We start from the raw sequence: 229,028 nt of genomic DNA on the forward strand, positions 1-229,028 counted from the left end.
GCGCCCCGCATCCGGCGCTCCAGCGGCCTGCCGCGCAGCCGTTGTCGGCGGTCGCGCAGCTCGGGCGCGCGCTGTTCCACGATCCGTCGCTGTCGGCGTCGGGCAAGCAGTCTTGCGCGTCGTGTCACAACCCCGATCACGCGTACGGCCCGCCGAACGCGCTCGACGTGCAGCCGGGCGGCCTCGCGATGACGCAGCAGGGCTATCGTCCGCCGCCGTCGCTGATGTACCTGTACCGTCAGCCGAATTTCAGCATCGGCCCCGATGCCGGCGAGAACGACGCCGCGCCGAGCGTCGCGCAGCAGGCCGCGGCGGCGGCCGGCGTCGTCAAGGCGCAGAAGGTGGCCGGCACGTCGGCGGCGCCGCAGCTCGTGCCGCAGGGCGGGATGTTCTGGGACGGCCGCGCCGATACGCTGCAGCAACAGGCGTTCGGGCCGCTGCTGAATCCGGTCGAGATGGCGAACGCGAGCATCGACGACGTCGCGCGCAAGCTCGCGCAGTCGTCGCATCGCGCGCAGTTCGAGCAACTGTTCGGCGCGCGCGTGTTCTCCACGCCGCAGCTCGCGGTATCGGAAGCGATGTTCGCGATCGCGCGCTACCAGGTCGAGGATCCGTCGTTCCATCCGTACGACAGCAAGTACGACCGCTGGCTCGAAGGCCGCGCGCGCCTCACGCAGGCCGAGTTGCGCGGCCTGCGCCTGTTCAACGATCCGGACAAGGCCAATTGCGCGGGCTGCCATCTGTCGAAGCCCGGCAAGGACGGCTTGCCGCCGATGTTTACCGACTACCAGTACGAGGCGCTCGGCGCACCGCGCAACCGCGCGCTCGCGCAGAACCGCAACCCGGCGTTCCACGATCTCGGCGTGTGCGGGCCGTTCCGCGACGACCTGAAGGACCAGACGCAGTACTGCGGGATGTTCCTGACGCCGACGCTGCGCAACGCGGCGACGCGCCACGTGTTCTTCCACAACGGCGTATTCCATACGCTCGACCAGGTGATGGCGTTCTACAACGAGCGCAGCCTCTCGCCGCAGAAGTTCTATCCGCGCGGGCCGGACGGCAAGATCGACGAATACGACGACATCCCGCCGAAATATCGCGCGAACGTCGACGTGACCGACGCGCCGTTCGATCGCAAGCCCGGCGACAAGCCCGCGATGACGGCGCAGGACATCAAGGACATCGAAGCGTTTCTCGGCACGCTGACGGACCCGCCGCCGCAGCGCTGAACGCCGGCCGAGCGCAGCGCCGCGTCAGCAGCGCGCGCGAATGCAGACAAACGCCGGCGCGAGCGACAGCTCCGCATGAAGCCGTTCCGACACGGCTTTCATCTCCGGCAGCGGCTTCGGTTCGACGAAGCGGTCGAGCCGCCAGCCGCCGTCGGCGACCGCGTTCAGGATGTCGGCGAGCGGCCGCCGCCATGCCTCGACGTACGGCCGCGGCTCGCCGAACCCCGACCAGTGAAAACCGAAGCGCGAGGTATCGAAGTACGTACCGTCTCCACGCGTGCGTTCGTCCAACCAGTCGCGCATCGGATGCGCCATCGAGAACACGAGCGTTGCGCCGGGGCGCGCGACGCGCCGGAATTCCCGCAGCGTCGGTGCGAGGTCGCGCACGTAGTCGAGCGCGAGCGAGCACAGCACCTTGTCGACCGACGCGTCGGGCAGCCACGCGAGCGGCGCCTCCAGATCGCCTTCCGTGACGTCGACCGCCAGCCCCGCGCAGCGCGTTCGCGCGAGCGCGACCATCTCCGGCGTCACGTCGAACGCATGCACGGTCGCGCCGCCCTGGGCGAGGTGCGCGCTGCAGATGCCGGGCCCGCAGCCGGCATCGAGCACCGTCAGGCCGTCGACGTCGCCGAGCAGCGCCAGGGTGGCCGGACGCTCGTAGAGCGCGTTGTGCGCCTTGGTTGGCGCGATGTCCGCATAGCGTTGCGCGAAGCTCGCGTAAGCGCGGCGGCCAGGCGATTGGTTCGGGTCATTCGGTTCGGTCATCCGGCATCCGTCGGTGGAAACTGGGCAGGCCGATTCTGCCCGATCGGACGACGGATGGCGACCTGGACGGCGACCTTGTCGCGCCTGCGTCACGACAGGCTGTCGAGCAACCGATACCAGGCGACCCCGGCCGCGATGTAGAAGCGCTGCAGCCCGTGCAACGGAATCGGCCGGATCGGCGTGACGCGCAACGGCAGCGGCAGTTGCGCATCGTCCGACAGATGCGCGGCCAGGTGCTTGCCGAGCGTCGTCGCCATCGCGATGCCGCGGCCGTTGTAGCCGAGCGCGATCGTCACGCCCGGCGCCGGCTCGTGCACGTGCGGCAGGAAATCCGCGGTGATCGCGACGCGCCCCGCCCAGCGGTATTCGAACCGGACACCCTTCAGTTGCGGATACAGCAGCGTCGTCGCGCGTTCGAGATGGCGCCAGTCGCTCGGCGCGCGCGGGTCGGCGAACGGGCCGCGGCCGCCCATCAGCAGGCGCCCGGCCGCGTCGCGGCGGAAGTACAGCAGCAGGCGCCGCGCATCCGATGCGACCTCGCCGCCGGCGAGGATGTCGCGGCCAAGCGCCGGCGCGAGCGGTTCCGTCGCGACGATGAAACTGTTCGCGGCGATCACCGACTGACGCAAGCCTGGCCACAGCCCGTCCGTGTAGCCGTTGGTCGCGATCACGACGCGCTCGGCCGACAGCGTCGCGCCGCCGGACGTCGCGATCCGCCAGCGGCCGTCGGCCCGCGTCAGCCCGACGGCGCGGGTCGCCCCGTGCACGACGGCTCCGCTCGCCTGCGCCGCGCGCACGAGGCCGCGCGTATAGCTGAGCGGCTGCACGCTGCCCGCGCGGCGATCGATCCAGCCGCCCGCATACGCTGGCGTGCCGAGCCGCCGCGCGATGTCGTCGCGGCCGAGCACGTCGACCGGCGCGCCGCGCGCGGCCCATTGCTGCGCGCGGCGCGCGACCGTATCGAGCATCGCGGCGGTCGGCGCCGGCTGGATCCAGCCTTCGCGACGCGCATCGCAGTCGATCGCGTGCCGCGCGATCAGGTCGAACACCGTGTCGGCCGCGCCGCCGACGATGCCGGCAAGCTGCTCGCCGGCCGCGTCGCCGAACCGGCGCACCAGTTCGTCGGGGTCGTATTTCAGCCCGGGAATCACCTGCCCGCCGTTGCGGCCCGACGCGCCCCACCCCGGCTGCGCGCCGTCGATCACGCGGACGTTCACGCCGCGTTCGGCCAGATGAAGTGCGGTCGACAGGCCGGTGAAGCCGGCGCCGACGATCGCCACGTCGCACGACGCGGACGCGTCGAGCGCGGGCGTATCGGGCGCAGGCGCGGCGGTCGCCGCCCACAGCGAATCCGGCCACCGCGAGCCGGGCCATCCGGGTGCCGCGTTCGTTGCGCTCATGTTCGATCCGGGTGGTCGGCGCCGTCCGACGCCAGCAGGCGACGCAGGAATTCCTGCGTGCGGGGATGGGTCGGTTGCGTCAGCACGTCGCGCGCCGGCCCGCTCTCGCAGATGGTGCCGTCGTGCAGGAAGCACACGCGATCGGCTACCTCGCGGGCGAACGCCATTTCATGCGTGACGACCACCATCGTCATTCCGTCGCGGGCGAGCCCGCGCATCACGCCGAGCACTTCGCCGACGAGCTCGGGGTCGAGCGCCGACGTCGGCTCGTCGAACAGGATCGCCTGCGGTTCCATCGCGAGCGCGCGCGCGATCGCGACGCGCTGCTGCTGCCCGCCCGACAGCTCCGACGGATATGCATCCATCCGGTGCGCGAGCCCGACCTTGTCGAGCAGTGCGCGGGCCTGCTCACGCGCCTGCGCGGCCGGCATGCGCCGCACGTGCACGGGCCCTTCCATCACGTTCTCGAGCGCCGTGCGGTGTGCGAACAGGTTGAAGCGCTGGAACACCATGCCGACCCGCATTCGCAATTCGTGGATCCGCTTCGAATGCGCGTCGACCTTCACGCCGTCGATCGTGATCGACCCTTCGTCGTAGGTCTCGAAGCCGTTGATACAGCGCAGCACGGTCGACTTGCCGGAACCCGACGGCCCGATCAGGCACACGACCTCACCCTGCCGCACGTCGAGGCTCACGCCCTTCAGCACCGCGTGCTGCTGAAACCGCTTGTGTATCGAATCGATCCGGATCATGCGCCTCTCCTCAGTGCGAGCCGCTTGCCGAGCCGGTTCACGCCGAACATCAGCGGCAGGCCGAGCGCGAGATACAGCAGCGCGACGAGCGTGTAGACGCTCATGTTCTGGAACGTCGACGACGCGATCAGCTGGCCGGCGCGCGTGATCTCGGCGACCGTGATCGTCGACGCGACCGACGAATCCTTCAGCAGCATCACCAGCGTGTTGCCGTACGGCGGCAGCGCGATGCGGAACGCCTGCGGCAGCACCACGCGCCGCATGATCATCGGGCCGCGCATGCCGATCGCGTGCGCGGCCTCGATCTGGCCGCGATCGATCGCCTCGATGCCGGCGCGGAAATTCTCGGCCTGATACGCCGAATACGCGATGCCGAGGCCGAGCACGCCGGCCTGGAACGCCGACAGTTGCACGCCGAGATCGGGCAGCACGAAGTACATGTAGAACAGTTGCACGATGATCGGCAGCCCGCGGATCACGTTGATGATCGTGCTGCCGGCCGTCGATACGGCCCGATTGCGCGACACCTTCAGCAATGCGAGGATCAGCCCGAGCACCGAGCTGAGCACGAACGCGCATGCGGTGATCTCGATCGTGACCACCGCGCCCTTCAGCAGGATCGGCAGGAAATCGATCGCGTTCTGGAAAAACATGAGGTCTCCTATGCGACGCCCGGACGGCGCGCCGCCGTGGATGCCCGCGACGCGCGGGCGATACCGGTCGGAACTCGGGCGCGGACGCTCAGCTCATGTGCCACTTCTGCAGGATCTGCTGCAGCGTGCCGTCGCTCTTCATCTTGCGGATCGCGCCGTTGAGCTGTTCGAGCATGGCGGTGTCGCCCTTGCGCACGATGAAGCACACCTGCCCCTTCACGACGCTCTGGTATTCGGGCACGAGCCGCACCTGGCGATTGACGCCGTGCTCGATCTGGTACGCGACGATCGGCTGGTCCGCGAAGCCGGCCTTGATGCGCCCGAGCGCGACGTCGCGCATGATGTCGGCGATCGAATCGTAGGTCCGGACTTCCTTGAAGATGCCCTTCTTGTTGAGCGCGTCGACGAAGGCCGTGCCGACCTGCGCGCCGACCGCCTGCCCCTTGAAATCGTCCATCGACGTGTAGCGGCCCGGGTCATCGGCCTTCACGATCAGGCCTTCGCCGAACGAGTAGACGGTGTCGGAGAAATCGACGACCTGCTGGCGTGCCGGCGTCTTCAGCATCGCGGCCGAGATGATGTCGATCTTCTGCGTGGTGAGCGACGGGATCAGCGCGGAGAACACGGTCTGCTGCACGTCGACGCGAAACCCGGCCGACTTCCCGGCCGCGGTGATCGCATCGACCATCATCCCCTGGATCGAATTGCTCTTCACGTCGAGAAACGTGAACGGCACGCCGGTGGCCGTCGCGCCGACCTTCAGCGTGGGCTCGGCGGCAACGGCGCTCGCCGAAGCCGTGGAGAGTGCGATACAGGTGGCGAAACCGGCGGCCAGTGCGCCGAACCGCTTGATGAACGGAACCATGGTGACTCCTTCTCGAATAATCCGATGCGCCGGCCGGTCGCTGATCGACACTGCGACGATGACCCGATCTTAGAACGAATCAAAAATATCGCAAACAGATTTTTGCGTATCGATATTCGATACGATATGATGCGATATCGAATCGATCGCGCCCCTCGCCATGGATATCTTGCCCGACCAATCAAACGATCTGCTGTTCAACCAGTCGCTCGAGAAAGGGCTGAACGTGCTGCGCGCGTTCAGCGCGAAACGGCGCACGATGACGCTGGCGGAAGTGGCCGACGCGGCCGGGATGACGAAAAGCTCCGCGCAGCGAATGGTCTACACGCTCGAGAAGCTCGGCTACATCCGCAAGCATCCGGTCACGCGCCGCTACCAGCTCACGCCGCACGTGATGCGGATCGGCTTCAACTATCTCGCGGCCGACACGTTGATCGACGTCGCGAATCCGTTCCTGTCCGAGCTCACGAACCTGACCGGCGAAACCACCAACCTCACCGAGCCGGACGAGGATGAAATGGTGTACGTCGCGCGTTTCGTGTCCACCAAGTTCGTACCGATCCACATGCCGATCGGCAGCCGTATCCCGATGTATTGCACGGGCTCCGGCCGTGCGTTCCTGAGCGCGTTGCCGCCGGACGACGCACGCGCGCGGCTCGACGGCATGGTGCGCACGCCGCATACGCCGCGCACGGTCACGGCGCTCGACGAGCTCGTCGCATTGCTCGATGGCGCGCGGCGCGAAGGCTACGCGACCAACCAGGAAGAACTGTTCATCGGCGACATGTCGATCGCGGCGCCGGTGCTCGGCAGTCAGGGACAGCCGGTCGCGGCCGTGCACGTGGTCGCGCCGACGAGCCGCTGGACGTTCGACGACGCGCGCCGCAAGCTCGCGCCGGCGGTGATCGACTGCGCGCGCGGCATCAGCAATTCGATCCGCACGCTTGAATAGCGCCGGGGAAATGACGCGCGGCGCGCGGCTGCATTGCGCAGCGGCGTTTGATCGCTACCGCGGCTTTGGGGAATGCTCGGCCCGGTAGGTACCGTTCGGGCGCAATACGACCTTCTTCGCCGCAGCGTCCAGTTCCTTGCCGTGATACAGATCGAGGCACTTCAGGAAGTCGAACTTCACATCCCGGACTTCGGATTCGACAATCGGATTCCGATAGTCGCGCGCCAGATAGTTCGCGACCAGCGCGTGAATCACGTCCGGCGCACGTTCCATGTCGTAGTAGGTCCAGTCGCGCAACGCGCTGGCGCTGCTGCCGATGTCCGTGCTCGCGCCGGGCTCGTGCTTGTAAGCGGTAGCCAGGCACTCCGCGAGCACCATGTCCTTGAAGTTCTGGAGGTAAGTCCGTGAGCCGGCTTCGGGCGACGGCTGTGCGGCGTCCTTCGCCACGACCATCGCCGGTTGAAACGCGATGCACGCGAATGCGACAGCGATCCGGACTTCCCTCATGACAAGCTCCAAAAGTTTGCGCGATCGGTACGATACCGCGCGCCCGGCTCGTTGAAGTAGCAATGGTCGTAACATGTGCGCCCGTTGAATAGCGTGGCTCGGCTCCATGCCATCCCGATCGATGTTGCGCAACGCGGGACCCGTGCCGCGAGAACCGGATCGAACCTTGACGTGGAAAAGTATTGCCGACTGTCGCGGCCCTGAATGGAAGGGTCTCGACAAGAAAGAGCGACTGGATACGCATCGGTCTGCGAGCCTGTTCGCCCACCCGCCTCCTCGTTTTCCCCGATCCCGTTCGACTTGACTCGGCTCCCCCGATCGTCAAGACTTCACCCATCGCCAGTGTGATCACAGATCGCAGATCAAACCCAGGAGAACCCCGCCTTGCCGCCTCGTATCGTCCCGCCCGCCCTGAAAGCCATCGAACAGGAAACGATGGGAGACAAGGTCTACCAGCAACTGCGCGAAGCGCTGATGAGCGGCCGCTTCGCGCCTGGCCAGGCGCTGAGCCTGCGCAGTGTCGCCGAGGCGGTCGGCTCGTCGACGATGCCCGTGCGTGCCGCGCTCACGCGGCTGCGCGCCGAACGCGCGCTGGTCGACGGCCCGAATCGGGCGCTCGTCGTCCCGCCGATGACGCTCGACATGCTCGACGAACTGCGCGACGTGCGCATCGCGCTCGAAGGCTGCATCGCCGAGCGCGCGTGCGCCCGAATGACCGATGCGCAGATCGCGGCCGTGCGCAAGACCTGCGAAACGATGCAGGCACACGCCGAGGCCGGCCGCTCGCGCGCCTACCTGCAAAGTAATTTCGCGTTCCACAGCGCGATCTACGCGCACGGCGCGAGCGAAAACACGCTCGCGATCGTCGAGAACCTGTGGATGCGCGTCGGCCCGTTCCTCAACATGGTCGCGCTCGACATCCCGCACATGCGGCGCTCGATGGATGCGCACCGCGCGATCGTCGATGCGCTCGAACGGCGCGACGGCGCGGGCGTGCGGGCCGGCATCGCGCTCGACATCGGCGGCGCCGCGCACGATCTCGCCGAGACGCTGCGGGCCGAACAGACACCGCGGACCGTGAACGCGAAACCGTAGCGACCGCTTGCCACGGCCGCCCGCCGCACGAGCGGCCGCCATCCCACTACACCAACGATGGAGACGACCCGGCATGACAGCTTCCGAACTACTGAAACCCTATGACGGCCTGCGCGTCCTCGTGACGGGCGGCGCGTCGGGCATCGGCCTCGAAATCGCCGACGCGTTCGCCGAATGCGGCGCGCGCGTGCACGTGTGCGACGCGTCGCAAGCCGCGATCGCGGCGCTCGCCGACCGGCCGCCGCGCGCCGCGGCCCGTGCGATCGGTGCGACGCTCGCCGACGTATCCGACCCGGCCGCCGTCGAGCGCGTGTTCGCCGACGTGTCGACCACGCTTGGCGGCCTCGACGTGCTGGTCAACAACGCGGGCATCGCCGGCCCGACCGGCGGCATCGACGAAATCGACCCCGTGCAGTGGGAGCAGACCGTCGCGATCAACCTGAACGCGCAATTCCAGTTCGCCCGCCGCGCGGTGCCGCTGCTGCGCGAGTCGAAACACGGCGGCGCGATCATCGCGCTGTCGTCGGTCGCCGGCCGGCTCGGCTATGCGTTCCGCACGCCGTACGCGGCCACCAAATGGGCGGTGGTCGGCCTCGTGAAGAGCCTCGCGATCGAGCTCGGGCCGCTCGGCATCCGCGTGAACGCGATCCAGCCCGGCATCGTGCGCGGCCCGCGAATGCGCCGCGTGATCGAGGCGCGCGCGCAGCAGCTCGGCATCGGCTACGACGAAATGGAAAAGCGCTATCTCGAGAAGATCTCGCTGCGGCGCATGACCGATCCGGCCGAAATCGCCGCGACCGCGCTGTTCCTGTGCTCGCCGGGCGGGCACGGGATCACGGGCCAGGCGATCTCCGTCTGCGGCAACGTCGAAGTGCTCTGAGCCCTCCTGCATCGTTCATCGAAAGGAATCCATCCGTGGCAAACGCTCGCAAAGTCATCATCACCTGTGCGCCGACCGGCGCGATCCATACGCCGTCGATGTCGCCGTACCTGCCCGTGACGCCGCACGAAATCGAAACGGCCGCGGTCGCGGCCGCGCAGGCCGGCGCGGCGATCCTGCACCTGCACGCACGCAACCCGTCCGACGGCAAGCCGACGCAGGATCCAGCCGTGTTCGCCGAATTCCTGCCGCGCATCAAGGCGCAGACCGACGCGGTGATCAACCTCACGTCGGGCGGCAGCCCGCACATGACGGTCGACGAACGATTGCAACCCGCACTGCACTTCCAGCCCGAGATCGCGTCGCTGAACATGGGCTCGATGAACTTCGGGCTGTACCCGATGCTCGAGCGCTTTCGCGAGCTGAAGCATCCGTGGGAGCGCGAGCATCTCGAGAAAAGCCGCGATCTCGTGTTCAAGAACACGTTCGCGGACATCGAGACGATCCTCACGCGCTGCGGCGCGAACGGCACGCGGTTCGAATTCGAGTGCTACGACATCTCGCACCTGTACAACCTCGCTCATTTCGTCGATCGCGGGCTCGCGAAGCCGCCGTTCTTCGTGCAAAGCGTGTTCGGGCTGCTCGGCGGGATCGGCGCGCATCCGGAGGATTTGATGCACATGCGCCGCACGGCCGACCGCCTGTTCGGCGCCGATTACGTGTGGTCGATCCTCGGCGCCGGGCGCAACCAGATTCCGCTCGCGACGATCGGCGCCGCGCAGGGCGCGAACGTACGCGTCGGGCTCGAGGATTCGCTGTGGATCGCGCCCGGCAAGCTCGCGGAATCGAGCGCCGCCCAGGTCCTGAAAATGCGCCAGGTGCTCGAAGGCCTGTCGCTCGAGATCGCGACGCCGGCCGAGGCGCGCGCGATGCTCGCGCTCAAGGGCGGCGACGCGGTGAATTTCTGAGCGCCGGGCCATCCCCCAACAGCAGCATCCGCAAGCGCAGTGACAAGGCGCCCTTGATCGCCCCGCTCCATTCGAGCGCCGCCGGCGCGGCTCCGTCGTCTGCCCATCCGCTGCGACCGCAGCGGCATTTGCCGAACGCGGCGCGCCGTGCTTGCCGTGCGCGCCGGTTCGCCCTTACCGGAGTCGTCCGCATGTCCACTCATCACGCCCAGGCCTTGCCTTCCGCCGCCGGCGACGCGCACGCGTCGCTGAACCGGCTGCTGTTCCGCAAACTCATGCCGCTGCTGATCGCCGCGTACGTGATCAGCTTTCTCGACCGCACCAACATCGCGTTCGCCAAACATTCGATGGGGGTCGATCTCGGCATTTCGTCGGCCGCGTACGGGCTCGGCGCGGGGCTGTTCTTCCTGACCTACGCGCTTTTCGAGATCCCGAGCAACCTGATCATGCATCGCGTCGGCGCGCGCTTCTGGATCACGCGGATCATGATCACGTGGGGCGCGCTGTCGGTCGCGATGGCGTTCGTCCGCGGCGAGACGTCGTTCTACGTGATGCGCCTGCTGCTCGGTGTGGCCGAAGCCGGCCTGTTTCCGGGCGTGATGCTGTATCTGACGTACTGGTTCGGCCGCGAGGAGCGTGCGCGCGCGACCGGTTACTTCCTGCTCGGCGTGTGCATCGCCAACATCGTCGGCGGGCCGCTCGCCGGTGCGCTGATCGAGCTCGACGGCACGTTCGGCTTCCACGGCTGGCAATGGCTGTTCGTCGTCGAAGGCATTCCGGCGATCCTGCTCGCATTCGTCGTGTGGGCACGGTTGCCCGACCGTCCGAGCGCCGCGCCGTGGCTCGCGCCGGAAACCGGCCGCGCGCTCGAGCGGAAGCTCGCGGCCGAACAGGACGCGGGCGTCGCCGCGCACGGCAGCCATGCATTCGGCGCCGCGCTGCGTGATCCGCAGATCTGGCTCGCGATCTTCGTGTACTTCTGCCACCAGTTGACCATCTACACGGTGATCTTCTTCCTGCCGGGCATCATCGGCGCGTCGGGACGTCTTTCGCCGGTGGCGGTCGGGTTGCTGACGTCGTTGCCCTGGCTCGCCGCCGCGCTCGGGGCCGGGACGCTGCCGCGCTTCGCACGCGAATCGCGTCATTCGCGGCGGATGCTGTGCGCGGGGCTCGTCGTGATGGCGGCCGGGATGGTCGGCGCCGCGCATGCGTCTCCGGTGGCGGGGCTGCTCTGCGTGTGCGTGGCCGCGTCGATGTTCTTCGTCGTGCAGTCGATCGTGTTCACGTTTCCGGCGTCGCGCCTCGCGGGCAGCGCACTGGCCGGCGGGCTCGGGCTTGTGAATACGTGCGGGTTGCTCGGCGGCTTCGTCGGGCCGACCGTCGTCGGCGCGATCGAACAGGCGACCGGCAACGCGAAGAACGGGCTGACGCTGCTGGCAGCCGCGCTCGTCGTCGCGGCGGTCGCGAGCCTCGCGTTGCGTCATGGGCACGAGCGCGCCGACGCGCGGTCGCGCGGCTGACAGGCAGGCTGGAATCAAGCTGGCGGGAGGTGGGCTCAGCCCCGCCCGCCTCTCGCCTCACGTCGTCAGAACAGATACATCGCCCCGACGAACACGACGCCCGAGAACAGCATCGTCGTCACGCAATACCCCATGATGTCGCGCATGCCGAGCCCCTAGTGCAGCAGCGCAACGTTCTCGTCGATTCGGCGCTGGATGTCCATGAGGGTGTCTTCGGTGATGATCCCCTCGTAGCGGCACTTCGCAATGGTCGAAAACTTGCTGGCCACGCCGCACATTCCGTCGATCATGTCGCCGGCAGCGGCTGCGGGAAGCTCCGCTTCCTTTGCCAGTCCGAGCAATGCGGCTCGGTCGATCCGCAGCGCCTCGCCCATGACGTCCATTTGGTGGTAACCGCCCGGCCCCTCGCAGAATGTCACGTCGTAGGCCGGCGCGAGCTTCCACTCGCCGGATCGCGACATGACGTACGCGAAGTTCTTCGGATGATCGTCGCGATTGTTGAATGCGACATTGAAGACAGCCCGTTCAAACGCCCGCGCCTTCTCGCGTACGTCGTTGGTGCACATGTGAGTGGCGCGCAAGAAATTCACGTAATCCAGCGCACCCGGCGTTTTGTAATCGGCGCCGGTGAACGCGGCAACGCTTTGCATGGGCACGCGCAGACCGTCCAGTCGATCGAAACGCCGGGACGCAAATGCCGCCATCCCGTCAGGCAAATTGAAATGCAGCGTGTCCGGGGTCTCGATGCCGCACATGCGCAAGCACTCGGCGTAGACCATTTCGATCGCACACACCTCGGGATGCTCTTGCCGAGCCGGGAACTTGACCAACCACGCTTCAAAGCCCGCCACCGCGGCCGTGGTAAATACGCCGGACCGCGGATCACGATAGACCAGGGCCTTTGGCCTGGCGCCTTGCGGAGAGCCACCGACCTGCAGCAATTGATGAAGGAATTCGCCACCCTCGCCATCGAGAACTTCCTGTACCTCGGCCGCAAGCCGAGCGAGGGGGATATCCTGCCGCGGCGCCAGGATCTCGGGCGCGACAGGCTCGAACGACAGGGCGCCCATTGCATGGTTGCCAATGTAAGCCAATCGCTCCAGCGACCCGATACGTGCGGCGTTGAGACCGCGGCGTTTGAACAAGCGGTCCATCAGCAACATGCCCCATCCATCGGGCAACGCGTCATAGACCGGTCCGGGCAATCCAAGCTGGTGGGCCGGAAAGTCCTTGCGCAGCCTCGCCCCATGCAATGGGAGCGCATAAGACGACAGTTCCAGCCCCCTCTTGCGCGCGTCGTCGCTATATTCGAATACGACCAACGGGCGCCCCGTGATCGCGGTCGTGGAAACCATCGATCCCCACAGCCAGTGTTCCCCCCAGCCGTCGTAGTAGACATCGATCCGCTCGATCATTTCTGGTTACCCCTCTTGACGCGCCGGCGTTTGGCACTTTTTTCATACCGGTGAACGTCTTCCAGGCTATCGAGCTTCGGCAGGAAAAGTCCCTCGAGTTCCTTGCTTCGTCCCAGAACCATCGCTACACGGATTACCGTCTCGAGGCTCACATTGCGGCCAGCTTCGAGATTGGACACGGTATTGGCTCCGACGCCGGCACGCGCGGCTACGTCGCTCTGCGTCAGTTGCAACGCGAGCCGCTCCGTGCGAAGCCGCGCACAAAGGAGGGTGACGATTTCGTCGGGCTTGCGGAAACTTAATTCCAACATAGTGGATCTTAGAATGCTTTATCTCTGATAACTCACAATATTATAGAGTTATGAGCGAGATACGCTCAAGAAATATAATCCCCGATTGTTGGGTCTTACCGCGAGATGTTCGGTTCTAATCCACTTCAAAAGGGAATTACGCGCGCGCCCCATGCCCTTCCAGTATCCACGCGACGCCCGCCGAACACGCCAAGTCGTGGTGCGGTTCGTCGCGCTCGCCAGTACCTTGGATGTGGCCGGCCGTGAGCCCGGCTAGCGGGCAACCGCCTCCAGCGTGCTGACAGCTGCGATCGCCCGCGCACGCCCCTCCGCCACCCGCTGCGCGAACCGGTACGCCACGAGCGAACCGGCCACGGCGAGCAACATCGGCACGAGGCAGTCGTGATTCGCGCGCGTGAATTCGAGCATCAGCACGACGGCCGTGATCGGCATCTGCATCGACGCGGCGAGAAACGCGGTCGCGCCGATCAGCGCGCATCCGCCGAGCGATGCGCCCGGCCATACGGCGCTCCACAGCCCGCCGAGCACGACGCCGAGCAGCGCGCCGTTCGCGAGACCCGGCGTCAGCAGCCCGCCTTCCGCGCCGGCCCGCAGGCTGCCGGCTTCGATCAGCACCTTCAGCACCAGCAACGCCGCAGCAAGACCGGTCGTCAGCGTGCCGTCGAAGCCCAGCGACGCCGGGCCCTTGCCGTTGCCGAGCAGTTGCGGAAACCCGATCGCGAGCAAGCCGATCACCGCGAAGTTGAGCAGCGCGAACGCCGGCAGCCGCCAGTCCTTCGGCGCGTTCGCGCGCGCCGCGGTCGTGAGCCGCACGAAACCGTATGCGGCGAAGCCGAACAGCGGCCCGCAGACGATCGACCATGCGACGAGCGGCGTGCTCAGCACGAACGCCGGCACCGTGTACTGGTGCTCGTTGCCGAGGCCGATCCACGCGACGATCGCCGCGATCGCGGACGTCACGACCGCCACGATCAGCGCACGCAGCTCGAACGTACCGAGCAGCACCTCGAGCACGAAGATCGCGCCGCCGAGCGGCACGTTGTAGACGGCCGCGAGCCCCGCGCCGGCGCCGCACGCGACCATCAGCCGGCAATCGTCGGGCGTGAGTCCCGCCGCATGGGCAAACCGCCCGGCGAGCAGCGAACCGATCTCGCGCGGCGCGACTTCGCGGCCGAGCGGCGAGCCGAGCGCGACGGTGACGATCTGCAGCAGCGCGTGAACCGTCGTGCTGACGAACGGCATGCGCGGATCGGCCGCGCGCACCGCGCGCCGGATGCTGACGAGCGGCCGGCCGTACCGGTAAAGCGCCCACCAGCCGCCGCCGGCGACGATCCCGCAGCCGACCAGCACCGCGAGCCGGCGCAGCGGATCAGCCGCGGTCACGCCAGCGAGGAAGCTCTCGGACCCGATCACGTGCGCGATGCTGTAGCCGTACGCGACGTGCTGGATCGCATGCAGCAGCAGCGCGAGCAGCATGCCGCCGAGCCCCGCGCCGATGCCGGTCAGGACCGTGACGACGGTCACGCGCGCCAACGGGCTGGCGGGCGGCGAAGAAGAAGCGGGAGCGGATGGAAGGTCGAGGCGCATGGGGTCGGCGAACGAGGATCGAAAGGACGGCGCGCAATACGCGCACCATCGTCAGAACCGCATCGTAGGCGTGCGCCCATCATGAGACAAACGTATTTTTTTGATCAACTCATGCATTTTCCGACTATTCGAAGCATGACGGGCCGTGGCGGCCCGTCCTGCTTCGTCAATCCGGATACGTGATGCGCTCCGGCTCGCGACGCATGATGACCTTGCCGTCGCGCATCGACAGCGTGGCCTTCGCCTGCCGGCGCACGGCTTCGTAGTCGCTGTCCGCATCGAGCACGACGAGATTCGCCGGACGCCCGACCTCGATGCCGTACCGGTCGCCGAGATGCATCGCCGTCGCGCTGTGGTCGGTCACGAAGTCGAGGCAGCGCTGCAAGTCCTGATAGCCCATCATGTGGCAGATATGAAGGCCCGCATCGAGCACGCGCAGGATGTTGCCGTTGCCGAGCGGATACCACGGATCCTTGATCGAATCCTGCCCGAAGCACACGTTGATCCCGGCGCGATCGAGTTCCGCGACGCGCGTGACGCCGCGCCGCTTCGGAAACGTGTCGAAGCGCCCCTGCAGATGGATGCTCTCGGTCGGGCACGAGATGAAGTTCAACCCGGCCCGCTTCAGCAGCCGGAACAGCTTCGAGCAGTACGCGTTGTCGTACGAACCCATCGCGGTCGTGTGGCTCGCGGTGACGCGCGCGCCCATGCCGCGCACGCGCGCTTCCTCCGCGAGCACTTCGAGAAAGCGCGATTGCGGATCGTCGGTCTCGTCGCAGTGCACGTCGACGAGGCAGCCCGTGCGTTCCGCGAGATCCATCAGGAAGCGGATCGAGCTGACGCCCTGCTCCCGCGTGTTCTCGAAATGCGGAATGCCGCCGACGACGTCCGCGCCGAGCTCGATCGCCTGCTCCATCAGCGCGCGGCCGCCGTCGAACGATTCGATGCCTTCCTGCGGGAACGCGACGATCTGCAGGTCGATCACCGCGCGCGCCTCGTCCTTCACTTCGAGCATCGCCTTCAGCGCGGCGAGCGTCGGATCGGTCACGTCGACGTGCGTGCGCACGTGCTGGATCCCGTGGTCGCGCAGCATGCCGATCGCCGCATGCGCGCGCGCCTTCGTGTCGTCGTGCGTGATCGTCGCCTTGCGCTCGGCCCAGCGCTCGATGCCCTCGAACAGCGTGCCGCTCATGTTCCACGCGGGCTCGCCGGCCGTCAGCACGGCATCGAGGTGGATATGCGGCTCGACGAGCGGCGCAATCGCGAGACGGCCGCCGCCATCGATATGGTCGGGATTCGTCGACGCGATCGGTGCGGCTTGCGCGTCGATGCGCGCGATCGTGCCGGCGTCGATGCCGATCGTGAACAGGCCGTCGCGGCCACGCAGGCGTACGTTGAACAGGTTCATGGGGGAGGCCTCTTGTCGTATGCATGAACACGGCCGCGCGATCTGCGTCGGCGTCCGTGCGGTCCGGACGACCAGTATGGAGGAAAAGCGGCGACGCGCGTACGTGCCGTGCATGTTGCATCGGCACGACAGCCGGGCCGCGCCGGACGGAAGCCGCTCGCCGGTCGTCACGCAAGAACCGCCTGCCCGGCGCACGCCACACGTCGTGTCGGTTTTGTGAACGACTCTTGCCGGATCTGGAACGGTGCGCTCGCGGCCGCCACGCCCTTGCGCACGCCGCGCATTCCTATACTTGCGCCGAACTTTCGTTTCCAGTCCCACACGCAGGAGCTTCACGATGAAAAAAACCCTGATCGCCGGCGCGGGCGCCGCCGCCCTGTTCGCGCCGCTCGCCCACGCGCAAGGCTCGGTCACGCTGTACGGCCTGATCGACGCCGGCATCGCCTATACCAACAACGCAAACGGCGCGTCGCAATGGCGCATGACGACTGGCACGATCAACGGCAGCCGCTTCGGCCTGCGCGGCACCGAGGATCTCGGCGGCGGCCTGAAGGCGCTGTTCGTGCTCGAAAACGGCTTCAACGCGAACAACGGCGGGCTCGGCCAGGATGGCAAGCTGTTCGGCCGTCACGCGTATGTCGGCCTCGGCCAGACCGGCTACGGCACGCTGACGCTCGGCCGCCAGTACGACACGATGGTCGACTTCGTCGCGCCGCTGTCCGCGACGGCCGGCGATTTCGGCGATACGGGCTTCGCGCATCCGTTCGACAACGACAACCTGAACCACTCGCTGCGCATCAACAACGCGGTCAAGTACACGAGCGACACGATCGCGGGCTTCAAGGTCGGTGCGCTGTACGCGTTCTCCAACTCGGCGAATTTCAGCGCCAACCGCGCGTACAGCGTGGCCGCGAGCTACACGAACGGCCCGCTCAAGCTGGCCGGCGCGTACCTGCAGATGAACGGCACGAAGGGCTCGACGAGCGCGAGCCCGGGCGCGCTCGATTCGGCCGAGGCGAAGAGCCTGAACCAGGGTGGCTGGTCGATCGGCTCGGACCGCATGCGCACCTACGGCGGCGGCGGCGGCTACGTGTTCGGCCCGGCGACGGTCGGCTTCGTCTACACGCGCTCGCAGTACGACAACACGGGCGCGTTCGGCTCCAGCGGCCAGATCGCGTTCAACAACTACGACGTGAACGTGCGCTATGCGGTCACGCCGGCCGTCAGCGTCGGCGCCGCCTATGTGTACACGGACGCCAGCGTGTCGAATCCCGACAGCAAGCACGGCACCGATCCGAAGTGGCATCAGGCCAACCTGCAGGCCGTGTACAAGCTGTCGCGCCGCACCGACCTGTACGCGGAAGCGATGTTCCAGCATGCGTCCGGCCGCGGATACCACGCGTTCATCAACACGTCGGGCGGCGCATCGAGCACGGCGAACCAGGTGGTCGGCACGATCGGCATGCGCACGCGGTTCTGACCGGCATCGCGTCACGTCGCCCGCCTGCGCTGCGCCCATGTTCGCTCACGGGCGCGATCGCCGCGGGCCACGCCGTCAATGTTGTTCTTTATGGAAGGCAGCCCTCCTGGAATCGGGGTGTTTGCGCGTGGCAGCGCTACGTAGACTGACGTCGAAGGTCGCAGCCGCGCGTCACGCGCCGCTGCGGCCACCCACCCCGTATTCAGGAGAACCTCGTGAAATCGCTCGTCGTAACCGCCGCCGCTGCCGTCCTGCTTGCCGCACCGGCCCTGTCGTTCGCCCAGCAGACGAACTCGCCCGTCACGCGCGCGCAGGTGCTGCAGGAACTGATCGATCTCGAATCGGTCGGCTACAACCCGGCGCGCGGTGAAGTCGGCAACTATCCGGACGACATCCTGGCCGCACAGGAACGACTGCAGGCGAAGCGTGTCGCCGCGAGGAAAGCGGCGCAGGCCGCTTACGGCCCGGCCGGCGAGCCGGCAACCGAATCGGGCGCGGCGGCCAGGCCCGCGCTGTGACGGCGCGCGTCGCGCGCATCGGGCATCCATTGCGAGCGGCGCGTATCCGGTGTTTGCATGAAGCATGCCGCCGCGCGCCGATGCGCGCGCGGCATTCACGCGGCCCGCGGTTCGCTGTCGATCGCGTTCAGCATCTCGACGTCGCGCGCGATCATCCCCGGCACCTGCGCACGCAGCATCTCGACCCAGGTCCGCACCTTCGCATCGACGAAGCGGCGCGACGGGTACAGCGCATGCACGTTCATCTTCTGCAGGATATGCGTGGGCAGCACACGGACGAGCGTGCCGTCGCGCAATGCGTCGATCGCCGAATACACCGGCAGCATGCCGATCCCGATGCCGTCGCGGATCGCGAGCGCGAGCGATTCGGCGGTATTGGTCTGCACCGGCCCGGTGACGTGGATCTGCTCCACGCCTTCGGGCCCTTCGAGCACCCATTCGTGCGTCGGGAACGCCGGCGTACACAGCGTCAGGCACGCGTGCGCGGCGAGATCCCGCGGGCGGGCCGGCGCGCCGTGCCGTTTCACGTACTCGGGCGATGCGCACAGAATGCTGAACGTCGAGCCAAGCAGGTGCGACACGAGCTCCGAGTCGGGCAGCGACGACGCGGTGACGACGGCCATGTCGCTCGTGCCGTCGAACAGGTCGGGCATGCGCTGCGACAGCGACAGCTCGATCGAGACGTCCGGGAACTGCGCGTGATAGCGCGTCAGCGCGGGCAATACGTAGTGATGGCCGACGCTCGCGAAGCTGTGCATGCGCAGCACGCCGGCCGGGCGCTCGTGCGCGCAGCTCGCCTCTTCTTCCGCGCGGTCCACGTCGGCGAGGATCTGGCGGCAGCGCCGCAGATAGTTTTCACCGGCCGACGTGAGCGCGAGACGGCGCGTCGAACGATTCATCAAGCGGGTGCGCAGGCGCGCCTCGAGCTCCGATACCGCGCGCGACATCGCGCCCGTGGTCGAATTCAGCGATTGCGCGGCCGCGGTGAAGCTGCCCGTCTCGACGACGCGCGAAAACACCCGCATGTTTTGTAGGGTATCCATTCCTGTGAGCAACCTGTAGCGGAGCCGTCATTTTCCTCCACCGGATGCGACAGATTGTTACTCCGGCTGCAACTATCGTTTCCCCGCAACTGCGTTAATGCGCGGGCGCCGCACTCCTACAATCGGCGCCTCACCCGTCGAACGGACCCGTTCGGGCGTACCGCGGCACCTTGCGCGGCCGGCCCTGGGCCCTCTTTTCATGAAGCCACAACCTGCGATCGAGCGACCTTCCATCGAACCGGCACGATGGAGAGCATGGCTCGATCCACTCGGCAACGCGGCGCGCGACTGGGCCGCGACCGACGGGCTGATCTGGCTGCACCTCGCGAAAACCGTGCTCGCGGCGCTGCTGGCGATGGGCATCGCGATGCGTCTGGAGATGTCGCAGCCGCGCACCGCGATGACCACCGTGTTCGTGCTGATGCAGCCGCTGTCGGGGATGGTGTTCGCGAAGAGCTTCTACCGCGTGCTCGGCACGGCGGCCGGCCTCGTCGGCGCGCTCGCGCTCGGCGGGCTGTTCGCGCAGCAGCCCGAGCTGTACATGGCCGGCATCACGCTGTGGATCGGCGGCTGCATCGCACTCGCGGTGCGCAACCGCCACTTCCGCTGGTACGGTTTCGTGCTCGCCGGCTACACGGCCGCGCTGATCGGCCTGCCGGCCGTGATGACGCCGCAGACGCTGTTCCAGTCCGCGCTTACGCGCGCCGCGGAAGTCGCGCTCGGCATCGCGTGCTCGGGCGCGGTCAGCGCGCTGATCCTGCCGTTGAGTTCCGCGAAGGCGCTGATGCGTTCGTTGAGCGCGCGCCACGCGACGTTCGCGGCATTCACGGCCGGCGCACTGGCGGGCGACGTCGCACGCGGCGATTTCGAACGGCGCTTCGCCGACTTCGTCGACGACATCGTCGGCTTCGAAGCGAACCGCGCGTTCGCGTCGTTCGAGGATCCGCACATTCGCGCGCGCAGCCGCCGGCTCGCGCGGCTGAACAGCGAGTTCATGAACGCATGCACGCGGCTGCATGCGCTGCACCAGCTCGTCAAGCGCCTGCGCGCGAATCGCTCGGACGCGGTGCTCGAAGCGCTGGCGCCGCACGTCGACGCGCTCGCGCTGCGCTTCGCCGCGTTGCGCGACGAACGCCAGCGCGGCATCGCACCGGCCACCGGCGCGTTGCTCGACCTGCGCCGCTTCCATGGCGCGCTGCCGAAGGCCGCGCGCGCGTCGCGCCGGGCCCTCGAAGACCACGCGGCCGGCGGCCTGCTCGACTTCGATACCGCGATCGAGCTGCTGTACCGGTTCATCGGCGAATATCTCGGCTACGTCGACACCTACGCGTCGCTCGACCAGGACGATCACGCATTCGAGCGCTCGGTCACGCATTACGCGGTCAAAACCAATTCGTTCTTCGTCGGTTTCGCGTTCCTGCGCACGGTGATCGCCGTCGGTGCGATGAGCGCGTTCTGGATCGCGTCCGAATGGCCGAGCGGCTCGCTCGCGGTGATCGCCACCGCGATCGCGTGCGCACTCAGCTCGACCTCGCCGCGCGCGCCGAAGTTCGTCGCGCAGATGGGCGTCGGCGCCGCGTTCGCGACCGCGGTCGGCTATGTGTTCCTGTGCTACGTCTATCCGAACATCGACGGCTTCCCGCTGCTGTGCGCGGCGCTGGCTCCCGTGCTGGGCCTGGGCGCGTTTCTCGCGATGCGGCCAGGACTGTCCGGCTACGGGATCGGCTTCGCGGTGTTCTTCTGCCTGCTCGCGGGCCCCGACAACACGATCGCGTATACGCCGGAAGTGCTGATCAACAACGGGCTGGCGGTCGTCGTCGCGATGCTCGCATGCTCGCTCGTGTTCGCCGTCGTGTTCCCCGCCCACATGCCCTGGCTCACCGGCCGGATCGCGCACGACCTGCGCCGCCAGGTGACGCTTGCGTGCGAAGGCGCGCCGAACGGCCTCGCGCAGCGCTTCCAGTCGAGCACGCACGACCTGATGGCGCAATTGCGTACGCTGCTCGTGCGCCGCACGCGGCAGCATCGCGATGCACTGCGCTGGATGCTGTCGACGCTCGAGGTCGGCCACGCCGTGATCGACCTGCGCGACGAGGTGCACGCGTTCCGCGCGTCGAAACCGCCGCAGACGCTGCGCTGGACCGGTTCGATCGATGCGGTGCTGCTCGAACTGCCGCGCTTCTTCGACGATCCGACGCCCGCCCGCCATGCGCGCACGCTGAAATCCGTGAATCTCGCGATCCGCGCGGCGCAGCACGCGCTGCAGGCGTGGTACGCGGTGCCCGACGCGCGCCGCAACATGCAGCGAATCGTCGGCTGCCTGCACTTCATGCGCAGCGCGCTGCTCGACAAGGACGCGCCGTTCAACCGGCACCGCCATTGAAGATGGATGTGCGCGCAACGGGATCGTTGTTCCGGATGGAAATAAGCTCTACGGCCCCGGCGATTAATCTTTAAGCAGTGCGAGCCTATAGTTTCCTCACTGCCAGCGAGGCTGGCACCCACCCAGGAGAACCCAAATGAAGCCGCTGCACCTCGCCCTCGTTGCCCTGTCGCTCACCGCTGCCGTCGCCTACGCGCAGCCGGCGCCGGCAGACGCCGCACCGCAACAGGCGAACCGCGCCGAGGCGATCCAGGCCGCCGGTCGCGTCGATCGTGCGCAATCGAAGCAGGAGGACCCGAACGCGTGCGTTGGCCCCGTCAGCTTCTGCAACATCTACTTCGGCAGCTGAGCATGATGCGACGTCGTCACGGCCAGGCCCGCATCGCCCGCATCGCATGCATCGCATCCGCGGGCGGGCGGCGGCCCGGCCGATCGCGGCCCGGCCGATCGCCGCGTCGCCGTCCCGCCCCACGCCGCTTCGGTTGAAGCCGCGCTTGCCGTCTCACGCGCCACGCCCCGGCCGCCAGCCCACTTCGCGCAACGCATCGAGCAAGCGCGCCGGCCCGATCCCTTCGACCCGCGCCCCGCGCGACTCGACGTCGCCGCCCGCGACCAGCGCATTCACGATCGCCTCCTCCACCGCTTCGGCCACCGCGACGAACAGCGCGGAAATATGGTCGTTGTTGACCATCCGCACGTCGGTGGTCGGCATACCCTTGCTGCCGTAGTTCGCCGCGGGCAAGCCGTCGTTGCCGGTGGCGAACGCAAGAAAGATGTCGCCGCTCGAATCCTCGGTGCCGCCGCCGACGCGGGCGAGCCCGACGCCCGCGCGCTGCGCGAGACGCGTGCATTGATGCGGCAGCAACGGTGCATCGGTCGCGATCGTGACGACGATCGAGCCCATGCCGGCCTCGCCTTTCGCGCCTGCTTCGCGAAACGGCGAATGCGCGTGCCGCAGCACTTCGCCGACCGGGTAACCGGCCACGCGCAGCATCTCGCGCACGCCGTAGTTCGCCTGCACGAGCGCGCCGACGGTCCAGCCGCCCGCATCGCTCGCCAACACGCGCGACGCGGTGCCGATGCCGCCCTTGAACTCGTGGCAGATCATGCCCGTGCCGCCGCCCACGCCGCCTTCGGCGACCGGCCCCGACTGCGCGGCGGCCAGCGCCTGCGACACGTGTGCGGCATTCACGTGCTGCCCCCAGATGTCGTTCAGCAGTCCGTCGTAGGTCTCCATCACGACCGGCATGCACCAGTACACGCGCCCGGCCGCCGCTTCGCGTTCGTTCGCGACGAGCGCGTCGCGCACCGCGCCGACGCTGTGCGTGTTCGTATAGGCGATCGGCGTCGTCAGCAGGCCGGCTTCGCGGATCCATTCGAGCCCGGTCGCGTCGCCGTTGCCGTTCAGCACGTGCACGCCCGCGAAGCACGGCGAATCGTGCGCGGCGCCCGCGCGCGGCTCGATGACGGTGACGCCGGTGCGGATCGACGCGTCGCCGTCCTCGACGTTCAGCGTGCAGTGTCCGACGCGCACGCCCGGTACGTCCGTGATCGCGTTGAAGCGGCCGGGCGTGCCGAGGCCGATGCGGATGCCGAGATCCCTCGTGCGCATGATGCGATTCCTCCAGTCTTTCAATCTTTCAATGGTTCGATGTTTCGGTGCTGCAAGATGTCGATCCCGTGCTCAGAGCGCGCGGAATCCTTCGCTGTGGCGCGCCCAGGCCACGTACATCGCGAGCGCCGCGACCAGCAGCCCCGCGATGATGATCAGGTCGGTCGGCTTCGTCGCCGTCGCGAGCGTCGTGTAGAGCGTATACGCGGCGCCCGCCACCGCGACGAGCGGCGTCACGGGCCACAGCGGCATCCGGTAGTGATGCTCGACGTCGCGGCGCACGAACCGGCTCGCGAGCGCGGCCAGCCCGACGACGAGGTAGATCAGCAGCAGCAGGTCGACGGTGAACGCGGTCAGCTCGTCGAGGCTCGACACGAACACGAGCCCGGCCGACGGAATGGCCAGCGCGATCGTCGCGAGCCACGGCGATTCGAGGCGCGGATGGATCGTCGAGAACGCGCGGTTGCAGGTACGCGACCAGAGCGCATGCCGGCCGCTGCTGTACAGCAGGCGGCCCATCGTGATCACGATCGCGATGATCGCGTTGAACACCGACAGGAAGATCCCGCCGCTGACCACGCGCGAGACGGCCGGATTGCTCAGCGAGCGCACGACATAGCCGATCGGGTCGGCGCTCTTCGTCAGTTCCGTCAGCGACGGCGCGCCGAGCACGATGGCGGTGAGCGGAACCAGTTCGACGACGAGGATCACGAGCAGCGAATAGATCACCGCCTTCGCGACGTTGCGGTTGCCGCCGCGCAGGTCTTCCGCGAGATAGGCGGCCGAGCCGAAGCCGTTGTAGCAGAAGATCGCGGTGCCGATCGCGGGCACGATGGCCGCGAGCGTGGCCGGCGCGAGCGCATTGCCGCTCGCGACGACCGGTGCGATCAATACGTCGGCGCCGCGCTGCGGCGAGCCGAAACCGAGGCCCGCGATCAACATCAGCACGCCGATTTCGACGATCAGGAACGCGCCGGTGATCCACGCATTCGTCTTGATGTTCAGCATGCCGAGCAGATAGCTGAGCAGCACGATCGTCAGCGCGACGGACTGGTTGCCGAAGTGCGTACCGAGCGCGTTGTTCAGGTACGGCGCGGCGCCGCTCGCGAGCACCGCCGGGATGAACACGCTGACGGACAGCACCGTGATGAAGGTCAGGTAGCCGGGCAGCGTGCCGAACACGCGTTTGGCCATCACGTATTCGCCGCCCGCGCTGCGGTGCGCGGCGCTGAGTTCCGCATAGCAGAGCGCGAAAGCGAGCGCGAGCACGCCGCCGAGCACGAACGACAGCACGGCGCCGCTGCCGGCCTGCTGGATCGCGAACGGCGCGATCACGAAGATCGAGCTGGCCGGCGTCACGCCCGATACGGTGATCATGACTGCGTCGCGCACGCTGAGCGTCTGCGACAGCGCGCGCGGCGCGTCTTCCGTGGCAGAGGCCGCTTGCAGCGCGCCCGTGGATTCCGACATCATCGCCATTTCGTTCTCCAATGTTCCTGTGCCGCGTTTTTTTGAACACCCATACTCGGGCCCGATTGATTGCGTGGCAGTCTAGGAAGCCAATTTCAGGACCGCTATTCCCCCTTCGTGTTACGCCCTTCCGGTGGTGGTATGGATCGTCTCTTTTCCGAAATCGCGATGCACCAGGCGCTCGGCCGCGCAATCGATCATCTCGGCCAGCCGCGCTTCTGGCGGTTCCTCGTGCTGCTGCTCAATGAAATGGCGCCGTTCGACAACGCGCTCGCGACCGCGATCGGCCGCGACGGCGTGCCGCTCGTGCTCGACGAATACGACACGGGCGGCGCCGACACCGCGTCGCCGGTGCCGCTTTACCTGAATGGGTTATATCTGCTCGATCCGTTCCTGCAGGCCGCGCACGACGGGCTCGCCGACGGCTGCTACCGGCTCGAGGAAGTCGCGCCGGACCTGTTTCGGCAGAGCGAGTATTTCCTGAGCTATTTCCGCGACGCGGTCGGCGACGACGAGATCCAGATTCTGGTGCGGCCGAATGCCGATACGCTGCTGTCGCTGTCGCTCGGTGCATCGACGCGTTTCGACGTCGAGCCGCTCGGCAAGCTGACGGCCGCGATGCCGTGGGTGCTCGCGGTCATCCGGCAGCACTGGCGGCTGGTGGGTGATGCGGCGCGCACGACGCCCGATGCCGATCTCGGCGCGCGCGTCGAGCAGGCGCTCGCACGCTTCGGCGCGGGCGTGCTCACCGACCGAGAGATGTCGATCGCACGCATGGTGCTGCGCGGCAATTCGTCGAAGGCGATCGCCGAGCGGCTCGCGATTTCACCCGAAACGGTGAAGGTGCATCGGCGGCATGTGTACGCGAAGCTCGGGATTTCGTCTCAGCCCGAGCTGTTTTCGCGGTTCATTCAGGCGCTGGGGGACGATGCGGCCGGATGAGTGCGTCGGCCGGCACGCGCGGGCCGGGGTCGGGGACGGACGCCGAATACCGACGCATGACGACGATCGTCGCGCCGTTGCGCGCGCCCTACGTGCCGCCGATATGCCCCCCGATCTTCTCGCAGCGTCGCCAAAAACCGCCTATCGTGAAGAAGGCGCCCGTTTGCCGCCATTCGCCCCGGGTCGCTCGCTCGCGCGGGCGGGTGGCGACGGCGCCGTGCTCCGGCACCATTCATCGCGATTCCGGCGCACGCTCGCCCGTGCGCGATCGCGGCCGCTCACCGGACTATCAGGAGGCACTCATGAAAGCCGCGCTGCTCGTCAGCTCCGCCCTGCTCGCCATTGCGTCAGCTTCGGCCACGGCCCAGGGTTCCATCACGAAGGAAGAAAACGGCGCACTCGTCGCCGCGAACGGGATGACCGTCTACACGTTCGACAAGGACAAGCCCAACGCCGGCACCAGCGCCTGTACCGGCCCATGCGAAACTCTGTGGCCGCCGTACAAGGCCAGCGCGACCGACGTACCGGTCGGGCCCTACACGATCGTCAAGCGCGACGACGGCAGCCCGCAATGGGCGTACAAGGGCAAGCCGCTGTACTTCTTCTCGAAGGACATGAAACAGGGCGAGCGCAACGGCGACAACTTCAAGAACGTGTGGCACGTGGTCGCGCCATAAGCACGTAAAAAGCCCGCCGCCGATCGGCGATCGGGGCGGGCCCTGCCAGTTCCGCACGTCGCACCGGCTGGATGCAGCCGGTGCGCGCGTCAGCTCAGCGGTTCGACGGGAAGCTGAACACCGTCCCTTCGCGCACGCCGGCCGACGGCCAGCGCTGCGTGATCGTCTTGCGCTTCGTGTAAAAGCGCACGGCGTCCGGACCGTATGCATGCAGATCGCCGAACAGCGAACGCTTCCAGCCGCCGAACGAGTGATACGCGACCGGCACCGGCAACGGCACGTTGATGCCGACCATGCCGATCTGGATGTTGTCGCTGAAGTAGCGTGCCGCTTCGCCGTCGCGCGTGAACAGGCACGTGCCGTTGCCGTACTCGTGCGCATCGATCAGCGCCATCGCCTCGTCGAGCGACTTCAGGCGGATCACGCCGAGCACGGGCCCGAAGATCTCGTGCTGGTAGATCGGCATGCCGGGCTTCACGTTGTCGAACAGGCACGGGCCGAGGTAGTAGCCGCCGTCATGGCCGTCGACCTTCACGCCGCGACCATCGACGACGAGCGTCGCGCCCGCCGCGACACCCGCCTCGACGAAACCGGTGACCTTCTCGAAATGCTGCTGTGTGACGAGCGGGCCCATGTCGACGCCCGCGCCGTTGCCCGGGCCGACCTTCATCTTCTCGATCTCGGCCTTCAGCCCCGCGACGACCTGGTCGCCCGTTTCGTCGCCGATCGCGACGACGAGCGGAATCGCCATGCAGCGCTCGCCGCACGAGCCGTACGCGGCGCCCATCAGCGCGTTCACCGCGTTGGGGATATCGGCATCCGGCATCACGACCGCGAAGTTCTTCGCGCCGCCGAGCGCCTGCACGCGCTTGCCGTGCGCGCAGCCGGTCGAATAGATGTATTCCGCGATCGGCGTCGAGCCGACGAAGCTCACGGCCTTCACGCGCGGATCGGTCAGGATCGTATCGACCGCTTCCTTGTCGCCGTTCACGACGTTCAGCACGCCCGGCGGCAAGCCTGCTTCGAGCGCGAGCTCGGCCATGCGCAGCGTCGACGACGGCGTGCGCTCGGACGGCTTCAGCACGAACGTGTTGCCGCACGCGACGGCCATCGGCCACATCCACAGCGGCACCATCACCGGGAAGTTGAACGGCGTGATGCCGGCCGCGACGCCGAGCGCCTGGAACTCGCTCCACGAATCGATCGCGGGGCCGACGTTCTTGCTGTGCTCGCCCTTCAGCAGCTCGGGCACGTAGCTCGCGTACTCGACGTTCTCGATCCCGCGCTGCAGTTCGCCCATCGCATCGGCGAGCACCTTGCCGTGCTCGGCCGTGATCAGCGCGCACAGTTCTTCCGCGTGCTCCTCGAGCAGCGTCTTGAAGCGGCCCATCACGCGGGCGCGCTTCAGCGGCGGCGTGTTGCGCCAGGCCGGAAACGCGGCCTGCGCGGACGCGATCGCGGCTTCGACGGTCAGCTTGTCGGCGAGCGCGACGCTCTTGTGCGATTCGCCGGTGGCCGGGTCGAACACAGGCTGGACGCGGCTGCCGCCGTCGACGCGCTTGCCGTCGATCAGGTGGCCGACGGTGGAGGTCACATTGCTGTCGTGTTTCATGGCTCGGGCTCTTTCGTGAATTCGGTTGTCGCTGCGGGCGAGCCGTGGCTCAGTCGACTTCGTTCAGTGCGTCGGACAGCGCGTTGACCAGGTTGTCGATCTCGCGCTTCTCGGCGATGAACGGCGGCGCGAGCTGGATCGTGTCGCCGCCGTAGCGCACGTAGAAGCCCTTCGCCCAGCAGCGCATCGCGATTTCGTACGGGCGCCGTGCCGGCTCGCCCGGCAGCGCGGCGATCGTCAGGCCGGCCGCCAGCCCGTAGTTGCGGATGTCCGCGATGTGGCGCTGGCCCTGCAGCCCGTGCACGGCCGCCTCGAAATGCGGCGCGAGATCGCGCACGCGGGCCACCGCGTCTTCCTTCACCAGCAGGTCGAGCGCCGCGACGCCGGCCGCGCAGGCGACCGGGTGCGCCGAATACGTGTAGCCGTGCGGGAACTCGAGCATGTACTCGGGGCCGCCCGCGGCCATGAACGTGTCGTAGATCTCCTTCGTCGCGATCACGCCGCCGAGCGGCTGCGTGCCGTTCGTCACCTGCTTCGCGAAGTTCATGATGTCCGGCACCACGCCGAATGCGTCGGCGCCCGTCATCGCGCCGGCCCGGCCGAAGCCCGTGATCACCTCGTCGAAGATCAGCAGGATGTCGTGCGCGGTACAGATGTCGCGCAGGCGCTTCAGATAGCCCTTCGGCGGCACGACCACGCCCGCCGAACCGGAGAACGGCTCGACGATCACGGCCGCGATGTTCGATGCGTCGTGCAGCGCGATCAGCTCGAGCAGGCGGTCGGCCAGCTCGGCGCCGTGCTCCGGCATGCCGCGCGAGAACTTGTTCTCGGCCAGTTGCGTATGCGGCAGGAAATCGGCGTCGAGGCCCTGGCCGAACAGCTTGCGGTTCGGCCCGATCCCGCCGACCGAGATGCCGCCGAAGTTCACGCCGTGGTAACCCTTCTCGCGGCCGATCAGGCGCGTCTTCGTGCCCTTGCCTTTCGCGCGCCAGTACGCGCGGGCCAGCTTCAGCGACGTGTCGGCCGCTTCCGAGCCCGAGCCCGTGAAGAACACGTAGTCGAGGCCGGCCGGCGTCAGTTCCTTGATCTTGTTGGCGAGCTCGAACGATTTCGGATGGCCGAACTGGAAGGCCGGCGCGTAGTCGAGCTGCGCGACCTGGCGGCTCACGGCCTCGACGATTTCCGTGCGGCCGTGACCGAGGCCCGTGCACCAGAGGCCCGACAGGCCGTCGAAGATCTTGCGGCCTTCGGCGTCGGTGTAATACGCGCCCTTGCCCGACACGATCATGCGCGGATCGGCCTTGAACTGGCGGTTGGCCGTGAACGGCATCCAGTGCGCATCGAGCCACGCGGCGTCGGTGCGGAGGTTGGTTTCGTCGTGCTGGGCGGTGGTGATGTCGGTCATGTCGGTCGGCGCGGCGCGCCCCTCCTCCTGGTAATGATGTTGCACATTGTCGGGACGCCAATTAGTCTTTTGAATATCGCAATATCAATGTTCACTTGCTCATCCATGCAAGCAAAGAAACCGAAGAGCCGCGCGCTGCTCGGGCAGCTCAGCGACATGGACCTGCGCCTGCTGCGGGTCTTCAAGGGCGTCGTGCAGTGCGGCGGGATGGCGGCGGCCGAGCTGGAACTGAATATCGGCATCTCGACGATCAGCCGGCACGTGAAGGATCTGGAAACGCGGCTCGGCCTCGTGCTGTGCCGGCGCGGCCGCGCGGGCTTCACGCTGACGCCCGAGGGGCAGACGGTGTACGAGGAAACGCTGCGGCTGCTCGCGTCGATGGAAGCATTTCGCAGCAGGATCGACGGTATTCATGACAGGATGGGCGGAGAACTGCACATCGCGGTGTTCGACAAGACGGCAACCAATCCGCATGCGCGCCTGGGCGACGCGATTCGCCAGTTCGCGGATGAAGCGCCCGACGTCGCGCTGAACCTGCACGTCGCGTCGATCAACGAGGTCGAGCGCGGGATCATCGACGGCAGCTATCAGGTCGGGATCATTCCGGCGCACCGCAACTCGGGCAGCCTCGTGTATTCGTCGCTGTTCGACGAACGGATGCTGCTCTATTGCGGCCGCCAGCATCCGCTGTTCGACGCGCCGCACGGCAAGCTCACGTGGACGACGATCCGCAATCACGCATTCGCCGGGCTCGGTTTCCATTCGCCGAACATGGAACTGAGCCATCGCGCGAAGCTCACCCGCAGCGCGACCGCGTCGGACCAGGAATCGATCGCGACGCTGATCCTGTCCGGCCGCTATCTCGGCTTCCTGCCCGATCACTACGCGGAGAGTTTCGAAAACAAGGGGCTGATGCAGCCGGTCGCGCCGCACCGGTTCAATTACCGGTGCCGGTTCGTGAGCCTGTTGCGGCGCTCGCCGCGGCCGTCGCGGGCCGCGCTGCTGTTCCAGTCGTGCCTCGAAGCCGCGCATGCGGCGGTGCGGCCGGCGGCGTAGCGGCTTCCGGTTCGGTCAGGCCCCGTCGCCGCCCGGGCCCGGCCGCGTCCGCCTGCGTGCGACGAAATGCGACGCGACGCTCTGCGATAATGCCAACCTCTTTCCGTTTCCACGCCGCCTTCCGCCATGACGCAGCCGTCCGCCCCGCTCTCCACCGACCTGCCGCCGATCTCGTGCCTGCCCGGCGACGCGCTGCCGTGGCTGCCGATGAGCGCCGACCTGCCGGGGCTCGCGATCAAATACCTGCACATCAATGCGGCCGAGGACACGCTCACCGCGCTGCTGAAGATGCCGGCCGGCGGCACGCTGCCGCGCCACCGTCACGACGGCGAGGTGTTCGTCCATACGTTGCAGGGGGCGTGGCGCTACCGCGAATACGACTGGGTCGCGCGCGCCGGTTCGACGGTGCTCGAACCGGCCGGCTCGGTGCATACGCCGGAAACGCTCGGCGCGCCGGGCGAGGACGTGATCACGCTGAACGTGATGCGCGGCGACCTCGTGCTGCTCGACGACAACGGCCGCGAAACGGCGCGCGAGAACTGCCGCGTCGCGCTGCTGCGCCAGCGCAGGCATGCGCGTACGTCGCCGGATGCGGCCTCGGCGTTCGTGACGCGGTAACTACGTGACAAGACAGGCGACGTCGGCGCCGCGCGATCCGCGCGGCGGTGCCGCGGCCGATTACCCGAATGGCCGCCGGCCCGCTTCGCCGGCCGCCCCGCTCGTTACCGAAACCGCCGGAAAAATCGCCGAATATCGTCGGCCAGCAGATCCGGCTCCTCCATCGCGGCGAAATGGCCGCCGCTCGGCATGTCGGTCCACTGCGCGACGTCGAATACACGTTCGAGCCAACTGCGCGGCGGGCGGCTGATCTCCTTCGGAAAACGCGCGAACGCGACCGGCACCGCCACGCGTTGCCCGGCCGCAAACCGCATCGGCTGCAGCCGGTTTTCCCAATACATCTGCATGGAAGAGCCAATGCAGCCCGTGAACCAGTACAGCGATATGCCCGTCAGCAGCGTGTCGTGCGAAAAACGCCGCGCGACATCGCCGTCGCAATCGCTCCATGCACGGAATTTCTCGGCGATCCACGCGGCCAGCCCGAGCGGCGAATCGTTGAGCGCGACGGCCAGCGTCCGCGGCTTCGTCATGTGGACGTGCGCGTACCCGCCTTCGAGCGCCGCCCACTCGCCGCGCTGCGTCAGGAACGCCTGCTCGTCGTCGGTCAGCGGCCGCGCCGCGTCGATCGGCGGTTCGTAGTTGCCGGGCAGGTAGTTCAGATGGATGCCGTCGACCACGCCCTCATGCCGCGCGCCGAGCGCGACCGACACGCCCGCGCCCAGGTCGCCGCCCTGCGCGCCGAACCGTCGGTAGCCGAGGCCGGCCATCAATTCCGCCCAGCAGTCGGCGACCTGGAGCGCCGACGTGCCGGGCGCCGCCGGTGCGGGAGAAAACAGGAAGCCCGGTAGCGACGGGGCGACGATGTCGAATGCGTCGTCCGGATCGCCGCCGAACGCAGCCGGATCGCACAGGCGGTCGATCAGCGCGTGGAATTCGAATGCGGAACCGGGCCAGCCGTGCGTGACGACGAGCGGATAGGGTTTCGGCCCCGTGCCGCGCCGATGCACGAAATGCACGCGCCGGCCGCCGACGTCCGCGACGAACTGCGGCAGCCGGTTCAGCGCACGTTCCGCCGCGCGCCAATCGAAGCCGTCGGCCCAGTACGCGGCCAGTTCGCGCAGCCACGTGCCGTCGACGCCCTGCTGCCAGGGCTCGGCCGGTGTGAGGTTCGGCGGGCGGCTGTCGCGCACGCGCCGACGCAGGTCGTCAAGGGCTTGATAGGGTATCGCAATATCGAACGGCTCGGCGCGCATCGTGTCTCCTCGCGAAACATGTCGACGCGATTCTGCGCGCTTTTTCGGACCCGCGCTGGCGGCAGCCGCGTGCGTCAGCGCGTTTCCCGTTCGTCCGCGCGCGCGTCGCGCCGCAACGCCTGCGGCGGCACGCCGAACCCGCGCACGAACGCGTCGCGCATGTGCCGGCGGTCGCGAAAACCGTTCTCCTTCGCGATCACGTCGAGCGGATGGCGGCTTTGCTCGATCATCAGCCGCGCCGATTCGAGCCGCAGCCGCTCGATCGCCTTCGCGGGCGACTGACCGGTTTCGAGCGTAAACACGCGGCTGAACTGGCGCGGGCTCAGGTGCACGGCCTCGGCCAGCTCCTCGACCGTCAGTGCGCGGCCGAGATGCTGCCGCGCATAGTTCAGCGCGTTCTGGATCCGGTCGGATTTCGGCGCAAGCTCGAGCATTTCCGAATGCTGCGACTGGCCGCCGGCGCGGCGCTGATGCATCACCAGCTTGTGCGCGACCGACCGCGCGGCGTCGGCGCCGAGATCCTTCTCCACCATCGCGAGCGCGAGATCGAGGCCGGCCGTCATCCCGGCCGACGTCCAGATCGGGCCGTCGACGATGAAGATCCGGTCGTCCTCGACGCGGATCTCCGGGTAGTGCCGCTGCATGTCGCGGCCGAACGCCCAGTGCGTGGTCGCGCGACGCTGCGCGAGCAGCCCGGCCTCGGCCAGCACGAACGCCCCCGTGCAGATGCCGGCGATCCGCCGCGCATGCGCATGCGCGCGCCGCAGGTACGCGACGACGCCGGCCGGCGCCGGCGCGGCAAGCGGGTCGTTGACGCCCGCGACGATCCATGTATCGACGCCGAGCCGCCCGCGCAGCGCGCGCGTGGCGACCGGCAGCCCGAGCGACGAGCGCACGTCGCCGCCGTCGACCGAATAGTTGTCCATCGCGTAAAACGGCGCGTCCATGCCCATGTTCGCGTACTCGAACACCGACTGCGCGGCGAGCGCCATGATCTGAAAACCGTCGCTGATCAAGAAGCCGATTCGGTGCATCTGCGTTCTCCGGTTTCGTGCCGATTGGCCCGATGTCCGAAATCATACCCATCTACGTCATTTATGTCGCGGCGCGTCGAGGCCAGAATGCGTTCACGCCATCCGGCCACCCTCATCGAAACGGAGCACATCATGACGCAAGCACATCGCGGTACCGCCCTCATCACCGGCGCGTCGTCGGGCATCGGCGCCGTGTACGCGGACCGCCTCGCGCGCCGCGGCTACGACCTGATCCTGGTCGCGCGCAACCGCGACCGGCTGAACGCCCTCGCCGAGCGCATCACGAACGACACGCGGCGCAGCGTCGAGATCGTCGACGCGGACCTCAACGACCGCGCGGCGCTCGCCGCCGTCGAAGCGAAGCTGAAACAGGACGCGAGCATCACGCTGCTCGTGAACAACGCGGGCGTCGGCACGCATGCGCCGCTGCTCGACAGCGACGTCGACGCGATGACGCGGATGATCGACCTGAACGTGACCGCGCTCACGCGGCTGACCTATGCGGCCGTGCCCGGCTTCGTCGCACGCGGCCGCGGCGCCGTGATCAACATTTCGTCGATCGTCGCGATCTCGCCGGAAACGCTGAACGGCGTGTACGGCGGCAGCAAGGCGTTCGTGCTCGCGTTCAGCCAGTCGCTGCATCACGAGCTCGCCGACCAGGGCGTGCAGGTGCAGGCCGTGCTGCCCGGCGCGACGGCCACCGATTTCTGGCAGACGGGCGGCCTGCCGCTCGAACACCTGCCGAAGGAAATCGTGATGAGCGCACAGGACATGGTCGATGCCGCCCTGGTCGGGTTCGATCGAGGCGAACTCGTGACGATCCCGTCGCTGCACGCGGGCGACGAATGGGAGGCGTACGAGGCCGCGCGCCGCACGATGGCGCCGCACCTGTCGGCCGATACGCCCGCGCCGCGTTACACCGTAGCGCGCTAGTTGCCGGAGGGGCCCGCGCCGCGCGGGGCGGCGCGCACGCCGAGCATCAGCGCCACGCCGCTCGCGACCAGCAGCGCGGCGAGCAGGTACACGGCGAGATCCATGCTGCCCGTGCGCGTGCGGATCATCCCGATCACCCACGGGCTGACGATGCCGCTCGTGATCCCGATGCTGCTGATCAGCGCGATCCCGGCCGCGGCCGCGTTGCCGGACAGATAGCGGGTCGGCACGGCCCAGAAGATCGGCAGCGCGGCGAAGATCAGCGTCGCCGCGATCGACAGGCACGCGAGCATCGCAGCGAAGCTGTGCAGATGCAGCGTCAGCGCCGCGAGTGCGAGGCCGCCGCCGATCGTGCAGCACGCGAAGTGCTTGCGGCGCTCGCCGGTGCGGTCCGAGCGGCGCGCGATCAGCACCAGCCCCACCGCGCCCACCGCATTCGGCACGACCGTGTAGAGGCTCACGGCGACGACGTCGGTCATGCCGAAGTCGCGGATCATCAGCGGCATCCAGAAGTTGAGCGTCAGCGACGCGCAGGTCAGCGAGAAATAGATGAACGCGAACAGGTACACGCGCGGGTTCGCGAGCGCGGCCATCACGCTGCGCCCGTCGTGCGCGCCGCCGGGTGCTTGGCCTTCTGCGCACAGCGCGGCGACGCGCGCCTTTTCGTCGGCCGTCAGCCACGTGGCGTCCCGCGGCCGGTCGACGAGCAACGTGAACGCGGCGAACGCGAGCAGGATCGCCGGCGCGCCTTCGATCGCGAACATCCATTGCCAGCCGTGCAGCCCGAGCACGCCGCTCATGTCGCGCATGATCCAGCCGGACAACAGCCCGCCGAGCACGCCGGCCACCGCGACGCCCGCGAAGAACACCGAGATCGCCGCCGCCCGCCGGTTCGCGGGAAACCAGTAGGTCAGGTACAGCACGATGCCGGGGAAGAAGCCGGCCTCGAACACGCCGAGCAGGAAGCGCAGCACGTAGAAATGCGACGGCTGCGACACGAACATCATCCCGGTCGACGCGAGGCCCCACAGCAGCATGATCCGCGTGAACGTGCGGCGCGCGCCGAACCGCGCGAGCAGCATGTTGCTCGGCACTTCGCAGAACACGTAGCCGACGTAGAACACCGCGGCGCCAAGGCCGTACATCGCGTCGCTGAAGCCGAGATCGTGCTTCATCTGCAACTGCGCGAAGCCGATGTTGATGCGGTCGAGAAACGACACGACGTAGCAGAGGAACAGGAACGGAACGATCCGCCACGCGATCTTGCGGAACAGCAGCGCGTCGCCGATTGCGGAGTCGGATACGGAAGCCGAAGCGCTCGCGTGCGCGAGCGTCGCTTCGGCGGGAAGCGATTGGGGCATGTCTCTCTCCAAACGGGCCGCGCGATGTCGAGCGCGCGGCAGTCTCCGAGGGCGTGCGTGCGCCCTGCTTTCTTGTGAGACCGGATACGGCCGCCGGCTCCGCGGCGCGATGCCGCCGCGAATGCCGCAACCGTCAGGGAAACGGCGGCGCGGTCATCTGAACACCGCGCCGCCGCCTTGAGCCATTCACTCCTGGAGCGCGGCCCACATTTCCTTGTCGCGCTGCGCGGTCCAGATACGCGGATGCGCGATGCCGCTCGCTTCGTCGAACGCGCGCGACACGTCGAACGGCAAACAGTGTTCGTAGATGAACACGTGGCCGAACTTCGGGTCCATCGCCTCGCGCGTGAGCGCCATCGCCGCCTTCAGGTCGAGATTGCGCTCGACGGCCTTGCGGCCCTGCGCGAGCAGCGTCGTGACGAAATCCTTCGTGTAGTCGAGGCCCTTGTTCACTTCGGCCGGATTCAGCAGCGCGGGGCCGCGGCCCGGCACGAGCTTTTCCGCGCCCAGCGCGCGCAGCGCCTCGAGCGTGGCCGGCCACTGTTCGAGCTGCGCGTCGCCGCAATAGCACGCGGCGTCGTATTCGACGAGATCGCCGGAGAACAGCACCTTCTGCGACGGCAGCCAGACGATCGTGTCGCCCTTCGTGTGGCCCGAGCCGACGTGCATGATCTTCACTTCGAGCTTGCCGAGAAACAGCGTGATCTCGCGCTCGAACACGAGCGTCGGCCACGTCAGCCCCGGCACCGTCTCGACGCCGGCGAACAGGCGTGGGAAGCGCTCGATCTCCGACTTCATGTCGGCTTCGCCGCGCTCGACGATCATCTCGTACGTGCCGCGGCTCGCGATCACGTGCTGCGCGCCTTCGGCGAAATACGCGGACGCGCCGAGCACGCGCACCGCGTGGTAATGCGACAGCACCACGTGCTTGATCGGCTTGTCGGTCACGCTGCGGATCCTCGCGATCAGGTCCTGCGCCATCGCGGGCGTCGCGGTCGTGTCGACGATCAGCACGCTGTCGTCGCCGATGATCACGCCGGAGTTCGGATCGCCTTCGGCTGTGTACGCGTACGCGTTCTCGGACAGCTTCGTCCAGGTGACTTTCTTCTCTTCCAGATCGGCTTGGGAGGCGAATGCTTTGGCCATTGTGCGTTCCGTGGCTGCGAGCCATGTGTTGAGGGGAATGAGCGGATCATCTGCCCGCATCGAATATTTGTCAATGGCAAATGCACTTGCTATTGTCTAATACGGGTAAACCTGCGGGCTGGCGCGAGAAATGGCGTCGGATACCATGCGGGGTTTCGTCAACGGAAGAATCATCGCGTGCAGAACCACGAAGTCAGCGCGGACGATGCGCCGCCCAAGGCGCAGCGCGGTATCCAGAGTGTCGAGGTCGGCGGCCGGCTGCTCGACGCGCTCGCGCGCCGGCGCAAGCCGCTCGGGCTGTCGGAGCTGGCCGCGGCGGCCGACCTCTCCACCGCGCAGGCGCACACCTATCTCGTGAGCCTGACGCGGCTCGCGCTCGTGAAACGCGACGCGATCACCGGCAACTACGAGCCCGGCCCGCTGTCGCTGCGGCTCGGGCTGATGTCGATCGAGCGCCAGCCGGCCTATCGCGCGACGCTGCCGCATGCGGTGCGGCTCGCGGAAACGGTCGGCCTGAGCGTCGCGCTGTCGGTGCCAGGCGTGCTCGGCCCGACGATCGTGCGCATCGAGCACGGCGGCTATCCGTTGCACGTGAACCTGCACGTCGGTTCGGTGATGTCGCTCGACACGACGGCAACCGGCCGCGTGTTCCGCGCGTTCGGCGACGCCGCGCAACTCGACGCGATGGCGGCCAGCCAGGCCGGCGCGGGCGATACGCTCGCCGGCGCCGAACGCGAGCCGGCCGCGCCGGACGCCGATGCGCGGCACGTCGAACTCGACGCGATCCGCACCCGCGGCATCGACCGCAGCATCGACCGGCCCAGCCCCGGCGTCAGCGGGATGTGCGTGCCTGTTTTCGATGCACACGGGCGTCTGCAACTCGCGTTGACGGTGATCGGTTCGACGGGATCGATCGATGTCGACTGGAACGGGCCGATCGCGGCGGCCTTGCGCGACGCGGCGCGTCAGGCGACCGCGTCGCTCGGCGCGGTGGATGCGGAACCGACGCCCGCGCCGGCGTTGGCCGCGGCGCGCGTGCCGCCCGCGCTCGCCGACGACGCGAAAGCGCAACGCGGGATCAATGCCCTCGACAGCACCGGCGACTTGCTGCTCGCGCTGGTCTCGGCGGGCCGCGCGCTGCCGCTGCGCGATCTCGCGACGGCGGCCGGCATGCCGGCCGCGAAGGCGTTTCCGCATCTCGTCAGCCTGCAGAAGATCGGCCTGCTGAGCCGCGACGACGCCGGCTGCTTCGACGGCGGCCCGCTCGCGCAGGCGCTCGGCCTGATCGCGATGCAGCGCGTATCGCCGACGCGCGACGCGGAAGCCGAGATCGTCGCGCTCGCCGGTGCGACCGACATGAGCGTGGCCGCCGCGACGCTCGGGCCGCTCGGGCCGACCGTGATCCGGCTCGAGGAATCGGCGCGGCCGCAGCACGTGAGCCTGCAGGTGGGCACCGTGATGTCGCTCGTCAATACGGCGATCGGGCGGATTTTCGCGTCCGGCATGTCCGACGACGTGCTGGCCGATCTGCTCGCCAACGAGCCCGTGCGCCTCGCCGGCGCGTCCGCCGCACCCGACGACGCGGCGTTCCGCGCACGGCTCGCGGCGATCCGCGCGGACGAACTCGATTTCGCGTTCGACGCGCCGGTGCCGGGCATCGGGACGATCGCCGCGCCCGTGTTCGATCACACCGGCAGCATCCGGCTGGTGATCGCGATCATCGGCTCGTCGCGCGGCTTCCCGCGAGGGCCGGACAGCGAGCTGGCGCGGACGCTGCGGGCGGCGACGCGGCGGCTATCGTGGCGCTTCGGGTGGATCGGCCGGTAATCGCGCCCTTTTCCCGAACGTACGCTCGAATCCCTTTCTTTCTCCCCGTGAGGCCGTGCCGGCACGGCCTCGTCACGCCTATCCGATACGCCCGGGCAGCCGATATTCATGTTGCGCGGCAGCAACATAAACTGTCAGAAATTCTCATATAACGAAATCGAATTTCACAAAGCGGTGACGTTTCGCTATGATTAGGGTTATCCCTAACTCGCCACCTATATGGGGCTTCGTCATGCAAACGTCTAATGTCTCCGATCGTTCCACCCAATCCACTGGCTGGCTCGCACGCGTTGGCGAGCTGCTGGCAGAGGCCTGGGCGCTGCACCTCGAGAACTGCGAAGTCATCGCTGAAGCACACGCGCGCCTGCCCCGCTGAGCTGGCAGCCGGATTGCCGGCCGCCGGAGCGCCGGCCGCCTGATTCGCTTGCGCTGACGCACGCCGGCAGCGGCTGTTGCCGCGCCGGTCGTGTAGCAAGAGGCCCGGCGCGCCCTGCCGAACACGCTCACCGCGCGGCGAGCGTTTCAAGATCGTCTTGAGAGGCCTTGTTTCAGGCCGATACCGGCGCCGATTCATCCGTTATCGGCGCGGATTGCTGTAAACCGGTCGCTTCGGCGAGAAACCATACCCCGTCGGCGCGCGATTGTGCCCGGCCATCGCGGACGGAAGATTCATCCGTTTTCGTGTAACCGCGGGCCCTTTCCCCGGCGAGCCCTCCCTGTCGGCCCTGCGCCGGTTTCCTCCGCGCAAGCGCCGCGCCGCATCGCCGCCCGCCGCGACGACGGCCTCGCCAGCAATTCCCCGTCACACCTGAATCGAAGGCACGTCCTTCATGCACCGCAGCGCGAACATCGAGCGGCTATGCCGGATGCTCGAAATCCGGTACAGCTTTTCCCGCAGAAAGCGTTCGTAGCCGGCCGTGCCGTCCACCGCCACCTTGATCCAGTAGTCGTATTCGCCCGACACGAGATACGCCTCGAGCACCTCCGGCAGCGCCGCCAGTTCGGCGCCGAAGCGCGCCAGCGCGTCGTCCTCGTGGCGATCGAGCGTGACTTCGAGGATCACGATGTCCGCGTAGCCGAGCTTGCGCTGGTTGACCAGCGCGACATAGCCGTCGATATAGCCGTCGAGTTCGAGTTGCCGCGTGCGGTTCCAGCAGGCAGTGGTCGACATGCCGATCTGTTCGGCGAGTTCGGCATTCGACAGGCGCGCATTTTTCTGCAATGCACCGAGGATCTTGCGGTCCTGATTGTCGAGCGTTTTCGGCGTGCGTTCGCGGGTAGCCATGGCGAGAAGAATCTTCTACTGAAAAACCCGATTCTATCTGAACGCCATTCCGGTTTCAGCGCCGTTTTACTGGAAAACAGGAAGCCTTTTAACCGGGCCGCTTGATACATTTTCTCCATGCCTGCTGCCCGGCACGCTCCCCGCGATCACCCGTCGCAGCGGGACGCACGGCCGCAATCACGAGTTGCGGCGCCGGCCGGCAGGCATGCGATTCCCCGCCGCCCGCACGCCTATCCGACCGCGTGCGGGGCCGGTGCCTGCTTCCCCGTTCCTTGCCAGTCCGTATGTCGTTCAAGCTTTATCTGTCGTTCCTCGCCGCTTCCGTCGTCCTCATCTATGCGCCCGGCCCCGTCAACCTGCTCACGATGAACCAGGCGTTGCGCACCGGCTGGCGCCGCGCGCTGCCGTGTGTCTGGGGCGGCACGCTCGCCGTGCTGCTGCAACTCGCGCTGACCGCGCTGTGCCTGAATTCGCTGGTCCACCTCGACGAACATGCGCTGACCGTGCTGCGCTGGGCCGGCGCCGCGTATCTCGTCTGGCTCGGCGGCAAGCAATGGCTGAGCCGCACGCCGGCCGGCGCAGCCGCGGCACCGGCCGACACCGGCGCCGCAACGGCAAGCGCCGCGCCGGACACCGACAGCGGGCGCGCGCTGTTCTGGCGCGGCGTCGCGACTTCCGGGCTGAACCCGAAGACGCTGCTGTTCTTTCCGTCGTTCTTTCCGCAGTTCATCAGCCCGAACGCGGACTGGAGCCTGAACCTTCAATACCTGCTGCTCGCCGCGACGTTCGCGCTGCTGTTCGCGGGCGGCGTCGCGTCGATGGCGCTGTTCTCGCACCGGCTGAGCCGCGCGTTGCAGCGGCCGGCGCGGATGCGCGCGATGAATCGCGTGACGGGCGGGCTGCTCGTCGGGATGGGCGCGATCATGGTCGGCTGGAACTGAGAACCGCCGACGCGTTCGTTTCCACGCGACCGCGACACCCCGCACCGGCGACGACGCCGCCAGTACAATCGCGCGATGTCCGAATTACTCACTTACGGCGGCCTGTTCGCCGTGTCGATGGTCGCCGCGACCCTGTTTCCGCTCCAGTCCGAAGCCGTGCTCGCCGGCCTGCTGCTCGCCGGGCGCGAACCCGTGTGGGCGCTGGTGCTGGTCGCGAGCATCGGCAATGTCGCCGGCTCGGCGATCAACTGGGCGCTCGGGCGCGGCATCGAGCACTTCCGCGAGCGCCGCTGGTTTCCGGTCAAGCCGTCCGCGCTCGCGCGCGCCGAGCGCTGGTATGCACGCTACGGCCGCTGGTCGCTGCTGCTGAGCTGGGCGCCGGTGATCGGCGATCCGCTGACGATGATCGCCGGCGTGCTGCGCGAGCCGCTGCCGACCTTTCTCGTCATCGTGACGATCGCGAAGGTCGGCCGCTATCTGGCCGTCGCGTGGGTCGTCACGCACTGATCTCCGCCTCCCCCTCTCCTGCCTGCGGGCCCGTGATCCGCGACGCCCGCTAAAGATTTCGCGAAAGTTGCCGTATTAACGGGTCCACGAGCGGTGACGCGTGCGTTCCGCCTCCTCTCACTCCTACTCAGGATGTCTCATGAGAATGACCCAATCGGGCCGAGTGAGCGTCGGCGCGCGTCTGGCCGCGCTGGCGTGCGCGCTCGTCGCCCTGCTGTTTACCGTGTTCGCGTGGACGCTCGCCCATTTCGCCGGCCAGCAGCTCGCCGACGAAGCGCATCGGCGGATCGACGACAAGGAGCAGTCGATCCGCGCAATGGTCGACCTGTTCGACAAGGCGCTGAGCGCCGAAGCCAACCGCTCGATGTCGTTGTTCGCGAGCTTCCTGCCGGCCGATTTCTCGCTCGACCCGGCGCGCACCGTCGATATCGGCGGCGTCGCTGCGCCGACGCTGCTCGCGGGCGGCCAGCCGCTCGACCTCGACTACTCGATTCCCGACCAGTTCCTGAAGAAAAGCGGCGCGATCGCGACGATCTTCGCGCGCGACGGCGACGATTTCGTGCGCATCACGACGTCGCTGAAGAAGCAGGACGGCGCGCGCGCCGTCGGCACGAAGCTCGACCGCGCCGGCCCCGCATATGCGACGCTCGTCGCCGGGCGCAGCTACACGGGCCTCGCGAAGCTGTTCGGCCGGCCGTACATCACGCAGTACAAGCCGGTGACCGATGCGAGCGGCCGCGTGATCGGCGCGCTGTTCGTCGGCCTCGACATCGGCGCCGAGCTCAAGCTCGTCGAAGACGGCATCCGCTCGCTGAAGATCGGCGACAACGGCTACTACTTCGTGCTCGACGCATCGCAGGGGCCGTCGCGCGGCACCTTCGTCGTGCATCCCGACGCGGCGGGCCAACGGGCCGACGACACGCGCGCGCCCTACGCGCAGATGCTCGCGGCGGCCCAGGGGCGGCTCGCGTACACGTCGACCGACCCGGCCGCGCACGACGCCGGGCCGACCGCGAAATTCGTGTCCTTCACGACGATTCCGCAGTGGCAATGGCTCGTCGGCGGCATCGCGCTCGACGACGAACTGCTGGCCACGATGCGCGCCACCCGCAACCGCTTCCTGATGATCGGCGCCGCGCTCGTCGCGGCGTTCGCGATGCTGTTCGTCATCGTCGTGCGACGCGTCGTGAGCCGGCCGCTGGATGCCGCCGCCCGCGCGTCCGAGCGCTATGCGGCGGGCGATCTCAGCGTGCGCATCCGCGACGGCGCGGCCGCGCACGGCAGCGCGGGCAACGACGAGATCGGCCGGCTCGTGCAGGCGGTCGACGGGATCGGCGACGGCCTCGCGCGAATCGTCGCGCAGGTGCGCAACGGCGCGGCCGACATCGCGCACGGCACGGTCGGCATCGCGGCGGGCAGCAGCGACATCGCCGCGCGAATCGCGACGCAGGCGAGCAGCGTCGAGCAGACGGCCGCCAGCATGGAGCAGATCACCGCCGCCGTGCAGCAGAGCGCCGAGCATGCGGCGCAAGCCAACGCGCTGGTCGCGGACGCATCGGCCGCCGCGACGAACGGCGACGCCGCGGTGCAGCGCGTGGTCGCGACGATGGACGACATCGGCCGCGCGACGCGCCGGATCGCGGAGATCACCGGCGCGATCGAAGGCATCGCGTTCCAGACCAACATCCTCGCGCTGAACGCGGCCGTCGAGGCCGCGCGCGCGGGCGAGCACGGCAAGGGCTTCGCGGTGGTCGCGGCCGAGGTGCGCGCGCTCGCGCAGCGCAGCGCGGCCGCGGTCAAGGAGATCGACGCGCTGAGCGCCGAATCGTCGACGACCGTCGAACAGGGTTACCGGATCGCGGACGCCGCGCGCGGCACGATGCGCGACATCGTCGCGCGGGTCGACCAGGTGCGCACGCTGATCGGCGAGATCAGCGCCGCGTCGCGCGAGCAATCGACCGGCATCGAGCAGGTGAACCTGGCCGTCACGCAGATCGGCGAAGCGACGCAGCAGAATGCGACGCTGATCTCCGATGCCGAGCGCGCGGCCGTCGCGCTGCGCGAGCAGGCCGCGCAGCTGTCGGACGCCGTCAGCGTGTTCCGGCTCTGACGCGGCGCGTGACGGACGCCCGATGATCGGCCACGGCCGGGCGCGCTGCCTACTTCTTGTCGCCCGCCAGGTCGATCGCCGTGTTCGAGCCGACCGCATGGCGCAACTGGAACTTCTGGATCTTGCCGGTCGAGGTCTTCGGCAGCTCGCCGAAGCGCACGGCCTTCGGCACCTTGAAGCCCGCGAGCAGTTGCCGGCAGTGCGCGACGATTTCCGCCTCGGTCGCGCTCGCGCCTTCGCGCAGCTCGACGAACGCGCACGGCACCTCGCCCCATTTCGGGTCGGGCATCGCGACGACGGCCGCCACGGCCACGGCCGGATGCCGGTACAGCGCGTCCTCGACCTCGATGCTCGAGATGTTCTCGCCGCCCGAGATGATGATGTCCTTCTTGCGATCCTTGATCCGGATATAGCCGTCCGGCATCAGCACCGCGAGATCGCCGGTATGGAACCAGCCGCCGTGGAACGCCTCGTCGGTCGCCTTCGGGTTCTTCAGGTAGCCCTTCATGCAGATGTTGCCGCGGAACATGATCTCGCCGAGCGTCTCGCCGTCGGCCGGCACCGGCGTCATCGTGTCGGGATCGAGCACCGTCGCGCCCGCTTCGAGGTGGTAGCGCACGCCCTGGCGCGCGTTGAGCCGCGCGCGTTCCTCGTCGGACACGGCTTCCCAGTGCGCCTGCTTCGCGCAGACGGTCGCCGGGCCGTAGACCTCGGTCAGCCCGTACACGTGCAGCAGGTCGAAGCCGATCTCCTTCATCTTCGCGATCACGGCGGGCGCGGGCGCCGCGCCCGCGACCATCGCGTGCACCGTGTGGTCGATGCCTTCGCGCAGCTCGGCCGGCGCGTTCGCGATCGCGCTCTGCACGATCGGCGCGCCGCAGTAATGCGTGACGCGCTCGCGGCGGATCAGGTCGAACACGGTCTTCGCGTCGAACTTGCGCAGGCACACGTTCACGCCCGCGCGCGCGGCGACGGCCCACGGGAAACACCAGCCGTTGCAGTGGAACATCGGCAGCGTCCACAGATACACCGCGTGCTTCGGCATGTCCCATTCGAGGATGTTGCTGATCGCCGCGAGATACGCGCCGCGATGGTGGTAGACGACGCCCTTCGGGTCGCCCGTCGTGCCGGACGTGTAGTTCAGCGCGATCGCGTCCCATTCATCGGCGGGCGGCGTCCATGCATGGTCGGGGTCGCCGCCGGCCACGAACGCCTCGTAGTCGGTCGCGCCCGCGAAACGGTCGGGATCGGCCGGCATCGCGTCGGCCACGCTGACGATCTTCAGGCCCGGCACCTCGAGCGCCGCGCGATGCGCGAGCTCCGCATATTCGGTGTCGACGATCAGCACCTTCGCCTCGCCGTGACGCAGCATGAACAGCACCGACGATACGTCGAGCCGCGTGTTGATCGTGTTCAGCACGGCGCCGGCCATCGGCACGCCGAAGTGCGCCTCGACCATCGCCGGGATGTTCGGCAGCAGCGCCGCGACCGTGTCGCCGCGCCCGACGCCGGCCTGCGCGAGCGCGCTCGCCAGTTGCTTCGCGCGCGTCCAGGTTTCGCCCCACGTGCGCCGCACGTCGCCGTGCACGATCGCGAGGCGCTGGCCGTAGACTTCGGCCGCGCGGATCAGGAAATCGATCGGCGTGACCGGTACGTAGTTGGCGTCGCGGCGGCCGAGCCCGGCCTCGAACATCTGCGTCATGATCCTGTCTCCCGTGTTCTGTCGACCGGGGCGCATGCACCCCGGATCGTTTTGATGTGGTTCAATTGCCGACAGCCTAACGGGCGATATTGTGAGCCGTCTGTCATCGAAACGACAGAGTGCCGCGCGAGCGCTGCGCGTTATCCCTATCCTCGCAAACCCGCATCCATGCACGACCACCTCGACGCGGCCGCCGACCCGGCCGACACGCTTCCCGAACCGGGCCCGGTGCCGCCGCTGGCGACGCTGTTCGGCCAGTGCGCGTGGTTCCGCACGCTGGCGCCCGAACACCAGGCGCTCGTGCTCGCCCAGTCGCATGTCGCGCGGTGCGACGCCGGCGACGTGATCGCGCACCGGCTCGCGCCGTCCGAATACTGGATCGGCGTCCATCGGGGGCTGCTGAAGCTCGCGATCTTCAACGTGTCGGGGCGCGGCTGCACGTTCTCCGGCGTGCCGTCGGGCGGCTGGTTCGGCGAAGGCAGCGTGATCAAGCGCGAGCGGCGCAAGTACGAGGTCGTCGCGATCCAGCGCTCGACCGTGCTGTTCGTGCCGGTCGACACGTTCCATGCGCTGCTCGACACGAGCCTGCCGTTCACGCGCTTCGTGATTCATCAGTTGAACAACCGGATGGGCGAATTCATCGCGTCGATCCAGAACAGCCGGCTGCTCGACGTCGACGCGCGCGTCGCGCAGGCGCTCGCGCAACTCTTCAACCCCGCGCTGTATCCGGATACCGGCCCGTCGCTGTCGATCTCGCAGGAGGAACTGGGGATGCTCGTCGGCGTGTCGCGCCAACGGATCAACCAGGCGCTGCAGCAGCTCGAGAAGCTCGGCGCGCTGCGGCTCGCGTACAACCAGATCGACGTCGTCGATCTCGACGCGCTCGCGCGCGTCGGCATGGAGCAGCTGTGAGCGCCGCCCAATGCGCGGAACCGTCGCCATCGCGGCCGCGCATTCCGTCTGCGGAATCGGCCGACGGCCGCCACGCCCCAACCTGACAATTCCGCCAGTTTCGCGACAGTAACCCGTTGCGGGCCGACGCCTATCATTCGGGTTCCCTTCACCGCCGCCCGATCACCGCCTGTCCCGCCGCCTCCATGTGGATCGTCAATCTCGCGCTCAGGCGCCCCTACACGTTCATCGTCATGGCCATCATGATCGTGCTGGCCACCCCGCTGGCGCTGATGCGCACACCGGTCGACGTGCTGCCCGCGATCAACATCCCCGTGATCAGCGTGATCTGGAATTACAACGGCTTCTCCGCGACGGAGATGACGAACCGCATCACGTCCGTGCATGAACGGATCCTGACCACGACCGTCAACAATATCCAGCACGTCGAATCGACGTCGTTGCCCGGCATCGCGGTCGTGAAGGTGTTCCTGCAGCCGGGCGCGAACGTGCAGACGGCGATCGCGCAGACGGTGTCGTCCGCGCAGGCGATCGTGCGGCAGATGCCGCAGGGCGCGACGCCGCCGCTCGTGATCACCTATTCCGCGTCGAGCATCCCGGTGATCCAGCTCGGGCTGTCGAGCAAGACGCTCAGCGAACAGTCGCTCGCCGACATCGCGCTCAACTTCCTGCGCCCGCAGCTGATCACGGTGCCCGGCGTGCAGATTCCGTTCCCGTACGGCGGGCGCACGCGCGTGGTCGCGATCGACCTCGACCCGCAGGCGCTGCAAGCGAAGGGCCTCACGCCGGCCGACATCGTCAACGCGGTCAACGCGCAGAACCTCGTGCTGCCGACCGGCACCGCGAAGATGGGCCAGACCGAATACCGGATCGACACGAACGCGTCGGCCGATACGGTCGCCGACATCAGCAACCTGCCGGTCCAGACGATCAACGGCGCGACGACCTACCTGCGCGAGGTCGCGGCGGTGCGCGACGGCTTCGCGCCGCAGACCAACGTCGTGCGCCAGAACGGCCAGCGCGGCGTGCTGATCTCGATCCTGAAAAGCGGCGACGCGTCGACGCTCAAGGTCGTGTCGGACCTGAAGGCGCTGCTGCCGAAGGTGATCCCGACGCTGCCCGAGGGGCTCGCGATCACGCCGCTGTTCGACCAGTCGGTGTTCGTCAACGCGGCCGTCCAGGGCGTGATCCACGAGGCGCTGATCGCCGCCGTGCTGACCGCGATGATGATCCTGCTGTTCCTCGGCAACTGGCGCAGCACGCTGATCATCGCGATCTCGATCCCGCTGTCGATCTTCACGTCGCTGATCGCGCTGTCCGCGCTCGGCGAGACCATCAACATCATGACGCTCGGCGGGCTCGCGCTCGCGGTCGGCATTCTCGTCGACGATGCAACCGTCACGATCGAGAACATCGAGCGGCATCTCCATCTCGGTACGAACCTGCACGAAGCGATTCTCGAAGGCGCGGGCGAGATCGCGGTACCGGCGCTCGTGTCGACGCTGTGCATCTGCATCGTGTTCGTGCCGATGTTCTTCCTGACCGGCGTCGCGCGCTTCCTGTTCGTGCCGCTCGCGGAAGCCGTGGTATTCGCGATGCTCGCGTCGTACGTGCTGTCGCGCACGCTGGTGCCGACGCTCGCGATGCTGCTGTTCCGCCCGCAGCAGGCGAGCACCGGCCCCGGCCCTTCGACGTCGCGCTTCGCGCGCATCCATCACGCGTTCAACCACGCGTTCGAACGGCTGCGCGCGTGGTACATCGTGCTGCTGAGCATCCTGCTCGTGCGCCGCCGCTTCTACGCGCTGTGCTTCCTCGGCTTCTGCGTGCTGTCGACGGGCCTCGTATTCGTGCTCGGCCGCGACTTCTTCCCGAACGCCGATTCCGGCAACCTCCGGCTGCACGTGCGCGCGCCGACCGGCTACCGGATCGAGGAAACCGCGCGGCTCGCCGACCAGGTCGAACGCGTGATCCGCGAAACCGTGCCGCCCGACGAGCTCGGCGCGATCGTCGACAACCTCGGCCTGCCGGTCAGCGGCATCAACCTGTCGTACAGCAACGCCGGCACGATCGGCACGCTCGACGGCGAGCTGCTGATCGCGCTGAAGCCCGGCCACCGCGCGACCGGGCACTACGTGCAGACACTGCGCACGCTGCTGCCGCAGCGCTTTCCGGGCGTCGAGTTCTTCTTCCAGCCGTCCGACATCATCACGCAGATCCTCAACTTCGGGCAGCCGGCCGCGATCGACGTGCAGGTGCTCGGCAACGATCTCGCGAGTAACATGACCATTGCGAGCGGCCTGATGAAAAAGATCAGGCAAATCCCCGGCGCCGTCGACGTGCACGTACTGCAACGCAACGACGAACCGACCCTGCTGGCCGACATGGACCGTACGCGCATGCAGCAGCTCAATCTCTCCGCGCAGAACGTCGCGCAGAACATGCTGATCTCGCTGTCGGGGAGTTCCCAGACGACGCCGTCGTTCTGGATCAACCCGCGCACCGGCGTCCAGTACCCGCTGCAGATCCAGACCCCGCAATACAACCTGTCGTCGGTCGACGATCTGCTCGGCACGCCGATCTCCGCCAGCGGCCGCACGGCCACGCCGCTGCAACTGCTCGGCAATCTGGTGCAGGTGCGCAGTACCGCGAACCCCGCCGTGATCACGCACTACAACATCCGCCCGGCAATCGACGTGTACGTGAGCGTCGAGGGCCGCGATCTCGGCGCGGTCGCGGGCGAGATCGACCGCATCGTGGCCGACGCGCGCGCGACGCTGCCGCGCGGCACCGCCCTCGCGATGCGCGGCCAGATCGAGACGATGCGCACGTCGTATCTCGGCCTCGGCGCGGGCGTCGCGATGGCGATCGTGCTCGTCTACCTGCTGATCGTCGTCAATTTCCAGTCGTGGCTCGACCCGCTGATCATCATCAGCGCGATGCCGGCCGCGCTCGCCGGCATCGCGTGGATGCTGTTCGTCACCGGCACGCACCTGAGCGTGCCCGCGCTGACGGGCGCGATCATGACGGTCGGCGTCGCGACCGCGAACAGCATTCTCGTCGTGTCGTTCGCGCGGCAACGGCTCGCGGACGGCGCGCCGCCGCTCACGGCCGCGCTCGAAGCCGGCGCGACCCGGATCCGGCCGGTGCTGATGACGGCGCTCGCGATGATCATCGGGATGGTGCCGATGGCGCTCGGTCTCGGCGAAGGCGCCGAGCAGAACGCGCCGCTCGGCCGCGCGGTGATCGGCGGGCTGCTGTTCGCGACCGTTTCGACGTTGCTGTTCGTGCCGCTCGTGTTCGGCGGCGTGCATGCGCGGCTGGCCCGGCGGCGCGCGCGCCAGGCCGGACACTGACTTTCGCCCCACTACCCGGTTGAATTGGTTGAATTCATGGAAGAGAAACATCACAGCGCCGTCGGCATCCAGGTGGACGAACACGGCATGCACCTGCCGACGCGCGCGTCGGTGTCGCGACGCGGGCGGATCGTCGTGATCGTGATCGGCGTGCTGCTGGCCGCCGGCGCCGCGCGCACGCTGATCGTCAACGGGCTGAACCGGCATCACCTCGACGCGGTCGCCGAGCAGAACGCGCGCCAATATGTGAGCGTCGTGCATCCGGTCGACGCGGCGACCGGCGGCAAGCTGACGCTGCCCGGCACGCTGCGCGGCTTCGTCGAGGCGCCGATCCATGCACGCGCCAGCGGCTACGTGCTGCGCTGGCAGGCCGACATCGGCGCGCACGTGAAACAGGGGCAAACGCTCGCCGAACTCGACACGCCCGAGCTGAACCAGGAACTCGCGCAGGCCACCGCGCAGCGCCAGCAGGCGCAAGCGTCGCTCGCGCTCGCGAAGACGTCGTTCGACCGCGCGCAGCAGTTGCGTCAGCGCGATGCCGTGTCGCAACAGGAACTCGACGACCGGCAAGGCGCGTTCAACCAGGGCACCGCGAATCTCGCGGCGGCCGATGCGAACGTGCGCCGTCTCACTGAATTGAAGGGCTTCCAGCGGATCGTCGCGCCGATCGACGGGATCGTCACGCAGCGCAACATCGACGTCGGCGATCTCGTCAATTCCGGCAACGCGGGCCGCGCGCTGTTCACGGTCGTGCAGGCCGACCGGCTGCGCCTGTACGTGCAGGTGCCGCAGGCGTATGCGCAGCAGGTGAAGGTCGGCCAGCACGTGAGCGTCGCGCAGGCCGAGCTGCCGGGCCGGACCTTCGACGGCACGATCACGCGCACGTCGCAGGCAATCGACGTCGCGACGCGCTCGCTGCAGATCGAGATCACGTTGCCGACCCCGGACGGGCGGCTGCTGCCCGGCGCGTACGTGCAGGCGACGCTGCCGATGACGCCGGTCGGCCGCCTGCAGGTGCCGGCCAATACGCTGCTGTTCCGCGCCGAAGGCCCGACGGTCGCGGCCGTCGATGCGAACGGCCAGGTTCATCTGAAACAGGTGACGGTCGTGCGCACGATCGGCCAGACGCTCGAAGTCGACGGGCCGATCACGCCGAACGACCGCCTCGTCGCGAACCCGGGCGACGCGCTCGCGACTGGCGACCGGGTCGTCGTGCAGGCGCCGGCGGCGCAACCGGCCTCGGCCGTCGCGGGAGCGAAGTCGTGAGTGCGATACGCACCCGCGTGCGGCCCGCGGCGCTCGCCGCCGTCGTCGCGGCCGCCGCCGTCGCCCTCGCCGGCTGCACGGTCGGCCCGGACTACCAACGCCCGGCCGTCGACACGCCGGCCGCGTGGCGGCTCGACCCGGCCGACGCATACTGGCACCCGGCCGCGCCGGCCCGCGCGCCGCTCGATCCGGCCTGGTGGACCGCGTTCGGCGACACGCAGCTCGACGCGCTGGAAGCCGACGCGCTGCGCAACAACCAGAACCTGAAGGCGGTGGCCGCGCGCTACGACCAGGCGAAGGCGACGCTCGCGTCGGTCGCGTCCGCGCAGTATCCGGCCGTCGGGCTGAACGCGAGCGGCCAGCGCTTCAAGATCTCCGCCGACCGGCCGCAGACCAACTACGCGACGAAGAGCATGTCGACCGTGCAGAACGAGATCCAGGTCGGCGCGGCGGTCAACTACGAACTCGACCTGTTCGGCCGCGTACGGCGCAACGTCGAATCGGCACAGGCGAACACCGAGCAGGCGCGCGACGATTTCGCGAACGCGCGCCTCGTGCTGAGCGCCGATCTCGCGTCGAGCTATTTCACGCTGCGCGAGCTCGACACCGAGATCGACGTCGTCAAGCGCTCGATCGCGTTGCAGCAGAAAGCGCTCGATTACGTGAGCGCGCGCCACGACCTCGGCGCGGTGTCGGGCCTCGACCTGCTGCAGCAGCGCGCGCAGCTCGACGCGACGCGCACGCAGGTGCAGTTGCTGATCCAGCAGCGCGCGCAGGTCGAAACCGCGATCGCGACGCTGGTCGGCACGCCGGCCCCCGAATTCTCGCTGCCGGCGCGCGTGGTGCCGATCAACGCGCCCGCGCTGCCGACCGGCATGCCGAGCGACCTGCTGCAGCGGCGCCCCGACGTCGCGTCGGCCGAGCGCGCGATGGCCGCCGCGAACGCGCAGATCGGCGTCGCGCGCGCCGCGTATTTCCCGCGCATCACGCTGTCGCCGGACATCGGCTGGGATGCGACGCGCTTCGCGGGCCTGTTCACCGTGCCGGCGCTGCTGTGGTCGGTCGGCGGATCGCTCAGCCAGCCGCTGTTCGAAGGCGGCAAGCTGAAGGCCGGCGTCGATTTCGCGCAGGCCGGCTACGTCGCCGCGCAGGCCAGCTACCGGCAGACCGTGCTCACCGCGTTCCAGGAGGTGCAGAATGCGGTAACCGGCCTGTCGGTGCTGGCGCAGGCGGCGCAGCAGGCATCGGCCGCCGTCGACGACGCGCGCAAGCTCGTGTCGCTCGCGCAGGATCGCTACGCGGGCGGCCTGACGCCGTTCATCGACGTGCTGACGGCCCAGCAGCAATTGCTGACGAGCGAGCGCCAGGCCGTGCAGATCCAGGGCCAGCGCGCGGCGCTCGTCGTGTTTCTCGCGAAGGCGCTCGGCGGCGGCTGGGACGGCGGCGCGGCGAACGGCGCCGCGCCGTCCGACGTCGCGTCGGCGGCCCCGCAGCGCGGCGCGGACGTCGGCCCTTGACCTGCCCTTAACCGGTTACGCGGACAACGAACCTATGAAAGTGCTGATCGTCGAAGACGAACCGAAGGTCGTCGAATACCTGAAGAGCGGCCTGACCGAGGAAGGCTGGGTCGTCGATACCGCGCTCGACGGCGAGGACGGTGCGTGGAAAGCCGTCGAATTCGACTACGACGTGGTCGTGCTCGACGTGATGCTGCCGAAGCTCGACGGCTTCGGCGTGCTGCGTGCGCTGCGCGCGCAGAAGCAGACGCCCGTGATCATGCTGACCGCGCGCGATCGCGTCGACGACCGCGTGCGGGGCTTGCGCGGCGGCGCCGACGACTACCTGACCAAGCCCTTCTCGTTCCTCGAGCTGATCGAACGGCTGCGCGCGCTGACGCGCCGCGCGCGCGTGCAGGAATCGACGCTGATCTCGATCGGCGACCTGCGCGTGGACCTGATCGGCCGCCGCGCGACCCGCGACGGCGCGCGGCTCGACCTGACCGCGCAGGAATTCCAGTTGCTCGGCGTGCTCGCGCGGCGCAGCGGCGAGGTGCTGTCGAAGACGACGATCGCCGAACTCGTGTGGGACGTGAACTTCGACAGCAACGCGAACGTCGTCGAGACGGCGATCAAGCGCCTGCGCGCGAAACTCGACGGCCCGTTCGCGGAGAAGCTGCTGCACACGATCCGCGGGATGGGCTACGTGCTCGAGGCCCGCGAGGACGGCGACACGGAGCGGCGCGCATGAAACGCTCGATCATCCTGCGGCTCTCGGCGATGTTCGGCATCGTGTCGCTGCTGGTGTTCACGCTGGTCGGCTGCGGGCTGTTCGTGATGATGGAACGGCAACTGTTCGCCGAATTGCGCGCGACGCTCGACACGCGCGCCAAAGTCGCCGCGATGATCGTGTCGCACGCGACCACGGCCGCGCGCGGCCGCCTGATGCAGGAAAAGCTCGCGGACCTCGAACCGCCCGACGGCTCGACGCACTATCAGGTCGTCAGCCCCGACCCCGCGTTCCGCTTCGGCAGCCCCGTCGACGGCGTGCCGCTCGATCCGCCGTTCGGCGCGTTCCAGCGCTACCAGCTCAACGACAGCAGCTACGCGGTGATGACGAAAACCGTCACGGTGGCCGGCGCCGGCGAACGGCCGACGCTGCAACTCGTCGTCGCGACGTCGTGCGAGCGTACGCAGCGGATGCTGCGCCGCTTCGGCTGGACGCTGGCCGCGCTGATCGCGACGGCCACCGTGATCACGCTGCTGCTGAGCCGCGCGGTCGCGCGCTTCGGGCTCGCGCCGCTCGACCGGCTGTCGCAGGACGCGGCGAGCGTGAGCGCGACGAACCGCCGCCAGCGCCTGCACACCGACGCGCTGCCGACCGAGCTGCGCGATCTCGCGACGTCGTTCAACGGCGCGCTCGAACGCATCCAGCAAACCTACGCGCGGCTCGAAGCATTCAACGCGGACGTCGCGCACGAGCTGCGCACGCCGATCAGCATCCTGATCGGCCAGACCCAGGTCGCGCTGACGAGCCGCGACCGCTCGGTCGACCGGATGCGCCAGACGCTGCAGTCGAATCTCGAGGAATTCGAGCGGCTGCGCGTGATCATCAACGACATGCTGTTCCTGTCGCGCAGCGATCGCGGCGAACGCGCGACCGACCTGAAGGACGTGTCGCTGGCCGACGAGGTGCGGCGCATGCTCGACTTCCTCGAAATCCCGCTCGACGAGGCGCGGTTGCGCGCCGAACTGCACGGCGATGCGCGCGCGGCCGTCGATCCGTCGCTGTTCCGCCGCGCGATGACGAATCTGCTGATCAACGCGATCCAGCATTCGGCGCCCGGCGCGACGCTGAACGTGACGATCACGCACCGCGACACGCTCGTCGAGATGGCCGTGTCGAACCCGGGCGAGCCGATCGACCCGGTGCAGCGCTCGCACGTGTTCGAACGTTTCTACCGGCTCGAGGAAGCGCGCGCGAACAGCAAGGAAAACCACGGGCTCGGGCTGTCGATCGTCAAGGCCGTGGCGGAGATGCACGGCGGCGGCGTGTTCGTCGCGTGCTCGGGCGGCGTCAATACGTTCGGCTTCTCGGTGTCGACGCAGCCCGGGTCGGGCGGGCCGCTGCGTCCGGGCGATGCCGCCGGCCCGGCCGATTCCACGGATTCCACGGATTCCACCGATTCCACCGATTCGGCGAATCCGGCCGATCCGCGCGGCGCTCGCCCGGCGCACGCGCCGGGCGCACTGCACTGACGGCGGCCGCGCGCCGCCGAGGGCAGTTTTCTTCAATACGGGCCGACGCGGCGCCCGTAGTCTCGGTGCGATTTTCGACATGTCGCATGGAGACACCCGATGAGCATGCTGGTTTCGATGGCCGCGTTCGCGCTCGCCTCGTCGATCACCCCCGGTCCCGTCAACATCGTCGCGCTCGGCGCGGGCGCGCGCCACGGCCTCGGCGCGAGCCTGCGCTACGCGGCCGGCGCGACGCTCGGCTTCGTCGCGCTGTTCCTGCTGATCGGCCTCGGCCTGCACGCGGCGCTCGCGCGCTGGCCCGTGCTGACGACGGCCACGCAGTGGTCGGGGATCGCGTTCCTGCTGTATATGGCGCTGCGGCTCGCGCTCGACGACGGCCGGCTGTCGGCCGATCCGGACGTGGCCGGCCCGTCGGCGGCGGCCGGCGCGGCGATGCAGTGGCTCAACCCGAAGGCGTGGCTCGCATGCGTGGCCGCGATGGGCGCATATGCGGCCGATGGCGACCGCGCGCAGGTCTGGCAGTTCGCCGCGCTGTATCTGGTGATCTGCTTCGCGTCGATCGCATGCTGGGGCTATGCGGGCGCGTCGCTGCGGCACCGGCTCGCGAACGCGCGGCGCATGCGCGTGTTCAACCGGCTGATGGCGCTGCTGCTCGCGGGCAGCGCGCTGTTGCTGCTCGACGTGTAGCGGCTTCGCCGGTCAGCGCATCGCACTGCGGTACTGCCCGGGCGTCGCGGCCGCGATCCGCCGGAACGCGCGCTGGAAATGCGCCTGGTCCGCAAAGCCGGCATCGAGCGCGACTTCGGCGATCGGCCGGCCGCGGCGCAGCTCCGTGCGGCCGTACTGCACGCGCCGATCGATCAGGAACGCATGCGGCGTCATCCCGTAGCGCGCATTGAACGCGCGGATCAGGTAAGACGGCGACAGGTCGGCCGCCGCGCAGATCGCATCGAGCGTGACGGCCTCGCGGCAATGGGCGGCGATGTAGTCGGCCGCGCGCGCGAGCTTCGCGTTGTCGTCGCCCGGCCGCGAATCGGGCAGTTCGCGCTCGAGCGCGCCGTGCAGCGCCGTGAAGAATTCGACCGCCGCGCTCTCCTTGCCGAGCGCATCGACGCGGGGCGACACGAGCGTGCGATAGAAGCCGCCGAATTGCGCGAACAGATCGCCGCGCTCGGTCCATTTCGTCGAAAACCCGTGAAAATCGCGGTTCGGATCGCGGCCCAGCGCGTGTTGCAGCCGCGCGAGCCACGGCACGTCGACATAGACCATCCGGTACGCCCACGCATCGGGGCCGTACGGGTTGCACGCGTGCACCTGCTCGGGATCGATGATCACGAGCACACCGCGCCCGACGTGGGCGTTCGTCGCACCGTTCACGTACGTGCTCGTGCCGCCGACGATCGCACCCACCGAAAACGTGTCGTGCGTGTGCTTCGCATAGCAGATCGCGCGCCCGTCGTCGACGGTACGCGCCTCGATGAACGGCAGCGCCGCATCGCGCCAGAACGGCGACGGCACGGCGGATCGGTTGGCGGTACGGCTCACGCGGCAGGCTCCCGGTTCGGACGAACGCTCACCGTACAAGACTGTGCGGCGCCGCGCAACCGCGAGCCGACGCCTGGCGGCTGGATCGCCTAAGCTTTGAATTCGGCCGCCGCGGCAGACGCGGCGGGTTCCGCTTCCTCTTCCAACCGGTACCACTCATGCAGATCGATCTGAAAGGCAAGACCGCGGTCGTCACCGCTTCCACCGCCGGCATCGGCTTCGCGATCGCCGAAGGGCTCGCGCGCGCCGGCGCGCACGTCGTCGTCAACGGCCGCAGCGACGCGTCGGTGCAGTCCGCGCTCGACAAACTGCGCGACGCCGTGCCAGACGCAAGCCTCGACGGCGTCGCCGCCGACCTGTCCGACGCGGCCGGCGTCGCGCGCGTCACGCAGCACACGCCGGATGCCGACATTCTCGTCAACAACGCGGGCATCTACGGCCTGAAGCCGTTCTTCGACATCGACGACGCCGAATGGGAACATTATTTTCAGATGAACGTGATGTCCGGCGTGCGGCTCGCGCGGCATTACCTGAAAGGGATGATCGAACGCAATGCCGGGCGCATCGTGTTCATTTCGTCGGAATCGGGCTTGAACATCCCGGTCGACATGATTCATTACGGGTTCACGAAAACCGCGCAACTGTCGATCGCGCGCGGCCTCGCGAAGCTCGCGGCCGGCACCCGCGTGACCGTCAATTCGGTGCTGCCCGGGCCGACGATGTCGGAAGGCGTGCGCGAGATGCTGAAGGCGCAGGCCGACGAAACGGGCCGCAGCATCGACGACATCGCGGTGGAATTCGTGCGCAGCGAGCGCGCGAGCTCGATCATCCAGCGACCGGCGACCACCGAGGAAGTCGCGAACCTGGTCGTGTACGTGTGCTCGCCGCAGGCGTCGGCGACGACCGGCGCGGCGTTGCGCGTCGATGGCGGCGTGGTCGACACGATCGCGTGACGACTGCGTGACACGCTCGCGCGGCGCACGGCGGCCGCGCTAGCGCGAAGCGGCCTTGTCCGAGCGAAGCGCGCCCTTGCGGTCGGCGTCCATGCAGGAATCGAAGCCGTACCGCGTGACGACGCCGGCCTTGTCGAACACGACGAAGTACGCGCGGTGATCGTTGCCGTGCTCGATGAAATAGTTGTAGCAGACGCCGCTGCCGTTGCGGACCATCCACACGCTGCGCGGGTTGCCGGCGGCGCGGACGACGTCGGCGCGCGTCGCGCCATGCCGCGACGCGGCCCGCGCGAGCGGCGTGCGCGAGTACGAGAACGGCAGCCACGCGTCGAACCAGGCACAGCCGTGCAACATCAGGCAGCCGGCGGCCACGGACAGCGCCGCCGCGGGACGGGACATCGAAATCAATCGCATGCTCGGGAAATCTGCTGCGCCATGCCGGCGTGATCGAAAGCCCCATGCTACTCGACCTTTGGGTCCGGATCGAAAAGAAATGTAGAGATCTCTGTCCGAATGCCCGCGCTGGCGTGCATCCGCGCCAGCCGAATCGTCAACGAACGTTGCAACCGGCGCCCGTGCGCGCAACCGCGCCGCTGCGCCGCTGCGCCGCCGCGTCGAACCGGCGCACCGGCGCAGCGGCACGCGCGGTCAGGCAATCCATTCGGCCCACAGCATCGTCAGCACCGTCATCAGCGCGGGACCGACGAACAGCCCGATCAGGCCGAACGTCTCCGCCCCGCCGAGGATGCCGAACAGCACGAGCAGGAACGGAAGCCGTGTCGAACCGCCGATCAGCACCGGCCGCACGAAATGCTCGGCGACGAACACGACGATGAACCCGAGCGCCGCGATCACGACGGCCCACATCGTCGCCCCCTGCACGAACAGCCAGAGCGCCGCGCCGCAGAACACGACCGGCGCGCAGAACGGCAGCATCGCGGCGACCGCCGTGACGAGGCCGAGCAGCGCCGCGTGCGGAACGCCCGCGAGCGCATAGGCGACGCCGAGCAACGCGCCCTCGCCGAGCCCGACGACGACGAGCCCCGTCACCGTGCCGTACACGGCCGCGACCATGCGCTCGATCAGTTCCGCGCCGTTGCGCCCGAACGCACGCCGCGCGCCCTGCAGCAACGCACCCGACAGCTTGTGGCCGGCGCGCAGGATCACGAACAGCGTGACGAGCATGAAGCCGAATTCGAGCAGCACGTGCGCGAGCTTCGTGCCGAAGTGCCGGCCGAACGCGATGAATTTCTCGCCGTTGACGCCGTGCATCGCGGTGGCCGCATGCAGCGGATGGCCGAGATTGGCCTGCCACCATTCGGTGATCTGCGCCGCGCCGTACGGCAACCGGCTGACCACGTCCGGCAGCGGAACACCGTTGTCCTGGATCGTGCGCAGCCACTCGCGCAGATCGTGCGCCTGTGCGATCGCCTGGGTCGTCGCGACGGCCACCGGCAGCACGACGAGCAGCGAAATCGCCGCCGTGATGACGGTCGCGATCAGCGTCGGCCGGTTGCGGAACAGCCGGTGCGATTCAAAGCATTTCAGCAGCGGCCACATCGCGATGGCGATCACGCAGGCCCATGCGATGGCGGGAATGAAATCGCGGATCACCCACAGCGCGAGCACCAGCAACGCCGCATACAGCGCGACGCGGGCGATCTGCTGGGCGCGCAGCCGCGCGGCGGAATCGGAAGACGACGGGACATGCGCGCCCATGGCACCTCGGTCGAAATGAAAAAATGGCGGTTCGCGCAGGCAACCGGCCTGCGCGAACCGCCATTCTATCCATCGGCGCCGGATCGGCGGCACGCGATGCGCGGGCCGCCCGGGCGCCGCGTCGTCACGCGTCGCTCACGCCACCTTGTCGGCGACCCGGTAGCGCTCGAGCCAGTGCGCGTACGGCGCGGGCAGCGTCCACGACGGACGCTCGACACCGAGCTGCCTGGCCGCGTAGTACGGCCAGTGCGGATCGGCCAGATGCGCGCGGCCGACCATCACGAGATCGAGTTGCTGCTCCGCCACCACGCGATTCGCCAGTTGCGGCGTATCGATCCCCCACGCGGACGACACCGGCAGCCCGGCCTCGCGGCGCACGCGCTCGGCGATCGGCGCGAGAAACGCCGGGCCCCACGGAATCTGGGCGTCGGGCGTCGAGAAGCCGACCGACACGCTCAGCATGTCGAGCCCTTCGAGCTTCATCCGCTGCGTGAGCGCGATCGACTCGGCGAGCGTCTCCTCGTCGCGACCGTCGTATTCGATCACGCCCAGGCGCGCGGTCAACGGCAGATGCTCGGGCCAGACCTTGCGAACGGCCGCGAGCGTGTCGACGAGGAAACGGCCGCGGTTCTCGGCCGAACCGCCGTATTCGTCGGTGCGCTGGTTCGAATGCACCGAGAAGAAGCTCTGGCCGAGATAGCCGTGCGCGAAGTGCAGCTCCAGCCATTCGAAACCGAGGTCGCGCGCGCGCCGCGCCGCCGCGACGAAGTCGGCCTGCACGCGCGCGATGTCGTCGCGCGTCATTTCGCGCGGCACCTTCGGCAGATGCGCGCCGAACGGCACGGCCGACGGCGCGATGGTCTGCCAGCCGCGCGGATCGCCGTCGGCGATATGGTCGTCGCCTTCCCACGGGCGGTTGGCGCTCGCCTTGCGGCCCGCGTGCGCGAGCTGGATGCCGGGCACCGCGCCGGCCGCCTTGATCGCCGCGACCGACGGCGCGAACGCGTCGGCCTGCGCGTCGTTCCACAACCCCGCGCAGCCCGGCGTGATGCGGCCTTCCGGCGACACGGCCGTCGCCTCCGCGATCACGAGGCCCGCGCCGCCGCGCGCGATGCCGGCCAGATGCACGTGATGCCAGTCGTTGACGACGCCGTCCTCGGCGACGTACTGGCACATCGGCGGCACCGCGATACGGTTGCGCAGCGTGACATCCTTGAGTTTGAACGGTTCGAACAGGGCAGACATCCACGACTCCTTTGCTAGGTTCTGCAAAACGGCTGGGAATGCGCCGTGCGGTGCGCACGACGCAGCGATGCGGGCCGTCGGCGGGCCGGCTGCGCCCGGCGACGGCAAGGACGCGGCGCCGGCCGGGCCGGCGCCGCGTGTTTAGCGGTGGCCGAGCTTCGCGAGCAGCGCCTCGGCCGCGGGCGCCGACGACGCGGGGTTCTGCCCGGTGATCAGCAGCCCGTCGGTAACGACGTGCGGCGCCCAGTCGGCGCTGCGCTCGAATGCCGCGCCGTTGGTCTTCAGCATGTCCTCGACGAGGAACGGCACGACTTCGGTCAACTCGACGGCCGCTTCCTCGCTGTTGGTGAAGCCCGTCGCGCGCTTGCCGCGCACGACCGACTCGCCGGTCTGCGGGTTCTTCACGTGGCGCAGCACGCCCGGCGCGTGGCAGACCGCGGCGACCGGCTTGCCGGCCGCGAGCGCGCGCTCGATCAGGCCGATCGAATGCAGATCCTCGGCGAGATCCCACAGCGGGCCGTGACCGCCCGGGTAGAACACGGCGTCGTAATCGTCCATCGACACATCGGCCAGCTTGCGCGTCGACGCGAGTTCAGCTCGCGCCGCCGCATCGGCGTCGAAGCGGCGCGTCGCGTCGGTCTGGGCCGTCGGGTCGCTGCTTTTGGGGTCGAGCGGCGGCTGGCCGCCCTTCGGCGACGTCAGCGTCAGCTCGACGCCCGCGTCCTTGAACGTGTAGTACGGCGCGGCCAGTTCCTCGAGCCAGAAGCCGGTTTTCTTGCCGGTGTCGCCGAGCGTGTCGTGCGAGGTCAGGACAACCAGAATCTTCATGATCGGACACTCCTTCGAAAATGAACGGGGAACGACGCCGCGCGTCGCGGCACGCCTGTCGGTTAGTCAGGCGGCGCGCAGCAACGTGCGAATCATTTCTCCGCATGCGATATATGCCTATTAGACCAGTCGTCTAGAAGCGGCCGAAATAAAACGACGGCGTCCCGCTGCCTGAATCGCCGGGGACGTCGCCGCATTCACCAGCACGGATCATATCCCCGGATTAGACCGGTCGTCTAGAAGAACACGCATTCGCCCCTGCCGACGTCATGGCCTTTGCGACGGGGCGCCGTTCGACCACGCCCGCCGCCCCGCTCATCCGCCCTCGGTTCGCCGCGGCCGGAGGACCTAGCCGCGCAACGGACCGTCCGTGTCGCCCGCTTCGATCGTCGGCGCTTCGAGCCGATGCTCATGCGCGCCGTCGTCCAGCAGCCGCAGCATCAGTTCCGCCAGCGCGCGCCCGGATGCATGCCCGGTCGGCTGCACGACCGCCGTGACACGATACGGATGCGCGATATCGGGCGGCACGCCGTCATAGACGATCAGCGACAGGTCCACACCCAGGCGCACCCCGCTGTCGACCAGCGCGCGAAATGCGCCGCCGCCCGCGATGTTGTTGTCGACCAGCAGCGCGGTCGGCGGCTCGGCCTGCGCAAGCAGCGCCCGCGCTGCCCGCCCCCCGCCGTCGTGCGTAAACGGGCACTCGACGAGCAGCGCCGGATCCGCGTCGATACCGGCTTCGCGCAATGCCGACAGACAGCCGGCACGCCGTTGCGCGGCGAAATTCAGCGCCAGCGGCGCGCTGATCATCGCGATGCGCCGATGCCCGAAGCCGATCAGCCGGCGCACCGCGTCGCGCGCGCCCGCCTCGTTGTCGAAGTCGAACCATGCATACGGGCCGGCCGACTGCGTGCGGCCGTACGCGACATACGGAAACGCGCTCGCCTGCAGGTACGCGAGCCGCGGATCGTCGACCAGCGTGCGCGCGACGATCAGCCCGTCGACGAGCTTGCCGTCGACGATCCGCCGGTAGGTGTCCAGTTCCGCATTCGGTCGCGCGGACGCGATGATGAAATCGAGATTGCGCTCGGCGAGCCGCTCGGTGATGCCCGCGACGACCTCGCCGAAGCGCGGATCGCCGAGATCGCCCGCGCCGAACGGATAGACGATGCCGATCATGTCGGCCCGCCCCGTCGCCAGCCGGCGCGCGGTCGGATCGGCGACGTAGCCCATTTCCCGCGCGGCCTTCGCCACGCGCTCGCGCGTCGCCTCGCTGACGTCGTCGTAACCGTTCAACGCACGGCTGACCGTCGTGCGCGACAGACCGAGCGCGTCCGACAGCGCCTTCAGATTCACCTTCACCGTCACTCCTCGCATTCGCCGCTCCGGCTGGCCGCCCGACCATCGGGACACACCGACCAGGTAATTATTTCCAATTGGTAACGATTACCGTCAATTAAATATCTTTTGCGTTCCAAACCGGTTTGAAATAGCATCCAAACCGGTTTGGACATCGATGCCCACTCAGCCGTTCACTTTCACCTTTCCAGGAAACAACGACGAGATGACATACTTTCCCCTTTTCCGCCCGCTCGCGGCCAAACGTTTGCTGCTCGCTGGCGGCGCACTCGCCGCCTTCGCGTCCGTCGCGCACGCGCAGTCCGGCGGCAGGGGCGCGCCCCTGCCCACGCCCCACACGCAGCAAGCCTACGATCCCGAAGGCAACTTCACGATGCGCTGGACGCGGGCGGACATCCGCCAGATCGTCGCGCAATCGCACACCGCCGGTGCCGACAAGAACTCGCTGCCGCAAGCACTGACGATGCCGGACATCCCGCAGGACTTCCCGCTGATCAACTCGAACGTGTGGGTGTGGGACACGTGGCCGCTGGCCGACCTGCGCGCGAACCAGCTCAGCTACAAGGGCTGGGAGGTGATCTTCTCGCTCACCGCCGATCCGCACGCGGGCTACACGTTCGACGACCGGCACGTGCACGCCCGCATCGGCTTCTTCTATCGCCGCGCGGGCATCCCCGCGTCGCAACGCCCCGCGAACGGCGGCTGGACCTGGGGCGGCCACCTGTTCCCGGACGGCGCGAGCGCCAAGGTGTTCGGCACCGCGCCGATGACCAACAACGCCGAATGGTCGGGCTCCGCGCGCCTCACGCACGGCAGCAACGTCAGCCTGTACTACACCGCGACGTCGTTCAACCGCTCGGCGCCCGGCGGCGCCGACATCACGCCGCCGCAGGCGATCATCACGCGCGCCGACGGCAACATCCACGCCGACGACAAGCACGTGTGGTTCACCGGCTTCGGCGATCACAAGGCGCTGCTGGAACCGGACGGCAAGTACTACCAGACCGGCCAGCAGAACACCTACTTCTCGTTCCGCGATCCGTTCGTGTTCACCGACCCAGCGCATCCGGGCAAGACCTACATGGTCTTCGAAGGCAACACCGGCGGCCCGCGCGGCGCACGCACCTGCACCGAGGCCGATCTCGGCTACGCGCCGAACGATCCGAACCGCGAAGACCTCAACGCGGTGATGAATTCGGGCGCAGTGTATCAAAAGGCCAACGTCGGCCTCGCGGTCGCGACGAACCCGCAACTGACCGAGTGGAAGTTCCTGCCGCCGATCCTGTCGGCGAACTGCGTCGACGACCAGACCGAGCGCCCGCAGATCTATCTGAAGGACGGCAAGTACTACCTGTTCACGATCAGCCACCGCACGACGATGGCGGCCGGCGTCGACGGCCCGGACGGCGTGTACGGCTTCGTCGGCAACGGCATCCGCAGCGACTTCCTGCCGCTGAACGGCGGCAGCGGCCTCGTGCTCGGCAACCCGACCGATTTTTCCGCCCCGGCCGGCGCGCCGTATTCGCAGGACCCGAACCAGAACCCGCGCGAATTCCAGTCGTATTCGCACTACGTGATGCCGGGCGGGCTCGTCGAGTCGTTCATCGATGCGATCGGTCCGCGCCGCGGCGGCACGCTCGCGCCGACGGTGAAGGTGAACATCAACGGCACGTCGACGTCGGTCGACCGCGCGTATGGACGCGGCGGCCTCGGCGGCTACGGCGACATCCCGGCGAACCTGCCCGCGACGGGGGCCGGCCACAACGACGGCAACACGCAGGCCAATTAGGATCACCAACAATAACCGTCTTCGATAAAGGCACGAGGTTCAGGAGGCGCGTATCGCGCGTGTCGCGTGTGCGCCTCCTCTTTTTTCTTTCCTCCATTGCGCATGCCGCCGTTGCAGCGGCATTCGCCCTCCTTTCCCGCTTCGCCCGACGGAGCACCGGATCACGCATGAGATCGATGTTGTTCGGCCTTTCCGGCCCTTCCGGCCTTTCCGTCCGTTTCGCCGCGCTGCTGCTTGCCGCGGCCGCCTGCTCGCATGCCGCCGCCGCACCCTGCGGCGCGCCGGCCGAAAACGGCACGCCGCAATGGCGCCCGGCCCTCCACTACACGCCGCAGCGCAACTGGATGAACGACCCCAACGGGCTCGTGTACGAGAACGGCCGCTATCACCTGTTCTATCAGTACAACCCGCTCGGCAACGACTGGGGCAACATGTCGTGGGGCCATGCGACCAGCACCGATCTCGTCCACTGGCGCGAGCAGCCGGTCGCGATGCGCGCGAACGCCACCGAGGAAATCTTCTCCGGCTCGATCGTCGCCGATACGCTGAACACGTCCGGCCTCGGCACACCGGGCCACACGCCGCTCGTCGCGCTTTACACGAGCGTCTACAAGCCCGGCTCGGGTCACGCACCCGGCATACAGGCGCAGTCGCTCGCGTACAGCCTCGATCGGGGCGCGACCTGGCAGCCGTATGCGCACAATCCGGTGCTGACGCTCGACCCGGAATCGAAGCAATTTCGTGATCCGAAAGTGTCGTGGTATGCACCCGGCGGCTACTGGTTGATGACGACGGTCGTCGCCGACGCGCACGTCGTGAAGCTCTATCGTTCCGACGACCTGCTCCACTGGTCGTTCCTGAGCGACTTCACGCTGCCCGACGTGCCGCATGCGGGCGCGCTGTGGGAAATGCCGGATCTCGTGCCGCTGCCGCTCGACGACGATCCGGAGCGAATCAAATGGGTGATGATCGTCAACGTCAACCCGTGGTCGATCGCCGGCGGTTCCGGCGCGATGTATTTCGTCGGCAACTTCGACGGCCGCACGTTCGTGCCCGACCGCGTCGCGCCGGCCGGCTCGGATCCCGCGCAATTCCGCTGGGTCGATCACGGCGCCGATTTTTATGCGGCTGGCACGTTCTCCGGCGCGCCCGGCGCCCGGCCGGTCGCGATCGCATGGATGAGCAACTGGGATTACGCGGCGAAAGCGCCGACCGCCCCGTGGCGCGGCGCGACCACGCTGCCGCGCGAGCTGTCGCTGAAGACGATCGACGGCGAGCCGACCCTCGTCGTCGCGCCAGCCGCCGCCTTCGACGCATGGGCCGACGGCCGCCCCGCCGTGCACGAAGGCGACGTCACGGTCGACTCCGCGACGCGGGTGCTGTCGGCCGCCACGCGCGGCGTCGTCCAGCGCATCACGGTGACGATCTCGCCTCGGCATGCGGCGCGCGCGGGCCTGATCGTCCGGCGCTCGGCCGACGGCTCGACCGGCACGCGGATCGTGTACGACACGACGAAGCGCACGCTGACGCTCGACCGGTCGCAGTCCGGCGACGCGAATTTCGCCGGCACGTTCAGCCGCGAGCACATCGTCGATCTGCCGCTCGAGCACGGGCAACTGCGGCTCGAAATCGTCGTCGATCGCGGGTCGGTCGAAGTATTCGCGAACGGCGGCCGCGTGGCGCTGACCGACCTGATCTTTCCGCCGCTCGAGGCGGACCGCGTGGCCGTGTTCGCCGAGCACGGCCGCGCGACGTTCTCGGGATTGACGGTGACGCAGCTGAAAGCCGGCGACGATACGCGTGGCGCCTGCGCGTCCCGATAGGTGCGGGTGACGGGGCCGCGCGTCCGGCATCGCATCGCCGGCGACGGTCCCCGTCCATCTGGCTCGTCAGAGCAACCCCATCCCGCCCGACGCGATGATTTCCGCACCGACGATGAACGCGGATTCCGGCGCGCTCAGGTGCAGCACCGTCGACGCGATTTCATCCGGCGTGCCGAAGCGGCCGATCGGCACGAGGCCCTTGATTTTGTCGGCCGTCTCGTCGAGCGTCGCCGCATCTAACCCGAGCTTGCCGTACAGCGGCGTCTGCACGGGCCCCGGGCTCACCACGTTCACGCGCACGCCGTGCGGCAGCAGTTCCGTCGACAACGTCTTCGCGAACGAATTGACGGCCGCCTTGCTCGCCGCGTACACCGACGAGCCGGGCATCCCGACATGCGCGTTGATCGAGCCGTTGATCACGATCGAGGCGCCGCGGTTCAACAGCGGCACGAGCGACTGGATCTGGAAATACGCGCCCTTCACGTTGGTGTTGAACACGAGATCCCACATCGCTTCGTCGCTGTCGGCGAACGGCGCGAGTTTCGCGACGCCCGCGTTGACGAATACGGCGTCGAGCCGCACGCCGGCGGCGGCGAGCGCATCGGCCAGCGCGCGGGCCGACGCGACGCTGCCGGCTTCGTTGCGAATCGCGAGCGCCCCTTCGCCGAGCGTTTGGCGGGCGGCTTCCAGCGTCTGGGCGTCGCGCCCGGTGATGATGACCCGCGCGCCTTCGGACGCGAATGCCCGGGCGGCCGCCAGGCCGATGCCGCTGTTGCCGCCCGTGACGAGGACCGTCTTTCCTTCGAAGCGTTGCATGATGTTCTCCTGTGAACCGATGAGTTGACCGTGAACACAGGATGCGCGCGGCGCCCGGCCTTGCCGTACGACGGGCGCGACGAACATGTTCGAAAACGTCGAACATGTTCGCTCGGGCGCGTTCAGCCGACCACGTCGATCCCGTCGAGCAGCCGCCGTGCGAGTCTCGGCCCGCGCAATTGCTCGAGCCACCATTGCAGTGCGCGGCCGTCGCGGTCGCCGTGCCACGCGACGTACAGCAGGTTCGGCTCGCGCGGATCGGCCGTCTGCTTCTCGACCAGTTCGCCGCGCGCGAGCAGCGACGCGACGCGCCGCCGAGGCACCCAGCCGACGCCGAGCGCATCGCGCTGCGCGAGGATCTTCGCGCGCATCGACGGCACCGCGAGCACGGCCTGCCCGCCGAGCAGGCCATACGCGCGGCCGGCCGCGCGCCGCGACGAATCGGCGACGACGACCGAGCGGTGCGCACCGATCGCGTCGCGCGTCAGCGGGCCGCGCGCGGACGCCAGCGGATGGCGCGGCGACACCGCGAACACCCACTCCATCGCGCCGAGTTCGAACCACTTGAGGCCCGGAATCGCCGGCGGCTCGTTGGTCGCGCCGACGACCAGATCCGCGCGGCCGTCGCGCAACGCTTCCCAGGTCCCGCCGAGCACCTCGTGCGTAAAACGCAGCGACACGCCCGAATCGAGCGCATCGAAGGCGCGGACGACCGGCACGAGCGTATCGAACTCCAGCACCTCGTCGCTGACGATCCACAGCCGGTCCTCCCAGCCGCTCGCGACCTGCCGCACGCGCTGCGTCAGCCGGGCGACGTCGAGCGCGAGCCGCGCCGCCTCGTCGGCCAGCAGTTGTCCGGCCGGCGTGAGCTGCAGCCGGTAGCCGCGCCGGTCGAACAGCAGCGCGTCGAAGCGCGTTTCGAGCTGGCGCGCCGCGTGCGACACCGTCGACGGCGCCTTGCCGAGCCGCGCGGCGGCACGCGACAGGCTGCCGGTGGCGCGGATCGCGTCGAGCAGCGCCAGTTCGTCTTCGGACAGCATGAGGTCGCTCCGCGGTGAGGTTTGTCGTGGATCGTAAGGCAGCAGCGCACGGCGGTCCAATCGCGCGATGGCGGCCGCGGCCGCGAGCCACGAACCGCCGCCGGCGCGCTCGACTTCCGGTATGCTGGCCGAGGCGAAATGACACGAATCGAGGTAACCACTGCGATGGACATCGCGATCCGCATCGAAGGCCGTCACGACCTGACGGGGCAAATCTTCCGGCAACTGCGCACCGCGATCGTCGACGGGCGTCTCGAAGCCGGCGCGCGGCTGCCGTCGACGCGCGACCTCGCGAAACAGCTCGGCGTGTCGCGCAAGACGACGCTCGACGCGTTCGAGCGCCTGGTGGCCGAGGGTTACCTGAATACGCGCGCCGGCGACGGCACGTTCGTCGCGGCGGGCCTCGCGCGCGTGCCGCACGCCGCGGCCGCGTCGGCGCCGTCGATCGTCGACGAGATGCCGCGCATCGACGCGGTCGATGCGCGCGCAATGTGGAACGACCTGCCGGACGCGCTCGCGATGCCCGCGCCGCACGATTCGCCCGGCTTCGACTTTCGCGGCGGCGTGACCGACAAGACGCTGTTCCCGTTCGACGCATGGCGGCGCTGCCTGCATCACGCGCTGCGCCAGCAGGCGCGCGGCCCCGGCCAGTACCACGATCCGGCCGGCGACCCGCAGTTGCGCGGCGCGATCGCGCGCTACGTCGGATTCAGCCGCGCGGTCGCATGCAGCTGGGACGACGTGCTCGTCACGCAAGGCGCGCAACAGGCGCTCGACCTGATCGCGCGCGTCGTCGTGCGGCCAGGCGACGTCGTCGCGGTCGAGGATCCCGGCTATCCGCCCGCGCGCGCCGCGTTCGCGTCGCTCGGTGCGACGGTGACCGGCGTGCCGGTGGACGCGCACGGCCTCGTCACGGAACGGCTGCCGGACGACGCACGGCTCGTCTACGTGACGCCGTCGCACCAGTTCCCGCTCGGCATGCCGATGACGCTCGACCGCCGCGTCGCGCTGCTCGAATGGGCGCAGCGCCGCCGTGCGGTGATCATCGAGGACGACTACGACGGCGAATTCCGCTTCGAAGGCCGCCCGGTCGAATCGCTGAAGAGCCTCGACCGCACGGGCCTCGTCGCGTACGTCGGCACGTTCTCGAAGACGATCTTTCCCGAGCTGCGGATCGGCTACGCGATTCCGCCGCGCGCGCTGCGCGGCGCGCTGGCCAAGGCGAAGCAGATCGTCGACTGGCACACGTGCACGCTGACGCAGGCGGCGCTCGCGCGCTTCATGCACGATGGCGATTTCGCGCGGCACCTGAAACGCGTGCAGAAGCACTACGACGCGCGGCGCAAGGTGCTGATCGCGCACCTGCGCGGCGAACTCGCGCCGTGGTTCGACGCGATCGTGCCGACCGCCGGCATCCATCTCGCCGCGCACCTGAAGCCGGGGCTCGACGAAGCGGCGCTGGTCCGCGCGGCGCGGGCGCAGGACATCGGCCTGTACGGAATTTCGGCGTTCCACGCGGGCGTGCCGGTGCGTGCCGGGCTGCTGTTCGGCTATGGCGGGATCGACGCGCTGCGCATCGACACGGCGCTCGCGAAGCTGGCCCGGCTGCTGGAAGCCGGCATCGCGGGCGGGCCGTCACTGGTTACCTGAATTTCCACGGAATTGGCTATTCAAGCAGGCCAGTACGCGTCCTAAAGTGGGTCCTGTCGCGCCACCCCGGCGCTACCCAACCGAAAAGGACCTGCCATGCAACCGCGCCTGAACTTCTATGCCGCCAGCCCGAATGCGATCAAGGTGATGCGTAACGCCGAGGAATTCCTCGCGAAGTGCTCGATCGAGAAGCCGCTCGCCGAACTCGTCCGTCTGCGTGCGTCGCAGATCAACGGCTGCGCGTTCTGCGTCGACATGCATACGACCGACGCACGCAAGGGCGGCGAAACCGACCGCCGTCTCGCGACCGTCGTCACGTGGCGCGAAACGCCGTTCTTCACCGAACGCGAACGCGCGGCGCTGGAATGGACCGAGGCGCTGACGCTGGTGGCCGGCAACCACGTGCCCGACGCCGTCTGGGAAGCCGTGAAGCCGCATTTCACCGACGAGGAACTGTTCGACCTGTCGATGCTGATCGCGACGATCAACTCGTGGAACCGCTTCGCGATCGCGTTCCGCAAGATGCCCGAGTAAGGCGGCGACGATGATCCGCTCCCCGCTCCATCGCATCGCGCCGTGCATCGGGCTCGTGCTCGCCGCGGCACTGCCGGCCGCCGGCAACGCGCACGACGCCGGCGACAGCGTGCACGCGATCATGCAGCAGGCCGTGCCCGAAGCGCCCGGCAAGCTCGTCGTCGTCGCGACGGTCGACTATGCGCCCGGTCAGGCGTCCGACGCGCACCGGCATCTCGGCTCGGTGTTCGCGGTCGTGTCGAAAGGCGAAGTGCTGTCGCAGGTGAACGGCGGCCCGCTGCGCCGCTATCGCGCCGGCGAAGGCTGGTACGAGCCGCCCGGCTCGCGCCATCAGGTATCGCGCAACGCGAGCGCGACCGAGCCCGCGCAACTGGTCGTGTTCGGGCTGACGGGCGAGCATCAGCCGCTGAAATCGCCGATCGATCAGTGATCCGGAGAATCGGACGAAGCGGGCGAATCGGGCGAATGCTCGCGACGTAAACGAAAAAACCGGCTCGAAAGCCGGTTTTTTCATACCGCATGCCGTGAGCGGCGCTCGCGCGCCGCGCGACGTTTAGAAGCGGTGGATCATGCCGACGCCGACAGCGATCTGGTTCTGCTTCGAACCTGCCGCCACGCCGTCGCCGATCTGCGTCGTTGCTGCCTGGATGGTGCCAGTCTTGCTCAGCGTATTGCCCGACGCGTGCTGGTAAGCCTCGAGTGCGTACAGGCCCGTGCGCTTCGACAGGCTGTAGTACTGCGACAGCGTGACCTGATGGTACTTGGCCGCGCTCGTGATGCCGTTCGACTGCGTCGCCGCCGTGTACGAGTAGCCCACCGCGAAGTCCCACTGAGCCGCTGCCTTCCAGTGCAGCACGGCGCCGGCCGTGTTGAAGATCGCGCTGTTGCGGAACACCGAGCCGACGCCCGGCGTGTACTTGACGTTCGTGTACGACGCCGACACATCCCACGCCGGCGTGAACTGGTAACCGGCCGTCACGCCGATGCGCTGCTGCGACTGCGCCGTCTGATAACCGGCATTGAGCGCCGACACCGCCGGCTGGCCGCCGCTCGTGACCGTCGAGTTGTCGCCCCACACGCCGCCGCCGAGCGTCGAGTTGTTGACCTTCTGATAGCCGACCGCGATGCCTGCCGGGCCGTTCAGGTACTGGACCGCCGCGCTCCACGTCGAGCCGCGGTTGACGCTGCCCGGCACGCCGCCGAACGAGTACGAACCGCCGACCGTGAAGCCGTAGAACTTCGGCGACATGTAGACGAGCGAGTTGTTCGCGCGGTAGCTGGTATCCAGCGAATCGATATCGCCCGGGTGCGCGCCGTATGCGCCCGTCAGCCACGTCGTCGGGCTGTACGGCGACAGCAGCGTGTAGTACGCCGTGTACTGACGGCCGGCCGTCAGCGTACCGTACGCCTGGTTCGTCATACCGACCCATGCCTGGCGGGTGAAGATACCGCCTGCCCATTGCGACGCGCCGGTCGCCGAGTTCACGCCTGCTTCCAACTGGAAGATCGCCTTCGTGCCGCCGCCGAGATCTTCGCTGCCCTTCAGGCCGAAGCGGCTGCCTGCCCATACGCCGGTGGACATCGATACCTTCGAGTGACCGCCGGTCGTCGCACCCGTCGACGGGGCCGCGTTGTTCTGGTATGCCAGGCCGTTGTCGACGATACCGTACAGGGTCACGCTGCTCTGGGCGTGGGCGGCGGTAGCGGCTGCGAGACCCACTGCCGTCATGGCGAAAGCGACGCGCTTTTTCATTGATTCTCCGTCCTCAAAGAATGTTTCTTTTCTGGTGTGGTTTTGTGACCGACACATGTGCGAGTACATGCCGACGCGATTCTGACGGATTACCAATTGTTTCCCAACATGTGCAGTCGGTCATCGTATGATCGACGCAACGCGGGCGTTCACCAAACGGTTACATAACAGCTCGAAATGCTTGTGCGGCGGGCCTTTCCGGCATTTGCCGGTGAAAACCCTAGCTTTACATTTTTACGGGTGCAACGCGACCGTCCGATGTCGTCAGACGCCTTCGGCAACAAAACATCTTACAAATGCGCGATCGAAGCTGACGCCGCGATTCACGCCGCCGCGCAGGATCGCCGACGTTCGTGACACCCACATTTCGAGACACGTAATCATGAAAACGTTTTTGTCCGTGCGCGGGGCACGGCGGATCGGACGGGAACGGCCCGGCGAGCGCGGGCCGGGACGCGATGCCGGCGCCGGTCGCACCGACGCGCTTCAGTGCTGCGACGCGGGGCGCGCGAGCCGCGCGGTCACGGCGTCGGCGAGCGCGCTCAGGCGCGCGCGGATCGCCGTGTTCGAACCGACCAGCGCGAGCGACGCCGCCATGATCCGGTAGACGCGCTTTCTCGGCACCTTGGCCGGCTGCGCCGGGTCGAGCCACGCAGCGTGGCCGGCCAGCAGTTCGAGCGTTTCGAGGCCGATCATGATCGGCCACAGGCAGGCGAGCCGAAGCCGCACGAAACGGCGCGGGATCGCGAGCGTATACAGGCATGCGTCGCGATACTGGTCGAGCGCGCCGCGCAGCAGGTCGACCAGCACGCCGCGCGCGCGCGCCGACGCATCGGGCTGCATCAGGTCGGCCACGACGAGCCCGTGCGCGCGCAGCACGTCGTCGGGCAGGTAGCAGCGGCCGATGCGCAGGTCCTTCGCGCAATCGCGCAGGATGTTGGTCATCTGCAGCGCCTTGCCGAAACGGATGCCCTTCTCGCGCATGTCCGGCAGATCCCAGCCGCGCGCGGCGCGCGTGTGCGCGCCCGTCATGTCGGTCCAGAATTCGCCGACGCAGCCGGCGACGAGGTACGTGTAGCGGTCGAGTTCGCCGCGCGTGGGCAGCGATGCGACCTGCCCCGACCGCTCGTCCGGAAACGTGCGCAGGTCGAATTCCATCCCCGCGGTGAGCGTCGCGACGACCTTGCGGATCGACGCGCGATCGACCTCCGACTGCGCGCGCAGCAGCGCGAGCATCGGTTCCATCGAACCGAGCAGCAGGTGTTCGTGCGAATCGGTCTGCATCCGCGTCACGTCCTCGAGCGAACGCGACAGCGCCGCGCCGTCGCCGAGCCGCTCGATGTCGTCGCGCAGGTCGGTCAGCAGCGCCGCGCGCCGCTCGGGCGCGACGAGCGCCGTGTCGGCGATCGTATCGGCCGCGCGTGCAAGCAGATACGCGAGGCCGACCGGGTCGCGCATGCCGTCGGGCAGCACGCGCAGCGTCAGGTAGAAGGAGCGGGAAACGTTCTTCAGCAGGTCGCCGAGCAGATAGGCGGGATCGGTATGGGTCGTCATGAGTCGGGAAAAATCGGCCGGCGCGGGCCCCGGACGCACACGGGCGCCGGGCGCCCGCGCCGGCCCGCGAGTCGCCGCATCGTCGCGCGCGGCGGGCAGCGGCCCCGGTGCGGCGATGCAAAATTCCCGCAAGTTTAGTGCATCCGGCGCGCGGGTTCGCTGTGACGGCCGGAATGCGATGCACGCAAGGCTGCCGTCGCTCGCGCTGCCGTGCATGTCGCCCCTTCAAAACAGAACGGAAAGGTCGAAGTAATACATATGTAATTATTCGATGCGACGATCGCGCACCGTTCGATTCCGTTCTGCCCGGCTTCCCGCCGGGCCGCCGACTCGAGCGCCCTTTCCGACTCCGTTTCGAAGGTTCAACGACATGCTCCTCAAGCGCCCGACCTCCCTGCGCTATGCCCCGTTCGCCTGCGCCGCCGCGCTCCTGCTCGCCGCGTGCGGCGGCGACGACGCTCTGACGCGCGATCCCACGCAGCCGATCTCCGCGAAGGTCCAGGTGGTCGGCCATCGCGGCGCGAGCGCGCTGCGCCCCGAACACACGCTCGCGTCGTATCGCAAGGCGATCGAGGACGGCGCGGACGTGATCGAGCCCGACCTCGTGTCGACGCGCGACGGCGTGCTCGTCGCGCGCCACGAGAACGAGATCTCGGGCACGACGAACGTGTCGGCGCTACCGCAGTTCGCAAGCCGCAAGGCGACCAAGACGATCGACGGCGCGCAGTTGACCGGCTGGTTCACCGAGGATTTCACGCTCGCAGAGCTGAAGACGCTGCGGGCGCGCGAGCGCATTCCGCAGGTGCGCCCCGCGAACACGGCCTACAACGACCAGTTCGAGATTCCGACGTTCGACGAGATCGTCGCGCTCGCGAAGCAGATGTCCGCGCAGACCGGCCGCACGATCCATCTGTATCCGGAAACCAAGCATCCGACCTACTTCCAGTCGATCGGCCTGCCGCTCGAGGACCGTCTCGTCGACGCGCTGCTAAAGGATTCGTACACGTCGCGCACCGCGACCGTCTACATCCAGTCGTTCGAAGTCGCGAACCTGAAAGCGATCCGCAACCGGATCAAGTCGAGCCAGCCGAACTGGCGGCTCGTGCAGCTGATGGACGAAGCCGGTCAGCGCCCGTACGACTTCGTGAAGGCGAACGACACGCGCACCTACGGCGACCTGTCGACGCGCGACGGCATGCGCGAGATCGCGACCTATGCGAACGGCGTCGGGCCGTACAAGACGTCGATCATCGCGGTCGCCGCGGACGGCACGCTGCAGCAGCCGACGCCGTTCGTGCGCTACGCGCACGAGGCCGGCCTCGTCGTGCATCCGTACACGTTCCGCCCGGAAAACAACTTCCTGCCCGCATCGCTGAAGGACGGCGGCACGCCGGCCACGCGCAACACGGCCGGCTCGGTGCGCGAGATCCAGGCGTACCTGCGCGCGGGCATCGACGGCTTCTTCACCGACGATCCGGCCGTCGGCCGCACGGCCGTCGATACGTTCAAGCGCTGACACGAAGCGCCGACCCGCACGCGACCGGGCGCCGCGCACGAGGTGCCGCGCCCGGTTCCACCGCGTCGGTCAGATCACGTTGAAGTGGTGCGTGCCGTCCCGCTTCAACTGGTCGACCAGCCCGTATTCCCAGTCGAGATACGCCTGCATCGCCGCGGCCGCGTTGTCGGTGCCTTCGTACGGGCGCCGATAGCGGTCGATGCGCGGCGACGCAAGACGGGTCTCGCCGCTCTCCAGCGGCAGCCCGGCGTCGATCCACGCGGCCGTGCCGCCGGTCAGCACGCGGATCTCGGCCGACGCCGGCAACAGCGCGCGGGCGTCATCCGCCGCGAACCGCGCGAGCAGGCTCGATCCGCACGTGAACACGTACCGCTTCGCGGGCGGAATCGCGGCCAGCGCGTCGCGCAACTGCGCACGCACGGCAAACCACGCGCCCGGCACATGACGCTTCACGTAGTTCGCGCTGGCCGTCACGTCGACGATCGCGAGCTCGCCGGGCGCGGCCTCCTTCAGCCAGCCGGCGAGCGTCGCGGGCGACACGTCGGCAGCGGGCGGCGCCGCGGGCACGTCGCGCGGCGGCTGGCCGCGCTCGACGAATGCCGCGGCGCCGGCCGGCTCGACCACGCGCACGTCCCAGCCCATCTGCGCGAGCCACGACGCGGTCATGTCCGCGCGCACGCCGTCGTCGTCGGCCAGCACGATCCGCGCGCCGCGCACGGCCGCATGATGGTCGGTCTCCTGCACGAGCTGGCCGCCCGGCGTGCTCAGGAAGCCCGGCAGGTGGCCGGCTTCGTATTCCTCCGGCGTGCGCACGTCGAAGCGGTACAGCGTGCGGCCCGGTTCGGCGAGCGCGGCGACGTCGGCCAGCGCGATACGCGGCACGCCGGCGCGCTCGGCCACCGCGCGGGCGGCCCGACGCGCTTCGGCGCGCTGCGTCGCGTCGATCTCGTCCGGAAAGCGCCGTGCGGCGCCGCGCTCGAGCGTCTGGCCGGCCAGCGTCCAGCCGATCGTGCCGTTGCGCAGCGCGGCGACGGGATTCGGCAGCCCCGCGTTGACGAGCGACTGCGTGCCGATGATGCTGCGCGTGCGGCCCGCGCAGTTGACGATCACCTGCGTGCGCGGGTCCGGCGCCAGCGCGCGCACGCGCAGCACGAGTTCCGCGCCCGGCACGCTGGTCGACGTCGGGATGTTCATCGTCTGGTATTCGTCGAAGCGGCGCGCGTCGACGATCACGACATCGGCTTTCGCGTCGATCAGCGCCTGCACCTCCTGCGCGGACAGCGACGGCGTATGACGCTCGGCCTCGACCCATTCGCCGAACGACTTGCTCGGCACGTTCACGTCGATGAACAGTTCGCCGCCCGCGGCAACCCAGCCGGCGAGGCCGCCGTCGAGCAGCCGCACGTCGGTGTAGCCGAGCCGCGCGAGCGTCGCGGCCGCGCGCGGCGCGAGATCCTCGCCGCCCGCTTCGCCGAACACGACGATCGGCGTGTCGCGGCGCGGAATCCGCGTCCACGCGTCGAGTTCGAGCTTCGACAACGGAAAATTGGCGGCCCACAGCGGATGGCCCTGCGCGTACGGATCTTCCTCGCGTACGTCGATCAGCGCGATCTCGTCGCGGGCAAGCAGGCGCGCGCGTACGTCCTGGTACGACGCGACGGGAAAGCGGGAAAGGGAATCTGCGGAGTGCGTCACGATGTCTCTGGGTTGAATACGTTGAAGTCGGTGAAGAAAACGGAACGGCTCGATCGTGGCCCTGCCGCCGCGCGCCCGCCACGGGCCGCGCGAGCGGGCTGGGCGTCAGACATTCGCGTCAGGCATTCGAATAGCCCGACACGAACGACTTCACGGTACCGTCGTCCAGGTACACCGCGCGCTCGACCTTGCCGATGTTCGCGCCGTACACGTGGATGCTGATCGATACGCGGTCGGCAAATGCGTTGGTCACGCGGTGAACGTCGCCGATGCGCGGCGACACGGCCTCGACCTCGCCCGGCCGCAACCGCACGGCGTCGCCCGCGGGCACCGGCCTGCCGGCCGCGTCGAACCGGTACGGCTGCGAGAACTCGCCGCCGCGCAGCATCCCGATCAGCCCCCACACCGTGTGATCGTGGATCGGTGTCGCCTGGCCCGGCCCCCACACGAAGCTGACGACCGAGAAGCGCTCGTCCGGGTCCAGATGCAGCAGGTACTGCCGGTAACGCTCGGGATCGGGCTGCGCGAACGCGTCGGGCAACCAGTCGTCGTGCTCGACGAGCGCGGCGAGCAGCGCGCCGCCCTCGTCGAGAATGCGCGCCTCGTTCGCGCCGGACGCGAGCAGCGCATCCAGACCATCGACGAACGGACGCAGCGGCGTCTGTTGCAACGAAAGCGTACTCATCGGCCGTCTCCTCGAATATGATGCCGAATATGATGGATCGTCATGATGCACCCGAAAGACCATGCAGAACAAACATGAAAATTAGCGATATCGACGCTTTTGCAGCGGTCGTCCGCTGCCAGACCCTGAGCCAGGCCGCGGCCGAGCTCGGGATGACGCAGCCCGCGATCACGCGGCGCGTCCAGAATCTCGAGGAAACGCTCGGCGTGACGCTGCTCGACCGCAACACGAAGCCGCCGCGCCCGACCGACATCGGCCGGCAGGTGTTCGAGCAGTGTCGCGCGATCCTGCGCGAGGTCGACGCGCTGCGCGAACTGACGGCCGGCCAGCAGCCGCCCGCCGGTGAATTCAGGATCGGGCTCACGCAGGGCCTCGGCGAACTGATGCTGCCCGCGCTGATCGCGGATCTCGCCGCGCAGTGGCCCGCGCTCGCGACGCAGGTCACGACTGCATGGGGCGGCCTGCTCGTCGACCGCATCGCCCGCCGCGAACTCGATGCGGCGCTGGTCTTCCTCGCGCGCGAGATGGTGCTGCCGGCGCAGGTCGAGGGTGAACGCTTGCTGGCCACGCGGCTCGTCGCGGTCGGCCGCAAGGGCGACTGGCCGCGCCGCAGCTACCGGCTCGCCGATTGCCACGCGCGCGGCTGGGTGCTCAACCCGGACGGCTGCGGCTTTCGTGCGGGCCTGCGGCGCGCGCTCGACGCGCAGGGCCTGCCGATGCCGGTCACGCTCGATGCGTACGGCCGCGACCTGCAACTGCAGAGCGTCGCCAACGGCTTCGGCCTCGGGCTGATGCCGCTGCCGCTCGTCGAAGGCAGCCCGCTGCGCGACGCGCTCGATATCGTGCCGCTCGCCGATTTCAAGCCGCAGATCGATCTGTGGCTGCTGCGCCGGCACGATGCCGCGCGCCTCGACGCGCCGCTCGCGGCCGTCGCCGCGCGTGCGCGCACGGCGTTCGCGCTGCCCGAGCAATCGCACGACAAGGCCGCGTAACGTAGCCTCGGTAGCCGCGCGGCGCCTGCGTCGCGCCGCGCCGTTGCCGTGCGCGGCAACCTGACCCGGCTCACGCATCGCGTCGACCGCGTTCGATCCCGTTGCGTGACGTCGCGTCCGCCCCTGCATTCGTCTGCCCGCGCGTTGCCGCGTCGAGCACCGCCCGCCCCGCCGCCACCGCGATCGCATCGTCCTGCGGTGTATGCACGCGGCTGCACAGCACGTCGCGATAGTGGCGTTCGAGCGGATTGCCGCGGCTCAGCCCGTGATTGCCCGACAGCTTCAGCGCCTGCTCGACCGTCCGGATCGCGTGCTCGGTCACGGTGCGCTTGACGAGGCCGCTGGTCGTCACCGACGGCGCGTTGCCGGCGTCGGTGCGCGCGATGTGATCGTCGAGCAGCACACGGTTCGCGTGCAGCCAGCCTTCGATTTCGCCGACCGCCTCCTGCACGCGCGGCAGCGTCGCGAGCGGGGCGCCGAGCCCGCTCGGCGCACGCGTCGTCGCGAATTCGACGAGCCAGTCGCGCGACGCACGCGCCACCGCGTCGTACAGGCTGCCGAGCAGCACGACCATCCACGCCTGCTGGTCCGCCTGCGCGTCGGCATCCGCATGAGTGGCGGCCGATACGGCCCATGCGTCCGGCGCGCGCACGTCCACTGCATGGTCGGCCGGCAGCGGCACGTCGTCGAACACGACTTCGTGGCTGCCGGACGCACGCAGGCCGAGGTGATTCCAGCTTTCGATCACGCGGATGCGATCGCCGTCCACCGCGGGGTCGCGCGGCACGAGAAACACGCCGACGCGCGGCGCCGGTTCGTCGGTGCGCGCCCACACGGCCAGCCAGCGCAGCGCCGGAATCCCGGTGCTGTAGAGCTTGTGGCCCGACAGCCGCCAGCCGTCGCCATCGCGGCGCGCGAGGGTCGCCGGCAGCCCGCCGCGCGACGGCGAGCCGAGCGCCGGCTCGACGCGCAGCGCGTTGATCAGCGCGCCGTGCGCGACCGCGCTGTCGAACACCGCGCGCCGGACCTGCGCGGGCCAGCGGTTGTCGGCGCGGCCGAGCGCGCGGTGCTGCAGATACGTCATCGTCAGCACCAGCGCGGTTGCCGGATCGGCCCGCGCGACGGCCGCGACGATCCGGCTCGCCCGCGCCAGCGTCGCCCCGGCGCCGCCATGCTCGCGCGGCACGACCTGCGCGATCAGCCCGGCACGATGCAGTCGCGCGAAGTTCTCGTGCGGAAAACGGCCCTCGACGTCGTTGCGGGCCGCATCGGCGGCGAGTTCGGGGGCGAGACGCTCGAGCAGCGCGGCGAGGCGCGCGTCGTCCGTCTCGTCGATGGCGTCGGCGTGGGCGGGCTTGGCGGCGTCCGCGGGCAGCAGGCGCAGCGAGGGTTGCGGTGGCGGCGAGGAAACGGCAAGGCTGGCGGACATCGAAACGGATTCCCTGGGTAGGTCGAACACGGCGGCGGAACGACGAAAACGGCGGGTGCAAACAGCAGGCGAAAACAGCGCCAACGCGCGCCCGATCATTCACGAGCCCACAGCGTATTCGCAACCCATACGGCCCCAAACCATGCAAATCTGATATTCAAATCGGGATTGATTATTTCCATTCCGCATGATCCCGGCGTTAACCTGCGCTCCATTCCTGCCCGGCCGTGCGCCGGGACATCCCTGCACCGGAGACCCAGATGAGCGTCGAATTCATCGGCATGATCCAGAGCCAGAAGCAGTCGGAAATCCACCCGGCGTCCGGCCCCGTGGTCGATCCCGACTATGTGCGCGACTTTGCCCGCGCCCATGAAACCGCCGGTTTCGACCGGATTCTCGTGCCGCATCACTCGACCGGCCCGTCGGCGACGCTGACGATCGCGTTCGCGGCGGCCGCGACCGAGCGCATCCATTTCATGCTCGCGCATCGCCCCGGCTTCACCGCGCCGACGCTCGCCGCGCGGCAGATCGCGACGCTCGACCAGTTCAGCCGCGGCCGGCTCGCCGTGCACTTCATCTCCGGCGGCTCGGACAGCGAGCAGCAGCGCGACGGCGATTTCCTCGATCACGACGCGCGCTATGCACGCACCGACGAATACCTGGGCATCCTGCGGCGAATCTGGACGGAAGCGCAGCCGTTCGATCACGACGGCGCGCATTACCGGTTCAAGCAGGGTTTCTCGGAAGTGAAGCCGTTCCAGCAGCCGCACGTGCCGATCTACTTCGGCGGCGCGTCGGAAGCCGCGCTCGCGGTGGCCGGCAAGCACGCGGACGTGTACGCGCTGTGGGGCGAATCGCTCGACCAGGTGCGCGACCTGACGACGCGCGTGCGCGCCGAAGCCGCGAAACACGGCCGCCAGGTGCGCTTCTCCGTATCCTTCCGCCCGATCCTCGCGGCGACCGAGGACGAAGCGTGGGCGCGTGCGCACCGCATCCTCGACGAAACGCGCCGGCTGCGCGAAGCGGCCGGGCTCGGCGCCGGCGGCCCGCAGCAGAGCGAAGGCGCACGCCGCCTGCTCGCCGCGGCCGAGCGCGGCTCACGCGTCGACAAGCGGCTGTGGACCGAGATCGCGAAGCTCACCGGCGCGCGCTCGAACTCGACGGCGCTCGTCGGCACGCCCGAACAGGTCGCCGACGCGCTGCTCGACTACTACGACCTCGGCGTGACGACGTTCCTGATCCGCGGCTTCGACCCGCTGGAAGACGCGATCGACTACGGCCGTGAACTGATTCCGCGTGTGCGCGGCGCCGTCGCCGCACGCGACGCGGCACGCCGCGCCGCCTGAGCCAACGGAGCCCAACGGAGCCATACGCGATCATGTCCGCCGTCCTGTCCTCGCCCCACCGTACCGCATCGGGCCTCGTGCTCGCCGACACCCCGCGCCAGCACTTCTGGTTCGATCCGCCCGCGCCGCGCCTCGACGTCGCCGCCGAGCGTCGCCACCGGCAGGAGCGGCTCGCGGCCGCGTTCCGCCTGTTCGCGCGCTTCGGCTTCGCGGCGGGCCTCGCGGGCCACATCACCGCGCGCGATCCGGAGCTGCCCGATCATTTCTGGGTGAACCCGCTCGGCGTACATTTCTCGCAGATCAAGGTCTCCGACCTGCTGCTCGTCAACGCACGCGGCGAAACCGCGATCGGCCAGCGGCCGCTGAACAAGGCCGCGTTCGCGATCCATGCGGCGATCCACGAAGCCCATCCGCACGTGGTCGCCGCCGCGCACACGCATTCGACCTACGGCAAGGCATGGTCGACGCTCGGCCGCCCGCTCGATCCGCTCACGCAGGACGCGTGCGTGTTCTACGAGGATCACGCGCTGTTCGACGATTTCACCGGGATGGTCGTCGACACCAGCGAAGGCGCGCGGATCGCCGATGCGCTCGCGAAGCCGGACGGCACCACGCACAAGGGCGTGATCCTGAAGAATCACGGGATCCTGACGGCCGGCCCGACGGTCGAGGCCGCCGCGTGGTGGTACATCGCGCTCGACAACGTCGCGCACACGCAGTTGCTGGCCGAAGCGGCCGGCACGCCGCGGCCGATCGATCACGCCACCGCGCGCCATACGCACGGCCAGATCGGCGGCCCCGACGGCGCGCTGCATGCGTTCGACAGCCTGTTCGCACGCGTCGTCGCCGACGAACCCGACCTGCTCGATTAGGGCCTGTTCACGCCAATAACGGACTTGCGCCACACCGGAGACCAGACCATGACCCGAACCACCGCACCCACGCCCGCCGACGCGCACGACGACCAACGCCGCCGGCTGCTGCGCGCGGCCGGCGCCGCCGCGCTCGCCGTGCCGGCGATCACGCTCGGCCGCCACGCGTGGTCGGCGCCGCCGCTGAAGAAGCTCACGTTCGCGTGGAACCAGAACGCGTTCTGCCTGACGCCGATCGTCGTCGCGCAGGAGCGCGGCTTCTTCGAGAAGAACGGGCTGCAGGTCGAGCTGATCAACTACAGCGGCTCGACCGATCAACTGCTCGAATCGATCGCGACCGGCAAGGCCGACGCGGCGGTCGGGATGATCCACCGCTGGCTGAAGCCGCTCGAAGCCGGCTTCGACGTGAAGATCATCGGCAGCTCGCACGGCGGCTGCGTGCGGCTGCTCGGCGCGAAGGCGGCCGGCGTCACGACGCTGCAAGCGCTGAAGGGCAAGACGGTCGGCGTCAGCGATCTGGCCGCGCCCGGCAAGCACTTCTTCTCGATCCTGCTCGCGAAGAACGGCGTCGATCCCGAGCGCGACATCACGTGGCGGCAGTATCCGGCCGACCTGCTCGGCGTCGCGGTCGACAAGGGCGAGATCCACGCGATCGCCGACGGCGACCCGAACCTCTACCTGCTCGAAAAGCGCAGCAACGGCGCGTATACCGAACTCGCGACCAACCTGTCCGGCGAATACGCGCGCAAGGTGTGCTGCGTGATCGGCGCGCGCGGCGACCTCGTGCGCAACGACCGGCCGACGGCCGCCGCGCTCGCGCGCTCGATCGTGCAGGCCACCGAGTACACGCACGACAACCCGAACGAAGCCGCGAAGGTGTTCGCGAAGTATTCGCCGAAGATCAGCCCCGAGGATCTGCGCAAGCTGTACGCGACGCTCACCTACACGCACCACCCGACCAACGTCGACCTGCAACAGGAAATCGCGTTCTATGCGGACGATTTCCGCCGCATCAGCGTGCTGAAGAAGAGCACGGACCCGCAGCGCTTCGCGCAGCAGGTCTATGCGAACGTACTGGGGTAACGCGATGTCGACGATCGAACATGCGTCCGCCGCACGCGCCGCATCGGCCCCGGCCGGCGCCGCCAACGCCAATGCTTCCGCGCGAGCGGCCTGCACGACCTGCGACGCCGCGCTGACCGCGGAAGCGCGGCGCGCGCGCACCTGGCCGACCGGCATCGCCGCCGCATTCGCGTGGGCCGCGCTCGGCGCGCTGACGCACCTGTGGCCGAACCGGATCGTCGGCTTCAGCGACTGGGCGTACACCGACACGTTCGGCACGGCCGCGTGGACGATCGCCGCGCTGCTGCTCGTCGCCGCGACGCTCGGCCATCGCGTTCCCGCGACCCGCACGCGGCTCGCACACGTGCGCCCGGCCGGCCCGTGGCTCGTCGCGCTGCCGCTCGTGCTCGCCGCGTGGGAAATCGTCACCGCCAAAACCGGCTGGCTGCCGACGCCGTTCTTCGCGCCGCCGCAGGCCCTGATCGAGGTCTACGTCGACGACTGGCCGCGCCTCGCCGGCAGCGCCGGCAACACGCTGAAGCTGCTCGCGCTCGGCTTCGCGTATGGCGTCACGGTCGGCTTCGCGGTGGGCGTGTCGATCGGCTGGTCGCGCCGGATCGGCTACTGGGTGCATCCGGTGCTGCGCGTGCTCGGGCCCGTGCCGGCCACCGCGCTGCTGCCGCTCACGTTCTACTTCTTCCCGTCGAGCTATTCGGCCGCCGCGTTCCTGATCGCGCTTGCAACCGGCTTCCCGGTCGCCGTGCTGACGTGGTCGGGCGTCGCGAGCGTGAACAAGCAGTACTACGACGTCGCGCGCACGCTCGGCGCGAACGCGCGCTTCCTCGTGCTGCGCGTCGCGATTCCGGCCGCGCTGCCGCACGTATTCGTCGGCATCTTCATGGGGCTGAGCGCGTCGTTCACGGTGCTGGTCGTCGCCGAGATGATGGGCGTCAAGTCGGGGCTCGGCTGGTATTTGAGCTGGGCGCAGGGCTGGGCGTCGTACGTGAACATGTATGCGGCGCTGATCGTGATGGCGCTGCTGTTTTCCGGGTTGATCGCGCTGCTGTTCGCGGTGCGCGACCGCGTGCTCGCCTGGCAGAAAGGAACCGTCAAATGGTAAGCGCCGCCGTACTCGAACCGTCCGCCGCCACTGCTGCGGCGCCCGCCGTCGCGCCGCCGCGCGGCGCACGCATCGACATCCGCGGCGTGAGCCATGCGTTCGACGGCCCCGGCGGCGCGCTGCCGGTGCTCGACGACGTGTCGCTGTCGGTCGCGGCCGGCGAATTCGTCGCGCTGCTCGGCCCGAGCGGCTGCGGGAAATCGACGCTGCTGCGCCTCGTCGCGGGGCTCGACGCCGCGCGGCAAGGCGGAATCGCGCAGGACGGCGTGCCGATCGAGCGCCCCGATCCGTCGCGCATCGTCGTGTTCCAGGACCCGACGCTGTACCCGTGGCGGCGCGTGCGCGCGAACGTCGCGCTCGGCCTCGAAGCGCGCGGCGTGGCACGCACCGCGCAGCATCGCGTCGACGATGCGCTCGCGCGCGTCGGGCTGGAGGACTTCGCGAACGTGTTTCCGCATCAGTTGTCCGGCGGGATGGCGCAGCGCGTCGCGCTCGCCCGCGCACTCGTCAACGATCCGCGCCTGCTGATTCTCGACGAACCGCTCGGCAAGCTCGATTCGCTGACGCGGCTCACGATGCAGGCCGAGCTGACCGCGCTGTGGCAACGCGACGGTTTCTCCGCGCTGCTCGTCACGCACGACGTGGAAGAAGCGCTGTTTCTCGCGCAGCGCGTGATCGTGTTCGGGCCGCGCCCGGCACGGATCGTCGCCGAACTACGCGTCGACCTGCCCTACCCGCGCCATCGCGGCGACCCGCGCCTCGCCGAATTGCGCCACGACGCGCTGCGGCATCTCGGGCTCGATGCGAGCTGGTAGATGCCGGGCGCCGTTCGACGTTCGAATGCGGTCCGCCGGAGGCGCGCGCGATGAACGCGCCGCCGTTCGCCGACTGGGCCATCGCGTTCCTGCAACTGCTGTATCGCGCGCAAATCGCGTTGGCGCATGGGTTGCACGCGATCGGCCTGACCGGCGACGCCGACGGCCAGGCCGCGTGGCCGTGGGCACACCGCATCGCGCTTGAAACGCTGCGCATCGACGCGGGGCTCACGCGGCAACTCGCGTTCGCGTGTACGTTGACGGCGCTGGCCGTCGGGCTCACCTGCGCCGCGCTGGCTTCGCGCAAGTGGCGTGTCGCGACGGCCATCGCCGCGCTGGCCGTCGCGTGGTTCGCGCCGTGGCCGCCCGCTTCGCTGTGGCTCGCGCCCGCCGTGCCGACTAGCTTCCAGCGCGACCCCACGCCGTTTTCCGTGTCGAACGTGATGCGCGGCGCGCACCTGTATGCGCAACATTGCGCGGCCTGCCACGGCGCGGACGGGCGCGGCGAAGGCCCGCTCGCGGCCACGCTCGCGCACTGGCCGCCGACCTTCGCCGGCGCGCTGCTCGCGCGTCGGCTCGACGGCGAACTGTTCTGGCGCGTGCGCCACGGCACGCGGGACGAGCACGGTGCGTCGACGATGCCCGGCTTCGCGGCGACGCTCGGCCCGCAGGACACATGGGCCGTGCTCGATTACCTGAAAGCGCTGGCCGCGGGCAGCGGCGCGCAGGCGGAAGGCGCGTGGCCGGTGCCCGTCCCGCTGCCGGCGCTCGACGTGCGGTGCGGCGACGCCGCGCCCCAGGCGCTCGAGCGCTGGCGCGACGGCCAGCGCGTGCGCGTCGTCGCGCTCGCGGCCGGCGCGACGCCACCGCAGGAAGACGCGCGCTGGCAAACCTTGCTCGTTACCGAACGCGGCGCGCCCGTGCCGCCGTCAGCCGGCCCGCGCGCGAACTGCGTCGCGACGACCGCCGATGCGTGGCTCGCGTTCGCGACGATCGCCGGCGTCGCGCCCGATGCGCTCGGCGGCACGCAACTGCTCGCCGATCGGCGCGGCTGGCTGCGGGCGCGCGCATTGCCGGGCAGCGCCGGCTGGTCGGATGCCGACCTGCTGTGCCGCTCGGACGCGGTGGCCCGCCCGGCCGCGCGCGCCACGAGCGGCGACGCACTGACCGCGCTGCTGCTGCGCGTCGACCAGGAACCCGTGCGCGACGTACAGGCCGGGCTTCCGCATTGAATCCCTGAACCTTTCTTGAACCGAACTTCACGATGAATCCGACCCGACGCCATTTCCTCGCGCAGGCGAGCGCCCTTGCCACGATCGCCGCCGCCCCGGCCGCCGTGCGCGCGCAGTCGGGCACCCGCCCGCTGCTGCGCGCCGGCGACCAGAAAGGCGGGCTGCGCGCGCTGCTCGAAGCGGCCGGCGAACTGAACGGCCTCGCGTACGACATCGCGTGGACCGAATTCCCGGCCGCCGCGCCGCTCGCGGAAGCGCTGAACGCGGCCGCCGTCGACTGCGGGCCGATCGGCGACGCGCCGGTGATCTTCGCGCTCGCCTCGGGCGCCCGCATCAAGGTGATCGGCGCGAACCGTTCCGATCCATACGGCACGGCCGTGCTCGTGCAACCCGACGCCGCGCTGAAAGGCGCGGCCGACCTGAAAGGCAAGCGCATCGGCACGACGCGCGGCTCGATCGGCCATTTCGTCACGCTGAAGGCGCTCGATGCGGCCGGCCTGCCGCCCGATGCGGTGTCGTTCCGCTTCCTGCCGCCGGCCGACACGATGCTGGCGCTCGCCACCGGTTCGATCGACGCGTGGGCCACCTGGGAGCCCTACACCGCGCTCGCCGAAACGAGCGGCCGCGCGCGCGTGCTGGTCAACGGCCGCGGGCTGTGGTCGGGCCTCAGCTATCTCGCGGCGACCGACGCGGCGATCGCCTCGAAGCGCGACGTGCTGCACGATTTCCTGCGGCGCGTCGTGCGCGCGCAGGCCTGGTCGTACCGGCACGCCGACGCGTATTCGGCGGCGCTCGCGCGCATCATCGGCATTCCGCCGGCCGCCGCGAAGCTGCAGTTCGAGCGCCGCGGCACGCGCTGGCAGCCGATCGACGCGACGGTGATCGCCGAGCAGCAGCGCACGGCCGACTTCTACCTGAAGGCCGGGCTGCTGCGCCAGCCGCTCGACGTGCGCACGACCTTCGACACCGGCTTCCCGCTCGCCTGAGGAACGCGTGGCGGCGCACGACCGCCCGAACGGCTCACGCATGATCTGGCACAATCGCGATTCGATCATCCCGCCTCCAGCCAGCGTCACGTCATGCCAGCCATCGCCGAACTCTTCGTCTACCCGATCAAATCCTGCGCCGGCATCGCGCTGTCGCGCGCGCAACTGCTCGAAACGGGCCTCGCGTACGACCGTCACTGGCTGATCACCGATCCGCACGGGCAGATGCTCACGCAGCGCACGCACCCGCGCCTCGCGCTGATCCGCCCGACGCTCGACCGCGATGCGCTCGTGCTGAACGCGCCGGGCATGCCGGAGATCCGCACGCCGCTCGACGGCGACGCGACGCCGGCCACGCCGAAGATGGCCGCGACGGTGTGGCGCGACACCGTCGAAGCGATCGACACGGGCGCCGAAACGGCCGCGTGGCTCACCGCATTTCTCGGCGCGCCGACGAAGCTCGCGCGCTTCGGCCCCGACGCACGCCGCGGCTGCAACCGCAAATGGACCGGCGACATCGATACGCATACGCAGTTCGCGGACGGTTATCCGCTGCTGGTGATCGGCCAGTCGTCGCTAGACGACCTGAACGCGCGGCTTGCCGCGAAGGGCGCGCCGGCGATCCCGATGAACCGCTTCCGGCCGAACATCGTCGTGTCGGATCTCGATGCGTACGAAGAAGATTTCGTCGAGCATCTCGACGCCGGCGGCGACACGCCGGTGCGGCTGCGGCTCGTCAAGCTGTGCACGCGCTGCCCGGTGCCGACGATCGACCAGGCCACCGGCACGCCGGACCCGGCATGGCCGCACGAGCCGACCGACACGATGCAGACCTATCGCGCGAACCCGAACTACGACGGCGCGCTGACGTTCGGCATCAATGCGATCGTCGTCGAAGGCGCCGGCGCGTGGCTCGAAGTCGGGCAGCCGGTCGAAGCGGAGATCGGGTTCGGCGATTGAGCGGCCCGCCAGGACAACTGCCGGACAGGCGTGCACATGCCCCGGCAGATCAGGTCTCGGCTCTTCACCCACCATTTATTGAATGATTGTTCCTGAATTGATATAGTTCGCGCATGGCAAGACCAAGGGAATTCGACACGGATGCCGCGCTTGACCGCGCGATCGCCGTTTTCAGCGAGCATGGGTTCGAGGGCAGTTCGGCCCAGATGCTCGTCAGCGCGATGGGCATCGGGCGGCAGAGCCTCTATGCGGCGTTCGGCGACAAATGGCAGCTTTACCTGTCGGCCGTGCGCCGCTACGGGATGGGCGAATGCGCTGCGCATTTCGACGCTCTGCGCAGCGGCGCACGCGCGATCGACGGGATCGACGCATTGCTTCGCCGCGTGGTCGAAACGGCCGCCCAACCCTGCCTTGGCACGATTTCCGTCTACGAATTCGGCGCGTCCCGCCCCGAGCTCGCGGAGATCCATGCGGTGCTGGCCCATAGCTTGATCACCGCAATCGCCGCCCGCGTCCGCGATGCGCAGCGCGAAGGCGACGTGGCCGCGAGCCTCGTCCCCGAAGCGACCGCCCAGTTCCTGATTGCGAACATCACCGGCATCCGCGTGGCCGGTCGCGGCGGCGCCGACCACGCGAGCCTGAGCGCGTTGGCCGACATGACGCTGCGGGCGCTACGGTAGATTTTTTTGGCACGTTAATGAACGATCATTCAACAACAAGGTAAATCATGAAAGCCATCGTGATGAACGGCGCCGGCGGCCACGACATGCTGGAGCAGGTCGAGCGGCCTGCCCCGGTGGCGCGTACGGGCGAGGCGCTGGTCGAGATCGCCTGCGCCGGCGTCAACTTCATGGACATCGGCGTGCGACGGGGCATGGCCTGGACGGGATGGCCCAACCCGAAGATTCTTGGCGTCGAAGGCGCGGGCCGGGTGCTGGCGGTCGGCGACGGCGTCGAGGACATCACACCCGGCCAGCGCGTCGCGTGGGCCTACGCGCCCGGCAGCTATGCGGAGCAGATTGCGATCCCCGCCACGTCGCTGGCTGCGATTCCGGATACGATCGACGATCGCACGGCCGCTGCCGTGATGATGCAGGGTCTCACCGCCAGCCATTTCGCAACCGACTTCTATCCCATACAGCCGGGCGACGTCGCTTTCGTCCACGCGGCGGCCGGCGGGCTGGGCCTGCTGTTGACGCAGATCATCAAGCTGCGCGGCGGCCGGGTAATCGGGCGCGTCTCGTCCGAAGACAAGGTCGCCGCGGCCAGGGAAGCGGGCGCGGATCATCTGATCGTCGATACCGGCGGACGGTTCGCCGCGAAGGCACTGCGCCTGACCAACGGCGAAGGCGTGCACGTCGTCTACGACGGCTCCGGGCCGAAGACCTTTCAGGGATCGCTCGACGTGCTGCGCCGCTCGGGAACCTTCTGCTGGTACGGTCCAGTGCTCGGCGGGCCGGGGCCGATCGACCTCATGAGCCTGCCGAGGAGCATCAAGATCGGCTATACGACCTTCTTCGATCATATCTACACGCCCGAACTGCTCCGCGCACGCACGGCGCAGCTGTTCGACTGGATCGAGGAAGGCCGGCTCAAGGTCCGAATCGGCGCCGAATACCCGCTGGCGGACACGGCGCGCGCGCATGCCGACATGGAAAGCCGCAACTCCATCGGCAAGCTGCTGCTGAAGCCGTGAGTGCCGTGGCGCCCTGTCGCCAGGCCGCGCGCCCGCCACGCGGCTGGAACAGCCGCGACTCGTCTGGAAACCGTCCCTAACGATGGCTCGCCGCCGGCAGCCGGATCGTCACGATCAGCCCGCCGCCGGCCGCATCGGCCAGCGTCACGCTGCCCTGATGCACGCGCGCGATTTCCCGCACGATCGACAGCCCGAGCCCGGTGCCTTCGACCGTCTGCGTCTTGCTGCCGCGATGGAAACGCTCGAACACCGCGTCGCGTTCGTCGGCCGGAATGCCCGGCCCGTCGTCGATCACGTCGAGCCGCGCCGCTTCGCCGTCGCGCGAGACGCGCACCGTGATCACCGCATGGTCGCCCGCATAACGGATCGCGTTGTCGATCAGATTGCCGATCATCTCGCCGAGCAGGTCGGACTGCCCGAGCACGTCGACATCGGCTTCGTGCTCGAAGCCGAGATCGATGTCATGCGCGCGGGCGACGGGCGACCAGTCGAGCGTCACGCTGCGTGCGAGCCGGTGCAGCGCGACCGGCTTGTGCGCGACCGCATGACCGCTGTCCGAATCGAGCCGCGACAGCGACAGCAGTTGCTGGACGATCTTCGCGGCCTGCCGCACCGCGCCGTTCGCGCGCCGCAGGTGCACGTTCATGCGCGGCTGCTCGTCGGGCCGCAGCGCGAGCTCGACGCCCGCCTGCACCGCCGCGAGCGGCGTCTTCAACTGATGGGCCGCATCGGCGAAGAAGCGGCGCCGCGCCACCTGCATCCGCTGCGTGCGGCCGATGTACTGGTTGATCGAATCGACGAGCGGCGCGAGTTCGCTCGGCATCGCGCCCGTGTCGAGCGGCGTCGTGTCGTCCTCGCTGCGCGCGGCGACGGTCGCCGACAGCCGGTTCAGCGGCCGCAGCCCGCGCCCGACGCCGAGCCACACGATTCCGAGCGCCAGCACGACGAGCAGCCCTTCCTGCAGCAGCGACCCGATCAGGATCTCGCGCGCGAGCGCCTGGCGCGCCTCGATCGTCTCGCCGACCATCACCCACACGATGCGCGACTGCGCGGTCGGCACGTCGTGCACCGGGATGCGCAGCGCGGCCATCCGCAATTGTTCGCCGCGATACACGACGTCGTAGTAGCGCGTGACGAACAGCGCGCCGTCGCCCGCGTCGCGCCCGCGCGGCAGCGGCAGGTCCGGGTAGCCGGTGACCGTGCGGCCGTTGTCCTCGCGGATCAGGTAGTAGATCTTGCCGCCGTCGCTCGATTCGAGCATTTCGAGCGCGAGATACGGAAGGTCGACCTGGATCTCGCCGTCGTTGAGCCGCACGCCTTCGCGGATCGACTTCAGCGACGACGACAGCGTGCGGTCGAACGCGACGTGCGCGGCGCTCATCGCGCGCTGGTACGTGAGCCACGAGTCGAGCGCGAGCAGGCCGAGCAGCGGCAGCAGCAGCCACAGCGCGACCTGCGCGCGCAGGTTCGGGCGGGTCATCATGCGTTCGGCCGGGCCGCGCGAACGATCGCAGGCGCCGCGTCGGCCGCCGGCGAGCACGAACGAGCGCGACGGGCGCTCATTCGGCCGCCCCCGCCTTTGCTTCGAGCAGATAGCCGAGCCCGCGCAGCGTGACGATCGCAACGCCGGTGTTCTCCAGCTTCTTGCGCAGCCGGTATACGTAGATCTCGATCGCATCGGCGTTGACCGACTCGTCGAGCCCGAAGATCTTCTCCGACAGCGTGTCCTTGTTGATCGCGCGGCCGTTGCGCAGGATCAGCACCTCGAGCACCGAGCGCTCGCGCGGCGTGAGCGACAGCGGCTCGCCCGCGAGATGGAAGCTGCGATCGATACTGTCATACGAAAGCGGCCCGCATTCGACCCGCGAATGCTCGTGGCCGAGGCTGCGCCGGATCAGCGCGCGGGCGCGCGCCTCGAGTTCGGTCAGCTCGAACGGCTTCGCGAGATAGTCGTCGGCGCCGAGATCGAGCCCTTTCACGCGGTCCTCGACCGAACCGTGCGCGGTGAGAATCAACACCGGCACCGGATTGCGGCGCGCGCGCAGCCGCCGCAGCACCTCGAGCCCGTCGAGCTTCGGCAGCCCGAGATCGAGGATCACCAACGCGTAATCCTGCGTGCGCAGCACGTGGTCCGCCGCCTCGCCGTCGGCCATGTGATCGACCGCGAAGCGCGCGGCGCTCAGCGCATCGCTCAGCGACTGGGCCAGGTTCGGGTTGTCTTCGACGAGCAGCACACGCATGGGGATTCCGGTAAGGTCAGCGACAGCCCGCTACATTACATGATCCTTTCCGTCTCCACGCCTCGCGCAAACACGGGTTGCGCGGGTGCCGCGAACGGGCCGCGTCGGCGGCGGCGGCGTCGGGTATGCGGCGCGGACGGCCGCGTACGCGCGGCATGGTGGCCAAGTCCTCGGGCAACTGCTGGCCGCGCCCGCGTAGCCGGTCAGCCCGCGTCGCGTCCCCCTGTTGCGCCGCGAAAGCCGCGGTCGCCCCCCCGGGAAATCCATGACGCGAACGGCGCAATCGCGAACGGAAATGAAAGCGGGCTGAAAGTGCCCCGCCCGTAACATCCGCGTCATTCGAACAACATCAACGCATCACTGGAGGAAGACATGCCGTTTGCACCGAAGCACCTCGCCGCCGCGCTGGCGGTCGTCCTGGGCACTGCCGCCGGCGGCGCCGCCGCGCAGGTTCCGGCCGGCTACCCGGGGAACTACCAGGGCGTGATCGACGCCGCGAAGAAGGAAGGCAAGCTGATCGTCTACTCGACGACCGACACGGGCCTCGTGCGTCCGCTGATCAAGGACTTCGAAAGCCTGTACGGCGTGAAGGTCGAGTACAACGACATGAACAGCACCGAGCTGTACAACCGCTACATCAGCGAGAACGCGGCGAGCAGCACCAGCGCCGACGTGCTGTGGAGCTCGGCGATGGACCTGCAGGTCAAGCTCGTCAACGACGGCCTGATGGCGACGTACGATTCGCCCGAAAGCCCGAACGTGCCGCAATGGGCGCAGTACCAGAAGCAGGCGTACGGCACGACGTTCGAGCCGCTCGCGATCGTCTACAACAAGCGGCTGATCCCCGAGAACGAGGTGCCGAAAACCCGCGCCGACCTGATCAAGCTGCTCACCACGCAGGCCGACAAGTTCAAGGGCAAGGTCACGACCTACGACATCGAGAAATCGGGCGTCGGCTTCAACTACCTGACCCAGGACGCGCACGTGAACGAGAAGGTCACGTGGGAACTCGTGAAGGCGATCGGCGCGACCGGCCCGAAGCTGCAGTCGAGCACGGGCGCGATGATGGAGCGCATCTCGTCGGGCGAGAACCTGATCGGCTACAACATCATCGGCTCGTATGCGTACGCGAAGGCAAAGAAGGACAAGTCGATCGGCTACGTGTTTCCGAAGGACTACACGCAGGTCGTGAGCCGCCTCGCCACGATATCGAAGAAGGCGAAGAACCCGAACGCCGCGAAGCTGTGGGTCGACTACCTGCTGTCGAAGCGCGGCCAGACGCTGATCGCGAACCAGGCGAACCTGTACGCGATCCGCGCGGACGTGACCGGCGAAACGTCGGCCGCGAGCCTCACGAAGGAACTCGGCGATTCGCTGAAGCCGATCCAGATCGGCACCGGCCTGCTCGTCTATCTCGACCAGTCGAAGCGCCTCGCGTTCCTGAAGCAATGGCAGCAGGCGATCAAGCGCTGAGCCGCTGACGCCGGGCCGCCCGCCGCACGGCGCGCGGGCGGCCCCTTCCCCTTACCGACTTCCTTGAGGCGGCCATCCGGATGGCCGCAGGGGCGAACTCATGCTTTCCACCAGCACACGCGGCACGGCACCGGCCGTTCCGCCCGCCACCGGCCCGCGCGACGCGATTCCCGCGCTGCCGGTCAGCAGCCTGCAGCCGCTCGCCGGCATGCTGCGCTGGATCGTCGTCGCGGTACTGACCGTCGCGGTCGCGCTGCCGCTCGGCTTCATCCTGTTCCAGAGCCTGCTGTCCGCGCCGTTCTTCGACGCGAACAAGACGCTCGGCGTCGAAGGCTTCCGCTTCATCTTCAGCGATCCCGATTTCTGGTCGGCCGTGAAGAACTCGTTCATCATCGCCGGCGGGATGCTGTTCATCTCGATCCCGCTCGGCGGCATCCTCGCGTTCCTGATGGTGCGCACCGACCTGCCCGGCCGCCGCTGGCTCGAACCGCTGCTGCTCACGCCGGTGTTCGTGTCGCCGATGGTGCTCGCGTTCGGCTACGTGGTCGCGGCCGGCCCAGTCGGCTTCTACTCGGTGTGGTTCAAGGAGCTGTTCGGGGTGCAGAGCGTGCCCTGGAACGTGTATTCGATCTTCGCGATCACGGTGATCGTCGGCCTCACGCACGTGCCGCACGTGTACCTGTATTCGTCGGCCGCGCTGCGCAACCTCGGCTCGGACGTCGAGGAAGCCGCGCGCGTGGCGGGCGCCCGCCCGTTCCGCGTCGCGCTCGACGTGAGCCTGCCGATGACGATGCCCGCGCTGCTGTTCGCCGGCGTGCTGGTGTTCTTCCTCGGCTTCGAGGTGTTCGGGCTGCCGCTCGTGCTCGGCGACCCGGAAGGCCACCTCGTGCTCGCGACCTACCTGTACAAGCTGACCAACAAGCTCGGCGTGCCGTCGTATCACCTGATGGCCGCGGTCGCCGTGTGCATCGTCGCGATCACCTTCCCGCTCGTGCTGCTGCAGCGCCGCCTGCTGAAGACCGCGAATCGCTTCGTCACCGTGAAGGGCAAGGCCGGCCGCGCGACCGTGCTGCCGCTCGGCGTGTGGCGCTGGGTCGCGCTCGCGATCGTCGCGCTGTGGCTCGCGCTGACCGTGATCGTGCCGATCTCGGGCATCGTGCTGCGCGCGTTCGTCACCAACTGGGGCGAAGGCGTGCCGCTCGCCGAAGTGCTGACGCTGGCGAACTTCGTCGAGCTGTTCGAGCAGGACAACCTGGTGCGCGCGATCGTCAACACGCTCGGCATCGGCGTGATCGGCGGCGCGCTCGCGATCGGCTTCTACTCGCTCGTCGCGTTCGCCGGCCACCGCCGCCCCGACTGGGCGACCAGGCTGCTCGACTACCTCGTGCTGCTGCCGCGCGCGGTGCCGGGCCTGCTCGCCGGTCTCGCGTTCCTGTGGATCTTCCTGTTCGTGCCGGGCCTGCGCGAACTGAAGAACTCGATGTGGAGCATCTGGATCGCGTACACGGTCGTGTGGCTCGCGTACGGGATGCGGCTCATCCAGAGCGCGCTGCTGCAGGTCGGCCCCGAGCTCGAGGAAGCCGGCCGCAGCGTCGGCGCGACGCGCAGCCGCGTGTCGCTCGACGTGACGCTGCCGCTCGTGCGCTTCGGCCTGCTCGCCGCGTGGCTGCTGATCTTCATGATCTTCGAGCGCGAATACTCGACCGCCGTCTACCTGCTGTCGCCCGGCACCGAAGTGATCGGCGCGCTGCTCGTGTCGCTGTGGGCGACCGGCGCCGTCGACCAGGTCGCCGCGCTCTCTGTCATCAACATCGCGATGGTCGGCGCCGGTCTCGGCGTGGCCCTGCGCTTCGGAGTGAAACTTCATGGATAAGCTCATCGTCGACGATCTGCACCTCAGCTACGGCGCCAACCCGATCCTCAAGGGCGTGTCGTTCGAACTGAAGGCCGGCGAAGTCGTGTGCCTGCTCGGCGCGTCGGGCAGCGGCAAGACCACGCTGCTGCGCGCGGTGGCCGGCCTCGAACAGCCGTCCGACGGCCGTATCCAGCTCGACGAGCGCGTGTTCTTCGACGGCGCGCGACGCATCGACCTGCCGGTCGAACAGCGCTCGCTCGGCCTCGTGTTCCAGTCGTACGCGCTGTGGCCGCACCGCACCGTCGCCGACAACGTCGGCTACGGGCTCAAGCTGCGCCGCGTGGCGCCTGCCGAACAGAAACACCGCGTGCAGGCCGCGCTCGACCAGCTCGGCCTCGGCCATCTCGCCGAACGCTTTCCGCATCAACTGTCGGGCGGCCAGCAGCAGCGCGTCGCGATCGCCCGTGCGCTCGTCTACAACCCGCCGGTGATCCTGCTCGACGAGCCGCTGTCGAACCTCGACGCGAAGCTGCGCGAGGAAGCGCGTGCGTGGCTGCGCGAGCTGATCGTGTCGCTCGGACTGTCGGCCCTGTGCGTGACGCACGACCAGACCGAAGCGATGGCGATGTCCGATCGCATCCTGCTGCTGCGCAACGGCCGCATCGAGCAGGAAGGCACGCCGGCCGAGCTGTACGGTGCGCCGCGCTCGCTGTATACCGCCGAATTCATGGGCAGCAACAACCGCATCGACGCGCGCGTCGCGGCCGTCGACGGCGAACGCGTGACGCTTGCCGGCGACGGCTGGGAGTTGCAGGCGCTGGCCCGCGACACGTTCGCGCCGGGCCAGGACGCGCAGGCCGTGATCCGTCTCGAGCGCGTGCAGGTGGCCGACGGCCCGGGCGCGAACCGGCTGCAGGCCGACCTCGTCACGTCGATGTATCTCGGCGACCGCTGGGAATACCTGTTCCATTGCGGCGAGATGCGCCTGCGCGCGTTCGGCCACGTGCCGCGCGCGGCCGGCAAGCACTGGATCGAATTCCCGGCCAACGACTGCTGGGCGTTCGCGAAAGCGGGCTGATCCGCATCGCGGCGGCTCGCGTGCCGCCGCGCCGGCTTTCAACCGCCCCTTTGCGACTCGCATCGGCGGACGCTTCACGGCGTCCGCCGCTGGCGCGCCGCGCATCCGTTTTCTGTTTCAACCCGCCCACAATAATCTAGGAGACACCGTCAAAATGAAGTCACGCGCAGAACGCTCGATTCGAACAGTAGTCCTCACCAGTTCAGCCGCGGCAGCCTGTCTCGCCGCGCCGGCCGCGCACGCGCAGTCGTCGGTCACGATATACGGGATCATGGACGCGGGCATCGAATACACGAACCATGCGGCCCCGGAGGGCGGCAATGCGTTCAAGCTGAAGTCGGGCAACAAGAACACGTCGCGCTGGGGCTTGCGCGGCGTCGAGGATCTCGGCGGCGGATTGAAAGCCGTGTTCCGCCTCGAAAGCGGCATCGATCTCGCGAATGGCGCGTCCGACGACGGCCCCGACTCGATCTTCGCGCGCCGCGCGACGGTCGGCCTGAAAGGCAAATGGGGCGAGCTGTCGCTCGGCCGCAACTTCACCGTCACCTACGACTACATGCTGCCGTTCGACCCGATGGGCTACGCGCAGAACTACTCGTGGGCGACCTCGTCGATGGCGACGGGCGGCCGCAAGGACGGCCTGTTCACGCGCTCGTCGAACGCGGTGCGCTACGACGGCGAATTCAGCGGCTTCAAGTTCGGCGCGCTGTATGGTTTCGGCAACGTGCCGGGCAGCATCAAGACCAGCTCGAAATACGATTTCGCGGTCGGTTACGAGACAGGGCCGTTCGCGGCCGTCGTCACGTTCGACCGGCAGAACGGCGCGGCCGACAGCGTCACGCCGGCCGATACCGTCAACTACATTCAAGGCATCCACGCGGGCCTGAGCTACGACTTCGGTAACCTGAAGACGATGGCCGGCTATCGCAACTATCGGCGCACGTATCACACCACGGCCGCGAACCAGTTGAGCGACATGTATTGGCTCGGCGGGTCGTACCAGTTCACGCCGACGTTCTCGTTGATCGCGGCCGTCTACCACCAGAACATCAAGGGCGGCACGGATGCCGACCCGACGCTGGTGTCGGTGCGTGCGCAGTACGCGCTGTCGAAGCGCACGGTGCTGTATGCAGCCGGTGCGTTCGCGATCGCGAAGCACGACCAGAAAGTCGGCGTGTCGCGCGATTTCAATGGGTACGGCACCACGCAGGTGGGGGTCACGGCGGGGATTCAGCAGCGGTTCTGACCGCTCCGACATGACGGCGGGCAGAGGACGGTGCAAGCGTTTCGGGGCGCGTCGCCCTCTGCTTCGTCGCATGTCGGGGCGCGGCACGGGCGACCGAAGAAACACGTTGAAACGGATGCGCGAGCAACGTGCCGGCGATTCGCTGAGCACGCGAACACCATGGCGGCTCGTTCAGAGAATCGCCCGGTAAGCTTCGAGCGCCTTGCAGGTCTGAACCATCCCCTGCCGCTGCAGGATGTCGAGGTAGCGATCCACCATCATCGGAGGATGCTCGAGCATTTCGCGTTGTCGCCGTGCTGCGCCGACAACCGCAGCCGGCTCGAGATCGAACAGATTGTCGACGAACACGTCGGGATGCTGCGCCCCCACCCCGTACGCCGACAGCACTGCGTCGGGAAAGTCCTTCTGGTTGAACGTCACGATCACACTGGCGTTGCAGCGGATCGCGGCGGCCAGTACATGCCGATCATCGGCATCCGGCAGCCTCAGGCCCTCGATCAACGCTTCGTACCCGGTCACCAGCGCATCAGGTATCGCGCGATCCATCAGACTCGCAGTCCGGTCGAGTTGTGCGGCGCCGAGGTCCGGGCGCTTGCGCAACAGGTTCCGTTTCCATTCGTTATGGATATCGGCACTCCAGCGAGCCCTGAAACACCCGCTCAATGCGAGCCACATCAGGAAATCGCGCAACGGTGCCGGGTACAGCACGCAGGCATCATAGACCGCCGTGAATGGCGAACTCGTCATTCGTAGCCCATCCCGAATTCCTGCGCTTGCCGCCCCAACTCTTCCATCGCATTGGCGCTCGCCTGATCGCGTTCGGTCTTGTAACGCATCAGATCGGAAAAGCGCACACGACGATGCTTGCCGGTCTTGTGATACGGCAGCGCCTTCGATTCGAGCAGCTTGATCAGGTGTGGACGGGACACATTGAGCAGGTCGGCTGCTTCCTGCGTGGTCAGTTCCGCGTGAACGGGCACGACCTTGACCGCATTGCCATCTGCAAGCTCCGCGAGGATGTCGACCAGCAGACGCAGTGCAGAAGTCGGAAGCTCGACCTGATGGGCGCGATTTTCGTCATCGAAAATCTGGATGCGCTGTATTTCCGTTCGCGTGGCCAGATAAGCCGCCAGCGCACGCTGTCCTTCGACCGCCGCCTGCACCTCGCGCTCCACCGGCAAGATCGTATCGGACATCGAGGTATGGGCCATCGCGCGCTCCCAAGCAGGGTTCTCAAATGCGCCATCTTATTCGAAATAAACGAAAATCGCAATAAACGAAAAACGATAGAGCCCTTATAAGACCGCCGAACCTCGATATCAGTCAATACGCGCCGTCACCCGGCTTCTGGTCCTTCCGCGTGCAGAGTGACGACCGCTGCCCGCTCGTCGCCGTTCAGTCACCACGCATCGTGAACACCAAACGCACGGCGCTGCTCGTATCGCCCCAGTGCTCGCCGACAGCCGACAGCGGCACCGTGCGCGTGTCGATCGTCAGGCCCGCCGGCCCCGCCGCTTCGAATACGCCGCGCACCGATGCGAGGAAGCCCGGCAGCGACACGCTGCCCAGGCCGCTGCCCATCAATTCGATCGCGGTCGCACGCAGCACGGCGCCAGGCAGCAACACGTCCGCGCCGCCGATCGAACCGATCTGCACGAAACGCAGCCGCCGGGCGCCGGGAGTCGCCTTCGCGGCAGCCGCCAGTAGCGTCTGCGCGCTGGCGCCCCACAGATAATCGAGCACGACATCCACGCCCGCACGGAAATGCGGTTCGAGCGCCCGCGCCAGATGCGCGTCGTCCTGCTGCAGCGACACCACGGCGTCCGCGCCGGCATTCAGCAACGCCTGCAACGCAGCCGCGTTGCGACCCGTCGCGATGATCTTCGCCGCGCCGAGATGCTTCGCAATCCGCACCGCGAGCCGCCCGGACGTACCCGTTGCACCGTTGACGAGCACCGTCTCGCCCGCGACGAACCGCGCGCGTTCGGTCAGCGCGGCCCATGAAGACATCCCGGGAATCGCGATCGCCGCGGCCGTGACATCGTCGAGCGCGTCCGGCAGCGGCACGCACTGCGTCTCGGGCACGAGCGTGCGTTCGGCCATCGCGCCGAACGGCACGGGCGCGCCGAAGAAGTAGACGCGCCGGCCGTCGTCGAGACGCCCCACGCCGTCGACACCGACGACGAACGGATAGCGTCGATCCGACGAGTAATGCGTGCCGGCCGCGCGCCCCTGTGCGATGCGGCTCAGCGCGGACGCCGTCACGTCGATCAGGCTGTGGCCCGGCATCGCGCGCGGCGCGTCGAATTCCATATGGACCGGGCGCTCGCCGGCGCCCGTCACGACTGCTGCTTTCATGGTGGCTCCTTCGATCCTGAGTGATGGGTCTTTACCGGGCATCGAGCCACGCGCGCAGCGCGGGATCGCGCACTTCCAGCACGTCGAACAGGCCGAGCGCGCGCAGCGCGGGCAGCGCATCGATCGCATCGGCCTCCGCGCGCGCCCTGTCCGCCGGCGCGGCATTCGGATCGGTCAACACACGTGCATTGACCAGAAAAGCGCCAACCGTGCCCTTGCGGATCGTCGTTCCGCCGGCGTCGATCTGGTTGGCATGGTCGGGAAGCATTTGTTCGGCTCGCATCGAGTCGTACTCCGGTTGTCATCGATGGACGCAGTGTAGGCATGCAAATCCGGCCGTTCTCCGGTATAACGGCCATTCGATACCGATATCCGGCCATGTCCGATCCGCTTCTGCCCGCCCGCTTCGTCACGTCCGACGACGGCCCGTTCGTGGTCGCCGCCGCCCTGTCGCAACGCGCCCCCCGTATCACCGCGCCGCATTCGCATGCGCGCGGCCAGCTCGTCGGCGCGCTGAGCGGGCTCGTGACGATCGGCCTCGACGATCAGGAGTGGGTCGTGCCCGCGATCCACGCGATCTGGATTCCGCCGCACTGCCGGCATTCGCTGCGCTCGTTCGGGCCGATTTCCGGCTGGTCGGCGTTCGTCGCCGAAGCGCGCTGCGCGGCGCTGCCGGCCACGCCGCGTGCGATCCGCACGACGCCGCTGCTGCGCGAAGCCGTGCAGCGCGCGGCAAGCTGGGGCGATTCCGAATTGGATGCCGCGCAGACACGGATCGCCGACGTGATCCTCGATGAAATCGCGGCATCGGAAGCCGAGGCGCTGGGGCTGGTGCGACCGCGGGACCCGCGGCTCGTGAAGATCACCGATGCGCTGGCCGCGGATCTCGCGAACGACCGGCGGCTGGAGGAATGGGCCGAATGGGCCGGCATCGGCGCACGGACGATGAGCCGCCGCTTCGTCGCCGAAACCGGGCTGACGTTCGCGCAATGGCGTCAGCAAGCGAGGCTGCTGCGGGCGCTGGAGCGCATCGCCGACGGCGTGCCGGTGACGACGATCGCGCTCGATCTCGGATACGACAACGTGAGCGCGTTCATCGACATGTTCCGGCGCGCGCTGGGGACGACGCCAGGGAGATATTTGGCGGGGGGAAGCCAGGCGCAGGGATAGCTGCGGCGATGCGCGCGCATGCAGCCGCACGGCGAAAATCCGGCGGGCGGCAGACAACAACCGCCCGCCGCCGCGTCAATACGTGCCGTCGCCCTTCTTCGCGGCGGCGTCGCCGCCCTTCTTGAACTGCGCCGCAAGCCGCTCCGCGCTCCTCGCCAGCAGCGTCGTATCGACACCGACCGCGACGAACAACGCGCCCGCTTCCAGATAGCGCCGCGCGGCCGCTTCATCCGCGCTCAGGATGCCCGGCGCCTTGCCGGCCGCCTTGATCGCGCGGATCGCGCCGTCGATCGCGGCCTGCACATCGGGGTGGCCTGGATTGCCGAGTTGCCCGAGATCGGCGGCCAGATCGGCCGGGCCAATGAACACGCCATCGACACCGTCGACCCGCGAGATCGCATCGATCGCGTCGAGCCCTGCCCGCGTCTCGACCTGCACGAGCACGGCCATCTCGTCGTTCGCGCGATGCAGGTACTCGCCGACGCGATTCCACCGCGATGCGCGCGCGAGCGCGCTGCCGACGCCGCGCATCCCGTGCGGCGGATAACGGGTCGCGGCCACCGCCGCGCGCGCCTCGTCCGCGTTCTGCACCATCGGCACGAGCAGCGTTTGCGCGCCGAGATCGAGCACCTGCTTGACGATCACCGGATCGTTCCACGGCACGCGCACGACCGGATGCGACGGATACGGCGCGATCGCCTGCAGTTGCGCGAGGATCGTCGGCACCGTGTTCGGTGCATGCTCGCCGTCGATCAGCAGCCAGTCGAAACCGGCGCCCGCGACCACTTCCGCGCTGTAGGGATTCGCGAGGCCGAGCCACAGGCCGATCTGCGCGTCGCCGCGCGCGAGCGCGGCCTTGAAGACATTCGACGGAATCCGCATCGTTCGCTCACCTCACTCGAAGTAGCACTGGATCGTCCCGAGCGGGCCGTAGTCGACGCTGAACGTATCGCCCGAACGCGCCGCGCAGGGCCGCGTAAACGATCCGCCGAGCACGATCTGCCCAGGCTCCAGCGTGACGTCGAAACGCGACAGCCGGTTCGCGAGCCACGCGACGCCGTTCGCCGGATGGTTCAGCACGCCGGCCGCGACACCGGTTTCCTCGACCACGCCGTTGCGCGACATGATCGCCGCGACCCAGCGCAAATCGACGTCCCGTGGGCGCACCGGCCGGCCGCCGATCACGACGCCCGCGTTCGCCGCGTTGTCGGCGATCGTGTCGAACACCTTGCGCGGCCGCTTCGTATCGGGGTCGATCGACTGGCTGCGCGCGTCGATGATCTCGAGCGCCGGCACGACGTAATCGACCGCGTCGTACACGTCGAAGATCGTGCAGTTCGGGCCGGTGAGCCGCTTGCCGAGCACGAACGCGAGTTCGACTTCCACACGCGGCACGATGAAGCGGCCGGTCGGGATCGTGCCGCCGTCCTCGAAGAACATGTCGTCGAGCAGCGCGCCGTAGTCGGGCTCGTCGATCTGCGACGTGTTCTGCATCGCCTTCGACGTGAGGCCGATCTTGTGCCCCTTCAGCGTGCGGCCTTCCGCGAGCTTGAGCGTCACCCACGCGCGCTGGATCGCATACGCGTCGTCGATCGTGATGTCGGGATGGTCGAGCGAGATCTGGCGGATCTGCGTGCGCGCGCGCTCGGCGTCGTGCAGACGGTGCGCGAGCTGGTCGATGATGGCGGGTTCGAGCATGGTCGGATCGAAAATGGGGTTCAGCCGGCCCGCTTGTAGCGGGCGTGAATGTTGTTGTGCTTGTACGAGCCGCTTTCGCTGAACTCGATCAATTCCATCGACAGAGCGAGATAACGCTTCGCGTACAGCTCGGCGAAATGGGCCTTGATCGCGTCGAACAGCGCGTCGCATGCGGCTTGCTTCGTTTCGTCGCTGCGGCCCGCGCCGATCTTCAGTGTCACGTGGACGAACGCGTCGTCCTCCGCGCCGTCGGCGATGCAGTAGTCGTGCAGCTCGATCGCGCGCGAACGGATGCCGCCGGTCGGGAACACGCCGCCCTGCGCGATCAGCGTCGCGTTGATCGTGCGCAGCAGCGCGGGAATGCGTGCGTCGTCGCGGATGTTCGCGGTGTATTCGACGACGATGTGTGGCATGGCAAGTCTCCGGTCGGATTCGAAGGCGTGGAGCGCGGCAATGCTCAGGGCAGCGGGAAGATCGCGTTGATCTGCCCGGTGCCCGAACTCGCGAAATAGTCGGTGACGATTTCGACGGGCTTGTCGTAGCGATCCCAGCCGAGCAGCCCGAGCAGCATCGCGGTATCGTGCATGCCGCCTTCGCCGTGGCAATGCACGTTGTACTCGGGCAGCATCGCGCAAAACGTCCTGAAATCGCCCTGCTTCCACAGTTCGACCACGCGCAGGTCGACCTGCCGGAAGAATTCGCGGCTGATCTGGTGGATCGATTCCTCGGGGCTGCCGTTGTCGTTGAAGCGGTGCGACAGCGAACCGCTCGCGAGGAACGCAACGTTCGAATCGCTCTTCTCTATCGCTTCGAGCAGCGCCTCGCCGAAGCGCCGGCTCTCGTCGAGTTGGTGCCACATGCACCAGCCGGCGATCGACACGACCTTGAAGTGCTGGTCGCCGTTCATGTAGCGCATCGGCACGAGCGTGCCGTACTCGAGCTCGAGGCTGTCGATCTCGTGCGCGCGCGTCGCGATGCCGCGCTCGGTGGCCGTTTCGGCGATCAGCCGGCCGAGCGCCGGGTTGCCTGGGTACGCGTACTGCATGTCGCGGATGAAATGCGGCAGCTCGTTGCTCGTATAGGTGCCGGCGAACCGCGCATTGCAGTTCACGTGATAGCCCGCGTTGACGAGCCAGTGCACGTCCGACACGACGATCGTATCGACGCCGAGCGCGCGGCAGCGCTCGCCGATCAGCCGGTGGCCGCGGATCGCCGCATCACGGCAGCCGTGATGCTTGCCGGGCAGTTCCGACAGGTACATCGACGGCACGTGCGTGATCTTCGCGGCGAGGGACAGTTTGCCCATCGTTCAAGTCTCCCTGTCGGCCGGAGTTAGCGCTTTAGCGGTTACTCCGGCCCCATGCTTGGCCGGCGTGCCGGCCAAGGAATCGTTCGTTCTTGCGGCGACACCACCCGCTTCCGTCACACGCCCCAGCGCGGAATGTGATGCGAACCCATCGAGATGCATACGTTCTTGATCTCCGCGAACACCTCGAAACTGTACTCGCCACCCTCGCGCCCGGTGCCCGATTCCTTCACGCCGCCGAACGGCTGGCGCAGGTCGCGCACGTTCTGGCTGTTCACGAACACCATCCCGGCCTCGATGCCGCGCGCGAGCCGATGCACCTTGCCGACGTCCTGCGTCCAGATGTACGACGCGAGGCCGTACGACGTGTCGTTCGCGAGCCGCAGCCCTTCGTCTTCGTCCTCGAACGGGATGATGCACGCGACCGGCCCGAAGATCTCCTCCTGCGCGATGCGCATCCGGTTGTCGACGTCGGCGAATACGGTCGGCCGCACGAAGTTGCCGTTGCGCAGACGGTCGGGCAACCCGGCCGGCTTGTCGGCGCCGCCCGCGACCACGCGCGCGCCTTCCTTCTCGCCGATGCGGATGTAGCCCGTCACCTTTTCCCAGTGCTGGCGCGTGATCATCGCGCCGAGGTTGGTGCCCGGATCCGCTGGATCGCCGACCACCAGGTTGTTCGCGCGGCGCGCGAATTCCTGCACGAAGCGGTCGTAGATCGTGCGCTGCACGAAGATCCGCGAGCCGGCGGTGCAGCGTTCGCCGTTGATCGAGAAGATCGTGAACAGCGACGCGTCGAGCGCGCGGTCGAAATCGGCGTCGTCGAAGATCAGCACCGGCGACTTGCCGCCAAGCTCCATCGAATATTTCTTGAGGCCCGCGCGCTCCATGATCCGCTTGCCGGTGACGGTGCCGCCGGTAAACGACACCGCGCGCACGTCCGGATGGCGCACGAGCGCGTCGCCGGCCGTCGCGCCGTAGCCCTGCACGACGTTCAGCACGCCCGGCGGGATGCCGGCTTCGAGCGCGAGCCGGCCGAGCTGGTCGGCCGTCAGCGGCGACAGCTCCGACATCTTCAGCACGGCCGTGTTGCCGAGCGCGAGGCACGGCGCCGTCTTCCACGTGGCCGTCATGAACGGCACGTTCCACGGCGACACCAGCGCGCATACGCCGACCGGCTGGTACAGCGTGTAGTTCAGCATCTGGTCGTCGACGGGATAAGTGCGGCCGTTCATCTGCACGCACACCTCGGCGAAGAAGTTGAAGTTCTCCGACGCGCGCGGAATCAGCTGCTTGCTCGTCTGCGCGATCGGCAGGCCGGTGTCCTGCGTCTCCAGCGCGGCGAGCATCGGCACGTTCTTCTCGATCAGCTCGCCGAGCCTGCGCATCAGCTTCGCGCGCTCCTTCGCCGGCGTGTTCGCCCATTTCGGGAACGCTTCCTTCGCCGCGCGCACGGCCGCGTCGACCTCGGCCTCGCCGCCCGACGCGACGTCGGTGATGACTTCACCCGTCGCCGGGTTCAGCGTCGTGAAGGTGTCGCGGCTCTCCACTTCGCGGCCGCCGATCCAGTGCTTGATGGTCATGTGCTCTCCTTCCTTGGGCGACGGCTTCAGCCGGCGCGATAGTAGTCCGCTTCGCCGACGATCATGTTCACGAGCCGGCCGATCCCTTCGATTTCGGTCACGACCTCGTCGCCCGGCTTCGTGTCGGCCAGCCCCTCGGGCGTACCGGTCAGGATCAGGTCGCCCGGCGAGAGCGTCATGAAGCTGCTGATGTGCTCGATCAGCGCCGGCACGTCGAACACCATGTCGCGCGTGCTGCCGCGCTGCGTCTCGCGGCCGTTCACCGTCGTGCGCAGCGTGAGGTCGCCCGCGTCGCCGATCTCGTCGCGGCTGACGAACCACGGCCCGAGCGGCGTGCAGGTGTCGCGGTTCTTCACGCGCAGGTTCGGCCGGTAGTAGTTCTCGAGATAGTCGCGGATCGCGTAGTCGTTCGCGACCGTATAGCCGGCCACGTAGTCGATCGCCTGCGCGCGGCTCACGTGGCGCGCGGGCCGGCCGATCACGACGGCCAATTCGCACTCGTAGTGCATGTGCGTGGCGTCCGCCGGGCGCACGGTCAGCGACCGGTGGCCGATGAACGTGTTCGGCCCCTTCAGGAAAATCAGCGGTTCGCTCGGTGCGTTGAACGCGAGTTCCTTCGCGTGGTCCGCATAGTTCAGCCCGAGCGCGAACGTCGTGCGCGGCGCGACGGGCGGCAGCCATGCCACCGCGTCCTCGGCCACCACGCGCCCCGTATCGAGGCGGATCGCGCCGTCGCCGGCCGGTTCGGCCGCGTGGAGTGCGCCGTTGTAGATCACGCGCGCCGTCTTCATCGTGCTTCCTCCGCCATCAGCGTATGCCGCAACGTGCCGATGCTGGCCGCGGCGATCTCGATCGTGCTGCCCGCGCGGGCACGCGGTGCGCCGCCCGCGACGCCGAGCAGCAGCACATCGCCCGCGTCGAACGACATGAAGGCCGTCACGTCGGCGATCAGCGCGCGCACCGGGCGAATCAGCGTCGCGGTCGACGCGGACGCGGCCACCGCGCCGTCGATCCGCACCGTCAGGCCGATCGCGTCGACATCGGCGAGCGCGGCGGCCGGCACGATCGCCGGGCCGAGCGGGCAGAAGCCGTCGCGGCACTTGAAGCGCACGGCCGGGCGGTAGTAATGGGGATGCGGCACCGACACGTCGCTCGCGAGCGTGAAGCCGTGCACGTAGTCGAGCGCGTGCGCGGCCGGCACGCGCGTCGCACGCCGCGCGAACACGACGGCCACCGATGCGCCGATCTCCAGCGCGTCGACGCCGGCCGGCACGACGACGGCCGCGCCGTCGGCCGCATGCGTGTTGGCGGATTTGATGTACAGGATCGGCGCCTGCGGCGGGCGGCCGTAAGGCGGCGCGTTCACGGCGTCGCCGAGCGCGTCGAGCGCCGCGCGCTCGTTGAGCAACGCGCCGTAGACGGTACCGATGGCGACCGGCAACGGCGGCGCCCCGGCGTTCGTGCAAGACAGCTCCATGCGTCGTTCCCCTGCCGCGCGTCGCGGCGCATCGTCAATACTTAATATCTTAAGTAAACAATCGTGCGCTGGCAACCTCGATTACCCTGATACGCGAAATTCATCAGCTTCGGCTGTTAAGATTGATGCGTCCCCGACCTCTGCCCACCCCGATGAACCGTACGCTCGACCATCGCAACCTGGCCATGCTGCTGCTCGAGGCCCGCGAAACGCTGATGGGTCTGTTTCGCCCCATTCTCAAGGAATTCTCGCTGACCGAACAGCAATGGCGGATCATCCGCGTGCTCGACGGCGAACCGGCGCAGGCGCTCGAAGCCGGGCAGATCGCGAAACGCTGCTGCATCCTGAGCCCGAGCCTGACCGGCGTGCTGGAACGGATGGAGCGCGACGGCCTGATCACGCGCACGCGCGCGCAGGAGGATCAGCGCCGGCTGCTGGTCAGCCTGACGCCGCAAAGCAGGAAACTGGTGACGGAAATCGGTCCGCGCATCGACGAGCAATACCGGCAACTCGAGTCGCGGTTCGGCGAGGACGGCCTCGAGGACATCTACCGCGCGCTCGACCGGCTCATCGAGCTCGGCAGCGACGCGTGACGGCGGCGCCCGCTTCCGCGGCCTGCGGGAACGGGCGCCGGTGCGACACGGGCGATCAGTGGAACGCGCCGCGCATCAGCTCGGTCACGGCCACCCCGCGTGACGTGCGCATGCACTCCTCGACGTAATCGATGAACGGCAACGGTTCGAAATCGATTTCGTCGCGCACGCGGCGATTGTCGAATACGCGATCGACCGTCGCGAATTCCCCGCAGCGCTGCAGCGCCCGGCCGATCACGCGCTCCAGGGCCGGATCGCGGCGCCCGAGCACGTCGCGCACGACGAGCGGCAGTTCGGCCGGCGCGCATGCCGCGTAGCGCGGCGCCCCGGTCATTCCCGCCGCCTCGTCCATCGCGCGCACGATCTGCGCGACCTGCGGCGCCTCGTCGCCGGCCGACACGTGATAGACGTCGTGCGCGAGCGTCGGCTTGACGGCCAGCAGCATCGTCGCGCGCGCCACGTCGTCCACCGACACGATGTCGATGCGCGTCATCGGCCGCGCGGTGAAGCGGCGCGCCGCATGCGCGAGCCGGAACATCCAGAACGAATTCGGCGCGGGCCGCGTGCCGAGCACCGTGTGGCCGACCACGTGCGACGGCCGCACGACGACGAGCGGCAGCCCGAGCGCGCGCAGGCGCTGCTCCGTTTGCGCCTTCGCGTGCAGGTAATCGGCGGCGAGCACCGCGCCCGGCAGGCCTTCAGCGCCCGGCGCGGCATCGTTGCCCGTGGCGCGTTCCGCCTCTTCCTGCACGATCCCGCCGCGGCCCGCGTGCGCGTAGGCCGTGCCCACGTACACGAAGCGCTGCAGGCGCGGCGCGCGCGCAAAGCGTTCGGCGAAGCGCACCGCATCGGCGATGTCGGCCTGCAGGTGCGCGCCGTCGGCCGGCGATGCGTGGCCCGCGCAGTGAATCACGTGCGTCGCGCCGGCCAGGCGCGGCGCGTCGGCGCCGTGCCACACGTCGCCGAGCGCGCCGACGATCACGTTCGCGTCGGTCAGGCGCGACGCCCAGTACGGCGCGAGCCCCGCGCGCAGCGCGGCTTCACGCAGCCGCGCGACCGCATGGCCGCGGTCCTGCGCGCGCACGACGCACACGACGCGTTCGAGCAGCCCGGCATTGACGAGCGCGGTCAGCACGGTACTGCCGATGAAGCCGGTGGCGCCGGTCAGCACGAGCCGGCCGACGTTCGCCGCCGCGACCGGCGCGCTGGCCGGCGACACGAGGCTCGTGCGCCAGTTGAGCGACAACGCGGTTTTCCAGATCAGCACGATAGTCTCCTTCGAAGAATCGGCCGGGCGGCGCGGCGCCCGCGGTTGCGGGCCGGCGCACGGCTCACCGGCCGGGCCGGGGCTGACGCGCGCCCCGGCGGCTCCCGATCGGGCGGACGCCCTGCGATCGCGTCGATCGCGCGCTGGCACGAGGCGGCGGCAGCCGGCGCGGACGGGCGTCCGCGCACAGGATCGGGAAGTTCCCAGTGTGGGGCTCGAACGCGTGCAAGTCTGTCCCGAAAGTTTCGTGAAAGTGTGCCGATTTGTACGCGATTGTCGGAGTGTGTCGTGCCGGCCGCCGCGTCGGAACGCTGAAACGTTCGGTGCGGCCGTGTTCGGACGGTGCCCGATGGCGTCGGGCGGCCCCGATTCGACGGCGGCCGGCGCGCGACAGATCGACGCGGGTGTCCGCCCCGTCATCCCATCTCTTGACCGCCGCGGGCGTCCGGCCAGGCGCCGCGATCGCCGCTATCGCCCGTGTGTGCTGACGCATCGGGAATGACCATGCATCATCAGACGTCCTTTCATCTGAAACCGAAATGGACGCAATACGGATTTATTGCGGTTTATCACTTGCGTTTCACACCAGTCTATCTAGACTGTTCAAGTCAAATCGGTCGAACGTTTCAACTTTTCAGGAGAGGATCCAATGCGCCTCACCATTCGGATTAATGGCAGCGAATCGGCAACCCGGCATTCCTTCGCGGTCTTGTGGGTCGATACCGACGAGGGACTGTGGTCGCGCGAGGCACATCAGGGCATCGACCTTCCGACCTGGGGCAAGGTCCGCGACGTGGAGGGCGCGATGGCGCTCTGCGCGGCCGACAGCGGCAATGCCGTCTGTCAATTGAAGGGGCTGTCGTTCGACGCGATGCGGCGCGAACACGGCCCCGCGGTGCTCGCCGGCGAGCATCCCGCAGGCGCGTGGCGGCTGCAGGCGGTCGATACCTGCACGACCCAGCCGGAATACCGCGAATTTATTTCCGTGGCCCGATAGGTATTATTGACCTGAATCGTCTGCGGTTTTCGGGTTTATTCCGACATCCACGATATTAATTTCGATATTCAGCATGAATGGCGCCTCGGCTCGAGGCGCTTTTCATTTTCGAGATTAAAGAAATAACCGGAACACGGGCAATTGATCGCGTGCGGGGCAATCGCGAATCGATCGATGCCGGTCACCCCGTGCCCCGCCTCGGCGCACGGCGAATCGTCCGTGTTTCCCCCGCCGCAGCCGCCGCCGCATTCCGTTACGGCGCCGCCCTGCCCCCTTTCGCTCCATTCTCGGGATCACCTACCATTCGCCTTTTTGCGGGGCCGGAACATACTTTCCCCACACGTTGTTTACTCATTTATTACAATCGCATTATTCAGACTGACCCGCCGCCGTCCGGCGGCCCGACCCGGCCTTTGCATGAGCGTGAAAAAAAAGACCCACCCCGCCGATCCGTACGCAGCGGCGACCAAGAATCCGATGCTCGCGTCGCGGCTGCCGATGTGGCGCTCCCGGCTGATCGTGGTCGTCGTGTTCCTCGCGTTCGCCGCGTTGATCGCCCGCGCTTTCTGGGTGCAGGTCGCGAACCAGGATTTCTACGTCGGCCAGGGCCAGAAGCGTTACCAGCGCACGATCGAGCTCGACGCGATGCGCGGGCGCATCGTCGACCGCAACGGCGCGATGCTCGCGGTCAGCCTGTCGACCTACGAAATCTGGGCGAACCCGAAACAGGTCGCCGACACCGATTATCCGCAGATCGCGAAGCTGCTCGACATGCCGCTCGTCGAGGTGAAGCGGCGTCTCGGCAACGACAAGACGTTCGTGCTGCTCAAGCGGCAGGTCGATGCGGACACCGCGAGCCGGCTCGACAAGCTTGCGATCGACGGCATCACGCAGATCGCCGATTCGAAGCGTTTCTACCCGGAAGGCGAATCGGCCGCGCACGTGGTCGGCTTCACGAACGTCGAGGACAAGGGCCAGGAAGGCGTCGAGCTGGCGGCGAATGCGCGCCTGCAAGGTACGTCCGGCCAGCGCGAGGTGATTCGCGACCGGCTCGGCCGCATCGTGTCGGACACGCGCCCGCTCGTGCCCGCGCAGCACGGCGCGACGATCGAACTGACGATCGACCGCCGCATCCAGCAGCTCGCCTTCAGTCAGCTCAAGGCGGCCGTGATCGAAAACAACGCGGTGGCCGGCAGCGTCGTCGTGCTCGACGCGCAGAACGGCGAGATTCTCGCGCTCGCGAACTATCCGACCTTCGACCCGAACGATCGCGCCCGCCTCACCGGCCAGCAATTGCGCAACCGCGCGGTGGTGGACACGTTCGAACCGGGCTCGACGATCAAGCCGCTCGTCGTCGCGCTGTCGATCGACGAGCGCAAGGTCACGCCGAACACGATCATCAACACGTCGCCGGGCACGTACAAGATCGGCCCGGCCGTGATCCACGACACGTCGAACCACGGGTCGCTGACGGTGTCGCAGGCGCTGCAGAAGTCGAGCAACGTCGCGCTCGCGAAACTCGCGCTGAACCTGCCCGCCGAAACCATCTGGAACAAATACCAGGAATACGGGATCGGCCGCGCGCCGGAACTGACGTTCCCCGGCGTCGCGTCGGGCCGGCTGCGCGGCTACAAGCGCTGGCGGCCGATCGAGCAGGCGACGATGGCGTACGGCTACGGGCTGTCGATGTCGCTGCTGCAGATCGCGCAGACCTACACCGCCTATGCGGGCGACGGCACGCTGCATCCGGTGTCGCTGCTGAAGAACGGCACCGACCAGCAGACGATCGACGCGCACCGCGGCCACCGCGTGACGTCGCCGCAAACGGCCGCCGCGATCCGCTCGATGCTCGAGATGGCGGTGGGTGAAGGCGGCACGGGGCGCCGCGCGCGCGTCGACGGCTACCGGATCGGCGGCAAGACGGGTACCGCGCGCAAGCAGGTCGGCGCGAGCTACGCGAAGGGCAAGTACCGCGCGCTGTTCGCGGGGATGGCGCCGATGAGCAACCCGCGCCTGATCGTCGCGGTGATGATCGACGAGCCGCGCGGCAAGGGCTACTACGGCGGCACGGTGGCCGGCCCGGTGTTCGCGTCGGTCACGAGCGGCGCGCTGCAGTTGCTCGGCGTGCCGCCCGATGCACCGGTCGAACCGGAAGAGAATGCGCCGGCGAAGGCCGGCGCGCCGCAGAAGACGGTCGCGGCGCCGAAACCGGGGGCGCCGGCAACGACGGCCGCGCAATCCGCCCGCCCCGCGCCCGCGAAAGTGGCCGCCGCAGGCTGACGAAGCCAGGCGCGCCGCCGCGCGCCGTCAATGCGCGGCCGCGACCGGCTTCACCATCCGGCCGAGCACGTGCTCGGTCATCCCGCGCGCGAGCTCGGTCTCGCCCATGAACACGGTGCCGATGCCCTCGTTCGACAGCAGCGCGGCCTCGTCGCCGCTGTTCGTGCAGAGCACGACCTCGAGCGTCGGGTTGAGCGTGCGCGAGATCTCGACGATCTGCCGCACGTCGAATACGTCGGGCAGCGTGACGACCAGCATCCCGGCGCGGGCGATATGCGCCTGCACGAGCACGATCGGCTCGATCGCGTCGCCCGACACGGCCGCGATGCCGTCCGCGCGCAGCTTCTCGACGAGCTCGCGATTCTGCTCGACGACGACATACGCAATCCCGCGCTCGTCCAGCGCATGTGCGATCCGCGTGCCGACCTTGCCATAGCCGACGATCACGACCTGCCCGGTCAGGTGCGTCTGCGGCGTCGACATCGGCAGCGCGGCGAGCGGATCGTCGCGCGCCTCGAGCTTGCGCGCGAACGCCGAATGCTTGCGGATCCATGCGAGCGCCGGATCGATCATCGCGAACAGCAGCGTGTTCATCGCGATCGAGATCAGCGCGACCGCGAGAATCAGGCTCTGCCCCTCGGCCGACAGCAGCCCGAGCGCGCGGCCGAGCCCCGCGAGGATGAACGAGAATTCGCCGATCTGCGCGAGGCCGGCCCCCACCGTCAGCGCGGTATTCAGCGGATAGCGGAACGCGATCACGAGCGCGACGGCTGCGAGCGTCTTGCCGATCAGCACGATGCCCGCGACCTCGATCACGTGCAGCGGCTCGTCGAGCAGCACCTTCGGGTCGAACAGCATGCCGACCGAGATGAAGAACAGCACCGAGAACGCATCGCGCAGCGGCAGCGTCTCTTCGGCCGCGCGCCGGCTGAATTCCGATTCGCGCATCATCATCCCGGCGAAGAAGGCGCCAAGCGCGAACGACACGTCGAACAGCTTCGCGGCGCCGAACGCGATGCCGACCGCGGCCGCGATCATGCACAGCGTGAACAGCTCGCGCGAGCCCGTGCGCGCGACGAGCCACAGAATGCGCGGGAACACGCGCTTGCCGACCACCAGCATCAGCGCGATGAACGCGGCGACCTTCAGCATCGTGACGCCGAGCGTGCCCCACACGCTGCCGCCGGCCGCCTGCGCGTCGCCGGGCGGCGTGCCGCCGAGCAGCCCCGCCACCGGCGGCAGCAGCACCAGCACGAGCACCATCACGAGATCCTCGACGACCAGCCAGCCGACCGCGATGCGCCCGTTGACCGTCTCGACGAGCCCGCGCCCCTCGAGCGCGCGCAGCAGCACGACGGTGCTCGCGACCGACAGCGCCAGCCCGAACACGAGCGCCGCACCGAGGCTCCAGCCCCAGGTGAGCGCGAGCCCGCCGCCGAGCAGCGTCGCGACGGTGATCTGCACGATGGCGCCCGGCAGCGCGATCTTGCGCACCGCGAGCAGATCGCCGAGCGAGAAATGCAGGCCGACGCCGAACATCAACAGCATCACGCCGACTTCGGCGAGTTGCTGCGCGAGCGACAGGTCGCCGACGAAGCCGGGCGTGCCGGGGCCGATCACGATCCCGGCGAGCAGATAGCCGACGAGCGGCGGCATTTTCAGCAGCGACGCGAGGTAACCGAAAATCATCGCGAGACCGAAACCGGCCGCGAGCAACGCAATCAGGCTGACGTCATGAGGCATCCCCCCTCCCAAGCTCTTGTAACGATTTAGTAAGGTTCAAGAGTGAAAGGATACGGGATGAGGCGGAAGAATGGCGCGCGGCCGCGAAAATTTCGCGCGGCGGCGCGGGTTGGCGGGGCGCGACCCCGGCGAAAACTGAGGCGTCGCGGGCCCGGTCACGCATCGACGCGGACCAGGTGACAGGCGGGGCCGGCGCCCCGCCGCCCCGCCGTCAGCGCGCCGCTTGCGGGAATCGCGCGCCCGGCGGCGGCTCGGGCCGCGTCGACGGCACGCTCTTGCGCACCTTCGCGACCTGCGCGGCCGTCACCGGCGCGCCCGTGTTGCCCCAGCTCGTGCGCACGAAGTTCGACACGTCCGCGACTTCCTGGTCCGACAGGCGCCAGCCGAACGGCGGCATCGTGAAGGTCGACGGCGCGGTGCGCGTGCCCTGCAGCGCGCTGCCTTCCAGCACGACGTGAATCAGCGACGTCGGATCGTCGCCCTGCACCACCGGGTTGCCGGCGAGTGCCGGGAACACGCGCGTGTAGCCGTGGCCGTCGCTGCGGTGGCAGGCCATGCAGTTGTCGCGATAGACGGCCGCGCCCGGCTTGCTCGCGTCGCCCGTCTGCAGCGCCTTCGCCGCGGCCGCGTCGTACACGTGCGGCTGCTCGCCCTGCACGCGCGGCGGCAGCGTCTTCAGGTAGCGCGCGATCGCGTTCAGGTCGTCGTCGGTCATGTGCTGCATGCTGTGGCCGACCACGTCCGTCATCCCGCCGAACGCGGCCGTGCGCAGCGTGCGGCCCGTCTTCAGGAACTGCACGATCTCGGTTTCGCTCCACGTGCCGAGGCCCGTGCGCGGCTCGCCGCGCAGGCTCGTCGGCACCCAGCCGTCGATCGCCGCGCCGCCGGCCAGGAAGTCGAGGCCGTCCGCGTCGGTCAGCCCGCGCTCCTGCATCGTCGGCGCGCGCGGCGTGTGGCACGCGCCGCAGTGGCCGAGGCCCTGCACGAGATACGCGCCGCGTGCGACCGCCGGGTCGCTGTACGACGCCGCGTCGAACGGCTTCGGCGACGGCGCGAACATCTTGCGCCAGATGCCGAGCGGCCAGCGCATCGACAGCGGCCACACGATGTCGACCGCGCGGTTCTCGTGCTCGACCGGCGCGACGCCGTGCATGAAGTATGCGTACAGTGCCTTCATGTCGTCGTCGGTCAGCCGCGAATACGACGGGAACGGCATCGCCGGATACATCGTGTCGCCGTTCTTGCGCACGCCTTCGCGCACCGCGCGGGTGAAGTCCTCGTAAGTCCAGCCGCCGAGGCCCGTCTTCGGGTCCGGCGTGATGTTCGTCGAGTAGATCGCGCCGATCGGCGTGTCGAACTTCAGGCCGCCCGCGTACGGCTTGCCGCCGCTCGCGGTGTGGCATGCGATGCAGTCGCCGGCGCGGGCGAGGTATTCGCCGCGCTTGATCAGGCCCGCGTCGGCGGATGGGGCGGCCGGTGCGGCCGCCGGGCCGGAGGCTGCCGCGGGGGCCGCCGGTTGCGCAAGCGCCGCCGAGCCCGCGAAGCCGAACGCGGCCCAGGCCACACCGGCCGCCAGCGCGCGCGACATCCGGCGCGCGACGTTGTGGTTCATCGTCCTCTTCATGCGGTCACCAGCGGGGCGGGATTTTTCAGGTACTGCTCGCGGATCGCCCGTGCCGACCAGTAGGCCAGCGCCGCGATGATCCCGGTCGGGTTGTAGCCGATGCCCTGCGGCAGCGCGGACGCGCCCATCACGAACACGTTGTGCACGTCCCAGCACTGCAGGTAGCGGTTCAGCACGCTCGTCTTCGGGTCGGTGCCCATGATCGCGCCGCCGACGAGATGGGTCGTCTGGTACTGGCGCGAGTCGAAGTGCTTGCCGAACTCGCGCGTCGACACGCCGATCGCCTTCGGCCCCATCGCTTCCGCAATCTTCTTCATCTGGCCGGTCACGTACTGCGCCATCCTGATGTCGTTGTCCTTCCAGTCGAACGTCATCCGCAACAGCGGCTGGCCGTACGAATCGCGATAGGTCGGATCGAGGTCGAGATACACGTCGCGGTACGACATGTTGGTGCCGTGCGCGTCCATCGAGATCGTGTGCGCGTAGTTGTCCTTCACGGCCTTCTTCCATGCCGAGCCCCATTGCGGCGTGCCGGGCGGTGTCGCGATGCCGCTGATCGGCTTCACGCCGGCCTGGTTCACCCACAGCGGCGAGCCGCCGACGAAGCCGAGCGGGCCGTGGTCGAAGTTGTCCGCGTTGAAATCGTCCACCGCGACGCCGTTGCCGCCCGCGCCGATGAACGGATTCGTGTAGGTGTCCTTGTCGAAGAACGCCTTGATCGTCGACAGGTTCTGGTACGCAAAATTGCGGCCGACCACGCCTTCGCCCGACACCGGGTCGTACGGCTTGCCGATGCCCGACAGCAGCAGCAGGTGCACGTTGTGATACTGGAACGCGGCCACGATCACGAGATCGGCCGGCTGGTGCACTTCACGCCCGGCCGGATCGACGTAGGTCACGCCGGTCGCGCGCTTCTTCGTGTCGTCGAGATCGACGCGCAGCACGTGGCACTTCGAGCGCAGCTCGAAGTTCGGCGCCTGCTTCAGCGCCGGCAGGATGTTCAGGTTCGGCGACGCCTTCGAATACATGTAGCACGCGTAGCCGCTGCAGTAGCCGCAGAAGTTGCACGGGCCCATCTGCACGCCGTACGGGTTCGTGTACGGCCCCGACGTGTTCGCGGACGGCAGCCGGTACGGATGCAGGCCGAGCGAGCGGGCCGCATCGAAGAAGCGCTGCGCCGAATACGTATTGAGCTGCGCGGGCAGCGGGAAGTGGTCGCTGCGGTCGGCCTCGAACACGTTGCCGTCGCCGACCACCTTGCCGCCGACCTTGTACGCCTGCCCCGACGTGCCGAACACCTTCTCGGCGAAATCGAAATGCGGCTCGAGTTCCTCGTACGTGACGCCCGTGTCCTGGATCGTCATCCCTTCGGGGATGAACTTCTTGCCGTAGCGCTCTTCGTAGTGGCTGCGCAGGCGCAGCTCTTCCGGCGTGATCCGGAAGTGCACACCCGACCAGTGCAGCCCCGCGCCGCCCACGCCTTCGCCCGGCAGGAACGCGGCGAGCTGCCGGTACGGCAGCGCGGTGTCCTGCAGCCCGTGGCGAATCGACACGGTCGTCTTCGACAGGTCGAGAAACAGCTTCTTGCGGATGTTGTAGGTCAGCTCGTCGATCGTGTTCGGGTACGCGCCGTCCGGGTAGGTGTCGCGATATTCGCCGCGCTCGAGCGCGACGACGTTCAAACCGGCTTCGGTCAGTTCCTTCGCGAGAATCGCGCCGGTCCAGCCGAACCCGACGATCACCGCGTCGACATGCGGCTTCTTGTCTGCGGCCATCAGCTGCGCTCCCCGTTGATCGAGACGGGGCCGTACGGATAGGGCTTGCCGCTCTGGTTGACGAAATCCATGAAGTCCGCGCGCGCGCCCGGGAAACCGATCATCTTCCACGCGGCCATGTCGCGATTGCCGCCATGCACCGGATCGCAGAAGTAGCCCTCGCGCGTGTTCTGCAGCAACTGGCCGAGAAACACGCCGGGCGGCACGTCGTCGATCTGCGCGCCGCCCTTCTCCAGCGCGCCGAGCACCGTGTCGCGCGTCGGCGCGTCGAGATCCGCGAACGCCTTGCCGTGCGCCTTTTCGCAATAGCGGTTGACGGCCGCGATGCCGAGCCGGTAGATGTCGCGCGGCACGAGCTTCAACTGGTAGCCGAGCTCGGGCACGCCCTGCTGGAACGGCCCCTGCATGTACCACGTCGCGCCGTGCGCATACGGTGTCTCCATCTGGCGATCGATGAATTCGGGCACGCCGGCTTCGAGCGCGCCGGGGCCTTCGGCATCGGCCGGAATCAGCCGGTCGACGGCGGCCTGGACGAACGCCCATTCCTTCGCATCGAAAAAGGTCGGCTTGTACGGCGCGCGCTCGGCGCCGGCCGACGCGGCGGATGCATTGCCGGCCGTCGTCGCGGACGGCGACGACGAGCGCAGGTCGCAGCCGGCGACCGACGCGATCGGCACGAGCGCGACCGACGTGCGCAGGAAACGGCGACGCGAATTGGGTTTGTCAGGTGGCGTGGACATGGTCGGATGTTGATCGTTGGGGATCGGGGTTCGGACGCGCGCATTCCGCATGCCGCGTGCCCGGCAGGCAGCCGTGCCGCACGCGGCCGGTCGCCCTGTTCTTTCGTGTGTTGCGCACAACCTCGATTGCAGGCGCCCGGCCGCGAGCCGCGGTGGCGCCGTCATTGCAGCCGCACCCCGCCCCGGTACCGGTGGCGCTGTGCGGATCGACCTCTTCGCGGGCCCTATCGTCGGACAAATACCGGCATCAGCCTGCATCTCTCCGTCATCGCCCATGACCCTTGTTCAACTTAGACGTCACGTCTGCCCACGGCAAGCGCAACGTGCACGACCCTCTTTCGGGTCCGGCGACGAGTGCGGCGAATTATATATGGAACCGGTTCCATTGGTAGCGGGATCGATGCAATTCAGTGCATCGAAATCAGCAACAATGGGAAATTGAGAAGCCGGAATGTGCAAGGATGGGAAGACGGCGGACGGCGTTGGCCGTCGGCGCGCGCTACGGCGTGCCCGTGATCCTCGAAGTCGATGCGCGGCGCATGCACCGGCAGGGCCATGCGTTCTTCGTCGCCGAAAACAGTGTCTGGCTGACCGATGCCGTGCCGGCCGAATATCTCGAGTTGATCGATACGCGCGCCGAGTGAGCCGTGCGCCAGTCGCCATTCACCACGGCCAGAACATCGACGCGATCGACAACGCCAGCGCCGCGCACAGCGGCGAGTAATACAGCGTGTCCATCCGCGCGAAACGCGACCCGCGGATCCGCTTGAAGAAGCCGACGTAGCGGAAATCGCCGACGGCACGCACCGCGAAGATCAATGCGAGCGCAACGGCCGCGAATGCGATCGTGCATGGATGCGCGTTGCGCCCGAGCCAGCCGGCACGCACGGCGACCACGCACGCGCCGCCCAGCAGGGCGGCCGCGACGGCAAGCGTGCCGACGGCGGTCGGCCGCAGCAGCGGTACGCCGTCCTGCTCCGGAATGGCCGCACGCTTGCCCAGCCGCCCGCCGAACGCCCAGTAGACGTGCACGAGCGCGAGGGCGCAAAGCGTCGGCACGCTGAAATACGCACCGGTCATGTCGATCGATGTCCTCGTGTCGTTGTCTCGTCGTCTTGCCGAAAAACGTTCGGCCCGCGACACGCATGACGATACCGAAACCCGATCACGCGCGCATTGCGACGTCCGGTCGCAACCGGTGGCCGCGCATGCTGCGCTGCAGTGCGCATGCATCGCGCGCAGGCCGCACGCTTGACTTCCGTCGGCGCGCTACTACCCTGTTATTCCAGTACTGCGGTCGGCACGCCGCCGCGCAACCGCCTGCCCGCACGACGACGATAACGAAGGCCATGGAGGCGACTCATGCTGGTCGGTGTGCCGAAAGAGATCAAGAACCACGAATACCGTGTCGGCCTCACGCCGGCCGGCGCGCGCGAACTCACGCGGCACGGCCATCGCGTGCTCGTGCAGCGCGGCGCGGGCACGGCGATCGGCCTGCTCGACGACGACTACACGGCCGCCGGCGCATCGCTCAGCGACGGCGCCGACGAGATCTTCGCGCGGGCCGACATGATCATCAAGGTGAAGGAGCCGCAGCCCGCCGAATGCGCGATGCTGCGGCGCGGCCAGATTCTCTACACGTACCTGCATCTCGCACCCGATCCCGATCAGGCCGCCGCGCTCGTGAAATCCGGCGCGGTGTGCATCGCGTACGAAACCGTGACGGGCCCCGGCGGCGGCCTGCCGCTGCTCGCGCCGATGAGCGAAGTCGCCGGCCGCATGTCGATCCAGGTCGCGGCGACCCACCTCGAAAGCCCGCGCGGCGGCCGTGGCCTGCTGATGGCCGGCGTGCCGGGCGTGCCGGCCGCGCACGTCGTCGTGCTCGGCGCGGGCGTCGTGGGCACCGGCGCGCTGCAGATGGCGGTGGGCCTCGGCGCGCGCGTCACCGTGCTCGACAACAACGTGAACCGGTTGCGCCAGCTCGATCTCGTGTTCGCCAACCGGATTGCAACCGTCTGCTCGAATGCGCATACGGTCGACGAAGCCGTGCGCGATGCCGACGTCGTGATCGGCGCCGTACTCGTGCCTGGCGCGTCGGCGCCGCGGCTCGTCACGCGCGACATGATCGCGACGATGCGCAAGGGGGCGGTCGTCGTCGACGTCGCGATCGACCAGGGCGGATGCTTCGAGACCTCGCATGCGACCACGCACGCGGCGCCGACCTTCGTCGTCGACGGCGTGGTCCACTACTGCGTCGCGAACATGCCCGGCGCGGTCGCGCGCACGTCCACCTTTGCGCTGAACAATGCGACGCTCGGCCATGCGCTCGCGCTCGCCGACAAGGGCTGGAAACAGGCGATGCTCGACGATCCGCACCTGCGCGCGGGCCTGAACGTGTGCGACGGCCACATCACGTACGAAGCCGTCGCGCAGGCGCTTGCGCTGCCGTACGTCCCGGCCACCGGCGTGCTGGCATGACCGTGCCGGCATGAACCGAACGCAACGCGGCCGGCCGCGTTGCGTTCACGCGCCTTTCGACCGGCTCCGCTTGCCGCCGCCCATCGTGCGCGCCAGCAGCGGCCGCAGTTGCGCGAGCGTGCGCGTGTTCAGAACGTCGTGCCGCGTCAGCCAGCCGCGCCGCGCCTGGTCGACGCCGAACGCGAGATTGTCGAGTTCGTCCGCGCTGCATGCATCCGAACCGATCGCGACCGGCACGCCGGCCTTCGCGGCCTCGCGGCACCAGACGTCCGGCAGGTCCAGGCGCCGCGGCTGAGCATCGAGTTCGACGAAACAGCCGCGCGCGGCAACCTGCGCGAGCACGCGCGGCACATCGAGTTCGCAGGCGTCGCGCTCGCCGAGCATGCGACCGGTCGGATGCGCGAGAATCGTGAAATACGGATGGTCCATCGCGCGCAGCATGCGATCGGTCTGCACGCCGCGCGGCAGGTCGAAACCGTCGCGTACCGCGCCCACCACGAGATCGAGCCGGCCGAGCATCGCGTCGGGCACGTCCAGGCTGCCATCCTCGCGAATGCCCGCTTCCACGCCCTTGAGCAACACGAAATCGTCGAACGTCGCGTTGACGCGATCGATGTCGTCGAGCTGCCGCGCGAGCCAGTCGAAGCCGCCTCGAGCGCCGCCGTCGGGCGGGACGCGATCGGTGACGGCCAGATACGCGAGCCCGCGCGCACGCGCTGCCGCGGCCATCGCGCGCAGGCCGTCGCGGCCGGCCGACACGTCGGTATGCGCGTGCAGGTCGCCATGCAGATGCTTGCGCTCCACCAGCGCCGGCAGCGTGCCGGCACGGCACGCATCGACCTCGCCGCGATCCTCGCGCAACTCGGGCGGCACCTCGTGCAGCCCGATGGCCGCGTAGACCGATGCCTCCGTCGCGCCGGCAATCCGCTCGTCGCCGCGAAACACGCCGTATTCGTTGATCTTCAGGCCACCGGCCTGCGCGAGCCGGCGCAGCGCGATGTTGTGCGCCTTCGATCCGGTGAAGTAGACGAGCGCCGCGCCGAACGCATCGGCATCGACGACGCGCAGGTCGACCTGCAACCCGTTGGCGAGCATCGCGCTCGACCGGGTCTTGCCGTGTGCGAGCACGCGCGCCACGTCGCCGTAGCCGACGAACGCGTCGGCGACCGCGGCAGCGTCGCGTGCGGTGACGAGGATGTCGAGATCGCCAACCGTCTCGCGGCGGCGGCGGAAGCTGCCGGCCGGCACGGCCTTGCCGACGCCGGCCACCGCGCGCAGGCGTTCGAGCAACGGCGTCAGCGCATGCGCGGCGTCGGGCAGCAGGAAGCGTTGCGGCTCACGCTGCAGGCGATCGTCGATCGCCTCGATCAGATGGGCTTCGGTTTTCGCACCGAAGCCCGGCAGTTCGCGCACATGCCCGCTCTTCGCTTCGGCGCGCAACTGCTCGAGCGAATCGACGCGCAGCGCGTCGTGCAGCGCCTTCACGCGTTTCGCGCCGAGCCCGGGCACGTCGAGCAGCGAGACGATCGCGCCCGGTAGCGCATGCCGCAAGGTTTGCTGCAGTTCGCAGGTGCCGGTCGCGGCGATCTCGCGCAGCTTCGACGCGAGATCGGCCCCGATCGACGGAATCTTCCCGAGATCGTCGCCGTTCGCGATCATCGTCGGGATATCGCGGCCGTAGTCGGCGATCGTGCGGGCGGCGTTGCGGTATGCCCGCACGCGAAACGGGTTGGCGCCCTGGATCTCGAGCATGTCGGCGATTTCGGCGAACACGGCCGCGCACTCGGCATTGTGGATCGGCATGATCGGCGTGCCCCCTTCCACGTGGATGGCGCCGCGCGCCGGCGCGACGGCGTCTGCCCGCCCGGCGTCGCGTGTCGACGACGCCCGGCGCCCGTTGGTCATCCTGCGCCGGCCGCCCGGCGCGTGCAGCGCGGTGGATACCGCGACGTCAGAGCGACGCGCGCGGCGTCGTCGCGTAGCGGCGCTCGTACAGCAACTGGCAATGCGTGCAGCGTTCGGCGGTCGGGCGCGCCAGCAGGCGCTCGTAGCCGACCGAGCCGTCGCAGTCGATGCATTCGCCGTAGCTGCCGTCGCGCATCCGCTGCTGCGCGCGGCCGACCGCGCGCAGTTCGGTCAGCTTCATGCCGATCAACGCGTGATCGACGTCGACGAACAGATCGGCGTTCGCCTCGTCGCCCTCGTCCGGCGCCGCGCCGGCAAGGTCCGCATAGGATTCCAGCGCGCGCTGGTCCTCGCTCGCGCGGATCTCCGCACGCAGCGCCTGCTCGCTCTCGTTCAGCCGCTGTTTCAGCGTCTGCCGTTGTTGTTGGTCGAGCGACATGGCCGTCTCTCCTGTTCCGGGTTCCGCGCGAAAAAGTGAGGCGCGCGGTATCGCGCCGGTACGCGGCGCGCAGGCATGACCTGCGTCGCCGCATCCGGATGCGCGGCCGGACGTGCAGAACGCCGGACGCATTCGACGCAGGATAAACCCATTGAACATGCGTGTGTTGACCGGAATCAGCGTGCGGGTCACGCAGCGTCAGCGGTGAGGAAACTGGGGACGGACGCGCAATCCCGACCCGCGGCTCGCGCCGCGCGGCCCGTCCGCGCAACCGCGGCGCGCAATTTCCGCGCGGCCGCGCGCGTCTTCCCGTGCCCGCGAACCGGCATCAGGCCGTCGGTACGATCGCTCGCGCGGCGCCGACTCGATCATTCGTTTTCCTCAGAATGCATTGCGGCCGATGAAGCCGCGAACCACCGTCAGCAGGATGATCTTGATGTCGAACCAGAAGCTCCAGTTCTGCATGTAGAACAGATCGAACTTCACGCGCGCCGCCATCGCCTCGACCTTGCGCGTCTCGCCGCGATAGCCGTTCACCTGCGCCCATCCGGTGATGCCGGGCCGCACACGGTAGCGGTACATGTAGCAGTCGACCAGTTGCCGATAGAAGTCGTCGTGTTCGATCGCATGCGGGCGCGGGCCGACCACCGACATCTGCCCGAACAGCACGTTGAAGAACTGCGGCAGCTCGTCGAGCGAGGTGCGCCGCAGGAACGCGCCGACGCGCGTGATGCGCGCATCGTTGCGCGACGCCTGCCGCAGGACGCCCGGCTGCGCGCGATGCACGCGCATCGTCCGGAACTTCAGGATATCGAACTCACGGCCGTCGACGCCCTTGCGGCGCTGCCTGAACAGCACGGGCCCGGGCGAAGACAGCTTGACCGCGATCGCGAGCATCGTCAGCAGCGGCAGCAATGGAATCAGCACGGCGAACGCGAACAGCCGGTCGAACGCGAACTTCGCCCACAGCTCCGGCGCGGAGCGCGGCGTGGTCGCGAGATTGATCGCCGGCATGCCGAGCACGTCGGTCGCGGAGCGATCGACGACCGCCATCTGCCGCACGTCGGGCAACAGCCGCAACTCGACGAACTCGTCGCGCAGTTCGCGCACGATGCGCTGGATCCGCCACTCGTGCGACATCGGCAGCGTGAGCCAGACCTCGTCGATGTCACCGCCGCGAATCCGGTCGCGCAACGCGTTCCAGTCGTCGATCACCGGCACGCCGCCGATGCCGCTCGCGGCGGCCGCCGCATCGTCGTCGAATACGCACGCGGCCACGAACGGGCCGTTCGGCGCAAGCTGCATCCGCTCGATCGCCACGCGCCCGTAGGCCGTTGCGCCGACGACGGCGACGCGGCGTTGCCGTGCGCGCGGGTCGCCGCGCGTCAGCGCGAGCGCCAGCAGCGCCGCGCGGCCGAGCAGCAGCGTCGCGTCGCCGGCCAGCACCGTTTGCACGATCCAGCGCGTCGTGACCGTGCCGCCGCGATTCATCATCCATACCGTGCCGGCCACCGTCAGCACGCTCGCGCACATCACCGCCACCAGCGTGTGCGTCAGCACGTGCGCGCCGCCCTGCACCGCCACGCCGCCGCGCACGGTGCGCAGGTAGCGCGGCAGCAGCGCCACCGTCAGCACGCACAGCAGCGCGATCGCGCCGCGCTGCGCGTCGGACAGCGCATGCCAGCCGAGGCCCGACGCCGCCTGTGCGGCGAGCGCCCCCGCCAGCACGAGCACGACGTCGGCCGCCGCGATCGCGGCACGCCGCATCGCATTCGTTCCACCGGACATCGGCTGCATCGTCACGCACCGTGTGCCGGGAATCCGCGACGGCTCTCCAGCATGCGCGGGTGGACCGTCGCCGGCCTCGCATTCCCGCGCGTGCCGAGCAGCCGGCGATAGTCCGCGCGAATCAGGTCGTAGCATTCGCACGCATGATGTTCGAGGCCGTCGCGGTCGAGCACCGTGATGCGGCCGCGGCGCTGCCGGATCAGCCCGGCTTCCTGCAGGTTGCCGGCCGCCTCCGTCACACCCTCGCGCCGCACGCCGAGCATGTTCGCGATCGTCTGCTGCGTGACCGTTAGCTCGTCGCCGTCGATCCTGTCATGCGCGAGCAGCAGCCAGCGGCTGAGCTGCTCGCTGACCGAGTGGTGGCGGTTGCACAGCGCGCTGCGCGAGATTTGCGCCATCGTCGCCTGGCAAGTGTTCAGCAGCAGCCGGTAGGTCTGCGGCGACCGCTCGAACTCGGCGCGCATCACGCAACTCGGCACGCGATAGGCCATTCCGCCGATGCGCACCTCGACCCGGCTCGACGCCGCGATGCCGCCCACCAGCGTCCCCAGCCCGACCACCCCCTCGCGGCCGACCACCGCCACCTCGACCATCGCACCGTCCTCCATCAGGTGCTGCACCGACATCATCGCCGTCGTCGGAAAGTGCAGATGACGCATCGGTTCGCCGACCCGGTCGAGCATCCCGGCCTTGATCCTGACCAGTTCGAGATGCGGTGCGATGGTGCGGATGCTGTCCTCCGGGAGGGCAGCAAGGATGGCGTTCGCCGAGTAGCTCGAGTGAAGATGAAGCATGTCTGTATCCCTTTTATCGTCCGCGCCGCCTGCAGCCGCGTGCACGGAACTCGTTATCGCGATGCGCGTCCGGACATTGATGCGGTTGCGGCCCACAACCCCGAATCCGACTGACCATCGGCTTGTCATCGCCGGATTGAGTCCACTGCCACGTTTCGACACGCCAGCCCGAATAAGCGATTTACGTGCCAATACCCGTCCATCCTTAATATATGAATCACATTCGATTTAGAGCCCCCGAATAACCGGCCCCAAAAGCAAAAAAACGTCTCATTTCCGGACACTCGCCCACGCAACGGACACAGCAGGCATTCGACCGGTCAATCCCCATGCATCGGGCCGGCACGGTCGCGTGGGGCCACGATGCTTATCGTTCAAATACTTACAGCGGATTTTCAATTGTTTCCATGATGTGCAGCGCAGCATTCCCCGACGTCGGCGCGCCGCGCACGTTCGTTTCAAACTGTCTCAAATTTGAATCGGCACACTAATTCAGCCCTCTGTCGGTTAGCGCACATATCGCTTACAAGCCATTGATTCAATTGCAAAATCAGGCGATCCCCATTTTTTGTCAAATAATGTTCAATGACTTCCCGGCACTTCGCGGTACGATGCACAACGTCGTTCGATTGATTCCCTGCCGGCATCGAATGACAAGCAACAACACGATTCCATTTCCGGATGATTAATTTCAGGAAAATGAATCATTAAATCGACATAACGTTTGCGGCCAATCTCAACCGTCAAACTTTGTGAAATGGCAGAATGCGCAATTGTGCGAATTCAATTGCGTGCTAGCCTTTTTTGCGAGTATCGTCATTCGGTTTTTGATCAACAAAAGTCCGCACGGTCGTGCGAAATTTCCGTTCCGGAGTTCGCGCCGACGACGCGCGACCGTCATTCTGCGAGGATGCGCCGTGACTCATCAGGCTCCCGACGCCGTCGCGTATGCGAACGGCATGATCGAGCTTTCCCACAGCTTCGATGCCAACCGTTTTCTCGCGGCCATCGACCGCGACGAACTCGCCACGCTGACGCCCCACCTTCAACTCGTTCACCTGAAATCCGGGCAGGTGCTCTGCGAACCGGGCGAAATGCTCGCCGCCGTCTACCTGCCGGTCACGACCGCGATCTCGCTGCAGTACGTGTCGTCTGGCGGCATGACGCTGGAAGTCGCGGAGATCGGCAGCGAAAGCGTGGTCTGCGACGACGTGATCGGCGGCAGCGGCCAGATGCCGTGCCGGGCGCTCGCGTGCCGCGACGGCTTCGTCTACCGGCTCGACCGGCGCGTCTTCGCGGCCGCGTTCGATGCGTCGCCGGTGATCCGCCATCTCGTGTTCGTCTGCGTGCGGCTGCTGATGGCGCAGGTCTCGCAGATCACGTTCTGCAGCCGTCATCACGTGCTCAAACATCAGTTATGCAGATGGTTTCTGCTCGCGTTCGACCGCACCCGCAGTATCGAGATCCAGGTGACGCACAGCATGCTCGCGCAAATGCTCGGCGTACGGCGCGAAACGGTCACGGACGCCGCCGGCGAAATCCAGAAGCTCGGCCTGATCCGGCAATACCGCAGCTCGATCGAGCTCGCCGACCTCGGCGGCCTCGAAAAAATGTCGTGCGGCTGCCGCGCGATCGTGCGCGACGAGATGAAGCGCATCCTGTCGGCCGACTCGGGCGTGCCGGCCGCATCGCGCGCGTGACCGGCGTGCCGGACCGGGACGGCGCTTCGGCGCCGCACGCGTACCGGTTCAGCTGTTTGTAGGGTGGCGAACAGAACGCCGTGTCTGCCAGTGGTCTACTGATGCCGGACTGCCGGGGGGATGTCAGCGCATATCGCGCGTTCGCCCGAGCGGACGACACCACGCACGCCGGAGCAGCACGTGAAAAACGAAATCAGAACCATCCTGAAGCACGTCGCCCATCTCGAAGCCGCGATCGATTCGATCGGCGACGGGGACGACCTCTACGAAGCGGGCCTCTCCTCCCTCGATACGATCCAGTTGATGCTCGCGATCGAAAAGCAGTTCAACATCGAGATTCCCGACGAGATGCTGAACCGCAACCTGTTCCGCAGCATCGACGCGCTCGCGGACACGATCGCCACGCTGCAACGCACCGAGCACTCCGCATGAGCGCGCTGCTTCCCGAACTCGCGCCCGACAGCGAATCGCATCGCCTCGACGAGGCCGCGCATGCCGTCGCGCAAATCGCCGCCCAGCATGCCGATGCGGTCGATCGCGACGCGCGCTGCCCCGTCGAGGCGATCGAGGCGATGCGCGCGCGCCGCCTGCTCGGCGCCATGGTGCCCCCCCATCTCGGCGGCGCGGGCGCGTCGCTGGAAGACATCGCGTCGGCCTGCTCGATCCTCGGCCAGGCCTGCGCGTCGTCGGCGATGGTGTTCGCGATGCACCAGATCCAGGTCGCGTGCATCGTCGACCACGCCGCCGACCAGGGCTGGCACAAGCTGTTCCTGCAGCAGCTCGTGCGTCACCAATGGCTGCTGGCGTCGGCCACGTCGGAAGACGGCGTCGGCGGCAACCTGCGCGCGAGCCAGTGCGCGCTCGAAATCGACGGCGGCGGATTCCGGCTGCACAAGGCCGCGCCGACGATCTCGTACGGCGACTACGCGGACGGCATTCTCGCCACCGCGCGACGCGATGCGGATGCGCCGGCTTCCGAGCAGGTGCTCGTCACGCTGCTGCGCGACGGCTATACGCTGACGCGCCGCGGCGAATGGGACACGCTCGGCATGCGCGGCACGTGCAGCAACGGCTTCGTGCTCGACGCGCAGGGCGCCGCCGTGCAATGCCTGCCGGTGCCGTTCGCGAAGATCGCCGAGGAAACGATGGTGCCCGTCTCGCACATCCTGTGGGCCGCGGTGTGGATCGGCGTGGCCGGCGACGCGTTCCATCGCGCGCACCAGTTCTTCCGCGCGCAGGCGCGCCAGACCGACGGCGCGCCTTCGCCCGCCGCGCGGCGCATCGCCGAATCGCTGGCGCTGATGCAGGCGATGCAGGCCCGCGTCGACAACGTGCTGCGCCTCCACGCGAACGCGCAGGCCCGCTCGTGGTCGGCCGGCATGGCCTGGGCCGCCGAGATCAATACGCTGAAGACCTTCGTGTCGGCGACCGCGCTCGAAGTCGCGCATCAGGCGATGATGATCTGCGGGATGGCCGGCTACAAGCAAGGCACGCCGTTCAGCATCGGCCGCCACATTCGCGACCTGCACGCGGCGCCGCTGATGATCAGCAACGACCGCATTGCCGCCAACACTGCGAGCCTGTTGCTCGCGCTGCGTCCCGCGACGCTGGAGAAACATACGTGAACGATCGCCTCGCCGTGCCCTCCGCCGCCTCCGTTCCCGCCGACGCGCCGCTCGACCGTGCGGGCGTCAACCCGCTGCGCGACGCGCTGATCGACGCGGGCCTGCTGGTCTCGACCGGCATCCAGGGCCTGTTCGGCCGCAGCGAGCGATTCGAGCGCGTCGTCGAAGCGCTCGACGCGTTCGTCACGCGCATCGGCGCCGACCAGCAGGCCGAAGTGCTGCGCTTCCCGCCGGCGATGAGCCGCACCGAGTTCGAGCGCAGCGAATACATGAAGAGCTTCCCGCAGCTGGCGGGCAGCGTGCACGCGTTCTGCGGCGACGAGCGCCAGCACCAGCGCGTGCTGCAATGCCTCGATCGCGGCGACGACTGGACCGAGAACCAGAAGCCGACTTACGTCGTGATGACGCCGGCCGCGTGCTACCCCGTGTATCCCGTCGTCGCGCGTGCGGGCGCGCTGCACCCGGACGGCCGCATCGTCGACGTATTCTCGTACTGCTTCCGTCACGAACCGTCGCTCGACCCGACCCGCATGCAGTTGTTCCGGATGCGCGAGTACGTGCGGATCGGCACGCCCGAGCAGATCGTCTCGTTCCGCGAGACGTGGATCGAACGCGGCACGCGGATGATCGAAGCGCTGCGCCTGCCGAACGCGATCGATCTCGCGAACGACCCGTTCTTCGGACGCGGCGGCAAGATCGTCGCGGACAGCCAGCGCGAGCAGAACCTGAAGTTCGAGCTGCTGATCCCGATCGAGCACGACGACCGCCAGACCGCATGCCTGAGCTTCAACTACCACATGGATCATTTCGGGCTGCTGTGGGACATCCGTACCGCGACGGGCGACGTCGCGCACACGGGCTGCGTCGGCTTCGGCCTCGAACGGCTCACGCTCGCGCTGTTCCGCCACCACGGCTTCGATATCGACGCGTGGCCGCGCGAGGTGCGCGACGTGCTGTGGGGTACGCGATGAGGTTCGTTTCCCGCGACGGCGAAGACGCGTCGTTCGAGAGCGTGCGCCATCGCGCGCGCCACTACCGGCCGCATCCGCTGCACAGTCAGGAGATGGTCTGGAAACAGACCAACTGCTACGTCGACATGTGGCTCGAGGTGCTCCGGTGGTGGGGTCTCAATCCGTACGCGGCGCTGCCGTTTACGATCGCGCTCGATTTCGAGGGCGACCAGTTCACGTTCTTCAAGTTTCCGCACGACGAGCTGGAGCGACTCTACGGGATCGTCGTGCAGGAACATTCGATCTACGAGCCGCTCGACCAGCACATCGAGACGCAGGTCGCGCGCGGACACCTGATGATCGTCGAGGTCGATGCGTGGTTCCTGCCCGATACGCGCGGCAGCAGTTACCGCACGCAGCACACGAAGACGACGATCGGCATCGACGCGATCGACCGCGCGAAGCACCAGATCGGCTATTTCCACAACAGCGGCTATTACGTCGCCGAGGATGTCGATTACAGCGGGCTCGTCGGCGGCAGTTCGCCGATGGCGCTGCCGCCGTACGTCGAATGCGCGAAGCGACGCTTTGCGCCGCTCGACGAGCGCGCGCTCTGCGATGCCTCCCTCGCCGCGTTGCAGCGCCACCTGCGGCGCCTGCCGGTCGTCGATCCGGTCGCGGCATTTCGCCGGCAGTTGCAGACCGACGCACCGGTTCTCGCGGAAGCGCCGCTCGAACGCTTCCATGCGTACTCGTTCAATTCGGTGCGGCAGCTCGGCGCGAATTTCGAACTGTTCGGCCACTATGCGCGCTGGCTGCAGGCAAGCGGCTGCACCGGGCCGTTCGCCGAAATCCGCGCCGCGTGCGATCGCATCGCGTCGGAAGCAATGGTGCTCGAATTCCGGCTCGCGCGCGCGTGCGCACGCGGCAAGGAAGAGCGCGGCGAGTCGACGCTCGACGCGATCGAGGCCGCGTATGGCGACCTCGTCGCGTGCGCGCGGCAGATCGGCGCGCCGCTGCGGCACGTGACGCCGGTGCGCTGCGACACGGAGCCCGTGTCGGCCATGCGGTGACGCGCGCGCGCCCCCTGCCCGCGTGGTCGATGCTGGCGACGCCCGCGGGCGCCGTGCGGCACCCGCGCGACCTCCCGGCCGACCCGGGCGGCTGGATCGCGGCGCCGGTGCCGGGCACGGTCGCGCAGGCGCTCGCGCTGGCCGGCCGGCTCGACGAAGCCGCGTCGCTCGACGAGCGCGACCACTGGTACCGGCTCGCGCTGCGCGGGCGCGGGCCGCGCATCCTGCGCTTTCACGGCCTCGCGACGCTTGCACAGGCGTGGCTCGACGACACGCCGATCCACAGCTCGGACAGCATGTTCGTCGCGCACGACGTGCCCGTGTCGCTCGACGGCACGCACCGGCTGACCGTCTGTTTCCGCGCCCTCGCGCCGCACCTGCGCGACGCGCGCGCGCCGCGCCGTGCGCGCTGGCGCACGCGGCTCGCCGAGCCGGCCGCGCTGCGCACGATCCGCACGTCGCTGTTCGGACACATGCCGGGCTGGTTCCCGCCGTATGTGCCCACCGGCCCGTGGCGGCCCGTCGACGTGCTCGATCCGGCCGACGGGCCCGTTCTGGCCGATTGCACACTGCAGGCGCGCGTCGAGGGCGACACGGGCTGGCTCGACGCGGAACTCACGTTCGCCGTGGCGCTGCCCGACACGTTCGCGGCGCGGCTGTCGTGCGGCGACCATCACGCGACGCTCGAACGTGCCGGCGCCGCCCAACTGCGCGCAAGCGTTCCGGTACCGAACGTGCGTCGCTGGTGGCCGCATACGCACGGCGAGCCGGCGCTCTACGAGATCGCGCTGCATATCGGCGATGCGCGCCGGCCGCTCGGCTCGACGGGTTTCCGCACGATCGACGTCGATTCCGGCGCGGACGGCAAGGGTTTCGGGCTGCGCGTCAACGGCGTGCCCGTATTCGCGCGCGGCGCATGCTGGAGCAGCGCCGCGCCGCTCGCGCTGCACGCGGACGACGCGACCTACGGCCGCCTGCTCGGGCTCGCGCGCGACGCCGGCTTCAACATGATCCGGGTAGGCGGCACGATGGCCTACGAGGCCGACGCCTTCCACGCATGGTGCGACCGGCTCGGGCTGCTGGTCTGGCAGGACTTCGGCTTCGCGAACTTCGATTACGCGCTCGACGACCCCGCGTTCGCGGCCAACGTCGACCGCGAAGCGAGCCAGTTCCTCTCGCGTCACGGCGCTTCGCCGTCGCTTGCGGTGCTGTGCGGCGGCAGCGAGATCGCGCAACAGGCTGCGATGTCGGGGCTCGGGCCGAAGCAGCGCTTTCTCGAGCTGACGGCCGACCGGCTGGCCGCTCACGCGGCCGCGCACCGCCCCGACGTCCCGTACGTGCCCGATTCGCCCGACGGCGGCGTGCTGCCGTTCACGCCGCGCGAACGCGTGTCGCACTACTACGGCGTCGGTGCGTACCTGCGCCCGCTCGACGACGCGCGCCGCGCGGACGTGCGCTTCGCGAGCGAATGCCTCGCATTCGCGAACCTGCCATGCGATGCGACGCTCGCCGAACTCGGCTGGCCCGGCGTGCACGAACCGCGCTGGAAGGCGGCCGTGCCGCGCGACCCCGGCACGTCGTGGGATTTCGACGATATCCGCGACCACTATCTGCAGACGCTGTACGACGTCGCGCCCGACCGGCTGCGGCGCGAGGATCCTGCGCGCTATGTCGAGCTGTCGCGCGCGGTGATCGCGGACGTGATGCGCGAGACGTTTTCCGAGTGGCGACGCACCGGTTCGCGGTGCGCCGGCGCGCTCGTGTGGCAATTCCAGGACGTGATGCCGGGCGCCGGATGGGGCGTGATCGACGCCGCGCACCGGCCGAAATCGGCATGGTATGCGCTGCGCCAGGTGCTGCAGCCGGTCCAGGTGCTGCTCGTCGACGAAGGGCTGAACGGGCTCGACGTGCATGTGGTCAACGAGCGCCCGGCGCCGCTGTCGGCCGCGATCGAACTGGTCGCGCTGCGCGACGGCCGCACGCCGGTCGCGCGGGCCGGCTGCGCGGTGCGGATCGCCGCGCACGACACGGTGCGGCTCGGCTCGGCCGAACTGCTCGGCCGCTTCTTCGACTGGACCTACGCGTACCGCTTCGGCCCGTGCGAACACGATACGGTGGTCGCCACGCTGCGCGCCGACGACGGCACGCCGCTGTCGCAGGCGTTCCATTTCCCGTCCCGCACGCATCCGGCCGTGCTGGCGCGCCGCGAACCCGGGATCGAGGCGTGCGTGTCGCGCACCGGCGAGACCTGGCACGTCGACATCGACACGCGACACGTCGCCCGCCACGTGCAGATCGACGCGCCGGGCTTCATGCCGAGCGACGACTGGTTCCATCTCGCGCCCGGCACGCCGGCGCGCATCGCACTCATTCCGTCGAGAATCGACGGGAAGCCTGCGGCGGCCGACGATAACGCACCGCCTGCGGTGGAAATCCGGGCCGTCAACGCCGCGCGCGCCGTGCGGGCCACGCCGGCCGGATGATGCGACGCTCGCGGCCGCCGCGAGCGTCATGCTTCCCGTATCAGTCGGACGAGCCCGTCCCGCGCGGTCGCTCGATCCCGTACGCCTCCATCCAGCGATACAGCGTCGCGCGCGACACGCCGAGCTCGCGCGCGGAAGCCGCGACGCGCCCGCGCGTCCGCAGCAACGCGGTTTCGATCGCCTCGCGCTCGATCGACTTGCGGATGTCGGCGACCGATGGCGACGCCGCATCGAGGCAGTATTCGAGCTCGAGGTCCTGCGCGGTGATCAGGCGCCCCTCCGTCATCACGACCGCACGGCGCACGCGGTTGATCAGTTCGCGGACATTGCCCGGCCAGTCGTGCTTGTAGAGCGCCGTGATCGCATCCGTCGAGAACCCGCGCACGCGATGGCGCGCATCGCCGCGAAAGCGCTCGAGCATGTGATGCGCGAGCAGCTCGATGTCCTTGCCGCGCGCGCGCAGCGGCGGCTGGTCGATGCGCATCACGCACAGCCGGTGGAACAGGTCGGCGCGAAAACGCCCTTCCTCCATCGCATCGCGCAGATCGACGTGCGTCGCCGACACGATCCTGACGTCGACCGGCACCGGATCGCTGCCGCCGAGACGATGAATCGAACGCTCCTGCAGAAACCGCAGCAGGCTTGCCTGGCTCTCGTGCGGCAGATCGCCGATTTCGTCGAGCAGCAGCGTGCCGCCGTTCGCGGCTTCGACGTAGCCGATCTTGCGCGCGTTCGCGCCAGTAAACGCGCCGCGCTCATAGCCGAACAGCTCCGATTGCAGCAGATGCGGCGGAATCGCACCGCAGTTGACCGCGACGAACGGGCCGTTGCGCCGCTCCGAATGACGATGGATCGCGACGGCCGTGAGTTCCTTGCCGGTGCCGGTTTCGCCGAACACGAACACGGGTGCGTCGGTGCGCGCGAAACGCCGCACCGTGTCGAACAGCCGCAGCATCGCGCTGCAGGTGCCGACGATGCCCTTTTCCTCCGATTCGAGCTGTTCGCGATCGCGCGCGAACAGGCATTCCATGCCGTACGCATGGCCGACCGTATCGGCGATCCGCTGGTGCGACGCCGGCAACGTGACATAGTCGAAGCAGTAGTCGCGCAACAGCGCGCGCACGTTCGGCGACGCGGTCTGGCCGACGTCCACGAGCGCCACCCAGACGACGTCGCGCATCGACGCGCAGGTCGACGCGATGCTGCCGATCGCATCGGCGTGGCCGCCGCTCAGGTCGAGAATGCCGCAGGTAATTTCGCCCGACGTGTCGCGCAGTTCGTTCGCATGCGCGACCACCGTCACTTTCCAGTCGCGGCGCGACAATTCCTTTCGCAGCATCACGGACGGCGACTGCGTCCAGTAAATCAGCGGACGCTGCCCGTTACCGCTCCCCACGCCGGCGCTCTTATCGCGCGTTATTGGCATATTCATAACGAACCGTCACTTTCCGCACTCCGCGAACCGTTCGCGTGCGCTGCGACCGGCGGCGCATGGCCGCCTTTCCGCGCTGCGCTTGCGCAGCGTTGGCGAAGATCGAAACTGCACACGGCGAACACCCCCGGAGGTCGAGCCGAATGTCATCCGGCCTCGTTGTCATCAAACTCGAACGGAATGCCCGGCTTCGGGAGCCATGACATTCCGGCTTTGAAGCGACCCGCCGTCAGGCGGGGCACGTCGGCAAACGGGGACTCCGTCCGCATGTACGGGGCGTCGTACACGACAGTCGCGCCCGCTGCGGAACCGGACGGCGGCCAAACCGTCGCCGGATTGGCCGCCCCATTTCATCCGCACCCGAATTTACACCCCGTTTCAAGTTGACCTTGTTACCAAAAGATAAACCTGAATCAGGCGGTTACGCTGCCCCGGGTTGCGCGCCATGCGCGTTTGACCACCGAGATTTGATTATCTACGACCATTGCCGTCAATCAGTGGCAAATACTACTTTTCCGCAATATTGATCCTGTCGATTACCGGCGATTTCCGCCGAAATCTCCCAAAAGTACGTGGAACCGTGCTCCACGGACCGCATAATCGCGCCGGCCGCCGCGTAACCGCATCGCGTTGCGCCGGTGTGCCGGCCGCCCGGTCGTTACACGCCGTAATCACCGGCATCCCGCCGCGCGGGCCTTTGCGACGCATTCCCGCCGGGCGACCTGGATTTCAGGACGCCGGCACGCGCGTCGTGCAGTGCAGCACGATGGCCATCGCGACCCGCCAACCCGCACGTCTGGACCGGAAGCCGGCACGCCGGAAGATCACCACGGCGGTGCAAACGCGCGACCGGCAGCGTACCGGCTCAGGCGTGCACGCCGCGCGGGCGCGCGGGATTTCGACGGGACGCGGCGAGATCGCATCCCCGGTCGGCACCACGCGATCGACGGCGCCCCCGTGCCCGGCCCGGCCCGGCCCGACCCGGCCGCATGCGACCACGCCGCCGCGAACGATCGCCGCCATTCCCGGCCCCGCACGCGCAGCGCGTCGTTTGCGTGCGATGTCGGCCGGCCGCGCTTCATTGCCGGCCGCCACGATGAATCAATTATGAAAAAGCACCGGCGCCGACGGTGTGTGCTACCGCACATTGCGACGCTCCCGCGACGCGCGCGTCGCCTCGTATCCCGCGCCGCGCCTGCGAATCCGGAGCGTGAGTGCGCTTTCGAACAGACCGCCACATCGCGCATCCGGATGATGAAGATCGCCGCGCCGCACGGATCGATCGCGTCCGTAGGCTTCGGCGTGCCGAAGGCATCACGCGAGGACAGCATCATGGAATGGCATTGTTGTGAATTCGAACATCTGAGCGCCGTCGATCTCTATGCAATCCTGCGCGCGCGCAACGCCGTGCTGGTGGTCGAGGACGCGCACACGCATCTCGACATCGACGGCAAGGACGCCGGCGCGCTGCACGTCTATGCGAGCATGCGCAACGGCGACGCCACGGAAGTCGTGGCCTACGCGCGTATCCTGCCCGGCGACGACGTCGATCCGGACGTCGTGATCGACAAGGTGCTGACGAGCGAAAGCTGTCGGGACGACGACACGCTCGAACGCCTGATCGGACGCGCGCTCACCGCCGCGCAGGCCGCATGGCCGGACACCGCCGTGCGCACGCACGTCCCGGCGCCACGTCAGGCGTTCTACAAACAGTTCGGATTCCGCAAGGCCTACGGCCCGTATCTCGAACAGGGTGCGCCGTTCGTCGGCCTGGTACGGTCGGCCGACCGTGCGGCCGGCGCGCTGCGTTACCTGCTGTCGCGGGCCGTCTCCGTCTCGCGCAACGACGACGCGCGCGCCGACGGCCGCGCTCGCAGCCGGCTGCCCGTCGATACCGGAGCGAACCGATGACCCCCACCCTTCGCCAGGTTCCCGAACCCGATCTGCCGAGCATCCTGCCGGTGATTCTCGCCGGCGGCTCCGGCACGCGGCTGTGGCCGTTGTCGCGCGAGCAGTATCCGAAGCAGCTGATCGAGCTGGTTTCGGACGAATCGCCACTGTCGGCGACGGCACGCCGCCTGAACGGCATCGCGAACGCGTCGCTCGGCGACACGCTGCTGCTCGTATGCGGCGAACAGCATCGCTTCATGAGCGCCGAGCAGGTGCAAGGCCGGTCGGCGCCCGCCCGCATCCTGCTGGAGCCGGCCGCGCGCAACACGGCGCCGGCGCTGACGCTTGCCGCGCTCGACGCGAGCGCGCTCGTGGACGATCCCGTGCTCGCCGTGATGCCGGCCGACCACGTGATCGTCGATGTCGGCGCATTCCAGGACGCGATCGCCCGCGCGGCGCGCTATGCGCAGGAAGGCGCGATCGTCACGCTCGGCGTGCTGCCGCGCCGTGCCGAGACGGGCTACGGCTACATCCAGGTGGGCGAGCCGCGCGCGGGCCGCCATGGCAGCGAAGGCGGCTACGCGATCGGGCGTTTCGTCGAAAAACCCGATGCGACGCTCGCCGAACGCTATCTGCAATCGGGCGATTACTGGTGGAACAGCGGGATCTTCGTCACGCGCGCGTCGGTCTGGCTGAAGGCGATCGGCGCGCTCGCGCCGGACATCCACGCCGCTTGCGAAAGCGCGTGGCGCGCGGGTGTCGCGGACGATCCGTTTTTCCGGATCGATGCGGCGGCCTTCGACGCGTGCCCGTCGGATTCGATCGACTATGCGGTGATGGAGCGCCTCGCGGAACACCGCGAGCTCGGCATCGAAGGCATCGTGGTGCCGCTCGCGGCGGGCTGGTCGGACGTCGGCACGTGGGACGCGATCTGGGAAATCATGCCGAAGGACGATCACGGCAACGTCGCGCGCGGCCCGATCGTATTCGAGGACACGCAGGACAGCTTCGTGCGCTCGGAAGGCCGCCTGATCGCGTGCGTCGGGATGAAGGACGTCGTCGTGATCGAGACGGCCGATGCCGTGCTCGTGGCGAACAAGCACGACGTGCAGCGCGTGAAAAACGTCGTCGCCCGCCTGAAGACCGACCGGCGCCCGCAGGCGAGCGAGCACCGCAAGGTGCAGCGGCCGTGGGGCCATTACGATTCGATCGATTTCGGCGCGCGCTTCCAGGTGAAGCGGATCGTCGTCGAACCCGGCAGGCGGCTGTCGCTGCAGATGCACTATCACCGCGCCGAGCACTGGATCGTCGTGCGCGGCACCGCGAAGGTGACGCGCGGCACCGAGACGTTCCTGCTGTGCGAGAACGAATCGACGTACATCGCCGTCGGTGAAGTGCATCGACTCGAGAATCCCGGCCGGATTCCGCTCGAAATCATCGAGGTGCAATCGGGCGACTATCTCGGCGAAGACGATATCGTGCGGTTCGATGATCAGTACGGGCGGGCAATCGTCGGCGCCGCTCCGCCGCGCTCGGGGACGACGTCCGCGCAGCCGACGCCGGCCGTACCGCTCTCCGCCGGCGAACCGGGCTGACCGGACGCGCGTCAAGAGAAGGCGGAGGAACGCAACGCCGTGCGACAAGTGCGTGCGAATCGCGTCGGCGCGCTTGCCGCGCACCGCTCGATCAGGTCCTGTTCACCCTAATCCGTGCCGCGCTGCGACCAGCGCGGCCGTCTGACGGATTCGCGCACGCGCGGCAGCAGCGACGTATCCGCGCCGAGCGCGTCGGGCGCACCCGGCGCAGACTGGCGGGCGCGCGCACACGGAACGCTCCTCGACCGATCGTTCGCGGAAGGGTCCGCGGGCGCGCCGGCCGAGCACTCCGGTTCAGGTCCGACCCGCACCGGCAAGCCGCCGATCCCGGACAGCCGATTGTCCGCCAGCCGTATGTCCGACACGTTGCCCCACAACCGAATGCCGTCGAATCTCGCATTCGACACGCGATTGCCGATCACGGTCACCCGCGACACCGAACCGGACCACGTGCTGACCTCGATCGCCGCTTGCTGCGTGAGCGGGCGCGAATCGGTCCGCCCTGTCGCAGTCTGGATATCGGCAATCACGTTGCGCTCGATCCGGACGTCGGACGAGCCGGCTGTGCGGTTGCTGTCCTCCTGCGCGACGAGAATCCCGGCGCTGACCTGCACGTTGCGCACGATGTTGTTCGAAATCGTCACGTCCGCACCGCCGACGACGGTGATGCCACGCCCCCACGGGTTGCCTTCCAGCGAGTTGCCGGTAATCATCACGTTGCGGGTCAGCACGCCCTCCGCCTGGTAACTCACCACGGCGATCATGTCGTCGCCGGTGCCGCGCACGACGTTGCCCTGTACCAGCACGTTGCGCGAGCCGTGCGTCATGTGGATGCCGTCCGCCAGCGTCGACAGCACCTCGTTGCCGACGATCGCGACATCCGCACCGCCGAACACGAAGATGCCGGCACCCGCGCCGCCGTCGACGACGTTGTCGAGCACCTGTACGTCTCGCCCGGTTACCTCGACCTTCGTCGACTCCGGCGTCGTGAGGCGCGTCGTGCCGGTTCCCGTGAGCCGGAACCCGACGAGCGTCGTACCGTCGCCGCGCAGCTCGATCGTCTGGTCGTTCGGCGCCGTGGCGATCAGCGTCGCGCCGAATCCCGACAGCACCACACGCGCCTGCCGTACGACGAGCGAGCGGCCGACGACATAGCGCCCCGGTGCGAATACGAGCCGCTGCCCCGGGCGCAACGCATCGAGCGCGCGCTGCAACGCGTCGCCCTGATCGGCCGCGGCGCGATCCGGACGCACGTATGCGTCCGGTACGGCCGCATGAAGCGCGGCCGGTTCGCCCGCGGCGGTCGCGGATACCGCGGGTTCCGACCACGACAGCCCGCCCGCGATGCACATCGCGGCGATCACGCTGTGCGACAGACGCTGCAATTCATGCATGGCGTATCGTTTCCCTGGCAGGTTTTCGCGCGCGTTGAACCGCACATGTCGGCGGCCGACTGCATGGCCCGTCCGCGACGCCGACGAAAGCGGCGACGCTTCGACGTTGATTAGATCAGGGGCGCCGATCGGCTTCGGTGCGTCATCAGACCAAGCGCGCAACGTCCGGGCCCGACGATGATGCCGAAGCTCAAGCGGTACGCGTTCGTACCGCCGTATCGCGTCCCGGCCATGACGGAAAGCCGGCAACATGCGCGAACCCTGTCCGCAATGCGACCAGATAGACGGCGACCGGGATCGCGACACCGGCCAGCGTGCCGAGCACGAGGTGGACTGCCAGACCGGTGATGCCGGCGCGCATCAGCACGATCCGTACGGCCGCCATCGCAAAGATGTGGGTCAGGTAGATCGGCATCGATGCGCAACCGATCGCCGCCAGCCATCCCGCGCGTGCGGGCTGTGACGCATACCGATGCGCGAGTTGCAGCGCCAGCGCGATGCCCGAGAACGCGGCGGGAAGCGCCCAGATGCTCGTCGCGCTACCGAAGCCGTGAGCGAACACGACCGCGGCGACGAACGCCGTTGCCGTGGCGGCGCATGCGGTCGGCCCGCTATGGCGCGCGAGCCACCGGGGCAATGCCTGCGACGCAAGCACACCCGCCACGAAGAACGGTGCATTCATCAACGTGATCGACACGATGCCCCACTGCGTCGCCGCGCCGAGCGCCAGCCCGAGCACCGCGCATCCGGCAAGCCAGCCGCGCGCCCGCGATGGCATGGGTGCGCGCGCCACATCCGGCACGGCCGCCGCGAACGCCCGGATGCCCAGCATGCAGAGCATCAGCGCGTACAGGAACCAGAACTGGGCGAACGGTCGCCAGCCGATCGCCAGCAGGTCGTTCAGCGTAAACGGATGATTGGTGCCGTGCGACGCCATCGCAATCTGCACGGCGCCCTGCGCGATCGACCACAGCAGGTACGGATACACGATCGTCCGGATCTTCGACCACAGGAAGCCATGCGGCGTGCGGCGCAGCGAGCTGCAGACGTGCAGGCCGGACAGGAAGAAGAACAACGGCATGTGGAACGTGTAGATCACGTAGTCGTTCCACGCGAATGCCGTGTCGGCCGCGCCTGCCGGCACGAGATCGGCGGAAACGGCGCCGCGCAGCACATGCCCGTATACGACGAGAATGATTCCCGCGCCGCGGGCGACATCGAGGTGGGTTTCGCGTGCAGTCATGATGAAGCGGTGGCCGGCCCGTCAGGTTCCGCACCGCCGAGATATCGGATAGTCGTTCACTGTATGGATGGCCGACGCGCGAGACAGTGCGGTGGGGAACAGTGGGTCGTCGTGCCGCCCGGCGGATGCCCTACAGCCCCTCGAATATCTCCTTCATCATCTCGGCGCTTCTGCTCCAGCGATACTTGTCCGCGTGCAGGCGCCCCTTGCGTTTGAGCTCGGCCCTGAGTTCGTCGGAATCGAGCAGGCTCCGCAATTTCCGCGCGATGTCGTCCTGCGAATACGGATCGCAGTACAGCGCCGCGTCCGCACAGACTTCCGGCAGGGCTGCCGATTTGCCGACCACCGCCGGGCAGCCGTAGCGCATCGCCTCGAGAGGCGGTATGCCGAAGCCTTCGTAGATCGACGGATAAAGAAAGCACGCCGCGTTCTGATACAGCGCCTTCAACTGTTCGTCGCTGATATAGCCGACGTACTTGATGTTCGGCTCCGCGGCCGCCGCCATCGGGTCCTGCTTGCCGAACACGGTGGTGTTCTGCATCCCGACGATGACGAGATCGACCGACGGATCGTCGATCTGCCTGAACGCCGCGATCAGCCGGCCGAAGTTCTTGGTGGGATTCATGCTGCTGACCGCGAGCACGAACCGGTTCGGCGTCAGCGCATGCTTGTCGAGCACGCTCGTGTCCGGTTCCAGCGTGTCGAGATGATCCGCACCGAGCGGCACGACGCTGATCTTCTCCGCGGCAACCCCGCAGTGATGCGCGAGGCGATCCCGCGAGAAATACGAGTTGGTCAGCACGCGGACGGAGGTTCGCGCCAGGATCCAGAACATGATCCGGTACCACATGCGAAACGGGCGCGAGAAATGCGCGGGCGTGTCGAATACCGCCGCGTCGTGCATGTAGATGATCTGGTTGCCGATGAAAATGGATGCCGAATTGCTGAGATTGACGACGCGGCCGCGGCGCGCGAACAACGGGAGCACCAGTTGCTCCCAGACCACGCCCTTGTAAAAGCCGACCTTGATCGTCTTCGCGCCACTCACCTCGATACCGGGCTGCGGAGGCACCAGCACGATTACCGGATCCTGCGGCTGAAACTTGATCAACGCGGCGATCAGCTCGCGTGCGACGCGTTGCACGCCGGTTGTCTTCTGCGTCGTGAATCGGCCGTTGTATACGAGTTGCCTCGGTTTCTTGAAAGCGCTCATGTCAATAAGGGGATATCAAAGTCAGGCTTTGACGTGATCCACGGCAACCGGCTCGAAGTCGCGCGTGGCAACGCGCGGCTCGTCGGGGCCCAGTCCGTAAAGCGCGTGCCATTGCCGGAAGATCGCGCTCATCGAAAACCGCTGAATTGCGCGCTTTCGCGCGGCTTCGCCCATCTGCTCGCGAAGCCGACGGTCGTCGCGGAGCGTGCTCAGGTAACCGACCATCTCGTCGGGGGTCGACGCGACGTAGCCGGTCACGCCGTGGATCACCACGTCGCGATTGCCGACGACGTTCGTCACCACGGCCGGGATCCCGGCAACCTGCGCTTCGATCAGCGCGACCGGCATCCCCTCCCAGCGGGAGGTCTGGACATAGATGTCCAGTTCCGACGTGAGCGTCAGCGCACGCTCGCGGGTCACCCAGCCGCTGCAGGCGATGGCCTGGCGCCGCGACGAATCGGGAATCTCCCCCACGTTGCCGCCGATCCAGAGAAACTCGACGTCGGCGCCGTGCAACTCGTCGGCAAGTCGTATGAATGCTTCGTGATTCTTCTGGAACGACGCGCGACCGCTCATCCCGATGACGACCTTGCGATCGTCGCGCGCTCGGCGAGGCGGAATCTCGGCGACGTTCACCCCGTTTTCCACCAGAACCGCGGATTTCGCGCGAACTTTGCGGTTGATCTCGCCGAGCTCGCTGCCCGAGCACGCGACAATGGTGCCGCCGATACGCGCCGCGATGCGCTCGAAGCTCAGATACGCGAACTGCTTCATGCGAGACACGTCGCAGCGCAGGAACGACAGACCATGCGGCGAGTAAAGAACCGTCGCGGTCGGCGCGGCGATCCGGGCGGCGATGCGTCCCAGCACGCCTGCCTTCGACGAGTGCAGATGAACCGCGGTCGGCCCGCAGTCACGCAGGTTCCGGACCAGCGCGCGCACGCTCCGCAGATCACGCCGGACGTCGACCTCGCGCACCATGTCGACGTAAACGAGCTTCACGTCGGGCCGGAACAGCGTGGAGAAATCGCGCGGGGTTTCCGGCCGGATCGAGTGAAGTACCGTCACGTCGACGCCCGCTGCCGCGGCATGGTTGGCGAGATAGGTCAACATCGACAGCACGCCGCCGCCAAACGCCTCGGCAATATGAACGATCTTTTCTTTGGTCATCTCTGGATTGGTCGATTCGATCGCACTGTTCGTTGCCCAGCGCGCCGATGAGGTGGCGCATCGTCAAGTCGCGAGCGATCCATACACATCGGAATCCCGATGTATTACGCATTCCTCATTGATGAACACGTGGCCGTCACGAACATTGCTTCGCATCCGTCATGGCGGGCCACGCTGTCGCGCCACGCGGCCACCGATATCCGTCGTTACGCGTTCCTCAACGGTCCGGACCATTGTGCAGCGCATGCCGGACGCACTGGGTGCGATGGCTAACCGAACAGGCGATTCGGCCCGCGCAGCCGCGAGCGCGCGGTGCTCATTGCACGTCGGTGCGTGCGGCGGGCAGCTTGCGCACACGCGCAAGCGGATTGGACAGGTAGCGGATCGCGCGATTGCTCAGCGCGGACGACGGCAGCAAACATGCGAGCGACAGCACGGTGACCGCCGCCTTCTTGGCGGGACGCCAGAACGGATTGCGGAGCACGGTATGCCAGTAGCGTCCGGATTCGCACAGGAACCAGCGCCAGCGCCGCGCCAACGGCGTGCCATACAGCGTGCTCGCGAAGCGCGCCTTCTCGATCGCGAAGTCGAGCGGGGCGATCGGGAGCGCTTCCTGCAGCCGGGAGCCGGCGAGCGTGCGCAGGATCGACCAGCGGCGTTCGGCCTTCAGTGCGCCGGTGGCCGCGTCTTCCGAATTGGCGAGCGCAAGGGCCGGGGCGTCGGTTGTGCTTGCATTCGACTGCTGGTGCACGCGATAGCCGCCGAGCGTCGCGTCGATCATGTGGACGGCCCCGAGCAGCGCGATGCCGTAGATCGCGTAGAAATCGGCGCCGTGCAGGTTGTCGGCGGTGACGGGTACCGGAAAGATGCGCTTCAGCGCGGCGACGCGATACGCGTTGCCCGATGCAGGCGGCGACGGATACAGCCAGCCTGCGCGCAACAGGCGGCCGCAATCCGTATCGACCGCGGACTGCGGCACGCTCGCGCCGGTCCGCACGCCATCGTGCGCGATCACGTCGAGCCGGAAATGAACCTTCACGAAATCGCCGGACGCGAACGCGGCGAGCACGCGTGCCGCGGCGTCGGCATAGAGCAGATCGTCCGCGTCGAGCAGGATGACGTAGCGCGACGCGACATGCTCGAGCGCGCGGTTGTACGCGGCTACCTGGCCGCGATTCTCCTGGAACACCGCCGTCACGCGCTCGCCGTACGAGCGAATGATGTCGCGCGAATCGTCGGTCGACCCGTCGTCGACGATCAGCACGCGGACGTCGCGCACGGTCTGCGCGAGCGCCGAGTCGATCGCTTCGCGCAGGTACGCACCATGGTTGTAGTTGCAGATTGCGATGGTCAGGTCGGTCATGTGCGGAAGTCGGACGAGCAGCGCGCGGACAATCCTGGTCATGATACGGATCGCGCGGCCGCGCACAGTTCGCGAGCCTACCGTTCCGGATTTCGCGTCGCGCGTGGAATAGTGCGTCGTCGATGCGGTGCGGGTGCGAGTGGCCATGCCGTCGCGCCGCCATCCCGCTCGTTGGTGTCGGCGGCGCGCGCCCCGCGTCCGGATACCGCGCGCGTGGCGGAAGGCGCAACGCTCGCCGGCCGCTTTCCGAACCAATGGAACACGATGATCGGCAGCACGATCGGCAGGAAATTGCGTCCGCTGAACAGGTTCGGCGTACGCATGATCTCCATCAACGACACGTAGAGCACCGCGTGCGCGCAGCACCAGAACCCGTTGCCGCTGCGCCAGCCCGCATAGCTGCGGCCGACCAACCAGCCGAGCACGGCCGCGTCGAGCAGCCCGAACCAGCCCCACTCGTAGAAGTGGACGAAGATACCGGACGGATTGTTGAATTCCGGGTCTGCGTAGCTGTTCAGAAACAGGTTGAAGCTGTCGCTCGAATCGATCCACGGCCGGAACGTCTCGCCGATCACCGGAAAGCGCATCAACCAGTCGAACGTGAACATCGGATGGCCCTGCCCCCAGCCCAGTACGGCAAGCATCCCGGCGCCGTTGTTCAGCGACGTCGAATAGTACAGGCCGAGCCGTTCGAGCGCGAAGTCGAAGATGTTGTCGTAGATGTTGACGTAATAGGCTTCCCACGACCGGTTGTACTCGTTCGCGATAAACAGCGCGAACAACAGCGGGATCGCCGCGTACGGCCCAAGCGTGAGCAGCCGCGCATACCGGCCGTGCAGCCGGAACCGCACGACCATCAGCGCGAGCGGCATCACCATCTCGATCAACGCCAGGCGCTCCGCGAAGAGGAAACTGCGCAGCACCGTCAGCACCGCGAGCACGGCCATGTAGATCTTGTAGCGGTTCAGGCCTTTCACCGGCGTTCGGAACACGTAGAAATAGAGTGCGACGAACGGTGACGTCGCCTGCGTGAACGAACTCAACCCGGTGACGCGGCCGATCTGCTGGAGCATGTCGTACGCGGTAGCCTGGCCATGCAGGAATTCGAGCAGCAGCGCCGGCCGCGCGATGATCCCGCTCATCATCACGAGATTGCCGAACAGCGCGAGCGCGAACAGGCAATCGAGCACGCGCGGCGGCACCTCGACGGGCGTTTCCGGCGGCCCGCGCCGCGTCCGCGCTTCGGTCGTCGCGAGCCACGCCGTCGCCGCCACCACCATCAGGAACAACGCGCCGGCAAATGCGTAGTAACCGTCGAAATAGATTCGTGCGATCGACTTCTGGTCGCCCAGCAGGCTGAGCGACAGCAATCCATACAACGGCAGGATGAACATCGGCACGAGCCGTGCCGGATCCTCCCACCAGTAGCCCGCATAACCGCCCGCGACACCGCGCACGCGCGCCATCCCGCGCGCCGTCGCCGCGCCCGGTCGCGGCCCGGCACCGCCTGCTCTCCGATTCATGACGCGCGTTCCGCCCGCTGCCGCGGTGCGATCATCCCCGTCAACCCTGCCTCGGCCTGATGCGTGTTCGCGCCCGTATAGCCGTAGTCGTACCGTCCCGGCGCGCCCTTGTAGTCGTTCAGGATCACGCCGCGCACATCGATATGCGCGTGCTCGAGCCGCCGCGCGCTTTCGTCGAGCTCCGTCAACGTCGTCACGCCGCTACGCGCGACGAGGAACACGGTGCCCGCGAGGCGGCCGAGCACCAGCGCATCGGCCACCGGCAGCAACGGCGGGCCGTCGAGCACGACCATGTCGTAGCGCGACGCGGCCTGCGCGATCAGTTCGGCGAGCGCGGGTTGCAGCAGCAGTTCGCCCGGATCGGGAACGACATGGCCCATCGCGATGAAATCGAGGCCCGGTGCGACGCCGCGCCTGATTGCCTCGTCGAGCGTGTGAGTGCCCGCCACCACGTCCGCCAGCCCCGGCGCGCGGCTATAGCGGAACCGGTCGTGCAGCGAACCCTTGCGCAGATCGGCATCGATCAACAGGACCCGCCGTTTCGCGGCGCCGACGAGCGATGCGATGTTCGCGGCGACGAACGACTTGCCGACGCCCGTCGTCGGCCCGGAGATCAGCACGACCGGATTCGATGCGGCCGGCATCGACAATTGCAGCGACGCGCGGAAACTGCGCAGGCTTTCGAGCGCGGCGTCCTGCACGTCGATCGGCGCCGTCGACATGCGCGGGCCGCGCCGGCCGCCCTTCGACCTCGGTTCAGCGGCCGCCGCGACGGCGCTGTGCGGGACCGTCGCGAACACGGGCAGCCCGGTCGCCCATTCGATTTCCTCCGCGTCGCCGATCGTGCCGACGACGCGCTGCCGGGCGATCACGATCGCCGCGCCCGCCAGCAGGCCGGCCATCAGCAAGCCGACCACCGCAACCCCGCGATGCGGCCCGATCGGCTGCTCGGCGACCTTCGCCGTATCGACGATCCGCACGGTGCCCGTCTTGCTGGCGCGCGCGAGGACCATCTGCTGGCGTGTATTGAGCAGGTTCGTGTACAGCGCGGTGTCGACGGCCACGTCGCGCTGCAGTTGCAGCACGCCCTGCTCGACGGTCGGCAGTTGCTGGATCTGCTTGCGGGCCGTGTCGAGCGAACGCTGCGCATCGGCGAGCTGCGCATCGACGGCCACGATGGCCGGATGCTTCGGCATGAAGCGCGTGAGCAGTTCCTCGCGACGCTGCTGCAGCGTCTGCACACGCGTCTCGATGTCGACCGACTGTTGACGCAACGCCAGTGCCTCGTCGCTCGTATTGACCGTCCCGTGCGACGCACGGAATGCGTTGAAGCGGTTCTCCGCCGCTTCCAGTTGCGCCTTCAGTTGCGGCAACTGGCCGTCCATGTAACGGATCAGCTTGTCGGCCGCCTCGGATTTGCGTTGCGTGTTCTGCGCGAGGTACGCCTCTCCGATCGCGTTCAGCACACGGCTGTCGTGCACGGGATCGATGCCGTCGAGCGTCACGCCGATCATGTTCGACTGCTTGCCGCGCTCCGAAATCAGCGCGTTCTTCTGCAGCCACGTCGTCGCCTCCTCGTCGCTGTAGCGCGTCAGATCGAAGCGTGCGCCGGGCTGGCCGGCCACGTCGCGCACGAACACGTCGATCGGCCCCTGCGGCGTCTCGATGTGCAGCGGCTGGCCGATGCGGCCCCGCCATACCGGCCCTTTCCGACCGAAGAAGCCCGTGCGCTGCAGCGTGTAGGCGCCGTCGTCGCCGACGGTCAGCGCGAAGCGCTTGCCGAGCAGCCGCTTCGGCACGTCGAAGGTCGGCACGTCGATGCGCTCGGTGCCATACACGTAGCCGCCCGGCAACGGCGACGACAGCCCGTCGGCCGCGTTCACGAGCCGCCAGCCGATCAGCGGCAGGTAATGCGGCCGTGCGTCGAGGGCGAGGTTCGTGCTCTCGATCGCGCGATCGAGCACCGCGCGGGATTTGAGCACCTCGATCTCGGTCGATGCATCGGTCTTCAGATCGAACACCGACGACGGATCGCCGGGCGGCGACGTCTGCTTCGAATCGGTCTGGCTTTGCTCGACCTGGAACAGGATGTCGGAGCGGTAGACGGGGGCCGCGAACAGCGCATACAGGCCGCCCGCGAGCGCGCCGGCGAGCGCCGTGCACACGATCAGGCGCCGGCCGCCGTACAGCATGCTCCAGTAGCGGCGCACCGGATAGGACGGCCGCGGAATGCGCCCGCTGGGCGGGTCAGGCAGGGTCGAAGTGTTCATGCAGCATCAGTCCCGTATGGCGCGACGCACGGTCGCGGTCACGAAATCCGCCTCGGGCATCACGGCGAAATGGCTTTCGCCGTCAGCGCACCTTGCGCGGACGACGGAATCAGCAGGTTCACGACGCGGCTCCAGCGCACCAGCGACGACGCATCGACGAACACGACGTCGCGCCGCTCGAGCGGAAACTGGTCGGCGAGCGCGAACGACGCGGGCGAGCTGCCGTCGAGGTGGTACACCCGCGGGCGATTGTCGGGGCCGCGGCGCACGACGAACACCTGGCGCGCGTCCGACGTGTACTGGCTCACGCCGCCCGTGTCGCCGAGCGCTTCGCCGAGGCTCATCCGGCCGTCGGTCAACGTCAGCGTCGCGGGCCGCGATACTTCGCCGAGCACGAATACCTTCGCGTCGCTCGCCGCGCGCACGCGTACGAGATCGCCGTCGCGCAGCAGGATGTTCGACGGATTCACGCCCGCGGCGATCAGTGCGGGCAGGCTCACGTTCACGGTCGTGTCGCCGCGCGTCACCGACACCTGCGAGCGATCCGCCGTCGGCGTGAAGCCACCCGCGCGGTCGATCGCCTCGGGCAGCGTCATCGGCATGTCGTTGACGATCTGCAAACCCGGCGTGCGCACTTCGCCGTCGAGATAGACGCGCTTGCTGCGGTAGCTCTGCACGCGCAGCGCGAGCTGCGGCTTGCGCACGTATTCGCCGAGCCGCTTCATCAGCAGCGCGCGCGCCTGTGCCTCGGTCAGTCCTGCCACGTGCACGAGGCCCGCATACGCGAACTGGACGTTGCCGGCCGCGTCGACCGTGTAGCCCGTCGCGACCGAGCTGGCGCCGACGCCGTCGCCGCCGCCGACCGTCTGCGTCGTCGGCAGGTTCAATTCGGGGTGATCCCAGACGATGATGCTCAGCACGTCGCCGGGGCCGATCGTGTATGGCGTCGGCTTGCCGAACAACTGACGGATCTCCGCGTCGACGTTGGCCGGCCGCCCCGCATGGTGCTGTGCGACGAATGCCGGCGTGATCTCGATCAGATCCTCGCTCGACACGTTCTGCACGCCGTCGAGGCCGCCCGCGCCCGATGCGTCGGCGCTCACGCGCGCATTCGCGTCGCGCTCCGCCGGCGCGCGGTAAGTCATGCCGGGCGACAGCGCACATGCGCTCAGCGCGCACGCGGCCGCCACGATCGCCATGCGCGACAGCCACGGCGCACGGCCGGCGCCGGCCCAGCATGGCCGCCGCGTGCCGCGCGTCGATTCCGGTTGCGTGGTGATTGACATGGTGTCCTTCCAAAACTGTGCGGTAACCCGCCGAACGCGGCGAATTCCGGCATTACGCTTGCCCAGCGCGGCTTGCATTGCAGTGCCGCACCACCCTCTTCACCGCACGTCACTCCCTGCGATTCGTCATGAACTTCTCTTCGTCGCTTGCGCCGTTCCTCTACATCGCGTCGGCCGGCTTCGTCTGTGCCGCCGGTGCGCAAACGCTGTCCGGCACACCGGCCGACACACCGCGCCTCGCATCGTCGACGCTCGTTGCGCCCGTGCCGCCACAACGCTCGGCGCAAGCCGTCGGCGCGGCCGCGACCGCCGAGCCAGCCGCGACCGCATCCGCGGCTGCGGCACCCGCGCTCGCTCGTTCGGCCGCGAGCACCGCCGCCGAGCCCGACACGCGGGCCCGCATCACATTGCGCCGGCCGCTCGTGCCGGCGAGACCGCATCGCCCGCAGGTGGCCAATGCGCCCACCGACGACGTATGGCGCAGCGACACGTTGTACGCATCGCCCTACGCGAAATCACCCTATGCGGAGCCGGGCGATCGGGACTGACACACCCGGCCGGTCGGGCCGCAGGACAACCGTGCATGCATCGATAAGGGATTGGACACTACGGCGAGCCGCGCGTCTGTGAGCGACCCCACCGAACGTCGATCTTCATACGAAGCCGGGATCGCACCCCGCGGCGCCGACGCGTGCGGCACGACGCGCATCACGGCCTGCCGACCGACACGTTTGCGTACGATCCCCCAGCCGCTTCGAGCCCGACAGGGTCGACGGCATGCACGACCGGCCTCGTCAAGTCGCGACCGAGCGCCTGCAAGCACCGCTCGATCACGATATCCGTGCCGACCGCGCCGTATACCGCGTGATCGACCTGCGGCTCGAGGTGCAGCCGTACGTGACGCGAGCACCTGAACGCATGCTCGATCGCGCCGAAATGGCGGCGGACATCGTCGATGCCGGGATCGAGCGCGCCATATACGAGGGTCGTCCGGACATCGCGTTGCGCAAGCACGTGCATCACGCCGCGTGGTGTGCCGGCGCGCGGTTTCCAGCCGACGCGCGCGGCCGCCTCCTTCACCGGTACGCTGACCCGTGCGATCGCATTGGCGGCGACGGCCCGCACGATCGGCCGTAAATCGCGCCGTTCGCGCACGAGGCGTTTCCACTTCTGCCAGTCGCGTACCGACAGCCAGTAGCCGCGCACCGAGTTGTTCCGCTGCTTCTGCACCGCGTCCAGCGAGAGGCCGGCCGGCCACACGAAGCGCGCCAGGTTGATCGCGATCACGCCGCCGAGCGACGGCGTTTTCACGGCCGCATGCAATGCCGCATAGGCGCCGGAGCAGATGCCGGCCGCGACCACGTCCGGATGACCGAGCCCACGCAGCCAATCGGCGGCGGCCGCCACGTCGTCACTCGACCGCGCCGAATACACGACGGGAGACTGGTCGTCGGGCGCGGCGGCCCCGCTGTCGCCGACGCCGTTCACGTCGAGCCGCAACGTCGTGACGCCGGCGCGCGCGAGCGTCCGCGCGAGGCGCACGCTGAAGCGCCCTTCGCCGCTTCGCGGATTCGTCGACGTGTTCGCGATCACGAGCGCCGGCGCGACGGGATGCGCCGGCCCCGTATCGGCGGGACGGCACAGCACGCCGACCAACCGGTCCGGCCCGACCGCGACGACCTGCTCGGTCATGTCGATCATGTCGAGCGCCGCGGCCGATTCGCCGTTCCATGGCGGATCCGGCCGCCACGTCGGGTCGACGCCGGCGGCCGTGTGCGGCGCGCGTTCGACGATCCAGTTCGCGAGCGTGTCGATGGCCGCGAGCGGCAGACGCGAGCGTGTACCGTCCAGCATCGTCGTGGGCCATTCGCGGAACGGTTCGGTCGCCACGTTCACGCCCCGCGCGAGCAGCGCATCGCGCAACGCGGGCTCGTCCTGATCGGGCTGAATCAGCAGCATCGCGCGCGGCAGCGTCGGTGCGTCGCGCACGACGTCGCACAGATCGACCGCCTTCAATGCGGCGACGAAATCGTCGGGAAAGCGGTGCCCGAGCACGTTCATGCACGGCTCGTCGCGATGTGCGGCGCGAATCGCAGGCGACGTGACGTCGAGCCACTGGCGATGCACGAACGACAGCTCGCGAAGATAAGCGCGCCCGCGCACGACCGGCGCGAGCGCCACCAAGGCGTCGATGCGCGGCGACGGGTGCTGCCCGTCGCCTGCGGCGGCCAGCATCGCGAACAGCGCACCCGCGCGGATGCCGACGAGCGTCAGCGACGCGACACCGACCTGGTCGCGCAGCAGATCGATCGCATCGTGAATGCTGCCGAGGGTGGCGGCGTGCCGATCGGCGTCACGATCGTCGCCCGCGGAATCGCCGGTGCACGGATAGTTGAATCGCAACACCGTGACGCCGTCGCGGGCAAGGCGCTCGGCGATCGCCCGCATGAGCTTGTGCGTCCAAGATGCCTCGTGTCCCAACGATTCGCACAGGATCACCCCTTGTGTCGTCTGTCCTTCGTGCAGCCACCCCACGCAACTGCCGAACGTAATGGGCTTCAATCGGTACTCCTCGGATCGGTATTTTTATCGGACGCGGACACGCGTTCCGGCGGCTCCGCCGGAACGAGCGATTCCACGATCGTGCGACTGCTCGACGAATGCGCGGCAGCGGCCCGGCCGCGCCCCTGCGCGGCCCCCGCCCGGTTCCATGTGTTGTCCTGCTCCCCATGCCCGCGGGAGGTGACGTTGCGTGCCCGAGGCGTCATCGGACGGCTCGCACCGTGAACCAAAACAGTGCGCTCGATTAAAGCACCCGGTTCGAACGTCCTTCGGTGCGCCAGCTTACAAATAGCTTCATCGCTATCGCGGTACAACGACGGGCGACGGCGCGCGGTGTCGGGATGCATGCCGCGCGTACGAACGGAATCCGCGAACGGTAGGCTCGCGAACAGAGCCGTCCCGTGCGGCCCGTATCATGGCCGCCATACGATGTGGCCATACCGGGCGACGCCGGACGCGCCACCCCCCCATGCAACCGGGTCAGCGCCGACCGGATGCACGCGCGCACCGCGGCCCCATGCCGCCGCCCTGCGACACCCACGGCGCCGACCGAGCGAATGTCAAACCTCAAGAAGAATTTCCTGCTGCTGCTGACGTTGCAGATTTCGATGTACGCGGTGCCGCTCCTGATCGCACCGCTGCTGACGCACGCACTCGGGCCCGAAGGCTACGGGCAGCTCGCGTTCTCGCTCGCCGTCATTGCGTATCTCACCAACTGCACGAGCTACAGCTTCGACCTGACCGCCACGCCACGCATCGCGCTCGCGCGCGACAACCGCGCCGAACGCTCGCGCATCTTCTGGGCGACGCTGTACGCGCAGATCGGCATCGCGGTGATCTGTTTCATCGTGCTGGTCGGGCTGATCATGCTGGTCGGCCGCTTCGGCGAAGACCGCGATCTGTTGCTGATCGGCTTCGGGATGGTCGCCGGTGTGGCGTTCACGCCGGGCTGGTATTTCCAGGGAATGGAAAAGCTGCGCGCGCTCAGCGTGATCCTGTTCATCGGGCGCATCCTGAGCCTGCCGGCCATGTTCGCGCTCGTGCACAGCCCGGCGGACATCGACCGTGCGATGATCGTCAACGCGGCGGTGCCGACGCTGTCCGCGATCGCGCTGGCGGCCTATCTGTATTTCAACCGCGAAATCGACTTCGTGCGCGTCGGCGCGGCCGACATCGCCGAATCGCTGAAAGGCGGCTGGCAGGTGTTTCTCGCGTCGACGTCGATCGCGTTCTACGCGTCGACCAACACCGTGCTGCTCGGCTTCGTCTCGGGCAACGTCGCGGCCGGCTACTTCGCCGCAGGCGACAAGCTGATCCGCGCGGCGCTCAGCATGCTGCAGCCGCTGAAGGCCGCCACCTATCCGCGCATCAGCTACCTGATGCGGCACGCGCGCAACGACGCGTTCTCGTTCCTGCGCAAGCTGTTCGTCGTGCAGGTCGCGATGGTGCTCGGCATCTCGCTCGCGATCTTCTTCGGTGCGCCGCTCGCCGTGCGCATCCTCTATGGGCCTTCGTACGAACCGACCGTCCACGTGCTGCGCTGGATGGCCTTCATTCCGTTCATGGCCGGCATGACGGACCTGTTCGGCGTGCAGACGATGCTGCCGCTCGGGATGAAGTCGGCATTCACGCGAATCCTGATGTCATCGGGTATTCTGAACATCGTGCTGGTACCCGTGCTCGCAAAGTACTTCGCCGAGCTGGGCGCCGCCGTCGCCGTGCTGACGGCCGAGGCCGCGGTGGCCGCGGCACTCGCGACCGTCGTCTATCGCGCCGGAATTCCGATGCCCGGCAGTCCGGTCGCGCGACGCGGCTAGCACGCCGTCGGTGCTGCCCGGCTCCGCCCCGACGCGGCCGGCATCCGCCGACGTTCCATTCGATGCTTGCGCAACCAACCGTATCGCGCGGGCACACGCTTCCCGACCTCCCGCCCGTCGGAATGCTCGCACGCAGGTACTTCTTACCCCGCCGCGGGCGGCCAACCGGGAACGATGACCGACTTTCCACCCTGCCGCGCGCCCCTACGAAATAAAGATCACACGTATCGGTAGAAACACCGATGCTGTAGTCAAACTACATTCATACCATTAGCCGCAGCAGAGAACCGCTACATCCGATTCGACAGTGCCGGGCGGTCCGCGTCGCCGTCCGTCTGGTTCGATCGGGGCCCAACCGGCCGTAACGATTCCCCGCCCGGCCTGGCATGCCGACGCGCAACCACCCTGCATCGCCAGCCGAATGCGTCCGGTGCGAATCCGCCGGACGTACGCAGCTCCAGACATCATTCCAACAACCGGCAATACGATCAGGAGAGCAACATGCGGGACACACTCTGGCCGGCCGTCGTGCTGGCAGCGACCCTCTGCACCACCGCCTACGCCGGCGACGCCGATTTCAATGCGCAGGGCGACGCGATCGACACGTTCGCATCGGCCGCCGCGCAACGGCGCGCCGACCTGCTCGTGCGCAAGATGACGCTCGACGAAAAACTCCAGTTCATTCATTCGCAATACGAAATGTCCAAGGTGCCGGGCGGCGGCGCCGGCTACATCCAGGGCGTGCCGCGGCTCGGCATTCCCGATCTCAACATGGTCGATTCGGCGACCGGCTCCGGCAGCACGTCGCAGGCCAGCACGACATTCCCGGCCACGATCGCGGTCGCCGCGAGCTGGGATCGACGGCTGTCGTACGACTACGGCAAGCAGGTCGCGATCCAGTTGCGCGCGCAAGGATTCGGCATGGGCCTCGCCGGCGGCACCAACCTCGCGCGCGAGCCGCGCGGCGGCCGCCTGTTCGAGTATCTCGGCGAGGATCCGCTGCTCGCCGGGGACCTGCTCGCCGAACGCACGCTCGCCACGCAGCGGCAAAAAGTCATCGCCACGATCAAGCACTACGCGGGCAACGAGCAGGAGCACGGCCGGATGGGCGGCAATACGCAGATCGACGAGCGCACGCTGCGCGAGCTGTACCTGCTGCCGTTCGAGATCGCCGCGAAGCGCGGCCGGCCCGGCAGCGTGATGTGCAGCTACAACCGCCTGAACGGCACCTATGCGTGCGAGAACCCTCACCTGCTGAACGACGTGCTGAAGAACGAGTGGGGCTTCCAGGGCCAGGTGCAGTCCGACTGGGGCGCCACGCACAGCACCGCCGCCGCGATCAATGCCGGGCTCGACGAGGAAGAAGACGTCGGGCCGAGCGTGTACCTGACGCCGGCGGCCGTCAAGCAGGCGATCGCGAACGGCTCGGTGTCGACCGCGCGCCTCGACGACATGGTGCGCCGCAAGCTCGCCGTGATGATCCGCGTCGGCGTGATGGACGATCCGGCGCAGGGCGGCGGCACGATCGATTTCGCGGCCGGGAACCGGTTCGCGCAGGCGGCCGCCGAGCAATCGATCGTTCTGCTGAAGAACGACGGCAACCAGTTGCCGCTCGTCGCGTCGGCGCTGTCGCGTATCGCCGTGATCGGCGGCCATGCGGATTCGGCCGTGCTGTCCGGCGGCGGCTCGGGCAATACGCGCGATCCGGTATCGGGTTCGTTCGCCGGTTGCGGCGGCCTGACGTTCGGGTCGTCGACCGGGTGCAGCTGGTGGCGCAATCCGTGGCTCAAGGTCGACGTGCCGATCGTGGCGGCGATTCGCGCGCTGGCGCCGGCCGCACAGGTCACGTATGCGGGCAACAGCGACCAGCAGTCGCCGTTCCGCGCGTACACGCAGCAGGAAATCGACCAGGCCGCGGCGCTCGCGGGCCGCTCGGACGTCGCGATCGTCGTGGTCGCGCAGCCGGCCGGCGAGGATTTCGGCGAGCTGCAGAGCCTGAGCCTCGCGAACCCGTCGAACCAGGATGCGCTCGTCGAAGCCGTCGCGCGCGCGAATCCGCATACGATCGTCGTCGTCCAGAGCGGCAACCCGGTGCTGATGCCGTGGAAGGACAAGGTGTCGGCCATCGTCGAGGCGTGGTATCCGGGCGAAGCCGGCGGCAAGGCGATCGCGAACGTGCTGTTCGGCGCGGTCAATCCGTCGGGCAAGCTGCCCGTGACGTTCCCGGCGCGCGATCAGGACTCGCCGACGTGGGGGCAAAACGGCACGTTCGACCCCGACCCGGTGTACGCGGAAAAGCTGAACATGGGTTACCGCTGGTATGACGCGCGCAACATCAAGCCGATGTTCGAGTTCGGCTACGGCCTGTCGTATACGCACTTCACGTATTCGGGCCTGTCGGTGTCGAAGCAATGGGACGGCTCGCTGAGCGTCGCGTTCACGGTGCGCAACGACGGGCGCGTCGCCGGCGCCGAAATACCGCAGGTCTATCTCGGCGTGCCGTACAAGGACGAGCCGCCGAAGCGGCTGGTCGGCTGGGACAAGATCCGGCTGAATCCGGGCGAGGCGCGGCGCGTGCGCGTGACCGTGTCGCCACGGATGCAGAGCGTGTGGGATACGTCGCGCAACGGCTGGAAGGTCGTGCCGGGCGGGACCGTGTATGTCGGCGCGTCGTCGCGCGATATTCGCTTGCAGAGCCATTGAACGAGCGACGATGAAGCGACCGGGGGCGCCGTGCACCATGTGTGCGGCGCTCCCGCGCAAACCCTCACTGCGCTGAAGCGCCTTACCTGACCAGCAGCGCCAGCACCGTCGCAAGCGCCGCAATCGCGGCGATGCCTGCCACCACACCCGCCAGATGCGCGGCGATCACCACGCCGGCCGGCAATCGCGACGCGATGCCGGCCATCACGCGCCGCCCGCTTCCAGCGTGTCGAGCAACGGCCTCGCCAGATGCAGGACCTGGTACACCGTGCCCGCGCCGCCGTCGTCCGGTTCGTGTTCCGTCACGAGCGCACGCGTCAGCCGCCAGCGCAGCGGATCGAGACTGACGGCCGCCGCGACCACACCCTGCCGAGCGGCCGCTTCGCGATTGCGTGCGATCTCCCGCGCCAATGCCGCATCGAGATCGGCGTTCGCCGGAATTTCGACGGTTTCCAGACGCGCGAAACGTGCCGTCGACGCACTGCCCTTGCGTGCATCGAGCGCAACCTGCGTATCGATCGGCGCGCGGCCGAAGCTGTCCGTCACGACCCGATAGCGGCCGTCCGTCACGAACCGCGCGAACGCCTGTTCGTTGCGCCACAGATAAAACGATGCGTAGCCGTTTTCCGTCGCGCCGTGGCGGCCGGCCTCGCGCAGCAGGAAGCCCTTGAACAGCAGGTCGGGCGTGTCGTCCCACAGCCGGCCGCGCTCGCGCACGCGATGGCGGATGATGTCGAGGTCGTAGTCCGCCGGCAGGCGGTGCACGTAGTACGCGGTCAGCATGATCGACTCCTGGCGAAAGAAACGGACGGTATTCCGGACGACATGGCGCCAGCGTAGAAGACCTTGAATCATTTAAAAAGTGGATGGCAGAATATTTCAATGATTCGATTCTGAAATGACCGAGGGTGCGATGAAAACGCTCGACATCGAAGCCGTGCAGGCATTCGTGCTGACCGCCGACCTCAGGAGCTTCACGCGGGCCGCGCAAGCGCTGGACACGACGCAGTCCGCGGTGAGCCTGAAGATCAAGCGGCTGGAAGACGGGCTCGGCCGCCGCCTGCTGGAGCGCACGCCGCGGCAGGTTCGCCTGTCGGCCGACGGCACCGCGTTCCTGGAACCGGCGCGCGAACTGGTGGCCGCTCACCATGGTGCGATCAGCGCGTTCGGCACGAGCAAGCGACGGCTCGTGATCGGCGTCAGCCACCATGTCGTCGGCGCCGATCTCCCGATGCTGCTGCGGCGTATGAGCGAAGCGGAGCCGGCGCTCGTGCTGGAGATTCGCGTCGCCACGTCGCGCGACGTGCTCGATGCGTTCGATCGCGGCCAGCTCGATGCGGCCGTCGCACTGCAGCACGACAGCCGGCGGCTCGACGGTGAAACGATCCTGTCGGAGTCGTTCGGCTGGATGGCGGCGGCCGATTTCGAGTACCATCCGCCGCAACCGCTGCGGCTCGCCACGCAGGCCGAACCGTGCAGCGTGCGCCGCATGGCGGTCGGCGCACTGGACGAAGCCGGCGTCGCGTGGACGGAAGTCTTTGTCGGCGGCGGCGTGGCGACGATCGGCGCGGCGGTGTCCGCGGGCCTGGCCGTCGCGGCGCTCGGGCATCGCGTCGCGCCCGCCGGCACCGTCGACGTGGGGATGCGCTACGGGCTCCCGCCGTTGCCGACGCGCGACGTGGTGCTCTACTCGAGCCTGACCGATGCGCGCGCCCGGCAGGCACTGCGCACGCTGGGCGCCGCGCTACGGTCGTCGGTCGGTGTGCGTTGATGCCGTGCGCGGCGGCATCGAAATGCTTCGACACGCGCCACGGTAAAATTCCGTCTTTGCCCCGCGCTCATGCAGACGATATCCATTCGTCCACGGGCTCCCGTCAAACGCATCGACCAGCCATCATCGCCTTGATTTCCCTACACTTTCCGCGTCGCGACGCATGAGTTACTCGCTCGCCACCTCTTACGTCCGCGAACTCGAGATCCGCAAGAGCCGTTTCATCGCGTACGCGGTTCCCGTCGACGACCGCGATGCCGCGATGCAGGTACTGCAACGCCTGCGCGACGAACATCCGGCGGCCACCCACGTGTGCTGGGCGCTGCTGGCCGGCGGCCAGTCGGGCATGTCGGACGACGGCGAGCCGTCCGGCACGGCGGGCCGGCCGATCCTCGAAGTGCTGCGCCATCACGATCTCGACGGCGTGCTCGGCGCGGTCGTGCGTTACTACGGCGGCGTGAAACTCGGCGCGGGCGGGCTGGTGCGTGCGTACACCGATGCGATCGCATCGGCGCTGCTCGATGCCGAACGCGTCGAGCGTATTCGCCACACGCGGCTCGCGATCGAGATCGGCTACCCGGAAGAGGCGCGCGTGCGCCGCTGGATCGAACAGGCCGGCTACGATCTGGTGGACAGCGCTTACGGGATGACGGTGAAGCTCGTGATCAAGCTGCCGGAAACGGCCGAGGCGGCAGCAAAATCCGAACTGTTCGACCTGACGCAAGGACGCTCGGGCTTCCCCGCACTGTAAGGCGGACAGATTCCCGTGAAAAATCGGATGCGTCCGATAGAAAACCCGCGCGCTGAAACTTAATCTTCCGGTGTGCCCGCCATGCGTTCTGCAAACGTCTGGTCGGGCATGCAGACATGCGGCACATCGCACCTCTGCCAATCATCAGAATTCAGCTACGGGGATATCGAACGCATGCAACTGCAAAAACTGCAGGCTCAGCTCGCGGAACTGGATCGACGCATCCGGGCCGCGCGCCGCCGCGAACGCCACGCGGCACTGATGCAGGTACGCCAGATCGTGACGGATCATGCGCTGACCGCGCGGGAGGTGTTCGGGCAGGGTTACAGCGGTCGCGCGAAGCTGTTCACCATCGGCGCGAAATATCGCGATCCGGCGACGGGCGCCACCTGGAGCGGACGCGGTCGCACGCCCGCCTGGATCGCCGGCCGCGACCGCGCCGCGTTCCTGATCCGGGAGTAACGCGCGCCGCGCGGCACGGCGCGCGTCCGTGGCCGATCCAGCCGCCCCGAACCGCTCAATAAACGTCCGGCACGATCATGTGGTTCGGCACCGGCCGGCGGATGTAATCCTCGTGATGCTCGCGCTGCGGCAGATCGATCGTCGGGCGCGGCACCTCGTGATACGGCACCTGGCCGAGCAGATGGTGAATGCAGTTCAGCCGCGCGCGCTTCTTGTCGACGGCCTGCACGACCCACCACGGCGCCTCCGGAATATGCGTGCGCTGCAGCATCTCTTCCTTCGCGGCCGTATAAGCCTCCCAGCGGCGGCGGCTTTCGAGATCCATCGGGCTCAGCTTCCACTGCTTCAGCGGATCCTCGATCCGGCTCTGGAAGCGCATCTCCTGTTCGCGATCGGTGATCGAGAACCAGTACTTGACGATCTGGATCCCGCTGCGCACGAGCATCTTCTCGAACTCCGGCACCGACCGGAAAAATTCCTCGTACTCGTCGTCGGTGCAGAAATTCATCACGCGCTCGACGCCCGCGCGGTTGTACCAGCTGCGGTCGAACAGCACGATCTCGCCGCCTGCCGGCAGATGCGCGACATAGCGCTGGAAGTACCATTGCGTGCGCTCGCGGTTGTTCGGCGCGGGCAGCGCGGCGACGCGGCACACGCGCGGGTTCAGGCGCTGCGTGATGCGCTTGATCGCACCGCCCTTGCCGGCCGCGTCACGCCCCTCGAAAATCACGACGAGCCGGTGCCCGGTTTCCACGACCCAGTCCTGCAGTTTCACGAGCTCGCCTTGCAAGCGGAACAGCTCGCGGAAATATTCCTTGCGCGCTTCGCGACGCTCGGGCGAGAACAACAGGTCTTCACCGTTGTCGAAGCGGCGGTCGTCGAGCTCCATCTCGAGCTCTTCGTCGTACGCGTCGACGAGATCCTCTTCGAAACGGCGCCGGCGCGCTTCCATCGAGTTCGTATCGGCGCGATTGTCCTCGGTCTCGCGGGTATCCTTGTCGCCCATGGGGCCTCCTTCCATCGTTGACGCAGCCAAACTCGGCCATTATCCCAGCGTCGCGCGTCAAATTCATGAAAATGGGGGCAACCGCGGATCGCGGGCTTCATCCGAACGACCAGCTAAAAAAATCGGCAGCCGGGTCGAAACACCGGCTGCCGGACAGCGTACGCGGCTGCTTTCGCCGACGCGCACGCATCGCTTCACGTCAACGTCACCTTAACGAATGATTCGCGTCACGCCCCGCCCGCGCGGATCGGCCATCGCTTCCGGCGTCTTGCCGTCGATCTTGATGACCTGGATGTCGCCGCTGAAATCCTGCCCCTTCAGCGTATAGCCGCGCGCCTCGATCTGCTTCGCGAGTTCGCCTTCGATCGGGTGGTACGGCTCCCAGAAGATCGTGTTCGGCGGCAGCAATTGGTGATGGAATCGCATCGCGCCGACCGCTTCCTTCAACGGCATCTTGAAGTCGTAGATGTTGTTGATCACCTGGAAGATCGACGTGAAGATGCGCGAGCCGCCCGGCGTGCCGATCACGAGCGACACCTTGCCGTCCTTCGTCATGATCGTCGGCGACATCGACGACAGCGGACGCTTCTTCGGTTCGATCGCGTTCGCGTCGCTGCCGACCACGCCGAACATGTTCGCGACGCCCGGCTTCGCGGAGAAGTCGTCCATCTCGTCGTTCAGCACGATGCCCGTGCCGTCGGCGATCACGCCCGAGCCGAAATAGCCGTTGATCGTGTACGTGTTCGACACCGCGTTGCCCCATTTGTCGACCACCGAGAAGTGCGTCGTTTCGGCCTTCTCCGGCATCGTCGTGCCGAGGCCCGGCTGCACGCTCTTGGTATCCGACGGCTCCTTCGGGTTGACTTCGGCCGCGCGCTTCGCGATGTATGCGTCGTCGGTCAACTGCGCGATCGGCACCTTGTAGAAGTCGGGATCGCCGAGATACTGCGCCCGGTCGGCGAACACGCGCTTCTCGATTTCCGCGACGAGATGGATGTACTGCGGCGAGTTGAGCTTCACGCCCTCGAAGTCCTGCTTGAGATCGGCCTTCATCTTCAGCAACTGCACGAGGCCGATGCCGCCGGAACTCGGGGGCGGCGCGGTGATCACGTCGTAGCCGTTCCACTTCGCCTGCACCGGCTGGCGCCACACCGCGCGGTACTGCGCGAGATCCTCGGTCGTGATCAGCCCGTTGCCGTCGCCGGTCTTCGTCGACGCGGCGATCAGCTCGGCCGTCTTGCCCTTGTAGAAACCTTCCGCGCCGCCGTCCGCGATGCGCGTCAGCACGTCGGCGAGATCGGGCTGCTTGAAGTTCGCGCCGGCCTTCAGCCCGGAGAAGTACTTGTCGAAATTGGTCTTGCCGCCGAATTCCTTCGACGCGTCGACACCGCGCTGCGCCAGTTGCTCATCGACGACGAAGCCGTCGCGCGCATAGTGGATCGCCGGCGCGAGCACCTGCTTCCACTTCAGCTTGCCGAAGCGCTTCTGCGCTTCCCACATGCCCGCCACCGTGCCCGGCACGCCGACCGCGCGCGGGCCGTACAGGCTCATGCCCTTGACGACGTTGCCGTCCTTGTCGAGGTACATGTCCTTCGTCGCGGCGAGCGGCGCGCGCTCGCGGTAATCGATGAAGTACGGCTTGCCGTCCTTGTAGATCGTCATGAAGCCGCCGCCGCCGATGTTGCCGGCTTCCGGGTACGTGACGGCGAGCGTGAACGCGATCGCGACGGCCGCGTCGATCGCATTGCCGCCCTCCTTGAAGATCCGCTCCGCGGCATCCGCGCTGTACTTGTCGGCCACCGCCACCGCGGAACTCGTCAGGACCGCGGGCTGCGGCCCTTTCGCGTAGGCCGGCGCGTTCGGCAGGAAGCCGATGCCGGCCACCGTCGCCAACACGGCGGCGGATGATTTGAAGCGATTCAGCGTAGTCATTGCATGTCCCCCATGTGGATCTCCTTCAGGCAGGAAAAGCACCTGATCCGTGGATGGCCGCCAGCGCGCCGACGGCCATATGCCGGCTTCGTAGTATAGGGGGACAAAAAGGGTCGAACACGTGAGGTGCGACGAAAGCGTGCCGATTGCGTGCGCGCGGTCACGTTGCGGCGCCGCGACGCGCCCGCGAATCGTTCGGCATCGTCGGCGACGCGCGCCGGCGCGCAGTCCACAAAACCGAAAGTTGCGAACCATACGGCCAGCCCCGCAGCGGGTGCGAAAAAATCTGCGAACCAGCGGCCCGCTGCACAGTTCGATCTGCGAAGATAGCGCCCCGCGTGCGCGCCGCATCATCGTTTCGTGCACGCGCCGCTTCACGTTTCTTCGTCTCGCTCCCTATGGCATCACACAATGCGCATCACGCATCCGGCTTCGCAGCCGGCGTCGCCGCCGCCATCCTCGTCGCGCAAACCGGCGCGACCGGCCCGTGGCACTCGGGCATGCTTGCCGCGTTCGCCGCGGGCGTCGCGGGCGGCACCGCGCCCGACTGGCTCGAAATCGCATGGTGGACCCGCAAGCGCCGGCTGTGGATCACGCATCGCACCATCACGCACTGGGGCATCGGCTGGATCGCGCTGCTCGCGCTCGGGTGGCACGGGCTCGTCCATCATCCGCATCCGATGTGGGCCGCGCCGCTGTTCGGCTTCGCCTGCGGTGGCGTGATGCATCTGCTCGCCGACTGGCCCAATCCGCTCGGCGTACCGTGGATCTGGCGGCGCCATTCGCTGAACCTGTGGAACAGCGGACATTGCGACCTGATCGTCGTGGCCGCCGCATGGGGCGGCACGCTGTGGCTCGCTCAGTCGCTGTGGTCGCGTGCGCCGGTGGTCCAACACTGGCTCGGCTGGATGCATCGCGTCTAGGGACGGTTCGCGCTGGTAACGCACGTTCCGTGTTTCGGAAAATTCAGCCGTGGGGCTCGCCCCCAAGTTGCAATTCGACACAATTCAGCGCGCGCTCGGCGTGCCGACGGGCACGCAACTTTCCGTCCATTGAAAGCACGGTGCAGGCCCCCATCTGCATTGGAATCGTCGGCACGCATGCCCGGCGCGCACGCGCGGCGTCTGGCACACTGACGATTCGATTCGCGTGCGATGTGTCCGCACGCTCGCACCCTATTTCAACGCTCCGATGGACGTCACAGCTCCCCACCCCGCCGCCCGTGCGCTCGACGTGTTCCACCCGGCCGTCGCCGCGTGGTTCACGCGCACGTTCGCCGCGCCGACCGGCGCGCAGGCGCTCGCGTGGCCGCACATCAAGGCCGGCCGCTCGACGCTCGTCGCCGCGCCGACCGGCTCGGGCAAGACGCTCACCGCGTTCCTGTGCGCGCTCGACGAGCTGGTGCGCGATGCGCTCGCGCACGACGGCACGCTGCCCGACGCGACGCTGGTCGTCTACGTATCGCCGCTGAAGGCGCTGTCGAACGACATCCACGTGAACCTCGACGCACCGCTCGCCGGCATCGCGGAATCGCTCGCGCAGCTCGGCCTGCCGGTGCCGGCGATCCGCACCGCGGTACGCACCGGCGACACGACGCAGGCCGAGCGCGCCGCGCTGCGCAAGCGCGCGCCGCACATCCTCGTCACGACACCCGAATCGCTGTACGTGCTGCTGTCGTCCACGTCGGGGCGGCAAATGCTGTCGAACGTGCGCTCGATCATCGTCGACGAAATCCATGCGCTTGCGTCGTCCAAGCGCGGCAGCCATCTCGCGCTGTCGCTCGAGCGCCTCGACGCGCTGGTCGGCCACGCGCTGCCGCGCATCGGGCTGTCGGCCACGCAAAAGCCGATCGACGCGGTCGCGCGCTTTCTCGTCGGCGGGCCGGCCGACGCGCCGCGCGACTGCGCGATCGTCGACACCGGCCACACGCGCGAGCGCGATCTCGCGCTCGAACTGCCGAACGTGCCGCTCGAACCGGTGATGGCGACCGACGTATGGGAACAGGTGTACGACCGCATCGCCGGGCTCGCGGCCGCGCATCGCACGACGCTGGTGTTCGTCAACACGCGCCGCACGGCCGAGCGCATGGCGCGCCATCTCGCCGACCGGCTCGGCAAGGACGCGATCGCCGCGCATCACGGCAGTCTCGCGAAGGAGCACCGCTTCGACGCCGAGCAGCGCCTGAAGCGCGGCGAACTGAAGCTGCTCGTCGCGACCGCGTCGCTCGAACTCGGCATCGACATCGGCGACGTCGATCTCGTCTGCCAGGTCGGCTCGCCGCGCGGCATCGCGCCGTTCCTGCAGCGCGTCGGCCGCTCGGGGCACCATGTCGGCGGCGTGCCGAAGGGGCGGCTCTTTCCGCTGTCGCGCGACGAACTGGTCGAATGCGCGGCGCTGCTCGACTGCGTGCAACGCGGCGAACTCGATGCGCTGCGGATTCCGGAAGCGCCGCTCGACGTGCTCGCGCAGCAGATCGTCGCCGAAGTCGCGTGCACGGAGTGGCAGGAGGACGCGCTGTACGCGAGCTTCACGCGCGCCGCGCCGTATGCGCGGCTGACGCGCGAACGCTTCGACGAAGTGATGAAGATGCTCGCCGAGGGATTCACGAGCCGTCGCGGCGTGCGCGGCGCGTACCTGCACCGCGACGTGGTCGGCGGTACGGTGCGCGGCCGCCGCAACGCGATGATGACCGCGACCACCTCCGGCGGCACGATCCCCGACATGGCCGACTACGCGGTGCTGCTCGAACCGCAGGGCATCCAGGTCGGCACCGTCAACGAGGATTTCGCGGTCGAGAGCCTGGCCGGCGACGTGTTCCAGCTCGGCAATCAGTCGTACCGGATCATTCGCGTGGAAACGGGCCGCGTGCGCGTGGAGGACGCGCACGGGCAATCGCCGGGCATTCCGTTCTGGCTCGGCGAAGGACTCGGGCGCAGCGACGAGTTGTCGGCGGCGGTCGGCCGGCTGCGCGCGCGGCTCGACGCGCTGTTCGCCGAAGGCGACCGGCAGGCCGGCGCCGCCGGGCGCAAGCGCGCGGGCGGCAACGCCACAAGCAATGCGAAAGCGGAAGCCGACGCACAAGCCTCAACCGCCACCGCGCTCGCCCCCAGCGACAGCCGCCTCGCGCCCGCATTGCGCTGGCTCGTCGACGATCTCCGGCTGTCGCCCGACGCCGCGCGCCAGATCGCCGACTACCTCGCCCGCACCCGCGCCGCGCTCGGCGCATTGCCGACGCAGGACACGCTCGTGATGGAGCGCTTCTTCGACGAATCGGGCGGCACGCAGCTCGTGATCCATTCGCCGTTCGGCAGCCGGATCAACCGCGCCTGGGGGCTCGCGCTGCGCAAGCGCTTCTGCCGCAGCTTCAACTTCGAACTGCAGGCCGCCGCGACGGACGACGCGATCATCCTGTCGCTGTCGCTCGCGCACAGCTTCGCGCTCGACGAAGTGTGGCGCTACCTGCGTTCGGCCAGCGCCGAACACGTGCTGATCCAGGCGCTGCTCGATGCGCCGATGTTCGGCGTGCGCTGGCGCTGGAACGCGACCACCGCGCTCGCGCTGCCGCGCTTCACCGGCGGCCGGCGCACCGCGCCGCAACTGCAGCGGATGAAGAGCGACGACCTGCTCGCGACGGTGTTCCCCGATCAGGTCGCGTGCCTCGAGAACATCGTCGGCGAACGCGAGATTCCGCATCACCCGCTCGTTGACCAGACGCTCGACGATTGCCTGCACGACGCGATGGACACCGACGGCTGGCTCGCGCTGCTGCGCCGGATCGAAAGCGGCGCGATCGAACTCGTCGCGCGCGACTTGCCCGCGCCGTCGCCGCTCGCGGCCGAGATCCTGAACGCGAAGCCCTACGCGTTCCTCGACGATGCGCCGCTCGAGGAACGCCGCACGCAGGCCGTGCAGTCGCGCCGCTGGAGCGATCCCGAATCGGCCGACGATCTCGGCGCGCTCGACGCCGACGCGATCGACGCGGTGCGCGACGAAGCGTGGCCGCTCGTGCGCGACGCCGACGAAATGCACGATGCACTGCTCACCCTCGCGTGCGTGGCCGACGGCGAGGCGCACGCGCACGCGGGCTGGCCCGAGCGACTCGCGGAACTCGCGGAACGCCGCCGCGCGACGAAACTCGCGACGCCGGGCGGTGCCGCGCTGTGGGTGCCGGTCGAGCGGCTCGTCTGCCTGCGCGCGCTGCATCCCGACGCCCGCGCGACACCCACGCTCAAAGTGCCGGCCGCGTGCGCGCAGCCGTGGGAAGCCGATGCGGCGCTCGTCGACGTGATTCGCGCGCGGCTCACCGGCTTCGGGCCGCTGACGCTCGATGCGATCGCCGCGCCGCTCGGCCTGCCGCCCGCGTCGATCGCGACGGCGCTCGCGGTGCTGGAGCGCGAAGGCTACGTGATGCGCGGCCGCTTCACGCCGGGCGCGACGACCGACGAATGGTGCGAGCGCCACCTGCTCGCGCGCATTCATCGCTATACGGTGAAGCGGCTGCGCCGCGAGATCGAGCCGGTCGAACGCGCCGATTTCATGCGTTTCCTGTTCCACTGGCAACATCTGGCACCCGACACGCGCGGCGCCGGCCGCGACGCGCTGGCGGCCGTGGTCGAACAGCTCGAAGGCTACGAGGCGGCGGCGAGCGCGTGGGAAGACGCGCTGCTGCCCGCGCGGCTCACCGACTACACGGCGGGCGGCCTCGACGAACTGTGCCGCTCGGGCAAGCTGGTGTGGACGCGCATCGGCGCGCCGGCGCGCGCGGCCGGCACGCCCGTGAAGACGACGCCGATCGTGCTGCTGCCGCGCCGCCATCTCTCTGCATGGCAGGCGCTGCGCGATCCCGATGCGCAACCGACGCTGTCCGCACGCGCCACGCAAGTGCGCGATGCGCTCGCCGCGCATGGCGCGATGTTCTTCGACGCGCTGCTCGACGACTTGCACATGCTGCCCGTCGAACTCGAACAGGCGCTCGGCGAACTCGTGTCGGCCGGCCTCGTGAATGCGGACAGCTACGCGGGCCTGCGCGCGCTGCTGAAGCCGGCCGTCAAGCGCAGCGCGACTTATGCGCCGCGCACGCGGCGCGGCGGCGCACTGATCGGCGGGATGGACGACGCGGGCCGCTGGGCGCTCGTGCAGCGTCATCCGCGGCCCGACGGCGAGGCGCCCGCGGCGAAACGCGGCCTCGCCACGACCGATCCCGACGCGTTCGAACATATCGTATGGACGCTGCTGCGCCGCTACGGCGTCGTGTTCTGGCGATTGCTCGAACGCGAAGCCGACTGGCTGCCGAGCTGGCGCGAACTCGTGCGCGTGCTGCAGCGCCTCGAAGCACGCGGCGAGATTCGCGGCGGACGCTTCGTCGCCGGGCTCGCGGGCGAGCAATTCGCGCTACCCGAGGCCATCCCGATCCTGCGCGAACTGCGGCGGCAACCGGGCGACGGACAGTACATCTGCGTGACGGGCGCCGATCCGCTGAATCTCGCCGGCACGCTGTTGCCCGGCGACAAGGTACCGGCGCTGGCCGGCAATCGCGTGCTGTTCCGCGACGGCGTGCCCGTCGCATCGCTGGTATCGGGTACGTTCCACTACGCGCCCGACCTGTCGCCCGCCGCGCGCGAGGAGGCACGCTTGCGGCTCGCGCGTTCCTGCTGACATCGGCTGACACGCACGCGGCACACGACTACTGATCGCCGCGCCGCGCGGACACCATCGTTCGGGTAGCATCGAACGATCGACCGCGCGAACTTCCGCGCGTCGCCCACACAAAACAAGACTTCCGGAGACTGCCGCTCATGCGTTCGCATGCCGATTCGCCCGCTGCCCGTCACGCGGGTTCGCTGACCATTTTCCAGGGCGCCGCGCTCTATATCGGCGCGGTGCTCGGCACCGGCGTGATCGCGCTCCCCGCGCTCGCCGCCGACGTCGCGGGGCCGGCCTCGCTGCTCGCGTGGGCCGCGCTCGTCGTGCTGTCCGGGCCGCTCGCGGCCACCTTCGCCGCACTCGGCGCCCGCTATCCCGATGCGGGCGGCGTGTCGACCTACGCGCGGCGCGCATTCGGCCCCAAGGCCGCGGCCGTCGTCGGCTGGTGCTTCTACTTCGCGGTGCCGGCCGGCGCGCCGGCCGCGGCAATGTTCGGCGGTGCCTACGTCGCCGCTGTCACGGGCGGCGGACACACGACGATCATCGTCACGGCCGCCGCACTGATCGCCGTCGTATCGGCCGCGAACGCATTCGGCGTTACCGTGTCGGGCCGCATGCAACTCGTGTTGTCGGCGCTGCTCGTCGCGCTGCTGCTCGCCGCAGTGCTCGCATCCGCGCCACATGCGCGCACCGCGAACCTGCATCCATTCGCCCCGCACGGCTGGCTCGCGGTCGGCCAGGCCGCCGCGCTGCTCGTATGGAGCTTCGCCGGCTGGGAAGCGATCACGCATCTCGCGGCCGAATTCCGCCGGCCCGCGCACGACATGCCGCGTTCGGCCGGCATCGCAGTCGTGGTCGTCGGGTTCCTGTATCTGTCGGTCGCCGCCGCGAGCGTGACGGTGCTCGGGCCTTCCGCGGGCGCATCGGGCGCGCCGCTCGCCGAACTGATCGCGGGCGGCATCGGCGGCCATACGCAGGTGCTCGCGGCGGCCGCCGCGCTGCTGCTCACGCTGGGCACGATGAACGCGTATTTTGCCGGCGCGGCGAAGCTCGGCGCGGCGCTCGGACGCGACGGCGCGCTGCCTGCGTGGCTCGCACAGGGCAGCCAGGTCGGCGGCGTGCCGCGCCGCAGCCTCGGCGTGATTGCCGTGCTCGCGGCCATCGCGCTGGCCGCCACGACGCTGTCGGACGTCGGGCCGAAGCCGCTCGTGCTCGTGACATCCGGATGTTTCGTGATGGTGTACGGGCTCGGCGCGGCGGCCGCGCTGAAGCTGCTGCCGCGTGGCGGCATCGCGTATCGCTGCGCGTGGATTTCGCTGATTGCGGTGGCCGGGTTGTTCGTGACGACCGGATGGTATTTCCTGTGCCCGCTGCTGCTCGCGGGCGGCGCGTTGCTGTATCTGCAGATCACCCGAGCGCGTCGATGACCCGGCATGCGCACGCGGGCCGGCGCTCGACAACTCGCCGCGTGAACGATCGCGTCGATCCGGCCGCGCGCCGTTCGTTCGCGCCGCTCAGGCCGGCACGAGCTCGAAGCTGAGCCGTTTGCCGAGCGCGGCGGCCGCGCTCGCGAGCGTCGCCAGCGTGAGGCTCGTGTCGGTTTCGTCGAGCAGCCGGTTGAGCGCGGCGCGGCTGGTTTTCATCCGCGCGGCCATCGCCGTTTTCGTGATGTGCTGCGCCTTCATTTCCTGCCCGATCTGCCAAGCGATCACGCGCTTGATCGCGGTGGCGGTGGCCGCTTCGAGGTTGCCGTCCGCTTCGAGGAAGGCGTCGAAATCGCTGCCGATATACGGATTGTTCGTGGTCGTCATGTCGTACTCCAGGTGCATGGCGTTGCCGGCTGCCCGACCGTCGGAGACGGTGCGTTCCGGCGCAACCGGGGAATTCAAATGGCGCGCGTCAGCGTTTTCAGGCGCGCGACGGTGACGTCGAGATCGTCCGACGGCGTGGCTCGCGACTGCTTGAAGAAGCCGTGCAGCAGCACCATCGTGTCGCCGACGACCGTGAACAGCACGCGTGCGCTTCGCCCCGGCACCGTCACGCGGATCTCCCATAGATCCTTCGCCATCTTCCGGACCAGCGGCATGCCGAGCGGCCAGCCGAGTTGAACGGTCTTGATCTCTTCGCCGATCGCCCTTCGCTCCAGTCGCCCGAGCGCGTTGAGCCATTCGCGCACCGGCTCGTTGCCGCGAGCCGTCCGGAAGAACCGCACGCCGAGCGTGACCTGAATCTGCTGTCTCGCCATCGTCTTGTCGTCCATCGTATCAAAAACGGTACGATATGCCAAGCACCCCGATGACGGCTACTGACCGGATGGCCGATCCCGCGGCAAGAAGGGGGATCGGGTCCGGCGCATCGCCAGGCCCGATGGATCAACGCTTGCCGCGAACGGGCTTGCGCGCTGCGCGTGGCGCCCGAGGCGCTCGCGCATCGCCGAACCGCGACCGCGCGATGTCGCGCACCGCGTCGATCAGCGTCCGCGCGACGGGCGACGGCTGCGCATCGGTGCGCAGCACGAGCCCGACCGGCTCGTCGGTGCCCGCCGACGGCAGCGGCAGGCGCGCCAGCGCGCCGGCCGACAGATCGTATTGCGCCGCATAAAGCGGCACGAACCAGACCGCGTCGTTCTCGAGCGCCAGCGCGCGCGCGACCGATACCGACAGCACCTCGATGAAGGAATCGAGCGGCGGCGCGCCGCATGCGCCGAGCAGTTGCTCGGCGGATTGGCGGATCAACGTGCCGAACGGCGGCAGCACGACCGGATAGCGTGCGAGCTCGGTGGCCGGCGCCGCACTCGCGAGCAGCGGATGCCCGGCGCGCACGACCGCGGCGAGCGGCTCGTTGTACAACTGCTCGAACGCGAGCCCGATCATCCGTTCGGGCTCCGACAGCCGCCCGATCGCGCATTCGATCGCCCCGGATTTCAGGCGCTCCAGCAAGTCGGCGTTCGCGGCCGTCGCGATCCGCACGACGATGCGCGGCCAGCGTGCGGTCAGCGCCTTCATCAAGGCCGGCGCGAGCGAGGCCGCGACGGTCGGCAGCATGCCGATTTCCAGCGTCGCGGCGGCGGCCCCGCCCTCGCGTGCCAGCAGCCCGACGCCCTGCCGCAGCGCCAGCACGCAAGCGTTCGCGTGCGGCATGAACAGTTGCGCCTCGCGGGTCGGCTGCGCGCCGTGCCGGCCGCGCTCGAACAGCTTCACGCCGAGAATCGTCTCCAGTTCGGCGATCGTCTTCGACACGGCCGGTTGCGTGATCGACAGGCTTTCGGCCGCCTTCTGCACGCCGCCGAGCTGCGCGACCGCGAGAAAACACTGCAGGTGACGGAATTTGACGCGGCCGTCGGCGATACGGTTGCTCATAACGGATGGTTATGCGAATGACGATGAATCGCCATTTTGCATAACTTCCCGGAAAGGCCAAAGCTTTCCGGCGACGTCAGGCATGACGCCGCAGCGCGTGGAATCCGGTCGGCTCCCAGATCCGTTTCGCGATCAGCAGCGCCGTGCCGTGCTTCTGCCCGAGCGGCGCGGACGACGACTCCGCATGCAGCGCCGCGGCCTTGCTGGCAAGCCGCCGCAGTTCCTGTTCGAGCTCCGCGGCGGCAGCATCCGTCAGCATCCCTTGCAGGAACGTCATCGTCTCGCCCGGGCCGTCGAAGCGGCTGCCCAGAAAATCGTCGAGCACGTGCGCATGGAAGTAGCGGCGAATCGGCCCGCCCGGCAGCCAGTCGAAATCGCGCGCGACGCGCACGCGAATCCGGTCGCCGGGCAGCAGCGCGATCACGTTCATCCGGTCGAGCATCAGCAGGTATTTCACGCACTCGGCCTGCGTGAGGCGGTAGGCCGACACGATGTCCTGCACGGTCCAGTAGTTGATCGCGCAAACGGCGACGAGCAGCAGCTTCTCGTCCGACACCAGCAACGCCTCCTGCTGCTCGGTCAGCACACGCAGGCGCGGCGCGGACGCCGACGCCTCCTGCACGAGCTCGGCGAGCGTATAGCCGAGCAACTGCGCGATCTCCACGACGCGCTCCAGCGTGAAGCGGCCGCTCGCGAACAGCCGCTTCACGCTCGTCTCGGAGACGTCGAGCGCACGCGCGACGTCCCGGTAAGTCATGCCCTGCGCCTTCAACTGGCGCTTCAGCGTTTCGATGAGTTGGGCGGTCTCGGTCATGGCGGTATCGAAAAATGATGCTCGAGGTCGAATATTAGGCCACTCGCGCATCCACATCAGCACTTTGGGTTACTTGTCTGCATAATCCGCTCCGTCCTGTCACGCAACGACGGAGCCGAAATGACCACCCGAATCGACACAGCCGCCTGCGAACCGCACCACACCGCACCGCGCGATGCGCGCGGCACCGATCGCGCGATGCCGCTCGCCACCGTGCGCACGCTGGCCGCCGGCGCGCATGTCGGCGATCTGGTGTTCATCCGCGTGCCGGCCGGTGCGCCGGACGCCGCCGCCGGTGCGAACGGTTCGGTCGAAACATCGGGCACTTGGGCCAATCGCTTCGGCATCGTCGTCGATACGTCGGGCGCCGAACCGGTGATCGCCGAGCCGGCGGCGTTCGCGTGGACGAAGCTCACGCCGCTGTCGCGCTTCGTCGCCCGTACCGACGGCGGACGCATCGCACTGGCGCGCCGCGTCGCGGCGGCGTCGGCCGACGCGCAGCGCCACGCGCATGCGCTGGCCGAACAGCGGATCGATGCGCTGCTCGGCAGTCGCTTCAACCCGCGGGCGCGGCGTGGCTTCTGCACGCGGTACGTGACCGAGGTGCTCGGCGCCGGCCACGCGGCGACACCCGCGGCCCTGCTGCGCAGCGGCGCGCTGGCGCTCGAATTCGACGGGATCGTGCTCGATCCCGGCCGTCCATGACGACGGGCACGCTCGGGGAGACCGGATAACAACGAGAACGAACGACAAAAAACAGTGACGGGCTGGCTGGAGGGCCGTGCACGGGGTCGTCGCCGACGACGCGAAGCCCGATCGCTTTTTTCCGCCGGACAGGCTTTCTGTCCGGCGGAATTTTCATTGTGGGGAAGTACATAACGAACCGTTATGCGATTCGCGAAAAAAGGTCATTTTGCATAACTTTCCGGATTGGCTAAAGTCGTGCCATCCACTTCGCGAAAAAACCTGACAGGAGACGCCCGATGGATTCCCCCACGATCCTCACGCCGCGCGACTGGCCGTCGCATCCGGCCTATGTTCACCCCGAGTACCGTTCGTCCGTGAAGCGCGGCCCGACCCGCCCGCTGATTCCGCTGAAGGAGAAGCTGCGCGACCAGTACGCGCCCGTCTACGGCGCGGAAGATCTCGGCGCGCTCGACCACGACCTGACGAAGAACGCCGTGAAGAACGGCGAGCCGCTGGGCGAGCGGATGGTCGTCACCGGCCGCGTGCTCGACGAAGGCGGCAAGCCCGTGCGCAATACGCTCGTCGAGGTGTGGCAAGCCAACGCGGCCGGCCGCTACGTGCACAAGGTCGACCAGCACGACGCGCCGCTCGATCCGAACTTCCTCGGCGCCGGCCGCTGCCTGACCGACGACGAAGGCCGCTACCGCTTCCTGACGATCAAGCCCGGCGCGTATCCGTGGGGCAACCATCCGAACGCGTGGCGCCCGAATCACATCCACTTCTCGCTGTTCGGCGATTACTTCGGCTCGCGTCTCGTCACGCAGATGTACTTCCCCGGCGATCCGCTGCTCGCGTACGACCCGATCTTCCAGGGCACGCCGGAAGCCGCGCGCGAGCGCCTGATCTCGCGCTTCTCGATGGACATCACCGAAGAAGGCTATGCGCTCGGCTACGAATTCGACATCGTGCTGCGCGGCCGCGACGCCACCCCGATGGAGCGCTGAACCATGACGACGCTGAAGCAAACCCCTTCGCAGACGGTCGGCCCGTACTTCGCGTACGGCCTGTGTCCGCAGCAATACGGCTACGACCTGAAAAGCCTGTTCACGCCGACGATCGCCGCCGCGCACGCCGAAGGCGAGCATGTGCTGCTGGTCGGGCAGGTATTCGACGGCGACGGCAACGTCGTGGGCGACGCGGTGCTCGAATTCACGCAGGTGGACGCCGCGGGCCGCTACCCCGCGTCGCGCGACGACGTCGCGAAATCCGGCTTCACGGGCTTCGCGCGGGTCGGCACGGGCACCGATCCGCAGCAGCGCTTCGTCGTCGAGACGGTGAAGCCGGGCCGCGTCGCCGCCGACGAGGCGCCGCACATCAACGTGACGGTGATGATGCGGGGCATCCTCACGCATGCGTTCACCCGCGTGTACTTCGACGACGAAGCCGCCGCGAACGCGGTCGACCCCGTGCTGAACGCGGTGCCGGCCGAGCGCCGCGCGACGCTCGTCGCGAAACGCGACGCGCAGCCGGGCCGCCCGGTCGTCTACCGCTTCGACATCCGCATGCAGGGGCCGGAAGAGACCGTATTCTTCGACGTTTGACGCATGCGGCAGGCTTCGCCTGCCACCGCACCGCCGTGTGGCGCGATACCGACCGGCATCGCGCCACACGGCGTTTTGGGTCACCTTCGATGATGCGCCGCGGCGTGATGGACGGTGGCTGCGGACGTCTGGCGTCATTGGCTTCCCGTGCCGAGATCGAACGCGCGATCGAAACGCATGCTGCGACAGCACATCAATCATGTGGGCGACACGATATCGTTTGCGCGTTATGCGGCGTATGCTTCGTTATCCACCACGAGCATGCAGAATTGAATCGTACGAAGAAACAATGGCAGGGATGATGCGCGACGCCGCCCGGCAGGCGGCCCGCGCATTTTTTCAGACAGAGTGCCTTTGAACGCGTCTGGCCGAAGTTGGCGGACGCGTATTTTTTTGGTGCGTTTTTGGCGCGGCGGCCCACGCAAGCGCGTGGCTCGTGCCGAATCCTGGCGTCTAGCGACGAATCTCGAGATACCGGCTTGGCGTGTCGCCCAGAATGCGGCGAAACGCCGACGTGAACGCGCTCGCGCTCGCATAGCCGAGATCGAGCGCGACGCGCGTCACCGGCTGCCCGTCGGTCAGGCGGGAAATCGCCGCGAGCATGCACACCTGCTGGCGCCAGGCCGCAAAACTCACGCCCGTCTGCGCGCGGAACTGCCGCGTGAACGTGCGCCGGCTCACGCCCGCGTCGGCCGCTACCCGATCGAGATCGGCCGCGATCGACGGCGCCGCGAACAGGTGCCGGCACACGTTCGCCAGCCGCGCGTCGGCCGGCAGCGGCGCATGCAGCGACAGGCGCGGCATCGTCGCGATTTCGGCGACCAGCAGATCCATCAGCTTGCCCGCGCGGCCGTCGACGTCGTACATCGCAGGCAGGTCGATCGCGTCGTCGATCAACTGCCGCAGCAACGCCGACACCCCATACACGCCGCATTGCGCGGGCAGGCCGGCCGCCTGCGCGGCGTCGGCGGACACGAACACGTTGAGCATCGTGACCGGCCCCCCGGCCATCGTCATTTCGTGCCGTACGCCGGCCGGCACCCAGCACGCGCGCTGCGGCGGCACCAGCCAGCGGCCGTGCGGCGTCGACACGCTGATCGTGCCGCGCGACGCGAACGCGAATTGCCCGCGCACGTGTGCGTGATCCGGAAACGTCGTGCCCGCCGCAAAGTCGTTGGCGGTCACGACCACGCTCCGGGGAATGTGTTCGTAGGGATCCAGCAGCGTATTTCTCACGGCCCGAATTCCATCATCAATGACCCGATAGCGAAGGCCGGCCGCCCTCGAACGATCGACGATCCGCTCCACCGTTGCGCGACCTCGCGGCCGCGACCACCGTCGTCGATGCGGCGCCGATGGCCCGCACCTGCCCGCGGCGGCATCCGCTCGCCGGCATCGACGTGCCGCGCCATGCGGGCCGCTATCCGATGAACGAGACACCGCTCGCGCGGGGCGCGGCGATGGATGCGTTCGTCGCGACGGCCCGCCCCGTCGCGATCGGCTGACCGGCCGCGCGCCGGCGGCATCGTCACGGCACGCATCAGCGCAGCATGAACGACATCGCCGACAGGCTGTTCAGCGTGCGCACCGCGTCCTCGACCGATGGCCCGTCGAAGCGCAGCGTCACCGCATCGACGCGTTCGAGCGACGGCAGCACGCAGAACAGGTCGGCAAGCGCGGCCGTCTGCACGCGCAGCGTGCACGCGGCCGGCGCGGGCCGATGCGCGCCGGCGCGCACGCCGGCCGACAGCGCCCGCGCGACCGTTTCGCGCGCCGCGGCCGCGATGCGCGCGCACGACGCGGACGGCGTGAGCGTCTCGCCGCTCGATGCGCCGCCGGCCGTCTTGACCGTCTCGAAGCGCGCGTCGGGAAACAGCGGCTGCGTTTCGTCGGCGAATACGTCGTCGCCGGTCGCGAGCGCGACGTGCGCGCCGTATTCCCGCGCCAGCGCGCCGTACAGCCCGGCTTCGCCGAGCTCGACGCCGTTCAGCCACACCTGCGTGAATGCAAAGCTGTTGATCGTGTGCGCGAGCACGCCGCGCGTCTGCGATTTCGCGTGATAGCCGATCATGAATACGAGATCGGGCTGCTGTTCGAGGCCCGTCATCATGCCGAGCGTACGCGGCTTGCCGAGCACGACACGCGCCCGCGCATCGAGCCCGTCGGGCAGCAGGTTGCGAAAGCCGCCGTGCGAGTCGTTGACCCAGACGGCCTGCGCGCCGCCAGCGAACGCACCTTCGATCGCCGCGTTCGCCTCGGCGGTCATCCAGCGGCGCGCGCGTTCGTATTCCGGATTGCCGGCACGCGTCTGCTCGGCGGCGAATACGCCGGCGACACCCTCGATGTCGGTCGAGATCAGGATCTTCATGACTGGGTCGGATGCCCTTCGTTATCTTCGTTGAACAAGCGCTCGAGATCGGGCACCACGTCGCGCAGCGATTGCCGCACGTGGCCGTCGCGTCCGGCGACCGTCACCGCCTGCAGCAACGCGTCGGCGATCGCGTGCTCGACGCTTTCGGCCGCGGCCATGAACAGCGGGTCGAGCGCCGCATCGGCGACGAGGGCCGGCAGCGCGATCGTCGACGCGTCATGCGCAATCGTGTACGCGGTCGAGAAGGCAAGCGCGATGTCGCCGCTGCCATGCCCGTAGACGGAGCCCGTACGGGCCAGTCCGGCCCCCGCGCGGCGCGCGAGCCGCGACAGTTGCCGCGCGTCGAGCGGCGCATCGGTGGCCAGCAGCAGGATGATCGAGCCCTGCTCGGGCGGTGCAGCGTGCGCGGCTTCGGCCGCGCGCCGTTGCGCGACGATGCGCCCGAGCGGCACGCCGCCGAGTGTCAGCATCGACAGCCGGCCGAAATTCGCGAGCACGAGCGCGCCGACCGTATACGGCCGGCCGGCCGCAACGGCCACGCGCGACGCGGAACCGATCCCGCCTTTCAGGTCGAAGCACGACATCCCGCGCCCGGCGCCCACCGCGCCGCGTGCGACGTCCCGCGATGCCGCTCGGCATGCGTCGTCGTAATGCGCGGCCGTGACCGCGAAGGCCTGGATATCGTTCAGGTAACCGTCGTTGCACTCGAACACGAGCGGATTGACGGTCGGCCAGTCGCGGCCGATCCGCGGATTCGCCGCGATCGCCGCGCGAATCTGCGCGTGGGCGACCGCGCCGACGCCGAACGTATTGGTCAGCGCGATCGGCGTATCGAGCGTGCCGAGTTCGTCGACCTGCACGAGCCCCACGCTCTTGCCGAAGCCGTTGATCACGGCCGCGCCGGCCGGCACCTTGCCGCGGTACACGTCGCCCGGATGCGGCTTCACGACGGTCACGCCCGTCTGCACGCTGCCGGCATCGAGCGTGCAATGGCCGACGGTCACGCCCGGCACATCGGCGATCGTGCCGCGCGGCCCGGCCGGCAGCGTCGCCGCCCACATCGATGCAGCCCGCATCAACGGCGCTCCAGCTTCGGGTCGAGCGCGTCGCGCAGCCCGTCGCCGAGCAGGTTGAACGCGAGCACGGTGAGGAAAATCGCGAGGCTCGGGAACACCGCGATGTGCGGCGCCGTCACCATGTCCGCGCGCGCCTCGTTGAGCATCGCGCCCCACTCCGGCGTCGGCGGCTGCGCGCCGAGCCCGAGGAACGACAGGCTCGCGGCCGTGATGATCGACGTGCCGATGCGCATCGTGAAGTAGACGACGACCGACGACACGGTGCCCGGCAGGATGTGCCGCATGATAATCGTCCAGTCCGATGCGCCGATGCTGCGCGCGGCCTCGACGTAGGTCATGTGCTTGAGCATCAGCGTGTTGCCGCGCACGAGCCGCGCGAACGCCGGGATGCTGAAGATCGCGACCGCGCAGATCACGTTGATCATCCCGTTGCCGAGGATCGCGACCACGCCGATCGCGAGCAGGATGCCCGGGAACGCGAACAGCACGTCGGCCACGCGCATCGTGATGCGGTCCCACCAGCCTTCGTAATAGCCGGCAAGCAACCCGAAGAACGTGCCGATCACCGCGCCGAGCGCCACCGAGAAGAAGCCGGCGGCCAGCGAAATCCGCGTGCCCGCGACGATCCGGCTGAAGATGTCGCGGCCGAGCGAGTCGACGCCGAACCAGTGCACGGCCGACGGCCCCGCGTTCAGCGCGTCGTAGTCGAAATAGTTTTCCGGATCGAACGGCACGATGTGCGGGCCGACGAACGCGAGCACGACGAGCGCCAGCACGAAGCCGCCCGCGACGAGCGCGATGGTCTGCTTGCGGAACTTGCGCCAGAATTCGCGCCACGGCGTGCGGATCGCGGTCGGTGCGGCCGGCGCCGCGGGCTGGACAGTCGCGTTCATGCGCGCCTCACTTGAACCGGATGGTCGGGTTGATGACCGCGTACAGCACGTCGACGGTCAGGTTGATCAGGATGAATTCCAGCGAGAACAGCAGGACGATCGCCTGGATCACCGGGTAGTCGCGCATCGTCACCGCGTCGACGAGCAGGCGCCCGAGCCCCGGCCAGTTGAACACGGCCTCGACGACGATCGAGCCGCCGAGCAGGAAGCCGAACTGCAGCCCCATCATCGTGACGACCGGGATCATCGCGTTGCGCAGGCAGTGCTTGAGCACGACCATCGGCTCGTGCACGCCCTTCGCGCGCGCGGTGCGCACGAAGTCCTCGTTCAGCACCTCGACGAACGACGCGCGCGTGAAGCGCGCCATCACCGCCGCGACCGCCGCGCCGAGCGTCAGCGACGGCAGCACGTAGCTCTTCCACGTGCCGTCCGGCACGACCGGCAGCCAGCCGAGCTTCACCGAGAAGATCTCCATCAGCAGCATGCCGAGCGCGAACGCGGGAAACGAGATGCCCGACACCGCGAGCGTCATCCCGAGTCGGTCGGGCCAGCGATTGCGCCAGACCGCCGACGCAATGCCGATCGCCATGCCGAACAGCGTGGACCACACCATGCTGACGAGCGTGAGCAGCAGCGTCGGCATGAAGCGCTCGCCGATCTCGGTCGACACCGGCCGCTTGCTGCGCGTCGACACACCGAAATCGCCGTGCGCGATCTTCGCGAAGAAGCGCGCGAATTGCGCGGGCAGCGGCCGGTCGAGCCCGAGATCGGCGCGCACGAGCGCGACGGTCGCCTCGTCGGCTTCGGGGCCGGCCGCGAGCCGCGCCGGGTCGCCCGGCAGCAGATGCACGAACAGGAACACCAGCACCGCGACGATCGCGAGCGTGGGCAGCAGGCCGAACAGGCGTTTGACGAGGAAATTCAGCATGGGACACCGATCGAATCAGCGCACCGGCGGCTCGCGCCGCCGGCACTGCGTGGCGGGCAAGCCGCCGTCATTTCACCGAGATCTCGTCGAAGTTGAACGAACCGTCCGGCATCACGTATGCGCCCTGCAGCCGCTTGCTGCGCGCATACACGATCTTCTCCTGCACGAGGAAGATCCACGGCGCATCGGCCCAGATCTGCTTCTGCGCATCGGCGTACAGCTCGGCCTTCTTCGTGCGGTCCACCGTCTCGAGTGCCTTCGTCAGATCGCCGTCGACCGCGTCGTTCTTGTAGTACGCGGTGTTGACGAGCTTCGGCGGCGCCGACGCGCCGGCCAGCAGCGGCGTGATCGCCCAGTTCGCTTCGCCCGTCGACGACGACCAGCCGATGTAGTACATCCGCACCGGCGCCTTCGCCGGATCCGGCGCGCTCTCGACCTTCGCGACGCGTTCGCCGGCTTCCAGCGCCTGCACCTGCACCTTCACGCCGACCTGCGCGAGCTGCTGCTGCACGAACTGGATCGCCTTCTGCGACGTCGAGTTGTTATACGCGGACCACAGCGTCGTCTCGAAGCCGTTCGGATAGCCGGCTTCCTTCAGCAGCGCCCGCGCCTTCGCCGGGTCGTACGGCCAGGGCCCGAGCTTCGTCGCGTAATCGACGCCCTGCGGCACCACGCCGGTCGACGGCGTCGCGAAACCGGAAAACGCGACCTTCGCGAGCGCTTCCTTGTTCACCGCGTAGTTCAGCGCCTGGCGCACCTTCGGGTTGTCGAACGGCTTTTGCAGCATGTTCAGCGACACGTAGCGCTGCACGATCGACGGCCGCTCGACGACGTCGACCTTCGGGTTGCTCTTCAGGTCGGCCGCCTGCTCGAACGGAATGCGGAACGCGAAATCGGCTTCGCCCGTCTTCATCAGCGCCGCGCGCGTGTTGTTGTCGACCACCGGCTTCCAGTCGATCGCGTCGATCTTCGGGTAGCCCTTCTTCCAGTAGCCGGCGAACTTCTTCACCTTCAGGTCGTCGGTCTGCTTCCACTCGACGAACTCGAACGGGCCGGTGCCGACCGGATGCAGCGCGATGTCGCGGCCCCACTTCTTCAGCGCGGCCGGCGAAATCATCACGGCCGACGGGTGCGCGAGCGTGTTGATGAACGCCGAGAACGGCTCGCGCAGCGTGACCTTCACCGTGGTCGGATCGACGGCCTCGGTCTTCTCGATCACGCGGAACATGTTGTAGCGCTTCAGGTGGTTCGCGGGATCGGTCACGCGGTCGAAGTTCGCCTTCACGGCCGCCGCGTTGAAATCGGTGCCGTCGTGGAACTTCACGCCCGAGCGCAGCTTGATCGTGTATGTCTTCGCGTCGGGGCTGGCTTCGTAGCCGGTCGCGAGCACGTTGACGAGCTTCATGTCCTTGTCGAAGCCGAACAGCCCCTGGTAGAACGACTTGACGACGGCCTGCGACACCGTGTCGTTCGCGTCGTACGGGTCCATCGTCGTGAAGGTCGAATCCACCGCCATCACCGCGGTCTGCTGCGCGAACGCGGGCAGCGCGGCCGACAGCGCGAACGCGCCGGCGAGCGCGACGAAGCATGCGCGCGGACGAAACATCGGAAACGGATGCTGCTTGTTCATGTTGCTGGGCTCCTATCGGTGAATCGGTGACGCCTCACGGGCGTTTCGGTTTCGACTGCCTGCCGGTTCGTGCGCCGTCATCGCAACGCACGACTCCACTACTCAATACGCGCCGCCGACGCGATGCGTCGCGACGTAATGATCGGGGCCGACCGCGACGAGCGGCGCGACGACGGGCTCGTCGCCGACCGCGCGGATCGGGCTCGGAATCTCGTCGGCCGCGAGCTGGCGCGGCGCATGCCGGCGCGCGGGGTCGGCCACCGGCACCGCGCTCATCAGCTTCTTCGTGTACGGATGCTGCGGCGCCTCGAACACCGCGCGGCGCGGGCCGATCTCGACGATCTGGCCGAGATACATCACCGCGACGCGATGGCTGATACGCTCGACCACCGCCATGTCGTGCGAGATGAACAGGTACGCGACGCCGAGTTCGCGCTGCAGGTCGAGCATCAGGTTGACGATCTGCGCCTGCACCGACACGTCGAGCGCCGACACCGACTCGTCGGCGATCACGACCTTAGGGTTCAGCGCGAGCGCGCGCGCGATCGCGATCCGCTGGCGCTGGCCGCCCGAGAATTCGTGCGGATAGCGGCGCGCGGCTTCCGGCGGCAGGCCGACCTTGTCGAGCAGCCAGTCGACGCGCGCCTGCGCTTCACGGCCGCTCGCGACGCCGTGCACGAGCAGCGGCTCCATGATCGAGAAGCCGACGGTCAGGCGCGGGTTCAGCGACGCGAACGGGTCCTGGAAGATGAACTGGATGTTCCGCCGCAGCGCCTGCAGGTCATGCCCCTTCATTGCGCTGATGTCGCGACCGTCGAATTCGATCGAGCCGCTCTGCGATTCGACGAGGCGCAACAGCGAGCGGCCGGTGGTCGACTTGCCGCAGCCCGATTCGCCGACGAGCGCGAGCGTTTCGCCCGCGCGCAGCTCGAAGCTCACGCGCTCCACCGCATGCACGTACTGCGACACGCGGCCGAACACGCCGCTCTTCACCGGAAAGCGCGTGACGAGATCGCGCACGCGCAGGATCGGCGGCGCGGCGTGATCGACGAGCGGCTGCGCGTCGTTCGCGGCGGACGCCGCGGTCGGGGCCGCGGCCGTCGCGCTCGTGCCGTCCACCTTCAGCAGCGGGAATTTCTCCGGCGCGTCGGTGCCCTGCATCGAGCCGAGCCGCGGCACGGCCGCGAGCAGCGCCCGCGTGTAGCGATGCGCGGGCGTCGCGAAGATGCGGTCCGACTCGCCCTCCTCGACCTTCTCGCCGCGATACATCACGAGCACGCGGTCGGCCACTTCGGCCACCACGCCCATGTCGTGCGTGATGAAGATCACGCCCATGTTCATTTCGTCCTGCAGCCCGCGGATCAGTTGCAGGATCTGCGCCTGGATCGTCACGTCGAGCGCGGTCGTCGGCTCGTCGGCGATCAGCAGCGCGGGCCGGCACGACAGCGCCATCGCGATCATCACGCGCTGCCGCATCCCGCCCGACAGTTGGTGCGGATAGCGCGCGAACACGCGGCGCGCTTCCGGGATGCGCACGAGATCGAGCAGCCGCAGCGCTTCCGCGCGGGCTTCGGCCGCGCTCTTCGACTGGTGCAGCGCGATCGCCTCGCTGATCTGGTCGCCGACCGTAAACACCGGGTTCAGCGACGTCATCGGCTCCTGGAAGATCATCGCGATGTCCGCGCCGCGGATGCCGCGCATCGTCGCGGCGCTCGCCTGCGCGAGATCGACCAGCGCGCCGCCACGGCGCCGGAACGCGATCCGTCCGCTCGTGATCTCGCCGCCGCCGTGCTCGACGAGCCGCATCAGCGCGAGCGACGTGACCGACTTGCCGGAGCCCGATTCGCCGACGATCGCGAGCGTCTCGCCGCGATCGACGTGAAACGACACGTTGCGCACCGCGTCGAACGTCGCGCTTTCGCGGCGGAACGTGACCGACAGGTCGTCGACGGCCACCACGCGCTGCTCGGGCAGCGCCAAGGCCGACGGGTTACGGCTCGAAGTCATCGCGTATCTCCTCGTGCGATCCGGTTTCAGGCCGCGTCGTCGCGGTAGATGCCGACGACCGGCGCTTCCCCGACGCGCGCGTAGCCGCGGTACATCCCTTCGGTGTTGAACGGCATCGCGACGTTGCCGTGCGCGTCGACCGCGATGATCCCGCCGCGGCCCGCCAGGCGCGGCAGCTTGTTCATCACGACGTCGTGCGCGGCGTCGGCGAGCGACGCGCCGCGATACGCGATCTGCGCGGCGACGTCATGCGCGGTCGCGAGCCGGATGAACGTCTCGCCGGTGCCCGTCGACGAGACCGCGCAGGTCGCGTCGTCCGCATAGCAGCCGGCGCCGATGATCGGCGAATCGCCGACGCGCCCCGGCTGCTTGTTCGTGATGCCGCCCGTCGACGTCGCCGCCGCGATATGGCCATGCACGTCGCACGCGACCGCGCCGACCGTGCCGTGCTTGCGGTCCGGATCGAGCGGTTCGGCGGGTTGCGGCTGCGACTGGCCGAACACGAACGTCGCCGCATCGTGATCGAGCATCGCGCCGGCCGCCGCGCGCGCCTTGACCCACTGCGCATGCCGCGCTTCGGTGTCGAAGTAGCCGGGTTCCACGAGCTCGAGCCCCTGCGCGGCCGCGAATGCGTCGGCGCCCGCGCCGGCGAACAGCACGTGCTCGCTCGCCTCCATCACGCGCCGCGCGGCGAGTACGGGATTGCGCACGCGGGTCGCGCAGCAGATCGCGCCGGCGCCGAGCGTCGCGCCGTCCATGACCGCCGCGTCGAGTTCGTGCTTGCCTTCAGCCGTATACACGGCGCCGCGCCCGGCGTTGAACAGCGGGCAATCCTCGAGCATCCGCACCGCGACGGTGACGGCGTCGAGCGCGCTGCCGCCGTCGGCCAGCACCTGTTGCGCGGCCTGCAGGATCGCGGTGAGTTCGGCGCGGTACCGACGTTCGGTGTCGGTATCCATCGCTTCGCGCAGGATCGTGCCTGCGCCGCCGTGAATCGCGACGATCGCGGGTGAAGTCATGATTTTTTCGGACGGGGGGAAGAAGGGTTGGCGGCCGGCAGCGCCGCTTGCGGCTGCACGAGCCACGGCAGCAGGAATTCGGTCATCTCGGCGGCGGATTTCGCGGACCGGTGCGTGCGCAGCGCGACCGCGTCGATCAGCGCCTCGATCATCGTCAGCACCGCGGCCTCCGACGTGGCGGCAAAACGCCGCTCGGCCTTGACGTACAGGTTCAGCGACGCGATCGGCGCGAGCGGCGATTGCGGGCCGTCGGAGATACCGAGCACGCGCGCGCCGCGCGCGGCCGCACGACGGGCCAGCTCGATCGTGTCCTTCACGTAGCGCGGAAACGCGAGCGCGATCACGAGATCGCGCGAATCGGCGGTGTACAGACGTCGCGCCGCATGCGACGGGCCGCCGAGCAGCGCGAGCGACTGCACGCTGTCATGGCAGACGGACAGTCCGTGCTCCATCAATCCGGTCAGAAACGCGCTCGACCCGGCGCCGAGAATCAGCACGCGCCGTGCGCCGACGATCGCCTCGACCGCCGCCTCGACGTCGGCCGCATCCAGTTGCGCGCGCGTGTTCTCGATGTTGGCGACAGCCTGGTCGAACACCGCATCGATCCAGACCGCGCCGCGTACGCCGGGCTCCTGCTCCTGCGCCGAACGCAGCCGCTCGACCGGCCCGAGCGTGGCCTCGAAGCCGCGCACGAGCGCCGCGCGCATCGCCGGATAGCCGTCGAAACCGAGCGCCTTCGCGAAGCGGTTCGCGGTCGCGATCGACGCATTCACGGCCTGCGCGAGCTCGTCGATCCGCATCGTCGCCGCGCGAAACGGGTTCGCCAGCACGAATTCGCCCATGCGCCGGTGAATCGGCGTCATCAACGGCATCGCCGACGCGATCCGCTCGGCGATCGCGGGTTCGTCGTGACTGACATCGGGCGGAACGAGAGGCGTCATGCGAAGGGTTGTTGCAAGGTTCGATGAAAATGAATTTACACAATCTGATGGCAGGAAAAAAATAAATTTTCATCAGGGTTGTCACGCCCCGCCCGCCTTCGTCAGCCGTCCGCGAGATCGCCCGCCCGCGCCGCACGGGCCTTTGACGGACGACGGCCTTCCGTCCCGGCCCCTGTGTTTGGCGCATCGTCATCGGGAAAACCCCAAGCAAGTTCGTTCGAATGCAGATTCACGTTGACCGGATTCGCATTCGAACATAGGATGTTCGAAAATGATCAGTCGTCAGATAACATTGCAGTGTGACGACGACCAAATGTTCGCTCGAACACCGTGGATCCGATATAAACCGGTACAAACCGGCTCGGATCAAGATCGGACATCGTACGAACGAAAACGAAACAAGCCATCCCGACGGATGGCCCTCATGGACCGGGCAGGCGCCGCGCGCCCGCCCTGCCTGACAGGAGACAGCAGTGAAGACAGTCAAGGCGTTGCGCTGGTGGATCATCGTGCTCGTGTGTCTCGGCACGATTCTCAACTACCTCGCACGGAATTCCCTCGCGGTGCTCGCGCCCGAGCTCAAGCAGGTGTTCGCGATCTCGACGCAGCAGTACTCGTATATCGTCGGCGCGTTCCAGATCGGCTACACGATCATGCAGCCGGTATGCGGGTTCATCGTCGACCTGATCGGGCTGCGGCTCGGCTTCGCGCTGTTCGCGATGCTGTGGTCGGTGGTCGGCGTCGCGCACGGCTTCGCGTCCGGCTGGCTGTCGCTCGGTATCCTGCGCGGCTTTCTGGGCCTGTTCGAGGCGGCCGCGATTCCGTCGGGGATGAAGGCCGTCGCCGAATGGTTTCCCGACCGCGAGAAATCCGTCGCGGTGGGCTACTTCAACGCGGGCACGTCGCTCGGCGCCGCGATCGCGCCGCCGCTCGTCGTGTTCATCTCGATGCGGTTCGGCTGGCAGGCCGCGTTCATGGTCACCGGCGCGCTCGGCTTCATCTGGGCCGCGCTCTGGTACACGCAGTACCGGTCGCCGGCCGACCATCCGCGCATCACGGCGCGGGAACGCACGCTGATCCGCGACGGCCAGGCCACGATGCCGCCCGTGTCCAGGCGCCGCGTCCGCGACGTCGTCACCGCCCGGCGCTTCTGGGCGATCGCGCTGCCGCGCTTCTTCGCGGAGCCCGCATGGCAGACTTTCAGCTTCTGGATTCCGCTGTATCTCGCGACCGAGCGCCACATGCCGCTCACGCAGATCGCGGTGTTCGCGTGGATGCCGTTTCTCGCGGCCGACCTCGGCGGCATCGCCGGCGGCTACCTGTCGCCCTACCTCGCGAACCGCTTCAAGCTGCCCCTCGTGTGGTCGCGCGTCGCCGGCGTCGCGCTCGGCGCGGTGCTGATGCTCGGGCCGGCGATGATCGGGCTCGTGTCGTCGCCGTACACCGCGATTGCGCTGTTCTGCGTCGGCGGCTTCGCGCACCAGATGATCTCCGCGCTCGTCAACACGCTGTCGGCCGACGTGTTCGATTCCGAGGAGGTCGGCACCGCCAGCGGCTTCGCCGGGATGGCCGCGTGGATCGGCGGCCTCGGCTTCTCGCTGCTGGTCGGCGCGCTCGCCGACAAGATCGGCTATGCGCCGCTGTTCGCGTGCCTCGGCCTGTTCGACATCATCGGCGTCACGCTGCTCGCGGTGCTGATCCGCGGCCAGTCGAAGCAGGAACGCCTGCTCGCGCAGCACGCCTGAGCTCCGTTTTCACCAGGAATCGCCTTATGACTTCGCTCCTTCATCCGCCCGTGTTCCGCGTCGCCAGCCACCACGCGAACCGCGTGCTGCTCGCGTCCGATACGGGCGCCACCCTCGAAATCTTCGTGCTCGAGGACGACATCGTGCGCTTGCGCGTGCTGCCCGACGCGACGGCGCGCACCCCGCGCACGTGGACCATCGCGCCCGGCCTCGACGACGTGCCGCTCGACGGGCGCGACCGGCTCGACCTGAGCGGCTTCGCGCTGCCCCACTACGACTTCGCCGAAGACGACGACGGCGTGCGGATCGAAACCGCGCAGATCCGGCTCGCGGTGCGCCGGCAATGCGGCCATTGCACGTGGTCGATGCGCGGCGCGGACGGCGCATGGCGCGTCGCACTCGCCGACCGCGCGACGCAAGCGTACAACTTCGGCTGGTGGGACGATCGTGCGTATCACTACGTCGCCCGCGAGCGGGGCGACAAGGTATTCGGCCTCGGCGAACGCGCGGGCGAACTCGACCGCACGGGCGCGCGCTTCGAGATGCGCAACATCGACGCGATGGGCTACAGCGCGAAGCACACCGACCCGCTTTACAAGCACATCCCGTTCTACATCACGTGGTCGCCCGATGCGCGCCAGGGGTTCGGGCTGTTCTACGACACGCTGTCGGACTGCACGTTCGACATGGGCCGCGAACTCGACAACTACCACGGGCTCTATCGCTACTTCGTCGCCGAACACGGCGATCTCGACTACTACTTCATCGCGTCGCCCGATACGCCGCTCGCGGCCGCGCGGCGCTTCACGTGGCTGACCGGGCGCCCCGCGCGCACGCCGAAATGGGGGCTCGGCTATTCGGGCTCGACGATGAGCTACACCGATGCGCCGGACGCGCAGCAGCAGATGAACCAGTTCGTCGAGCAGTGCGACGCACACGACATCCTGTGCGATTCGTTCCACCTGTCGTCGGGCTATACGTCGATCGGCGCGAAGCGCTACGTGTTCAACTGGAACCGCGACAAGTTTCCCGACGCGCAGGGTTTCGTGCAGCACTATCGCGACCACGGCATCCGCCTGTGCGCGAACATCAAGCCGTGCCTGCTGCGCGACCATCCGGCCTTCGACGACGCCGCGAAGCGCGGCCTGCTGATCCGCTCGGCCTGCGGCGAGCCCGCGTGGGTGCAGTTCTGGGACGAGGTCGGCGCGTACGTCGACTTCACGCAGCCGGACGCCTACTGCTGGTGGCGCGAGCAAGTCACGTCGGCGCTGCTGGAATACGGGATCGAGTCGACCTGGAACGACAACAACGAATACGAGATCTGGTCGCCCGACGCGATCGCGCACGGCTTCGGCCAGCCGTTTCCGGCGCGCGAGGCGAAGGTCCTGCAGACGATGCTGATGATGCGCGCGTCGCGCGACGCGCAGCGCGCGCATGCGCCGGCGCGGCGGCCATTCCTCGTGTCGCGCTCCGGCGGCGCCGGCATGCAGCGCTACGTGCAGACGTGGTCCGGCGACAACTACACGTCGTGGGAAACGCTGCGCTACAACCTGAAGATGGGCCTCGGGCTCGCGCTGTCGGGCGTATCGAACATCGGCCACGACATCGGCGGCTTCTCCGGCCCCGCGCCGTCGCCGGAGTTGCTGCTGCGCTGGGTGCAGTTCGGCATCTTCATGCCGCGCTTCAGCATTCATTCGTGGAACGACGACGGCACCGTCAACGAACCGTGGATGTACCCGGAGATCACCGCGCAGATCGCGTCGCTGATCAAGCAGCGCTACCGGCTGCTGCCCTACCTCTATCACCTGCTGTGGTTGTCGACGACGCGCTACGAGCCCGTGCTGCGGCCGACCTTCGCCGACTTCCCGGGCGACGCGCGCTGCTACGACGCGTGCGACGACATGATGCTCGGCGACGCGCTGCTGGTCGCGCCGGTCGTCGATCCCGGCCAGTCCGAGCGCACGGTGTATCTGCCGTCGGGCGCACGCTGGACGTGCTGCGCGAGCGCGCAATCGTTCGACGGCGGCGCGAGCGTGACGCTGCCCGCGCCGCTCGACACGCCGGTGATGCTGCTGCGCGAAGGCCGCGTGCTGCCGCTGAACGTCGCGGAACAGCACTTCGGTGCGCGCGCCGACACGCGCGGCTTCCTCGTCGCGCCACGGATCGAGGACGGCGTCGCGTACGGCGAATGCATCGAGGACGACGGCGAAACGGAAGCGTGGCGCGACGGCGAATACGGACTGTGGCGCATCGAGACCGGCCGCGAAGCATCCGGCGCGCTCGGTGTGTCGGTCCGCTGGGACGGCCGCCCGGCGCGCCCGGCCGACCGTGTCGAGATCCTGCTGCCCGCGTCGCTGCAAGGCCCGGTGGCCGTGCGCGGTGCGCGCGTCGAGCAGGATACGCGGGACGGCGCATGGCGCCGCCTCGTCGTCGCGTTCGACCATTGAACCGCTGAATCGCTGAGGCCGAAGCCAACCCGATCAGGCGGGCCGTCCGCGCGGCCCGCCGCCTGCCACAGAGGAGGCATTCAACCTCCCGCCCCCTTGAAAAGATGAAGAGACCCGGAGATCGACAATGACAGCACCCGTGAACCGTTATGCAATCCTCATTTTATCGGCCGCGTCGCTCGGCACGACCGCCGCCCATGCGCAGAGCAGCGTGACGCTGTACGGCGTGGTCGACGATTCGATCGCGTACGTGAACAACCAGCAGGGACACTCGAACGTCTATATGCGCGACGGCAACCTGTATGCGTCGAAGTTCGGGCTGCGCGGCGACGAGGATCTCGGCGGCGGCACGCACGCGATCTTCGACCTGCAGGCCGGCTTCAACCTGAATACGGGCGCACAGGCCGCCGCAGGCACGATCTTCAACCGCCAGGCCTTCGTCGGCCTGCGCAACGTTCGCTACGGCACGGTCACGGCCGGCCGTCAGTACACGCCGTACTTCCTGTTCGTCGGCCCGTACGCGTCGAGCAGTTGGCTGACCGGCGCCACCGGCGCGCATCCGGGCGACATCGACGGCCTCGACACGACGATCCGCGTGAACAACTCGGTCACCTATACGTCGCCGACCTTCGCCGGACTCACCGCGAGCGCGATGTACGCATTCGGCGGCATCGCCGGCGCGACCGGCAAGGGCAACACGTTCAGCGCCGCGCTGCGCTACGCGAACGGGCCGATCGGGATCGCGGCCGGCTACCTGCGGATCAACAGCTCGGGTTCGTCCGCAGGCTTCCAGAATCCGGCCACCGCAGCGTCGGGCAGCTTCGCGGTATCCGTGCTGAACCAGGGTTATCTGACCGCGAAGGCCGTCGAACAAGTCGCGGCGGCCGGCAACTACACGCTCGGCGACCTGACGATGGGGCTCAACTATTCGAACGTGAAGTACCTGCCCGGCAACGGCTCGGCCTTCACCGACACGGCCGTGTTCAACACCTACGGCGCGCTCGCCGCGTACCGCTTCACGCCGACGTTCTCGGTGGCCGGCGCATTCGCGTACACGCTCGCATCGAAGGCGAACGGCGTCGCGAGCGCGGCCCGCTATCAACAGTATTCGCTGAAGGAGTCGTACAGCCTGTCGAAACGCACGACGCTCTACGCGCTGCAGGCGTACACGCATTCGAGCGGGCAGACGCTCGGCGCACAAGGCGCCGGGCACATCGTCGACGCGGCGCCGATCGTCGGCGATTCGCAGCAGCTCACGCCGTCGACGACGCGCGGCCAGTTCGTCGGCATGGCGGGGATCGCCGTCACGTTCTGAACCCGCCGGGCGGCCCTTCGGCACGCTCTCCACGCCCCGGACGATGCGCACCCTGCATGCGCCGTCCGGGCGCCTCATAGACGTTCTCCACGACGTTTCCCCGTCCCGCCACCAGCCCGCCCGGCGCAGCGCGCCGGTTTTCCCGATCGCCCCGATACCTTACAATTCGTCAGGTTCGATTCCCTCTGCATACCCGTTCTTGCAGTCCTGACACCGCGGTACACTCGACGCATGCCGTATCAGGGTCCGACGCGCGACGTGCGCGCCGGGCGGCGTTGCGCGTCGTTGCGCCCACAACTGGATACCCGCCATGCCGGATCTCCGTCCCTCGCCTCGCACGACATTCAAGCCGCAGGTCGTCCTGCCCGCGCTCGCCGTGATCGGCGCGCTGCTCGTCGTGTGCGCGCTGCACCCGAGCGAAGCCGGCGCGCTGTTCCTCGCCGGCCAGCAATGGGTCATCGCACGTTTCGACTGGTTCTACGTGCTCGCCGTCACCGGCTTCCTCGTGTTTCTCGTGCTGATCGCCGCCAGCGACTTCGGCAAGATCCGGCTCGGCCCCGACGATGCCGAACCCGAATTCAGCTTCGTGTCGTGGACGGCGATGCTGTTCGCGGCCGGCATGGGCATCGGCCTGATGTACTTCGGCGTCGGCGAGCCGATGCAGCATTTCCTGAAGCCGCCGACGGTCGCCCCCGGCACGCCCGATGCCGCGCGCGAGGCGATGCTGATGACCTTCTTCCACTGGGGCTTCCATGCGTGGGCCGTCTACGGGCTGATGGGGCTCGTGCTTGCGTACTTCGGCTTCCGCTACAACCTGCCGCTGACGCTGCGCTCGGGGCTGTATCCGGTGCTGCGCGAGCGCATCGACGGCTGGATCGGCCACACGGTCGATGCGTTCGCGCTGGTCGGCACGGTCGCCGGCATCGCGACGACGCTCGGCTACGGCGTGATGCAGCTGAGCGCGGGCCTGCATACGGTCGCCGGCTGGGATACGGGCGGCAACCTGTTTCGCATCGGGCTCGTCGCGCTCGTCGTGATCCTCGCGGGCGTTTCGGCCGCGACCGGCCTCGACAAGGGCGTGCGCCGGCTGTCCGAGCTGAACCTGCTGCTCGCGTTCCTGCTGCTCGCGTTCGTGGCCATCGCCGGCCCGACGGCATTCCTGCTGCGCGCGCTCGCCGACAATATCGGCCAGTACCTGTCGAGCCTCGTCGACCTGTCGTTCCGCACCTATGCGTACGCGCCGCCGCGCGAGGAAGGCTGGTTCGGCGGCTGGACGATCCTCTACTGGGCGTGGTGGGTGTCGTGGTCGCCGTTCGTCGGCATGTTCATTGCGCGAATCTCGCGGGGCCGCACGATCCGCCAGTTCGTGATCGGCGTGCTGCTCGTGCCGACGGCGTTCAACCTCGTGTGGATGACGGTGTTCGGCAACAGCGCGATCTGGCTCGATACGCACGGCGCGGCCGGCGCGCTCGCGCAGACGGCGACCAGCGTCGATGCGCTGCTGTTCCGCTTCTTCGATTTCCTGCCGTTGCCGCAACTGCTGTCGATCGTCGCGATCGTGCTGATCGCGGTGTTCTTCGTCACGTCCGCGGATTCGGGCGCGTTCGTGATCGACCAGATCGCGACGCGCGGCAGCGCGCATTCGCCGGTCTGGCAGCGGCTGTTCTGGGCCGCGTTGCTCGGCGTGACGGCCGCGGTGCTGCTCGTCGCGGGCGGGCTCGGCGCATTGCAGGCGATGACGCTGATTGCCGCGCTGCCGGTCGCCCTCATCATGCTCGCGCTCTGCTATGGGCTGTGGCGCGGGCTCGCGGCCGACCGCGCGCACTATTCGCAGGACGTCGCACCCGCGACGAGCTTCTGGACCGGCCAGCACTGGCGCCATCGCCTGACGCACATCCTGCGTCAGACGACCGAGGCCGAGGCGCGCCAGTTCGTCGCGGAAACGGTCGAGCCCGCGCTGCGCAGGGTCGCCGACGAGTTGCGCGCGAGCGGCGTCGATGCGCACGTGCAGCGCGACAGCGACGATGCGGTGCGGCTCACCGTGCCGACCGCCGACCATCGCGATTTCGTGTACGGCGTGCGCGTCACCGCGAAATCCGCGGCCGCGTTCCTGGTGCGCGAGGCGGCCGAGCCCGACGCGTCGCGTGCGCACGTGTATGGCATCGTCACGTTCTTCGAGGATGGCCGGCTCGGCTACGACGTCGAATACCTGCGCGGCGACGAAGTGATCGCCGACGTGCTGCGCCAGTACGAACGCTACGTGTCGCTCGCGGCAGACACGCGCACGCATCTGCTGAGCCGCGCGCCGGGGCACGCGACGGAGGCCGAATGAGCGGGCTGCTGCACAGCCGCGCGGCCGACGTCATCGCGCTCGCCACGCTCGCCGTGCTGTACCTCGGCGGCGGCGCCATCGCGCTGTGGCGAATCCGCGCGGCGCCGCCGCGCGGCAAGATCTACTGGATCGTCTGCGCGGCGCTGCTCGCCGGCGGCGCCGTCGCAATGGCCGGCAACCTGGCGCCGGTGCCGAACAGCGGCGAAATGCCGCCCGGTTTCGCGCTCGGCGTGGAGGCCGTCCTGCTCGGTCTCGTGCTGGCGGCCGGCGGTTGCGCGTGGTTGATGCTGCGCGCGCGTAAACGCTGACGCACGCACGTCGCGCGGCCCTGCTTCGTCACGCGAGTGCGCATCATCCCGGTGCGGACGGGCGGCCAGGGCTTCCCTGATCCGCTTCCGCGGCTTTCACGCTACACATCAGGCAGACGGCGCGCGCGCCGTCACCAGCCAGCACGCCGCATCGAACCGCACCTCGGCGCCATGCACGTACGGCTCGAACGCCGCGCGCGTCGTGTCGATCACGCGCTGCCGCGTTGCTTCGTCCGCCTTCAGCAATGCGAGGCCGACGGGGCCCAGCCGGGCGATGTAGTCGTCCAGCGCGGACGCCGGCAGCACACACGCGCGGTCGACCGGCTCGATCGCGACGTCGGCCCAGCCGCTGTCCGACAGCACCGACGCGATCCGCTGCCGGTCGCCGAACGCGAACTGCCCCGGCGCGCCGGGCTGGCGCGCGGGCAGGTTCGGCAACAGCGGCGCGGCCGCCCGCTCGGCCGTCGTCATGAACGGGTTGTCGGCCGCGCCGCGCCACGCGACGAACCGCATCCGCGCGCCGGGCCGCGCCGCATGCCGCAGGTTCGCGAACGCCTGCACCGGGTCGTCGAAGAACATCACGCCGAGGCGCGACACGAACAGGTCGACGCTGGCAGGCTCGAACGCATGCGTCTGCCCGTCCGCGCACACGAACCGGGCGCGCACGCCGCTGCGTTCTGCACGCGCGCGGGCAGCGTCGATCATCGGCGCCGAAATGTCGATGCCCGTGCACTGCGCGCCCGCGCCGAGCCGCCGCGCGATCGCGAGCGTGACCGCGCCCGTGCCGCAGCCGACATCGAGCACGTGCATTGCGGACGACGCTGCCGCGGCATCCGCCAGCAGCGTTTCGAACGGCTCGAACATCCGGTCCATCAGCGCCTGCGCATCGACCCATGCGCGCCCCGACGGACCGTTCCATAGCGCGGATTGCGCTTCGTTGGGCCGGTTGGCTTCCATCGTCGATTCCCTTCCGATTCGTTGATGACGAACCGGACGATACTGCTTCAAGCCGGCTTGAAGTCAAGGCCGATTGCCCCGTTCATGCGCGCTGTCGCGCCGCGCTTTTCACATTTCTTACATTCGCGCTGCGTATCGTTGACGGCTTTCCTACGGCGCTTCCCCTTCCCATGCGACGAATCCTCTCGCGCGCGCTGCTCGTGCGCTGCGCCCCGCTTGTTGCCCTCGCCGCGCTGTCCGCGTGCTTGAATCACATCGATACGCCGGACGATCCGGCCAGCGCGTCGGCCAACGTCCAGGCCGCATGGGTCGAGATCGGCGATGCGAACCAGGCGATCGCGCGCGTCATCACCGACTACACGCCCGCGTCGGCCGGCGATCCGATATGCCCGCAACTGACCGTCGACGGCAAGCTGTCGCGCATGGCGCTGCGCGCAGGCGCGGCGACCGTCGCTCAGCGGCCGACCGCCAGCGACCCGGCCGATTCGAAACCGTCGAGCTTCCCGGTGTCCGTCTGCGAGGCCACGCTGCCCGCCGGCGCGCAGGCGGCGAGCGTCGCGGGCCGCACGCTGCCGCTGCCGAAAGCGCAGCCGCGGCGCATCGCGATCATCGCCGACACGGGCTGCCGGATGAAGAAGGCCGACAACGCATGGCAGGCGTGCAACGACGCCGCGGTCTGGCCGCTCGGCTCGATCGCGGCCAGCGTCGCGAAGCTGTCGCCCGATCTCGTGCTGCACGTCGGCGATTACCACTACCGCGAGAACGCATGCCCGCCGGACATCGCCGGCTGCAAGGACAGCCCGTGGGGCTACGGCTGGGATACGTGGCAGGCCGACCTGTTCCGCCCGGCCGCGCCGCTGCTCGCGAAGGCGCCGTGGGTGGTCGTGCGCGGCAACCACGAGGAATGCGCGCGGGCGGGCCAGGGGTGGTTCCGCTTCCTCGACCCGCGCCCGTACTCCGCCGCACGCTCGTGCGACGATCCGGCCAACGACAACAACGCGAACTATTCGGAGCCCTATGCGGTTTCGCTCGGCGACGGCTCGCAGGTGATCGTGTTCGACACCGCGAAGGTCGGCCGCACGCCGCTCAAGACCACCGACGCGCAGTTCGGCATCTACCAGAAGCAGTTCCAGACGGTCGCATCGCTCGCGTCGAAGCCCGGCATGACGACGACGATCTTCACGAACCATCATCCGATTCTCGCATTCGCGCCGATCGCCGGCAGCACACCCGCGCCGGGCAACCTCGCGCTGCAGTCGGTGATGTCGAGCCTCAACGCGCAGGCGTACTACCCGCCGGGCGTGCACGTCGCGCTGCACGGCCACGTGCACGATTTCCAGGCGATCAACTTCTCGTCGGGGCACCCGGCGACGATCGTGTCCGGCAACGGCGGCGACAACCTCGACGTCGCGCTGCCCGACCCGTTCCCGGCCGGCCTGACACCCGCGCCGGGCGCCGTGATCGAGCGGCTGTCGCACAACAACAGCTTCGGTTTCCTGATCATGGAGCGCAACGCCGCCCCGGCGACGGGCTGGGTGTTCCATGCGTATTCGGCGGCCGGCAAGCTCCTGGCGTCGTGCAATCAGTCGGGCAGGACGCTCGCCTGCGACAAGACGGGGTTCATCGCGCCGTGAGTGACGAAGTTCGACGTGACGGGCCGGGCGTACGTGGTCTGCACACGCTTGCCGCCACCCTGCTCGCCGGCCTGACGCTCGCGACCCACGCCGCGCCGGCCGAAACGGTCCTGCTGCCCGGCGCGCCGCCGTCGCGCGTCGTCGACACGATCGGCAACGGCACGCCGCAGGTGACGGGCAAGATCGATGCGGCCACCGCGCGCTTCGCGCCCGACCCGACGCTCGTCGCGCTCGGCCGCCGGATCTTCTTCGACGCACGGCTGTCCGAGCCGCGCGGCATGTCCTGCGCGGGCTGCCACGATCCGGGCCGCGCGTTCGCGCCGACGCTGTCGGCCGCGTCGCTTGCCGGGCCCGGCGTGCCGGAAGGCAGCCGGCCCGGGCGCTTCAGCCAGCGCAATGCGCCGTCGCTGCTGTACGTGCGCTACGTGCCGCGCCGCCACTTCTATCAGGACGACGATGCGCCCGCGCCGTCGCCGTTCGGCGGCCTGTTCAGCGACGGCCGCGCGGATACGCTCGCCGAACAGATCCGCGGGCCGCTGTTCGATCCGAACGAGATGAACAACCGGTCGCCGGCCGCGCTGCTGCGCAAGGTGAATGCGACCGAACTCGCGACCGATCTCGCCGCGCGCTTCGGCGCGCCGGTGCGGCGCGACCCCGAGCGCCTGGTGCGCGCGCTCGGTTCGGCCGTCGAAGCCTATCTGCAGAGCGACGAGATGGCGCCGTTCACGTCGCGCTTCGATGCGTTCCTGCGCACGCGCAAGCCGCTCGCGCCGGCCGAGATGCGCGGGCTCGCGCTGTTCCGCAATCCGGACAAGGGCAATTGCATGACCTGCCATACGCTGTCGGACACGTCGAGCCGCCCGGAGCGCTCGCTGTTCACCGATTTCGGCTACGACGCGATCGCGGTGCCGCGCAACCGTGCGCTGCCGGCGAACCGCGATCCGCGCCACTTCGACAACGGGCTGTGCGACACCGCGCGGCGGCTGCGCTGGCCCGAACCGACGCAGTGGTGCGGCTACCTGCGCACGCCGGGGCTGCGCAACGTCGCGGTCAAGCAGACGTTCATGCACAACGGCGTGTTCACGACGCTGCGCGACGCGGTCGCGTTCTACAACACGCGCTCGACCGATCCGGGCTTCTGGTATCACGGCGCCCGAACGTTCGACGACGTGCCGGCCGCCTATCGCGGCAACATCAACGTCAACTCGACGCCGATGAACCGCCGGCCCGGTACGCCGCCCGCGCTGACCGACGCGGAAATCGACGACATCGTCGCATTTCTCGGCACGCTGACCGATGCGCGCTATGCGGGCATCGCCGCACCGGCAGCGGCCGCTGCCCGGCTCACGCGCACCGCCGCGCCGGTGCGCTGACCCTGGCCAAACGGCCAGCCGACGCGCCGCCGCTTGCGGTTCCCGCAAACACTGGTTATATTTACAGTACTGTATTTATGAACAGTGAGGTGCGCGATGGAACATCTGGTCCGTATCGTCAACGACACCGATCGCCAAGTGCTGGCGTGGCTTCGTGCCCAGGTCGGCGATGCCCGCGTCGAACGCGCGGCGCGTCAGCTCGGGCATACGCGCAAGCCCTTTCCGTCGGCCGTGTGCCGGTATCTGGGCATGAGCGTGCCGGCCACGCTGCGGCCGGCCGCCGCCCTGCCGCGCGCGGCACGCGATTTCTCGGTCGGCGATCGTTACCTGTCGCTGATTCGCCAGCACCTCGCCACGCACGCGGTCGGCCGATGAAATGGCGGAGGCTTGCCGCTTCGGTACCGCGCCCGGCCGGCGCACTCGCGTATGCGGAAGTCCGACCGGCCGGCGCCGTCGCGCTTACCCGGCCGCCATGGCTTCCCGTACGAGGCGGCCGAGTGTGTCGAACGCCGCCTCGTGCGCCGCATCGAATACGCGCGCGCAGCCGGGCCGGATATAGCCGTCGAAACGGCCCGCATTCGAGAAGATCGAACCGGGCGCGATCTTGACTCCATGCGCGAGCGCGGCGTCGAACAACACATCGGAGCGCACGTCTTCCGCCAACGCGATCCACAGCATCCCGCCGGGCGGCTGGCTCATTGCGGCGATGGACGAACGCACGACGTGACGGGCGCCCGCTTCCAGCGCAGCCGCCGCACCAGCCTCACGGCCCATTCCGCCGTCGCTCGATCCATTCGAACAACGCCATTCCGGCCAGCATCGCGACGACGAACCCGATTCCCTTGGCCACCCCGAAGCCGATCGACACGATCGCAGGCCCGGGACAAAACCCGGCAATCCCCCAACCGATGCCGAATACCGCGCTTCCCGCGACGAGGCGCACGGTAATCGCCCGCTGCGCCGGCAACTGCATCGGCAGGCCGAGCCACGACCGTGTACGGCGCTTCGCCCACGCGAACCCGAACACCGCAACGCCGATCGCGCCGGCCATCACGAACGCAAGCGACGGATCCCAGCGGCCCGCCAGATCGAGAAAACCGAGCACCTTCCGCGGATCGGCCATACCCGACACGATGAGGCCGACGCCGAACAGCAGCCCTGCCAGAAATGCGAATCCTGCCTGCATGTCATCTCCCCGCAACGTGCAGCCGCACGAACACGGTCGCGAAGCCGGCGACCATGAAGGTCGCCGTCGCGACCGCCGAGCGCAGCGCCCCGCGCGAAATTCCGCATACACCATGGCCGCTTGTGCAACCGCCCGCGTATCGTGTGCCGATCCCGACCAGCAGCCCGGCCGCCATCACGTCAAGCCAGCTGGCGTCGACCTGCGGCATCGAGTTGCTCCCGGCGAAACGCATGACGACGGGTGCAACGATCATCCCGGCGACGAACGCCGCGCGCCAGCCGCGCTCTGCACGGCCCGCCGTCAGCAGACCGCCGACGATCCCGCTGATACCGGCGATCCGGGCGTTGAACGCGACCAGCCACACGGCTGCGCACCCGATCAGCACGCCGCCGATGAGCGATAGCCACGGCGTGAAATGAAGCGCATCAATCTGCATCGCGCGCCTCCTTCACGGTCGCCCCGCAAAACTGTTCGTACAGCACGCCCATCACCGCGATCGCGGCCGCACTGTCGAGCGAATAGTGAATCGCCTTGCCTTCGCGGCGCGTACGAACCAGCGCGTTGTCCCGCAATACGCCGAGCTGCTGCGATAGCGTCGGTTGATGGATGTCCAGGCGCGCCTCGAGATCGCTCACGCAGCGCTCGCCCTGCGACAGTTCGCACAGCAGCAGCAGACGGTCGGGATTCGACATCACCTTCAGGAGCGCACAGGCCGATTCGGCGGCGGCGCGCATCTGGTCGGGGCCGGGTAGCCCGGCCGGGAAATCGTCGTTCATCGGCGGATAGGACATGATTAAAGAATCGATATTATATTATTTTATATATTGTTGTTTGTCCCGCTGCGTGCCGGATCGGCAATTCGGTTGAGCACCCTAAATCACACCTCCTTGCCTACTCTCACGCGGGCCCCGCCGCGCGGCGCTTCATGCAGTTGAACTGCGATCGCATCATGCGGATGGAGCTCGATGGCCCGGGCACTGTGTCGATGAACTGGCACCGCGACAGAAGGAGCCGCCACCCGTGCCCATGCCCACGACGCTCGATCGCCTGTGCGCTCGTGGCGGGCCGAGGCCGGCGGCCAGGAAAAGTGAAGGTGGAGTAAAGATGGAAGGAGCGGCACGGCCCGGCGCAAACCGGGGCCGCTTCATCACAGTCCGCCAGCGTCACGCATCATGCGCTGTCGCAGGCCCCCGTGCCGTCGAGCATCAGCGTGCCGACCCGCGCGGGCACGAGCGGCGTGCGAGGCAGGGGCGGCGTCCAGCCGAACAGCGCCTGCGCGGCCGCGCCGCACACGCGCCCCTGGCACGCGCCCATCCCGCAACGCGACTGCAGCTTGGCGGCCGTCCAGCCCGGTTCCCGCGCGACCGCGTCGAACCGCACGTCTTCGCAGCGACACAGCAGCGTGTCGGGCCGCGCGAGCCGGCGGATCGGTTCGCGGATCGCGAAGCGCTCACGCACGGCATCCGCGAAAGCCTGCCAGTGCGCGCGCCGCGCGACGAGCGCGGCCAACAGTGCCGTTTGCCCCGTCGCCGCGTAGCCCGCGATCTCGCCTTCGACCATCGCCAACTCGCTGCCGCCGACGCCCGTGCACTCGCCCGCCGCGAAATACCCGTCGCGGCTCGTGCGCTGGTGCGCGTCGACGGCCACCGCGTCGTTCTCGATCCGGCAGCCGAGATGCCGCGGCAGCACGGTATTCGGCACGAGGCCGAAGCCGCATGCGAGCCGGTCGCAGTCGACGTCGAATTCGCGATCGCCGTGCCGGATCCGTACGCGTTCGAGCCGCTCGTCGCCGAATGCCTCGACGACGTACGCAGCGGGCCGATACGCGGTCGTGACGAGCTTCGCGGCCTGCGCGAGCTTCGACGGCCAGCGCCACAGCCCCGTACCGAAGCCGGCCACGTCGCGCCAAGCGGCCTGTTCGAGCACGTGCGATACGCGCGCGCCGGCCTGCCGGGCCGTCGCCGCGCTCGCCAGCAGCAGCGGCCCGCTGCCTGCGATCACCATGCGCTGCCCGCGCACGTCGAGCCCGTACTTGATCAGTGCCTGCAAGCCGCCCGCGCCGGTCACGCCCGGCAGCGTCCAGCCCGGAAACGGCAGCAGCAGCTCGCGCGCGCCGCAGCAGAGAATCAGCGTCCGGAAATCGAGCAGCCGCCCGCGTTCGTCGTCTTCGAGCAGCAGCGTGCCCGGCTGCGTTTCGGCGACGATGCGCGTCGCCGCGAGATGCGTGACGTTCGGCTGGCGCAGCACGGCGAGGCGTGCGGCCGCGGCCGGCGTCGGTGCGACTGCTGCCGGCTGCCGCCAGATCTGCCCGCCCGCGCGCGGGTTGTCGTCGACGATCGCAACCGTCGCGCCGCTTCGTGCGGCGGCCCGCGCGGCTGACAGCCCGGCCGGGCCCGCGCCGACGATCGCGACGTCGACGCTCAATCGTTCCTGTCGTTCCTGTTTCATCGCGTGCGCTCCACCTGCATGCCGTCGCGGCACAGCGTCTGGCACGCGAGCCGGCGCCGGCCGTCGATCGTCATCCGGCACTCCTGGCAGATACCCATCCCGCAAAACGGCGCACGCGCCGCGCCCGTGCACGACACGCGCGTCGTGTCGTCGCCGCTCGCCGCGACGGCGGCCGCGACGGTCGTGCCATCAGCTACCGTCAGCGCGCGGCCGTCCAGATGAATGATCATGTCAGCCTCCGCCGGGCCGCCCCCGTGGGGGGTGCCTTGCATGGGACCGACGCCAGCGCCGAAGCGCCAACTCCGGTCGACAGCGGACGAAGTGAGCGTGGGGGTCGTTTCATGTCAGCGCTCCGGCTACGCGGGACGCGCTCAAGAAGCGTCCCGGCAAATACGGTTCGATATCGATGGGCGGCCGCTCGCCGGCCATCAGCGCGGCGACGAGCCGCGCACTGCCCGGCGCGGTCGTGACGCCGAGCCCTTCGTGCCCGACCGCGAGCCACACGCCCGGGCGCGCCGGATGCTCGCCGAGCAGCGGCAGGCCGTCGGGGCTCGCGGAACGGAAGCCGGTCCATGCGCGGATGCCGTTCAGGTCGGCCAGATCCGGCAGGTAACCGACCGCGCGGCGCAGCATGCGCGCGAGCACGGGCGGCTCGACCTGCGAATCCTCGGTGTCGAACTGGCGCGACGAGCCGATCAGCAACTGACCGGTTGGCCGCGGCTGCACGTTGAACGCGACCGACGTGCCGTCGCTCGCGTGCGCGCTCGCCGCATAGCCGAGCTCGACGAGCTGGTGCGACACGTGGCCCGGATAGCGGTCGGTAATCAGCAGATGGCCCTTTTTCGGGCGCAGCGGCAGTTCGGGCAGCAGTGTGCGCGCCGCCACGCCATTCGCGACTACCACACGCTCCGCGCGCAGCACGTCGCCGCTCGCGAGCATCACGCTCGGGCCATCGACCGCGACGGCCCGGTCGCGACGCAACGTGATGCGCGGCGCGCGCTGCAGCAGCCAGTTCGCGGTGACGGGCGCGTACAGGATCGCGTCGCCGGGAATCTTCAGCGCGCCGCCGAGGCCCGCGCGCAGCATCGGCTCCAGTCGTGCGAGCGCTGCCGCATCGATCAGCTCGCCGGCCACACCGTGCGCGGCGAGCGTCGCCTGTTTCGCGCGCGCCAGATCCATCTCGTGCGCATCGGCCGCGAGCCACAGCGTGCCGCAATTGCGGTATGCGCAGCCGTCGGGCATCTCGCCGCTCAACGCGCGCCAGAGTTCGATCGAGTAATGGCTCAGCGCGAGCTCGGCCGCGTTGTCGTCCATCGCGACGAGGTGCCCCATGCCTGCGCCGGTCGCGCCGCCGCTCGCGTCGTCGACGACGAGCACGCGCAGCCCGCGCCGCGCGAGTTCGTGCGCGCACGCCGCGCCGACGATGCCGGCGCCGATCACGACGACGTCGGTCTTCGTTTCGCTCACGACCCGATGCCCCACCCGAACGGATCGTCTTCCTCGATCAGCAGCGTCGCTTCCGCGCTCAGATGCGCGCTGCCGCGAATCGTCGGCACGATGCCGCCGTCGGCCAGCTCGTAGCTCGCGTGGAACACGCTGCCGATCACGCTCGCCTGCCGCCACACCGCGCCCGGCGCGAGCTTGCCGTCGGCCGCGAGGCACGCGAGTTTCGCGCTGGTGCCGGTGCCGCACGGCGAACGGTCGTAAGCGAGCCCCGGGCACAGCACGAAGCTGCGGCTGTCGTGCGCGGGATCGTCGGCGAACAGCTCGATGTGGTCGATCTCGCCGCCGTTGGCGCCGGTGATGCCCGCGCGTTCCAGCCCTGCGCGCACGGCCGACGCATACGCGGTAAGCGCCGCGACGTTGTCGCCGGCGATGTGCTGCCCGTGGTCGCTGATCAGGAAGAACCAGTTGCCGCCCCACGCGATGTCGCCCTTCACCGGGCCGTATCCCGGCACGTCGACTTCGACGGCCTGCGCGTGGCGGTACGCGGGCACGTTGCGCACGCTGACCGACAGGTCGTCGTGCAGCGTCGCCTCGACGGTGCCGACCGGCGTCTCGATCCGGTGCACACCCGGCGCGATGCGGCCCATGTGATGCAGCGTGCGCACGACGCCGATCGTGCCGTGCCCGCACATGCCCAGGTAGCCGCTATTGTTGAAGAAGATCACGCCGGCCGCCGCGTCGGGCGAGACGGGCTCGCACAGCAGCGCGCCGACCAGCACGTCGCTGCCGCGCGGCTCCAGGATGCACGCGGTGCGGTAGCGATCGTACTCGCGGGCGAGCACGTCGCGACGCTCGGCCATCGTGCCGTTGCCGAGCGACGGAAAGCCGGACACGACGAGCCGAGTGGGTTCGCCGCCCGTGTGCGAATCGATGATCTGGATGCGCTTCATCATGAGCCGTCCGAAGTGGGGAAAGGAGCATAGCTTCCTCCGTCGCGCGTCCGTCCGCTTGTGGCTTTTCGATGAGGACGACGACGAAATCGGCATAGTGCAACGCGCCCCCGGCGCCCCTGCCGGCCGCTGTGCCGATTTCGTCATTTTGCTCCGCGATACGACTCAAGCGTGATGGGCGTTTGCACGGCGATACTGGTTGCCACACCGACACCTGTCGGCCGACCGATACGAACACGTAGGAGATTTCAGTGAGCCGAAATGCCATTCAGTGGACCGGGGTTTTCCCGGCCGTCAGCACCCAGTTCAAGCCGGACTTTTCCCTCGACATCGACGCCACGCACCGCGTGGTCAAGAACCTGGTGAACGACGGGGTGTCGGGCCTCGTGGTCTGCGGCACGGTCGGCGAAAACACGTCGCTGTCGACGAGCGAGAAGCTCCAGGTGATCGAAGCCGCACGCGACGCGGCCGGCGGCAAGGTTCCCGTGATCGCCGGCATCGCCGAATTCACGACCGAATTCGCGCGCAACACGGTGCGCGAAGCGCAGCGCGTCGGCGTCGACGGCGTGATGGTGATGCCCGCGCTCGTCTACTCGGCAAAACCGCACGAAACCGCCGCGCACTTTCGCGCGGTTGCGACGAGCACCGACCTGCCGGTGATGGTCTACAACAACCCGCCGATCTACAAGAACGACGTGACGCCCGACGTGCTGATCGCGCTGCAGGATTGCGAGAACATCGTCTGCTTCAAGGATTCGTCGGGCGATACGCGCCGCTTCATCGACCTGCGCAACGCGGTCGGCGATCGCTTCGTGCTGTTCGCGGGCCTCGACGACGTCGTGGTCGAGAGCATCGCGGTCGGCGCCGAAGGCTGGGTGTCGGGCATGTCGAACGCATTTCCGAAGGAAGGCGAGACGCTGTTCCGCCTCGCGAAGCAGAAGCGCTTCGACGAAGCGCTCGCGCTGTATCGCTGGTTCATGCCGCTGCTGCACCTCGACGCACGCCCGGACCTCGTGCAGTGCATCAAGCTGTGCGAAGAACTGGTCGGCCGCGGCAGCGCGATCACGCGTCCGCCGCGCCTCGCGCTGCAAGGCGACACGCTCGCGGAAGTGAAGGCGATCGTCGCGAAGGCGCTGGAAACGCGCCCGGTGCTGCCCGACGTCGGTCTCTGATCGACGCCCCCGGCGGCGGCGCGCGGGCTTGCCCCGCTACGCGCCGCCGTCCCCGGTCCGGCATGGCCTGCGGGCCGTTCACGCCAACCCCGGCGTCGCGCCGCGCGTGAACGGGCCGCGGCCCGCCCCGGTCGTTCGAACCGGGCGACGCCGGCCTGCAGGCGAGCGCCACTGCTCCGTCGGAGCGCGGCGCACATCGAGCCTGTGCCGATATTCCCTCCAGGAGACAAGCCCATGCCAGGCCAAGGCAACGCACACCCGTCCGTCCCGCTTTCCCGTTCCGCGCACCCCGACGCGGGTCACGGCAAGTTCAAGAAACAGCTGTCGCTGACCGATCTCACGTTCATCGGTCTCGGCGCCATTTTCGGTTCGGGGTGGCTGTTCGCCGCGAGTCACGTATCGACGATCGCGGGCCCGGCCGGTATCTTCTCGTGGCTGCTCGGCGGCTTCGCGGTGCTGCTGCTCGGCATCGTCTACTGCGAACTCGGCGCCGCGCTGCCGCGCGCGGGCGGCGTGGTGCGCTACCCGGTGTTCTCGCACGGCCCGCTGCTCGGCTACCTGATGGGCTTCATCACGCTGATCGCGTTCTCGAGCCTGATCGCGATCGAAGTGGTCGCCGCGCGCCAGTACGCGGCCGCGTGGTTTCCGGGCCTGACGATCGAAGGATCGAGCGACCCGACCACCCTCGGCTGGCTCGTGCAGGCCGCGCTGCTCTGCTTCTTCTTTTACCTGAACTATTCGAGCGTGAAGACGTTCGCGAAGGCGAACAACATTATCAGCGTCTTCAAGTTCATCGTGCCGCTTGCGGTGATCGGCGTGCTGTTCACGTTCTTCAAGCCCGCGAACCTGACCGTGCACGGCTTCGCGCCGTTCGGCATGCCGGGCATCGAGATGGCCGTGTCCGCGGGCGGCATCATCTTCGCGTATCTCGGGCTCACGCCGATCGTCTCGGTCGCGAGCGAGGTGCGCAATCCGCAGCGCACGATCCCGATCGCGCTGATCCTGTCGATCCTGCTGTCGACGCTGATCTACGTGCTGCTGCAGCTCGCGTTCATCGGCAGCATCCCGACGGCCATGCTCGCCGCCGGCTGGCACGACGTGAGCAAGGCGTTCTCGCTGCCGTACCGCGACATCGCCCTTGCACTCGGCGTCGGCTGGCTCGCGGTGATGGTCGTCGCCGACGCGATGATCTCGCCGAGCGGCTGCGGCAACATCTACATGAACGCGACGCCGCGCGTAGTCTACGGCTGGGCGAAAACGGGCACGTTCTTCAAGGTGTTCACGCGCGTCGACGAAGCGTCGGGCATCCCGCGCGCGGGCCTGTGGCTCACGTTCGGCCTCGCGATCTTCTGGACGCTGCCGTTTCCGTCGTGGGAAGCGCTGATCAACATCGTGTCGGCCGCGCTGGTGTTGAGCTATGCGGTCGCGCCCGTGTCGGTCGCCGCGCTGCGCCGCACCGCGCCCGACCTGCCGCGGCCGTTCCGCGCCAGCGCGTTCGGCGTCACCGGCCCCGCGTCGTTCGTGATCGCCGCGCTGATCGTCTACTGGTCGGGCTGGAGCACCGTGTCGTGGCTGCTCGGGCTGCAGATCGTGATGTTCGTCATCTATCTCGCGTGCCGCCGCTGGGTGCCGACCGCGCAGCTGAGCCTCGCCGAACAGGTGCGTTCGTCCGCGTGGCTGATCGCGTTCTATGCAGCGATGATCGTGCTGTCGTATCTCGGCGGCTTCGGCGGCACGGGCCGGCTCGCGCATCCGTACGACACGGTCGTCGTCGCGGCCGTCGCACTCGTCATCTACTACTGGGGCGCAAACACCGGCGTGCGCGCCGACAAGCTGCAACTCGACGACGACGAGGACTGACGCGCCCGCGCCCTTTTTCAGCCCTTTTCCCCTTCCAACGGCCGGGCGCAGTACGCCCGGCCCTGCCTTTTCCGAGGAAAACCATGCAACTCACAGGTCAGCTCCTGATCGGCCCGTCGACCGTCACCGGACAGAACGGCACCCTCCACGCGCTCGCCGCCGCCACCGGCGAACCGCTCGAACCGGCGTTCGGCGGCGCGAGCCTGCACGACCTCGAAACGGCGTGCGCGCTCGCCGACGACGCGTTCGACACCTATCGCGAAACGTCGCCCGACGCGCGCGCCGCGTTCCTCGACGCGATCGGCCGCCACATCATGGCGCTCGGCGACGACCTGATCGAGCGCTGCGTCGTCGAAACGGGGCTGCCGCGCGCACGCATCGAAGGCGAACGCGGCCGCACGGTCGGGCAGCTCGCGCTGTTCGCGTCGCTCGTCCGGGACGGCGGCTTTCTCGACGCGCGGATCGATCCGGCGCGTCCCGAGCGCAAGCCGCTGCCGCGCGTCGACCTGCGCCTGCGCAACGTCGCGCTCGGGCCCGTCGCCGTGTTCGGTGCGTCGAACTTCCCGCTCGCGTTCTCGGTGGCCGGCGGCGACACGGCGTCGGCGCTCGCGGCCGGCTGCCCGGTGATCGTCAAGGCGCATTCCGCGCATCCGGGCACGTCGGAACTCGTCGGCCGCGCGATCCAGCAGGCCGTGCGCGAATGCGGGATGCCGGCCGGCGTGTTCTCACTGCTGTTCGACGCATCGCGCGAGATCGGTCAGGCGCTCGTCGCCGATCCGCGCATCAAGGCGGTCGGCTTCACCGGCTCGCGCCGCGGCGGCGTCGCGCTGATGCATATCGCGGCCGCGCGAGCCGAGCCGATTCCCGTCTATGCGGAAATGAGCTCGATCAATCCCGTGCTGCTGTGTCCCGCCGCGCTCGACGCCCGTCACGACACCATCGCAGCGCAGTTCGTCGCGTCGCTCACGCTCGGCGCCGGCCAGTTCTGCACGAATCCAGGCCTCGTCCTCGCGGTGGACGGCCCCGCGCTGCGCGCATTCGAAGCAGCGGCGGCCGATGCCGTGCGTGCCGTCGCCGCGCAGACGATGCTGACACCGGCCATCCACGCGAGCTACGCGCAAGGCGTCGCGGCGCTGCGCGATCACGATGCGGTCGAGCTGCTGGCCGAAGGTGCGGAAGGCGGCCGTCACCAGGCGCGCGCGACGCTGTTCGCGACGTCGGCCGATGCGTTCGTCGCGCACCCCGAATTGCGCGACGAAGTGTTCGGCCCCGCATCGCTGATCGTGCGCTGCCCGGATGACGACACGCTCCATCGCGTGCTGAAGTCGCTCGAAGGTCAGTTGACGATCGCCGCGCATCTCGCCGACGGCGACGGCGCGTTGTTCGCCGCGCTGCGCCCGACGCTCGAACGCAAGGCCGGCCGCATTCTCGTCAACGGTTTCGGCACGGGCGTCGAGGTCGGCCACGCAATGGTGCACGGCGGCCCGTTCCCGGCGACGTCCGACACGCGCACGACGTCCGTCGGCGCACGCGCGATCGAGCGCTTCCTGCGCCCCGTGTCGTACCAGGACGTGCCGGACGCGTTGCTGCCGGACGCGATTCGCAGCGGCAATCCGCTGCACGTGCCGCAACGCATCGATGGCGTGCCTGCCCCGCGCGAGGTGAACCATGTCTGAGCGCGCAACCGAAGTCGTCCTGTCGCTCGATGAAGTGCGCGCACTCGCGCTGCGCGTGCTGACGCACAACGGGATGTCCGACGCGCATGCGCACGCCATCGCCAACGTGATCACGCAGGGCCAGCGCGACGAGTGCCATTCGCACGGCGTGTACCGGCTGCTCGTCTGCGTGCGCTCGCTGAAGAAAGGCAAGGTCGATCCGCAAGCCGTGCCGACGCTGCGCCGGCTGTCGTCGTCGATCGTCGCGGTCGACGCGCATCGCGGCTTCTCGCTGCTGAGCTTCGAGACCGGGCTGCCCGTCCTCGTCGAGATGGCGGAGCAGCACGGGATCGCCGCGATGGCGATCAACCATTGCTACCACTTCTCCGCGCTGTGGCCCGAGGTCGAGGCGATCGCCGCCGAAGGGCTGGTCGGCATCGCGATGAATCCCAGCCATAGCTGGGTCGCGCCGGAAGGCGGCCGCGAACCGGTGTTCGGCACCAACCCGATCGCGTTCGCGTGGCCGCGCCCGGGCGGCGAGCCGTTCGTGTTCGATTTCGCGACGAGCGCGATCGCGCGCGGCGACATCGAGCTGCACGCGAAACAGGGCAAGACGATTCCGCCGCACTGGGCGATCGACGCCGACGGCCAGCCGACCACCGACCCGAAAGCCGCGCTGCAGGGCGCGATGCGCACGTTCGGCGGGCACAAGGGCTCGGCGCTCGCGGCGATGGTCGAACTGCTCGGCGGCGCGCTGATCGGCGACATGACGAGCCGGGAATCGATGGATTTCGACGAAGGCGTCGGCGCGACGCCTTGCCACGGCGAGCTCGTGATCGCGTTCGACCCGAAGGTGTTTCTCGGCGACGATCTCGACGCGGGGCTCGCGCGCGGCGAACGGATGTTCGAATCGATCGTCGCGCAAGGCGCGCGACTGCCGTCGCAACGGCGCTTCGACGCCCGCGCGCGCAGCATCGCGAACGGCGTGCGAATTCCGAAGGCGCTGTACGACGAGATCCTGACGCTGCTCGATTGACGCGCGATCGAGCCGCACGGCGCGGCTTCACCATCGGCAGAACGGGCGGTGAAGCCGCGCGCCGGTTGCGCCGGCAATGACCCGCGTCGGGCTGCGTGCCGGCGCGCCGGGTGAGCATGGCCGCTGTCCGGCGCGCCGCTCGCCCGCTCCCGCCGGCGCCACGGGCCCGGCGGCTGTGGGATAATCGCGAAGTTTGCCCAGGGCGCAGCTCAAGAGGTTGTTCGCACGGGCGCGAGAGAGGCCTTTATTCCCGAGCCTCCACCCTTTTCCCGCGATATTTCTTCAGCTTTCACCATGCCCACTTACCGTTCCAAAACCTCCACCGCCGGCCGCAACATGGCAGGTGCGCGCTCGCTGTGGCGTGCCACCGGCATGAAAGACGACGATTTCTCGAAACCGATCATCGCGGTCGTCAACTCGTTCACCCAGTTCGTGCCCGGGCACGTGCACCTGAAGGATCTCGGCCAGCTCGTCGCGCGCGAGATCGAAGCCGCGGGCGGCGTCGCGAAGGAATTCAACACGATCGCGGTCGACGACGGCATCGCGATGGGCCACGACGGCATGCTGTACTCGCTGCCGAGCCGCGACATCATCGCCGACTCGGTCGAATACATGGTGAACGCGCACTGCGCGGACGCGATGGTGTGCATCTCGAACTGCGACAAGATCACGCCGGGGATGCTGATGGCCGCGATGCGCCTGAACATTCCGGTGATCTTCGTGTCCGGCGGGCCGATGGAAGCCGGCAAGACGCGCCTCGCGAACCCGGTCACCAAAGCCATCGAACTGAAGAAGCTCGACCTCGTCGACGCGATGGTGATCGCGGCCGACCAGTCGTATTCGGATGCCGACGTCGCCGAAGTCGAACGCTCGGCGTGCCCGACCTGCGGCTCGTGCTCGGGCATGTTCACCGCGAACTCGATGAACTGCCTGACCGAAGCGCTCGGCCTGTCGCTGCCCGGCAACGGCACGGTCGTCGCCACGCACGCCGATCGCGAACAGCTGTTCAAGCGCGCCGGCCGCCGCATCGTCGAACTGACGCGCCAGCACTACGAGCAGGACGAAGAACGCGTGCTGCCGCGCTCGGTCGGCTTCAAGGCGTTCGAGAACGCGATGACGCTCGACATCGCGATGGGCGGCTCGACCAACACGATCCTGCACCTGCTCGCGATCGCGCAGGAAGCCGGCATCGACTTCACGATGAAGGACATCGACCGCCTGTCGCGCACCGTGCCGCAGCTGTGCAAGGTCGCGCCGAACACGAACAAGTACCACATCGAGGACGTGCACCGCGCAGGCGGCATCATGGCGATCCTCGGCGAGCTCGAGCGCGCCGGCAAGCTGCACACCGACGTGCCGACCGTCCACGCGCCGACGCTGAAGGACGCGCTCGACCAGTGGGACATCGTGCGCACGCAGGACGAAGCGGTCCGCACGTTCTACCTGGCCGGCCCGGCCGGCATTCCGACGCAGGTCGCGTTCAGCCAAAACACGCGCTGGCCGAGCCTCGACCTCGACCGCGCCGAAGGCTGCATCCGCTCGTACGAGCATGCGTTCTCGAAGGAAGGCGGCCTCGCCGTGCTAACCGGCAACATCGCGCTCGACGGCTGCGTGGTGAAGACGGCCGGCGTCGACGAGAGCATCCTCGTGTTCGAAGGCTCCGCTCACGTGACCGAATCGCAGGACGAAGCGGTCGAGAACATCCTGAACGACAAGGTCAAGGCCGGCGACGTCGTGATCGTGCGCTACGAAGGCCCGAAGGGCGGCCCGGGCATGCAGGAAATGCTCTACCCGACCAGCTACATCAAGTCGAAGGGCCTCGGCAAGGCATGCGCGCTGCTGACGGACGGCCGTTTCTCGGGCGGTACGTCGGGCCTGTCGATCGGCCACTGCTCGCCGGAAGCGGCAGCGGGCGGCGCGATCGGCCTCGTGCGCGACGGCGACCGCATCCGCATCGACATTCCGAACCGCACGATCGACGTGCTGGTGTCGGACGAGGAACTGGCGCGTCGCCGCGAGGAGCAGAACGCGAAGGGCTGGAAGCCCGCCCAGCCGCGTCCGCGCAAGGTGTCCGCGGCGCTGAAGGCATACGCGAAGCTGGTGATGTCGGCCGACAAGGGTGCGGTGCGCGACCTGTCCCTGCTCGACGACTGATACGGCGCGCTACAGGCGGCGGGTAGCGGCTTGCCCGCTTCCCGTTCGCCCGATCCGAAAGCCGCTCTTCGGAGCGGCTTTTTTTCGTCCGGTGTCCGGAGAAGCCGCGGCACCGGCGCCCTCAGTGACGGAATTCGTCAGGGCCACCGCCTGCGCCGCGATTACCGCCGCCGCCCTGCCGCACCGGCGGCGGCATCATGTGGCCCTCGCCGCCCGGCGTGGGCGATGACGGGCGCGGCACGGCCGGCGGCGGGCTGGCCGGACGTGCATTACCCACCCCACCCGGCATCGGGGTCGGCGCTGGCGGGCTGGCCGGACGCGCATTACCCGCCCAACCCGGCATCGGGGTCGTCGCTGGCGGGCTGGCCGGACGCGCATTACCCCCTCCACCCGGCATCGGTGTCGGTGCAGGAGCAGGCGCAGCCGGTGGCGGCACGCGGTTCGCGCCGTTCCAGCCGCCGCGCGTGGCCGATGGCCGCGTGTCATGCACGGGCGGCGGGCCGGCCGGCGCGACCTGCATCGGTGCGCCCGGCCGCGGCCGCCCTTGCCCCGGCGGCATGCCGCCGGGGCCGAGCCGCGGCTCCGCACGGCGCGCCCAGCGATCGCGGTCGGGATACCACGGGCGGTGCCGGTAATAGCGGTCCCAGTACGCGCCGATCGCGAATCCGGTCACCGGCACACCAATGATCGCGCCGTACTCGAGCAGCGGCACATAGTTGCCCTGGTACGGATAGTCGAGCAACTGCGCATCGATCCAGCCGCGCACGCCCGGCAGCGCGACGTCGCACCATGTGTAGTCGCTCAGGCAGCCGAATACGTCCAGCGCGGTGCCGGGCGGAATCTGCGCGACCACCGGGTAATCGGGCGCCGGCCCCGCAAACAGCTCGGCCGGCGAATTCGTGTAAGCGCTGCTCTGCGCATCGGCGACGCCCGGCACGGCCGCGAGGCCGGCCAGGACGACGCACAGACTTCGGACAATCGTGTTCATCATGATGCTCTCCCGCGCCGCGCCGCCGCGCGCCCGTCAGTGCCGATGGCCGCCGCCCCAATGGCCCCCGCCCCCATGGCCGCCACCCCAATGCCCGCCACCCCACGGACGATGCCAGTACCCGTCGCGCCCGCCCCAGTATCCGCCGCCGCCCCAGCGGCCCCAGAAGCCGATCGTCACGGGCGGCCCGTACCAGCCTGAGTAGTACGCCGGGTAGTAATACGGATACGGCGCCGGCACGTAGGCCGGGGCGACATACACGGGCACCGCCGTGCCGGCGTCGACCTGCGCTTGCGGCACGGTCGACTGGGCCGGACCGGGCGTGGCCGGTGCGGCCGGAATCTCGCGCTGCGTCACCGTGGCGGGCACGGGTGCGTAATAAGGTGCATAGCCGTACGGGCTCGTGTAGTAGCAGCCGCCAAGCATCAGTGCGGCCAGCGCGACGACGGCCGGCCTCGCGGCGGGAATCGGGTTCATCTCGTGCTCCGGCAGAATCCGTGCGCCACCGCCAGGCGGCGCGCGTGACTCTAGCTTACGTCCCCTGCGGATTTCCGCGCGTATGATCGGTTACTTTTTGTTTCCTGCTCCGGCGCGCCGCGCGGGCACGCCGCGTGCTGGCCCGTCCGCAGCGCCGGCGTTGAAGTTGGCGCAAATGCCCTCAACTTGAACGATGTCGGGCTGACCGGCGCGGACGGGCGTCCGCGATCCACCGGCAACCGCAAACCGGCGGGCTTCGGCCCGCCCAGACAGGAACGCGGCTCGCGCCGCCATCGACATGACTACGCCACGCCCCACTCTCCGGGCGGACACACCGCTCGATCCGATCATCCAGTTGCTGGCGCTCGCCGGCGAGCAGGGTTATCTGACGCACGCCGACCTCGTCGACGCGCTGCCGCCCGAAAGCGACAGCCCCGACGCGCTCGACGTCGTGCGCGCCGCGCTCGCCGACATCGGCATCGCGGTACTCGACGAGCCGGCCGCGCCCGCACCGTTCGCCGGCGCGGCGCCGGTCGAGGTCGATCGCGACGCGCTCGACGAAGGCAGGGCCATGCTCGGCGACCTCGCACGCGGCACGAGCGCGTCGACCGATCCGCTCGCGCTCTACATGCGGCGCATGCAAGCGGTGCCGCTGCTCACGCGCGAAGGCGAAATCGCGCTCGCCCGCGAAATCGAGACGGGCCGTCATCAGGTACTGCATGCGATCGCCGGCTATCCGCCTGCGGTCGACGTGCTGCTCGAGCGTCATCGCACGACAGGCGCGACCGGGTCGGCCGACGGCGACGACGATACGCCGGCGCCCGCCCGCTACGATGCGCTGCACGCGGCGGTCTCGGCGCTGCGCGGCGCGCTGCATGCGCATGGCAGCCGTTCGGACGAATATCGCGACGCGCGCAACCACGTGGCCGCCCTGCTCGGCTCGCTCGCGTGGGTCGCGCCGGCCGTCGACGACGCAAGCCGTACCGTGCGCGCACTCGCGAGCGCAGCGCACGATCCGTCGGCAGTCGATGCAGCGCACTTCGACGCGGTCGCACGGCGCGCGCTCGCGGCGGCGCTGAGCGACGGCCAGCAAAAGGTGCGCGATGCAACGCGCGCGATGCTCGAGGCGAACCTGCGGCTCGTGCTGTCGATCGCGCGCAAGTACCTGAACCGCGGCGTCGACCTGTCCGACCTCGTGCAGGACGGTTGCCTCGGCCTGATGCGCGCGATCGAGAAATTCGAATACCGGCGCGGGTTCAAGTTCTCGACCTATGCGACGTGGTGGATCCGCCAGGCGATCGCACGGGCGGTCGCGGATCGCTCCCGCACGATCCGCGTGCCGGTGCACGTCGGCGACCAGTATCAGCGCGTGCAGCGGCATGTGCTGCGCTTTCGCCAGCGCACGGGCCGTCGGGCCACGCCGGCCGAACTCGCGGCCGAAACCGGCCTCGACGAAGACAAGCTGCGCGCGGTGCTCGCGCTGCCGGCCGAGCCGGTTTCGCTCGACACGCCGCTGCCCGATGCGGATACCGGCCTCGTGGAATTGATCGAGGATCGGGCATCGGCCAGCCCGTTCGAGCAACTGGCCGACACGCGCATGCGCGAATGCGTGCTGTCGCTGCTGCGGTCGGTCACGCCGACCGAGGCCGACGTGCTGCGCCGGCGGTTCGGCCTCGGCGGCGCCGAGCCCGACACCTACGACGCGATCGCGCAGGATGCGGGAATGTCGCGCGAGCGCGTGCGGCAAATCGAGAAACGGGCGCTCGCCGCGCTGCGCACGGCCGCCGAGGCCGAGAACGCGCAGTCGTTTCTCGACGCGTAACCGCATCGCGCGCCGCGCACGGTCGTGCCGAAATGCTGGATGACCGTGCACTGCGCGCCTGTGCTACGTTTGCCATTGACGCACATCAAGTTTTCTTCATCGCGCGTCACGACAATGGTTGAAAGCCGACCGGCGCATCGCTCGCCGCAGCCATTCCGTTTGTGCTTTCCGGGTCCCTCGCCATGCAGTCGACCGTCAGCCAGACGTACGAGGAAAACCGGCCTATCGCGGCCTGCCTGCGCGAGGCCGCGCAACGGCTCGTCGACCAGGGCGCGAATCCGTACCGGGTCGCCGCGTACCGCGCGGCGGCCGACACGGTCGATGCGCTCGACCGCGACGTCCGCACCGTGTTCGAAACCGGCGGCGTCGAGGCGCTCGGCGCGCTGCCCGACATCGGTGCGGGCGTCGCGCAGGCGATCGCCGAGCTGCTGGTGACCGGGCGCTGGCGCCAGCTCGACCGCCTGCGCGGCGACGCGGAACGCGCGTCCGCATTCGAAGCCGTGCCGGGCATCGGTCACGCGCTCGCGCTGCGCATTCATGACGCGCTGCACATCGATACGCTGGAGGAACTCGAACGCGCGGCCCGCAACGGCCAGCTCGAAACGATCGCGGGCGTCGGCCCGCGGCGCGCGGTCGGCATCCGCGCCGCGCTCGACGACGTGCTGAGCCGCCGCCGACGCTGGCAAGGTCACATGCGAAACGCCGGCCCCGGCACGGAGCCGCCGGTCGAACTGCTGCTTTACATCGATCGCCAGTACCGCAACAAGGCGGCCGCCGGCGTGCTGCCGACGCTCACGCACCGGCGCCTGAACGCGGACGGTTACGTGCCGCCGCCCGTGATGCACATGACCAAGGGCGGCTGGCATTTCACGGCGCTGAGCCAGCAGGCCGCCATGCGCACGCCGGAAGCCGGGCGCCCGACCGACTGGGTCTCGCTCTACTTCTACGACGCCGTGCAGTGCGAGCACCAGCGCACCGTGTTCACCGAAACGTACGGCGCACTCGTCGGCAAGCGGATCGTGCGCGGGCGCGAAATGGAATGCCGCGTGTATTACGCGGGATGAGCAGGCGCGGCTGTTTCGCGGATGCCGAAGCCGGCACGGACGATGTCGCCTCGTCGCATTCGGCACGTCGAACCCGTGACGTCGCCACGTAGCCGTCCGGCGGTCGCACGGCTATCGCGGCGCATCCTGCCTCGCGCGGGCTCGCTGCCTACGCGCCTTCCGGCTTCGCGCGGCGCGCCGGATGGCGATGCGCGGCAATGCGCAGCAGCTTCTGGAACGACGGGCATTCGAGATGGTTCACCGCCGGGCATACGGCCGCATGCCGCAGCGCATCGCGCACCGCGCCGAGACGGCGAATCGTGCGGTCGAGCTCGTCAGCCTTGTCATCGAGTTTCGCGCGGTCGATCGCCGGCCGGCCCTCGGTGCCGACCATCGCGAGGATGTCGTCGAGCGAGAAACCGGCCTCGCGGCCGAGCGCGATCAACGCCAGACGCTCCAGCACCGACTCGTCGTATTGCCGCCGCAGCCCATGCCGGCCGATCGGGACGATCAGCCCCTTTTCCTCGTAGTAACGCAGCGTCGATGCAGGCAGTCCCGTGCGCCGCGCAACGTCCGCAATGTCCAGTCGGCTCATGCTTGACCTCAAGTTCGCTTGAGGTTGCAAGATAGTCGCTCGACTCCATCAAGACAAGTCCGGGCCCCATGAAACCGTTGGCCCCGCGTCGTATTCCGCCGCGCCGCCGCACCATCGCCGTCCGCGGCCGACGTGCGCGACGAGCACGCCCGGCGGCCCATTCAAACTGCTGTGATCGACGCGGGCGCCACGCTCGCGATGGAGCTGTCGACGCTGTTCCGGCGGCGGGCGCTCGGCATTCCGTCGCTCGACTGCGACGGGCGCGCGCCCGCCGCGGGCCCGCTCGTCAGGCCTTCATCGTCCCGGTGCGCACGTAGCGCTCGTGCCACGACAGCGCCTCGGCCAGCAGATGCGGCGTGTGCTTGCCGAAGCTTTCGCGCGACGCGCGCTCGAAGTAATCCTCGAGCATCGGGCGGTAGTCCGGGTGCGCGCAGGTCGCGATGATCTTGCGCGCGCGCTGCTTCGGCGACAGGCCGCGCAGGTCGGCCAGCCCCTGCTCGGTGACGACCACCGCGACGTCGTGCTCGGTATGGTCGACGTGGCTCGCCATCGGCACGATCCGCGAGATCGCCCCGCCCTTCGCGGTGCTCGCGGACATGAAGCACGACAGATAGCCGTTGCGCGCGAAGTCGCCCGAGCCGCCGATGCCGTTCTGGATCTTCGTGCCCATCACGTGCGTCGAATTCACGTTGCCGTAGATGTCGGCCTCGATCATCCCGTTCATCGCGATGCAGCCGAGGCGGCGCACGAGTTCCGGATGGTTGCTGATCTCCTGCGGGCGCAGCACGATCTTCTCGCGGAACGTCGCGATGTCGTCGGCGAAACGCTGCACCGCAGCCGGGCTCAGCGACAGCGCGGTGGCCGACGCGAAGCTCAGCGTGCCGTCGTCGAGCAGGTCGAGCATGCCGTCCTGGATCACCTCGGTGTAGGCCGTCAGGTTCGAGAAGCCGGCCGAACTCAGTTCCGCGAGCACCGCGTTCGTGATGTTGCCGACGCCCGACTGCAGCGGCAGCAGGTTTTCCGGCAGGCGGCCGCGCTTCACTTCGTGGCGCAGGAAGTCGATCAGTTGCAGCGCGATCTGCCTGGAAGTCGCGTCCGGCGCGGTGAACGCATTGCTGCGGTCCGGCGCGTCGGTTTCGACGATCGCGACGATCTTGTCGGCCGGGCAGCGCAGGTACGGCTCGCCGATCCGGTCGTCGCTCTTCGTCAGCGGAATCGGCTTGCGGTGCGGCGGCAGCGCGGTGCCGTAGTAGATGTCGTGCATCCCGTCGAGGCCGAGCGGCTGGCGCGCATTCACTTCGAGGATCACGTGCTTCGCGCGCTCGAGCCAGGTCTTGTTGTTGCCGATCGACGCGGACGGAATCAGCAGCCCGTCCTCGCGGATGCCCGCGACTTCGACGATCGCGACGTCGAGATCGCCGTACAGCCCGAACCATGCATATTGCGCGACGTGGCTCAGGTGGACGTCCTGGTAATCGACTTCGCCGCCGTTGATCTTGTCGCGCAACGTCGGGTCGGACTGGTACGGCAGCCGCATCGAGATGCCGTCGGTACGGGCGAGCGCGCCGTCGAGTTCCGGTGCGGTCGACGCGCCCGTCAGCACGTTGATCCGGAAGTCCTCGCCGCGCGCGTGCGCCGCGTCGATATGGGCGGCCAGCGCGGCCGGCACGGCCTTCGGATAGCCCGACCCGGTGAAGCCGCTCATGGCGACGGTCATGCCGGGGCGGATCAGCGCGGCGGCTTCGTCGGCGGTGCGGACGAGCGAACGCAGGGCGGGAGCGAGGATGCGTGATGAAGACATGGCTGGTTATCTGACGCTTTGGTCTGTCGTTGACGTCGCGGGGGGTGTCTCCTGAGCGACGCGAAGCCCTTGGGGCCGCGAGGGGCGGCCCGGCACCACGGGCACGGTCGGAGTATCGCAGAGGCGATCGCCGCGAAATGTCCGCTGGATGCAAAAGATCCTTGCCGGATTTGCCGGGTATCGAACGACCGTTCCGTGACAGGCGATCGGCCTGCCCGATGCGCGCGAAAGGTACGTGAAAGCATCGGGGCGGAATCGCCGGTTCGCGATCGCCGGCCGTCGCGCATCAATCGACGGAGGTCCCTCGACATTGACGGCCTTTGGTTCGGCAATGGACGACACCCGTCCGGCGTGCCCGATTGTCGCCCGCTGCGCTCTTTCCCGGCCTGACGGAGGTCAAGCTCCGGTCCATCGCGCGCCGCCGGCCGACCGGCGCGAAAAGCGCGCCGGCGCCGGCCCGCGAAGCCCGTGCGGCCTTGACAGCCGCGCGATGCGGACCACACTGGAAAGTGGGTCCGGCCGCCTGGTCGGCGGCCTCGTTCGCCGGCGCGTTTTCGAACCGGCCGATGCCTGCAAGACGCGGTAACACTCCCGCATGTCAGGACATTGATCGAATAAAAAGCAACAAATTACAATTCCGTATATATTTCGCCGATGGACCAAAGAAAAACCGCCACACACCCCGAACCGCCCCTGCCACGCACGTGGGATGCGCGGCTCGCGCGCTCGCTTGTCCGACCGCTCGTCGATACGCCGGTCACCCCGAATCACCTCACCACCCTTCGCCTGCTGATCGGCCTCGCCGGCGCCTGGTGCCTCGCGCACGGCGGCTTCGGCTGGAGCAATGCGGGCGCGTTCCTGATCGTGCTGTCGAACTTCGTCGACCACACCGACGGCGAGCTCGCGCGCATCAGCGGCAAGTCCAGCAAGATCGGTCATTTTTACGACCTCGCGGCCGATGCGCTCGTCACGGTCGCGCTGTTCGTCAGCATGGGCGTCGGCATCGTCGCCCAGGGCGGCCAGATGGCCGCGTCGCCGGTGCTGCTCGGCGCCGTGGCCGGCGCGGCCGTCGCGCTGATCTTCTTCCTGCGCATGCGGATCGAATCGATCGCCGGCAAGGCCGGCACCAAGCAGGCGTTCGCCGGCGGCTTCGAGACCGAGGACGTGCTGTACCTGCTGCCGATCGTGACGCTCGTCGACGGCGTGCAGCCGTTCCTGCTCGCGGCGTCGATCGGCGCCCCGCTGTTCGCCGCCTGGGTCGTGATCGACTGGTGGCGCGTCGTGCGGCGCGGCAACCGCGGCGACCTTTCGCAGAATTCAACCGAAATCCAGGCTTCCAAATGACTCCTAGCACGCGCGACGATTCCGTGCTGAGCCCGGCACGCCCCGCGCCCGTGCGCGCGAAGGCGGCCGATCCCGATCGCACCGTGGCCGACTGCGTCGGCCGGCTCGACCTCGAGCGCCTGCGTGGCGACTACACGCGCCAGGGCTCGTTCCTCTATCTCGACGCATTCCTGCCGGCCGACGCGCACGCGAAGCTGGCGGATGCCGCGCGTGCGATGCAGGCCGGCCTGAACCGCAATTACCTGCCCGGCCACAAGCAGGGCGGCAGCGTGAGCCGCCATACGATCGACGAGCAGGCGCCGTACATCGCCGAGCTGTATCGCTCGAAGGCGCTGATCGGCTTCCTCGAGAAAATCACCGGCGACAAGCTGATGCTGTCGCCGGACGACGATCCGCACGCGTACGCGCTCTACTACTACACGAAACCCGGCGACCACATCGGCTGGCACTACGACACGTCGTACTACGACGGCCGCCGCTACACGCTGCTGATCGGCGTGATCGACGAATCGTCGTGCCGACTCGACTACGAGCTGCATACGCGCAACCCGGACGTGCCCGACGAACCGGGCTCCGTGCAGATCGCCGACGGCGGCATCGTGCTGTTCGACGGCGACAAGCTGCGCCACCGCATCACGCCGCTCGGCCAGAACGAGATGCGCGTGTCGCTCACGTTCGAATACGTGACGAACCCCGGCATGCGGCCGTGGAAGCGTTTCATCTCGAACATGAAGGACGCGATCGCGTATTTCGGTTTCCGCCAGGTCTTCAAGCAGCTGGCGACGCGACGCACGAGCGGGTCATGACACGCGCGGGCCTCATCCTGCTGTCCCTCGGGACCGCACTCTTCATCGCCCTGCTGGCCTGGCAAGGCGTCGGCGCGGTGGCGTCCACGTTCCTCGCGGCCGGCTGGGGCCTCGCGCTCGTCGCGGCGTTCCACGTCGTGCCGCTCGTGATCGACGCAGTAGCCATTACGGTCATGTTCCGCCGCGGACAGCCGGGCGCCGAACTCGGCAATGCGCTGCGCGCGCGCTGGGTCGGCGAGTCGGTGAACAGCCTGCTGCCCGCCGGGCAGATCGGCGGCCCCGTGCTGATGGTGCGCCACCTCGCGCAGCGCGGCACGCGGATGGCCGACGCGGCCGCCGCCGTGACCGTCGGCACGACGATGCAGGCGCTCTCGCAGATGGCCTTCGCGCTGATCGGCATCGCCGCGTTCAGCCTGTATGCGACGCACGAGTCGGTCGCGCACCTGCGCACGCCCGCGCTGATCGCCACCGGCGTGCTCGGCGCGCTCGCGGTGATGTTCTATCTGGCGCAGCGGCGCGGCCTGTTCGGCCGCGGCCTGCGCCTCGCGTCGAAGCTGCTCGGCCCGCGCGATTGGTCGTCGCTCGCCACGCGCGCCGACGCGATCGACGGCGCCGTCGGCGCGCTGTACCGCGACCGCGCGAAAGTCGCGAAGACCTTCGCGTTGAGTCTCGTCGGCTGGATCGTCGGCACCGCGGAAGTGTGGCTCGCGCTGCACTTCCTCGGGCATCCGGTGAGCTGGCTCGACGCGCTGCTGCTCGAAAGCGTCGGCCAGGCGATTCGCGGCGCGGCCTTCGCGATCCCGGGCTCGCTCGGTGCGCAGGAAGGCGGCTACCTGCTGCTCGCGCCGCTGGTCGGCTTGCCGCCCGACGCGGCGCTCGCGCTGTCGCTCGCGAAGCGTGCGCGCGAACTCGCGCTCGGCCTGCCCGGCCTGCTCTATCTGCATTTCAGTGAAAGAAACTGGCAGCGGCGCCGTGCGCCGCAGCCGCTCGCCGACTGATCGTTCAGATCGCCGGCTTTTTGGTTGGAGAACCCATGCGAGCCATCATTCTTGCGGCAGGCCTCGGCTTGCGCCTGCAACAACCGCCCGAAGCGCAGTTTCCGAAGTGCCTGCTGCGCTTCGACGACGTGTCGCTGCTCGAGCGCCATCTGCGCGTGCTCGACGCCGCGGGCGTCGACGAGATCGTGCTCGGGCTCGGCTTTCAGCACGAGAAGGTCGAGCAGGAACTGAAGCGCCTCGGCCGCACCGCCGAGATCGTGATCAACGACCGCTACGACCTCGGCAGCGTGCTGACCGTGCATACCGTCGCCGAGGCAATGACGCGCGGCGGCGACGTGCTGCTGATGGACGCGGACGTGCTGTACGACGAGAACATCCTGCATGCGCTAGTGGCCGATTCCGACCGCGCGGTCGACCGCCTGCTGATCGACCGCGACTTCGAAGCCGGCGACGAACCCGTCAAGCTGTGCCTGAAGAACGGCGTGCCGGTCGAGCTGCGCAAGCAGCTCGCGGTCGACCTCGACTACGACACGATCGGCGAATCCGTCGGCTTCTTCCGCTTCACCGAAGGCACCGCGCGCCGCCTCGCGACGATCGTCGCGGGCTACGTCGACAGCGGCCGCGCGAACATGCCGCACGAGGAAGCCGTGCGCGACCTGCTGCTCGAAGGCGGCCATTCGTTCGACGTCGCCGACGTCACCGGCTCGCCGTGGATCGAGATCGATTTCCCGAACGACGTCGCACGCGCGACGCAAGACATTCTTCCCCTGATTCAACGCACTACCGCCGGAGCCGCACGATGAACGCACGCGAACCCAACTTCACCGAATCGCGCAGCGCGCGCCTGCGCCGCATGCTCGTCAGCAGCGATCTCGAATTCCTGATGGAAGCGCACAACGGCCTGTCCGCGCGGATCGTCCGCGAGGCCGGCTTCAAGGGCATCTGGGCCTCGGGCCTCGCGATCTCCGCGCAGTTCGGCGTGCGCGACAACAACGAAGCGAGCTGGACGCAGGTCGTCGACGTGCTCGAATTCATGGCCGACGCGAGCGACCTGCCGATCCTGCTCGACGGCGACACCGGCTACGGCAACTTCAACAACGTGCGCCGCCTCGTGAAGAAGCTCGAGCAGCGCGGCATCGCCGGCGTGTGCATCGAGGACAAGCAGTTTCCGAAGACCAACAGCTTCATCGGCGGCGAACGCCAGCCGCTCGCCGAGATCGACGAATTCTGCGGCAAGATCAAGGCCGGCAAGGATTCGCAGACCGACCCCGACTTCTCGATCGTCGCGCGCGTCGAAGCGCTGATCGCGGGCTGGGGGATGGACGAGGCGCTGCGCCGCGCGAACGCGTACGCGGAAGCCGGCGCCGACGCGATCCTGATCCACAGCAAGCTGTCGCGTCCCGACGAAATCCTGCAGTTCGCACGCGAATGGAGCGGCAAGGCGCCGCTCGTGATCGTGCCGACCAAGTACTACAGCACGCCGACCGACGTGTTCCGCCAGGCCGGCATCAGCACCGTGATCTGGGCGAACCACCTGATCCGCGCGTCGGCATCCGCGATGCAGGCGACCGCGCGCGAGATCCACGAGAGCCAAACGCTGATCAACGTCGAGGACCGCGTCGCATCGGTCAACGAGATCTTCCGCCTGCAGGACGCCGACGAGTACTCGGCTGCCGAGCGTATCTACCTGTCTTCGTCGTCGCGCGCGTCGAATGCGGCGATCGTGCTCGCCGCGAGCCGCGGCAAGGGCCTCGAAGCCGTCACCGAAGATAAACCCAAGGTCATGCTGCCGGTCGCCGGCAAGCCGCTGCTGCGCTGGCTCGTCGACGGCTTCAAGACGCACGGCGTGAACGACATCACCGTGGTCGGCGGCTATCGCGCCGATGCGATCGACACGTCGGGCATCAAGCTCGTCGTCAACGAGCGCCATGCGCAGACGGGCGAGCTCGCATCGCTCGCGTGCGCGGCCGACCGCCTGACCGGCGACACCGTGATCTCGTACGGCGACCTGCTGTTCCGCAGCTACATCGTGCGCGACCTCGCGGAGAGCGAGGCCGAGTTCAGCGTGGTGGTCGATTCGTCGCTCACCGAGACCAACCAGAGCGTGCGCGACTTCGCCCTCTGCTCGGCGGCCGACGATCGCGGCCTGTTCGGTCAGAAGACCTACCTGCAGCGCGTGTCGAGCGACGTCGCCGCGGGCACGCCGCACGGCCGCTGGATCGGCCTGCTGAACGTGCGCGGCGCCGGCGTCGACCGCCTGAAGGCGATGCTCGCGACGCTGCAGGCGCGTCCTGATTTCGACACGCTCGACATCCCGTCGCTGCTGAACGAACTGATCGCCGCCGGCGAGAAGATCGAGGTGCAGTACGTGCACGGCCATTGGCGCGGCGTCAACGACCTCGAAGACTTCCGCCGCGCGGGCGATTTCGCGCACGGCCAGACGCCGCTGTCCGAGCCGGGCACCGCCAACGGGGGCGCGCAATGATCGAGGCGGCCCAGTTCGTCGAGGCCGCGCGCGAACGCGGCTTCGACTGGTACGCGGGCGTGCCCTGCTCGTACCTGACGCCGTTCATCAATTACGTGTTGCAGGACCCGACGCTGCATTACGTGTCGGCCGCGAACGAAGGCGACGCGGTCGCACTGATCGCCGGCGCGACGCTCGGCGGCAAGCGCGGGATCGCGATGATGCAGAACTCGGGGCTCGGCAACGCGGTGAGCCCGCTCACGTCGCTCACCTGGACGTTCCGCCTGCCGCAGTTGCTGATCGTCACGTGGCGCGGCCAGCCGGGCGTGGCCGACGAGCCGCAGCACGCGCTGATGGGCCCGATCACGCCCGCGATGCTCGACACGATGGAGATCCCGTGGGAGACGTTCCCGACCGACCCGGAACAGGTCGGCCCGGCACTCGACCGCGCGATCGCGCACATGGACGCGACGGGCCGCCCGTACGCGCTCGTGATGCAGAAAGGCAGCGTCGCGCCGTATGAACTGAAGGCGAACCCGGCCGCGAAGCCGCGCGCGCACGTCGCCGCGCAATCGTCGGCGCGCGCCGCGTCGGCCGATGCATGGCCGACCCGTCACGACGCGCTGCAACGCGTGATTGCGCATACGCCGGTCGATTCGACCGTCGTGCTCGCGTCGACCGGTTTCTGCGGCCGCGAACTCTACGCGCTCGACGATCGCCCGAACCAGCTTTACATGGTCGGCTCGATGGGCTGCGTGACGCCGCTCGCGCTCGGCCTCGCGCTCGCGCGCCCCGACCTGCGCGTGGTGGCCGTCGACGGCGACGGCGCCGCGCTGATGCGCATGGGCGTGTTCGCAACGCTCGGTACCTACGGCCCGGCCAACCTCACGCACGTGCTGCTCGACAATGGCGCGCACGAATCGACGGGCGGCCAGGCGACGGTGTCGCAGCATGTGTCGTTCGCGGGTGTCGCCGCTTCGTGCGGTTATGCGTCGGCGGTCGAAGGCGATACGCTCGACGTGCTCGATGCGGCGCTGGCTGCCACGGGCGACGGTGCACAGTTCGTGCGCATTGCGATCCGCACCGGCGTGCCCGACGGCCTGCCGCGCCCGACCGTCACGCCGGTCGAGGTCAAGACCCGTCTGATGCGGCACATCGGCGCCGCGCAGACCGAAGCCCACGTCGAAGGAGCCCATTGATGCTGCTGCTGAACCCCGGCCCGGTCACGCTCTCCGAACGCGTGCGCCGCAGCCTGCTGCAACCCGACCTGTGCCATCGCGAAGGCGAATTCTTCGACTTGCAGGACGAAGCGCGCGCGCGGCTCGTTGCCGCGTATGAACTCGACCCGGCCGAATGGGCCGCCGTGCTGATGACCGGTTCCGGCACCGCCGCCGTCGAAAGCATGATCGCCGCGCTCGTGCCGCAGGACGGCAAGCTGCTCGTGATCGAGAACGGCGTGTACGGCGAGCGGATCACGCAGATCGCCACGCAGTACGGCATCGCGCACGATGTGCTGAAGCACGAGTGGATGCAGGCGCCGGATGTCGCGCAGATTGGCGCTCGCCTCGACGCGGGCCGCTACTCGCATGTCGCGGTGATCCATCACGAAACGACGACGGGCCGGCTGAACGACCTCGGCGCCATCGCCGAGGTGTGCCGTGCGCGCGGCGTGAAGATGCTCGTGGACGGCGTCAGCAGCTTCGGCGCGGAAGCGATCGATTTTGCAGGTGGCGACATCGATGCGGTTGCCGCGACCGCGAACAAGTGCCTGCATGGTGTGCCGGGTGCCGCGTTCGTGATCGTGCGCCGTAGTGCGCTCGCGAAGGCCGCGAGCCGCACGTATTACCTCGATCTCGGGCGGCTTGCGAAGCTGCAGGATCAGCGGAATACGCCGTTTACGCCGTCCGTGCATGCGTATTACGCGTTGGTCGAAGCGCTGCGCGAGTTCGATGAGGCCGGCGGCTGGCGTGCTCGGCATGCGCATTACAAGGCGCTTGCCGATCAGGCGCAGGCGGGGCTTGTTGCACGCGGGATGCCGCTGGTGCTGCCGGAAGGCGAGTCGTCGGTGGTTTTGCGTGCGTACAGGCTGCCGCAGGGTGTGACGTACGAAACCCTGCACGACGGGCTGAAGGCGCGCGGCTTCGTGATCTACGCCGGGCAAGGCGGGCTGTCGAAGGAACTGTTCCGGATCTCGACGATGGGCGCGATTCAGGCGGCCGATGTCGAGCGGTTGCTGGATGGTTTTACCCAGTTGACGCGGTAAGCGCTGCCCTCACCTTCGTCCACGAAAGGCCCGCAAGGGCCTTTTTTCTTGTCCTGAACAATCGTGGACGTGACACATGGGTGTCGGCAATGCCCTATCCCCTGGGGTGTTTCATTTCCTCGGCCTCCACCGCGGCGAGCCGTTCTTCGCTGGCGGAAACAGATCCCATGGCTTCGTCGATCGATGCCAATGCAAACTCGCATGCCAGTCTCGTTTCTTCAACGGTGGGCTCCGGCTTCTCATCGTCGTTCGGCGGAGGCGCAAGCATGTCGCCGAGCATCATTGCCAGTTCCTGGGTATCCCATTGCTCGCCCCTTTGCTCCTTCCTCTTGATGTAATGCCGGATTTCCGCGTCTTGCTCCGGCGAGAGCGGGAGATGTCGAAACGTGTTGCTTGGGCTGGCGTCAATCATGATGTTGCTCCTGAATTTGAAATCGGCTTGCTCGAGCTGCCCCCGGTTACGCGTGCAGCCGCGGAATAACAAGGGCGACCGAACAGAGGCCTATTTGCCGCAGCGCGGAACTTGAATTCCGTCGATGCGCCCTAGAAGCTCGTCCACCTGGAGCTCGAGGATCCTGTTTCGGTTGGATTGCTTGCGGAGTTTGTTGAGCCTGATCCGCCAATACGAAGGATCACTTACGGACGATTTGTTGACGAAGGCGTGTTGGGCTTGTTCAAGCAGCCCGATCGACCGCCTGATATGTACCAATTCGCGCTCCACATCGCAGTACCAGCTCATGTTCGCCGCCTTTGATTAATATTTGCATCTTGAATCGATGCCCAGCGAGAACACCAGGGTTCGCTCGAACGGCGGCACGGGAGCCGGTTCCGACGGATGCATGCCGCACGGCACCGCGGGTCGAAGAGACGGAAAATACCGTGCGCAAGCCGGGGGTGCGGCCCAGGCTGGAAGGGGGAGCCATCGATATGCACATGCGGCTCGGATGAAACCATCATACGCGTATCGCCGGACAGGCAACCACTTTATTTCGGCTGGCCGCGACGAGTGCGAATGCGCGCCTCGTCATCCGCGTCACCCCGCCCCAACCGTTCCGTGTATAGTGGGCTTCCCCTTATGGAGCAACCAACATGCCAACCTATCCGTTTCTTCTCTATAAGGGGTACGAACTTCATCCCCTTGTCTTCTCCCGCACGTTCCATCGCTTTGACAGGCATTCCCGTTACGCCGAAGGGTATGACATCGCGGTGCGCATATGTCGCCCGGCCTCGATGGCAAGCGCGCCTTCAAGCCGTGTTTTCCGACTGAACCAGCCCCACACATTCTCCGACTTTGGAGTGGCGAGGCGGGCGGCCCGGCAGCAAGGCAAGGACATCGTCGACGGGAAGGTGAACGGCGCGTCAGTTGTCGATCTATGAAAGCGCCGTCCGTCGGTATCGGCCGTGCACATCGACCGGGACGGAATGCCTCATTACCATGTGCTGCGTCGTGCCGCGAGCCGACGAGTGTGCCGAATGCCGAGCGCCGTGTTCGCGCCGCGAAGCAAGCCGTCTCGTGCACCTGTCGACGGTAACCTCCGTGCACCCGCTTCGATCGCGAACGACGCATGCCCGCCATCCTGAACGACCGATGGTCCGTCAATGCCGAACGTCAATCCCGTTGGAATCGGCCGACGGAAGTGGGTCGGGAGGCAACGCCCACGAATACCGATGAAGACACATTTCCGATCGCGACAATGAGAATCTTGCGCTTCGCCCCAATGCTGACGCTCGTCGCCTCCCCCGTCGTTCACGCTGCCGACAGCCAGTCTTGCAGCGACGCAGTCGTCGCAGCCGTCGCCCGCTGGGCCGGCATCGCGAGCGCGCGCATCGCCACGCGCGACGCGGACCGGCTCGTCGTCGCATCGTCATGCAAGGCGATGCCGAGCGCGCCGGAAACGACGATCGCCGCCGTCGCGTTCGATTCGCTGCCGAAGAGCACGAATCCCGATGAAAGCAAAAAGCTTCAGGTCGTCGCGCTCGTCGAGGGCGGCAAGGTCGTGGCGGCCGAGCGATCGGTGGTCGAAGAGGATGCGGCAACGGAAATCGGCGAGAACAGCTATCGCATCGACACGGCGCCCTACCGGTTGTCGCCCGACGTACGGGCGTTCGGCGTCGTGTTTACCAGCAGCGCACGCGGGCCAAGTTGCCCCGACGCGAATGCGAGCGAAGAACTGACGCTGTGGATTCGCGAAGGCAACCGAATCCGCCCGGTGTTCGGCACCAACCTCTACGGATGGATCAGCGTCGAAGGCGACGCCTGCGGCCGTGGCGTCGGCGATGCGCGCAGTGAAGAGGCCCGTATGACGATCGCCGTCGAGAAAACATCGAGCCACGGCTTTGCCGACCTGTCGATCACGGCACACATCACGACGACGCAGCGCAAGAACGGTGATTACTCGGATACGGGCAAGCGCACGGCGCGCACGGTCGTCCACTACGACGGCAAGTCCTATGGAATCGACATGTTCCGGAACTTCTGGTATTCGCCCGCCGCAATGAAGCGCTTCCAGTAAGACCGCAGTGAATCGCGGCGCTACCCCACCTACTCCACCACCTTCGCCCCGATCGCCTCGGTCGGCGCCGGCATCCGCAACGCGTCATCCCGCACACGCCGCCCCTCGCGCGCCGTATAGCGATCCTTCAGCCGCAGGAACGGTTTTTCGACGAGGAAGTAACTGGCCGTCGCGGCCGCCAGCGCCCACACGATGCCGAGCGGAAACGCATGCGCGACCGGCAGATGCGGGTTCGCGAACGGCTGCTGCCACAGATAAAGACTGAACGAGATCGTACCCACGAACAC

Annotated in this window: 198 protein-coding genes and 2 pseudogenes (1 of these 200 running past the window's edge); 99 read left to right on the top strand and 101 right to left on the bottom strand. The window is 68.4% G+C overall.

Annotation, left to right across the window (positions count from 1 at the left end):
- Nucleotides 1–1,229: cytochrome-c peroxidase (locus WS64_RS20395; protein ID WP_060967513.1), on the top strand; the 1,229-nt coding region annotated here is incomplete at its 5' end.
- 24 nt (nt 1,230–1,253) lie between these two features.
- Here WS64_RS20395 and WS64_RS20400 read toward each other — a convergent pair.
- The 5 genes from WS64_RS20400 to WS64_RS20420 form a co-directional block, all read right to left on the bottom strand.
- Complete coding sequence (locus WS64_RS20400) at nt 1,254–1,994, bottom strand: class I SAM-dependent methyltransferase (RefSeq protein WP_060967514.1); 741 nt, start codon at nt 1,992–1,994, stop codon at nt 1,254–1,256.
- 89 nt (nt 1,995–2,083) lie between these two features.
- A complete protein-coding gene (locus WS64_RS20405) occupies nt 2,084–3,394 on the bottom strand; it encodes an NAD(P)/FAD-dependent oxidoreductase (protein WP_060967515.1) in 1,311 nt (436 codons plus the stop codon).
- The gene (locus tag WS64_RS20410) at nt 3,391–4,146 is read right to left on the bottom strand and encodes an amino acid ABC transporter ATP-binding protein (protein WP_059639442.1); all 756 of its coding nucleotides are present in this window, start codon (nt 4,144–4,146) and stop codon (nt 3,391–3,393) included. The genes WS64_RS20405 and WS64_RS20410 overlap by 4 nt, the downstream gene beginning before the upstream one ends.
- Entirely contained in the window at nt 4,143–4,799 is a 657-nt protein-coding gene (locus WS64_RS20415; RefSeq protein WP_059574444.1) for an amino acid ABC transporter permease, read from the bottom strand. Before WS64_RS20415 ends, WS64_RS20410 begins: the two co-directional genes overlap by 4 nt.
- An 88-nt stretch (nt 4,800–4,887) precedes the next feature.
- Nucleotides 4,888–5,664, bottom strand: a complete 777-nt coding sequence (locus WS64_RS20420; RefSeq protein WP_059574445.1) for an ABC transporter substrate-binding protein — start codon at nt 5,662–5,664, stop codon at nt 4,888–4,890.
- Between the two features lie 160 nt (nt 5,665–5,824).
- Here WS64_RS20420 and WS64_RS20425 point away from each other — a divergent pair, with 160 nt between their 5' ends.
- Nucleotides 5,825–6,616 carry an IclR family transcriptional regulator gene (locus WS64_RS20425; RefSeq protein WP_060967516.1) on the top strand — a complete coding sequence of 264 codons (792 nt, stop codon included), beginning with the start codon at nt 5,825–5,827 and terminating at the stop codon, nt 6,614–6,616.
- A 54-nt stretch (nt 6,617–6,670) separates the two neighbouring features.
- Here WS64_RS20425 and WS64_RS20430 read toward each other — a convergent pair whose 3' ends face one another.
- Nucleotides 6,671–7,123, bottom strand: coding sequence for a type VI secretion system amidase immunity protein Tai4 (locus WS64_RS20430; RefSeq protein WP_059639441.1), 453 nt, complete (start codon nt 7,121–7,123; stop codon nt 6,671–6,673).
- Nucleotides 7,124–7,507: 384 nt separating this feature from the next.
- Here WS64_RS20430 and WS64_RS20435 point away from each other — a divergent pair, with 384 nt between their 5' ends.
- From WS64_RS20435 to WS64_RS20450, 4 genes are all read left to right on the top strand, one after another.
- Nucleotides 7,508–8,218: a GntR family transcriptional regulator gene (locus WS64_RS20435; RefSeq protein WP_059574448.1), complete on the top strand. Its 711-nt coding sequence runs from the start codon at nt 7,508–7,510 to the stop codon at nt 8,216–8,218.
- A gap of 73 nt (nt 8,219–8,291) precedes the next feature.
- Nucleotides 8,292–9,098 (top strand): SDR family oxidoreductase, encoded by an 807-nt coding sequence (locus WS64_RS20440; protein WP_060967517.1) that lies wholly within the window; start codon nt 8,292–8,294, stop codon nt 9,096–9,098.
- A 35-nt stretch (nt 9,099–9,133) separates the two neighbouring features.
- Nucleotides 9,134–10,066 (top strand): 3,5-dioxohexanoate:acetyl-CoA acetone transferase, encoded by a 933-nt coding sequence (locus WS64_RS20445; RefSeq protein WP_060967518.1) that lies wholly within the window; start codon nt 9,134–9,136, stop codon nt 10,064–10,066.
- Nucleotides 10,067–10,257: 191 nt separating this feature from the next.
- Nucleotides 10,258–11,586 (top strand): MFS transporter, encoded by a 1,329-nt coding sequence (locus tag WS64_RS20450; protein ID WP_060967519.1) that lies wholly within the window; start codon nt 10,258–10,260, stop codon nt 11,584–11,586.
- Nucleotides 11,587–11,651: 65 nt separating this feature from the next.
- On the opposite strand, the pseudogene WS64_RS34440 reads toward WS64_RS20450, so the two are convergent.
- The 5 genes and pseudogenes from WS64_RS34440 to codA form a co-directional block, all read right to left on the bottom strand.
- Nucleotides 11,652–11,741: pseudogene (locus WS64_RS34440) on the bottom strand (TIGR00366 family protein); the annotation flags it as partial.
- Nucleotides 11,742–13,001, bottom strand: coding sequence for a type II toxin-antitoxin system HipA family toxin (locus WS64_RS20455; protein WP_060967520.1), 1,260 nt, complete (start codon nt 12,999–13,001; stop codon nt 11,742–11,744). It abuts the pseudogene before it with no gap.
- Complete coding sequence (locus tag WS64_RS33190; protein ID WP_081059134.1) at nt 12,998–13,312, bottom strand: helix-turn-helix domain-containing protein; 315 nt, start codon at nt 13,310–13,312, stop codon at nt 12,998–13,000. Before WS64_RS33190 ends, WS64_RS20455 begins: the two co-directional genes overlap by 4 nt.
- A gap of 252 nt (nt 13,313–13,564) precedes the next feature.
- Entirely contained in the window at nt 13,565–14,899 is a 1,335-nt protein-coding gene (locus tag WS64_RS20465; protein ID WP_060967522.1) for a chloride channel protein, read from the bottom strand.
- A gap of 166 nt (nt 14,900–15,065) precedes the next feature.
- Nucleotides 15,066–16,307, bottom strand: coding sequence for a cytosine deaminase (gene codA / locus WS64_RS20470; protein ID WP_060967523.1), 1,242 nt, complete (start codon nt 16,305–16,307; stop codon nt 15,066–15,068).
- A 337-nt stretch (nt 16,308–16,644) separates the two neighbouring features.
- On the opposite strand from codA, the gene WS64_RS20475 reads away from it, so the two are divergent.
- Both WS64_RS20475 and WS64_RS20480 read left to right on the top strand, forming a co-directional pair.
- Nucleotides 16,645–17,787 carry a porin gene (locus tag WS64_RS20475; RefSeq protein ID WP_060967524.1) on the top strand — a complete coding sequence of 381 codons (1,143 nt, stop codon included), beginning with the start codon at nt 16,645–16,647 and terminating at the stop codon, nt 17,785–17,787.
- A gap of 215 nt (nt 17,788–18,002) precedes the next feature.
- On the top strand, nt 18,003–18,305 hold the full coding sequence (locus WS64_RS20480; RefSeq protein WP_060967525.1) for a DUF4148 domain-containing protein: 303 nt from the start codon (nt 18,003–18,005) through the stop codon (nt 18,303–18,305).
- A gap of 95 nt (nt 18,306–18,400) precedes the next feature.
- Here the strand turns inward: WS64_RS20480 and WS64_RS20485 are convergent, their stop codons facing one another.
- Nucleotides 18,401–19,348 carry a LysR family transcriptional regulator gene (locus WS64_RS20485; protein WP_060967526.1) on the bottom strand — a complete coding sequence of 316 codons (948 nt, stop codon included), beginning with the start codon at nt 19,346–19,348 and terminating at the stop codon, nt 18,401–18,403.
- A 199-nt stretch (nt 19,349–19,547) separates the two neighbouring features.
- On the opposite strand from WS64_RS20485, the gene WS64_RS20490 reads away from it, so the two are divergent.
- Together WS64_RS20490 and WS64_RS20495 are read left to right on the top strand one after the other, a co-directional pair.
- Complete coding sequence (locus tag WS64_RS20490) at nt 19,548–21,731, top strand: FUSC family protein (RefSeq protein WP_060967527.1); 2,184 nt, start codon at nt 19,548–19,550, stop codon at nt 21,729–21,731.
- Nucleotides 21,732–21,867: 136 nt separating this feature from the next.
- The gene (locus WS64_RS20495) at nt 21,868–22,080 is read left to right on the top strand and encodes a hypothetical protein (protein ID WP_060967528.1); all 213 of its coding nucleotides are present in this window, start codon (nt 21,868–21,870) and stop codon (nt 22,078–22,080) included.
- 153 nt (nt 22,081–22,233) lie between these two features.
- Here the strand turns inward: WS64_RS20495 and WS64_RS20500 are convergent, their stop codons facing one another.
- Nucleotides 22,234–23,343, bottom strand: coding sequence for a DmpA family aminopeptidase (locus WS64_RS20500; RefSeq protein WP_060967529.1), 1,110 nt, complete (start codon nt 23,341–23,343; stop codon nt 22,234–22,236).
- A 72-nt stretch (nt 23,344–23,415) separates the two neighbouring features.
- A complete protein-coding gene (locus WS64_RS20505; RefSeq protein WP_060967530.1) occupies nt 23,416–24,822 on the bottom strand; it encodes an APC family permease in 1,407 nt (468 codons plus the stop codon).
- Nucleotides 24,823–24,954: 132 nt separating this feature from the next.
- Here WS64_RS20505 and WS64_RS20510 point away from each other — a divergent pair, with 132 nt between their 5' ends.
- Nucleotides 24,955–25,755: a helix-turn-helix transcriptional regulator gene (locus WS64_RS20510; RefSeq protein ID WP_060967531.1), complete on the top strand. Its 801-nt coding sequence runs from the start codon at nt 24,955–24,957 to the stop codon at nt 25,753–25,755.
- Nucleotides 25,756–26,057: 302 nt separating this feature from the next.
- Complete coding sequence (locus tag WS64_RS20515) at nt 26,058–26,432, top strand: COG4315 family predicted lipoprotein (protein WP_027782957.1); 375 nt, start codon at nt 26,058–26,060, stop codon at nt 26,430–26,432.
- 94 nt (nt 26,433–26,526) lie between these two features.
- Here the strand turns inward: WS64_RS20515 and WS64_RS20520 are convergent, their stop codons facing one another.
- The gene (locus tag WS64_RS20520) at nt 26,527–28,044 is read right to left on the bottom strand and encodes a CoA-acylating methylmalonate-semialdehyde dehydrogenase (RefSeq protein ID WP_059639425.1); all 1,518 of its coding nucleotides are present in this window, start codon (nt 28,042–28,044) and stop codon (nt 26,527–26,529) included.
- Nucleotides 28,045–28,093: 49 nt separating this feature from the next.
- Nucleotides 28,094–29,449: an omega-aminotransferase AptA gene (locus WS64_RS20525; RefSeq protein ID WP_060968520.1), complete on the bottom strand. Its 1,356-nt coding sequence runs from the start codon at nt 29,447–29,449 to the stop codon at nt 28,094–28,096.
- A gap of 105 nt (nt 29,450–29,554) precedes the next feature.
- On the opposite strand from WS64_RS20525, the gene WS64_RS20530 reads away from it, so the two are divergent.
- Nucleotides 29,555–30,505, top strand: a complete 951-nt coding sequence (locus WS64_RS20530) for a LysR family transcriptional regulator (RefSeq protein WP_060310997.1) — start codon at nt 29,555–29,557, stop codon at nt 30,503–30,505.
- Between the two features lie 126 nt (nt 30,506–30,631).
- Complete coding sequence (locus tag WS64_RS20535; protein WP_059639423.1) at nt 30,632–31,123, top strand: 2,4'-dihydroxyacetophenone dioxygenase family protein; 492 nt, start codon at nt 30,632–30,634, stop codon at nt 31,121–31,123.
- A 104-nt stretch (nt 31,124–31,227) separates the two neighbouring features.
- On the opposite strand, the gene WS64_RS20540 is transcribed toward WS64_RS20535, so the two are convergent.
- Both WS64_RS20540 and WS64_RS20545 read right to left on the bottom strand, forming a co-directional pair.
- Nucleotides 31,228–32,376, bottom strand: coding sequence for an epoxide hydrolase family protein (locus WS64_RS20540; RefSeq protein ID WP_060967532.1), 1,149 nt, complete (start codon nt 32,374–32,376; stop codon nt 31,228–31,230).
- Nucleotides 32,377–32,450: 74 nt separating this feature from the next.
- Nucleotides 32,451–33,410 carry a GlxA family transcriptional regulator gene (locus tag WS64_RS20545; RefSeq protein ID WP_060967533.1) on the bottom strand — a complete coding sequence of 320 codons (960 nt, stop codon included), beginning with the start codon at nt 33,408–33,410 and terminating at the stop codon, nt 32,451–32,453.
- Between the two features lie 132 nt (nt 33,411–33,542).
- Here WS64_RS20545 and WS64_RS20550 point away from each other — a divergent pair, with 132 nt between their 5' ends.
- Complete coding sequence (locus WS64_RS20550) at nt 33,543–34,343, top strand: SDR family NAD(P)-dependent oxidoreductase (RefSeq protein ID WP_060968521.1); 801 nt, start codon at nt 33,543–33,545, stop codon at nt 34,341–34,343.
- Here the strand turns inward: WS64_RS20550 and WS64_RS20555 are convergent.
- Nucleotides 34,340–35,704 (bottom strand): MFS transporter, encoded by a 1,365-nt coding sequence (locus tag WS64_RS20555; protein ID WP_060967534.1) that lies wholly within the window; start codon nt 35,702–35,704, stop codon nt 34,340–34,342. The two genes, WS64_RS20550 and WS64_RS20555, sit on opposite strands and share 4 nt — an antisense overlap.
- A 186-nt stretch (nt 35,705–35,890) precedes the next feature.
- Complete coding sequence (locus WS64_RS20560) at nt 35,891–36,850, bottom strand: MBL fold metallo-hydrolase (RefSeq protein ID WP_060967535.1); 960 nt, start codon at nt 36,848–36,850, stop codon at nt 35,891–35,893.
- Nucleotides 36,851–37,027: 177 nt separating this feature from the next.
- Here WS64_RS20560 and WS64_RS20565 point away from each other — a divergent pair, with 177 nt between their 5' ends.
- Nucleotides 37,028–38,677 (top strand): IclR family transcriptional regulator, encoded by a 1,650-nt coding sequence (locus tag WS64_RS20565; protein ID WP_060967536.1) that lies wholly within the window; start codon nt 37,028–37,030, stop codon nt 38,675–38,677.
- Nucleotides 38,678–39,479: 802 nt separating this feature from the next.
- Here WS64_RS20565 and WS64_RS20570 read toward each other — a convergent pair.
- Nucleotides 39,480–39,962: an Lrp/AsnC family transcriptional regulator gene (locus WS64_RS20570; RefSeq protein WP_006479115.1), complete on the bottom strand. Its 483-nt coding sequence runs from the start codon at nt 39,960–39,962 to the stop codon at nt 39,480–39,482.
- A 284-nt stretch (nt 39,963–40,246) separates the two neighbouring features.
- Between WS64_RS20570 and WS64_RS20575 the strand changes: the two genes are divergently transcribed.
- From WS64_RS20575 to WS64_RS20585, 3 genes are all read left to right on the top strand, one after another.
- The gene (locus WS64_RS20575) at nt 40,247–40,903 is read left to right on the top strand and encodes a LysE family translocator (protein WP_060967537.1); all 657 of its coding nucleotides are present in this window, start codon (nt 40,247–40,249) and stop codon (nt 40,901–40,903) included.
- 75 nt (nt 40,904–40,978) lie between these two features.
- Nucleotides 40,979–41,410, top strand: coding sequence for a YqaA family protein (locus WS64_RS20580; protein WP_060311006.1), 432 nt, complete (start codon nt 40,979–40,981; stop codon nt 41,408–41,410).
- Between the two features lie 139 nt (nt 41,411–41,549).
- Nucleotides 41,550–43,520 (top strand): methyl-accepting chemotaxis protein, encoded by a 1,971-nt coding sequence (locus WS64_RS20585; protein ID WP_060967538.1) that lies wholly within the window; start codon nt 41,550–41,552, stop codon nt 43,518–43,520.
- 49 nt (nt 43,521–43,569) lie between these two features.
- Here the strand turns inward: WS64_RS20585 and WS64_RS20590 are convergent, their stop codons facing one another.
- On the bottom strand, nt 43,570–45,222 hold the full coding sequence (locus WS64_RS20590; protein WP_060967539.1) for an acyl-CoA synthetase: 1,653 nt from the start codon (nt 45,220–45,222) through the stop codon (nt 43,570–43,572).
- A gap of 168 nt (nt 45,223–45,390) precedes the next feature.
- On the opposite strand from WS64_RS20590, the gene WS64_RS20595 reads away from it, so the two are divergent.
- The 7 genes from WS64_RS20595 to WS64_RS20625 all read left to right on the top strand — a co-directional run bounded on the left by WS64_RS20595 (nt 45,391) and on the right by WS64_RS20625 (nt 55,195).
- Complete coding sequence (locus WS64_RS20595) at nt 45,391–46,134, top strand: Crp/Fnr family transcriptional regulator (RefSeq protein ID WP_060967540.1); 744 nt, start codon at nt 45,391–45,393, stop codon at nt 46,132–46,134.
- Nucleotides 46,135–46,319: 185 nt separating this feature from the next.
- A complete protein-coding gene (locus WS64_RS20600; RefSeq protein ID WP_060967541.1) occupies nt 46,320–49,487 on the top strand; it encodes an efflux RND transporter permease subunit in 3,168 nt (1,055 codons plus the stop codon).
- A gap of 36 nt (nt 49,488–49,523) precedes the next feature.
- Nucleotides 49,524–50,753 (top strand): efflux RND transporter periplasmic adaptor subunit, encoded by a 1,230-nt coding sequence (locus WS64_RS20605; RefSeq protein WP_060967542.1) that lies wholly within the window; start codon nt 49,524–49,526, stop codon nt 50,751–50,753.
- A gap of 5 nt (nt 50,754–50,758) precedes the next feature.
- Nucleotides 50,759–52,270 carry an efflux transporter outer membrane subunit gene (locus tag WS64_RS20610; RefSeq protein ID WP_060968522.1) on the top strand — a complete coding sequence of 504 codons (1,512 nt, stop codon included), beginning with the start codon at nt 50,759–50,761 and terminating at the stop codon, nt 52,268–52,270.
- A 34-nt stretch (nt 52,271–52,304) separates the two neighbouring features.
- The gene (locus WS64_RS20615; RefSeq protein WP_011547791.1) at nt 52,305–53,000 is read left to right on the top strand and encodes a heavy metal response regulator transcription factor; all 696 of its coding nucleotides are present in this window, start codon (nt 52,305–52,307) and stop codon (nt 52,998–53,000) included.
- Nucleotides 52,997–54,508 (top strand): heavy metal sensor histidine kinase, encoded by a 1,512-nt coding sequence (locus WS64_RS20620; protein WP_060967543.1) that lies wholly within the window; start codon nt 52,997–52,999, stop codon nt 54,506–54,508. The genes WS64_RS20615 and WS64_RS20620 overlap by 4 nt, the downstream gene beginning before the upstream one ends.
- Before the next feature lie 99 nt (nt 54,509–54,607).
- The gene (locus tag WS64_RS20625; protein ID WP_059574512.1) at nt 54,608–55,195 is read left to right on the top strand and encodes a LysE family translocator; all 588 of its coding nucleotides are present in this window, start codon (nt 54,608–54,610) and stop codon (nt 55,193–55,195) included.
- A gap of 12 nt (nt 55,196–55,207) precedes the next feature.
- Here the strand turns inward: WS64_RS20625 and WS64_RS20630 are convergent, their stop codons facing one another.
- Complete coding sequence (locus WS64_RS20630) at nt 55,208–56,053, bottom strand: AraC family transcriptional regulator (RefSeq protein ID WP_059639408.1); 846 nt, start codon at nt 56,051–56,053, stop codon at nt 55,208–55,210.
- Between the two features lie 158 nt (nt 56,054–56,211).
- Between WS64_RS20630 and WS64_RS20635 the strand changes: the two genes are divergently transcribed.
- Nucleotides 56,212–57,006, top strand: a complete 795-nt coding sequence (locus WS64_RS20635; RefSeq protein ID WP_060967544.1) for an SDR family NAD(P)-dependent oxidoreductase — start codon at nt 56,212–56,214, stop codon at nt 57,004–57,006.
- Between the two features lie 39 nt (nt 57,007–57,045).
- On the opposite strand, the gene WS64_RS20640 is transcribed toward WS64_RS20635, so the two are convergent.
- The 5 genes from WS64_RS20640 to WS64_RS20660 form a co-directional block, all read right to left on the bottom strand.
- On the bottom strand, nt 57,046–57,420 hold the full coding sequence (locus WS64_RS20640) for a hypothetical protein (protein WP_059639406.1): 375 nt from the start codon (nt 57,418–57,420) through the stop codon (nt 57,046–57,048).
- 234 nt (nt 57,421–57,654) lie between these two features.
- The gene (locus tag WS64_RS20645; protein ID WP_060967545.1) at nt 57,655–58,725 is read right to left on the bottom strand and encodes an AI-2E family transporter; all 1,071 of its coding nucleotides are present in this window, start codon (nt 58,723–58,725) and stop codon (nt 57,655–57,657) included.
- 135 nt (nt 58,726–58,860) lie between these two features.
- The gene (locus tag WS64_RS20650; protein WP_059574521.1) at nt 58,861–59,970 is read right to left on the bottom strand and encodes an NADH:flavin oxidoreductase/NADH oxidase; all 1,110 of its coding nucleotides are present in this window, start codon (nt 59,968–59,970) and stop codon (nt 58,861–58,863) included.
- A 141-nt stretch (nt 59,971–60,111) separates the two neighbouring features.
- The gene (locus WS64_RS20655; protein WP_060967546.1) at nt 60,112–60,798 is read right to left on the bottom strand and encodes a type 1 glutamine amidotransferase domain-containing protein; all 687 of its coding nucleotides are present in this window, start codon (nt 60,796–60,798) and stop codon (nt 60,112–60,114) included.
- A gap of 348 nt (nt 60,799–61,146) precedes the next feature.
- The gene (locus tag WS64_RS20660) at nt 61,147–62,175 is read right to left on the bottom strand and encodes a substrate-binding domain-containing protein (RefSeq protein ID WP_060967547.1); all 1,029 of its coding nucleotides are present in this window, start codon (nt 62,173–62,175) and stop codon (nt 61,147–61,149) included.
- Between the two features lie 187 nt (nt 62,176–62,362).
- Here WS64_RS20660 and WS64_RS20665 point away from each other — a divergent pair, with 187 nt between their 5' ends.
- Nucleotides 62,363–63,946 (top strand): glycoside hydrolase family 68 protein, encoded by a 1,584-nt coding sequence (locus tag WS64_RS20665; protein WP_060967548.1) that lies wholly within the window; start codon nt 62,363–62,365, stop codon nt 63,944–63,946.
- 167 nt (nt 63,947–64,113) lie between these two features.
- Nucleotides 64,114–65,769 (top strand): glycoside hydrolase family 32 protein, encoded by a 1,656-nt coding sequence (locus tag WS64_RS20670; RefSeq protein WP_060967549.1) that lies wholly within the window; start codon nt 64,114–64,116, stop codon nt 65,767–65,769.
- A 66-nt stretch (nt 65,770–65,835) separates the two neighbouring features.
- Here the strand turns inward: WS64_RS20670 and WS64_RS20675 are convergent, their stop codons facing one another.
- Nucleotides 65,836–66,585, bottom strand: coding sequence for an SDR family oxidoreductase (locus tag WS64_RS20675; RefSeq protein WP_060968523.1), 750 nt, complete (start codon nt 66,583–66,585; stop codon nt 65,836–65,838).
- 122 nt (nt 66,586–66,707) lie between these two features.
- Nucleotides 66,708–67,625 (bottom strand): LysR family transcriptional regulator, encoded by a 918-nt coding sequence (locus WS64_RS20680; RefSeq protein ID WP_060967550.1) that lies wholly within the window; start codon nt 67,623–67,625, stop codon nt 66,708–66,710.
- Between the two features lie 165 nt (nt 67,626–67,790).
- Here WS64_RS20680 and WS64_RS20685 point away from each other — a divergent pair, with 165 nt between their 5' ends.
- The 3 genes from WS64_RS20685 (at nt 67,791) to WS64_RS20695 (ending at nt 70,239) form a co-directional block, all read left to right on the top strand.
- On the top strand, nt 67,791–69,275 hold the full coding sequence (locus tag WS64_RS20685) for a MocR-like pyridoxine biosynthesis transcription factor PdxR (RefSeq protein WP_060967551.1): 1,485 nt from the start codon (nt 67,791–67,793) through the stop codon (nt 69,273–69,275).
- A gap of 96 nt (nt 69,276–69,371) precedes the next feature.
- On the top strand, nt 69,372–69,809 hold the full coding sequence (locus WS64_RS20690; protein ID WP_060967552.1) for a carboxymuconolactone decarboxylase family protein: 438 nt from the start codon (nt 69,372–69,374) through the stop codon (nt 69,807–69,809).
- Between the two features lie 10 nt (nt 69,810–69,819).
- Complete coding sequence (locus WS64_RS20695) at nt 69,820–70,239, top strand: cupin domain-containing protein (RefSeq protein WP_060967553.1); 420 nt, start codon at nt 69,820–69,822, stop codon at nt 70,237–70,239.
- A 123-nt stretch (nt 70,240–70,362) separates the two neighbouring features.
- Here the strand turns inward: WS64_RS20695 and WS64_RS20700 are convergent, their stop codons facing one another.
- Nucleotides 70,363–71,562, bottom strand: coding sequence for a porin (locus WS64_RS20700; protein WP_059574542.1), 1,200 nt, complete (start codon nt 71,560–71,562; stop codon nt 70,363–70,365).
- 486 nt (nt 71,563–72,048) lie between these two features.
- Entirely contained in the window at nt 72,049–73,116 is a 1,068-nt protein-coding gene (locus WS64_RS20705; RefSeq protein ID WP_060967554.1) for a phytoene/squalene synthase family protein, read from the bottom strand.
- A 370-nt stretch (nt 73,117–73,486) separates the two neighbouring features.
- On the opposite strand from WS64_RS20705, the gene WS64_RS20710 reads away from it, so the two are divergent.
- On the top strand, nt 73,487–74,632 hold the full coding sequence (locus WS64_RS20710) for a glycerophosphodiester phosphodiesterase (protein ID WP_060967555.1): 1,146 nt from the start codon (nt 73,487–73,489) through the stop codon (nt 74,630–74,632).
- Between the two features lie 69 nt (nt 74,633–74,701).
- On the opposite strand, the gene WS64_RS20715 is transcribed toward WS64_RS20710, so the two are convergent.
- Nucleotides 74,702–76,327 carry a rhodanese-related sulfurtransferase gene (locus WS64_RS20715; protein WP_060967556.1) on the bottom strand — a complete coding sequence of 542 codons (1,626 nt, stop codon included), beginning with the start codon at nt 76,325–76,327 and terminating at the stop codon, nt 74,702–74,704.
- Nucleotides 76,328–76,445: 118 nt separating this feature from the next.
- Nucleotides 76,446–77,012, bottom strand: coding sequence for a cysteine dioxygenase family protein (locus tag WS64_RS20720; protein ID WP_060967557.1), 567 nt, complete (start codon nt 77,010–77,012; stop codon nt 76,446–76,448).
- A gap of 17 nt (nt 77,013–77,029) precedes the next feature.
- Between WS64_RS20720 and WS64_RS20725 the strand changes: the two genes are divergently transcribed.
- Nucleotides 77,030–78,004, top strand: coding sequence for a LysR family transcriptional regulator (locus WS64_RS20725; protein ID WP_185716479.1), 975 nt, complete (start codon nt 77,030–77,032; stop codon nt 78,002–78,004).
- 70 nt (nt 78,005–78,074) lie between these two features.
- Here the strand turns inward: WS64_RS20725 and WS64_RS20730 are convergent, their stop codons facing one another.
- Complete coding sequence (locus WS64_RS20730) at nt 78,075–79,433, bottom strand: acyl-CoA dehydrogenase family protein (RefSeq protein ID WP_060967558.1); 1,359 nt, start codon at nt 79,431–79,433, stop codon at nt 78,075–78,077.
- 260 nt (nt 79,434–79,693) lie between these two features.
- Here WS64_RS20730 and WS64_RS20735 point away from each other — a divergent pair, with 260 nt between their 5' ends.
- From WS64_RS20735 to WS64_RS20780, 10 genes are all read left to right on the top strand, one after another.
- Nucleotides 79,694–80,779, top strand: coding sequence for an LLM class flavin-dependent oxidoreductase (locus WS64_RS20735; RefSeq protein ID WP_060011329.1), 1,086 nt, complete (start codon nt 79,694–79,696; stop codon nt 80,777–80,779).
- A gap of 32 nt (nt 80,780–80,811) precedes the next feature.
- Complete coding sequence (locus WS64_RS20740) at nt 80,812–81,651, top strand: class II aldolase/adducin family protein (protein ID WP_059639392.1); 840 nt, start codon at nt 80,812–80,814, stop codon at nt 81,649–81,651.
- A gap of 48 nt (nt 81,652–81,699) precedes the next feature.
- Nucleotides 81,700–82,734, top strand: a complete 1,035-nt coding sequence (locus tag WS64_RS20745) for an ABC transporter substrate-binding protein (RefSeq protein WP_060967559.1) — start codon at nt 81,700–81,702, stop codon at nt 82,732–82,734.
- Between the two features lie 4 nt (nt 82,735–82,738).
- Complete coding sequence (locus WS64_RS20750) at nt 82,739–83,833, top strand: ABC transporter permease (RefSeq protein ID WP_060967560.1); 1,095 nt, start codon at nt 82,739–82,741, stop codon at nt 83,831–83,833.
- Entirely contained in the window at nt 83,827–84,648 is an 822-nt protein-coding gene (locus tag WS64_RS20755) for an ABC transporter ATP-binding protein (protein ID WP_060967561.1), read from the top strand. Before WS64_RS20750 ends, WS64_RS20755 begins: the two co-directional genes overlap by 7 nt.
- A gap of 50 nt (nt 84,649–84,698) precedes the next feature.
- Nucleotides 84,699–85,880, top strand: a complete 1,182-nt coding sequence (locus WS64_RS20760) for a c-type cytochrome (RefSeq protein ID WP_060967562.1) — start codon at nt 84,699–84,701, stop codon at nt 85,878–85,880.
- Between the two features lie 32 nt (nt 85,881–85,912).
- On the top strand, nt 85,913–86,866 hold the full coding sequence (locus WS64_RS20765) for an ABC transporter substrate-binding protein (RefSeq protein WP_060967563.1): 954 nt from the start codon (nt 85,913–85,915) through the stop codon (nt 86,864–86,866).
- 93 nt (nt 86,867–86,959) lie between these two features.
- Nucleotides 86,960–87,826 (top strand): MOSC domain-containing protein, encoded by an 867-nt coding sequence (locus tag WS64_RS20770; protein ID WP_060967564.1) that lies wholly within the window; start codon nt 86,960–86,962, stop codon nt 87,824–87,826.
- Between the two features lie 113 nt (nt 87,827–87,939).
- A complete protein-coding gene (locus tag WS64_RS20775; protein WP_060967565.1) occupies nt 87,940–88,506 on the top strand; it encodes a TetR/AcrR family transcriptional regulator in 567 nt (188 codons plus the stop codon).
- Nucleotides 88,507–88,553: 47 nt separating this feature from the next.
- Entirely contained in the window at nt 88,554–89,522 is a 969-nt protein-coding gene (locus WS64_RS20780) for a quinone oxidoreductase family protein (RefSeq protein WP_060967566.1), read from the top strand.
- A 76-nt stretch (nt 89,523–89,598) separates the two neighbouring features.
- Here WS64_RS20780 and WS64_RS20785 read toward each other — a convergent pair whose 3' ends face one another.
- Nucleotides 89,599–91,002: a sensor histidine kinase gene (locus WS64_RS20785; RefSeq protein ID WP_060968524.1), complete on the bottom strand. Its 1,404-nt coding sequence runs from the start codon at nt 91,000–91,002 to the stop codon at nt 89,599–89,601.
- A gap of 79 nt (nt 91,003–91,081) precedes the next feature.
- Nucleotides 91,082–91,762 (bottom strand): response regulator, encoded by a 681-nt coding sequence (locus tag WS64_RS20790; RefSeq protein WP_060311033.1) that lies wholly within the window; start codon nt 91,760–91,762, stop codon nt 91,082–91,084.
- Between the two features lie 372 nt (nt 91,763–92,134).
- Here WS64_RS20790 and WS64_RS20795 point away from each other — a divergent pair, with 372 nt between their 5' ends.
- From WS64_RS20795 to WS64_RS20810, 4 genes are all read left to right on the top strand, one after another.
- Nucleotides 92,135–93,235 carry an ABC transporter substrate-binding protein gene (locus tag WS64_RS20795; protein ID WP_060967567.1) on the top strand — a complete coding sequence of 367 codons (1,101 nt, stop codon included), beginning with the start codon at nt 92,135–92,137 and terminating at the stop codon, nt 93,233–93,235.
- Nucleotides 93,236–93,335: 100 nt separating this feature from the next.
- The gene (locus WS64_RS20800; protein WP_059639381.1) at nt 93,336–95,108 is read left to right on the top strand and encodes an ABC transporter permease; all 1,773 of its coding nucleotides are present in this window, start codon (nt 93,336–93,338) and stop codon (nt 95,106–95,108) included.
- Complete coding sequence (locus tag WS64_RS20805) at nt 95,101–96,168, top strand: ABC transporter ATP-binding protein (RefSeq protein ID WP_059639380.1); 1,068 nt, start codon at nt 95,101–95,103, stop codon at nt 96,166–96,168. Before WS64_RS20800 ends, WS64_RS20805 begins: the two co-directional genes overlap by 8 nt.
- A 154-nt stretch (nt 96,169–96,322) precedes the next feature.
- Complete coding sequence (locus tag WS64_RS20810) at nt 96,323–97,414, top strand: porin (protein WP_060967568.1); 1,092 nt, start codon at nt 96,323–96,325, stop codon at nt 97,412–97,414.
- A gap of 171 nt (nt 97,415–97,585) precedes the next feature.
- Here WS64_RS20810 and WS64_RS20815 read toward each other — a convergent pair whose 3' ends face one another.
- The 4 genes from WS64_RS20815 to WS64_RS20830 form a co-directional block, all read right to left on the bottom strand.
- Nucleotides 97,586–98,161 (bottom strand): PIN domain-containing protein, encoded by a 576-nt coding sequence (locus tag WS64_RS20815; RefSeq protein WP_060967569.1) that lies wholly within the window; start codon nt 98,159–98,161, stop codon nt 97,586–97,588.
- Nucleotides 98,158–98,625 (bottom strand): helix-turn-helix domain-containing protein, encoded by a 468-nt coding sequence (locus WS64_RS20820; RefSeq protein WP_060967570.1) that lies wholly within the window; start codon nt 98,623–98,625, stop codon nt 98,158–98,160. Before WS64_RS20820 ends, WS64_RS20815 begins: the two co-directional genes overlap by 4 nt.
- Before the next feature lie 184 nt (nt 98,626–98,809).
- Nucleotides 98,810–99,772, bottom strand: a complete 963-nt coding sequence (locus WS64_RS20825; RefSeq protein WP_060967571.1) for a quinone oxidoreductase family protein — start codon at nt 99,770–99,772, stop codon at nt 98,810–98,812.
- A 31-nt stretch (nt 99,773–99,803) separates the two neighbouring features.
- The gene (locus WS64_RS20830) at nt 99,804–100,055 is read right to left on the bottom strand and encodes a hypothetical protein (RefSeq protein WP_059574583.1); all 252 of its coding nucleotides are present in this window, start codon (nt 100,053–100,055) and stop codon (nt 99,804–99,806) included.
- A 95-nt stretch (nt 100,056–100,150) separates the two neighbouring features.
- On the opposite strand from WS64_RS20830, the gene WS64_RS20835 reads away from it, so the two are divergent.
- A complete protein-coding gene (locus tag WS64_RS20835; protein WP_060311040.1) occupies nt 100,151–100,942 on the top strand; it encodes an AraC family transcriptional regulator in 792 nt (263 codons plus the stop codon).
- 75 nt (nt 100,943–101,017) lie between these two features.
- Here the strand turns inward: WS64_RS20835 and hpaI are convergent, their stop codons facing one another.
- The 7 genes from hpaI to WS64_RS20870 form a co-directional block, all read right to left on the bottom strand.
- Entirely contained in the window at nt 101,018–101,824 is an 807-nt protein-coding gene (hpaI, locus tag WS64_RS20840; protein ID WP_060967572.1) for a 4-hydroxy-2-oxoheptanedioate aldolase, read from the bottom strand.
- Between the two features lie 12 nt (nt 101,825–101,836).
- A complete protein-coding gene (hpaH, locus tag WS64_RS20845; RefSeq protein WP_060967573.1) occupies nt 101,837–102,640 on the bottom strand; it encodes a 2-oxo-hept-4-ene-1,7-dioate hydratase in 804 nt (267 codons plus the stop codon).
- Nucleotides 102,641–102,660: 20 nt separating this feature from the next.
- Entirely contained in the window at nt 102,661–103,053 is a 393-nt protein-coding gene (locus WS64_RS20850) for a 5-carboxymethyl-2-hydroxymuconate Delta-isomerase (RefSeq protein ID WP_059574592.1), read from the bottom strand.
- Between the two features lie 44 nt (nt 103,054–103,097).
- Complete coding sequence (gene hpaD, locus WS64_RS20855; RefSeq protein ID WP_060311042.1) at nt 103,098–103,946, bottom strand: 3,4-dihydroxyphenylacetate 2,3-dioxygenase; 849 nt, start codon at nt 103,944–103,946, stop codon at nt 103,098–103,100.
- Between the two features lie 116 nt (nt 103,947–104,062).
- Complete coding sequence (gene hpaE, locus WS64_RS20860) at nt 104,063–105,526, bottom strand: 5-carboxymethyl-2-hydroxymuconate semialdehyde dehydrogenase (RefSeq protein WP_060967574.1); 1,464 nt, start codon at nt 105,524–105,526, stop codon at nt 104,063–104,065.
- A gap of 26 nt (nt 105,527–105,552) precedes the next feature.
- Complete coding sequence (locus tag WS64_RS20865) at nt 105,553–106,317, bottom strand: fumarylacetoacetate hydrolase family protein (protein ID WP_060967575.1); 765 nt, start codon at nt 106,315–106,317, stop codon at nt 105,553–105,555.
- Nucleotides 106,314–107,003, bottom strand: coding sequence for a fumarylacetoacetate hydrolase family protein (locus WS64_RS20870; protein WP_060967576.1), 690 nt, complete (start codon nt 107,001–107,003; stop codon nt 106,314–106,316). The genes WS64_RS20865 and WS64_RS20870 overlap by 4 nt, the downstream gene beginning before the upstream one ends.
- Before the next feature lie 152 nt (nt 107,004–107,155).
- Here WS64_RS20870 and hpaR point away from each other — a divergent pair, with 152 nt between their 5' ends.
- On the top strand, nt 107,156–107,596 hold the full coding sequence (gene hpaR / locus WS64_RS20875) for a homoprotocatechuate degradation operon regulator HpaR (RefSeq protein WP_059574601.1): 441 nt from the start codon (nt 107,156–107,158) through the stop codon (nt 107,594–107,596).
- Between the two features lie 55 nt (nt 107,597–107,651).
- On the opposite strand, the gene WS64_RS20880 is transcribed toward hpaR, so the two are convergent.
- Nucleotides 107,652–108,863, bottom strand: a complete 1,212-nt coding sequence (locus WS64_RS20880; protein ID WP_060967577.1) for an SDR family oxidoreductase — start codon at nt 108,861–108,863, stop codon at nt 107,652–107,654.
- Nucleotides 108,864–109,512: 649 nt separating this feature from the next.
- Between WS64_RS20880 and WS64_RS20885 the strand changes: the two genes are divergently transcribed.
- On the top strand, nt 109,513–109,860 hold the full coding sequence (locus WS64_RS20885) for a DUF3564 family protein (protein ID WP_059639369.1): 348 nt from the start codon (nt 109,513–109,515) through the stop codon (nt 109,858–109,860).
- Between the two features lie 417 nt (nt 109,861–110,277).
- On the top strand, nt 110,278–112,140 hold the full coding sequence (locus WS64_RS20890; RefSeq protein ID WP_060967578.1) for a peptidoglycan D,D-transpeptidase FtsI family protein: 1,863 nt from the start codon (nt 110,278–110,280) through the stop codon (nt 112,138–112,140).
- A gap of 27 nt (nt 112,141–112,167) precedes the next feature.
- Here the strand turns inward: WS64_RS20890 and WS64_RS20895 are convergent, their stop codons facing one another.
- The 4 genes from WS64_RS20895 to WS64_RS20910 all read right to left on the bottom strand — a co-directional run bounded on the left by WS64_RS20895 (nt 112,168) and on the right by WS64_RS20910 (nt 118,022).
- A complete protein-coding gene (locus tag WS64_RS20895) occupies nt 112,168–113,883 on the bottom strand; it encodes a cation:proton antiporter domain-containing protein (protein WP_060967579.1) in 1,716 nt (571 codons plus the stop codon).
- Nucleotides 113,884–114,094: 211 nt separating this feature from the next.
- A complete protein-coding gene (locus tag WS64_RS20900) occupies nt 114,095–115,507 on the bottom strand; it encodes a c-type cytochrome (protein WP_060967580.1) in 1,413 nt (470 codons plus the stop codon).
- Entirely contained in the window at nt 115,504–117,282 is a 1,779-nt protein-coding gene (locus WS64_RS20905; protein ID WP_059639365.1) for a GMC family oxidoreductase, read from the bottom strand. The genes WS64_RS20900 and WS64_RS20905 overlap by 4 nt, the downstream gene beginning before the upstream one ends.
- The gene (locus WS64_RS20910; protein ID WP_059574615.1) at nt 117,282–118,022 is read right to left on the bottom strand and encodes a gluconate 2-dehydrogenase subunit 3 family protein; all 741 of its coding nucleotides are present in this window, start codon (nt 118,020–118,022) and stop codon (nt 117,282–117,284) included. Before WS64_RS20910 ends, WS64_RS20905 begins: the two co-directional genes overlap by 1 nt.
- A 461-nt stretch (nt 118,023–118,483) precedes the next feature.
- On the opposite strand from WS64_RS20910, the gene WS64_RS20915 reads away from it, so the two are divergent.
- Complete coding sequence (locus WS64_RS20915) at nt 118,484–118,666, top strand: RNA 2'-phosphotransferase (RefSeq protein WP_060967581.1); 183 nt, start codon at nt 118,484–118,486, stop codon at nt 118,664–118,666.
- Between the two features lie 19 nt (nt 118,667–118,685).
- Here WS64_RS20915 and WS64_RS20920 read toward each other — a convergent pair whose 3' ends face one another.
- A complete protein-coding gene (locus WS64_RS20920) occupies nt 118,686–119,102 on the bottom strand; it encodes a DUF3995 domain-containing protein (protein WP_060967582.1) in 417 nt (138 codons plus the stop codon).
- A 282-nt stretch (nt 119,103–119,384) separates the two neighbouring features.
- Here WS64_RS20920 and ald point away from each other — a divergent pair, with 282 nt between their 5' ends.
- Complete coding sequence (gene ald, locus WS64_RS20925) at nt 119,385–120,500, top strand: alanine dehydrogenase (RefSeq protein WP_060967583.1); 1,116 nt, start codon at nt 119,385–119,387, stop codon at nt 120,498–120,500.
- 45 nt (nt 120,501–120,545) lie between these two features.
- Here the strand turns inward: ald and polX are convergent, their stop codons facing one another.
- The 4 genes from polX to WS64_RS20945 all read right to left on the bottom strand — a co-directional run bounded on the left by polX (nt 120,546) and on the right by WS64_RS20945 (nt 125,426).
- Nucleotides 120,546–122,303, bottom strand: coding sequence for a DNA polymerase/3'-5' exonuclease PolX (gene polX / locus WS64_RS20930; RefSeq protein WP_060968525.1), 1,758 nt, complete (start codon nt 122,301–122,303; stop codon nt 120,546–120,548).
- 148 nt (nt 122,304–122,451) lie between these two features.
- Nucleotides 122,452–122,844 (bottom strand): TraR/DksA family transcriptional regulator, encoded by a 393-nt coding sequence (locus WS64_RS20935; RefSeq protein ID WP_060967584.1) that lies wholly within the window; start codon nt 122,842–122,844, stop codon nt 122,452–122,454.
- A 381-nt stretch (nt 122,845–123,225) separates the two neighbouring features.
- Nucleotides 123,226–124,632 (bottom strand): undecaprenyl-phosphate glucose phosphotransferase, encoded by a 1,407-nt coding sequence (locus tag WS64_RS20940; protein ID WP_060968526.1) that lies wholly within the window; start codon nt 124,630–124,632, stop codon nt 123,226–123,228.
- An 11-nt stretch (nt 124,633–124,643) separates the two neighbouring features.
- Nucleotides 124,644–125,426 carry a Crp/Fnr family transcriptional regulator gene (locus WS64_RS20945; protein WP_059639360.1) on the bottom strand — a complete coding sequence of 261 codons (783 nt, stop codon included), beginning with the start codon at nt 125,424–125,426 and terminating at the stop codon, nt 124,644–124,646.
- A gap of 917 nt (nt 125,427–126,343) precedes the next feature.
- On the opposite strand from WS64_RS20945, the gene WS64_RS20950 reads away from it, so the two are divergent.
- The 6 genes from WS64_RS20950 (at nt 126,344) to WS64_RS20975 (ending at nt 133,257) form a co-directional block, all read left to right on the top strand.
- Complete coding sequence (locus WS64_RS20950; RefSeq protein ID WP_179231773.1) at nt 126,344–127,126, top strand: Crp/Fnr family transcriptional regulator; 783 nt, start codon at nt 126,344–126,346, stop codon at nt 127,124–127,126.
- Between the two features lie 180 nt (nt 127,127–127,306).
- Nucleotides 127,307–127,558, top strand: coding sequence for an acyl carrier protein (locus WS64_RS20955; protein WP_006490451.1), 252 nt, complete (start codon nt 127,307–127,309; stop codon nt 127,556–127,558).
- Nucleotides 127,555–128,751 carry an acyl-CoA dehydrogenase family protein gene (locus WS64_RS20960; RefSeq protein WP_060967585.1) on the top strand — a complete coding sequence of 399 codons (1,197 nt, stop codon included), beginning with the start codon at nt 127,555–127,557 and terminating at the stop codon, nt 128,749–128,751. The genes WS64_RS20955 and WS64_RS20960 overlap by 4 nt, the downstream gene beginning before the upstream one ends.
- Nucleotides 128,748–129,722 carry an amino acid--[acyl-carrier-protein] ligase gene (locus tag WS64_RS20965; protein WP_060967586.1) on the top strand — a complete coding sequence of 325 codons (975 nt, stop codon included), beginning with the start codon at nt 128,748–128,750 and terminating at the stop codon, nt 129,720–129,722. Before WS64_RS20960 ends, WS64_RS20965 begins: the two co-directional genes overlap by 4 nt.
- Complete coding sequence (locus tag WS64_RS20970) at nt 129,719–130,774, top strand: DUF1839 family protein (RefSeq protein ID WP_059639920.1); 1,056 nt, start codon at nt 129,719–129,721, stop codon at nt 130,772–130,774. The genes WS64_RS20965 and WS64_RS20970 overlap by 4 nt, the downstream gene beginning before the upstream one ends.
- Nucleotides 130,775–130,803: 29 nt before the next feature.
- The gene (locus tag WS64_RS20975) at nt 130,804–133,257 is read left to right on the top strand and encodes a glycoside hydrolase family 2 protein (RefSeq protein ID WP_244166621.1); all 2,454 of its coding nucleotides are present in this window, start codon (nt 130,804–130,806) and stop codon (nt 133,255–133,257) included.
- Nucleotides 133,258–133,297: 40 nt separating this feature from the next.
- Here the strand turns inward: WS64_RS20975 and WS64_RS20980 are convergent, their stop codons facing one another.
- Nucleotides 133,298–134,689: a sigma-54 dependent transcriptional regulator gene (locus WS64_RS20980; RefSeq protein WP_059574633.1), complete on the bottom strand. Its 1,392-nt coding sequence runs from the start codon at nt 134,687–134,689 to the stop codon at nt 133,298–133,300.
- A gap of 1,332 nt (nt 134,690–136,021) precedes the next feature.
- Between WS64_RS20980 and WS64_RS20990 the strand changes: the two genes are divergently transcribed.
- Nucleotides 136,022–136,600 carry a GNAT family protein gene (locus tag WS64_RS20990; RefSeq protein WP_060968528.1) on the top strand — a complete coding sequence of 193 codons (579 nt, stop codon included), beginning with the start codon at nt 136,022–136,024 and terminating at the stop codon, nt 136,598–136,600.
- Entirely contained in the window at nt 136,597–138,174 is a 1,578-nt protein-coding gene (locus tag WS64_RS20995; RefSeq protein WP_060967589.1) for a mannose-1-phosphate guanylyltransferase/mannose-6-phosphate isomerase, read from the top strand. Before WS64_RS20990 ends, WS64_RS20995 begins: the two co-directional genes overlap by 4 nt.
- Nucleotides 138,175–138,281: 107 nt before the next feature.
- Here WS64_RS20995 and WS64_RS21000 read toward each other — a convergent pair whose 3' ends face one another.
- From WS64_RS21000 to WS64_RS21035, 8 genes are all read right to left on the bottom strand, one after another.
- On the bottom strand, nt 138,282–139,568 hold the full coding sequence (locus WS64_RS21000; RefSeq protein WP_060967590.1) for a right-handed parallel beta-helix repeat-containing protein: 1,287 nt from the start codon (nt 139,566–139,568) through the stop codon (nt 138,282–138,284).
- A gap of 190 nt (nt 139,569–139,758) precedes the next feature.
- Complete coding sequence (locus WS64_RS21005) at nt 139,759–140,811, bottom strand: acyltransferase family protein (protein WP_060967591.1); 1,053 nt, start codon at nt 140,809–140,811, stop codon at nt 139,759–139,761.
- A 130-nt stretch (nt 140,812–140,941) separates the two neighbouring features.
- Nucleotides 140,942–142,024, bottom strand: coding sequence for a glycosyltransferase family 4 protein (locus WS64_RS21010; protein WP_060967592.1), 1,083 nt, complete (start codon nt 142,022–142,024; stop codon nt 140,942–140,944).
- A gap of 21 nt (nt 142,025–142,045) precedes the next feature.
- On the bottom strand, nt 142,046–143,194 hold the full coding sequence (locus WS64_RS21015; RefSeq protein ID WP_060967593.1) for a glycosyltransferase: 1,149 nt from the start codon (nt 143,192–143,194) through the stop codon (nt 142,046–142,048).
- A 316-nt stretch (nt 143,195–143,510) separates the two neighbouring features.
- Complete coding sequence (locus WS64_RS21020) at nt 143,511–144,557, bottom strand: glycosyltransferase family 2 protein (protein WP_060967594.1); 1,047 nt, start codon at nt 144,555–144,557, stop codon at nt 143,511–143,513.
- 77 nt (nt 144,558–144,634) lie between these two features.
- Nucleotides 144,635–146,080, bottom strand: coding sequence for an oligosaccharide repeat unit polymerase (locus WS64_RS21025; protein ID WP_244166622.1), 1,446 nt, complete (start codon nt 146,078–146,080; stop codon nt 144,635–144,637).
- Nucleotides 146,077–148,350, bottom strand: a complete 2,274-nt coding sequence (locus tag WS64_RS21030; protein ID WP_060967595.1) for a polysaccharide biosynthesis tyrosine autokinase — start codon at nt 148,348–148,350, stop codon at nt 146,077–146,079. Before WS64_RS21030 ends, WS64_RS21025 begins: the two co-directional genes overlap by 4 nt.
- A gap of 59 nt (nt 148,351–148,409) precedes the next feature.
- On the bottom strand, nt 148,410–149,636 hold the full coding sequence (locus WS64_RS21035) for a polysaccharide biosynthesis/export family protein (protein ID WP_060967596.1): 1,227 nt from the start codon (nt 149,634–149,636) through the stop codon (nt 148,410–148,412).
- A 77-nt stretch (nt 149,637–149,713) separates the two neighbouring features.
- On the opposite strand from WS64_RS21035, the gene WS64_RS21040 reads away from it, so the two are divergent.
- Complete coding sequence (locus tag WS64_RS21040; protein WP_244166623.1) at nt 149,714–150,184, top strand: hypothetical protein; 471 nt, start codon at nt 149,714–149,716, stop codon at nt 150,182–150,184.
- Nucleotides 150,185–150,344: 160 nt separating this feature from the next.
- Here the strand turns inward: WS64_RS21040 and WS64_RS21045 are convergent, their stop codons facing one another.
- On the bottom strand, nt 150,345–152,198 hold the full coding sequence (locus WS64_RS21045) for an alpha/beta hydrolase (protein WP_060967598.1): 1,854 nt from the start codon (nt 152,196–152,198) through the stop codon (nt 150,345–150,347).
- 557 nt (nt 152,199–152,755) lie between these two features.
- Here WS64_RS21045 and WS64_RS21050 point away from each other — a divergent pair.
- Both WS64_RS21050 and WS64_RS21055 read left to right on the top strand, forming a co-directional pair.
- Entirely contained in the window at nt 152,756–154,015 is a 1,260-nt protein-coding gene (locus WS64_RS21050; RefSeq protein ID WP_060967599.1) for an oligosaccharide flippase family protein, read from the top strand.
- Nucleotides 154,016–154,516: 501 nt separating this feature from the next.
- Entirely contained in the window at nt 154,517–156,718 is a 2,202-nt protein-coding gene (locus tag WS64_RS21055) for a glycoside hydrolase family 3 C-terminal domain-containing protein (protein ID WP_060967600.1), read from the top strand.
- Between the two features lie 82 nt (nt 156,719–156,800).
- Here WS64_RS21055 and WS64_RS35515 read toward each other — a convergent pair whose 3' ends face one another.
- Nucleotides 156,801–156,923, bottom strand: a complete 123-nt coding sequence (locus tag WS64_RS35515; RefSeq protein ID WP_257220590.1) for a hypothetical protein — start codon at nt 156,921–156,923, stop codon at nt 156,801–156,803.
- Complete coding sequence (locus WS64_RS21060; protein WP_208606864.1) at nt 156,923–157,501, bottom strand: DUF4865 family protein; 579 nt, start codon at nt 157,499–157,501, stop codon at nt 156,923–156,925. Before WS64_RS21060 ends, WS64_RS35515 begins: the two co-directional genes overlap by 1 nt.
- A gap of 130 nt (nt 157,502–157,631) precedes the next feature.
- On the opposite strand from WS64_RS21060, the gene WS64_RS21065 reads away from it, so the two are divergent.
- The 3 genes from WS64_RS21065 (at nt 157,632) to WS64_RS21075 (ending at nt 159,702) form a co-directional block, all read left to right on the top strand.
- Nucleotides 157,632–158,489, top strand: a complete 858-nt coding sequence (locus WS64_RS21065; RefSeq protein WP_060968529.1) for a LysR family transcriptional regulator — start codon at nt 157,632–157,634, stop codon at nt 158,487–158,489.
- A gap of 163 nt (nt 158,490–158,652) precedes the next feature.
- Entirely contained in the window at nt 158,653–159,240 is a 588-nt protein-coding gene (locus tag WS64_RS21070) for an IMPACT family protein (RefSeq protein ID WP_059582223.1), read from the top strand.
- A gap of 174 nt (nt 159,241–159,414) precedes the next feature.
- Nucleotides 159,415–159,702 (top strand): H-NS histone family protein, encoded by a 288-nt coding sequence (locus WS64_RS21075; RefSeq protein ID WP_060967602.1) that lies wholly within the window; start codon nt 159,415–159,417, stop codon nt 159,700–159,702.
- 55 nt (nt 159,703–159,757) lie between these two features.
- Here WS64_RS21075 and ppk2 read toward each other — a convergent pair whose 3' ends face one another.
- Together ppk2 and ggt are read right to left on the bottom strand one after the other, a co-directional pair.
- Nucleotides 159,758–160,708, bottom strand: coding sequence for a polyphosphate kinase 2 (ppk2, locus tag WS64_RS21080; RefSeq protein ID WP_060967603.1), 951 nt, complete (start codon nt 160,706–160,708; stop codon nt 159,758–159,760).
- Between the two features lie 210 nt (nt 160,709–160,918).
- Entirely contained in the window at nt 160,919–162,640 is a 1,722-nt protein-coding gene (ggt, locus tag WS64_RS21085) for a gamma-glutamyltransferase (RefSeq protein ID WP_060967604.1), read from the bottom strand.
- Nucleotides 162,641–163,038: 398 nt separating this feature from the next.
- Here ggt and WS64_RS21090 point away from each other — a divergent pair, with 398 nt between their 5' ends.
- The 3 genes from WS64_RS21090 (at nt 163,039) to WS64_RS21100 (ending at nt 169,710) form a co-directional block, all read left to right on the top strand.
- Nucleotides 163,039–163,563, top strand: coding sequence for a metal-dependent hydrolase (locus tag WS64_RS21090; protein ID WP_060967605.1), 525 nt, complete (start codon nt 163,039–163,041; stop codon nt 163,561–163,563).
- A 268-nt stretch (nt 163,564–163,831) separates the two neighbouring features.
- Nucleotides 163,832–168,295, top strand: a complete 4,464-nt coding sequence (locus WS64_RS21095) for a DEAD/DEAH box helicase (protein ID WP_060967606.1) — start codon at nt 163,832–163,834, stop codon at nt 168,293–168,295.
- 140 nt (nt 168,296–168,435) lie between these two features.
- The gene (locus WS64_RS21100; protein WP_060967607.1) at nt 168,436–169,710 is read left to right on the top strand and encodes an APC family permease; all 1,275 of its coding nucleotides are present in this window, start codon (nt 168,436–168,438) and stop codon (nt 169,708–169,710) included.
- Nucleotides 169,711–169,797: 87 nt separating this feature from the next.
- Here WS64_RS21100 and WS64_RS21105 read toward each other — a convergent pair whose 3' ends face one another.
- The 4 genes from WS64_RS21105 to WS64_RS21120 all read right to left on the bottom strand — a co-directional run bounded on the left by WS64_RS21105 (nt 169,798) and on the right by WS64_RS21120 (nt 172,456).
- The gene (locus WS64_RS21105; RefSeq protein WP_006479223.1) at nt 169,798–170,094 is read right to left on the bottom strand and encodes an XRE family transcriptional regulator; all 297 of its coding nucleotides are present in this window, start codon (nt 170,092–170,094) and stop codon (nt 169,798–169,800) included.
- Between the two features lie 74 nt (nt 170,095–170,168).
- Nucleotides 170,169–170,528 carry a type II toxin-antitoxin system RelE/ParE family toxin gene (locus tag WS64_RS21110; protein ID WP_059639909.1) on the bottom strand — a complete coding sequence of 120 codons (360 nt, stop codon included), beginning with the start codon at nt 170,526–170,528 and terminating at the stop codon, nt 170,169–170,171.
- A gap of 127 nt (nt 170,529–170,655) precedes the next feature.
- Nucleotides 170,656–171,642: a pca operon transcription factor PcaQ gene (pcaQ, locus tag WS64_RS21115; protein WP_060967608.1), complete on the bottom strand. Its 987-nt coding sequence runs from the start codon at nt 171,640–171,642 to the stop codon at nt 170,656–170,658.
- 76 nt (nt 171,643–171,718) lie between these two features.
- The gene (locus tag WS64_RS21120; RefSeq protein ID WP_059582244.1) at nt 171,719–172,456 is read right to left on the bottom strand and encodes a helix-turn-helix domain-containing protein; all 738 of its coding nucleotides are present in this window, start codon (nt 172,454–172,456) and stop codon (nt 171,719–171,721) included.
- Nucleotides 172,457–172,576: 120 nt separating this feature from the next.
- On the opposite strand from WS64_RS21120, the gene WS64_RS21125 reads away from it, so the two are divergent.
- The 3 genes from WS64_RS21125 to pcaG all read left to right on the top strand — a co-directional run bounded on the left by WS64_RS21125 (nt 172,577) and on the right by pcaG (nt 174,744).
- Nucleotides 172,577–173,161: a YiiX/YebB-like N1pC/P60 family cysteine hydrolase gene (locus tag WS64_RS21125; protein WP_060967609.1), complete on the top strand. Its 585-nt coding sequence runs from the start codon at nt 172,577–172,579 to the stop codon at nt 173,159–173,161.
- 278 nt (nt 173,162–173,439) lie between these two features.
- Complete coding sequence (pcaH, locus tag WS64_RS21130) at nt 173,440–174,147, top strand: protocatechuate 3,4-dioxygenase subunit beta (RefSeq protein WP_011547893.1); 708 nt, start codon at nt 173,440–173,442, stop codon at nt 174,145–174,147.
- Nucleotides 174,148–174,150: 3 nt separating this feature from the next.
- On the top strand, nt 174,151–174,744 hold the full coding sequence (gene pcaG / locus WS64_RS21135; RefSeq protein ID WP_060311080.1) for a protocatechuate 3,4-dioxygenase subunit alpha: 594 nt from the start codon (nt 174,151–174,153) through the stop codon (nt 174,742–174,744).
- Nucleotides 174,745–175,197: 453 nt separating this feature from the next.
- On the opposite strand, the gene WS64_RS21140 is transcribed toward pcaG, so the two are convergent.
- Complete coding sequence (locus WS64_RS21140) at nt 175,198–175,980, bottom strand: AraC family transcriptional regulator (RefSeq protein ID WP_060967610.1); 783 nt, start codon at nt 175,978–175,980, stop codon at nt 175,198–175,200.
- 74 nt (nt 175,981–176,054) lie between these two features.
- Between WS64_RS21140 and WS64_RS21145 the strand changes: the two genes are divergently transcribed.
- On the top strand, nt 176,055–176,249 hold the full coding sequence (locus WS64_RS21145; RefSeq protein WP_059639338.1) for a hypothetical protein: 195 nt from the start codon (nt 176,055–176,057) through the stop codon (nt 176,247–176,249).
- A 35-nt stretch (nt 176,250–176,284) separates the two neighbouring features.
- Here WS64_RS21145 and WS64_RS21150 read toward each other — a convergent pair whose 3' ends face one another.
- The 8 genes from WS64_RS21150 to WS64_RS21185 form a co-directional block, all read right to left on the bottom strand.
- The gene (locus WS64_RS21150; RefSeq protein WP_059639337.1) at nt 176,285–177,112 is read right to left on the bottom strand and encodes a M55 family metallopeptidase; all 828 of its coding nucleotides are present in this window, start codon (nt 177,110–177,112) and stop codon (nt 176,285–176,287) included.
- Nucleotides 177,109–178,191, bottom strand: a complete 1,083-nt coding sequence (locus WS64_RS21155; protein ID WP_060967611.1) for a DmpA family aminopeptidase — start codon at nt 178,189–178,191, stop codon at nt 177,109–177,111. The genes WS64_RS21150 and WS64_RS21155 overlap by 4 nt, the downstream gene beginning before the upstream one ends.
- Nucleotides 178,191–179,084: a glutathione ABC transporter permease GsiD gene (gsiD, locus tag WS64_RS21160; protein WP_059582264.1), complete on the bottom strand. Its 894-nt coding sequence runs from the start codon at nt 179,082–179,084 to the stop codon at nt 178,191–178,193. Before gsiD ends, WS64_RS21155 begins: the two co-directional genes overlap by 1 nt.
- 7 nt (nt 179,085–179,091) lie before the next feature.
- The gene (gsiC, locus tag WS64_RS21165; RefSeq protein WP_059582267.1) at nt 179,092–180,012 is read right to left on the bottom strand and encodes a glutathione ABC transporter permease GsiC; all 921 of its coding nucleotides are present in this window, start codon (nt 180,010–180,012) and stop codon (nt 179,092–179,094) included.
- 67 nt (nt 180,013–180,079) lie between these two features.
- Nucleotides 180,080–181,642 carry a glutathione ABC transporter substrate-binding protein GsiB gene (gene gsiB / locus WS64_RS21170; RefSeq protein ID WP_060311085.1) on the bottom strand — a complete coding sequence of 521 codons (1,563 nt, stop codon included), beginning with the start codon at nt 181,640–181,642 and terminating at the stop codon, nt 180,080–180,082.
- A gap of 102 nt (nt 181,643–181,744) precedes the next feature.
- The gene (locus WS64_RS21175) at nt 181,745–183,649 is read right to left on the bottom strand and encodes a dipeptide ABC transporter ATP-binding protein (RefSeq protein ID WP_060967612.1); all 1,905 of its coding nucleotides are present in this window, start codon (nt 183,647–183,649) and stop codon (nt 181,745–181,747) included.
- 26 nt (nt 183,650–183,675) lie between these two features.
- On the bottom strand, nt 183,676–184,668 hold the full coding sequence (locus WS64_RS21180) for an isoaspartyl peptidase/L-asparaginase family protein (RefSeq protein WP_060967613.1): 993 nt from the start codon (nt 184,666–184,668) through the stop codon (nt 183,676–183,678).
- On the bottom strand, nt 184,665–185,609 hold the full coding sequence (locus tag WS64_RS21185; RefSeq protein WP_059639331.1) for a MurR/RpiR family transcriptional regulator: 945 nt from the start codon (nt 185,607–185,609) through the stop codon (nt 184,665–184,667). The genes WS64_RS21180 and WS64_RS21185 overlap by 4 nt, the downstream gene beginning before the upstream one ends.
- Nucleotides 185,610–186,082: 473 nt before the next feature.
- Between WS64_RS21185 and WS64_RS21190 the strand changes: the two genes are divergently transcribed.
- The 5 genes from WS64_RS21190 (at nt 186,083) to WS64_RS21210 (ending at nt 193,756) form a co-directional block, all read left to right on the top strand.
- The gene (locus tag WS64_RS21190) at nt 186,083–187,354 is read left to right on the top strand and encodes an MFS transporter (protein WP_059582281.1); all 1,272 of its coding nucleotides are present in this window, start codon (nt 186,083–186,085) and stop codon (nt 187,352–187,354) included.
- A 26-nt stretch (nt 187,355–187,380) separates the two neighbouring features.
- On the top strand, nt 187,381–189,801 hold the full coding sequence (locus WS64_RS21195) for a glycoside hydrolase family 31 protein (RefSeq protein ID WP_060967614.1): 2,421 nt from the start codon (nt 187,381–187,383) through the stop codon (nt 189,799–189,801).
- 127 nt (nt 189,802–189,928) lie between these two features.
- Complete coding sequence (locus WS64_RS21200) at nt 189,929–191,116, top strand: porin (protein ID WP_059639328.1); 1,188 nt, start codon at nt 189,929–189,931, stop codon at nt 191,114–191,116.
- 310 nt (nt 191,117–191,426) lie between these two features.
- Complete coding sequence (locus WS64_RS21205; protein WP_060967615.1) at nt 191,427–193,448, top strand: BCCT family transporter; 2,022 nt, start codon at nt 191,427–191,429, stop codon at nt 193,446–193,448.
- Nucleotides 193,445–193,756, top strand: coding sequence for a hypothetical protein (locus WS64_RS21210; RefSeq protein WP_060967616.1), 312 nt, complete (start codon nt 193,445–193,447; stop codon nt 193,754–193,756). The genes WS64_RS21205 and WS64_RS21210 overlap by 4 nt, the downstream gene beginning before the upstream one ends.
- A 108-nt stretch (nt 193,757–193,864) precedes the next feature.
- Here the strand turns inward: WS64_RS21210 and WS64_RS21215 are convergent, their stop codons facing one another.
- Nucleotides 193,865–194,713 (bottom strand): class I SAM-dependent methyltransferase, encoded by an 849-nt coding sequence (locus tag WS64_RS21215; RefSeq protein ID WP_060967617.1) that lies wholly within the window; start codon nt 194,711–194,713, stop codon nt 193,865–193,867.
- A gap of 170 nt (nt 194,714–194,883) precedes the next feature.
- Between WS64_RS21215 and WS64_RS21220 the strand changes: the two genes are divergently transcribed.
- From WS64_RS21220 to WS64_RS21230, 3 genes are all read left to right on the top strand, one after another.
- Nucleotides 194,884–196,347: a metallophosphoesterase gene (locus WS64_RS21220; protein WP_060967618.1), complete on the top strand. Its 1,464-nt coding sequence runs from the start codon at nt 194,884–194,886 to the stop codon at nt 196,345–196,347.
- Nucleotides 196,344–197,720, top strand: coding sequence for a cytochrome-c peroxidase (locus WS64_RS21225; protein ID WP_060967619.1), 1,377 nt, complete (start codon nt 196,344–196,346; stop codon nt 197,718–197,720). The genes WS64_RS21220 and WS64_RS21225 overlap by 4 nt, the downstream gene beginning before the upstream one ends.
- A gap of 96 nt (nt 197,721–197,816) precedes the next feature.
- Nucleotides 197,817–198,095 carry a hypothetical protein gene (locus WS64_RS21230; RefSeq protein ID WP_060967620.1) on the top strand — a complete coding sequence of 93 codons (279 nt, stop codon included), beginning with the start codon at nt 197,817–197,819 and terminating at the stop codon, nt 198,093–198,095.
- An 84-nt stretch (nt 198,096–198,179) separates the two neighbouring features.
- On the opposite strand, the pseudogene WS64_RS21235 reads toward WS64_RS21230, so the two are convergent.
- From WS64_RS21235 to WS64_RS21270, 8 genes and pseudogenes are all read right to left on the bottom strand, one after another.
- Nucleotides 198,180–198,464, bottom strand: a pseudogene (locus WS64_RS21235) (PLP-dependent aminotransferase family protein); the annotation flags it as partial.
- A gap of 19 nt (nt 198,465–198,483) precedes the next feature.
- Nucleotides 198,484–198,906 carry a DUF6691 family protein gene (locus WS64_RS21240; protein WP_060311096.1) on the bottom strand — a complete coding sequence of 141 codons (423 nt, stop codon included), beginning with the start codon at nt 198,904–198,906 and terminating at the stop codon, nt 198,484–198,486.
- 1 nt (nt 198,907) lies between these two features.
- Nucleotides 198,908–199,342 (bottom strand): YeeE/YedE family protein, encoded by a 435-nt coding sequence (locus WS64_RS21245; RefSeq protein ID WP_060967622.1) that lies wholly within the window; start codon nt 199,340–199,342, stop codon nt 198,908–198,910.
- Nucleotides 199,332–199,682, bottom strand: coding sequence for an ArsR/SmtB family transcription factor (locus WS64_RS21250; RefSeq protein ID WP_060968530.1), 351 nt, complete (start codon nt 199,680–199,682; stop codon nt 199,332–199,334). Before WS64_RS21250 ends, WS64_RS21245 begins: the two co-directional genes overlap by 11 nt.
- Nucleotides 199,683–200,076: 394 nt before the next feature.
- Nucleotides 200,077–201,354 carry an NAD(P)/FAD-dependent oxidoreductase gene (locus WS64_RS21255; RefSeq protein WP_060967623.1) on the bottom strand — a complete coding sequence of 426 codons (1,278 nt, stop codon included), beginning with the start codon at nt 201,352–201,354 and terminating at the stop codon, nt 200,077–200,079.
- Entirely contained in the window at nt 201,351–201,584 is a 234-nt protein-coding gene (locus tag WS64_RS21260; RefSeq protein WP_060968531.1) for a 2Fe-2S iron-sulfur cluster-binding protein, read from the bottom strand. Before WS64_RS21260 ends, WS64_RS21255 begins: the two co-directional genes overlap by 4 nt.
- Nucleotides 201,585–201,693: 109 nt before the next feature.
- Nucleotides 201,694–202,821: an NAD(P)/FAD-dependent oxidoreductase gene (locus WS64_RS21265; protein ID WP_060968532.1), complete on the bottom strand. Its 1,128-nt coding sequence runs from the start codon at nt 202,819–202,821 to the stop codon at nt 201,694–201,696.
- On the bottom strand, nt 202,818–203,750 hold the full coding sequence (locus WS64_RS21270; protein ID WP_060967624.1) for a 4-hydroxyproline epimerase: 933 nt from the start codon (nt 203,748–203,750) through the stop codon (nt 202,818–202,820). Before WS64_RS21270 ends, WS64_RS21265 begins: the two co-directional genes overlap by 4 nt.
- 251 nt (nt 203,751–204,001) lie before the next feature.
- Here WS64_RS21270 and WS64_RS21275 point away from each other — a divergent pair, with 251 nt between their 5' ends.
- The 5 genes from WS64_RS21275 (at nt 204,002) to ilvD (ending at nt 211,627) form a co-directional block, all read left to right on the top strand.
- Nucleotides 204,002–204,922, top strand: a complete 921-nt coding sequence (locus WS64_RS21275; RefSeq protein ID WP_059582316.1) for a dihydrodipicolinate synthase family protein — start codon at nt 204,002–204,004, stop codon at nt 204,920–204,922.
- 234 nt (nt 204,923–205,156) lie between these two features.
- Nucleotides 205,157–206,782 carry an APC family permease gene (locus WS64_RS21280; RefSeq protein WP_060967625.1) on the top strand — a complete coding sequence of 542 codons (1,626 nt, stop codon included), beginning with the start codon at nt 205,157–205,159 and terminating at the stop codon, nt 206,780–206,782.
- A gap of 83 nt (nt 206,783–206,865) precedes the next feature.
- Nucleotides 206,866–208,458, top strand: a complete 1,593-nt coding sequence (locus WS64_RS21285) for an aldehyde dehydrogenase (NADP(+)) (protein ID WP_060967626.1) — start codon at nt 206,866–206,868, stop codon at nt 208,456–208,458.
- Nucleotides 208,451–209,473 carry an Ldh family oxidoreductase gene (locus WS64_RS21290; RefSeq protein ID WP_060967627.1) on the top strand — a complete coding sequence of 341 codons (1,023 nt, stop codon included), beginning with the start codon at nt 208,451–208,453 and terminating at the stop codon, nt 209,471–209,473. The genes WS64_RS21285 and WS64_RS21290 overlap by 8 nt, the downstream gene beginning before the upstream one ends.
- 294 nt (nt 209,474–209,767) lie before the next feature.
- Nucleotides 209,768–211,627, top strand: a complete 1,860-nt coding sequence (gene ilvD / locus WS64_RS21295) for a dihydroxy-acid dehydratase (RefSeq protein WP_060967628.1) — start codon at nt 209,768–209,770, stop codon at nt 211,625–211,627.
- A 121-nt stretch (nt 211,628–211,748) separates the two neighbouring features.
- Here ilvD and WS64_RS21300 read toward each other — a convergent pair whose 3' ends face one another.
- Complete coding sequence (locus WS64_RS21300; RefSeq protein ID WP_060967629.1) at nt 211,749–212,618, bottom strand: SH3 domain-containing protein; 870 nt, start codon at nt 212,616–212,618, stop codon at nt 211,749–211,751.
- A 33-nt stretch (nt 212,619–212,651) separates the two neighbouring features.
- Nucleotides 212,652–213,092, bottom strand: coding sequence for a hypothetical protein (locus tag WS64_RS21305; RefSeq protein WP_060967630.1), 441 nt, complete (start codon nt 213,090–213,092; stop codon nt 212,652–212,654).
- 298 nt (nt 213,093–213,390) lie between these two features.
- Between WS64_RS21305 and WS64_RS21310 the strand changes: the two genes are divergently transcribed.
- Nucleotides 213,391–214,914 (top strand): sigma-70 family RNA polymerase sigma factor, encoded by a 1,524-nt coding sequence (locus WS64_RS21310; RefSeq protein ID WP_060967631.1) that lies wholly within the window; start codon nt 213,391–213,393, stop codon nt 214,912–214,914.
- 182 nt (nt 214,915–215,096) lie between these two features.
- Nucleotides 215,097–215,978 (top strand): helix-hairpin-helix domain-containing protein, encoded by an 882-nt coding sequence (locus WS64_RS21315; RefSeq protein WP_060967632.1) that lies wholly within the window; start codon nt 215,097–215,099, stop codon nt 215,976–215,978.
- Between the two features lie 148 nt (nt 215,979–216,126).
- On the opposite strand, the gene WS64_RS21320 is transcribed toward WS64_RS21315, so the two are convergent.
- Together WS64_RS21320 and WS64_RS21325 are read right to left on the bottom strand one after the other, a co-directional pair.
- Nucleotides 216,127–216,552: a helix-turn-helix domain-containing protein gene (locus WS64_RS21320; protein WP_060967633.1), complete on the bottom strand. Its 426-nt coding sequence runs from the start codon at nt 216,550–216,552 to the stop codon at nt 216,127–216,129.
- Nucleotides 216,553–216,838: 286 nt separating this feature from the next.
- Complete coding sequence (locus WS64_RS21325) at nt 216,839–218,353, bottom strand: acetyl-CoA hydrolase/transferase family protein (protein WP_060967634.1); 1,515 nt, start codon at nt 218,351–218,353, stop codon at nt 216,839–216,841.
- Between the two features lie 654 nt (nt 218,354–219,007).
- Here WS64_RS21325 and WS64_RS21330 point away from each other — a divergent pair.
- Genes WS64_RS21330 through WS64_RS21360 form a run of 7 tightly spaced genes read left to right on the top strand, consistent with a single transcriptional unit; the run spans nt 219,008 to nt 226,228 of the window.
- The gene (locus tag WS64_RS21330) at nt 219,008–219,697 is read left to right on the top strand and encodes a CDP-alcohol phosphatidyltransferase family protein (protein ID WP_059582348.1); all 690 of its coding nucleotides are present in this window, start codon (nt 219,008–219,010) and stop codon (nt 219,695–219,697) included.
- Nucleotides 219,694–220,503 carry a HalD/BesD family halogenase gene (locus WS64_RS21335; protein WP_059582349.1) on the top strand — a complete coding sequence of 270 codons (810 nt, stop codon included), beginning with the start codon at nt 219,694–219,696 and terminating at the stop codon, nt 220,501–220,503. The genes WS64_RS21330 and WS64_RS21335 overlap by 4 nt, the downstream gene beginning before the upstream one ends.
- The gene (locus tag WS64_RS21340) at nt 220,500–221,501 is read left to right on the top strand and encodes an HpnL family protein (RefSeq protein WP_059582352.1); all 1,002 of its coding nucleotides are present in this window, start codon (nt 220,500–220,502) and stop codon (nt 221,499–221,501) included. Before WS64_RS21335 ends, WS64_RS21340 begins: the two co-directional genes overlap by 4 nt.
- A gap of 35 nt (nt 221,502–221,536) precedes the next feature.
- Nucleotides 221,537–222,304 carry a phosphocholine cytidylyltransferase family protein gene (locus tag WS64_RS21345; RefSeq protein WP_059582354.1) on the top strand — a complete coding sequence of 256 codons (768 nt, stop codon included), beginning with the start codon at nt 221,537–221,539 and terminating at the stop codon, nt 222,302–222,304.
- On the top strand, nt 222,301–223,986 hold the full coding sequence (aepX, locus tag WS64_RS21350) for a phosphoenolpyruvate mutase (protein ID WP_059639307.1): 1,686 nt from the start codon (nt 222,301–222,303) through the stop codon (nt 223,984–223,986). Before WS64_RS21345 ends, aepX begins: the two co-directional genes overlap by 4 nt.
- Nucleotides 223,983–225,164, top strand: coding sequence for a phosphonopyruvate decarboxylase (gene aepY / locus WS64_RS21355; protein ID WP_060967635.1), 1,182 nt, complete (start codon nt 223,983–223,985; stop codon nt 225,162–225,164). Before aepX ends, aepY begins: the two co-directional genes overlap by 4 nt.
- Nucleotides 225,164–226,228 carry a 2-aminoethylphosphonate aminotransferase gene (locus tag WS64_RS21360; protein WP_059582362.1) on the top strand — a complete coding sequence of 355 codons (1,065 nt, stop codon included), beginning with the start codon at nt 225,164–225,166 and terminating at the stop codon, nt 226,226–226,228. Before aepY ends, WS64_RS21360 begins: the two co-directional genes overlap by 1 nt.
- A gap of 94 nt (nt 226,229–226,322) precedes the next feature.
- On the opposite strand, the gene WS64_RS21365 is transcribed toward WS64_RS21360, so the two are convergent.
- Nucleotides 226,323–226,640, bottom strand: coding sequence for a hypothetical protein (locus WS64_RS21365; protein WP_060311113.1), 318 nt, complete (start codon nt 226,638–226,640; stop codon nt 226,323–226,325).
- Nucleotides 226,641–226,730: 90 nt separating this feature from the next.
- Complete coding sequence (locus tag WS64_RS21370; RefSeq protein WP_059582368.1) at nt 226,731–226,967, bottom strand: hypothetical protein; 237 nt, start codon at nt 226,965–226,967, stop codon at nt 226,731–226,733.
- Nucleotides 226,968–227,317: 350 nt separating this feature from the next.
- Between WS64_RS21370 and WS64_RS33215 the strand changes: the two genes are divergently transcribed.
- Complete coding sequence (locus tag WS64_RS33215) at nt 227,318–227,605, top strand: hypothetical protein (protein WP_081059131.1); 288 nt, start codon at nt 227,318–227,320, stop codon at nt 227,603–227,605.
- A 317-nt stretch (nt 227,606–227,922) separates the two neighbouring features.
- A complete protein-coding gene (locus tag WS64_RS21375; protein WP_060967636.1) occupies nt 227,923–228,741 on the top strand; it encodes a PA3715 family protein in 819 nt (272 codons plus the stop codon).
- A gap of 29 nt (nt 228,742–228,770) precedes the next feature.
- Here WS64_RS21375 and WS64_RS21380 read toward each other — a convergent pair whose 3' ends face one another.
- A protein-coding gene (locus WS64_RS21380) for an acyltransferase family protein (protein WP_060968533.1) crosses the window boundary here: on the bottom strand, nt 228,771–229,028 show its end. 894 nt of this gene lie beyond the right edge of the window; 258 of the gene's 1,152 nt are visible here — the last part of the coding sequence; its start codon lies beyond the right edge, outside the window — the gene reads right to left on this strand; it ends in the stop codon at nt 228,771–228,773.

Source organism: Burkholderia anthina (genome assembly GCF_001547525.1).
In the GTDB taxonomy this organism is placed as follows: Bacteria; Pseudomonadota; Gammaproteobacteria; order Burkholderiales; family Burkholderiaceae; genus Burkholderia; species Burkholderia semiarida.

What these genes read in the sequence shown, in the direction of transcription:
- WS64_RS20400 (WP_060967514.1), bottom strand. Translation starts at nt 1,994, where the DNA reads ATGACCGAACCGAATGACCCGAACCAATCGCCTGGCCGCCGCGCTTAC.
- WS64_RS20405 (WP_060967515.1), bottom strand. Translation starts at nt 3,394, where the DNA reads ATGAGCGCAACGAACGCGGCACCCGGATGGCCCGGCTCGCGGTGGCCG.
- WS64_RS20410 (WP_059639442.1), bottom strand. Translation starts at nt 4,146, where the DNA reads ATGATCCGGATCGATTCGATACACAAGCGGTTTCAGCAGCACGCGGTG.
- WS64_RS20415 (WP_059574444.1), bottom strand. Translation starts at nt 4,799, where the DNA reads ATGTTTTTCCAGAACGCGATCGATTTCCTGCCGATCCTGCTGAAGGGC.
- WS64_RS20420 (WP_059574445.1), bottom strand. Translation starts at nt 5,664, where the DNA reads ATGGTTCCGTTCATCAAGCGGTTCGGCGCACTGGCCGCCGGTTTCGCC.
- WS64_RS20425 (WP_060967516.1), top strand. Translation starts at nt 5,825, where the DNA reads ATGGATATCTTGCCCGACCAATCAAACGATCTGCTGTTCAACCAGTCG.
- WS64_RS20430 (WP_059639441.1), bottom strand. Translation starts at nt 7,123, where the DNA reads ATGAGGGAAGTCCGGATCGCTGTCGCATTCGCGTGCATCGCGTTTCAA.
- WS64_RS20440 (WP_060967517.1), top strand. Translation starts at nt 8,292, where the DNA reads ATGACAGCTTCCGAACTACTGAAACCCTATGACGGCCTGCGCGTCCTC.
- WS64_RS20450 (WP_060967519.1), top strand. Translation starts at nt 10,258, where the DNA reads ATGTCCACTCATCACGCCCAGGCCTTGCCTTCCGCCGCCGGCGACGCG.
- WS64_RS20455 (WP_060967520.1), bottom strand. Translation starts at nt 13,001, where the DNA reads ATGATCGAGCGGATCGATGTCTACTACGACGGCTGGGGGGAACACTGG.
- WS64_RS33190 (WP_081059134.1), bottom strand. Translation starts at nt 13,312, where the DNA reads ATGTTGGAATTAAGTTTCCGCAAGCCCGACGAAATCGTCACCCTCCTT.
- WS64_RS20465 (WP_060967522.1), bottom strand. Translation starts at nt 14,899, where the DNA reads ATGCGCCTCGACCTTCCATCCGCTCCCGCTTCTTCTTCGCCGCCCGCC.
- codA (WP_060967523.1), bottom strand. Translation starts at nt 16,307, where the DNA reads ATGAACCTGTTCAACGTACGCCTGCGTGGCCGCGACGGCCTGTTCACG.
- WS64_RS20475 (WP_060967524.1), top strand. Translation starts at nt 16,645, where the DNA reads ATGAAAAAAACCCTGATCGCCGGCGCGGGCGCCGCCGCCCTGTTCGCG.
- WS64_RS20485 (WP_060967526.1), bottom strand. Translation starts at nt 19,348, where the DNA reads ATGGATACCCTACAAAACATGCGGGTGTTTTCGCGCGTCGTCGAGACG.
- WS64_RS20490 (WP_060967527.1), top strand. Translation starts at nt 19,548, where the DNA reads ATGAAGCCACAACCTGCGATCGAGCGACCTTCCATCGAACCGGCACGA.
- WS64_RS20495 (WP_060967528.1), top strand. Translation starts at nt 21,868, where the DNA reads ATGAAGCCGCTGCACCTCGCCCTCGTTGCCCTGTCGCTCACCGCTGCC.
- WS64_RS20500 (WP_060967529.1), bottom strand. Translation starts at nt 23,343, where the DNA reads ATGCGCACGAGGGATCTCGGCATCCGCATCGGCCTCGGCACGCCCGGC.
- WS64_RS20505 (WP_060967530.1), bottom strand. Translation starts at nt 24,822, where the DNA reads ATGGCGATGATGTCGGAATCCACGGGCGCGCTGCAAGCGGCCTCTGCC.
- WS64_RS20510 (WP_060967531.1), top strand. Translation starts at nt 24,955, where the DNA reads ATGGATCGTCTCTTTTCCGAAATCGCGATGCACCAGGCGCTCGGCCGC.
- WS64_RS20515 (WP_027782957.1), top strand. Translation starts at nt 26,058, where the DNA reads ATGAAAGCCGCGCTGCTCGTCAGCTCCGCCCTGCTCGCCATTGCGTCA.
- WS64_RS20520 (WP_059639425.1), bottom strand. Translation starts at nt 28,044, where the DNA reads ATGAAACACGACAGCAATGTGACCTCCACCGTCGGCCACCTGATCGAC.
- WS64_RS20525 (WP_060968520.1), bottom strand. Translation starts at nt 29,449, where the DNA reads ATGACCGACATCACCACCGCCCAGCACGACGAAACCAACCTCCGCACC.
- WS64_RS20530 (WP_060310997.1), top strand. Translation starts at nt 29,555, where the DNA reads ATGCAAGCAAAGAAACCGAAGAGCCGCGCGCTGCTCGGGCAGCTCAGC.
- WS64_RS20535 (WP_059639423.1), top strand. Translation starts at nt 30,632, where the DNA reads ATGACGCAGCCGTCCGCCCCGCTCTCCACCGACCTGCCGCCGATCTCG.
- WS64_RS20540 (WP_060967532.1), bottom strand. Translation starts at nt 32,376, where the DNA reads ATGCGCGCCGAGCCGTTCGATATTGCGATACCCTATCAAGCCCTTGAC.
- WS64_RS20545 (WP_060967533.1), bottom strand. Translation starts at nt 33,410, where the DNA reads ATGCACCGAATCGGCTTCTTGATCAGCGACGGTTTTCAGATCATGGCG.
- WS64_RS20550 (WP_060968521.1), top strand. Translation starts at nt 33,543, where the DNA reads ATGACGCAAGCACATCGCGGTACCGCCCTCATCACCGGCGCGTCGTCG.
- WS64_RS20555 (WP_060967534.1), bottom strand. Translation starts at nt 35,704, where the DNA reads ATGCCCCAATCGCTTCCCGCCGAAGCGACGCTCGCGCACGCGAGCGCT.
- WS64_RS20560 (WP_060967535.1), bottom strand. Translation starts at nt 36,850, where the DNA reads ATGGCCAAAGCATTCGCCTCCCAAGCCGATCTGGAAGAGAAGAAAGTC.
- WS64_RS20570 (WP_006479115.1), bottom strand. Translation starts at nt 39,962, where the DNA reads ATGGCTACCCGCGAACGCACGCCGAAAACGCTCGACAATCAGGACCGC.
- WS64_RS20575 (WP_060967537.1), top strand. Translation starts at nt 40,247, where the DNA reads ATGTCGTTCAAGCTTTATCTGTCGTTCCTCGCCGCTTCCGTCGTCCTC.
- WS64_RS20580 (WP_060311006.1), top strand. Translation starts at nt 40,979, where the DNA reads ATGTCCGAATTACTCACTTACGGCGGCCTGTTCGCCGTGTCGATGGTC.
- WS64_RS20585 (WP_060967538.1), top strand. Translation starts at nt 41,550, where the DNA reads ATGAGAATGACCCAATCGGGCCGAGTGAGCGTCGGCGCGCGTCTGGCC.
- WS64_RS20590 (WP_060967539.1), bottom strand. Translation starts at nt 45,222, where the DNA reads ATGACGCAGATGTTCGAGGCCGGGCTCGGCCGCCGCGACGCCAACTAC.
- WS64_RS20595 (WP_060967540.1), top strand. Translation starts at nt 45,391, where the DNA reads ATGCACGACCACCTCGACGCGGCCGCCGACCCGGCCGACACGCTTCCC.
- WS64_RS20600 (WP_060967541.1), top strand. Translation starts at nt 46,320, where the DNA reads ATGTGGATCGTCAATCTCGCGCTCAGGCGCCCCTACACGTTCATCGTC.
- WS64_RS20605 (WP_060967542.1), top strand. Translation starts at nt 49,524, where the DNA reads ATGGAAGAGAAACATCACAGCGCCGTCGGCATCCAGGTGGACGAACAC.
- WS64_RS20615 (WP_011547791.1), top strand. Translation starts at nt 52,305, where the DNA reads ATGAAAGTGCTGATCGTCGAAGACGAACCGAAGGTCGTCGAATACCTG.
- WS64_RS20620 (WP_060967543.1), top strand. Translation starts at nt 52,997, where the DNA reads ATGAAACGCTCGATCATCCTGCGGCTCTCGGCGATGTTCGGCATCGTG.
- WS64_RS20625 (WP_059574512.1), top strand. Translation starts at nt 54,608, where the DNA reads ATGAGCATGCTGGTTTCGATGGCCGCGTTCGCGCTCGCCTCGTCGATC.
- WS64_RS20635 (WP_060967544.1), top strand. Translation starts at nt 56,212, where the DNA reads ATGCAGATCGATCTGAAAGGCAAGACCGCGGTCGTCACCGCTTCCACC.
- WS64_RS20640 (WP_059639406.1), bottom strand. Translation starts at nt 57,420, where the DNA reads ATGCGATTGATTTCGATGTCCCGTCCCGCGGCGGCGCTGTCCGTGGCC.
- WS64_RS20645 (WP_060967545.1), bottom strand. Translation starts at nt 58,725, where the DNA reads ATGGGCGCGCATGTCCCGTCGTCTTCCGATTCCGCCGCGCGGCTGCGC.
- WS64_RS20650 (WP_059574521.1), bottom strand. Translation starts at nt 59,970, where the DNA reads ATGTCTGCCCTGTTCGAACCGTTCAAACTCAAGGATGTCACGCTGCGC.
- WS64_RS20655 (WP_060967546.1), bottom strand. Translation starts at nt 60,798, where the DNA reads ATGAAGATTCTGGTTGTCCTGACCTCGCACGACACGCTCGGCGACACC.
- WS64_RS20660 (WP_060967547.1), bottom strand. Translation starts at nt 62,175, where the DNA reads ATGCGAGGAGTGACGGTGAAGGTGAATCTGAAGGCGCTGTCGGACGCG.
- WS64_RS20665 (WP_060967548.1), top strand. Translation starts at nt 62,363, where the DNA reads ATGACATACTTTCCCCTTTTCCGCCCGCTCGCGGCCAAACGTTTGCTG.
- WS64_RS20670 (WP_060967549.1), top strand. Translation starts at nt 64,114, where the DNA reads ATGAGATCGATGTTGTTCGGCCTTTCCGGCCCTTCCGGCCTTTCCGTC.
- WS64_RS20675 (WP_060968523.1), bottom strand. Translation starts at nt 66,585, where the DNA reads ATGCAACGCTTCGAAGGAAAGACGGTCCTCGTCACGGGCGGCAACAGC.
- WS64_RS20680 (WP_060967550.1), bottom strand. Translation starts at nt 67,625, where the DNA reads ATGCTGTCCGAAGACGAACTGGCGCTGCTCGACGCGATCCGCGCCACC.
- WS64_RS20685 (WP_060967551.1), top strand. Translation starts at nt 67,791, where the DNA reads ATGGACATCGCGATCCGCATCGAAGGCCGTCACGACCTGACGGGGCAA.
- WS64_RS20690 (WP_060967552.1), top strand. Translation starts at nt 69,372, where the DNA reads ATGCAACCGCGCCTGAACTTCTATGCCGCCAGCCCGAATGCGATCAAG.
- WS64_RS20695 (WP_060967553.1), top strand. Translation starts at nt 69,820, where the DNA reads ATGATCCGCTCCCCGCTCCATCGCATCGCGCCGTGCATCGGGCTCGTG.
- WS64_RS20700 (WP_059574542.1), bottom strand. Translation starts at nt 71,562, where the DNA reads ATGAAAAAGCGCGTCGCTTTCGCCATGACGGCAGTGGGTCTCGCAGCC.
- WS64_RS20705 (WP_060967554.1), bottom strand. Translation starts at nt 73,116, where the DNA reads ATGACGACCCATACCGATCCCGCCTATCTGCTCGGCGACCTGCTGAAG.
- WS64_RS20710 (WP_060967555.1), top strand. Translation starts at nt 73,487, where the DNA reads ATGCTCCTCAAGCGCCCGACCTCCCTGCGCTATGCCCCGTTCGCCTGC.
- WS64_RS20720 (WP_060967557.1), bottom strand. Translation starts at nt 77,012, where the DNA reads ATGAGTACGCTTTCGTTGCAACAGACGCCGCTGCGTCCGTTCGTCGAT.
- WS64_RS20725 (WP_185716479.1), top strand. Translation starts at nt 77,030, where the DNA reads ATGATGCCGAATATGATGGATCGTCATGATGCACCCGAAAGACCATGC.
- WS64_RS20730 (WP_060967558.1), bottom strand. Translation starts at nt 79,433, where the DNA reads ATGTCCGCCAGCCTTGCCGTTTCCTCGCCGCCACCGCAACCCTCGCTG.
- WS64_RS20735 (WP_060011329.1), top strand. Translation starts at nt 79,694, where the DNA reads ATGAGCGTCGAATTCATCGGCATGATCCAGAGCCAGAAGCAGTCGGAA.
- WS64_RS20740 (WP_059639392.1), top strand. Translation starts at nt 80,812, where the DNA reads ATGTCCGCCGTCCTGTCCTCGCCCCACCGTACCGCATCGGGCCTCGTG.
- WS64_RS20745 (WP_060967559.1), top strand. Translation starts at nt 81,700, where the DNA reads ATGACCCGAACCACCGCACCCACGCCCGCCGACGCGCACGACGACCAA.
- WS64_RS20750 (WP_060967560.1), top strand. Translation starts at nt 82,739, where the DNA reads ATGTCGACGATCGAACATGCGTCCGCCGCACGCGCCGCATCGGCCCCG.
- WS64_RS20755 (WP_060967561.1), top strand. Translation starts at nt 83,827, where the DNA reads ATGGTAAGCGCCGCCGTACTCGAACCGTCCGCCGCCACTGCTGCGGCG.
- WS64_RS20760 (WP_060967562.1), top strand. Translation starts at nt 84,699, where the DNA reads ATGAACGCGCCGCCGTTCGCCGACTGGGCCATCGCGTTCCTGCAACTG.
- WS64_RS20765 (WP_060967563.1), top strand. Translation starts at nt 85,913, where the DNA reads ATGAATCCGACCCGACGCCATTTCCTCGCGCAGGCGAGCGCCCTTGCC.
- WS64_RS20770 (WP_060967564.1), top strand. Translation starts at nt 86,960, where the DNA reads ATGCCAGCCATCGCCGAACTCTTCGTCTACCCGATCAAATCCTGCGCC.
- WS64_RS20775 (WP_060967565.1), top strand. Translation starts at nt 87,940, where the DNA reads ATGGCAAGACCAAGGGAATTCGACACGGATGCCGCGCTTGACCGCGCG.
- WS64_RS20780 (WP_060967566.1), top strand. Translation starts at nt 88,554, where the DNA reads ATGAAAGCCATCGTGATGAACGGCGCCGGCGGCCACGACATGCTGGAG.
- WS64_RS20785 (WP_060968524.1), bottom strand. Translation starts at nt 91,002, where the DNA reads ATGACCCGCCCGAACCTGCGCGCGCAGGTCGCGCTGTGGCTGCTGCTG.
- WS64_RS20790 (WP_060311033.1), bottom strand. Translation starts at nt 91,762, where the DNA reads ATGCGTGTGCTGCTCGTCGAAGACAACCCGAACCTGGCCCAGTCGCTG.
- WS64_RS20795 (WP_060967567.1), top strand. Translation starts at nt 92,135, where the DNA reads ATGCCGTTTGCACCGAAGCACCTCGCCGCCGCGCTGGCGGTCGTCCTG.
- WS64_RS20800 (WP_059639381.1), top strand. Translation starts at nt 93,336, where the DNA reads ATGCTTTCCACCAGCACACGCGGCACGGCACCGGCCGTTCCGCCCGCC.
- WS64_RS20805 (WP_059639380.1), top strand. Translation starts at nt 95,101, where the DNA reads ATGGATAAGCTCATCGTCGACGATCTGCACCTCAGCTACGGCGCCAAC.
- WS64_RS20810 (WP_060967568.1), top strand. Translation starts at nt 96,323, where the DNA reads ATGAAGTCACGCGCAGAACGCTCGATTCGAACAGTAGTCCTCACCAGT.
- WS64_RS20815 (WP_060967569.1), bottom strand. Translation starts at nt 98,161, where the DNA reads ATGACGAGTTCGCCATTCACGGCGGTCTATGATGCCTGCGTGCTGTAC.
- WS64_RS20820 (WP_060967570.1), bottom strand. Translation starts at nt 98,625, where the DNA reads ATGGCCCATACCTCGATGTCCGATACGATCTTGCCGGTGGAGCGCGAG.
- WS64_RS20825 (WP_060967571.1), bottom strand. Translation starts at nt 99,772, where the DNA reads ATGAAAGCAGCAGTCGTGACGGGCGCCGGCGAGCGCCCGGTCCATATG.
- WS64_RS20830 (WP_059574583.1), bottom strand. Translation starts at nt 100,055, where the DNA reads ATGCGAGCCGAACAAATGCTTCCCGACCATGCCAACCAGATCGACGCC.
- WS64_RS20835 (WP_060311040.1), top strand. Translation starts at nt 100,151, where the DNA reads ATGTCCGATCCGCTTCTGCCCGCCCGCTTCGTCACGTCCGACGACGGC.
- hpaI (WP_060967572.1), bottom strand. Translation starts at nt 101,824, where the DNA reads ATGCGGATTCCGTCGAATGTCTTCAAGGCCGCGCTCGCGCGCGGCGAC.
- hpaH (WP_060967573.1), bottom strand. Translation starts at nt 102,640, where the DNA reads ATGCTCGAACCCGCCATCATCGACCAGCTCGCGCACCGTCTGCACGAC.
- WS64_RS20850 (WP_059574592.1), bottom strand. Translation starts at nt 103,053, where the DNA reads ATGCCACACATCGTCGTCGAATACACCGCGAACATCCGCGACGACGCA.
- hpaD (WP_060311042.1), bottom strand. Translation starts at nt 103,946, where the DNA reads ATGGGCAAACTGTCCCTCGCCGCGAAGATCACGCACGTGCCGTCGATG.
- hpaE (WP_060967574.1), bottom strand. Translation starts at nt 105,526, where the DNA reads ATGACCATCAAGCACTGGATCGGCGGCCGCGAAGTGGAGAGCCGCGAC.
- WS64_RS20865 (WP_060967575.1), bottom strand. Translation starts at nt 106,317, where the DNA reads ATGAAGACGGCGCGCGTGATCTACAACGGCGCACTCCACGCGGCCGAA.
- WS64_RS20870 (WP_060967576.1), bottom strand. Translation starts at nt 107,003, where the DNA reads ATGGAGCTGTCTTGCACGAACGCCGGGGCGCCGCCGTTGCCGGTCGCC.
- hpaR (WP_059574601.1), top strand. Translation starts at nt 107,156, where the DNA reads ATGAACCGTACGCTCGACCATCGCAACCTGGCCATGCTGCTGCTCGAG.
- WS64_RS20885 (WP_059639369.1), top strand. Translation starts at nt 109,513, where the DNA reads ATGCGCCTCACCATTCGGATTAATGGCAGCGAATCGGCAACCCGGCAT.
- WS64_RS20890 (WP_060967578.1), top strand. Translation starts at nt 110,278, where the DNA reads ATGAGCGTGAAAAAAAAGACCCACCCCGCCGATCCGTACGCAGCGGCG.
- WS64_RS20895 (WP_060967579.1), bottom strand. Translation starts at nt 113,883, where the DNA reads ATGCCTCATGACGTCAGCCTGATTGCGTTGCTCGCGGCCGGTTTCGGT.
- WS64_RS20900 (WP_060967580.1), bottom strand. Translation starts at nt 115,507, where the DNA reads ATGAAGAGGACGATGAACCACAACGTCGCGCGCCGGATGTCGCGCGCG.
- WS64_RS20905 (WP_059639365.1), bottom strand. Translation starts at nt 117,282, where the DNA reads ATGGCCGCAGACAAGAAGCCGCATGTCGACGCGGTGATCGTCGGGTTC.
- WS64_RS20910 (WP_059574615.1), bottom strand. Translation starts at nt 118,022, where the DNA reads ATGTCCACGCCACCTGACAAACCCAATTCGCGTCGCCGTTTCCTGCGC.
- WS64_RS20915 (WP_060967581.1), top strand. Translation starts at nt 118,484, where the DNA reads ATGGGAAGACGGCGGACGGCGTTGGCCGTCGGCGCGCGCTACGGCGTG.
- WS64_RS20920 (WP_060967582.1), bottom strand. Translation starts at nt 119,102, where the DNA reads ATGACCGGTGCGTATTTCAGCGTGCCGACGCTTTGCGCCCTCGCGCTC.
- ald (WP_060967583.1), top strand. Translation starts at nt 119,385, where the DNA reads ATGCTGGTCGGTGTGCCGAAAGAGATCAAGAACCACGAATACCGTGTC.
- polX (WP_060968525.1), bottom strand. Translation starts at nt 122,303, where the DNA reads ATGCCGATCCACAATGCCGAGTGCGCGGCCGTGTTCGCCGAAATCGCC.
- WS64_RS20935 (WP_060967584.1), bottom strand. Translation starts at nt 122,844, where the DNA reads ATGTCGCTCGACCAACAACAACGGCAGACGCTGAAACAGCGGCTGAAC.
- WS64_RS20940 (WP_060968526.1), bottom strand. Translation starts at nt 124,632, where the DNA reads ATGTCCGGTGGAACGAATGCGATGCGGCGTGCCGCGATCGCGGCGGCC.
- WS64_RS20945 (WP_059639360.1), bottom strand. Translation starts at nt 125,426, where the DNA reads ATGCTTCATCTTCACTCGAGCTACTCGGCGAACGCCATCCTTGCTGCC.
- WS64_RS20960 (WP_060967585.1), top strand. Translation starts at nt 127,555, where the DNA reads ATGAGCGCGCTGCTTCCCGAACTCGCGCCCGACAGCGAATCGCATCGC.
- WS64_RS20970 (WP_059639920.1), top strand. Translation starts at nt 129,719, where the DNA reads ATGAGGTTCGTTTCCCGCGACGGCGAAGACGCGTCGTTCGAGAGCGTG.
- WS64_RS20975 (WP_244166621.1), top strand. Translation starts at nt 130,804, where the DNA reads ATGCTGGCGACGCCCGCGGGCGCCGTGCGGCACCCGCGCGACCTCCCG.
- WS64_RS20980 (WP_059574633.1), bottom strand. Translation starts at nt 134,689, where the DNA reads ATGAATATGCCAATAACGCGCGATAAGAGCGCCGGCGTGGGGAGCGGT.
- WS64_RS20990 (WP_060968528.1), top strand. Translation starts at nt 136,022, where the DNA reads ATGGAATGGCATTGTTGTGAATTCGAACATCTGAGCGCCGTCGATCTC.
- WS64_RS20995 (WP_060967589.1), top strand. Translation starts at nt 136,597, where the DNA reads ATGACCCCCACCCTTCGCCAGGTTCCCGAACCCGATCTGCCGAGCATC.
- WS64_RS21000 (WP_060967590.1), bottom strand. Translation starts at nt 139,568, where the DNA reads ATGCATGAATTGCAGCGTCTGTCGCACAGCGTGATCGCCGCGATGTGC.
- WS64_RS21005 (WP_060967591.1), bottom strand. Translation starts at nt 140,811, where the DNA reads ATGACTGCACGCGAAACCCACCTCGATGTCGCCCGCGGCGCGGGAATC.
- WS64_RS21010 (WP_060967592.1), bottom strand. Translation starts at nt 142,024, where the DNA reads ATGAGCGCTTTCAAGAAACCGAGGCAACTCGTATACAACGGCCGATTC.
- WS64_RS21015 (WP_060967593.1), bottom strand. Translation starts at nt 143,194, where the DNA reads ATGACCAAAGAAAAGATCGTTCATATTGCCGAGGCGTTTGGCGGCGGC.
- WS64_RS21020 (WP_060967594.1), bottom strand. Translation starts at nt 144,557, where the DNA reads ATGACCGACCTGACCATCGCAATCTGCAACTACAACCATGGTGCGTAC.
- WS64_RS21025 (WP_244166622.1), bottom strand. Translation starts at nt 146,080, where the DNA reads ATGAATCGGAGAGCAGGCGGTGCCGGGCCGCGACCGGGCGCGGCGACG.
- WS64_RS21030 (WP_060967595.1), bottom strand. Translation starts at nt 148,350, where the DNA reads ATGAACACTTCGACCCTGCCTGACCCGCCCAGCGGGCGCATTCCGCGG.
- WS64_RS21035 (WP_060967596.1), bottom strand. Translation starts at nt 149,636, where the DNA reads ATGTCAATCACCACGCAACCGGAATCGACGCGCGGCACGCGGCGGCCA.
- WS64_RS21050 (WP_060967599.1), top strand. Translation starts at nt 152,756, where the DNA reads ATGTCAAACCTCAAGAAGAATTTCCTGCTGCTGCTGACGTTGCAGATT.
- WS64_RS21055 (WP_060967600.1), top strand. Translation starts at nt 154,517, where the DNA reads ATGCGGGACACACTCTGGCCGGCCGTCGTGCTGGCAGCGACCCTCTGC.
- WS64_RS35515 (WP_257220590.1), bottom strand. Translation starts at nt 156,923, where the DNA reads ATGGCCGGCATCGCGTCGCGATTGCCGGCCGGCGTGGTGATCGCCGCG.
- WS64_RS21060 (WP_208606864.1), bottom strand. Translation starts at nt 157,501, where the DNA reads ATGCTGACCGCGTACTACGTGCACCGCCTGCCGGCGGACTACGACCTC.
- WS64_RS21065 (WP_060968529.1), top strand. Translation starts at nt 157,632, where the DNA reads ATGAAAACGCTCGACATCGAAGCCGTGCAGGCATTCGTGCTGACCGCC.
- WS64_RS21070 (WP_059582223.1), top strand. Translation starts at nt 158,653, where the DNA reads ATGAGTTACTCGCTCGCCACCTCTTACGTCCGCGAACTCGAGATCCGC.
- WS64_RS21075 (WP_060967602.1), top strand. Translation starts at nt 159,415, where the DNA reads ATGCAACTGCAAAAACTGCAGGCTCAGCTCGCGGAACTGGATCGACGC.
- ppk2 (WP_060967603.1), bottom strand. Translation starts at nt 160,708, where the DNA reads ATGGGCGACAAGGATACCCGCGAGACCGAGGACAATCGCGCCGATACG.
- ggt (WP_060967604.1), bottom strand. Translation starts at nt 162,640, where the DNA reads ATGACTACGCTGAATCGCTTCAAATCATCCGCCGCCGTGTTGGCGACG.
- WS64_RS21090 (WP_060967605.1), top strand. Translation starts at nt 163,039, where the DNA reads ATGGCATCACACAATGCGCATCACGCATCCGGCTTCGCAGCCGGCGTC.
- WS64_RS21095 (WP_060967606.1), top strand. Translation starts at nt 163,832, where the DNA reads ATGGACGTCACAGCTCCCCACCCCGCCGCCCGTGCGCTCGACGTGTTC.
- WS64_RS21100 (WP_060967607.1), top strand. Translation starts at nt 168,436, where the DNA reads ATGCGTTCGCATGCCGATTCGCCCGCTGCCCGTCACGCGGGTTCGCTG.
- WS64_RS21105 (WP_006479223.1), bottom strand. Translation starts at nt 170,094, where the DNA reads ATGACGACCACGAACAATCCGTATATCGGCAGCGATTTCGACGCCTTC.
- WS64_RS21110 (WP_059639909.1), bottom strand. Translation starts at nt 170,528, where the DNA reads ATGGCGAGACAGCAGATTCAGGTCACGCTCGGCGTGCGGTTCTTCCGG.
- pcaQ (WP_060967608.1), bottom strand. Translation starts at nt 171,642, where the DNA reads ATGAGCAACCGTATCGCCGACGGCCGCGTCAAATTCCGTCACCTGCAG.
- WS64_RS21120 (WP_059582244.1), bottom strand. Translation starts at nt 172,456, where the DNA reads ATGACCGAGACCGCCCAACTCATCGAAACGCTGAAGCGCCAGTTGAAG.
- WS64_RS21125 (WP_060967609.1), top strand. Translation starts at nt 172,577, where the DNA reads ATGACCACCCGAATCGACACAGCCGCCTGCGAACCGCACCACACCGCA.
- pcaH (WP_011547893.1), top strand. Translation starts at nt 173,440, where the DNA reads ATGGATTCCCCCACGATCCTCACGCCGCGCGACTGGCCGTCGCATCCG.
- pcaG (WP_060311080.1), top strand. Translation starts at nt 174,151, where the DNA reads ATGACGACGCTGAAGCAAACCCCTTCGCAGACGGTCGGCCCGTACTTC.
- WS64_RS21150 (WP_059639337.1), bottom strand. Translation starts at nt 177,112, where the DNA reads ATGAAGATCCTGATCTCGACCGACATCGAGGGTGTCGCCGGCGTATTC.
- WS64_RS21155 (WP_060967611.1), bottom strand. Translation starts at nt 178,191, where the DNA reads ATGCGGGCTGCATCGATGTGGGCGGCGACGCTGCCGGCCGGGCCGCGC.
- gsiD (WP_059582264.1), bottom strand. Translation starts at nt 179,084, where the DNA reads ATGAACGCGACTGTCCAGCCCGCGGCGCCGGCCGCACCGACCGCGATC.
- gsiC (WP_059582267.1), bottom strand. Translation starts at nt 180,012, where the DNA reads ATGCTGAATTTCCTCGTCAAACGCCTGTTCGGCCTGCTGCCCACGCTC.
- gsiB (WP_060311085.1), bottom strand. Translation starts at nt 181,642, where the DNA reads ATGAACAAGCAGCATCCGTTTCCGATGTTTCGTCCGCGCGCATGCTTC.
- WS64_RS21175 (WP_060967612.1), bottom strand. Translation starts at nt 183,649, where the DNA reads ATGACTTCGAGCCGTAACCCGTCGGCCTTGGCGCTGCCCGAGCAGCGC.
- WS64_RS21180 (WP_060967613.1), bottom strand. Translation starts at nt 184,668, where the DNA reads ATGACTTCACCCGCGATCGTCGCGATTCACGGCGGCGCAGGCACGATC.
- WS64_RS21185 (WP_059639331.1), bottom strand. Translation starts at nt 185,609, where the DNA reads ATGACGCCTCTCGTTCCGCCCGATGTCAGTCACGACGAACCCGCGATC.
- WS64_RS21195 (WP_060967614.1), top strand. Translation starts at nt 187,381, where the DNA reads ATGACTTCGCTCCTTCATCCGCCCGTGTTCCGCGTCGCCAGCCACCAC.
- WS64_RS21200 (WP_059639328.1), top strand. Translation starts at nt 189,929, where the DNA reads ATGACAGCACCCGTGAACCGTTATGCAATCCTCATTTTATCGGCCGCG.
- WS64_RS21205 (WP_060967615.1), top strand. Translation starts at nt 191,427, where the DNA reads ATGCCGGATCTCCGTCCCTCGCCTCGCACGACATTCAAGCCGCAGGTC.
- WS64_RS21210 (WP_060967616.1), top strand. Translation starts at nt 193,445, where the DNA reads ATGAGCGGGCTGCTGCACAGCCGCGCGGCCGACGTCATCGCGCTCGCC.
- WS64_RS21215 (WP_060967617.1), bottom strand. Translation starts at nt 194,713, where the DNA reads ATGGAAGCCAACCGGCCCAACGAAGCGCAATCCGCGCTATGGAACGGT.
- WS64_RS21220 (WP_060967618.1), top strand. Translation starts at nt 194,884, where the DNA reads ATGCGACGAATCCTCTCGCGCGCGCTGCTCGTGCGCTGCGCCCCGCTT.
- WS64_RS21230 (WP_060967620.1), top strand. Translation starts at nt 197,817, where the DNA reads ATGGAACATCTGGTCCGTATCGTCAACGACACCGATCGCCAAGTGCTG.
- WS64_RS21240 (WP_060311096.1), bottom strand. Translation starts at nt 198,906, where the DNA reads ATGCAGGCAGGATTCGCATTTCTGGCAGGGCTGCTGTTCGGCGTCGGC.
- WS64_RS21245 (WP_060967622.1), bottom strand. Translation starts at nt 199,342, where the DNA reads ATGCAGATTGATGCGCTTCATTTCACGCCGTGGCTATCGCTCATCGGC.
- WS64_RS21250 (WP_060968530.1), bottom strand. Translation starts at nt 199,682, where the DNA reads ATGAACGACGATTTCCCGGCCGGGCTACCCGGCCCCGACCAGATGCGC.
- WS64_RS21255 (WP_060967623.1), bottom strand. Translation starts at nt 201,354, where the DNA reads ATGAAACAGGAACGACAGGAACGATTGAGCGTCGACGTCGCGATCGTC.
- WS64_RS21260 (WP_060968531.1), bottom strand. Translation starts at nt 201,584, where the DNA reads ATGATCATTCATCTGGACGGCCGCGCGCTGACGGTAGCTGATGGCACG.
- WS64_RS21270 (WP_060967624.1), bottom strand. Translation starts at nt 203,750, where the DNA reads ATGAAGCGCATCCAGATCATCGATTCGCACACGGGCGGCGAACCCACT.
- WS64_RS21280 (WP_060967625.1), top strand. Translation starts at nt 205,157, where the DNA reads ATGCCAGGCCAAGGCAACGCACACCCGTCCGTCCCGCTTTCCCGTTCC.
- WS64_RS21285 (WP_060967626.1), top strand. Translation starts at nt 206,866, where the DNA reads ATGCAACTCACAGGTCAGCTCCTGATCGGCCCGTCGACCGTCACCGGA.
- WS64_RS21290 (WP_060967627.1), top strand. Translation starts at nt 208,451, where the DNA reads ATGTCTGAGCGCGCAACCGAAGTCGTCCTGTCGCTCGATGAAGTGCGC.
- ilvD (WP_060967628.1), top strand. Translation starts at nt 209,768, where the DNA reads ATGCCCACTTACCGTTCCAAAACCTCCACCGCCGGCCGCAACATGGCA.
- WS64_RS21300 (WP_060967629.1), bottom strand. Translation starts at nt 212,618, where the DNA reads ATGATGAACACGATTGTCCGAAGTCTGTGCGTCGTCCTGGCCGGCCTC.
- WS64_RS21305 (WP_060967630.1), bottom strand. Translation starts at nt 213,092, where the DNA reads ATGAACCCGATTCCCGCCGCGAGGCCGGCCGTCGTCGCGCTGGCCGCA.
- WS64_RS21310 (WP_060967631.1), top strand. Translation starts at nt 213,391, where the DNA reads ATGACTACGCCACGCCCCACTCTCCGGGCGGACACACCGCTCGATCCG.
- WS64_RS21315 (WP_060967632.1), top strand. Translation starts at nt 215,097, where the DNA reads ATGCAGTCGACCGTCAGCCAGACGTACGAGGAAAACCGGCCTATCGCG.
- WS64_RS21320 (WP_060967633.1), bottom strand. Translation starts at nt 216,552, where the DNA reads ATGAGCCGACTGGACATTGCGGACGTTGCGCGGCGCACGGGACTGCCT.
- WS64_RS21325 (WP_060967634.1), bottom strand. Translation starts at nt 218,353, where the DNA reads ATGTCTTCATCACGCATCCTCGCTCCCGCCCTGCGTTCGCTCGTCCGC.
- WS64_RS21330 (WP_059582348.1), top strand. Translation starts at nt 219,008, where the DNA reads ATGGACCAAAGAAAAACCGCCACACACCCCGAACCGCCCCTGCCACGC.
- WS64_RS21335 (WP_059582349.1), top strand. Translation starts at nt 219,694, where the DNA reads ATGACTCCTAGCACGCGCGACGATTCCGTGCTGAGCCCGGCACGCCCC.
- WS64_RS21340 (WP_059582352.1), top strand. Translation starts at nt 220,500, where the DNA reads ATGACACGCGCGGGCCTCATCCTGCTGTCCCTCGGGACCGCACTCTTC.
- WS64_RS21345 (WP_059582354.1), top strand. Translation starts at nt 221,537, where the DNA reads ATGCGAGCCATCATTCTTGCGGCAGGCCTCGGCTTGCGCCTGCAACAA.
- aepX (WP_059639307.1), top strand. Translation starts at nt 222,301, where the DNA reads ATGAACGCACGCGAACCCAACTTCACCGAATCGCGCAGCGCGCGCCTG.
- aepY (WP_060967635.1), top strand. Translation starts at nt 223,983, where the DNA reads ATGATCGAGGCGGCCCAGTTCGTCGAGGCCGCGCGCGAACGCGGCTTC.
- WS64_RS21360 (WP_059582362.1), top strand. Translation starts at nt 225,164, where the DNA reads ATGCTGCTGCTGAACCCCGGCCCGGTCACGCTCTCCGAACGCGTGCGC.
- WS64_RS21365 (WP_060311113.1), bottom strand. Translation starts at nt 226,640, where the DNA reads ATGATTGACGCCAGCCCAAGCAACACGTTTCGACATCTCCCGCTCTCG.
- WS64_RS21370 (WP_059582368.1), bottom strand. Translation starts at nt 226,967, where the DNA reads ATGAGCTGGTACTGCGATGTGGAGCGCGAATTGGTACATATCAGGCGG.
- WS64_RS33215 (WP_081059131.1), top strand. Translation starts at nt 227,318, where the DNA reads ATGCCAACCTATCCGTTTCTTCTCTATAAGGGGTACGAACTTCATCCC.
- WS64_RS21375 (WP_060967636.1), top strand. Translation starts at nt 227,923, where the DNA reads ATGAGAATCTTGCGCTTCGCCCCAATGCTGACGCTCGTCGCCTCCCCC.